Source organism: Motiliproteus sp. MSK22-1 (assembly GCF_001968815.1).
Taxonomy (GTDB): Bacteria; Pseudomonadota; Gammaproteobacteria; order Pseudomonadales; family Balneatricaceae; genus Motiliproteus.
In genome coordinates this window covers 115,343-331,802 of sequence record NZ_MIEQ01000046.1, presented here as the reverse complement: position 1 = coordinate 331,802, position 216,460 = coordinate 115,343, and the positions used below count along the sequence as shown (strand labels likewise).

Sequence of the window (216,460 nt, the reverse complement as noted above, 5' to 3'; positions counted from 1 at the left end):
CTTTTAGGTGATGGCTTGGACTTTACGAAACGCTTTTTCCAGTACGTCATTTGATGGGGCTTCAATCCCTGTTTACGGCAATAATCCACTTGGGACTGGCCACTTTGCTTCCACGTATCAAGATGCTGTTTCCAGGTCTCTCGAAGGGCTTTCAGTTCATTGGCAGTCATGATGATCTCCTTAATTCAGAGATCATGACCTTAGCTGGCGAGCAGCCCTGGTAACAGGTGGGGTTTATTTACCGCTTACACATCTTCAATGAAATTCGACTACTCTTTATAATGCGGGTTGATAGTTATTCATATTCCTGTTGGTTATGAATATTGTTTCATATATCATCTGTGGTTATAAATAAAGCTGCTTCTGGTAGTAATCAACTAAATTGCATGGCTGATGTTCTGAACGAGAGAGTTTCGTTTTTAACGACTGTATGGTTGGATTCTGCCTTCCGTTAATGGGGATCGTCTATGTTGGCACAAATCAAAATCGCACAACGCATCTGGCTGTTGTCGATTACTTCCATTGTCATCTTTACTGTCGCTTTTCTATATGCGGCCTTTGAGTCCAGAACTGAGTTAATCGAAGCCAAAAAAGACAGATTAAAAGGTGTCGTCGCTACTGCTCATACGGTAATGAAAGGTTATGACCAAAGGGCGGCAAATGGAGAAATGAGTGTTGAAGACGCCAAGCAAAAGGCTAAGGAAGTTATTCGACACTTACGCTATGACGACATTCAGTACTTTTGGTTAAATGACATGAAACCCATGTCAGTGATGCATCCTATTAAACCTTCTTTGGAAGGGACCGATGTTAGCAGTGTAAAAGATAAAAAAGGAAAACTGCTATACAAGGAATTTGTCAGAATTGTGAAGAAGGATGGAGAAGGCTTCGTTGACTATTATTGGACGGCACCCAATGGAAATGAAGAACAGGTCCCTAAGTTATCCTTTGTCATGGGTTATAAGCCTTGGGGATGGATAGTAGGGAGTGGTGTTTATATTGACGATGTTGATAAAGAGTTTAATAGGCTGTTAATGGACAAGCTGGCTGTGCTGGCAGTGATCCTTGTATTGATGATAGCGTTATCTATTTTGATTGGACGAAGTATCACCGGACCGATTAATAAGACTACGGCGGCGATGGCTGATATTGCTGAAGGTGAGGGGGATCTGACGGTTAGAATGCCCATTGTCAGCAACGATGAGCTAGCATTATTGGCGACAGCTTTTAATGCATTTGTAGAAAAAGTCCAGAAAACAATGCTGCAGGTAAATAGTTATAGCGAACATCTTGTCAGCTCTGCTGAATCTATGGCCCATATAACTGAAGAATCCAATCGAACCTTAGGAACCCATCAAGAAGAAACTCATCAAGTAGCGGCAGCTGTCCACCAGATGAGCGCGACAGTGCAGGAAGTCGCCGCAAATGCATCCGAAGCGGCTCATTCCGTACATACCGTTCGAGAGCAGGCTATTGAAGGCCAGAAAGTCGTCGAGCGGAGCGTCTCGGCGATAAGTGAACTGGCCCATTCTGTTGACCAGGCAACAGAAAGCATTCAGGCACTGGAAAATGATGTCAATAATATTGCTGGTATATTGGACGTCATTCGTTCAATTGCGGACCAGACCAATCTGCTTGCGTTAAACGCTGCAATTGAAGCAGCAAGAGCGGGTGAGCAGGGGCGCGGATTTGCAGTTGTTGCTGACGAAGTGAGAACGCTGGCGCAGCGAACGCAGGAATCAACTGAAGAAATACAGGCAATGATCGAGCAGCTCCAGACTGGGGCAAATGGTGCCGTTACTGTTATACAGTCAGGGCGTGCCCAGGCTGAAACCAGTGTCGAGCAGGCAAACCAGGCTGGCCAGTCGTTAACAGCTATTACAGAAGATATTTTACGGGTAGCGGATATGAATACCCAGATAGCCTCCGCAACTGAACAGCAAAGCGCTACTGTAGAAATGATTAACAGGAACGTTAACAATATCAATCAAGCCTTCGGGGAAACGACAGAAGGTGCCCATAAAATAGCGCAAGCAGGGCTTGAGCTGCAAAACCTGGCCGATGATATCAGTCGTCTTGTGGCTCAGTTTAAAGTCCATTAGGCAAATTATATTTCCACAACTGATAAGCTGCATGTTTACGCTGATGCAGTCATGTCTTCCCAGCCTCTGAGGTATTTCTCGGAGGCTGGTTTCTGGTCTTGAATTTTTCAATTGTATCCGTTCTTCTGATTCAGTAGTTTCTTATGTATTGTGGAACGCCTGTATCCAGGCTGTGGAAGTTATGCGCGGCTCAGGCCTTCAGTGTCATCTGTGCTGCGTTGATGGCTGCGTAGTGAGATGCGCTTAAGTATTCTCGGCAAAGTAGAGGTGAGGTAGATGTTTGTTAACGTAAAGTCCCTCAATCGTTATCCTTTTTGGTTGAGACCATTTTTCTGGAGTCAAAAAAGAAGGTATGGAGAGGTGTTGACTCCAGGTCTGCTTTGGGCTCGGGTTCCTAAATTGTTTGCTGCGGTGGCGGCACTATATGGGGTGCTGGATCGTAAAGGATCACCTCTTTCTCCGACTCTTCGTTCGCTGGTGACTGTACGGGTTTCACAGATAAATCATTGTGCTTTTTGTGTTGATATTAACGCGGCAACTCTTGTCCGGCGAGCTGGATCTGAGGCGAAGGTTGAACAACTTTCCCAGTGGCGGGAGAGTGGTGCCTATGATGACCAGGAGCGTGCTGTTCTTGAATATACAGAGGCTGTCACCTATACCGATAGAGACGTGACGGAGGCGATTGTTATCGGCTTGCGAAAATATTTTAATGAAGATGAAATTGTTGAATTGACAGGACTGATCGCCTTTCAAAACCTTTCCAGTAAGTTCAATAGCGCGCTTGACGTACCACAGCAGGGATTCTGCTCTTTGCCAGCAGTGAAGACAGATAAGGCGGATTCTGCAGCGGGTGTCGAGTAGTTAGCTTTTGTCCATGGCTGTAGTTACAAAGTTACCTGATCGATAAACTTTTTGCCTGGTAAGTACTCTATAGGTGAGCATATAGCGCTGGGGAGATGCTGTGAAAACTTTTTGTTCTAATATACTACTGTGTTTTGTTTTGCTTTTTAGCCTGTCTGTTCAGGCGAAAGAGCCTGATTGGACGCTTTATGAGTCGCTGCTCAAAGAGTACGTGGGGTCGGGGGAGGTGAACGGAATAACGCTAAATTTGGTTGATTACTCAACTCTTTCGACAGATTCTCGTTTCATTAACTTGGTCCGTCAATTAGCTGAATATCCGGTCAGTAATCTGAATACTCGTGAAGAACAACTGGCTTTTTACATCAATGCGTACAACATTCTGACGCTCAAGACAGTCGTCGATAACTGGCCGCTAAAAAGTATAAAAGATGTTGGTAGCTGGATTCGACCTGTGTGGAAATTGGATGCAGGCAAAATAGATAAACAAATGATAAGTCTTGATGAGATAGAGCATGAGATTCTCAGGCCTATGGGCGAACCGCGAATTCATTTTGCTATCGTTTGTGCATCACTCAGTTGTCCCGATTTGCGCACCGAGGCTTATAAGGCGGAAACCCTGGACCAGCAACTTGACGATCAAACCAAGATCTTTTTGAAAAACCCGGATAAAGGTTTGAAAAACGCCGGGAGTAAAATGAGAGTTTCAAAACTGTTCGATTGGTTTTCTGAAGATTTTGGAGCTGAAGGTGGCGTTCAGTCTTTTATCAAACGATACTTGCCAGCGGATAAGCGTACCCTTGATGGTTATCTGGATTACTCCTGGCGTGTAAATGGTTATTAGCTGCGTAGCGCGTAGTTAAAGCCTTTAGAGATGACAATGAATTTATTCTTTGTTGGCAATAGAATAAGTGAAACAGATTAAGGATCAATACAGCGAATGACAGAATCGTTAGCACAACTTGAGGCGGAGTTAATGCCGGGGCTTGCAGAGAGAGATGAGAAAAGTTTCAATCGTCTTGTGCAAACCTATTATGGATCTATGCTCGGTTTGGCACGTACCATTGTGGGTGAAGCCATAGCCGATGAAGTCGTTCAAGAGGCTTGGGTTTCCATTTACCGTGCCTTACCAAAATTTGAAGGGCGGTCCAGTTTAAAAACCTGGATTTTGAGAATAACCGCCAATGAAGCAAAAACAAGGTTGCGCAAGGAGTCCCGGACTATTTCACTGGAGCAGTTCGATAATGGTGGGGAGGGGATTTTGGCTAACCGATTTAATAATCAGGGGGCTTGGCAAGCCCCTCCTGGAGCCTGGCATGAGGAAAGTCCCGAAACCTTATTGATTAATACAGAAATGGGGGACTGTATTGAGCATACTCTCCATCATCTTCCCGATCTGCAGCAAGCCGTATTTGCTTTGAAGGATCTTGATGGCAACAGTTTTGAGGCTATCTGTAACATACTTGACATTTCCTCGTCTAATGCGCGGGTATTGCTCCATAGAGCTAGAGTCAGCTTGTTCGGAAAGATAGAGCATTTCCAGGAGACAGGTGAATGTTAAAATGTAAGCAGATAGTAGCGCAGGCAAGTGAGTATATAGATGGTGATATGGGGCTGTTACAAAAGTTTCGTTTTCAGTTTCACCTTGCAATGTGTGTGCATTGTCGGCGCTTTGTCAAAAACTTCACAGCTGGTATTGAGATGATTAAACGCCTTCCTTATGATGATGTCAGTCAGGAGCAGATTGACTGTGTCCACCGACGCATTGCGCAAAGCAAGCACTCCCGATAAGTTTTATGACCCAAATTGCTCTGGTAATCTTACCTGTCTGTTGATTTAATTGATGCCGGTCAAAATACTAACTTGGTGAAACCTTTATAGTTTTCTATTTGTTGTTTATAGCTGTAAATGGAATTTCCTTCAGAAGAAGGAAAAAACAGTTTGGTTCTGGCAGGCAATCGGTTTCTAGGCTGTTTTACTAGTAACTTATCTGATGGGACTTTTCGCGACATGGGGACAGGTTATGACTCTGTTGATGAATGATCTCCGTCAGGATCACAAGCATATCAGTGCGCTACTGACTATTCTCAAAAACAAATTGTCTACATTGAAGATGGGGAGCCACCCGAATTTTGCTCTGATGGCTGAAGTGGTGGACTATCTGACTGATTATGCTGATGATTATCACCATGGCAAGGAAAACCTGATCTATCATTATATGCAGGAGCATTACCCGAAGAAATCAAACCTGATCTCCCAGCAGTTTCGTGAGCATGAGGAGCTGCGAGTATTGACTAAGCAACTGAGTGCAACGATTGATCAGGCGTTGATGGATATGCCATTTCTGCTGGAAGAGTTTGCCGCTCAGCTTGAGCAATTTGTAGACCGGCAAAGTCAGCATCTTTTCATGGAGGATAGCAAAATTTTTCCGGCAATTGAGCAGGTGCTCAGTTCCGATGACTGGGCTAAACTTAGTGATATGCTACCGAAAAGGGAGGACCCTTTGTTCGGCGAATCGCGAGAAGCTCATTATCAAGCTCTGTATGACGCATTGATAGAAGATCTGACTTGAAATCCAAACCCTGGTCACCAGAAGACTTGCGCCGCTCCAAGCGCATGCCCGTAAATTTAGCGGCTGAAGTGGGAAATGACTGGCAACAGCAGTGTTCAGCTCGTGGAACAAATCTGTCTCAACACGGAATAGGTATTGAGGGCAGTGCAGAGCTTCTTGATATTGTGTTTCCAAACTTTAATCATCAGCAGGGAGATAATCGGGCATTAATTGAGATCAGGCTAGGACTGCTTGATGGGGCTAAGACGTTATCAAAGCCCTGGGTGACACTGGTGTGTCATACCGCATACGTTAAACGGACTGGCATGGATCGATTCTTGATTGGTCTGTCATTCCGATCAATGGATTGGGAAGCATCCGACAGATTGGAGCGCTATCTTCGAGGCCTTCAGGATGTTGAGAATCCATAACGTTTAAGGGTAAGCAACAGGTCAGGAGAAATTAGTGAGAGTGGTTGGGTGTTAAGGCTAGCAGGCTGGCGTCCATATCAGGTTGCTTTTGCGGCTTGATATGGTTAATCGGCATATAGATAACCCTGTCTCTTCCCAATGATTTAGCCTGATAGACCGCTTTGTCCGCACAAGCGACTAGCTGATGAGCGCTGTTGACAAGATTTTCCTCCGGGCTACCGATCGGTTCGCAAGTTGCTACACCAACGGATAATGTAACTTTGAAAGCTTCATCCTCGTCGGATCGAAAGGTTATGCTCCTTAGTCGGGTGCGGATGGCTTCCGCAACCTGAACCGCCCTGTTGTTTAAACAAGCAGGCAAGAGCACAGCAAACTCTTCGCCACCATAGCGTGCGATAAAATCAGTTTTTCGCAATTGTTTCTTGATTGCCTGTGCCGCTTGGTTGAGCACTCGATCACCGGTCTGATGACCGTAGGTATCGTTTATTCGTTTGAAATAGTCCAAATCTATAAACAGGCAGCTAAGTGGGTACTGGTTTCGATTTGCTCGGGATAATTCTCTAAGAAGCTCTTGATCAAAGGAGCGGCGGTTGTTTACCTTGGTGAGCATGTCAATAATGCTGAGTCGCCTGAGAGTTTCCTGGCTCACGCAGTTTTCTATGCAGACAGAAATGACTGAGGCAAGATGTTGAATATAGTCAGTTGCAACATTTTTATTGTAGCGCTGAGAGTCGCTGCTGCCGAGATGTAAGCTGCCGATAATTATTCCCTGCCTGACTAATGGCAGAAGAGCGCAACTCATAATATGCTGCCGATCAGGAAAGGCAAAGGTTTTGACTTCTTCATTGGGGTTGAGAAGTAACGGATAATCACCTTTGGGGTAAAGGTCTTTCAGGGCCTGATAGTTTTCAGTGAAATCCAGATGTTGGCCGTTATCGGGAGGTGTGTAATCTTCAATCAGGCCGCGGGCTGTTTGCTCTGGATCAAACAGGATTAGACTAATGGCATCGAGTCGAAAGTACTCCTTCAGGTTGATCAACAGCATGTCCAGCAGGTCGGTCAGTCGATTGCAGGACAGCAAACGGAGTTCTATATCCTGAAAGGTGCGCAGAATATCCTGATTCCGTTCAGCTTTGCTGATCAGTACATGAAGTGTTCGTTTTAGGCTTCGGTTCTCTTTTTCAAAAGGATTCATTAACTTACAGCCGTTACAAACTGAGCTGGATTGTCAAGACAGTATCACTGTTATTATAAAAAGCCCATACCCGACCTCGTATTTTATCCCGGAACCGCATACTTATTGATTTCGCTCAGCTAACACCCTCTCAACGGTATCGACAATGGCTTGTGTTTGTGGATCAACTTCGATGTTAAGCCGATCTGACTCCGTCCGCCAGGCCAAATTTGTTCGAGTCAGGGTTTCTGGAATCAAATTGATGCTAAACCGGTCTTCAATGATATCACCTACAGTCAGGCTGATGCCGTCTATACCGATATAGCCTTTGGTGAATATATACTTTTTGAGTGCTAAAGGAATCTTAATCCAAATCTGGCAGTTGTTTGCTGTTTTGATTATCTGGCTTATTTCGGCGGTTGTAATGATATGCCCGGACATTGAGTGTCCACCGATATCATCACCGAATCGAGCGGCACGCTCCACATTGACTCTGTCGCCTGTATTTATTTCACCCAAGTTTGTTACCTTGAGTGTTTCCTGCATCAAGTCAAAGCTAACCTGATTGCCCTCTATCTTGGTCACGGTCAGGCAGCAGCCATTGTGAGCGACCGATGCTCCCAGGTTTAAGCCGGTCAGCAGTTCTTCCGGGAGTGCCAGGACGTGTGTGCGAAACTTTTCCTTCTCGTCTATATGGATTACTTCTGCAGTGCCTTGAACAATGCCAGTGAACATTAGCGATTCGAGCCTCTCAGGTGGTTGGATATGTGCGAAATGATAGCTATGCTGATAGAAGAAAACATTTTAGAGAGGCGAGACAAAGATAGCCAATAAAAGAAGATTGATCCTGAAGGAATGTGTTGGGAAGTTTGGGTGTTCGTGGCGATATCGGTGTTCTTCGTTATATTGCTGTTTTTGTGGTATTAATGATTCTTAACAGTGAAGATGGTAGGGATGCAATTCGATGAAGTGTCTAGTAACCGGGGCAACGGGGTTTATCGGTTCGGCGTTGATAGATAAATGGATTCAGAGTGATCTTGTTGATGATATTGTGGCAGTGAGCCGGACTCCCGAGAAGATTCATCATCGTTTTAACGGCAAGGTGGAAGCTATCAGTGATTTTTCCCAACTTGCTGATGGCCATGGCATTGATGCAGTCGTTAATCTTGCTGGCGAACCTATTCTTGATAAGCGCTGGAGTGAAGACCGTAAGAAGATCCTTTACGATAGCCGACTACAAATCACGACTAAATTAGTTGAGTTCCTGGCTCGTTCAACTGACAAGCCCAAGGTGCTTATCAGCGGTTCAGCTATTGGCTACTATGGCAGTCAAAGGGATAACCGTGAACTGACTGAAAATGAATCCTGGCATCCTTGTTTTGCGCACCACCTCTGTCATGACTGGGAGAATAAGGCGATGGAGGCTGAAGCGGAAGGTATTCGGGTTTGTTTGCTTCGAACAGGAGTCGTTCTTGGCAATGGAGGTGCCTTGGCTCGAATGTTGCCGCCATTTCGATTGGGGCTGGGAGGGCCGGTTGGTCATGGCAGGCAGTGGTTTTCCTGGATTGATCTGGAAGACATGGTTTGCGGTATCGATTTTTTACTGCACCGGGAGACGTTGACGGGCCCCTTTAACCTTACCGCCCCTAATCCTGTTTCAAATAAGGAGTTTTCACAAGCCCTGGGTGAGGCTCTTAAACGCCCGGCAGTATTACCTATGCCTGCTGTCATTATGCGAATGCTTCTGGGAGAAGGGGCGGAGCTGCTGGTTGAAGGGCAGAGAGTTGTACCGGAAAAACTGCTGCAGGCAGGCTTTGAATTTCATTATCCAGAGCTTAAGCAGTCACTGACACATTACCTGGCTGATTAGAGACTGGTTAGCTGACCTCTAGTGTTCTGCCAGACTTTAGCTTGCGTCTTATAAGCGTTATTTGACTAAGAATGAGGTCTCCTTGCCAGGGATCTTCATTATCCTGAGGTGAGTAGATACTGTGCTCCAGATCTCTGATCAGGTAGGTTAGTGTCGGGTTTTGGGCGTAAAACTCAATATCTGCCAAGTCGCCTATAGGTTCTTCAGGCCAGGTGAGTTTTGCCCACTGTAGTAGATACTCAGCGGTTCGTTCCGGATCATTAATACTGCAAGCGCGGGACAGGCGATTAAATGCGTTTGTTTCTTCCAGTTGGTAATCCCGTTGTTGCAGGGTGCCAGGCGGTGTCGGGGCTTCCTTCAGGCTTGCAGCTAAGGACTGCGCATTGTTCTGTTCTGTTGATAAGCGCTTCAGTCTGCTCCAGGTTAGTGTCCAGCCTATTGCACAGATTATAGCGATCGTTGCCCAAAGCCATGCCAGCCACGGACTGGAAGAAGCGGTTGTGGCCTGACCTGTTTTTGATTCATTGGGTTTGTCATTTGTTGGTCCGTTGCTATCTGTTGTCTCATTCCTGACCTCACTTGCGGCAGGAGGAGAGCTGATGGGTTGAAGAAAGTTCTCAACATCAACGCTGGTGCTGCTTATTCGGGATGTATCTTGTATATCTCTGATGGTATCCCACCAGGGAATCTCTATAGCGGGAAATCTAACCTGACCTGCTTTAGTTAACAATAGTTTATAGGTGAGTTCTTTACGGCTGACTAAAGTGCCTGTATCAGTTTCCTGAGTTATTTTAGGGGCCTGGGGGTAGACGCTGACTCCTTCTGTACTGGCTACGTGCAGGTTGGGGAGCCAGTCTGCCGGGGTGTTATGTGCCTCAATAATTAATGTTCGTACCAGCGTATCTCCAACACGAAGATTTTGAAGTGCTTTATCCCATTGCTGTTCTACACGAAGCTCTGTTGCCGCCAGCCAGGTTCTGGGATTTATTTCGGGAGGTGGCTCCAAGGCTTCAAACTCGATTGCTTCAGAGCTAGTGTTGTAGGCGATTTCACCCTCAGCACTTAGGCCGGTAAACTCGATTGGTGGTAATCTGTATCGCTTGGAAGACAACGGAAATAGAATATACCGTTGCTCAATGACCTGATAATTCTGGTCATTTCGAGTTTCGCTATAGTTAAGTTGCGAACCAAGCTGTTCTATTCTGACTCCTTCGAGTAAAGGTTCGGTAAGCTGAGCACTACTAAGAGGAGCATCAAAAAGTAACTTTACACTTAATACATAAGCGCTGCGTGTGTAATTAAGCTCCGGCGAAATGGTTACGTCGAGAAAAACCGGAATCTCTTCGGCAGGGGGCGCTTCCTCGGTTGCTGTATAGGAGAGCGCCCGGCTTCGTTCGGAACCAACCCGTATTGCGGGTATCTTCAGTTCTCCGGTTCGCTTTGGGCGTAAGCGAATAGTCCATCGGCTGTTGTAGTAGGTTTTTCCACCACGAAAATTGGATACTGAGTTTTTGGAGTTATTAAGAATGCGAAAATCTTTTTCCAATCCAGAAAAATCTGGAGTGCTGATAGGTTGCCGCTGTTCAGCTTCCAGTACCATTTCAAACGTTTGGTTGGCTGGCCCTTGCTTGTGATCAACTTCAACAGTGATTTGCGCCTGAGCAGCTGAGGACAGCAAGAGAAATGGGAGGAGGTGTTTCAGCATTCTGTGGTGAGTATCGGCCTGGTTGGGTGGTCGAGAGATTGGTGTGAGTACCTATTATCATCAAATGATTCTAGTGCTGCAACTCTACTTTTGCCAATTTGCCTATGGGTTCCTTAATAGCATGATAATAGAAGGAAATTGTCAGGCTGGAGTACAGATATGATGAAAACAGGCGCTACTTTTTAGTATTTCTCTGAATGGCAGAAAGAACACCTCTGAGCATATTCAGCTCCACTTTTTCAGGTCTTGCTCGGTTGAATAGCCTGCGCAATTTAGTCATTACTTTGCCTTCGTGCTGAGCGACGATAAAGTTAATGTCTTTGAGAGTATTTTCTAAGTGAGTATAAAAATGCCCCATCTCTTCACTACTGGGATATTCCAGTAGCGGATCATTGTTAGTTGAAGAAGTTGAAGAAGTTGAAGAAGGGGTGGAGCTGTTTTGCTGGGCCAGCCAAAGCTCATAACATACAACCTGAATGGCAGCGCTGACATTTAGTACGGGATATACTGGATCGGTCGGAATAGCCAAATGAAAATTGCATTGCATCAGTTCTTCATTATGCAATCCCATTCTTTCTCTACCGAAGACAATGGCTACTGGGGCTGACTTCGCTTCAATTACGGCTTTTTCCGCACAATTTCTCGCATCTAGCATTGGCCAGGGAAAGCTGCGATTTCGGGCGCTGGTGCCGACCACAAGAGAACAATCTTTGATTGCTTCTTCCAAAGTCTTCACGACAACTGCATTGTTAAGCAGGTCTAAGGCCCCGGCCGCCCTGGATTCAGCCTCCGGATGAGGAAATTCCTTTGGATCTACCAGATAAAGCTGGCTAAGCCCCATGTTTTTAAGCGCTCGCGCTGCCGCACCAATATTTCCAGGGTGAAAGGTGTTGATCATGACGACACGAATATTGTTCAGCATAGGCAAGCTCAGCTTATTTGGATCGAAGTTTGGTTTCTCGGAAATGGCTGTATATTGAAACAGGCTAACCGGTTGAGGTTATCTGATTTTACGAGAATCTGGATTAAAGAATTAATAGGATAAAGGAGCGACCGGGTCGCTCCTGGTCGGCAGTATGATTTTAGATTGCCTTGGCCTGGCTGGCAGCATTGCCGATATAATTTTGCGGAGTCAGCTGTTTTAGCTGATTTTTAGCTTCTTCAGGCATCTCCAGAGTATCTACAAATGCTGATAGCGTTTCTTTGGTAATTGTTTTTCCGCGTGTCAGGGCCTTTAATTTTTCGTAGGGCTCATCGATATCATAGCGACGCATAACGGTTTGAATAGGCTCAGCCAGCACTTCCCAGCTATTCTCCAGGTCATCGTCAAGCCGCTTTTCATTCACTTGCAGTTTGCTTATCCCTTTTAACGTGGCTTGATAAGCAATAAGGCTATGGCCAAATCCAACACCAAGGTTGCGTAATACGGTAGAATCCGTAAGGTCACGCTGCCAGCGGGATATGGGTAGCTTTGCTGCCAGGTGGCTCAGTATCGCATTAGCAATCCCTAAATTGCCTTCGGAGTTTTCAAAGTCAATCGGATTGACTTTATGTGGCATTGTTGAAGAGCCGACTTCTCCCTCTATCGTACGCTGTTTGAAGTACCCTTGTGAAATGTAGCCCCAGACATCACGATCAAAATCAATCAAAATAGTGTTGAAGCGAGCGACCGCGTCAAATAGTTCGGCAATATAATCGTGCGGTTCTATCTGGGTGGTGTAAGGATTCCAGGAAAGTCCCAGGCGATTTACAAAGGCTTCTGCGTTGGCTTGCCAGTCGATCTCCGGGTAGGCAGAAAAATGAGCATTGTAATTACCTACAGCGCCGTTGATTTTCCCCAGGGTTTCAACAGCCTGAATCTGAGTTAGTTGGCGCTTAAGTCTGGCTGCGACGTTAGCCATTTCCTTACCCAGGGTCGTGGGGGAGGCCGTTTGACCGTGTGTGCGGGACAGCATAGGGTGCTCCGCAAAGTCGTGGGCCAATTGGGTTATTGCCTGAATGATTTCCCTTAATTGCGGTACGACGACCTGGTCACGACCATTGCCTAGCATTAGTGCATGAGACAGGTTGTTGATGTCCTCGGACGTGCAGGCAAAATGGACAAACTCGCTGACGTTTTCTAGCTCGGTATGACCCTTGAAACTTTCCTTGATAAAGTACTCGACAGCTTTTACATCATGATTTGTCGTACTCTCGATTTCCTTAACACGTAGCGCATCAGCTTCGCTGAATTCGGAGACAATCTTATCAAGCAGACCATTAGCTTCTGAGCTGAAAGCCGGAACTTCCTTGATTTGAGGATGTTCAGACAACTGTTGAAGCCAGCGGATCTCAACTTCAACTCTGAATCGGATAAGACCGAATTCACTGAAAATTGACCGCAATGCAGCGGTTTTACTGCCATAGCGTCCATCAACGGGCGAAACAGCGGTCAGGGCGGAAAGCTCCATGGATACTCTCACTCAGTAGTAGATAAGGGTTGGCAAAAATCAGAGCGCAAATTATACATGAATCTGCAGGATTTGAGCAGAACCTGCCATTAGAAGATAGCATTATAGGAACAGGGCGTATCCTGTCAGTTAACCATGCTCCAGTATTCTGCGGGCAGATTTACCGACTCGGGATCGAAACAACAGCAGTTGCCAGCGTTTCCCACCAACCTGACGCCATAGAATTGCGGCACGGATTCCTGCCAGCAACAGGGCTCTCACTTTGTTGGCATTATCGCTGTTTTGCAGATGACGAGGCTCGCCAGTCACCTGAATTCTGAAGCTGAAGGTGCTAAGAGTGTCCTGATAAAGCTGAGCGACAGCAGCGACAACCGTTGGGTGGCAAAATTGAGGCTGATCGAGTTGGCTGTTATCCGTTTGTGACTCTAAAGCGACTTCTGTATGGGATGTTCCCCTGTTAGAAGTCTCCTCGAAGTAGCGGGACTGATTTCGAATTTTATCAAGACCGTCGCTAATGTCGCTTAACATAGTTGGATGCTTTCGGAGCCTGTTTTCCAGATGCAACATACTTAACGCATACCGGGTGATGTCCTTATTCTGTTGCTTCGTCTTTTCAGCAAGATCCAGGAGACTTTTGAGCCCCATGCTCAGGCCAAAAGGAATTTCTTCAACACCGCCATAAACGTCCTCCGTTACCGCAGGAGATGTCATGAAAATACTATTAATAGATGTCTCAAAACTGTTCTGTGGAATCAGTCCTCGCTTTGCTATCTGATCAACAAGTGCTGCGGCCTGGAAAACACCGGCTAGGGCTATTGCTTGTTGATCGGTCTTTCTGGAATGTTCGCGTGACAAAATAGTAGACCTCAAAGTTGATCGTCGCGGAAAGTTTTCTCAATAACGCCGCCGCCAAGACAGTATTCTTCATCATAAAATACGACTGATTGGCCAGGAGTGACTGCTCTTTGAGCTTTTTCAAACCAAACGTTGTAGCCACCCTCTGGTCTGGGGTCAATACGGCAAGCCTGATCGTCCTGTCGATATCGGGTTTTTGCTGTGCAATGATAAGGTAGCTTGGGTTCCTGACCTTTTACCCAATCGACCTGATTGGTAATAAGCATTCGACTGAACAGAAGAGGGTGTTGCTTTCCCTGAACTGCGATAAGTACATTCCGCTTAAGATCTTTTTGAGCAACGAACCAGGGTTCATCTGGAAAATCGCTCAATCCGCCGATCCCCAATCCCTGTCGTTGACCTATAGTGTGATACATTAACCCCTGATGTTTACCTATCGTTACACCATCAGGTGTTTCAATTATTCCAGGCTGAGCAGGCAGGTACTGTTGTAAAAAATCACGGAATCGTCGTTCGCCTATAAAGCAAATCCCGGTGCTGTCCTTCTTATCATGGGTGATAAGGTCATATTCTTCAGCAATACGTCGTACTTCCGGCTTTTCCAGCTCTCCTACAGGAAACAGCGTTTGGCGAATTTCGTCTTCGCCAACAGCATGAAGAAAATAGCTCTGATCTTTGTTTCCATCGAGTCCGCGGAGCAAGTAGCAGTGTTCCTTGTCGTCTGTCTCTCGTTGCGTATCCCTTCGTCGAACGTAGTGTCCTGTCGCAATATAATCGGCGCCAAGCACCCGGGCGTACTCAAGAAATGCCTTGAACTTGATTTCTTTATTGCAGAGGATGTCGGGATTAGGGGTTCGTCCTGCCTTATATTCGCTTAGAAAGTGTTCAAAAACGTTATCCCAGTATTCCGCGGCAAAGTTCGCAGTATGTAAGTGGATCCCGAGCCTGTCACTGACTGCTTGCGCATCCGCTAAATCATCTTTAGCTGTGCAATATTCAGTTCCATCGTCTTCGTCCCAGTTCTTCATAAACAAGCCTTCCACCTGGTAGCCCTGTTGTTGAAGCAGTAAAGCCGAAACTGATGAGTCGACGCCTCCCGACATTCCAACGATTACTTTAGTGTTACTGTTTTTTGAGGTGCCGTTATTCATCTTAATACTGTACGTACCCTGATCGTGGGGCGTATCCAATTGTTGCGTTGACTTTTAATCATCTGCTTTTAACTCAGTTAACTTAATTTCTGCTCATAAATGAAATCCAAAGGGTAGCGCCTTCCTTGTAAGTAGTCTTCAATCCCCCGCAATACCAGAGGGCTTCGCAATCGCTCTTCTTCGGCTTTTACTTCTTCGTAGGTTAGCCATATAGCCCTGACGATATCGCTATCCAGGGGCCTGTCTTTTTGCTCACGTACAGGGTGGGCAACAAAGCAAGTCCGATGGTAAGTGACTTCTTTATGAGGCGGTGTATATACGTACATACCGAGCAGGTCGGTGATTTCTACTTCCCAGGCGGTCTCTTCAAGAACTTCTCGTTTTGCTCCTTCAATAAAGGACTCGTTCGCCTCAAGGTGCCCTGCTGGTTGGTTTAAAACCAGTCGTCCGTTCGAATACTCTTCAACAAAAAGAAATCGTCCATTATCTTCAATAATACAGGCCACTGTCGCGTGGGGCGTCCAGCACATATAAATCTCCTTCAAAATTCTGCCGCATAGTTTAGCGCATCCAGACAAAGTGCCCAACAATATTGTTGGTGCGAGAGGCTATGGGCGCGATCGAGAGGCTATGGGCACAGGGCTGCTACTCAATTTGTTCTGCACCGATAGTCGTGCAGTCGATAGTACTAAAGTGACATAATGGTCAAGTTTGAACACAACAATTTAACCTCGGAGATACAAGACCATAGCAGCAATTGGTACAATCCTTCAGATTCGATATATGTTCAGAATGGAGTAATCTCGTGGCATCCACCTATATCCAAGTTCAAACCAGTGATTTCGACATCGGACATGAGACTGCTTTGATGCGAGACCCTGACGGTCGTGTAGGGGCTATAGCCACTTTTACCGGATTGGTTAGAGATCTACATGATGCCTCTTTACCCGGAGACGGATTACAGGAAATGTTTTTAGAGCACTATCCGGGAATGACTGAGAAAAGTCTGCAGCGAATAGTCGATCAGGCGCGAGAGCGCTGGGAACTGATTGATGTAAGGATTATTCATCGGGTCGGTTCATTACGACCTTGTGATCAAATCGTCTTTGTAGCCACGAGCAGCGCTCATCGGGTTGATTCATTTGCAGCGTGCCAGTTCATCATGGACTATTTGAAAAAAGATGCTCCGTTTTGGAAAAAAGAGAAGACCTCCAGGCAAGATCACTGGGTTGAACAGAAAGATACAGATCTCGAAGCGGCTGATAAATGGAAGGATAAATAGGGCAATAACATGTTAATCACCCCTGTCTGTAACTGGTCGGCACTGAGACCGGCTGAGTAATGAAAAATTTAGGCTTAGATTATTAAATTTATGCGTATCCATGCGCGTTGGGTCTGTGTTTTGGTGCATGTGTACATCGAAATTGATGACCCCCTGCGATTATAATTCCCGGCCCTTTGGGCCTTTCATCTATAGACACAGGCCGCCTGGGCGGCCCTTAAACGATAAAGAGACATATATTTTGATAACCCCCTTGTTTGTGCCAGGCCAGCGCTGGGTCAGCAATACAGAATCTGAACTAGGTTTGGGTATCGTTGCTGATATCGCTAATCGGCGTGTAACAATCAGTTTTCCAGCCGTGGGTGAAGAGCGGGTGTATGCAGCAAATAACGCCCCTTTAAGCCGGATTGAGTATGCTGTTGGAGAAGAAGTTCTGAGTGCTGATGGTCTGTCCATTGAAGTCAATGGTCGTGAAGAAATAAATGGTTACTACATTTACAGTGGTGTTTGTAGCGAAGGAAAGCAGCATCGAATAGAAGAAATTGATCTCGACAGCTTTGTTCATTTCAATAAGCCGCAAGACAGGTTGTTTGCTGGACAAATAGATAAAAATAGCCGTTTTCAACTCCGTGTTGATACCCTTAATTATATCCATCGACTGCAGCAATCCGAGGCCTATGGCCTACTGGGGCCTCGGGTACAGCTGTTACCCCATCAGTTTTACATTGCTCACCAGGTTTCCCGCCGTCATGCTCCCCGTGTTTTGCTGGCAGATGAAGTCGGGCTGGGGAAAACCATTGAAGCTGGGTTGATACTTCACCAGCATCTGGTGAGTGGTCGGGCTGAGAGAGTGCTGGTAGTGGTGCCGGACAGTTTGATTCACCAGTGGCTGGTCGAAATGCTACGCCGTTTTAATTTACATTTTTCCATCTTGGATGAAGATCGTTGTCAGGCATTGCTTGAAGCGGGTGAAGGAAATCCATTTGAAAGTGCTCAGCTGGTTCTGTGTACCCTGTCAATGATGACAGAGTCTGATCAGGCTCGGGAGTTTGCTTTGCAGGCTGACTGGGATCTTCTTGTTGTTGATGAAGCTCATCATCTGATCTGGAGCGATGAAGAAGTCAGTCCGGCGTATAAGTGTATTGAGGCTTTATCACGAGAGGTTCCCGGTGTTTTATTGTTGACGGCCACGCCAGAACAATTAGGTATTGAAAGTCACTTTGCTCGTTTACGTTTGCTGGACCCCGATCGATATTATGACCTTCAGCAGTTCCATGAAGAGGAGGCAAGTTACCGCCCCGTCAATCAGTTAGTGCAGTGCTTGTTGTCTCAGGACGCCGTTGATCAGTTTATTCGACAGCCGGCAGTTGCAGACCAGATTGAACTCTACTTGGGATCCGAAACGCTAAGAACCTTGCGATCACAGTTACTGTCTGCTGAGAGTGACAAAGAAGAACGTAAGGCTATCAATGATGTTATTTATGAGTTGCTGGATCGTCACGGTACTGGACGAGTGCTGTTCCGGAATACAAGAAGTGCTGTGGAAGGCTTTCCCGTACGTCGGTTAACGAGTTATGCGCTGCCGCAGACAGAAACTTACCCTGAACTTTTGCTTGATGCTGATCTTGAAGATCAGCTGCATCCCGAGCGTTTGTTTGGTGAGTCCTGGCTGGCTGTAGATGCACGCGTCAGCTGGTTAAGTGATTTTCTTACAGAAATGCGTGATGAGAAGGTTTTGGTAATCTGTGCTCAAGCGGGCACTGCCCGATCGCTGGAGGAACATCTTCGGCTTCGGGTTGGTTTGCGATCGGCCGTTTTTCATGAAGGGCTTAGCCTGGTGGCTCGTGACCGGGCTGCGGCTTACTTTGCAGAGCGGGAGCAAGGTGCTCAGGTGTTGATCTGTTCGGAGATAGGCAGTGAGGGCCGCAACTTTCAGTTTTCTCATGATCTGGTGTTGTTTGATTTACCGCTGAATCCTGATCTGCTGGAGCAGCGTATTGGTCGTCTTGATCGTATAGGGCAGCAACGGGATATCAATATCCATGTGCCCTATTACCGTGACAGTGCTCAGGATGGATTGATGCGTTGGCACCATGAAGGGCTTAACGCCTTTTTAACTCCCAGCCCAGCGGGGCAGAGCCTTTATGAGGCCTTTGTTGACCGGTTGGTTGAATGTCTGAGTCGACAGAATGATCCAGCCGGGCTTGAACAACTGATAAAAGATACCCGGCAATTGAATGATGCTGCGCTGGAGACTATGAGTCAGGGACGCGACCGCTTACTGGAACTTAACTCCTGTAAGCAGGATGAAGCGGAAGTTATTCTGGATCAATTAACCGAAGCCTCTAACTTTCGCGAACTTTCCAACTATATGGAGCGTGTTTTTGATCAATTTGGTGTCGAGCAGCAGCACCACAGTACCAATGCCATCGTGCTAACTCCTGGTGATCATATGCACATGCATAGCTTCCCGGGATTATCGGAAGATGGCGCAACCGCTACTTATTCCAGAACACTTGCGTTACACCGAGAAGATATGCAATTTTTGACCTGGGAACACCCTATGGTCAGTGGCGCGATGGAAATGATAGCGGAAGGGGAGTTTGGTAATACAGCTCTGTGCACCATTAAATTGCCACCGATAAAGCCTGGGACTTTAATGTTGGAAGCGATATTCTCCATACACTGCCCGGCGCCGAAAAAACTGCAATTGCAGCGCTATTTACCGCATGCCAGTATTCGGGTATTAGTTGATGTAGAAGGGAATGATTTATCGGCTGTATTGGCAGATCACCATGTTAATCAACTGGCTAAACGAGTAGCGAAGGGCACAGCCCCCAATATTGTCCGACTTGCCAGAGATCAGATCGGAGACATGATTTCAAGGGCTGATGCAATAGCGTCCGGGCAACAGCCGTTGATCGTTGATGAGGCTATTGCCAATATGTCTGAAGTACTGGGGGCTGAAATGGCAAGGCTAAAAGCGCTTTCAGAGGTGAACCCGAATATCAGGGAAGAGGAGGTAAAATACCTGGAAGATCTAACTGTTAGTTTGGCTGAGTATCTTGAAGGGGCTCAAGTTCAGCTTGATGCTATTCGTGTGATCCTGGCTACCTGAACTAAGACGTAGATAAATGCCCCCTGATATTTTTACAGACAGGATTCTTCTGTTTATAAAAAGTACAGCGTTTCTTATGAAAGAGACTGTATGTCAGAGGGCATAACCTTAGTGTTGCTTTTATCTGTAGCGATCGTTGGATAACGTTCAAAAATGATAGAGCTGACTTTATCGTCTAGTATTAATCTTGGTTGTCATCGCACATCAGTTTTACAGGAAGGATGATTGCTCTGCAGTCACGTTAGATAGGGAGCTGCGATTTGTATAAAGTTAATAGCAACAAATCCAAGTCATCATCTAAACAGCGTTACGGGGCTGATAGCTCCAGCTCCATTGAGGAGTCGCTGGAAGTTTACCGCTCAATACTTCAGCACGTTCAGGATTTTGTATCCTTTGTTGATCTTGAGTATCGCTATCTTGCTGTCAGTAAGGGGTACGTTGATCTATTCGAAATGCCGGAGTCTCAAATAGTTGGTTTGCATGTATGGGATTTGCATGGTCTTGATCGATTCGAAAAATCTTTGAAACCTCGGTTGGATAAAACACTTAAAGACGGGACGGTTGGGCAGTTTCACGCTGAGGTTGTGTCACCGCGAGGAGAGAAACGAATCGTACAGTCAACCTTTGTTCCATATCGTGAGAGCACCGGTCGAATATCCGGAGTTGTTGTTAATGCCAGGGACGTCAGTTGTACCTACAAAGCAGAACAGGCAGTAAAGAAAGAAATGGAACTTTCTCAGTTGATTATCGATAGCACGCCGGATTTCGTCTTTTTTAAGGATACTGATGGTGTTTATCAACGCTGTAACACTGCTTTCCAGCAATTTGTTTCCCTTCCTGAAAAGGACATCATCGGTAAGAAAGACTCTGATTTGATGTCTGTAGAGTCGGCAAATCACATTAGAGAAAAGGATTTACAGGTCTTTACCACCAATAAAGTTTGCCAGAATGAAGAGTGGGTTACCTATAACAACAGTCGACGACGTCTGTTATCAATGACCAAGGTTCCTGTAACTGATGAAAACCAGCAACTGACAGGCTTGCTGGGTATTGGTCGCGACATTACGCAGGAGCGAGAAGGTGAGCGAAACAGAATGCAGGCAGCTTTGCTTTTTCAGGTCACTTCAGACCCTTGCCTTATTTTGACTCCAGATGCGATTATCAGTGATGCCAATCCTGCAACCTACCGAACATTTGGTTATGAAGCCAACAGCATGATCGGTCTTCCTGCGGATTATTTGTTGCACCACTCCCCAGAAGAAATACCACTTCGTACCGTCTTATCTTTACGTACCTGGAAAGGTGAAATGATTGGTGTCCACCGAACAGGCGAATCCAGACCCTACCTATTAACACTTAATACTGTTCCTACGATGGATAACGAGTCAGTGGGATTCCCGGAAGATCCTGACACCCTGGCAGGTAAAGAAATAGACAGGCATATAATCACTCTGTTGGATCTGGGTGAGATCGGTAGTTACGGCAAAGCGCTGAGTCTTAAAGCCTACCATGATCCACTGACAGGCCTTCCTAATCGATTGCTGTTAACCAGTCGACTGGAACATGCGTTGGCGCAGGCGAAGAGAAATGATGACTATGTAGCCGTGCTCTTTATTGATATTGATGGTTTTAAGCCGATCAATGATCGTTTTGGGCACGATGCTGGTGATCAGGTGTTAGTCGAAGTGTGTCAGCGGCTAAAACAACCTCTCAGGAAGAGTGATACACTGGCCCGGTTAGGAGGAGACGAATTTATTATTGTTCTTGAACATCTGGAGCGTATTGATGTAGTCGATAGGGTTTCTCAGAAGCTGCTGAGAGCCGTCAGAGAGGGAGTCTTTAAAGCGGGTGGTGGGGTTGTAGACATCACAATTAGCATGGGGATATCGATATTTCCCCTGCATGCTGTTACGGCCTCTGAGCTGATTAAAAAAGCAGACCTGGCGATGTATTTGGCCAAGGATCGTGGTGCTAATCAAGCTTGCTTTTTTCATAACAAACTGGCGTCGTCTTGAAGACCTGACATTTCTTATAAGTTGCTGAAATGAGATTGAACTTTCGGCACCGCCGTTTACACTGTACCAGCTTACGTAATAGCCTTTGGATAGCGATAAGATGCTTTGGTACAAGACTTTTCATATTTTGGCAATGACCAGCTGGATGGCTGGCATATTTTATCTTCCTAGAATATTCGTTCACTACGTAGAAGGTCGTGCGGCAGGTCAGGACGTGAGTCGTTTGGAAATCATGGCCCGTAAGCTGTATGGATTTATGACGATCATGGCAGTGTTTACTCTGGGGCTGGGTATCTGGTTGTGGCTGGGGTATGGTTTCTCAGGGGGCTGGTTACACGCAAAGTTATTATTTGTGGTCCTTCTGATCATTTTTCATGGTAGTTGTCGTTTTTTTCTCAAGCAGATGCAAAGTCATACATTGAATAAGAGTGGCAGATATTTTCGCCTGTACAACGAATTGCCGTTGCTGATTTTCGTACCAATACTGGTGTTTGTCGTTGTAAAACCTTTTTGAGTAAAAGTTTTTGAATAAATCCACACCGTTAGCCAGAAGACGATCAGAGCGCTTACTCATTTAGCCAGACAATAGCGTCGTTCTGGTCGGCCTACCGAGCCATAACTGATATCTGCCTGCAAGGTACCAGTGCTTACCAGATACTCCAGATAACGCCGAGCAGTGGTTCGACTGGCGCCTATATGTCCGCCAACTTCTTCGGCGTTCATAAAATTTTCTTCATCAAATACGTCTTGCACTTTTTTCAGCGTAAGGCCATCAATCCCCTTTGGCAGTGTTACAGGAGTGGGGATGGTTTTAACTGGGACTGAGCTTTGTCCTCTTGGCAACAGCGTATCTACATCTGTTTGTGCCAATGATTCCAGTTCTTTCAGTTTTTCCAAGTGCCGTAAGTAGTTAGTTAAAGACTCTTGTAAACGTTCGAATACCAAGGGCTTGAGAATGTAATCGAAAACCCCACCATGCAACGCTTCCTTCAGCGTCGATACTTCTTTGGCAGCGGTAATTAATATGACATCGGTTTTATGGTTCTCTATCCGTAATGTCCGTAACAAATCCAGTCCGGTTCCGGCTGGAAAGTAGATATCCAACAGCAGCAGTTCCGGTTGAATGACTTCAATTAAGTCCTTAGCCTCTTCGAGCCCGTGGGCGATACCTACCAGTTCGAATCCGGGGATTCGCTCGACAAATCGTTTTTGAATTTCAGCGATTTGTGGATCATCTTCCGCGATTACAATCTTTATTGTATTCATTTTATTATTATGGTCTCGATAGCTGGTCTGCGTTGAATATTGATTAATGCTAAGGCTTAGTCGCCTGTAAAAACGGCGTGTCTGAGCAAAACATGGGTTATCACGCTGATTGAACTCCTGAGCTGGGTTGCTGTGCCTGTACGCTGGGAGTGGGTATCTTAGGTATATAGATTATAAAACGACTGCCACCCGTATCTGCCGGTTCAATGCAGATGCTGCCACTGAGACCAGTGATCAAGCTCTGTACCAGGTGTAGCCCGTAGCCGTGACCGTCTTCATTTTTACTGGTAAATCCCTTTTCAAAAATATGCTGCTTCTGTTCTTCTGGGATGCCTGCTCCCTGGTCCTCTACATCAAAAATGAGATCATTGCCTATGTCGGTCATTGAAAGAACAACCTGGCCTCCTGCTCCGTGGTTTCGATAAGTGGCTTCCAGTGCATTGTCCAGAACGTTTCCAAGAATGCTCATCAATTGCTCTCGTGGCAGTTGGTCCGGTAGATCCGTCATGTGACTCTCCGGGTCTATCTTTAAGTGCAGCCCCAGTTCACGAGCACGGTTATATTTACCTAGCAAACAACCGGCAAGGACCGGATCAGGGACCGCTTTCAGCAGCAGTTGAATCAATGCCTGGTGGTCTACAGTTTCCTGACCAATGACCTGAAGCGCCTTATCAGTCGCACCAATTTGAATCAGTCCGGCGATAGTATGCAGCTTGTTGGAATATTCGTGAGACTGGCTTCTCAGTGTTTCAGCGTATTGCTGTATTCGGGTCAGCTTGCGACTGACCATATCGAGTTCGTCCTTGCGACGAAAACTTGATACAACACCGGTAACTTCGCCGTTCTCTCCTCTAATCGGTAATCTGTTAACGATTAGACTATGATTTTTCAGGTGAAATTCCTGGTCGAATTGTGGTTCTCCGGTCGCTAGTACATCCAGCATTTCGCTCTCAGGGAGTATTTCCTGAATAGGGCGTCCGGAAAGCGGGGCAGCAGGATCAAGATCCAGGGTTTTGATCGCTGTTTTGTTAAACGTTGCTATGTGGCCACTCTTGTCAATGGAGATGATGCCCTCGCGTACTGTCTGTAAGGTGACATTTCGCTCTTCAAACATCCTGGCAATTTCTTCAGGCTCAAGGCCAAAAATAGCTTTTTTGAAATGCCTTGCAAACAAAATTGCTATAAAAACACTGACCACAAAGGCGATACCGATCACCAGAAAGATCGTCATCCGGTATTTATCGATAATGGTTTGGACACGGTTGAGCAGGTAACCAACGGAAACCACCCCGATAATCTGTTCGCCTACCTGATCGTAGATGGGAGCTTTTCCACGCATAGACATGCCCAGGCTACCCTCTGCCTTAGAGATAAAACCTCGACCCTGAATCAATGCCCGGTCATTGCTTTCGTTGTCATCATCGTGCATCGACTTTCCGATCTTTGCTGCAGTCGGGTGGGCCAGTCGGATGCCGTTGCGGTCTCCGATGACGATAAAGCGTGCATCTGTTTGTTCAGCCAGATTCAAGGAAAGAGGGATTAGAAAGGCGGTGTCTTTTTGCTGTACAGCTTGGACAACCTCCGGCATGGCAGCGATAGTCTTAGCTACATGTAGTGCACGCTGGCCAATCTGTTCTTCTAGCGAAGTGCTTATGTAATGAACGGCAAAAACGCCGATAAATCCCGTTTGAAGTAGTGCCATCAGCCCCAGTATCAAAATCATTCGGGTTTTTAATCTGAATGTGCTGAGCTTTAAACGGTTCAAAAGGCAGGCCATGTTAGAGAGCTTTATATATTGTTATTAGTATAGTTTGACTTAGATGTTAATCCATCAGGCTGTCAATGGCCCGTAAACTTTATGAACAAAATGTATTTTAAAGACTAAAAAGTCATTAATTTCAGAAACTTCTAACCGTTTTTCTGAAGAGCTACTCTGAGGAGGAACCAAAACAAAACAATAACGATGAGGTTAATAACCATGCTCTTAACTAAAGAGTTCTCCAAGGCATTGTCCAAGAAGTTTGATGGAAAGCGTACAGGCATTCTGGCCGGAGCAATGGCGGCTTGTTTAACTGCGGGTATGGCAATGAATGCTCATGCAGTCGATGAAGTCCATTTTTTGATTCCTGGTGGCGCTGGTGGAGGCTGGGATGGAACCGCTAGAGGTACAGGGGAAGCACTGTCCAAGGCCGGACTCATTGACACTGTCTCTTATGAGAATATGTCCGGTGGTGGTGGCGGAAAAGCAATCGCACATCTGATTGAAGCCGCTGAGCAATCCAAAAACACTCTGATGGTTAATTCCACACCGATTGTCATTCGATCGTTGAAAAAGGTATTTCCGCAGTCTTTCCGCGATTTAACACCGATTGCCGCCACGATTGGCGACTATGCAGCATTTGTTGTTTATACCGATTCCAAGTATCAAAGCTTTAATCAACTGGTAGAAGATTTCAATAAGAACTCACGTAAAGTAAAGGTGGCAGGTGGCTCTTCACGGGGCGGTATGGATCACTTGGTTGCAGCCATGGCATTTAAAGCCGGTGGAGGAGATCCTAAAAAAGTCCGCTATGTACCCTATGATGCGGGTGGTAAGGCAATGGCTGGTCTGCTGAGTGGAGAAGTTCAAGTGCTATCTACCGGGTTTAGTGAAGCACTGGAGATGGCTAAAGCTGGACAGGTACGAATACTTGCAGTGACATCTGATGAACGGGTTCCTGTTGCGAAAGATGTACCGACGCTAAAAGAACTTGGCTACGATGTTGCCTTTGTTAACTGGCGCGGTTTTTTTGGCGCTCCAGGGCTGTCTGACCAAATGGCTGATGATTACGCCAATACGCTCGAAAAAATGTATAGCACTGATGAATGGAGCACCGTCCGGGATCGCAATGGCTGGACTGAGATCTTCAAGCCTCGTGAACAGTTTGTCTCCTTCCTTGAGCAGCAGGAGCAAATTGTTGGTAACTTGATGAAAGAACTTGGTTTTCTATAACAGTTCTGAACGGTAGTACAATCAGGGGTGCTTAATTGTCTTAGGTGCCTCTCGATAATTTATTCGAAGATGGTGGAGGTCCTCTCCACCAGAGGATACTTCCATGATTTTAACCAAAGACCATATTGGCGGGCTGGTGTTTCTCGGTGTTTCCGTTGTCTATGGCTATCACGCTGGCCAGATACCATTGATCCCGGGGGATGAATTTGAGCCCTTTAACGCACGCTCACTGCCAACCATATTGGCATGGCTTTGTGGTTTATTCTCTTTAGCGCTGTTAGCCAGCGCCAAGCAGGATTCGAATAAACGGCTGCGTCTTCTTGGGTATGATTTTGAGCTGGTTGGCAAACTGCTGGTTTTGATGGTGCTGTTTGGACTGACTCTGGACTGGATCGGCTTCTTGCTGTCATCAATGCTATTTCTGATCGGTGGCTATTGGCTGTTAGGCGAGCGCCGTATTAAGACGCTGTTACTTGCGTCTGTACCCTTTGTGTTTATTTTTTGGCTGGTGCTGGTGCAGTTGCTGGATATTTATCTGGCACCCGGTCGGCTGTTTTCATGATAACCCGGAGATAACCTTATGTTAGACGGAATATTTACCGGGCTGTCCACTGCGGTTATGCCTTTTAACCTGATGATGGTCGTGGTGGGTTGCTTTGCTGGTACATTTATTGGAATGCTTCCCGGACTGGGTCCAATCTCTGCGGTAGCGTTAATGATACCAATCACTTACGGTCTCGATCCTTCCTCAGGAATTATTCTGATGGCCGGAGTCTATTATGGAGCCGTTTTCGGGGGCTCAACCTCTTCCATCCTGATCAATGCGCCTGGTTGCGCCAGCACAGTGGTAACCTCTTTTGATGGTTATCCTTTGGCCCAGCAGAAGCAAGCAGGTAAAGCGCTGGCTCTTGCTGCATATTCTTCGTTTACCGGAGGGACTGTCGGGGCGATTATTCTATTGTTTGCGGCACCGGCACTGGCTACGGTTTCGTTGAGCTTTCAGTCCAGTGACTATTTTGCGTTGATGGTCTTGGGACTGACAGCTGTGGCAGCTTTCTCCGGTAAAGGGCAGGTCATAAAAGCGTTGATTATGACTGTGTTTGGATTGATGGTTGCTACAGTAGGCTCGGATGTGACATCAGGAACTCCTCGTTTTACCTTTGGTAGTATCAATCTTATTGACGGGATCAGCTTCCTGTTATTAGCCATGGCGACTTTTGCGCTAACGGAAGTGGTGATGACGGTTCTTAGGGGCAAACATAACGAAGAAGAACCGGATATGGACATGAGTGAACTTGGCTCTATGAAACTCAGTCGTGAAGAAATTAAAGAAATAGCTCCGACCGTAGCCCGCTCGTCTGTGTTTGGATTTATTGTTGGAGTGCTTCCTGGAGCAGGTGCCACTATCGCATCCTTTCTTGCTTATGGATTGGAGCGCAACCTCGCTTCAGCTAAGGAGAAACTGAAGTTTGGACGAGGTTCTCTACGGGGGCTGGCTGCTCCTGAATCAGCAAATAATGCCGCTTCTACAGGATCATTTGTGCCGTTGTTAACATTGGGTATTCCTGGCTCAGGAACAACAGCGATTATGCTGGGAGCACTTATTGCTTACGGGATACAGCCGGGACCACGCCTGTTTGTCGATAACCCTGATGTATTCTGGTCAGTTATTATTTCCATGTATTTTGGCAATATAGTGTTGCTGATCCTGAATCTTCCATTAATCCCCTATATTTCAAGATTACTGGTTATCCCTCGTCCTATCCTGATTCCGCTGATTTTGTTTTTCTCAATCATTGGCGTCTATCTGGTTTCCTTCAATACCTTCGATATTCACATGATGGTGATTATCACTGTTGTCGCTATCTTTCTGAAGTTGCTGGACTTCCCAATGGCACCGATGTTACTGGGATATATTCTTGGCGGCCTGATGGAAGATAACCTGAGTCGTTCTCTGACTATCTACGATGGATCATTAGCATTCATCTGGGAGCGTCCCTTGACACTGGGGATCTTCGTCGTCGCAATTGTTGTGATTCTGGTTCCTATGCTTGCTCAGCTGCGTAGTAGCAAGTCAGTTAAAGACCGGGATACGGCAGTATCAACTATTGGCGAGGGAGAGGGTTAGCGAGTTAGCTAATGCTGGCTAAACGCAACAGGTGCAAATATATCCGTTAGGGTTTCTGGTATGGAAGGTTACTTATATCCATACCAGCTTTTTCCCACTTCCGACCCTGCTGCAGTAAACCAAAGACAGGATCAATAGAGACGACTATAGCCCCAGTCCTGCATCAGTCGATAGAGCTGATCTGAAAGATTATGATTTGACTGGAAAAGATTGTGATTGCACTAAGGAACTCTGGACTGAAAATGATAAAGAAGAATGTTGTTTTGTTCTGTCCTGTAACTAGTGCCTGGACAAGGAGCCTGCCGTTCTGGATGGGCTGCGTTGATTCTGAATCTTTATCCTGCTCCCTATATCTGCTGCCAAAACAAGAGAAGTTAGAAATAGACATCAAAAGCAGTTGCGTTTTGTATGCCGGCTAGTAGAAAATCTCTTCTCAAATACGACTCTACTACTTTGTGACTAGGTGCCTGCATAACAATGGAAATCGACCAGAAACTGTTTAAGCGGAATCGTGAATGGGCGGAAAAAGTCAGAAAAGAAGATCCGGATTTCTTCAAACGCCTGTCGGGTCAACAAAAACCTGAATTTTTGTGGATTGGTTGCTCTGACAGTCGTGTTCCGGCAAACCAGATTGTGGCTTTAGAGCCCGGTGAGGTTTTTGTTCATCGGAACATCGCTAACGTTGTCGTGCATTCCGATTTAAATTGTATGTCGGTGATTCAGTACGCAGTAGAAGTACTGGAAGTGAAGCACATTATTGTCTGTGGCCATTATGGATGTGGCGGTGTTAGCGCTGCGCTGGGCAATCAACAATTTGGACTTATCGATAGCTGGCTACGTCACATAAAGGACGTATACCGCCTTCATCGCAACAAAATCGACAGCTGTAAAAGCGACAAGGAACGACAGAATCTGCTCTGTGAGCTGAATGTTATTGAACAGGTGGCTAATGTTAGTCATACGACCATTGTTCAAAATGCCTGGAAAAAGGGGCAGGAGCTGGCTATTCATGGATGGGTTTACGGAATTGACGATGGAATTCTTCATGACCTGTCGGTCTGTGTGAATAATCCCTATAAAATTGAGCCGATATTTAGAATGTAGTTGGAAGATTCTGTGAGTAAGGTTAATTGTCTGTACTGTGGTAATCGTATTTCTGATGATCTTGAGCAGTGTCCTAACTGCGGCAAAGCGTCCCATTTTAAAAAGCGGACGTCACTTTCGGTCAGACGGTTCATTACCTACTTTATCTTAATAACATTAATCTGTGGTTTTCTGGTCATTTGGTTTCCTCGATAGTCCCGTTCTTGGCTAAACTATTTACTACGGGAGCTGCTAAAGCGCGGGAGCTACTAATTAATTGCATCAGGTTCACGGTAGCCCCCTGGCAGGTTTATTCCATCTTTGCTGGATTTGTTAAGACATAAGGTGCGTCAAGCACCGGGAACCTTAGATGCCCAATAATTCTGAAGATATAGCCAGCCCTTGTGTGCGACATTGCTGTTTGGACGGTAACGATACCTGCCTGGGGTGCTTTCGTCAGTTGAGTGAAATTACCGGTTGGTATGAGGCTGATCGAAGTACACGATTGAAAATTCTTGAAAAAGCAGCTGAGCGGCGAAAAGCACATGAAGCGTTGTATTCAAGCTCTTATCTGCCTTCCAGAAGTGATGAGTCTTTTTAAGCCGAGACGGGGGACAATCGGCTGAAGTTCAGAGCTCAGTGGAGGGCTCTGAACTTCAGCATAAAGTAATGTCCTTCGGAATAAATCGTACCTGGTACTTTTACATATTTATGTCATTAACTTAACTTTTCGCGCTAACTTCCTGATTTACAGGTGATTGCTTTCGGCCATATGACTGGATTATCAGCATGCAGCCGACAACAATAGGGATCATCAGTAAGTTCATCTCCTGCCAGCCCCATGCTGCTTCCAGCCAACCTGATGCCAATGCCGCCACGCTGACTGTGCTGAATACCAGAAATTCGTTCATCGCTTGTGATTTGGCTTTTTCGGCTGCCGTATATGCTTGTGTGACAAGCTGAGTTGCGCTGATAAACAGGAAGTTCCAGCCAACACCTAATAGCACCAAGGCTATGAGAAAATGCAGATAACTTTGCCCTAGCAAATTGATGACTAAACAGAGTAAGGTAAGGACGCCTCCCAACTGCATCATCGGATGAATACCGAAGCGCTCAATGAGCCGACCGGTAAAAAAGGATGGAACAAACATCCCCAGTACATGCCACTCTATAACCACAGCGGCCTCGCCAAAATGAAATCCATGGTGGGTCATCGCCAACGGAGTTGCAGTCATGACCAGAACCATTACTCCGTATCCAACAATTCCCGCAATGACAGCAACAAAGAAAACGGGTTGTTTAAGAATGTCGAGCAACGGGCGAGCCTGCTGATTGCTTGGCGCTTCTGTGCTGTTGTTGATACGAATACGGCTCAGCAGGATCAAAGCTAAAACGTAAAGTCCCAGTAATCCGATAAACGCACCAATGAAAGGTTGTTCTGAAGACCAGTCTCGACTATAGATGGCCAGGTTAGGTCCCAGAACTGCTGCCAACACCCCGCCAGCCAAAGTCATGGAAATAGCTCTCGCCTTGTAGTCTGGGTGGCAGACTTCGACTGCGGCAAAGCGGTAAAGATTACCAAACCCTATGCCAACGCCCAGCAGTGTTGTTCCGAGACAGAACATTGTAAAGCTTTGATTGTACAGGCCGGTGATTGAGGCTAGTGCTCCCGCAATACCAACCAAGTTGCCAAGATAAAACCCACGCTTTCGTCCCACCTTTTGCATAATAAAAGATGCAGGAATGGTGGCACACATGAGGCCAATGAACTGAAGCGCGACAGGCAATGTGATTAAACTGCTTGATGGTGCCAGTTCTGTACCGATCAGGGCGTTTACTGAGACGAGAAGTATATTCCCACTGATGAGTAAGGCTTGGCAAAGCGCTAGAATTATTACATTTGCGTTCATACACTGGCTCCAGGATTTACGGTGTTCGCGAAACGTTCTCTATATTGACGTGGAGAGATTCCAAATTTACGAGTGAATGCCCGTCTTAATTGGTCAGCACTGCTGAAACCGCTCTGGACGGCTATTTGCTGAAAGCCGATATCCGATCGTTCCAGCTTTCCCCGTGCTTGTTCAAGACGTACTTCTTCTACAAATGCGGCAGGTGACTGCCCCAGCTTTTGCTTGAACAGACGTGATAGATGCCTGGGGCTTACTGATTGTCGCTCAGCCAAGGCTTCTGTTGTAAGGTCTGCTGTCGGATGATTCTGGATATAGTCGAGTAAGCCCCGTAACGATGAGCCATTGGTTTGTGCCTGTAACAGAGTGCTGAATTGAGACTGTCCTCCGGGTCTATGCACATACATAACCAGTTCTTGAGCAACTTTCATTGCCACAGAATGGCTATGATCTTCCGTTATCATGGATAACGCCAGATCAATACCTGCGGTCACACCAGCGGAGCTGTAAATTCCCTGGTCTCGAATAAACAGCGCGTTCTCTTCAACCTGTATCTTGGGATGCATTGTTGCCAGCTGTTTACAATATCGCCAATGTGTAACTGCTCGCAGACCCTCAAGAAGTCCCGTTGCGGCCAGCAAGAATGCACCGGTACAAACAGAACCCAAACGGCGACAGTGATCATTCTGAAGTTGAATTCTCCGAACCAGCAACTCGTTATTAAGTTGATCAAAGACGCCGGAACCGCCGGCTATCAGTAGGGTATCAACCGGCCTGAGAGCATTAAAGTTCTGGTCAACCTGCAAGGATATCCCAGAGTTTGTCTTGATCACCTCAGTGTCCGGTGCCGTAATAGTAATCTCATAGCCATTGCTGCCGAGAAACTGGTTTGCCGTTGCAAACGCCTGTAAAGGCCCGGTAACGTCCAGCACCTGGCAACCGGGATATGCAAGAACCGCAATCGTTTTCATGAATACTCCAGAGGGGCTTAATCTGGCCCAAAGGCCATATCAGCGATCCTGAGGTTTGATTTTTACTATAGGAGCTGAAAATTTCCGGTGATATTCAAGATTTACCGGTTTGTGTGTACGAGATTCAATCGCAGGGTGGTGGTGCAAATCATTCTGGTTATTCCAGTTACGGCTTGGTCGTATTGGCCGAAGCGTGAATCCGCCTCCACAGTTGGGGCAGACGTTACTGAGGTGTTTTTCCACGCAATTTCGACAAAAAGTACATTCAAAACTACAGATCATCGCAGTTGTAGCGTCTGGGGATAGATCTATATTGCAGTGCTCACAGTTTGGTCTTAATTCCAGCATATTTGGTTTTCCTACTTAAGAACTTCAGATACCGGGTAGTATGAAGGGCGCACTTGATGGCAACAATGACCTCTTTCAGTCAATTTGGGACATGGGGCTAAGTCATTAGAGAAAGTCCGTTGCCACGAAACTCAGACCAGTGTTGTCCAATTTCCTTCATTTCGTTGATCAGCCAGCGTTCAAAAAGTGCTACCTTTGGCCGTTGAAAGTGAGCGTCTGGTGCAACAAGGTAATATGAATAGCCCGATTGATAGTAAAAAGGAATAGGGCAGATTAGTTGACCGTGTTTGAGTAGTTCGTAGACAAGACTGTACCTTAGTAAAGAGATCCCCTGTTTGCACAAAATAGGTTCAACCAACATGGTTGAATCCGTTACGACCAGTCTTGAGACTGCCTTTTCTTTAGAAAGGTTTAGTTTCTTGAGAAACAGTTGCCAACCATTGTCTAAATCCTGACCTTCATCGAAGAGCAGTGGCATTGCTGCCAACTGAGGAATGACATCTGAATTCATGTCTACAACATCCGGATGACACACCGGTACCAGAAAATCATGTTGTAGAAACTGTGCCCGTAAACCAGGATAGTTCCCCTTACCGTAGCGAATGGCAATATCAATATTGCTTCCACTAAAGGTTTCGACGGTAATCGAAGGAGAGATATGAATGTTGATACTTGCATGCTCTGCTTGAAACTTTCCTAGCCTGGGAACTAGCCAGCGACTTGAAAATGAAGGAAGAGCAGTAATGATCAGAAGGTTTGGCTCCGGATCATCGCGCAGCCCTGCAACGCCTTCTTCAAACGCAGCAAAACCGCGAGTGACAAAAGGCAGTAGCTGCTTCCCTGCTGTGGTTAAAGCAACTTCCCTATTCAGACGTTCAAATAGCTTCACTCCCAGGTTCTGCTCTAAGGTTCTGATTTGTTGACTTACGGCTGCTTGAGTTACAAATAGCGATTCGGCTGCTGACTTAAAACTCAATGACTCTGCAGCGTAGCGAAAAACTCGAAGCGCATTTAGCGGAGGTAGTCTATCTGACATTTCGGTTAACTATATCTTAAGTGAAAGAAGTTATTATCGTTTGTCAGTATGGTGTAAATAATCAATGATTACTATGTCTAAAACAGTACTTGGAGAGAAAAAATGGCGACACAATGTATAGAATTAAGAGTCAGTACAACAAAAAGTAAAGCAGCCTGTGTTAAAAGCATACTCGATTCGGTTAAGAATAGCTTAGTTAAATGGAGACAGAACTATCGCAGTCGAGCTGATCTCGGAGAACTCAGTGATCATATGTTGAAAGATATAGGCATTACGCGATCTCAGGCACAGGATGAAGCTACGAAACCCTTCTGGAGGTCTTAGTTTGAGATACGCCTGTCAGTTGCATAACACCACCGAAGTGAGGGTTGTGCCCAACACTTCGGTGAACTATATAAACCCTTGAGGATTTCCTGGAGGTCCAGTATCTATAGAGCCTGGGGCGTTTCTAATAATAAAGTTCCCAGTAATTAGCTCTTACTGCATCTGATAGCCCTTCCTGCCACCTATATTTATTAGTACCAAGTGACTAGTTTTTTCAGTTCCAAAGTACGATACCTGATCAATGGGTGCCCCCATAAAATAATTGAGAAACTCAAGGGTTGTGACCGGGGTCATTATTCCTTAGCGATCAATTCGAAAAATAATGAGAAAAAGGGTACTGATATGATCTACGCAAATCCTGGTTCTGAAAATGCGGTTGTTTCCTTTAATGAGCGCTACGGAAACTATATCGGTGGTGATTGGGTAGCGCCTGTAGAAGGGCAATACTTTACGAATACCACCCCAGTCACGGGTGAGGCTATCTGCGAGATTCCCCGTTCCAGTGCTGCTGATATAGAAAAAGCACTTGATGCCGCCCACGCTGCCAAGTCAGCCTGGGGCAAAACGTCTGCTACTGAGCGTTCCAATATCCTGTTAAAAATTGCTGATCGAATAGAACAAAATCTTGAGCTGTTAGCTGTTGCCGAGTCTTGGGACAACGGTAAGGCGGTCCGTGAAACACTGGCCGCAGATATCCCTCTGGCTGTTGATCACTTCCGTTATTTTGCCGGCTGCATTCGTTCTCAGGAGGGCACAGCGGCAGAGATAGATGAAACCACAGCCTCCTATCATTTCCATGAGCCACTTGGCGTCGTGGGACAAATTATTCCCTGGAACTTTCCGATTTTGATGGCAGCCTGGAAGCTGGCCCCGGCTCTGGTGGCCGGCAATTGCGTTGTCTTGAAACCGGCAGAGCAAACCCCTGTGTCGATCCTTAAGCTGGTGGAAGTCATTGGTGACCTGCTGCCTGCCGGTGTACTGAACATAGTGAATGGGTTTGGCAGTGAAGCGGGTCAGGCGCTTGCTACAAGTAAGCGTATAGCGAAAATCGCTTTTACAGGTTCAACCCCTGTGGGTTCTCATATTCTTAAGTGTGCAGCGGAGAATATTATCCCTTCAACCGTAGAACTGGGCGGTAAGTCTCCCAATATTTATTTTGAAGATGTGATGCAGCAGGAAGAAGACTATATCAGCAAAGCGGTTGAAGGAACGGTACTGGCATTCTTCAATCAGGGGGAGGTGTGTACCTGTCCATCTCGCTTGTTGGTTCAAGAGTCTATTTATGATGACTTTATCGGCAGAGTTATTGAACGGACATCTCAGATCAAGCGTGGTAATCCATTAGATACTGATACTCAGGTCGGGGCTCAGGCTTCCAAAGAGCAGTTTGATAAGATTATGAGTTACCTGGAAATTGGTAAGCAGGAAGGCGCTCAGGTGTTGATTGGTGGTGGATCGGCCAACGTCGGTGAGGGGTATGATAACGGTTATTACATCCAGCCCACCCTGTTTAAGGGTAACAACAGTATGCGAGTATTCCAGGAAGAAATTTTTGGTCCAGTCGTCGCTGTGACCACCTTTAAAGATGAGGCCGAAGCCTTAGCTGTTGCCAATGACTCTGAATTTGGTCTGGGAGCGGGTCTCTGGACTCGTGATATGAACAGGGCTTACCGTATGGGGCGCGGAATAGAGGCCGGTAGGGTTTGGACTAACTGCTACCATGCTTATCCAGCGCATGCTGCTTTTGGCGGCTACAAAAAATCTGGCGTTGGTCGCGAAACCCATAAGATGATGCTGGACCATTACCAACAGACTAAGAACTTGCTTGTAAGCTACAGCACCAGCCCACTAGGGTTTTTCTAAAGGCTTAACATACTTAGCAAGCTTTTTGATATCAGATGGTTTGATATCAGGAAGCTTGAAATCCGGAAATTCGAAGTTCAGGGCTAAAGCTCAGGGCTATAAAACTCAGAAGGTATAGCATAGCGGTTTTAATAGTTAGTGCTGGAGATTAGCGCATATAAGCCCCTTGCCAACGTTGGCAAGGGGCTTTTTTTTGGGGGGGGATCAGTGACGGCAGTTTCCCTGGGCTGGGCGGCAGGCTTTCACCTTTGTATCGTCTGTAGAGCGTTTAAGCGAAGGTCGACAACCGGGTTGAAGCTATTCGTGTTAAGGTTCTGCAGTAGTGTGGTCTTGTCCAGAATTAATATCGAGCTTTGGAATTTGCAGTTTAAGGAATCTAACCAATGGTTGTTGATCTAACCGGAAAATATGCCAACACGTTGACATTATTGGGTCGATTTATCATTCCTTACAGGAGAACTCTGGTTGGGGCCGGTGTTGCCTTGGTTTTAACGGCTTTGGTTACCTTGTCGATTGGGCAGGGCGTGCGAATGTTGATTGATGATGGTTTTTTAGCGGCCTCTTCGGCCCATCTGAACAGGGCTATCGGACTGATACTGTTTTTGACACTGATAATGGCAGCTGGCACTTTTGTTCGTTTCTATCTGGTTTCCTGGTTAGGTGAACGGGTGAGTGCCGATATTAGGATGGCTGTTTTTGAACACCTTATCACCCTGCATCCCAGTTATTTTGAAACCAACAGAAGTGGCGAGATTATGTCGCGCCTGACCACTGATACGACGTTGCTGCAATCCATCGTTGGATCTTCATTATCGATGGCTTTGCGTAGTGTGCTGACCTTTATTGGCGCGTTGATTATGCTGCTGGTCACCAATATTAAGCTGACAATGATCGTATTGATCGCTGTACCCTTGGTGTTAGCCCCTATTCTGATATTTGGCCGACGGGTTAGAAATCTTGCTCGTCAAACCCAGGATTCTGTTGCAGATGTAGGGACCTATGCGGGCGAAGCCATTCAGCATATAAAAACGGTACAAAGTTATACCCGGGAAATTCAGGAAAAGGCTGCTTTTGAAAAGGAAGTTGAAGCTGCTTTTGAGATTGGCCGGAATCGCGTTCGACAAAGAGCCATGTTGATTGCCGTGGTTATTTTTTTAGTTTTCGGCGCGATCACCGGCATGTTCTGGGTGGGGGGGAATGATGTCTTAAACGGCTCAATCACAGCAGGAGAGCTGGGTGCATTTATCTTTTATGCCATTTTAGTTGCTACATCCGTTGCAACTCTGTCTGAAGTGTTCGGCGAACTTCAACGGGCCTTGGGGTCAACGGAGCGACTAATGGAGTTGCTGCAGGTCAGGAGCCTGATTGAAAAACCTGAGAAGTCGGTAGACGCAGGTAAGCTAAAAGCAGAACTCTCAATGGAGGCTGTTGATTTCTATTACCCATCAAGACCAAATCAGCCAGCCCTGACAGATCTTAGCCTTCGAATTCGTCAAGGCCAGTCTCTGGCATTAGTGGGGCCGTCAGGAGCTGGGAAATCTACAGTCTTTGAGTTATTACTGCGTTTTTATGATCCCCAGAAGGGGAGAATACGTTTTGACAAAACAGACATCAGGAATCTTGATCCTGTGCAGTTACGTCAGCAGATAGCGTTAGTACCGCAACAGCCTGCACTGTTTTCCGCTAACGTCTGGCACAATATTCGTTATGGAAATCCTTATGCCAGCGACGAAGATGTGGTAGCTGCTGCCAAGGCGGCTCACGCTCATGATTTTATCTCGAAGCTTCCTGATGGATATGCCAGCTATCTGGGGGATAAAGGGGTGAGGCTATCAGGAGGGCAGCGTCAACGCATTGCGATAGCCAGGGCGATTCTCAAAGACCCGAAAATATTACTGTTAGATGAGGCAACCAGTGCGCTGGATTCCGAAAGTGAACTGCAGGTTCAGAAAGCACTTGAAAAGTTGATGCACAATCGTACAACAGTAATCATAGCCCACCGGCTTTCCACCATTCTCAATGCTGATGAGATTGTTGTGCTTGATCAGGGGCGCATGGTCGCCCGTGGGGATCACTCAAGTTTGATGGATAGCTCTGATTTATACCGAAGATTGGCAAAACTTCAGTTTGATGCCGGGGCTGAGCTGATTGTTGAGTCCACTCGCTATATTTAGCGGTCTGAATCCATTGGATAGATTGAGGTGTAAGGGGCTGATTGATGTTGTCATCAGCGGACCCTAGCGATCATCAAGTGGCTCAACGGCTATGTTTTCTTTTACTAATCCTTTTACCAGCAGCGTCAGGCTTGCTTCCATTTCATCCACCAGAGAGCCGCTCTGTTCAGGGTTGTCATGTCCATGGACCACCAAGGAAGCCAGTCCGTGGGCAGTGGCCCAGGCTGCGTTGGCCATGTGAAGCGGTGGCTCCTGCTTTAAAACGCCTGCATCAATACCGGTGACAATCGTATTCAGCAATACTCTGAAACAGCGCTTTCCTGCTTCACTCAGAACTTTATTGTCTTTCTTATCACGGGTTTTTGGACCAAAGATCAAGAAGAATAATGCCGGTTCATCTATGGCAAATCGGATATAGCTGACTCCAATCGCCAGTATTTGCCTGGGATAATCAAGCGGGTAAAGATTAATAGCCGCTTCCATTCGTTCACTCAGTCGATTAAAGCCTAGTGTAGCCAGCTCTTCAAGAAGGGCCTTCTTGTCCTTGAAATGGCGATAAGGAGCCGTTTGGGATACACCCACCTGCCTGGCCAAAGCTCTAAGACTTAAGGTGTCGGTACTCTGTGTCTGGAGGTGCAGCAATGCTGCCTCAATTAAAGATTTCCGAAGGTTTCCGTGGTGGTAAGAAGTTGGCGCTGTAGCAGTCATCGCGGCTCCAGGTTAGTAGTCGCGAGCATTATTGTGCAGCCAAGGGGCTTTGTCTAGTTATACCGGAGCGCCTCTCACAGGTTGAGCAGCCAAATATTTGAGTTGACAGTGTAAACATATGTGTGTCAAATGTGAGTGGTGCTAACATTGGATGGTTTCTGCTTGCCCGGTTGAATTCTGTGTACTGGACACGCCGGAATGGGAGTTTTTTTAATGATGAAATCGCGTTTGATTGGATTTTTTTCTATTTTCGGGTTTGTTTTCTGTGCCTGTACACTGGCTGCTGAGCCGGCGGCAGTGGATGTAATTGAAAAAGAAAATGAGGCCAGTTTCCCTTCTGTTCGGGTCGTCACGTTAAAACCAGAGCAACGCACTATACCCATTAAAACCAGTGGCAGGATCAGATACGGTGAAGTCAGGGCGCTGTCATTTAAGGTTGCTGGCTATGTTCAATCACTTGAAGTGAATGAAGGAGAGTTTGTTAAGGCTGGAGTATTACTAGCTCGATTAGATCCGATGGAAGTTAACGCGCGGCTGTCCCAAATTAAGTCTTTGGTTGACAAGCGGAGTGCTGACCTGAAAAGGCTGAAATCATTAAAAGCCCAAAACCTTGTGAGCGATGATGCCCTGGAATCAGCAGAACAGGCTCATGCAGCAGCCGTCTCAAACTGGAAGATTGCAAAGTATGATCAAAAACATGCTGCAATTTATGCTCCCAAAGATTCTGTTGTTGTTCGGCGCCCGATTGATCCGGGTGAGTATGTAAAAGGTGGTCAAACAGTATTAGAGCTGGCACCAGTGGACACTGGGTGGGTGGTGAGATTTGGTCTTTCTGACCGTGATTTAGTGCGATTGAAGGTGGGGGATTCAGCTACCGTTTTACTGGATGCCTGGGAGGATTTGGCCATTAAGGCCGAGGTAACGGAAATCGGTACCCAGGCGGATCAGCAACTGGGTACGTTTGACGTTGAGGTGAAGTTGGCTGCTGTACCTGTATCTATCCGGGATGGCTTTTTCGCGCGTGTAGCATTGCGGCCTGAATCCAATCGCGCACACTACTTCCTTCCTCTTGAATCAGTGGTTGGAATGACCGGAAGGGAAGCGGACGTAATGGTTGTTGATCTTGATGGAATCGTCAGTAGAAGGACTGTAAAACCCCGTTATCTTCTTGGAGATGAAATCGCGGTAGAAAAGGGGTTTGAACCCGGAGATAAGCTGGTTATTGAAGGGGGGGCCTGGTTAAGGCACGGGGATAGGGTCAATATCGTCACTGATTTCAAACTTGCTGGTCGCTAAGCTCATGAAATTATCCAAGGTTGTTATCGATCATTCAGCTTTTACCATTATTTTATTACTTATTCTGGTACTGGTTGGTTTGCTGTCCTTCGTGAGCATGCCTCGGTCTGAAGATCCACAATTCTCCTTTGCCGCGGCAGGAATCACGATCATCTATCCCGGTGTCAGCCCCCTGGATCTTGAAAGTCTGGTTGTTGATCCTCTGGAAGAGGAAATTAATGGACTGGACGACATAAAACGAATTGAAACACGGATTTCAGACGGGGTGGTTAGTCAGGTTGTAGAATTTGTCTATGGTACGGACCCTGATGATGCCTATGATGAGGTGCGACAAGCCGTCTCAGGGTTGCGCAACGACTTACCGGCGGGGATTGTTGATGTCGAAATCAGACGACTCTCTCCAACTGAGGTTAATGTATTGCAACTTGCCCTGGTGTCAGATGAGAGTGGCTATTTTCAACTTAATCAATTGGCTGAAAACCTAAAACAAGGGTTGGAGCGTATACCGGGAGTCAAGCGGGCGAAATTGTGGGGCGTTCCTCAACAACAGATTGAGGTCGCACTGGACTGGGAGCGTATGTCTGCACTGGGGCTGACTGCTCAGCAGGTTGTTAACGTACTTCAGGACGGAAGTCGTAACCTTGCCGGTGGTTTTGTGAATGCAGGAGCCAGCCGATTCAGTGTATCAACCAGTGGAAGCTATCAGTCATTACAGCAGATCAGAGATACGGTCGTACATTCTGTGGATGACCGCTTGTTGCGTTTGGCGGAGGTTGCCACAGTTCAACAAGGAGATGCTGATGACAGCCACATAGCCCGGCTAGACGGAAAGCGCAGTGTCTTTGTCACGCTTACGCAAAGCAAAGGCAGCAATATCTTTGAACTTAGGGAGGGGATTAACCGTTATCTGACAGGCTATCAAAAAAGCTTACCAGCGTCTGTTTCATTGCAAGTCGCCTTTGATCAAGCCCCCAGTGTCGATCGGCAGGTTAACGGTTTTTTTGATAACCTGTCTCAAGGTTTGGCGCTGGTCGGTTTGTTGGTTCTGCTAGTGCTTGGTTTTCGAGCGGCGTTAGTCATTATGGTGGCTATTCCGACTTCGCTGCTGATTGCCATTGGCTGGATAGACCTCAGTGGTTTTGGGCTACAGCAGATGACTATCGTTGGTCTTATCGTTGCGCTGGGCTTATTGGTTGATAATGCCATTGTCCTGACTGAAAGTATTGGGCGAGCTGGGGCTGAAGGTTTTCAGGGGGTTGCAGCAGCTTACGAAGGGGCCCGTCGAGTTGGTTGGGCTATGGTCAGTGGGACCTTAACCACAGCGCTGGCTTTCTTGCCGATGCTGATGTTGCCTAATAATACCGGCAGTTTTATGCGTTCTATGCCTGCAACAGTCATACTGACGCTGCTAGCTTCTTTATTGGTCGCGTTGACGTTAAGTACGTTGTTAGCTGGCCGTTTTTTAATCACTAAAGAAAAAAAATTACCACTGTTACAGCGTGGCTTGAAGTCTTTTTCGGAAACGGGTTATCGATCAGCCTTATCCCTGGCTATCTCCTATCCCTGGTTAACATTGCTGTTAGCTATCCTTATCTTTCTATCCAGTCTTAGTCTGGTTCCAAAAGTAGGAGTGAGCCTCTTTCCCAAGGCCGAAAAAGCACTGTTGCTGATCAATATCGAGACACCTCAAAACGGAAGCATCTACCGAACCCAGAAGGTTGTCAGGGATGTTTCAGACTGGCTTGCTGAGCAGCCACTGGTTAGCTCTATCGTTGAAAACATCGGGGCGGATAATCCCAGAATCTACTACAATGAAGCGCCAGAGCGAGGTACTCCGAATCAGGGCCAGTTACTGGTGCACTTGAGTCACTATGATGGAAAGGCTATTGGTCCACTTATCGATAATTGGAGGCGAAAGCTGGAACCCTATCCTGGCGTTCGAATCAGGATTAAAGAATTGCAACAGGGGCCAGCCAGTGGCAGCCCTGTCTCTGTACGCATTAAAGGGGATCATCTTGAAAATCTGATTCGGGTTTCTCATCTGGTTGAGCAACAAATGGAAAAGGTTAAAGGACTCATTAATATTGAGAATCCTCTCGGTCAGACTCGAATGGAATTACGCGTAGATATACGCCGCGAGCTTGCGGCTGGCCTGGGCATATCCATCGGGCAAATCGATGAGCTTGTCCGAACGGCTTTAGCGGGTCTGGCCGTCGGAGAGTATCGTGATATTAAGGGTGATAATTATCCTATCGTTGTCAGGTTAGCGGAGACACGTAATCCCCGGATCGAGCATCTTGAGCAGATTCGGATTCCCTCTGCCAGCGGGCAAATGATTGCATTAAGACAGGTTGCCGATTTTCAGTTGCACGAAGTTCAGGCCAGTTTACTCCATCATAATCTGGAAAGAACGGCGATTCTTTCTGCAGATGTAACTCGGGGTCAATCGGTGGCAGCCTTAACCTCGATGTTGACGAAAAGTCTTGATAAGTTGGATTTACCTGCCGGAGTACGTATTGAATACGGTGGGGAAGAAGAGGAAAGAGGAAATTCATTTGCTGGAATGACCCAGGCACTCATAGCGGCCTTACTGGGTATTCTGGCGGTCCTTGTAGCTCAGTTCCGCTCCTTAAGTCAGCCGTTAATTGTTATCTCCGCGATTCCTTTTGCTATCACCGGTGCTGTTGCAGCCCTTTGGCTGTCCGGGTTTTCCTTCTCCGTCATGGCATTTGTTGGTCTGAACAGCCTGGTAGGTATCGTTGTCAATAATTCAATTATATTGGTGGATGGTGCCAATCAGATGCGCAGAGAAGGGATGGGACGAACCGAGGCAGTACTGGCGTCTGCACAGTCAAGGCTGATCCCTATCCTTCTTACATCGCTGACGACTGTGGTAGGGTTGCTCCCGTTAACGTTGGAAGGCAGTACCCTCTGGGCACCGATGGGATGGGCTATTATCGGTGGTATGCTGATATCAACTTTTTTGACACTGATTTTAGTTCCTGCTCTGTATGTCCTGATTGGTGATAAAAAGGAGATGGAAGCTGTTAGCGCAAAAGAGACCGGGACGGCCCGACTTACACCCTGATTCAGGGGTTCTTGTTACCGATATGTTCAGAATAGGTTTGATTTTGATCCGATGTTTAGGGAACCTATGGACAAGTGCATTGCATTCTCCCTGGGCTCTAGCGGTCAGATGCCAGAAAGACAGCGTAGCGCCCTTCACCAATAAGTTTATGGCTGTTGGAGCTTGTAGCACTGGACTTATGGGTAATCAGCGTAGATAAGTCTTCAACGCTGATAGGTGTATACAGATCACAGGAACATAATGGTCAGGTTAACGGCAGTACTGAAAGAAGGCATATCACTAAAAACCAAAATATTAATGCTGGCTCTGTTACCTTTGCTCCTGGTTGCTGTAAGTATTACTCTGATAGAGCTCTATCAGGCCCGGAAGCTTGGAGAGCAGGAAATTCAGATTTTTGAGAGCAACCTTCTTGCTTCCAAAAAAAATGAGCTTAAGCATTATGTCAGTTTAGCTCTAACCTCCATAGCCCATGTATATGATCATCCTGATCTGGGGGCTGAGGAAGCACAGCGGCAAGTCAAATCAATATTGCATAACCTGACCTTTGGCGAAGATGGTTATTTTTTCGTGTATGACGATACCGGCGTGAGTCTTGTTCACCCTCAGCAACCTGAGCTGGTGGGTCGGAATCTGATTAATCTTCAAGACCAGAATGGTAATCTTATTATTCAAAACCTTCTTCAACGGGCTCGAGAGGGAGGTGGCTTTCACCGATACCAATGGCGAAAACCTTCCTTGGGAGAAGTAGAAGATAAGCTGAGTTATGTGGTGCAGCTGCCTAACTGGAAATGGATGTTAGGTACAGGTCTGTATATAGATGATATTGCTCGCGAAGTATCCAAAATACGGGCGGAAGTTGATAAGAATGTTCGTAATACATTTTTCACTGTACTGGTGATTACCTCAATAGTGGTGGTCATCGTTACGGTAATAGGGATTGCTTTTAACCTGCACGAACACCGAATGGCAGACGTTAAACTTCGTGATCTCGCGCGAAAGTATATGCAGCTTCAGGTTTCTGAACGCAGACGGTTTTCCAGAGAATTACATGATGGCATTAACCAATTGATGGTATCTGTCAAATTTCGTATTGAGCTGGCAATGGATAAGGTATCGAAAGAGAAAGGAGTTGTCGCTCATGATCAGGTAGTGGATGAGCTGGAAAGAGGCCGGTGTGCGCTGAATGAAGCCATTCAGGAGGTTCGTCGAATCTCCCATGACCTGCGTCCCAGTGTCCTGGATGATCTGGGGTTATTACCGGCGCTGAGCAGCTTACTGGATGAGTTCTCCGAGCGGACGGGGATCAGGATTGATTTACAAACAAATATTGCAGACCGCCGAATGCCGGAGCAGATAGAAATCACGCTATATCGAGTAGTGCAGGAGTCTTTAACCAACGTAGAACGTCACGCTGATGCCAGTTTAATAAGATTAAGGGTGCGATGGTTTGAGGATCGGGTTCTGTTAACTATAGAGGATAACGGGTGCGGGTTTGAACTTATGCCGAAGGGTGGGGCTTCAGGTATTGGCTTGAGGACAATGCGGGAGAGAGTCGAGCTATTGGGGGGCTCCTTTACTATTCGAACAGAACCCGGCAACGGTACGAAGCTTGACGCTTTGCTGCAATTTGGAGACTAAGAAATATAGGGACCGCTTTCCAGTCTCTGTAAAACTCAAAAAGAAGATCCTGGCCGTTTCTAGACCATCGCCTTGGAAAAGTTTTCCCAGAGCTCGTCGGCTGGCCTGGGAGGGCCTGTTAGATATCCCTGTATGACAGGACAGTCAACACGTTTTAAAAAGCCTAACTGAGCTTTGGTTTCAACACCTTCGGCAACCAGATTAAGGCCCAGCCCTTTTGCCATGGAGGCTATTGCATAGATTATCGTGTTGCTGTCTTTGCTATTGCGTATTTCGCTGACAAAAGACCGGTCAATTTTGAGAGTGTTCAATGGCAGTGTTTGCAGATAGCTTAAAGATGAATACCCTGTCCCAAAATCGTCAACAGCAATTTGAACACCGAAATCAGCAAGACGCCTCAATTTTGTGACGGTTTGATCCATATCCCGCATGAGTACATTTTCTGTAACTTCGATCTCCAATAGGTGACTGGAGAGTCTATGCGTTTTTAGAATATCAACGACATAATCAGGGAAATCGGGCTGCATTAACTCCCGAGCTGATACGTTTATGGCGAGTTTCACGGCAGGGAGCCCTTGGGTAGACCATTCTTTAACGGTCTTGCAGGCGTTGTTCAGGACCCAGCGCCCCATCTGATTGATCATCCCAATTTCTTCAGAAAGTGAAATAAAATCATTCGGCATAATCAAGCCTTCTTTTGGGTGATCCCAGCGAAGAAGAGCTTCAACCCCAACAACATTGCCGCTGATAACATCAATTTGGGGTTGGTAAAAAATACGAAACTGATTTAGCTCAAGTGCACTTCGCAGGCCGCTTTCAAGAGATAGGTGCCTACCGTGCTTGGTTCTCATTTCGGCATCGTAAAATTCAAAATTTTTCTTACCGTGCTCCTTTACATGATACATAGCGGTATCGGCATGCTTGATTAATGAGTCTATCGTGTCACCATCCTGAGGGAAAATAGCAATACCGATACTGAAACTGATGAATACTTCAACACCTTCCAGTTCCATGGGTTTTTCAAGCTCTACAAGAATTTTGCTGGCTATTGTTGCAGCATCTTGTTTTGAATTGATGTTCGGTAACAGCAGGTTGAATTCGTCACCGCCCACGCGCGCTAATGTGTCACTGTCTCTTAAACAGCTTCTTAACTTAATAGCGACGGATTGTAATAACTGATCACCTATCAGGTGTCCCAGGGAGTCATTGATTATTTTAAACCGGTCCATATCCAGATACATGACCGCCAACTGATTTTCGTTACGTTTTGCTTGTGCGATTGCCAGTGTTAGACGATCTCTAAAAAGGGCTCTGTTAGGCAGCTTTGTCAATAGATCATGATAGAGCTGAAAATTAACGAGTTCTTCTGCTCGCTTTCGTTCGCTGATGTCACGAACGACACCATAGGTGCCTATAAAAACTTTATCAGATTGTTGCTGATCCCCGCTATAAACCCCCATTGCACTTAATTCTGCCGGGATGGTTTGATGCTCAAAATAGCCGTTTTTATTACTGGTAAGCTTGCCAATCATCCGAAATTCAAGGTTATGACTGGCCCGGGTACCGGTTCTGCGTTCCGAAAAAGCGTACTTTATTTTTTCCAGGTCGTCGTCATGAACAAGATTGGAGTAATGCAAGCCAATAAGCTCATCCCTTTGGTATCCCAGCAAAGATTCAACGCGCTCGTTGATAAAGTTAAACACACCCTTATCATCAAGCATGTATACAACATCAGGGGAGTTGTTAACTATGAATCTGTGACGTTGTTCAGAAGTTTCTAAACGTTCTTGTACGCGGTTAAGTTTACGTTTTGCACGGCGTCTATTCGCGGTGTTTTCGATAGCTTGAATCAGTTCGTCAGGAGCGTAGGGTTTGCGCAAAAAATCGTTAGCACCGGATCTTAATAACTGGGAGGCGCTTTCCGCGCAAGAATAACCGCTGATAATGATAGTATCGGTATTAGGGTGGTTGGCAGCGACTTCCTTGAGCACATGGTAGCCGCTAACATCCGGCATGTTCAGATCAAGCAAAATAAGATCAATGGATTGCTGAGTCAGTAACTCCAACGCCATCGCACCGCCACTGGCAGTGATGCACTCATAGCCATAAGAATCCAACAGATCTCTGACACTGGATACCATCCGAGGATCATTATCGACCACCAATATGGTCTCCATGACCGTATCACAGGAGTGCTGTTTTTTAGAGCTTTCTATGCAGGCACTGTAACTTGTGCCTGTCCAAGGCTGTGATCTGTCCATAGCGCTTCATTGTCGTTAGGCTAATGTAGATCGGGCAGTAATATCGTAAATTCTGCCCCCCTTTCGCTTCTGTTCCTACAACTGATACAACCGTTCAGTTTTGTAACCAAACTGCTGGTAATGGATAAGCCGAACCCGGAATGCTGCTTATCCTCCTTGGTACTGTCCGATACAGCTTTACCTGAAGTGTTGCTGTCTAACGCGCTGAAGCCAGGATTTGTGTTGCTTCGCATTTCCTGATCGGTTTTGATTTTGCTTATCAAGGTTTGGTCGAGGGTTTCGCTGTCGAACTCAGTATCGTTTGACGGTGAAAAAGCTTTCTCCAATACCTCAGGTGCTATACCAGAGCCTGTATCGGCAATAACGATTTCAACATAAATTTTTCCGTTGAAATTGATATTATTACGGGTTCTTAAGGTTATCTTTCCTCCATCGGGCATAGCCTCTACTGCATTTTTTAACAAATTTGTCAGTATTTGTCTTAGAATCTGTCCGTTAATTTTCACAAAAGTTATTCGGTCATCAAGATTGAGGTTGCAACTGACCTTGTTTGATGCGAATAGAGTCTCTCTGAAAACCTCTATTTGTTCGCGAACAAGCTGGTTCATATTAATCAATCCAGCAGAAATATTCACGGATGTATCAGCTTCTTTTATTTGATTGATAATTATCGCGATGCGCTCAATTTCTTCACGGATTATCTGGAGTTGCTCAGTTACCTTGCTATCACCATCCTGATTACGACAGACAACCTGGATATAGTTGTTGATTATTCCGAGGGGATTGGAAGCTTCATGAGCCAGTCTTTGTACGTTTTCCAAGTAGTCTGATCGCTGAGTATCCAGGGCTTTTTGATAGCACAGAGAGTTTGCCTGATTGCGTAGCAGCTGGTGAGCTGATGCTCCTGAAAACGAGTCTAACTCATTTTTTTGGGCGTTTAGCGCAAGCAGTTTTTGCTGACTCAATCCGGCCACCAGAACTCCAAAGTTGATATCTTGGATCATTATCGGGAGGCAAATAACCGCATCAGAGCCAAAAAAACGTATCAACTGCTGATCTGTCGTAGAGCGGCTTTTCTGGTTGCAGTAGGTATCTGAATCCAGACAATTCCCTGTTATCAGGGCTTCTGCTGGAATGGAGCGGCCACTTTCAACTCGAAAACTAAGTTTTATTAGCTTTGGGTTTGAACCTGACAGGGAAGCAATACCTTTGAGTGAGTTACTCTCTTTTTGGAATTCAAAGGCCACGGCATGATCCAATCCGAACAGTAGATTCAGATTTTGTAAAATGCTTTGCCAGATTGAGGAAGATTGTCCGTTTGGATATGGAGTTTGGTTAAGCGCAAATAATGTGGCAAAGTTTTTAATCTGATTCCCCAGTTTTGCGGTCAGTGATTCATTATTTGAGGATGGGTGAATATCGGTAGATTGAGCCTCCAGCCGACCGGTTAATGACGCTATCGATTGATCTGACTGAAGGATAATTTGCTTAATATCTGCGTTGGATAGTGAAAAATCAGTAAGCGTCTCAGGCCTAAGACTGGCCATGGTGAAATCGTTGGCAATTAGTGTGCAGGCAAGGTTCAGTATCCTGATCAGAAGCGGAGTATCTTGCAGTTCATCTGAGGTTTTGTGTTGCAGTAACAGAGCTTCCGGTAAAAATGAATCAGCTGTGATTCTTTGGAGCAATTCAGCAGCTGCTGTTTCACTGGTTTTCCCCACCCATTCTGTTTCGAATAATAAAAACTCTCGTTCTGAATCGCTGGACAGGAACATCTCTGTGTATTCGGCGGGCTGTTTGGCGCAGAATAAAATATGGCCGAGGTTGTGGAGCAGTCCCGCCAGATATGCCTCTTCTGGATGCTCATAATTTAGCGTTTGTGCGAGAATTCGAGCTGTCGTCGCGCAGCGGAGTGCACGCTGCCAATACTTACTCTGAGCCGCTAGCAGTTGCTTGTCAGGGGAAGAAAAGAAAAAGTTTATAGCTGTGGTAATAATGATTGTTCTTAGAGAATCAAAGCCGAGCACTGCGAGGATATTATCCAGCTTTTCGTACTGACAGTTGTTCAGGGAGCCTTGGGCATTGGCTACGGACAGTATTCTGGAGTAGAAGACAGGGTCCTGGCGAACCAGGCTTGCCAGTTCAGTATATGTTGTTGTCGTTTTTTGGCAGGCGGACAAAAGCTGGAGCAATACTTGAGGCATTACCGGAAGTTGCTCTAGACCAACCTCGTTGCTGTTCTGTTGTTGTGTACTGCTGGTCCAGTGCATGCTAGGGTCCATTAACAGCTATTTGTTGTCGCCGGTTGAGTGTGCGAAAAGGCAAAACAGCCCCGTTGTCTGCATGCCAATAGCTACTTTTCTATCTGACAGTGCAATCGTTGGGTTTTTACTTGGTCGTTATTTTTTCAACCTTAGAAAGGGTTGAGCCAAGTCAGTTTTTCTTTTGTTTGCCTATTCCTCTCTGGATTTCGACTATAATACTATGTTAAAAATAAATTTAAACATCTGTTCAAATTGTTTTAGTGTTGATACTCTGAAAATCGGGATCTATTTTTAGAAACTGATTGTTCTGTTTTGGTCTATACAGGCCTTTTTTTCTGGTATCGGTGCATTAGACGCATGGTTCTGAATAGGGCAGGACATATCCTGTGCTACAGACTTTTTTGTTATCGTGATAGGCATTGATAGGCTACAATTCAGGGTAAGTGCTCATATCTTGTACCTTCACACTTAGTTGGGACAATAGTTGCTATGAACGACGATCAAAAGCCACTTGCAGATATCTGGCTGGAGCTACAGCTGATAACGATGGCGACTGATCTTTCGGTTGAAGACAGAGAGCGTCTGGAAAAGACGCTGGAGTCTCTGAAAGGACATGTTAGTCACAATCAGGAAAACCAACGTAAAGTTATTTTGCGCTGGTTTACTGCGCGACTAGGTAGTCGACTGTTTACCAGTCACTATAAGCAGCTGTTGTTGGAGTTGGCTAACCTTATGGCCACAATATGGACCGGCACGCCTCAGTTTAAATCCTCTGACGAGGTTCTGAACTGGCTTCAGGAAGAGCCTGTGGATGCAACCCAGCAGGATAAATCAGACGACGACATACCCAAGCAGGCCTGATTTGCTGTTCTGGCACAAATCTATCACAGGTAGATATTAGAACGGCAACAGTTGGCTGTTACAGAGTTTTATCTACAGCCTCGTTTGGAAAGTTCCGTTATCGAGCAGCTGCCCCTTACTGCTCGATAACCCTTTTGACAATAATTCCTTCCTTATATTAATCTCGGTTATCTCTGGTTTTCTGTACCTAACTCGACTATCCATAATGTCAGCGGTTGGTAATGCTAGTGGTTGGTTGAGCAATGGTATGCTTTTTTCCTTGCTTCGGTAAGCTGGTATCCACTGTTGAGGTCAGCATTAAATTTGGGCCATATCCGCTGAGTTGTGCGGTGAACCTGACATTTAGAGCAAGTCACTCGATGTTTACTGTGATAAAACTGGTCGGCCCCATCTCTGAATTGGATCATTGACCATTGCTCTGCATGTTGATGAAAAGCTGTATGCCACGCTAAACGCGGCTTTAGGGTTGCGCCGAATACTTTGGTGAAATGAAAAAGACGGTTCAGCCCACTTATCTGTGGTGCGGAGTCTGCACTTGTTGTCTCTATATTAGTCATGTCTGTATTCGTCATAATCTTCACCCTGTCTGATGGGGTCATCCTGAGGTACCAGATCCTTGCCCTGTACATCGATAGTATTCTTGGAAAGGAACATGGTCCTTTAACGCTGTCCTGTAGTTATATCAGTTATATCAGTTATATCTTGCCATATTCGATGAGAGCTATCGGCAGCAGCCTGGCAACCTTCAGTGTTTTTTCCGCTTGTTTTTAAAGTATTTTTAACCCTGGGCAAAAAGTATTCGCAACCTTCAGTATTCGGCGCTGCATTGTAGCGATTGTTAACCAGACAACAAGATTTATTTAATCTGTTTTAATCAGGCGATAGGAAATATTGTTTTGAGGCGGTTTGTATGGGGGGGCGGAGAACGTGCCAGGAATTCTCTGCTGTCCTATGGCGACTGTTGTCACTGGTCGATGACAAGGTTATACACTGAGGTAGCGGCTAATCAATTAGCTTGACAAGTAACATTATCAAATAAGGGGCATCTAGAGCTAACGTGGGGCGGTAAGCAACAGAGCTAATGGTGATTATAGTGAATGACTATTGGCTCTTTAAGCAGCCTCTATTGGTATCCTGGCTAGCGAATCGGTAGAGTAGCTGCCAATTGAGTTGTTTTAAGGAGCGTGGGTGTGAGTACTTTTGATTTTGATCTTTTTGTCATTGGGGCTGGATCCGGTGGAGTCCGCGCGGCGCGTATGGCCGCAGCACAAGGGGTAAGGGTTGCTATCGTTGAAGATCGATATATGGGAGGAACCTGCGTTAACGTGGGTTGCGTACCAAAGAAGCTATATGTTTACGCATCTCACTACCGTGAGCAATTTGAAGAAGCTCGTGGCTTTGGTTGGAACACCTCCGAAGTTCCTTTTGACTGGGAAGTTCTGCGCGAAAATAAAAAAAATGAAATCAAACGATTAAACGGTATTTATCAAACGCTTTTGGATAATTCTGGTGCGCAGATTATTGAGGGGCGAGGGCGCGTTATCGATCCTAATACAGTGGCAGTTGGTGACAAGCAGTATAGTGCCGAGCGTATTCTCATAGCAACCGGGGGGTGGCCGAGTGTCCCTGATGTTCCTGGTAAAGAGCATGTGCTGACTTCCAATGAAATTTTTGACCTGGACAGCTTTCCTCAGCGAGTTCTAATAGTTGGTGGTGGCTATATAGCAGTAGAGTTTGCCGGGATTTTTGCGGGACTGGGTGCTAAAACTACTCAGCTTTACCGGGGTGACCTGTTCCTCCGGGGATTCGATCAGGAAGTCCGGGAGTTTGTTGCAGAGGAAATGATCAAAAAACATGTCGACCTTCGCTTTAATCTAAATGTAGAGAAAGTCGACAAGTTGGAATCCGGTGAGTTGTCAGTGACGTTGACGGATGGTACTACAATGCTTACTGATGCGGTGCTGTACGCGACTGGCCGACATGCGAATACACAGGGGTTGGGGCTTGAGGATGCAGGCGTTTCTCTTCAGGACAATGGCTCAGTTATTGTTAATGATTACTTTCAGACCAGTGTTCCTTCCATTTATGCTCTTGGAGATGTGATTGACCGGGTTCAGCTGACCCCTGTTGCGCTAGCCGAAGGGATGATGCTTGTTAAGCATCTGTATGGTAGTGAAGAAGAGAAATCTGCTGTTAGTTACGATTTAATACCAACGGCCGTTTTCAGTCAGCCAAATATAGGTACCGTAGGTTTGACAGAAGAGCAGGCCAGGGATCAGTATGCGGAAATTTCTGTATATAGCTCCAGCTTCCGGGCACTTAAACACACTCTTAGTGGAATGGAGGAGCGAACACTGATGAAGATGATCGTTGATCGTTCCACTGATCATGTTGTTGGAGTACATATGGTGGGTTCCGAGGCGGGGGAGATCATTCAGGGTATTGCTGTGGCGTTAAAAGCAGGGGCAACTAAAGCTACCTTCGATCAGACCATAGGCGTTCACCCGACAGCGGCTGAAGAATTTGTTACCATGAGAACTCCCACGAGAACGTACCCTCAGTAACATCTTTAAACCGAGTGATGGTGGCAGCCAACACTCGGTTTAGTAAGCACCGGGTAAAGCAATAAGGCAAAAGGCAACTTTATGAGAGGCAGGTGAATATGGTCAAAATGATGATGGCTGCTGGAGCAGCGTCAGTGATGAGTGCAGTAATCCTGACCAGTGCGGTATCGCTCGCTTTTTATGGTACAAGGGCTGTTTTAGGTTCAGCCGTGAGAAATGCCGGGGAAACAGATGAGGATAGTTCAGATAACTCATTGGAAGAGCAGTGAATCTTTGCTAGCGCTATAATTTACTGGTAGTGTCCAGTTTATGGATTATGAGGGTGACCTTTTTGTTCTAAGGGATAAAATCAAGTTGTCATCTATATTTACCAGTTATTGGATTTGGTTGTTCATTACCGGATATGGCTACACTATTTTGCTACGGCACTTTGGAATTTGAAACAGTCATTACGCGATTGATCGGCTATGCGCCTGATGCAGAGCCTGCCGTATTGGAAAATTTTGCTCGTTATCGAATTGCAGATACTGATTTTCCTGGAATTAAGCCTAAAAGAGGTGAGCAAATCCAAGGATCTCTGTACAAGAACCTGTCACCCAAGGAAATCAAGATTCTGGATGAATATGAAGGATCTTCGTTCTCCCGTGAGCAAACCTGGATTAGAACAAGAGAGGGGCGTTTGGAGCGCTGCTGGGTTTATGTGGTAAAGGCAGAGTTACGGAGGACTCTCACTGATGAGCCCTGGAATCCCGCTCAATATTTTAATATTCGCAGTCGTGTAAGCTGAGAAGATCGACCTACAGGTTTTCAGGCACCTGTTACAAGACTAATAGCGTTTGATTGTTGACCTTATTTCTTCCAGATAAGATTGTCCGAATAGGTTCAGATGATTCATCAGGTGATAAAGGTTGTAGATCGGTAAACGCTCTTTCCAGTTTTTTTCCAAGACGAAGTTGCTGCTATAAGCGTCGTAAAAAATTTCCGGAAATCCGCCAAACAATTTGGTCATCGCGAGTTCTGCTTCTGCCCATCCCCAATGGGCCGCCGGGTCGATTAACACCGGTTTTTGTTGATGACAGAGTTGATTTCCTATCCATAAATCTCCGTGAATAAGGGATGGAGATTGAGTTGGTACGAGTTCTTTAAGGTTTTTGCAGATGCGTTCGATACAGACTATATCCTCCGCTGACATCAGTTCATTATTGTATGCCATTCGTGCTTGAAACAATAATCGCTGATCGGAAAAAAACTGGTGCCCATCACTGGAACGGGGGTTGGGTTGTCGTGTTGTTCCGCAATAGCTGTCATGATGAAAACCAAAGCAAGGAACCTTTGCTGAATGCAGTGCGGCAAGCTGTTCTCCCAATTGAAGCCAGTAATTGTCTGAAGGTAAATCAGGGGGGAGATACTCAAGTAGCAGCCCTTGATCGTTATATGCACAAACCTTGGGGACGCGAATGACGCATGGTTGATCGAGAGCCTGTAAACCTGCGGCCTCCGCAGCAAATAAACCACCGGGCGGGGTTGGGTGAGTTTTATAAAAAAACAGCTCCCCCGACTCTGATTCCACACGAAAGCTGCGGCCGATACAGCCGCCTGACAGAGCCGTTACCTGAGCGGAGTTTTTACACCCCGACTGATGAAGTAACAATTTTAGGTTTGTGTCCAACCTGATCCTTTCGTATTGCTAGTTAGGCCTATATGCTATCAGTGTCGATACACTTCATCATCCCGGTAGTGACTATCCAGCCAGCATCTGGGCAAAGACTCACCGGAGGGGAAAGCGAGTAGATCTTTACGAATATATTCAGGGTCTGGTAATTCTTCCCCCTGCTGAAACTGTACTTTGGTGAGGGTCTCAAAGGGATTAGTTAGTTCAGTCATGTTTAGAATCTGAACTAGGTGGCCGGAGCCTGCTTCTTTTAAAAACATGACATAACCACTCCTGTTATCAATTATTCAAAAAAACTGAGCCGGCTGAAAAACTGAAAGGCAGTCAGTATACATTCAGTATCCAAAGGGCCTATCGGTCAGGCTCTTCTAAGGAACCTATCAACAAGTATGGAATAAACTTTGACGTTTGTCCTTATTTGACGTGATGGGGTATTCAGTCTTGGTTCAGCTAAAGCTACTTATTATTGCAGTATCTGTTTCAGTTGTGCGAGTTGCACATCAGGCTGCGGGGTAGTGGCTATGTTGAAAAAAAGTATGTGTATCAAGGCCGGCTTGTGTCTTTTGGGGCTGTTTTTTGTAACCTCTAGCCATGCTGGAGGTTATATCAGTATCCATCATGGTTTCGGTTCAAGCTATGGGTACGAATCCAATAGCAGAGTTGAGGCAAACAGAGGTTATTTGTCGTCCCGCTTTGACCACCGGTGCAGGCATAAACACCGTCATCACTCAGGTCATAAATATCGCCATCATAAACGCTTAGGTCATTATTATCGTCATCATGGCAGTCGTTATTATGACGATAGCTATTCCAGAAGTCGTTTTTCGATTCGCTACCGTAATGGAGGCAGCAGAATCCACTATTCGACTCGATGGAGAGATCATTGATTGGGGGCTATGATGGTTGGGAGCTATTATGGTCGGGGGCTCTGGTGAATGAGGGACTGATAATTGCAGGTAGCTTGAGCAAGCCTTTGGAAAGTTTCTGAAACTTTTGTATTTCAATACAATATACAAACTTCCTGAAGGTTTTGTTTAAACCTCAGGAAGTTCTCATGATGGATTACTGAAGATGGAACTGGTTTTTATAATTCTTAACCATCATTTCAACAGCCTGCAGGTCATCAGCCCCAACCAAGCTGCAGTATCCGCTTGCAAGATACTTAAAGCGTTCCTCAAACTCTTTAGAGTTAAGGCGCTGTGTTCGTTGCTCGTAAAGCAGGTGGTTCATATCAAGACGCATTTTACTCGATAGGTGTTCGAGATTCATACCGCTCCTCCTGATTCTATATCCGTTGACTTTTAGACAATCGTTTTGGCCTTCCTGACCAGTAAGTAATACAGAGGGTAAAACGAGAGACGCCGGTAATCATAGTACAAATATTGAACAGTTATATCAATATTGATCAAAATAACGCTTTTGACTTTTGGGAGTTCTGGTCTTTGTTGTTTACTGGGGCTACTTATTTTATACGTTGTTCAAGAGTCATCTGGTTGTTGGCCTGGCGCATTTCCAGATGTCTCAGTGCACTCATCCCCAATAGTATTTCACCGTCCATATGAGGGTTTATACTGGCAGGAATATTGGTCAGAGTTATCGGGCCTATCTTTAGCTGGTTTATATGTGTGCGAAATACTTCAATCTCGCCGTTAGCCGTTCTGACCCAATGGGCTAAGCCGCGAGGTAATTCTAAGCGTTCTGCCATCCTGCCGGGAATCACAACTTCAGTTGCGCCTGTATCGATGAGGAAATTTACGCTTTTTCCGTTGATATGCCCTGGTAGTAAATAGTGCCCGTAACGATTGGCTGTGAGCTGTATTTGACGGCTTGTTGAGGTGGTTGTGCTTTGCAGCTGTTGATTTGGATTGTATTTCTGCTCTTCCAGCTGAGCAAAGATCATGGCAAGCCCTCCCAGAAAAAGGCACCAGAAAATAATCCACATTCCTTGACCAATACGCTTTCCGGGTGCGGTATTTCTAGTTCGAGGTTTCTCTGGCTCTGTATCCATTCTATTCTCTCATTTTTTAACAACCCTAACAGCGGACCCGAGCAAGTCAATAGAGTTCCCTGTCGCTTGCCTAATAATACCGTCTATGATTAAGGAGTATTATCACCATAAAGCGTTGCTGCAAAACCGGGTGCTTGAATACTATGGGAGGGTATAAAAGATGCTTGAACAAAAGAGGGTGACCTGTCCTTACTGCGGGCATCAGTTTGATACCCTCATTGACTGCAGTGCTGAAGAACAGGACTACTATGAAGATTGCCAGGGATGCTGTGCTCCTATTTTGTTTGAGGTTCGTTGCAGTTACGATGGCGCTTTAATTGGCTTGAATTGTAAAACCGACCGGGAATAACAATCGAAACGGCTACTATCTTATTTAAGATCGTCTATCTGGCGGTTCCTGTCTGGCAGCTGAATTACCTGTTAAAGGAAGATCGGTCATACCAAAATTGAAAGCGCCTCATTCAACTAATGACCTGGTGTCAGCGGTTACTCAATAGAAGCTAGTTCTCCTTAAGTAATAGCTCTTTGGCCTGATTGATCTTACTCGCCAGGTAGTTGCTTCCTCCTTTGTCTGGATGGACTTTCATCATCATGCGTTTATGGGCAATTAAAATATCTTCTCTGGCTGAGCCCGGTTGTAATCCCAGAATTTCCCATGCCTCTTCCGGTGTCATTTCAGAATGGTTGGCTGCCGCCCGTTTGCTTTGGCTATGCTGTTCCCACTCAGTCAGGCGGCTTCTTTGAATATAGGTGTCCAGTAATCGGATTGCTTCCTTATCCTGCTGCTGGCACTGCTGGTAAAACTGAGAAAGTTCTTCGATGTTGAGTTGATCCAGGTTGCGTCCTTTAAAATCTCCTCCAATAATTTCTCCTTGGATCTCACCACTGTCATGATCAAGAGACATCTTTAACCAGACAGTTGTGATGACTGACCCTTCTCCTGAGTCCTTTTTATTACTTGTGCCTTGTCGTTGAGAACGGTATTTCTGATGGGCTCTTTGCAGGTTTGGTAACAAAAAACGCAAGAGCGGCAGTACAAGAGGAACCAAGCGCCGCAGGAAAGGTAGCAGTCCCGCGAGCAAGCCAATCACCCAGTGCAATCGCCCACTTAAGGCCAGACCTACCAGTAAGAGAGCCAAAGCTATCAGCCCGACCCGAATCAAGAACGGCTTGCCATATTTAGGAGCATGCTTGAGAAAACGCTGTACCCCAACTCCAATAAGAAGAGATAAGCAAATGACAAGTAAAATAGTCAAAATTTTTGGGTTCCCAGCTGGTGGCTCAATTGTTTAACCGAAGGAGACTGGCTGGCGTAATGGTTCAGTGCTTTTAGGCCTCCGCTGGCGTAGACCGCTACGGCGCTCAGGAGTTCACCTAACTCCTGAGGACTGGAACTATCAAAATGGCAGTGAGCACCATGGCTTAACCGGGCTATCTGTTTGAAACCCCGGAGAGCCGAAATATCGTTTCCTTCCTGGAATATAAATACTGGTACACCACAAATCCCGAGCTTTCCTGCAAGTTGGCACAGGTCATCGATACTCTCTTCAATACAGTCTCCAACAAATACCAGCGCTTGAACAGACTGTTTCTGGTGTTCACTGAGGGCATGTTTAAGCACCCGTTGAATTTGTGTATGGCCACCTAAGCATTTCACAGCAAGCATGGCTTTGAGCATGCGGTCGGTGCTGTCGTGCCAAGGACTTGCTCTAAATTCATCATATCCGCGATAAAAGCACAGTTGAATACTAAGACCTCCAAGGCCTTTGGTCTGGGTAAACATGTCGCCCTGTAGTTGACATGCTCGGTCCCAGGTGGGCTGTCTGCTGGCGGTGGCATCCATCGCAAAAACCAGCCGACCCCTACCGGACTTAATTTGAGGGGCTTTGGCGACGGCTTTGAGAAATTGATCGACCTCTTTTGAAGCGACTGATTTCGTTGGCGTTTTTTTTTCCGACATCGGTTTCTCACATGAGCAAAGCATGGATGGAAAGTGCATTCTTTATCGTGGGGATCAGCGGCATTGAAAATATGAGGATTTGATTTTTGTTTCAAGTATAAATTTTGTTGGCTGCGGGATATGCCCGGTTAATAAACCTCATCGCCAGAAAATCTCCTGTTATAAAGTATAGGATTATTGACGACTTGTTGAATAGGGGGCGTCAGACTGGCTGTTGTGGTGATTACAGGAGGTGAAGGGCATTGCTGGTATGGACGGGGGAGTTACAAAGAGTGTTCGGCAAGGAACAGGCGCCAGTCCGAAGAGCCAGCTCTCCTGACTGGCAACACCCTGGTTTCAGAAGTGTCAGCTGGAGAGCTTGTAACGGCCTGAATTGTCTGTAAGTTTGTGTTTGAGATACTGCACTGGACTCAGTGGTTCTGCAAACGTTCTTCTAATGTCGCCTTCAGTAGCTTGAATAAGCGTATAGAGGCTTCAATTTCATCTTTACGGTTGGTCAAACTCTCAATGTTTAACCCCAGAGGAATGCCTAGCGGCAAGCAGGCATCGAGTATACGGTTGAGATTGCTCCGGCAGACACGAATGGATTCTGCCAAAGGGTTGTTCGACTCAATAATCTTATCCGAAATATCCGAGGGGACTGAAATGCCCAGCCACTGCATAAACTCCAGGGTCTTGCTACTGCCACAGGGGGTAAAGGTCAGGATTACCCGCTGAGGGGCTGTTCCTTCTGCCTGACACTGCTTTCCATAAGACGTTAACAGCTCGATAGTTGCATCCGCATCGTAGACTGCCTGGGAGATAAAATAACGACAGCCCTTGGTGGCTTTGCCATGCAGGCGTTGGTGCTCATTACCTTTTTTTGCATGTCTTTCAGCAATTGTGACGCCACCTAGAGCGAAGTTGTCGTCTCTTTCCTCAAGAGTTGCATAAGCCTCGTTCAGAGAAAGTTTAATATCTGCATCCTGTGAAGGGCTTCCCACTAGAACCAGGTTGCGAATACCATACTGGTGCCATGCGTCATCCAGCCAGCTTTGGAATTCCTCCCTGTTCCTCTGAGAAACACTTTTATAGGTGATCATCGGACGACCACTTTTTTCTGCCAGCAGTTGCGAATAAGCGCGGGGGTCCTTAGTGCCAACAAAAGGAAAGGGGCGTGGTACGTCAGTGCGGGCGCTCTCGTCCTGAATGTCATAGACGATCAGACCGTCATAATCGAGATGAGAAAGACGATCGAGTAATTTTCCGGCAATCTGAGACATCTGCATATCGTCTGTACTGGCCCTTGGTGGGGTGGTACCAACGAAGTAGATCCCCTGATTAGGATCTGAGAATTTTTGCAGAAGCTCTGTATTCATGTTACTCGCCATTTTTTGATCTATTGATACGGATCGTTCATTGCTTTTTGATTTCCACAAATTATAACCAGGAGTTGGTTGTGTTCATATTAGTTATATGTGGAAATATTCTCATGTTCTCATGCGCAGGATTAATAATTATATAAAACAACGAGATAAATCTGTTTGTGCACATTGGTGTTACCAGTAATGTTACCATTCACAGTTAATCATATGCCCTTGCTGCATGATGCAACTTAGGGTGGACTAATCGTTGCTAGGGTAGCGGTTTCGCAATGGGGGCTATTACAGGCGCTGCTATGGTTAAAGGAGGCTTAGCGTTGCTTGCTCTCGCCACACCTGCTGGCTGGGTTTACCTTATAGGCGCAGGAATAGCTATCACGGCGGCAGGTGCTGCGGCATCGATGGTCGCTGATGGTCAAACTAAACGGTTAGCAGAATGGGGATATGACCCACTTATGGAATGGATTAATTCACTATGGAAGTAGTCGGACCCATAGGCATGCTACTGATCGGATTTGGAGTTATAGTCTGCATTCTTTATGTAGCCTTTGGCCCAATAACAGTAAGAAAGCTGCGTAAAAACCCTGCCACAAAGGAATGCTTAGGTGTTGGCCTTGTGAGCGGCTGGGATATTCTTAACGCAGCAGAAGCATTAGCGCTACCCAAAGCTCTAACGGACAGGTTTGAGGCGAGTCCTTTGTCGGCAATGTTCGCCAATGCTGACTTGCTCCGAGAACATACCAATACTTTTGATCGGGTGCTAGCTGCTCTGTTCTTTTGGCTGTTTGTCTTTACAGCAGTCTCAACTCTGTTGCTGACTTCGTATATGGCGCTATTTGTCGACTAGTACCTTTGAAGCCCTGAAGCTCCTTGAAGTTAGATCGTAAGATTACGGCGGAGCATGAGGTTTTGTGGTTTTTATGTGGTATTACGAATATTCTCATGACAAATTGAGTAGATTTAAAGTTGCTTTAAAATATACTCAGTTCAATTTATTTAACATCTTCTTAAACTCCCGGAAATTTGCTGTTTTCTGATCTTTGATAAAGGGATGATCGAAGGCTACAGGGTTCTTCTGAAATTGACGCATCCCAATTTTATTTGGCGAATGAGGTTCGTAATGGCCAAAATACTGCTTGTCGAGGATGATGAGCTTATTGCACGTGTAATTATGCTGAGACTGGAAATGTGTGATCACGAGCTTGATCATGCTATCAATGGTCGGGAAGCCATTGATAAAGCCTTAACCGGTAACTATGAATTGGTGTTGATGGATATGCATATGCCTTTAATGGATGGCTATGAAGCTACTCGAGTATTAAGAACAAGGGGATACGAAGGCGTAATAATTGCCGTGACAGCTTCAGCTTTGGATGAGGACTGCGATAAAGCAATCTCTTCCGGTTGTAATGGCTTTATATCGAAGCCGATAGGTCAGGAGTTTGAGAAGCAGGTTTCCGCTTGTCTTCCGTAGAGCCTCTATTTACATCTCTAATCACCAAACGCTAGATTTGGCACTTCAGCAAAACCTCTTATTTCTGCTTTTTTTACTGTGCAGACTTTGCCACACTGTTGGGCCTTGTAACAAACCTGGCAGTTAGGCGTCCTAATCACAACGAGAACGACTGAGCGCTGATCAGAAAGAGAGCTTTAGTGTGCACATAGAAAGTAATCAGCCACTGCCGACATTAGTGGTTATTTGTAAACGGCCGAAGTTACACCAGGGTAAGCAACGACTTGCCGCCACGTTGGGTGTAGAGCAGGCCTTGATTCTCGCCAACAGTTTTCTGCAGTGTGCCCTTGAGGACGCTCGGGATTGGCCTGGGAAAGTTGTGCTGTCACCTGCGTCTGCTGATGATCTGGATTGGGCTGCTTTATTATTGGATAACGCCGATATTATTCCCCAATCGGAGGGTAATCTGGGGCAGCGTCTGATGGAAGTTGATCAACAACTTCGAGAGGCCGGTCACAATCACATCCTATATATAGGGACCGACGCGCCGATACTGGATAGTCGACATTATTTTGCAGCTATTCAGGCCTTTAATCGATATTCAGTCGTCCTCAGTGCGGCAAGTGACGGCGGTGTTACCATGATGGGGAGCCGGTCGTCCTGGCCGCAAATAGTGTCATTACCCTGGAGCACTGAACACTTGGGGGAAGCCCTTAAAGCGGCGTGCGAAGCGGCTGGCCTTGAGGTTGGTTATATTCTGCCCAGTTACGATATTGACGTTGAAGAAGACCTTCGTCGTTTGGCTGATGATTTACAACATGATGTACGTCCTGCTCGTAAGAGACTACTTGAAAAATTGCTTGCGTTGACTGTAGAAGAGAGAAAACTATGCACGATCAGGTAAAAGCCTATTATGGAAAGGTGTTAAATAGTTCCGAAGACTTGCAGACTAATGCCTGTTGCACCGATGCGGGATTACCGGACTACTTGAAAGCCACGCTTTCGCAGATCCATGATGAAGTCATGGCTCGTTACTATGGTTGCGGACTGGTAAGTCCACAGCAATTGGAAGGATGCCGCATTCTTGATCTTGGAAGTGGGTCTGGCCGGGATTGTTATGTGTTGTCCAGGTTTGTTGGAGAGGATGGGTATATTGTCGGTGTCGATATGACGGACGAGCAGCTGGAAGTTGCCAATCGACATATCGACTTTCATACCGACAAATTTGGATATGCTCGGGCAAATGTGGAGTTCCGAAAGGGATATATTGAGAAGCTTGATGAGCTAGAACTTGAAGATAATAGCTTTGATATTATCGTCTCCAACTGCGTGATAAACCTGTCTCCGGACAAAGAGGCAGTGCTGCGTGAAGCGTATCGACTGCTAAAGCCTGGAGGCGAGCTTTATTTCTCGGATGTCTACGCTGATCGTAGAGTCTCTCAGGAGTTGGTGGACGATCCGGTTTTATTTGGTGAATGCCTTAGTGGCGCTCTCTACTGGAATGATTTCCATAATATTGCCAAGCGCGCAGGATTTATTGATCCAAGACTTGTCGAAGACCGACCGATTACGATTGATAACCCTCAAATTGAAGCCCGTATCGGCCATATTAAGTTCTTCTCCGCAACCTATCGTTTGTTCAAATTACCTGAGCTTGAATCCCATTGTGAGGATTATGGTCAAGCGGTGATCTACAAAGGTACTGTTGAACACTGCCCTGAGCATTTTGCGCTCGATAAACACCACTTTATTGAGAGGGGTAAGGTGTTTCCTGTTTGTGGAAACACCTACCGAATGTTGCACGATACGCGTTTTAAGGATCACTTTGAATTTACCGGCAACTGGGATACCCACTATGGGATTTTCGATGGTTGCGGAACGGCCCTGCCCTTTGATACCGGTACCAAAGAGAGTTCTGGTGGTGGATGCTGCTAAAGCCCCTGAAGCATACGTTCCTTAAGTAGAGGGTGGGTTCCCTAAAGCCGGTATTAGAGGAATTTACGGACAGCTCTGCTGGTTATACAAAGATCCGTCTAAATAAACGGCTGCTAATGTTCAGTCGTTTTAGGAAAAGTGTTGTTCAAGATATTTACTGTTTAAAAAGTGCTGTTGAAAAGAAGTGCTGCTGTAAGGAAAGATGATGCAATTGATTCGGACAGATAACTGGTATACCACTCCTCAAGGGGATCCACGAGGGTACATAGATCCCTTTACACTGAGAGAGCTATGGTTTCATACAGGTACAGCTTGCAATTTGTCCTGTCCCTTCTGTCTGGAGGGATCAGGACCAGCGGATAAGCGTCTGCAGCTGGTAAAGTTTAATGATGTAAAGCCGTTGATTGATGAAGCATTGGAGTTAGGTGTCAGCCAGTTTTCCTTTACCGGTGGTGAGCCATTCCTGGCCAAGGATCTGATAAGAATCCTGGAATATGCGTCTGAACACCGTCCATGTCTCGTGCTTACTAATGGCACAGAACCCTTGCAGCGAAGAATGAACAAACTACAGCCTTTAATAAATGCCAGGCATCCTGTCAGCTTTAGAGTCAGCCTTGATTTTGTTGAATCACAGCGACATGACCTGGGACGAGGTGAGGGGAGCTTCAATAATGCCCTTGAGGGCTTGCAAATGTTGTTTCAGGCAGGTTTTCCTATTTCTGTTGCAAGGCATATGGACAAAGGAGAAGACAAAGAGGTCGTTGATGGCCAATATCGCCAGCTATTTGCCCGGTATGGCTTACCGGAAACGCTAAATATTGTGGCTTTCCCTGATTTTGCGACACCAGGCAGTCTTCCGGAGGTTCCTCAAGTCACAACAGATTGTATGACCCGCTACCACGACGAAGAAGGTCGTCGTTCATTTATGTGCGCATACAGTAAAATGGTCATCAAAAAGGAAGGGCGTATGAGAGTGTACGCTTGTACCCTGGTTGATGATGATGAAGAGTATGACCTTGGTGCAACATTGCGGGAAAGTCTTGAGCGTCGTATCAGCATGAAACATCACCGCTGTTACAGCTGTTTTGCCTATGGAGCTTCTTGTAGTGAAGGCTGATCCGGTAGCAAATACGCAACTTATGTTCCTCTGTACCGGTAATTCCTGTCGAAGCCAGATGGCTGAAGGGTGGGCGCGATACTTATACCCGGAAACTGTACAGGTCTTCTCTGCCGGGTTGGAAGCGCAGGGTGTCAATCCGTTCGCCGTCGAAGTAATGGCAGAAGTTGGGGTCGATATTTCTAAACAGGAATCTAATTCCATCGAGCAACTTCAGAGTAAACGTTTCGATCTGGTGGCAACGGTTTGCGATCATGCACAGCGACATTGCCCGGTGTTAGTCGGTAGCACTATGATTCATCACAGTTTTGATGACCCTCCCAAACTGGCTGCCAAGTTGGCGGATAGAGAGCTGCAGCTGGATTGTTATCGGAGGGTTAGAGACCAGATTAAGGTCTGGGTGCTGGGGCTGAAGACCGATATTCATTTATCTAAGGATAACAAATAAGATAGGTATCAATTAATGATCGACGATAAAGGGAACGCTCAGTGTTAGCAATAATAGGTGGTACTGGTATCTACCAGATGGATGGGTTGGAAGTTATCAAAGAACATCAGCTGAGCACTCCTTTCGGTGCTCCTTCGGCATCTGTTATTCAGGGGAGAATGGGAGGGAGGGATCTTTTCTTTTTGCCTCGTCATGGCACTGCTCATCAGCTTCTTCCTTCTGAAGTTAACTATCGCGCCAATATCTGGGCATTAAAATCCCTTGGGGTGACGCAAATAATAGGTTTGTCTGCGGTGGGCAGCCTGCGGCAGGATATTGCGCCTGGTGATCTCTCTATTCCTTCCCAATATTTTGATTTTGTTAAGGGAAATAGAGAGAAGAGCTTCTTTGGTAATGGACTTGCCGCCCATGTTTCCACCGCTGAACCAACCTGCGATAAGCTAACCCGCGCACTTGTGGATGCGGCGAATTCTATTGACATCAATATACACACCGGGAAAACCTATGGCTGTGTTGATGGACCACGTCTGGGTACAAGAGCTGAAAGCTTCTTTTTACGTGGAGCTGCCGGTTGTGATTTAGTTGGAATGACAAATGTCCCAGAGGTTTTTTTGGCCAGGGAAGCGCAAATATGTTACTGCACTGTGGCCATTGCAACAGATTATGATTGCTGGCTGGATGACCCCGCTCAGCACGTTACAGTGGAGCAGGTTATTGCCCGATATGGAGCCAGTTTAGAAAAAGCCAAGATGGTTTTGTATACGCTGATAACCTCTGACAACGACATTCCTGAATCGAGAGAGTGTCGCGAAAGCCTTGCCTGCGCGGTATTAACCCCTGTAGAAGTCCTTTCTCAGGAGCAGCGAGAGCTGCTTGAGCTGTTAAAGCGCTGACCCCGGATGCGAGATCTCTCCGTTATTATACCGTTGGGGCCCGGAGAGAAAGGGCTGGGAAGGTTGTTGGGAGATCTTTTGTTACTTCCGCATAGAACGGAAGTGATTTTTGTTTGTTGTAAACAAAACTACCCCTTTCCAGAACATGAACGGATTAACAGAGTTTTGTCCCATCTTCGAGTGAGGTGGATCATCTCAGATACCGGGCGTGCCTTGCAGCTCAATTCTGGGGCAAAGTCAGCGACGGGAGAAGTTCTATGGTTTCTCCATGCCGATTCGGGCTTTGATCCCATGCTGCTCAAAACTCTTTTTTCTAATTTAAGGGTTTATCCTGAGGCCTTTCATTTTTGTCGTCTGGCATTTATGGCAGATGGCCCCCCAAAAATGCGAATTAATCAATGGGGAGCTAATCTGCGTTCCCGTTACTTTGGTGTACCTTTTGGTGATCAGGGTTTTAGCATACATAAAAAACTGTTTGATCAATTGAAAGGTTATCCTCTGAATGCACCTTACGGAGAAGACCACCTGTTTGTCTGGCGTGCCAGGCAGCAAAAAATAGAGTTGGTTGAATGTCCTCATCCGCTGATGACCAGTGCAAGGAAGTATCAGCAAAAAGGCTGGGGGGCGTTGACTCTGTTATACCAGTACCTGTGGCTCAAACAAGCATTTCCTCAATGGTGGAGCTGCTATATATCGCCTTTCTACAATCGCTGATCGATTGATGTATCAGCATCGCTGCATGGAAATAATTCTGAAGTTTCTGCCTTTCTGAATCCTGACAAAGAATATTTTCCGCTTTTATTTGAGTGCTGGCCATTGGGGGCGAAGGGATCCTGGAAGTGCAACTGGCGAATGTCCAGGAATCATTGATTGACAATAGGGACGGTGTATGGAAAAAATACAACCAAAGTTTAATTGATAGCGGTATAAACGGGCAGTATTAGCCCACCTCGTTGTCAGCAAAATCCTATATCGCCTTAGAGGACGGCTTATCACCACAAGTGGAAGCATCTTAAGGGGTCGATTCGGCCAATGAACGATGTTGTTGTTTTATTGTTATTAACTGAAACAAATCCATATAAGGTGGGACCGATGACAGAATCTGGAATTATTGCAGCCATTCAATCCTATATATCGGAGAAAAAAACAGGAACAATAATGGCTGTTTTTGAAGGTAACAACCTCGCTCGGATGTATTTGGTCAATGGTGCTATTGCTACGATTCGGTATGGTGAAAAAGAAGGGCAGGCAGCGCTGGATATGTGTAAATCCCTGGATCCGTCCTCGGTAAAATTTTATGACAATCTTGACCTGGTTTACTCTGAGGATCTGCTTATCCCTGCCGACGAGCTTAATCAACCCGAATCAGCCCCGGTAGAGGTTGACTCGTCGATATCAAATGATGAGCAGGCAGATTCGTCCGAAGATCCTATACCTGTTGTTACAGAGCGGCTGTTAACCGATGATGACCGTCAAAAGCTGTCCGAATTACTTAGCGAATATGTGGGGCCGATATCTGTTCTTTTGATATCGGATTTGAGAGAAGATATCGGGCTGGAAGCGGCGATTGAAGCGATTGCCAATGAAATGGATGATAGTGACAAGACTGCTGAATTTGCTGCAGCAGCCCGGAAAATTGTGCAGCCTGAGGAAATGATCAATCCTGCATTTAAATTGTGGAGCTGAGTGCACGGAGCAACGGGTAATAAAAGATTTCTGGATTGTAATCCCTGCTGGTCAGCATAGACTTCAAGTCCCAGGGGCCGGCTGAACGGTTACATTACTGATAGATAATCATGCATCATAAATTACGGCGAATCGCGTTATTTCATCAAGGCCTGACCAGGAAAAAACCTTTTGGTAAGGGGATTCAGGCAACCGAAAAAGCGCTGCAGCACCTGGGATACGTCCAGATTGACACTTTGTCGGTTGTTGAGCGAGCACACCATCACACTCTCTGGACAAGAATCCCGGATTATCAATCCAAATACCTTAATAAGCTGGTACAAGAGCGCAAGGCTTTCGAATACTGGTTTCATGCGGCCTCTTATTTACCCATTCGTGATTATCAGTTTGCCCTGCGAAAAATGGCTGCAATAAAAAGTGGGGAATCTCATTACCACTCAACAGTTGATCCCAAATGCATGCGTTATGTTATGGATCGAATCAGGGGAGAGGGGCCGCTAAAAGCAAGGGACTTTGAGTCAGCTACCAGCAAAAATGGTAAATGGTGGAACTGGAAGCCAACTAAACGAGCGCTGGAAAAGCTGTTCATGCAAGGTGATTTGATGATTTCCAGTCGGGATGGAATGGAAAAAGTTTATGATCTGGCTGAAAACTTTTTACCCGAGGGCGTGAACACCTGTGAGCCTTCGCTGGCTGAGTTCTCAGAGTATTTGGTTCGTACTTCTCTCAATGCAAACGGATTTACGACTATCAAGCAGTTGGCTCATCTGAGGAAAGGAACCTCTTTACGAAAAAAAATTCATAATATATTGCAGCAGAAAATTGAACAGGGGGAGGTGGCTGAGCTATCAATTGATGGGATGCCGCCTGTTTACGCTTCCATTAACGCTCTGGAAGCGAAAATCAGGCTTTCCGGGCAAAGGGTAAGGCTCTTGTCGCCGTTTGATAATGCAGTTATTCACCGGGATAGAGTTCAGCAGCTATTTGGGTTTGATTATCGGCTAGAGTGCTATACGGTAAAGGAGAAGCGCCAATTTGGCTATTTTTGCCTGCCTGTCCTCTATGGCGATCAGCTGGTTGGCAGAGTGGATTGTAAAGCCCATCGAAGAATGAGTCTGTTCGAAATTATCCATCTGCATGTCAATGACAAGGTCAGGGATCCTGAGTGTTTTATTGCTCTTTTCACTCAAGAGGTTCGTCGTTTCGCTGCTTTCAATGGTTGTCATTCAGTCATTCTCTCAAGTGTTAGTCCAAAGAAACTGGAAAGCGTGGTTAGAAAAGCGTTTACAACGGACTGATGTTGCTCGACTCATTTGGATTGTTGTAAAGAGCGGAGGTCTGAATATAGTCAAACAGGCTTCTCAAATTTCCTGATCGTCCCTTTGTGGCTCTGAAACAATCTGTGCCACCTCCGCAGCTGTGCGTTCTGTATTAGCCCTCTGATACCTCCTTCGCTCTAATTGCCTACACTGTATAGTGCATTTCCTGATTAACCCTTTATCGGACCGGGTAAATCCAGTTAGCCGCATGTTTATTTTCCATATAACACCAGGGATCAGTGGGGCTGGTCTTCAAAAAGTGTATCCCAAATCCGCGATATCGGAAGAAAGACTTGGTTTCACTATTTAAGCATGGTATACATATGTATATACAAATGACTGAAGTATCTTTAAAGAGGAACCGGCTTAGATGAAATCCTGTGATCGCATCTGGACCCATGTCAATCTAGCAACCCTTAACCCAGAGGTAGAAGGGCCATACGGTGTGCTTCTGAATCAATCGGTAAGTGTGCTTGATGGCAGAATTGTGGCTATTCAGGCGATGGAGTCCCTTGATCTGGCGACAGTTTCCGCAGACGTAATTGATGGTCAGGGCAAGTGGTTAACACCAGGTCTTGTTGACGCTCATACACATTTGGTGTTTGCCGGTAATCGTGCGGAAGAGTTTGAACAGCGCCTTTTAGGGGTGGGGTACGAAGAAATCGCCCGTCGTGGTGGTGGCATTATCTCTACAGTTAATGCCACCAGAAAGGCATCGGTTGAGGAATTGGTGACTCTCTCTGGACCACGCTTGGAAGCTTTACTCGCCGAGGGTGTCACAACCGTTGAAATAAAGTCCGGTTATGGCCTTTCGGTTGAATCGGAACTAAAGATGCTTCGGGCAGCTAAGCAACTGGAACAGTTATATCCGGTACGGATCTCTACGACTCTTTTGGGGGCTCATGCGGTTCCTCCGGAGTTCTCAGATAACGCTGATGGCTATATAGAGCTGGTATGTAACGAGCTGATTCCCGCGGCAGTTGCCGAAGGTCTTGCTGATTCAGTCGATGTCTTCTGTGAGTCGATCGCCTTTTCCCCTGATCAGTGCAAACGGGTTTTCCAAACAGCCAGAGAGCAAGGGCTTGGTATTAAGGCTCATGTTGAACAGTTGAGCAATCTCCATGGTGCAGAATTGGCTTCGAATTACGGTGCTTGGTCGGCAGATCATCTCGAATGTATAGATGAAAACGGAGTAAAAGCCATGGCTGCCGCCGGAACAGTAGCCACCATGTGTCCCGGGGCCTTTTACTTCTTGCGAGAAACCAGAGTGCCTCCGATTGAATTATTCCGTCGTCATAACGTACCTATGGCAGTCGCTACTGATCTTAATCCGGGCTCTTCACCTTTGGCCTCTCTGCGCTTGGCCATGAACATGGCATGTACTCTGTTTCGAATGACTCCAGAAGAGGCACTGGCAGGGGCGACTCGTTGTGGAGCCCAAGCCCTTCGAATGGGAAGCGAACTAGGTCAACTTAAGGTGGGCATGTGCGCTGATATGGCTTTATGGGACATTGAGCATCCGGCTGAGTTAGCGTATCAGTTTGGGGTGAATTCGCTTGTTCAGCGTATTTTCTCCGGCGAAGTGAAGAACCAGCCCCCACACTGAGGTAAAGATTATTTATCGGTTGTAGCAAAACCAAAGCTGATCCGAAGCTACAGGTTTGTTTTCAGTAAAGGTAGTGAGACCCTGGGAGTTCGCTGCCCCATATAAAACGTTATTTTGATAGTTGAACAATCGGTCTAAACCAGGTTCGACATCATTGAAACCATATTGCAGAACGAGGTTATAAAATGATTGATAATCGCCGAGATACGACACGCATCATTAAGGCTCCTACCGGAACTGAAAAGAGCTGTAAAAGCTGGTTGACCGAAGCTCCCATGCGTATGTTGATGAACAACCTGCATCCAGACGTTGCAGAGCGTCCGGAAGAGCTGGTGGTCTATGGTGGTATTGGTCGGGCAGCAAGAAACTGGGCTTGTTACGACAAGATTATCGAAGTGTTACAGCGTTTGGAAGATGATGAATCCTTACTGGTTCAGTCAGGTAAACCTGTCGGTGTGTTTAAAACTCACCCGGATGCACCGCGTGTACTGATTGCAAACTCGAACCTGGTACCAGAGTGGGGTAATTGGGAACACTTTAACGAGTTGGATAAAAAAGGCCTGATGATGTATGGCCAAATGACAGCAGGCTCATGGGTTTACATCGGTTCTCAGGGAATCGTTCAGGGAACCTACGAAACCTTTGTTGCTATGGCTAAGCAGCACTTTGCTGGTGATGCTTCCGGCAAGTGGGTGTTGACGGGGGGATTAGGTGGTATGGGGGGCGCTCAGCCACTGGCTGCAACAATGGCGGGATTCTCTTGTTTAGTGGTTGAATGCGATGAAACCCGCATCGATTTCCGCTTGCGCACCCGCTATGTCGACAAAAAGGCCTATAGTCTGGATGAGGCTCTGGCTATGATTGAAGAAGCCAAATCCAAGGGTGAGGTTGTTTCTGTTGGGTTGTTAGGCAACTGCGCAGATATTTTTCCAGAACTGGTGGAAAGAGGCATTACACCCGATGTCGTTACCGATCAAACCAGCGCCCATGATCCTTTGAATGGCTATTTGCCTAAAGGCTGGAGCATGGAACATGCAGCAGAGATGCGACTCAAAGATGAAGCAGCAGTTGTGGATGCAGCAAAAGAGTCCATGGCTATTCAGGTTTCTGCAATGCTTAGTCTTCAGGAACGTGGTTCAGCTACAACCGATTACGGTAATAATATCCGTCAGATGGCCCTGGAGAAGGGAGTGGAAAATGCCTTTGATTTCCCTGGGTTTGTACCTGCTTATATTCGCCCCCTTTTCTGTGAGGGAGTAGGTCCTTTCCGCTGGGTTGCTTTGTCTGGTGATCCGGAAGATATCTATAAAACGGATCAAAAAGTTAAAGAACTGATTCCCGATAATCCACACTTGCATAACTGGCTGGACATGGCTCGGGAGCGAATTGCTTTTCAGGGGCTTCCTGCTCGTATTTGCTGGGTCGGACTAAAAGACAGGGCACGTCTTGCACTGGCATTCAATGAAATGGTTAAAAATGGCGAGCTTAAGGCTCCAATTGTAATTGGTCGTGACCATTTGGACTCCGGTTCCGTTGCCAGTCCCAACAGAGAAACAGAAGCGATGCTTGACGGTTCTGATGCTGTTTCTGACTGGCCACTGCTTAATGCTCTGCTGAATACGGCCGGTGGAGCCACCTGGGTCTCAATCCATCATGGTGGTGGTGTCGGTATGGGCTTTAGCCAGCACGCTGGGGTCGTTATCGTCGCTGATGGCACCGATGCAGCGGCTAAGCGACTCGGGCGGGTGTTACACAATGATCCTGCAACGGGTGTTATGCGCCATGCTGATGCTGGTTACGATATCGCTGTTGATTGCGCAAAAGAACAGGGTTTGGACTTGCCAATGATCAAGTCGTAATTGAAAACCGGATTTGCTTACACTGATACATATACAGCGTTAACGTTTTTAGGAATTTTGTCATGTTCACACTTACAATCAATCCAGGGCATCTGACTCTGACTGAGCTTCGAAGAGTTGTTAATGAGTCTGTTAAACTCTCTCTGAACCCCAGTTGCCACAAAGCTATTCAGGATAGTTGCGCGGCGGTGTCTCGAGTTCTGGAAGAAGGGCGGGTTGTCTACGGTATAAATACCGGGTTTGGTTTGCTGGCCAATACACGGATAGCCCATGAAGACCTGGCGTTGCTTCAGCGCAGTATTGTGCTTTCCCATGCCGCTGGTGTTGGGGAGTTGATGGCGGAGTCGACGGTTCGTCTGATGATGACCCTTAAAATCAACTCTCTGGCACGTGGTTTTTCCGGGATTAGATTAGAAGTTCTGGATGCGCTGATAAAACTGGTTAATGCTGAGGTATATCCCTGTGTCCCCCAGAAAGGCTCTGTTGGGGCATCTGGTGATTTGGCTCCGTTGGCTCATATGAGCACGGTACTGCTGGGTGAGGGTGAGGTTACCTATAAAGGTGAGCGCATGCCTGGCTCCGAAGGGCTTAAAATTGCTGGTCTTGAGCCTATTGAACTAGCGCCGAAAGAAGGTTTGGCCCTGCTGAATGGAACTCAGGCGTCTACGGCGTTTGCATTGGAAGGGCTCTTTGCTGCCGAAGATCTTTATGCCGCGGCGATCGTTTCCGGTTGTTTGTCTGTTGAAGCTGCACTCGGTAGTAGACGACCCTTTGATGCACGTGTTCACGAGGTACGTGGCCAGACCGGTCAAATTGACGCAGCAGCAGCTTACCGACATTTGCTTGATCAACGTTCCGAGATCAGCGACTCTCATCAGGGCTGTGAAAAAGTCCAGGATCCTTATTCATTGCGTTGCCAGCCACAGGTTATGGGAGCATGTTTGCATCAGATTCGTCAAACGGCGGAAGTCTTATTAGTTGAAGCGAATGCGGTTTCAGACAACCCTCTGGTATTTACTGAAGACAATGAGTTCATTTCAGCGGGTAACTTTCATGCGGAACCTGTCGCGATGGCGGCTGACAACCTCGCATTGGCTATTGCTGAAATAGGGTCTTTATCCGAGCGTAGAATGGCATTGTTGATCGATTCTAATCTGAGTAAATTGCCACCCTTTCTGGTTGATAATGGTGGGGTAAACTCTGGATTTATGATTGCTCAGGTGACCGGTGCTGCTTTGGCTTCGGAGAACAAATCTCTGGCTCATCCTGCGAGTGTCGATAGCCTGCCCACATCTGCAAATCAGGAAGATCATGTATCTATGGCGACTTTTGCGAGTCGGCGCCTGAAAGATATGTCCGATAACACTGCTGGAATTCTGGCTGTTGAGCTGCTGGCCGCTTGTCAGGGCGTTGATTTTCGGGCACCTCTTAAATCTTCGGAGCGGGTAGAGGCTGCTAAGGCTGATCTTAGAGAAGTCGTGCCTTTTTATGACAAGGACCGCTATTTCTCGCCGGATATTGAGAATGCCAAGAGATTGATCCAAAGCGCTCATTTCAACGGCTTTATGCCGGAAAAGTTATTACCAAGCATCTAAAAGTGACAGACAGGTATCCACTTTAGGAAAGGATTTCAGGGCGCCGGGATAGGTATTGACCAGCGTCTTCTGGAACCCGAAAACGAGCAACTCTTATCATCAGAGGCGTGTAGAATGGTTCCTGTGAAAAATGCTTTCTGTGAAAAATAGTCCAGCTAACATTCGTCACCATCGGTTTAATAACTATCCGATGAAGCCTTGGAAGAATGGTCAGGGAAGTACATTGGAGGCAGCTTCCAGTTGTGATCAACAGGGCAATGCTGACGGTCGTTGGCGAGTGAGCATTGCTTTACTGAATGAGAACTCTGCTTACTCTGATTTTTGTGGTTATACGCGGTCACAGCTGATGCTGGAAGGAGAGCCTGTTACTCTGACTGTCCAGCAGTCGAGTGGAACAGAGCAGCGCATTGTAATGCAGCCATTGTCTCTTCTGAGGTTTGACGGAGGGGCTGAAGTTTGTTGTGATTTACGGGCTCCTGGGGTGAAAATGTTCAACCTGATGTCACGCGACAATAAAACTTCTCATGTTTTGGAAGCACTCTATAGTGCTGATTTACCGGCAAGACCTGACTCCAGTGGAGAGGCGCTTCTGATTTTTACGCTGAGCACAAACGTGGAACTTCAGGTCGGTCAGCAAGGCTACTCTTTAGGCCAATTCGATTTGTTGGAAGTTCAGCAGCCAGAAGGGCAGGTTATCTGCGTACAGTCAGCCGTAGGTGGGGATGTTAGCGCCATTATCGTGCGGATTGGAGGTTCCTCTTCTTTACCTTTGAAGCCTGATGAAGTGAGCAATAATCTGGCTGCTAAGCTGGAACAACTTTAAAAGCCTATGCTGATAAGCGACCTTAAGTGGATTCCAGTCACAGCTCTTTTGTAAAAGCACCTGTAAACCAAAGTGCAAGGATTTTACCGATGATAACCCCTGTTTTTCAGTACAGCGAAGGAAACGTTCCATTGTTGATCAGTATGCCTCATAACGGCACCGAGCTGCCCGGTGATATTGCTGCATCTATGACGGAATCAGGCATCAGCGTACCGGATACAGACTGGTGTATAGATCAGTTGTACGACTTTGCCAATGCTCTTGGTGTCTACGTTATTAAGCCAGTTTATAACCGCCTGGTTATTGACTTAAATCGCGATCCCACTGGCACTAATCTCTATCCTGGCGCTCAGAGTACCGAACTGTGCCCGACGACCTGTTTTGACTTTTCTCCGGTTTATCAGCCGGGGCGGCAACCTGACAACGAAGAAATCAGGCGGCGAATAGAGCATTATTGGCGGCCTTATCATCAGCAGCTGGAGAGTGGATTGGCTGATATTCGTGAGCAGTATGGCATAGCGTTGTTGCTGGATGCTCATTCCATACGCTCCGAAGTGGCTCGTTTCTTTGAGGGGCGTTTACCTGATTTTAATTTCGGTACAGCATCGGGTCATAGTTGTTCGGTCCAGTTACAGGAGCATTTGAAGCAATTTGATACCGCGCCTTACAGTCAGGTCAGTAACGGTCGTTTTAAGGGGGGCTATATCACCAGAGCCTACGGAAACCCTGAAAGTAACATCCATGCAGTGCAGTTGGAACTTTCACAACGTACTTACATGGATGAAATTAATGCCAATTATGAAGAGCAATTGGCCGCGCAGGTTAAGCCAGTTCTTCGAAGGTTCGTAGAGCACCTGATTGCTTTTGCTCAGCGGCCTCAAGGTCAGGATTAGTCATGAAGTTATATGCAGAACAGATTCTATTGGCTGACGGCTGGGCCGAAAACAGGACTTTGCATCTCTCTGATGGAATGATCCTGTCGATTAGCAACGGTAAAGAGCCTGATGCAGAAGTCGCCAAAGGGCCGGTTATTCCTGGCATGGTTAATTGTCACTCTCATGCTTTTCAACGGGCTTTTGCTGGATTTAGTGAACAAGGAAGCGAGGGCAAGGATAGCTTCTGGACCTGGCGCAAGATTATGTATGGGTTTCTTGGTCAGATTACACCTGAGCAGGCCCGGATTATTGCCAGTCAGCTTTATATCGAAATGTTAAAGGCTGGATACACCAGCGTTGCAGAATTTCATTATCTGCATCATCAGGCGGACGGCACGCCTTACGATAATTTAGCGGAAATGACTGAATCCGTATTTTCCGCAGCGAGAACGGCAGGGATTGCTTTAACCCATTTACCAGTGCTTTACCGATACAGTGGTTTTGGCGCCAAAGAGCCTAACAAAGGGCAGCGTCGATTTATCAACTCCATCGACCAGTTTAATCAGTTGGTTTCAGCTAGCATAAAGCTGGCAGAAGGCTTTTCCGATTGCCGCGTGGGGATAGCGCCTCACTCCTTACGCGCAACCAACTCTGAACTGATCACGGAAGCGATTGACCATCTCAACGGTATTGATCCTGCCGCCCCCGTGCACATCCATATCGCTGAACAGCAGCTGGAAGTTGAAGATTGCCTGGCCAGTTATGGGCAACGGCCAGTTGAATGGTTGCTGGAGAATCACCCTGTTAATCGCCATTGGTGTTTAATTCATGCTACTCATATCAATAGTCAGGAGCGCCTGGCGTTGGCAAAGTCTGGCGCCGTAGCAGGAATTTGTCCAACTACCGAAGCAAACCTGGGGGACGGCATTTTCCCCACGACTGAATATCTGATGGAGCAAGGTGTTTTTGCCATAGGCTCCGATAGTCATATATCGGTAAATCCAATAGAGGAGCTACGATGGTTGGAATACGCCCAACGTTTGGTCAGACAACAGCGAGCAATCTTGAGTGGGGAGGATGAGCCCTCGGTCGGTGCCAACCTGTGGTGCAGAGCCGCGCTGGGTGGGGCTCAAAGCATTGGCCGTGACTGTGGGGCGATAGCCGTTGGTAAAAAAGCAGATCTGTTGGTGTTAGACAATTCCCAAATAACCTTGTTTGCTCATCAATCCAGGCACTTGCTTGATAGTTTGGTCTTTGCTTCCCAGAAAAACGCAATAGTTGATGTAATGGTCGGTGGTCAGTGGGTCATTAAGAATGGCGAGCATGAACAGGAGGAGCATACAGCGATGCGTTTTAGAGAAGAACTTCAGGTTCTGGCAAGTAGTTTGACCTGACTGGTAAGATCTTCTCGAATATTTATCAGAAAACGCTAAGCAGGAAAGCTAAGGTCTGGTGTTCCCCTGATTTGTCAGCCACCGAGCATGGTAATTGACCTTAGCTTATAGCGGCTTCCTGGATGAGTCAGGCAGGCAAAACTAATAAGGCGACCATCAGACCAGGTTCTGCGACTGACCTGAATACAGGGGGCGTTAGCATCTATCCCCAATAAATCCTGAGCGACAGCGCTTGGAAGAACAGCTTCGACAATATGTTCGACACTGGAAATTGGACAAACTTTAGACAGATATTCGTTAGGTGTACCCTTCGAAAAATCCTGATCAATATAGCCGGGAACCAGAGAAGCGATGATATATCGATCCTCTAATTGAATAGGCAGATCATTTTCTTTATGCACGATCACGGAATGGTATTGCTTTGTGCCGATGGGAACACCCATTTGCATGGACATTGTTTCGCTGGCAACTGATTCAGATAATTCAATTACCTGGCAACTGTAGTTGTGACCTCGTTGTCGAACTTCTTCGGCAATATTTCTGATCTCGGCCAGAGGCGATTCCGCTTTAGCGTCAGATACAAAGGTGCCAAGGCCGGGATAACGCACCAGCATGTTTTCCTGTACCAGATCTCGAATGGCCTTATTCACAGTCATTCGACTGACTTCAAACTGTCGGGTTAACTCTGCTTCGGTTGGGATTTTATCTCCCGGTTGGTACTTTTGCTGTTTGATCCCTTCAAGGATAAAACTCTTTATCTGCTGATAGCGTGGTCTGTTACTCACCTATTACCCCAGTTGTCTTCAAAGAACAAAAGCCTGAATTCTGAATTGTATATACTAATGTTTATTGCCACAACGGGCGAAGGATAACAGAGAAATTCGCCTGTAATACTGAACTTTAATACTGCGCTGAGGTTGTGAGTGCCGAAAATTTCTGCTTTAAATGGGGGCAGTCAGTTTAAACCGTAATCTGATCGCCAAAAACCAGATATTTTTGCACCTTCTGACCCGGTGATCGTTTTCGGAAAGGGTTTGTCCGCTGTCCGAGCCACAATATGAGATGAGACATGGCCGCTATTCTTTCTATTGCTCTTAATCCAACAATTGATATGTCGAGTGAAGCCGAGCAGGTTGTTCCTACTCGAAAGATAAGAACTTGCAATGAAAAGCATCATCCCGGTGGTGGAGGGGTGAATGTCGCGCGAGTTATCAATATGCTCGGTGGAGCGGTAGAGCTGATATTCACTTCTGGAGGAGTAACCGGAATTTTGCTGGAACAGTCTCTGGATTGTACCGGCATCGAATGTCGCAAAATTAAGATTGAGCAGTCAACCCGGCTTGCCCATATGATCTATGAACAGCAAACCGGTCTGGAGTATCGTTTTGTTCCCGTTGGGCCGGAGGTTAGCCAGCAAGAGCTCAATTTGGTATTAGAGCAGGTAGAAGAATTTGAGGGTGATTATATTATCGTTAGTGGCAGCCTTCCCCTGAGTGTGCCCTATGATACTTACGCGCTGATAGCAGATATTGCCGATCGTAAGAATATCCGCTTTATTATTGACAGCTCCGGTGAAGGGCTTAAGTGTGCACTGGCTAAGTCACCGGTCTTCCTGATCAAGCCTAATCATCGAGAACTTGAAAAGCTCACCGGTAAGCGTCTAGACAACAATGAGGCAAAGGAGGCTGCTCTAGAGCTTGTACGAAACGGATCAGCCCGCAATGTCGTCGTGTCCATGGGGGCAGAAGGAGCCTTTCTCGCTAATGAAGAAGGAGGGCTTTTTATTCCAGCAAGTCCGGTAAATGTTCGCTCAGCAGTTGGTGCTGGAGACAGTTTTGTTGGTGCCATGGCTTTTTCACTTGCTTCAGGTCATGCGATTCAGGATGCATTTCGGTTTGGCGTTGCCGCTGGAGCCGCTGCGGTAATGACCGATGGAACAGAACTGTGCAAGCGAGAAGATGTGCTGAAACTCTATGGAGATATTCTTTCTAAGGCTTAATCATAGAGGTTAAAAGATACGTATAGATTTATTTGCTGCCTCTGAAGTTGGCAGCCTCTCGCCTTTTGCCCTTAAATGTTTATTTATCTTAATCCTCTTAGATACGGTGAGAAAAAGCTACGATCTTAACCACATGTTGGCGCAACTTGTGGTAATAATGACGTTCTTGGTAATTTACATGGTCATGAAATCTGCCCAATATAATTCTAATTTTTGAACTCATGGTTGTATAAAAATAAAGATTATCGGATGTTAAAATATTTTATACTTTACAAAAACAAAAACAAAAACAAAAACAAAAACAAAAACAAAAACACAATTATTTTTAACAATACAAGAATAATTATGAAATTATTTTAAATGAAAATGTTGTAATAACTTCTATTTATTAGCAGATGTTTATGTGTTGGGTTTATTAATCCTATAGAAAATTTCACAGTATCAGTGGAAATTACTCTGAATGATAGTCTTGGATTACTAAATGAATATATGATTCTTGAATGCATAGGTTAGAGGCGTTTTTAGGAGTGTAATTCACGAATCCACAACCATTAGTTAGGTGAGATAACCTTTCTTTACGTTATGCCATATTGATAAATATAACTACATATTTTGTAACCTCAGCTTAAGAGTAAAGATTTTATAAAAATAATTGAAACATTCTCGGAGTATTAATTATGCCTAATGAAGTAACAGATGAGCAGTTTATCTCCTCAATCAGTAATGATTTATTAAGTGGTAATGACCTGCGTGCGATGGTGCGCGGTTATGTATTGAACAACGCTGTCTCATTTAAGGATTTTGCTGATGAGAATGAGCCAGAATTCAAATCTGGCCCGGATTATAAGGGGTTTACATTTGGTACAGGTGCTACTTATTCGCTTTCTAATTCCTTTAAAAATTTTTTTAGTGAAGTAAAACTGCCTGGGCGGGCAGGCAGAGCGGTGGGTGGATACAAACTTTATTCGTTCACAGCTTTACCGACGGTCGCGGGAGGCTTCTTGTCGGATGCACAGCAAACCTGGAATGATCCAGAAGCAACTGACCTCGACAAAAAATTTGCGGGTGTTAATTTTGCAACAGGTATTCTGCTGGGTGCAAAGTTTGGATTAAAGACTGCTCCTTATGTTCTTCCGGGGCATTCAGATCACAATAAGCTGATACGTAATGCGGCGCATACAGTGACCGATCTAGCGGATATGATGGAGAACAAATATTTCATCAAGACCGATCAGCTTGTAAGACTCCAAGAACATATTGATGGGGTGGTTTTGCGCAAGCCTATACAGTTCACGGTTGAACAGGATACAGCATTTGAGGAGTTGAAATCGGCCTATAACGACTATAAGGCCAAACAGGAAGCCTATAACAGACGTCGTAATACCATTAATACTGCATTATCGGAAATTGACCAGGCAGCAAATAGTGATATTTTCGACAGCTTTACTCAGGGGAATAACAGGAGTGATATAGATGCACCAACGGAAAGACTACAAAGTGCACTTAAGGGCACTGCCCCTAGCTCCATCGAAGAGCCAGATAGCTTTAAGAAACTGCAAAGTGATGTAGTCAATGCCGGTGATGCCCTGAACGAGAAGTTTAACAGCTATACACAAAAAACTGAGCAATATAAGGACTATGCTAACTACCGCAAAATCTGGACGGGATCTGGCGCTCACCAAGAACCGATGAAATTGCAAAACTTTCAGCTTTTCGACCTTGATGGGCTTGATCTGCGCAATCCGAAACTGGATGTGGACTTTGATATCAACTCCCTTTCCATCAAGAAACCAGGTGTTACCGGAAAAACATATGCGATTGGAGATGGATTGGTCGGACTACTCGCCAATGCTGGATGGGGTACTGTCGCCGCCTATGATTTACACAAAACCCTTAATAATGATAATGCCACTAATAGTGAAAAAGTTGTTTCTGGACTGGTTCTTTCATCGGCCGTTCTAGCGACGACGGCATCGGTACTAGACATCGTCAGCGTGGTTGCTAAGTCAACTAAGCTGGTGAAGGGAGTGGGGGTAGCTGGACTGGTGGTTGATGCGGTGAGCGAACTCGTTTTAGGGGCTGCAAAGGTATACGCGACTTTTTCGGATCCCAATGCAACAGATTTGCAAAAGGGATTAGCGATCGCCAATCTTGTGACCCCAGGTTTTGACTTGTTAGCCATTGAAAAAGCGATTTCCTATAAAAATCTTTTGGATAGTGGAGAATTGTCGGAAGCGGATACATTTGTCTATGAAGGGCTTTATAAAGAGGCTGTTTTGAATTCGATTCCGCTTGTCAATGCATTTTCCTTTCTTTGGACGGATTCCGTCTATAAACATGCTGCCCGTCGGCTGATTGAAACATATGGTGATGGCACAAACATAGATGACGACGCTTTTATTGCTTTCTTAGATAATGCTCTGTCAGGGATCATCGAAACCTATTTTGAGGACAATTTTATCCAGCTAAAGGATACCCTTTTGGATTGGAATACCCGTAATGGAGCCCAGCAATTGCTCTACATGGGGTATGGTGCTAGCTACGAGAGTCTATCGGCAGAAGCTCGTCAAATCTATGACCGGGTTATACCTCAGGCACTTCGAGAGCAAGTCCAAAAAATTTCTACGCTTGCTATTGGTATCGGTGATGAAAGTCTAGGCGATTCTGAACTGATCACCCGAGATTTTGGTGAGGAAAACACCGGCCAATTTTTTGATGGCAAGGGATTTTACAAACATAGAAAAATTGAATGGAATCTTGGTCAGCAAAATAGTCAGCCGATCACGATCGATACTAATGTAGCAATTATTAATGTACATAAGAATTTCTCTGGCAACAGTGTTTTTGAGGACCACTGGGATACTAACAATACTGTCTTCTATGAGAGTTCCGGCGACCGAGATCTTGGTTATACCAAGGAAATTAGAGAGGTAGAGGAAACACGTTACAGAATAACGTATGAACCCAACAACACTATAACAGGGATATCTAATAAAAAAGTGGTCGAGGAGTATACAGTTAAGGTCCGACGTGTTTTCAATACGGGCGTGGCCGGGGATGCTCTCGATCATTTGAAGATTGGTGGGGGCATGGATACCGTGATAGTTGACCGGGTTGATGAAATTCTTAGAGTGACATCGAACGACTGGACCGATTTTGTAAACATAGGATTAGAATCTGCTGAGGGGACGCCAGACACTAATGAAATGTTGGTGGCAACGCAGCTAGCGATACCATCGATACCATCGATCGACTGGACCAACTTTGTAAATGTAGCATCTGCAGAGGGGACACCTGACACTGATTTTCTTTTTGCTAATGAGGTATCGGTGGCAACCCTGCGATTACAGGCGGATTCAGATGCCAACACTCACCGCTATGACCTACACTGGCAACGACTTGGAGAGGGACCTCATCTCAATCGAGCTGAATTGGAAAATGTTGAAGCTGTTGGTCTGAATGGATTTGAGGAAGAACAGACTACCGTTTTCTTCCGGGATGATTCAGAGAGCTTTAATGTTTACCTGAATGGATACCAGGAGGCTATGGAGTTCATTATAAGTGATGATGATATTAGCAATGTGGGGCGTTATCGACGAGGCGGCGTGACCAGCGGTGACCAAGCAGACAAATTTGCTGTGGATTTGGCGTCAATCACTGACGTTAACATCGATAGCGGCGGTGGAAATGACAATCTTAGTGCTGTGGTAGGTGCTTCACAGTTGCTGAAGGTAAAAGGCGGAGAAGGTTTTGACAGTTTGTCTGTGACTTCTTCAGATGGACAGGGACGGCGGGTCTATATAGGGGATAAGGGCGCCCAGCTGAGTTTAAGCCAACGTAACAGTACTGGGGGAGTCTTTGTGGATGGGGTGGAAACCCTGTCCGGCACAAAGAGTGCGGATCATCTGGTGCATGTGACAGGTGAAGTCAATCTCGATGGTGGTGAAGGTGCGGATGTCTATGAAATAATCCTGCAACAGGGGGCGGACTTGGTGTCTCTGGATGACAGTGATCCTGAAGGGGGCAATCATCTTGTTCTTAATGCGGATTCCTTGGAAAAATTGGGTTTATCATCGAAAGTCACCTACGAGGGTGGTGAATGGAAAAAGTATCATTCGTTTTCCTATGATCAGCAGGCCCGTGTAAACTTTCAAAAGGCTGATTTTGAACATTTCACCCTTCTGTCCGGTAATGTAAGCATCGAACTTAATAGCATCGATTCGCTAGTTGGTTATTGGGGCTCATTGACGGTAGAGAATTCCCCACAGAATTTGGAATACTATGATTTGTATGAGGGGAGTAGCGGCAACGACCTATTTATGGTTCAAAATCCGTCTCAGGATGTTTTACTCCGGTCTGAAGGAGGGCAAGACCGAGCCGTATTGTTAGATGGTTTTAATGCAGACAAGATTGATATTTCGGGGACTGGTTTGCTGCAGGAGCAAGGTAGGAATCTCGTCGTAGAAAACGGAACAATACGGAATTACATCTTTGCTGAGGATGGCTTGAGTGTCACTCTGTCAGAGTTTGACCGATTTCTCCGGGCTAATTTGTCTGTCAACGATACCCTGAATGGTAATGACGGACGAGATTTTATTGCAGCTGGTGGAACAGGTTCTATTACTACGGGACTAGGGGCAGATATGGTCTATTTGTCAACCAGTTCAGCTTCGACAACTGTCCTGACTGACATGTCTTCTGTTGATCGCCTTGTGCTATCCCAACGCTTTGATGCTGACAAATTGGCATTTAGGCAGATTGAAAATGATCTGGTGATTCATGCGACAACGGATGAAGGAGAGACGAAAGAGGTTATCATTCGTAACGGGTTACTTACGATACTCCCAGAAATTTATGTGGGTACACTAAGAGTGGAGGAAAGTGCCGTAATAAGTGCATTGAATCTTTATAAAGCTGCAATGCTCTCGGGCTTCGACGATGCATTGGCGCCAATCCCAAAACAGTTGTCTGCGCCAGGTTCTAGCTATACCCATGGTTCAGGAAAGAACGATTTCATCTACACGTATAACAGCAACGATGAGATTTGGGGATATGAAGGAGTGGATACAATTTATGGTAATGGTGGCAACGACATTATAAATGGTGGTAGCGGGTTAGATGTCCTGGATGGCGGATCAGGTACCGACATTGCGAGCTATGCAGGGTCATCCTATGCAATCAAGTTTGACCTTAATGGCAGTCAGAATGAATATTATCGTTATGGTGGCCAATGGCTTACAGGCGATTCCGTGACCAATTTTGAAGGTGTTATTGGAACCGATTACGCCGATATCATTATCGGCAATGACGAAGACAATATTCTCAGCGGTGGTAAGGGAGTCGATACTATATCGGGTGGTCAGGGGAATGACATCATTCACGGAGGTCTGGGATTAGATGTATTGGACGGTGGATCAGACATCGACATTGCCAGTTATGATGGCGCATCCTATGCAATCAAGTTTGACCTTAATGGTGGTCAGAACGAATATTATCGTTATGGTGGCCAATGGCTTACAGGCGATTCCGTGACCAATTTTGAAGGTGTCATTGGAACCGATTACGCAGACATCATCATCGGCAATAGCGAGGCGAATATTCTGCAGGGCAATGGCGGGAGTGATGACTTGCAGGGAGGTGCTGGAAATGATGAATACCGTTACCGAGACGGTGATGGAATTGACACGATCAGCGATAGTGATGGTGACAATGACAAGCTGATATTGGTGGCTGAAGAAAACTCGACTCTCGGTCGGAACCAAATTGCTTTCAAGATGCTGGACGATGACTTAATGGTTTCCATGCATGGGAATAATGCTGTACGTATTAATAACTGGAATGATAAGGGCCGCATTGAGGACATTGAATTGGACGCTGGCAATGGCAACCGTTACCAATTGTCAGGTGAAAATATTCCGCTACTGATTCAAGCGATGGCAGCGTTCGATAGTGCTCCGTCCGTATCGACTCGGGATAATGCCATCAACAGCTATCAGCAATATTGGCAAGTGTTAACAGCAGCATAATTATCGCAATAACCAACAGTTTCCAGATTTTGAAAACTCATAGGCGCTAAATGCTAAGAGTGCGTATAAGTGGTCATATTATATGAAAATAAATTCAGATAATATGACCACTGTGCTGACTTAGGATTAAAAACACAGAGTAATTTTTAGTTATTTAAAATGAATTTTTAGATAGCTCTATCTTGGTGTTTTTTGATTTTAGTGTTTGTTTGAAATAAATCTAACACATGTAGAGATAAATATGATTGGGTATGCATCAAAACTCTTGGCTGTTTTTGCAGCGATAATTAGCCTCCATTCCAATGCAAAACCTGTTTTTTTTACGTATACCAGTGAAATATCCAACGTTTATGGGTTAGAGGGAATCACTTCAAATGAAGATACAATAACTGTTCAAGTTGTTGCTGATAACGGAGGATCAAGTTTAGTTTCACAGACTTGGAGTGAGTTAGATATATTATCTGTGAGACTGGTAGCTGGAAAGTATAAAGCAAGCTTTGAAGATAGCTGGTTTACTTCGCGTTACTCGGATGGAATTGCTTTCGAAACAGACGATATGAGTGATCTTGTTTCAGTCAATTGGCATGGCACATGGCGTTCGGATACAAGCACTGATAATTTTGGTACAGGCATTCTCCTAAGTAATAATGTTGAAGTTAGAGCAAGTAATGGAAGCAGCGTTTTAGGGAGTGGGCCGGGATTCGATACAATATCTGCATGGTCAGATCCTGTTCTAGATTATTCAGTTGTACCGGAGCCAACTTCCATGTTTCTTGTAAGTTTAGGTTTGGTTAGTCTCTGTTGTTTTCGACGAAAATAGTGCTCTATATTATTGATATAGAATAAAAATATGAATGTAGTATTGAGCTGAATCATTTTTCATAGTTAATCATGAATGCGTGATTCAGCTAATGCAAAAAAACATAAGGTATTATTTTTATAGGTTAATTTCTAATTCCATGGCCGCTAATGAATTACTCATCAAATTATCTACAGATTTTTTTGTGCAGATCCGTCGGGGATTTGTTGGATAAATCTGAGCCTGATTTGATATCGCTTACACCAAAAAACAGCGTTACCCGCAAAAAAATTTAGCCCCTGTAGCTAAAGATTTTGTTTCAGTTGAAATATCTAAAACAAAGAAAAACAATACGGAAGAGTATTTTTTTTAGATTTAAAAATTAAAACAACACTTGTTACTCAATCCATATGAGTCCTATTACTTCAAATTAATCATTACATTTATAGCTTGATACTCAGGAATTAAATTTAAAGGTAGTAGCAGAGTTTTTATGACATCAAAATCTATACGGTCTGTCTTGTTTTTCTGTGCGTTCTTCGTGCCTCTTCTCAGCGAAGCTGAACATTTTACATTGGATATAAGAGATACGGATATTCGTGAGTTTATAACTACGGTGGGTAAGCTGAGTGGAAAAACTATTATTGTTGATCAACGGGTTAAGGGACGGGTAAGTCTACAAAGTCCAAAACCAGTCAGTGCTGAAGAATTTTATGAAATCTTCCTGGTGCAACTGGGTGTCAGCGGTTATTCAGTCGTAGATCTTGGTAACAATATTCTTAAAGTAATACCTAAGCAAGCGGCTATGCTCGAAGGGATTGGGGTTGAAGGAGCAGAGAATCCTATTCCTTCGGCTAGCGAAGAAATTATTACTCGGGTCGTGCAAGTTACTAATGTTGAAGTGAATCAGTTGGTTTCAATTCTTCGGCCGTTGGTTGATAACAAGAGCGGTGTTATTGCTTCATACACCGCTTCGAATGTAATCCTCATTACCGATAAGAGATCAAACGTGCGTCGGTTGCTGGAGATTATAGCCAGGGTTGATAAGGCTGACACTGATTCTATGGAAGTGATAAAGCTGAATCATGCCTCTGCAAAAGAGATGAGCCGAATTCTTACTTCGTTGATTCGAGAGCAAGTGAAAGGGCAGCAGCTGACCAGAGCGGTACCGGTTATTACCGCAGATGAAAGGACCAATAGCTTATTGATACGAGGAGATAGTCAAAGCAAGGCTTACCTCAAAAAGATCGTTCAGCGACTGGACAATGAAGTGAAAACAGCCACGAACACTAAAGTGATCTATTTGAAGTATGCAAAAGCAGAAGAACTAGCTACTTTGCTTGAAAGTGTTAGTGATTCAATGATTAAAACCGAACAGTCGCAGAGTGTTGATCAAAGCCCTGTCACTAAGCGACTTAATGTTCATATTATGGCCCATGAACAGACAAATGCCATCGTTCTATCGGGTAGCTCTGAAATTATCAATGAAATGGATACTGTGATAAAACAATTAGATATCCGTCGTGCTCAAGTTCTAGTTGAAGCGATTATCGTTGAAATTACTGAAAACAAAACAAAAGAAGTGGGTGTTCAGTGGCTGTTTCGAGGAGACCCAAATAGTAGCGGAGTCATAGGCGGTGCTGCCAACTTTAAAAATCTTGGCAATAGCTTGTTGGGTGTTGTGGGTGCTGCTGATGGAGGAGATTCAATACCGGGCGCGTTTACCGGGAGCCGCGGTATTAGTCTGGGGTTGGGGCGGGTTTCCAGTGGTGGTTTGAGTTTTGCTGCATTGATTAAGGCATTTACGCGAGATTCTGATACCAATGTCCTGTCCACTCCTGTATTGATGACCATGGATAACGAACAAGCATCCATTCATGTGGGTCAGAATGTTCCCATTCTGACTGGGTCTACTGCTGGTGCAAACAATGGTAATCCCTTTCAAACGGTCGAGCGTAAGGACATTGGTATTAAGCTGGATGTTGAGCCACAGATCAATGAAGGGAGTATGGTCCAGTTGAAAATTAAGCAGGAAGTCTCATCACTTGAAAACGAGTCAGCTTCAGACATCATCTTAAAAAAGCGTGTAATTGATACCACAGTGATGATAGAAAATGGTGCAACTATTGTACTGGGTGGCCTAGTGGATGACGATGTCCAGCAAAAGAGTGACAAAGTGCCTTTATTAGGAGATTTGCCTGGTATTCGTCGCGTCTTTAAATCTGACCGTACAAAAAGAAATCGTAAAAATCTAATGGTGTTTATCCGACCAACTATTATCCGAGACTCTGAAACTATGGTTGAGATCAGCAGTCGCAAGTATTTATATATGAAAGCTCAGCAAATGTTGCAGGAGAACGGGAGCATTAATCTATTTCCAGAGGGAAGTAAACCTACGACCCTTCCTGAGTGGACAGGTATGGGGCCTGCTAGTCCCCACTTATTTGGGCGATAAGAACAGTGAGCATAGCGACGTTGAAAGAAAGGCATACCACAAATCTACCGTCGTAGCCCAGATAGTGCCAGCAATTATGGGTGCCCGTGAGGGGCGCTCAAAAAGATCGGGTTAGTCCTTGTGCGTGCCCAGTGCCACAACAGGTTGAAACCCTGAACGGACAAGGGGGCGATTATGGTTATACCATCGCCGTTTTTAACGATTTGTCAGGTTACAGGAGAAAAGAATATGGTTTCAACAAGGTTGCTGGCATTGATCTCTGCTGCGTGAAAAAAGTTATCGCCTTGCTATCTCCGTAATAATCCTGGCAGCACTCGCACCGGCCTTTCATTGTAGATATTTTTTGGCGTCAAAGTTTATTTTGGCCAAGGGATAGTTTCTATTTAGAAGCACTTTCTTATAAGCATTTTCGTTCGAATCCAGTCGATCTCTCCGTCAGTTCTTAACACTGTGTTAATACCATTTGATTTAGTCTGCCTGTCGAGCGGTTGCTATTTCTAACGGTGGGGCATGTGAGACAAAAAGTCATTGTACGTATTTTAAGCCTGGTGATTACTGGTGGAGTGTTGCTATTGACGATGGCCTGGTACTTTGAGGAGCCATCTACCGCGAACAGAGTTGCACCGGTACCACGCCCGTTGCCTGAGGTGGAGGTTTATCAATTAGAAACGCAAGCCGCTATTCGTAAACTGGTGATACACGGAGAAGTCCGGGCAAAATGGGAAACGACGCTCGTTTCAAGAGTCGAGGGGGCGGTGACCTTTATCTCCGATAAGTTAAAGGATGGAGGTGCCGTAATACGTGGCGAAGTGTTGTTACGTATTGATCCAGAGCTTTATGATCAACGCCTCACCGATGCCCAAGCCCAGGTTGCGGCAACTGAGTTGGCCCTTATTCAAGCAAAAAGCGAGGCCAAGGCGGCAGAAAGGGGTTGGCAATTGTCAGGAAATAGCAAGCAACCCAGCAACGATTTAGTCTTGAAAAAACCAGTGGTGGCGAACGCGAACGCCGCGTTAAAAGCGGCCCAGGCTCGATTGGAATCAGCGAAACTGGCATTGTCACGCACAGTAATCAGTGCACCCTATGACGCAATTATCGTCAAGCGTAATGTGAGTTTGGGTGGTTCGGTGCAGCCGGGACAGGAACTGCTGACCTTTTTTAGCCGCCATGCGCGGACCCTTTCATTACTTCTGAGTGAAACACAATGGCGAATATTGCCGGATGATATGAGTCGGGCCTTGGTCACCGTCAGTGACCCTTACAGCAAGCAGCAGTGGCAGATAAAGGAGGTGCGTCAGGCTGGCTATATTGATCGACAAAGTCGGCTGCGCACAATCCATCTTGAATTTGAAGGCCCGGATCCCGGTCAATTTGTAACAGCAGAGATCCAAGGGACGGTTGTCAAAAATAGTCTGAAGATTCCGGCAACCGCCTATGACCCCTCCGGAGCGGTATGGTTTGTTGATAAACAGGGAAAACTGGATTTATGGCGCCCTGAACTGGTGAGCAGTGAGGGCGATACCCTGGTGGTGACTGCTCCTCGGGCCGGGCAGCATCAAATTATCCGATTTGCGTACGGGGGATTGAAAGAGGGTCAACAAGTGCAGTCCCTGTTTACCTCTGGATTGGCTTATGTGCCTGGGAATGAACATGATTAATTGGTTTATTCGTAACCCGGTGGCACCAAATTTGATGATGCTATTTATTTTGGTAGCTGGCGTATTAAGCCTGAGCACGATGCGATCGGAGGCATTACCCAAGCTTCCGGCAAACAGCATCGGTATAACAACGCTCTATATCGGTCACAACGCGGAACAGGTAGACGAAGGGCTGTCCTATAAAATTGAACGCGCCTTAGAAGGGGTCGAAGGTATAAAAAACCTTCACTCCCGCTCGGAAGACGGGCTAAGTTACGTTCGGGTTGTCCGCAAGGATGGCTTCAATCTCGACAAGTTGGCGCTTGCAGTACGTCAGCGGATTGATGCCATAGAAGACTGGCCCACACAGGCCGAGCGGGCGGTAATTGAGCAGGAAGTGTTCAGTTATCCATCGCTAATCGTACAGATATCCGGTGGCAAGAGTACGGAAACCAGACAGCGTATACTGCGTGAAGTTAAGCGCGCGCTATTGAATCAGCCTGGAATCAGCAAACTCAAGATCTGGGGTGAAAAGTCCTACCGAATTGCCCTTGAAACGGATCCTTATCAACTCCAATCTTTAGGCTTAACACTTACTGATATCGCTGACGCCGTCAATCATAGTCTGGTTACCAGTAAGGCCGGGATATTAAAGACCGCCACGGGTCAATTGACCCTTATCGCCGATATTCAGGTCTATCACGCCAGGGAATTGGCGGATATCGTCATAAAAAGGCTTGAGGGAGGAGGCTTGGTTCGGTTGTCGGATATCGTAACACTCACCGACAATTTTGAAGAACATGACCACAGGGTACTGTTTAATGGCCAGCCTGCAATAGGGATAGAGATTCTGGCCAGTGCAAGAAGCGACCTCAAGCAGATGAGCGAGCAGGCTAACAAAGTGATAGCCACTCTGACACCCACTTTACCTGAAGGTGTAGATATCAGGATCTGGTCGGATCTGAGTATCTATATTGATGACAGGCTGGATTTGCTTAAGAACAATGCTCTTCAGGGCATGGTGTTGGTTTTCCTGTTACTTGCATTGTTTTTGGATCTGCGATTGGCCCTCTGGGTAGCCGCAGGACTACCCGTGGCGATAGCGGGGACGCTGTTTTTTATGGGGCCTTCGTTTCTTGACTATACCTTCAATGAAATTACCACTTTCGGCTTCATTCTGGTGCTGGGAATTCTTGTCGACGATGCGGTTGTCGTGGGGGAAAGTGTATACCACAGTCGAACCCAGTCAGGTGGAACTGCTCTGGTGGCGACATCCAGAGGTGTCTACCGGGTAGTTATCCCGACGGTTTTCGGTATCGCGACGACCATCGCGGCTTTTTTCCCTTTGACTCAACTCAGCAATGAATCAGGCAAATTATTCGCCAGCTTTTCCTGGGTGGTGATAACGGCCTTGATTATGTCTCTGGTAGAATCAAAATTGATCCTGCCTGCACACCTGGCACACACCAAAATCGGAAAGCCTGGGGTAATACAGCGGGGTGTGAATCGAGCGCTGGATTGCTTTTCCGAGAGTGTTTATTTACCGTTGTTAGCTTGGTCATTGCGTCATCGCTATTCGGTGTTGTTGCTGTTTGTCAGCCTATTGGTTGCCAGTGTTGCGATGGTGGAGAAAGGGTTGGTGCGAAGCGTATTCTTTCCAGAGGTGCCGGGAAATTTGATTTCCATTGAAGTCAACCACCACGCCAATACACCCTTAACGTTGATACGTCAGAATGCAGCCCAACTTGCTGCAGCGGCTGATGCCATCAATAACGCTTATGTTAGTGGTCGCCAAAATGATAGCACTCTAGTTCTCAGCTCTGCAGTTCTTGACCCGCTAATTGCTAATGTACTGACCGTGATGCTCGAAGACAAAATTCTGATTTTTGCAGAGTTATCGCGGTCAGTAGCTGATGGACCATCAATAACTCAGGTGTTGAACGATTGGCGTGAAAAAGCAGGATCGCTTCAGGGGAGCTGGAACCTCAGCTTCAATGCCACTGAGTCTGCGGCACCTTCTGTTGCAAAAATTTCTCTGAGCCATGACAGTTTGCGCATATTGGCAGAAGCACGGGATAAACTAGTCTCCGACGTCCAGGCCCAGCCCGATGTATTGGAGGTACGGGATAATCTGCGAACTGAAATTCCACAGCTTCGTTTTCGGATACGTGATGAAGCTCTGCAATGGGGGCTGACACAGGCAGATCTTGCTCGTCAATTGTCCGCCAAGTTTGGGGGAATTGAAATAAAGCGCCTTCAGCGGGGGGCGGATGAAGTCAAAGTAAAGCTCCGTTTCCCTCGAATACTCAGGGATTCCGTTGCTGATCTTAACGATATTATGATTCGGGATGCTCAGGGTAAAGCTTATCCACTAAGTGCAGTCGCTATCATGGAAATGAGTTATCAGCGTGGAGAAATTATCCGCAAAAACGGACGTCCCAATGCTGCTGTTTCTATTAAGGTAGATAAAACCCAGCGTTCACCTGAGGCTGTGATCGGTGTTTTGCGCAACACAACCTTCCAAACACTTCAGGCTGACTATCCTGGATTGACGATTTCAGAAGCCGGGGAGCTTGAGCAAAGCCGTGATGCTAAACAGGGGCTGGTTAAGGCGCTGCTGTTATCCTTGCTTGCTATCTATGCGCTACTGGCAATACCGCTCAAAAGCTATTTTCAGCCGGTGGTTATCATGGCTGTCATCCCCTTCGGGTTTGTCGGGGCGGTCATCGGGCATGCCTGGTTGGATTTGCCCATCAGCTTATTATCCATGCTCGGAATGATGGCTTTGTCTGGTGTTGTGGTCAACGACAGTCTCGTATTGATCGCACACTACAATCAGAGTAATAAAAGCAATATCCATAGGGCACTACTGGACAGCGGGCGGCAACGTTTACGGGCGATATTCCTTACTACGATCACCACCTATGCGGGCCTGATGCCGCTAATGTCTGAAACATCGGAGCAGGCCCAATATCTGATACCCGCTGCGGTTTCCCTGGCATACGGCGAGCTGTTTGCTACGGCAATAACGCTGGTTCTAGTTCCCGTCTTGTTGGCGATTGGTGCCGATTTTTCAACTTTGTGGCAACACAAAACAACAGCCGAGACAACCTCTCAATGAAAGTGCTTATTATCGAAGATGACATTCAGCTGGCCGGTGCTCTGGCAGACTATCTGGAGCTGAACGGTGCCGAGTGCGACTTTGCCTATAACGGTGAAAGCGGTCTCGCGCTGGCACAACAACCGGGAATAGACGTAATTATTCTTGATGTAAACATGCCAAAAATGAATGGTTATGAGGTCTGTCAACGCCTCCGTGAGGCGAAGATGATTACACCGGTTTTGATGATGACGGCATTCGATGCTACCGATGACCAACTGGAAGGGTTTCGAAGCGGTGTCGATGATTTCGTCGTAAAGCCTTGTTCTATGCCCGTTGTCTGGGTTCGACTGCAAGCCTTGGTCAGACGTTCCCAGTCTGCCCGGAGTACCGACAGAAGTATTAGTGTCGGGGCCTTGGAACTGGATTTAGATCGTCAAGTGGCTAAAAGAAACGGGCAGGCTCTGAAGCTCACGCCTATAGGTTGGCGAATTCTGCTTTATCTTTCCCAACAAAGCCCCCGAGTGGTTCCTCGCCGTGAGCTGGAACTCTCGATCTGGGATGATGATATTGAACCGGGGAACCTTAACGTGCAGCTCAGCAAACTGCGTCAGGCACTTGATAAGCCATTTGATACACCAATGCTGCGCACCCGTGTTTCAGCGGGACTGCAGCTTGTTGCACCTGAATCATGATTATCCGGGGCAAAAAGAGAATGCAAAAAATAGCAGTGTCACTTAATCGAAACCTGATCTCTAAGCTATTGATTTTGGGTTTCTGCCTGGTCATCGGAATGGTGGCAATCAGTAGCTATCAATACACTTACGGCATTAACAGTGTGATTGAGATTGCTGGCAGACTAGAGGCTCGAACTGCGGCACGGCAGCTCGAACAACTCCCTCTGACAGAAACCTCGGCAATATCAACGTCACAGGTCTATCGAAGCTGGCAACAATTGCCCGCCTCAATTAGAAATGCAGCGGCCAAAACAAGTGATGCTGTTCCACCCGAGCAATATACGGAAGGATTTTACGCTGAGAGTCAGCAGCTCTGGTATTTCTCGGTACTCCCTCACAGCCTCAACAGTGGCAAGACCCTTTATCTGCTCAATCGGTACCCGGCGGAAGAGATCGAACTGCTGATAACTGAGTATATTTCGTTAGTCATCAATCAAAGCCTCATCGCTATTGCGGTGTTTTTGGTGTTGTTGTTTGCGCTCTCTAGCTTGTGGCTGCGACAGTTAAGCCAGCCCTTTGTGGAGTTGAACCGGTGGGCGGAAAAGCTGGGAACGGCAGAGGCTACGCCTCGAGAGCAATATCGCTATTCTGAACTTAATCAATTGGCATCCCTGTTTGAAAACGCGGTGGATCGGTTGGGGGCCTACAATGAAAGGGAGCGGCTGTTTTTGCGTCATGCCAGTCACGAATTACGGACCCCTCTGGCCATACTGCAGGCAAGTCTGGACACCCTGGACCTGCGGTATCCCGAGGCTCGGCCACTTGAGCGTGCCCGCTATGCCTGCGACAGCATGCAACTGACCAGTACCACGCTGCTATGGCTGGCTAGAGAATCGACTGATCCTTTAACGAAATCTGACATTGATCTTAAAGCATTGTGTGATGGGGTGGTGGAGGACCTGGCTTATCTGGGTACCAGCAAGGATCTTACCGTTAGCGTGGATGGGAGAGGAAGGATCAAACAGCATCAGCCCTTGGTGCAACTGGTCGTGGCTAATCTTATTCGTAACGCTTTTCAGTATTCCGCGCCAGGTAAAATACAGCTACTGATCACGGCTAACTCCGTGTTGGTCCACAACCCGACCGAGTTCAGTGATTCACCCCCTGTCGGATTTGGGCTGGGGCTCGAGTTGGTTCACCGCATCTGTAGTCGCCAGCAATGGACATTTGACTATCAGGATGAAGGCTCATCGGTTCTAGCCACCGTTTCATTTCAGACGGTGAAATCACAATCAGAAAGCACATAGAAATATGTTGCTCTAATTTGGCACGAAGAAATTGAAGACATCCCAGTTATGACTGACTCTACTGAAAAAAAACATAGCCTGAATGAACGATTGGATGGACTGGATTTTGCACGTTTTATCGCCTTTGTTGGCATGGTTATAGTTAACTTCAATATTGTAATGGGGGGTGAAAGTTCGTCTGGTGAATTCGTAACTTTATTAATCTCCAGTCTTGAAGGAAAGGCAGCCGCGACCTTTGTCGTGCTGGCAGGTATAGGACTAGGACTCGAAAGTTTGCGCTCAGATTCTAATCGGGCGGTTGTACAAACGATTAAGCGAGCAGTGTTTTTATTGCTGATTGGATTACTCAATTCACTAATATTTGACGCAGATATTCTCCATTATTACGCCTTTTATTTCTTGTTTGGTGTTTTTTGTATAAGGTTATCAACTATTCAACTGGTTTCACTGACAGTAATGTGTAATCTAATCTTTGTTGCCATGGTGTTTTTATTTGATTATGACACCGGCTGGGACTGGGTGAATTATACCTATGCTGATTTTTGGCAACCCCAGGGATTTATCCGGAACCTTTTTTTTAATGGTTGGCATCCCGTCTTTCCTTGGTTGAGTTTCCTGCTCTTTGGTATCCTGCTCAGCCGATTGCAACTCAAAGAGACAGCAACTCAGTTGTGGCTTTTTGCTATAGGTTCTATCGCTTTTGTGACAGTCGAGATTTTATCGGGCTTTTTTCTGGCACAATTAGGGACGGATCAGGTTGAGTTGAGCAGCCTTCTGACGACGGCACCCGTGCCTCCAATGCCGTTATATATGATAGCGGGTATAAGCATTGCTTCAGTTGTAATCGCTATTTGCCTGAGTGCTTCAGGCTGGTTAGAAAGAATAGGACTGTTGAAATTTGTGATTCCGGCAGGCAGACAAACCCTGACGCTCTATATCGCTCATATTGTAATCGGAATGGGTACACTGGAAGCCTTGGGAATGCTCGGTAATCAATTATCTACAGTGGCGATGTTGGCGGCCTTAATATTCTGCCTGACTGCGACTATTTATGCGTGGATAGGGTCAAAAATATTTAGACGTGGCCCTGTTGAGTGGGTAATGCGAAAGCTGACTGGGTAGTGACTCCCAGCTTATCAGTGCCTGAAAGGTGATATTACCAAACAGACGATGAAATCTGGAACAAGATCCTTTTCTTGGAGGTTCCAGGCTATGTTAATCTTGAGTGCTAACCAATTTGGAAGGGATAAATGAAAATTCTCTGCGACACCCATAGCCACACAGTAGCTAGCACCCATGCCTACAGTACGGTTCATGATTATTGGCAGATAGCTGCACAAAAAGGGATGCAGTTGTTCAGTATTACCGATCACGGTCCGGCTATGCCTGATGCACCGCACCCCTGGCATTTTGGTAATATGAAGGTTCTGCCCCGTGTGCATAATAACATTGCATTGTTACGTGGTATTGAAGCCAATATTCTCCTGGATGGGACGCTGGATATACCTGTGGGGATGGTTCCGTTTCTGGACTTTGCTGTGGCTAGCTTCCATGAGCCGGTGTTTGAGCCCAGCGATAAAAAATCCCATACCAAGGCGATGATTTCCGCCATAGAAACAGGTCTGTGTCAGATTGTTGGTCATCCGGGTAATCCAAATTATCCTATTGATCATGAGGAAGTGATTCGGGCGGCCAAAGACAATAATGTTCTTATAGAAATTAACAACAGCTCCTTCACCCATTCCCGTAAAGGAAGTGAAAAGCAGTGTTCAGCAATACTGGAAGCGGTTCTGAAACTGGATTGGAAAGTTACCTTTTCCAGTGATGCACATATAGCTTTTGATGTTGGTGATGTAAGCCGTTGTGTTCAATTGGCAGAATCTCTAAGTTTTCCTGAGGATAAAGTTGTTGACGCTAACGCTAACCGATTTCTGGCATTTTTGGCTGAACACGACAAAGCAGTATCCCTGGAGCTGGCAGACTGGGCAGAGCAGTTCAGGTAAAGCTAAAGATTCAATAAACACTTTATTGGATCTTCGTATCTTGTGTTTGTTTTATGGTTTTTGTTTATTGCTTGTTTTCCCCTTCGGCAACTTTGACTAATAAGTAATCTAGCCAGCGGGTTGATAGTACTCTTTTCAGAATTCCGAAAAGGTAGGTTGGTACGGTTACATAGTATCTCGCTTTGGGCCTTGGGCTTTCGAGAGCCTGTTTCAATTTCTTGAAAACGGCATCGGCCGATAGAGTAAATAAAGGGGGCTCCTCCCCAGCATTTTGGTTGGACAGCCGTTGTTTAACAGCAAGATATACGCTCTTGTGAGCGCTAACGTCCGTATTTATGTTGCGTAAAAAAGCAGCGTATGCGTTTTTTCTAAAATCGCTCTCAATAGGTCCCGGTTCAATTAGAGAAACATGAATACCGCTACCTTTTAGTTCCTGACGAAGAGTGTCTGTTAATCCCTCTAAAGCATATTTCGAGCAGTTATAGGCGCCGCGATATTTCATTGATATCAGGCCAAGAACGGAAGAGTTCATTATTAAGCGTCCACTATTGTGCTGACGCATTGCTGGAATAACCAAATTGGTTAGCTCAAGCCAGCCCAGCAAATTAGTTTCAAGCTGCTGTCTCAACACATCTCTGGTCAGATCTTCCACGGCTCCTGGCTGACCATAGGCGCCATTATTAAATAATGCATCCAGTTGCCCCCCGGTTAGCTCAAATACCCAGGCGACCGCCTTCTGGATAGAGTCGGAATCATCCAGATCCAGTTGATGGCTTTCAAATCCTTGAGATTTTAGTTTCCGAACATCCTCTGGCTTTCTCGCGGTAGCAAAAACTCGGTAACCCTGGTGTTTAAGTTGAGTGGCACAATGCAGACCAATGCCGCTGGAGCAGCCAGTAATTAATATTGTCTTCATGGGGTGGTTACCTGACTGAACAAACGCATCTTAATATCGCCTGTGAGTTCTGTATTAATACCTGAATACCAGCTGTTTTGAGAGTTAAGCGTCTCATTCGAACTGGAAGCGGAAAAAAATGACTTATAAAGCTGATCTGCAATCTCTGGCTATTGCCGCTTCAAGTCATCAAATCGAATAGCATACTTTTCAAGCAGTTGTTTTACCCGGTGAGAATCATTGTGTGATTTCTTTGTGACTCGACTGACATTAAATAGTTTTCGACCAGCTTCAGCCATTGAGTTTGACGCCTGGCAGGTTTCGATCAGGCCAGCTAGGCTCAGCTGTTCATAATGATCAATCTTTTCACAGCTTCCCTGGCCGAGAATTGATTCAATCGTGATTTTTGCAGTGTTGGATTTTGCAGATTCGTTCCAATGATCACCAGCGCACCATTTCAGTTTTAATCGTTTGATCTCCTCGTTAACCACATCTAAGGTGATTCTACCGCCGTCAGCCAGTGTCCCCATGCGAGTAATGCTGGCATTAAGATCGCGGAAGTTAGCACTCCAAAGTGCATCCTCAGAGAGGCCGAAGGCCAAGTAACAGTCTCGGGAAGCCTTGTTGAAATTTACCAGAAAGCCAGCTTTATTGGAGAAGGCCTCTAACTCGTAGTCAATATTGGGTTCCAGATCTTCCAGTCGTTCTTTCAGCGAGGGTAGCTGATAGGTCCATAGGTCTATCCGCGCCAGCAGGTCTTCACGAAACAAGCCTTTCCTGGCTTGCGTGATTAAATCTCTGTTGGTGCCTGCAATCAGCTGAAACTCGCTGGACACCTCTGTGTCGGAACCAAAAGGGGTGAAGCGTTTATCTTCAATGGCTCTGAGGAGCATCGCTTGCTCATCCAGACCCAGCTCGCCTATTTCATCCAGAAATAACAAGCCTTTGTTTGCTTCTCGTAATAACCCTGGCCGATCAGTGATTGCTCCGGTAAAAGCGCCTTTCTTATGACCGAACAGCGTGGATAGCGCGTTTTCTCCTTTGAGGGTCGAGCAGTTGACTGTCACCAGCTGACCGTCAAGCTTTGCTCGTTGTTTTCTTAACTCAAATACTCGCTGAGCCAGTTTTGACTTGCCAGCGCCGGTAGGGCCTGTAATCAGAATCGGTTCACTGGATCGGATAGAAACCTGCTCCAGCTGTTCTATCATCCGATTGAATTTCATATTATTAGTCTCGATGCCGCCCTTCAGATAAGTTGTTCCTTCCTGGTGTTCCTTTCTGAAGCGTGATGCGATTTGATCGTACTTGGAGAGATCAAGATCGATAACCTGATACTGCCCCGGTTGTTGGCTATCACGGTTTGCTGGTGAGGTCTGCAATAACTGTCCCGGTAAGTAACCTGCCTCTGTCAGCAGGTACAGGCATATCTGTGCAACATGAGTTCCTGTCGTAATGTGAATTAAATACCGCTCTTCATTGGGGTTGAATTGATAACTAAGCGCAAAATCAAGTAATGCTCCGTAGACTGACTCAAAATCCCAGGGAGCGCTGAATTTAATGGAGCGGTAAACGACCTCCGTTTCAGGAGAGACATGGCGAATGTCTTCAGTTACCTGATTGGCCAGTGTTTGTGCGTGGTTGTCAAATAAAAGCTCCAGTCGATCAACAATCAAATCGTCATGTTGACACATGGAGACTGTTGGTCGCCATTTCTCCCAACGCTTGTTGCCTTTTCCACGGCGGTCCATCGTGGTGCCGAGAATGCTGATGACTACTGTTTTCATAGGAAATAGGATAAATAAAATATATCGATAAAGATATACTTCTATCTAATAAGATATATTTTTAGTCTTAAAGATTTTGTTGTGTTGGGGCATGATTTATTCGAAAACTAATAATTAGTTCTTTAAATACAATTGGATATAATTATTGTTGTTGGTTTTTTAAAAAAGTGGCTCTTTATTTGCTTAATATCAGGACAGTGTAAGTGAATCAGTACGCACAAGTGAAACCGTACGGAAAGTGACGTAACAAGGCAAAAAGAGCCGCTAATTAAAGGATTAGACCTATGACTCAGAAATCTTACGAAGTGATGCAGGATGGTGGTGTTCCTATTAAGTCCTGGACCCATGGCGTTCCGTTCGAGACTGAGGCAAAGCAACAGCTAAAAAATATTTCAAAACTGCCGTTTATCCATAAATGGGTAGCAGCCATGCCGGATGTTCATTTGGGTAAGGGTGCGACTATTGGTAGTGTTGTGCCAACCCTGGGTGCCGTTATTCCGGCCGCTGTCGGAGTCGATATCGGATGCGGAATGATGGCAGTGCGAACCAGTATCAGTGCTAAAGATCTGCCAGACAATTTGGCAGCGGTTCGATCAGCAATTGAATCCGCAGTGCCTCATGGACGATCTGTTCGAAACAGAGGGAAAAGAGATAAGGGAGCCTGGGCGAATGCTCCGGATGATGTGATGACAGCCTGGGCTTCGCTGTCCGTGCAATTTGACTCTCTTTGTGAGAAGCACAAAGTTCTAAAGAACACTAACAACCTCAATCATCTGGGAACACTGGGAACAGGCAATCACTTTATAGAAGTATGTCTTGATGAACAGCAGCGAGTTTGGTTCATGTTGCATAGTGGATCACGGGGAGTCGGAAATCGTATTGGAACTCATTTTATTGAGAAAGCCAAGCAGGATATGGAGCGATGGCATATTCATTTACCGGATAGTGACTTAGCCTATTTACCAGAGGGATCTGAGCATTTTGACCAATATGTTGAAGCTGTTGAGTGGGCTCAGAACTTTGCCAGAATAAACCGTGAAGTGATGATGGAACGTGTTATTCAAGCGGTACGAGATTCACTAGGGTTTGATTTTGAAGCTCGACTGGAAGCCGTCAACTGTCATCATAACTATGTATCTCGGGAACATCATTATGGTAAGGATGTATTGGTAACGCGCAAAGGTGCGGTTCGCGCCAGGGAAGGAGAAATGGGTATTATTCCCGGTAGCATGGGGGCTCGTTCGTTTATCGTTCGAGGGCTGGGAAATGAGGAGAGCTTTTGTAGTTGCAGCCATGGTGCTGGACGAGTGATGTCCCGTACCAAGGCAAAAAAACTGGTTTCTCTTGAAGAACACCTTCGGGCAACTGCTGATGTTGAATGCAGAAAAGATGAGGCTGTAATTGATGAAACCCCATCTGCATACAAGCCCATTGAAAAAGTGATGGCTGCGCAAAAAGACCTGGTGGAAGTTGTTTATACCCTTAAACAGGTTGTCTGTGTTAAAGGTTAGTTAAAGGGCGGATTTGCCCAAAGGGAATTAGTCAAAATGAGTAGTGTAGGAATAGCTCCGGAGGTTATTAATGGTGCGTTAGGAGAGGGCGGTGGTCAGGTGTTCAGAACAGCACTTACCATCGCCATGTGCCAGGGAAAGCCTGTTCGTATTAAAAACATCAGGGCTGGAAGAAAAAAAACAGGACTGCTTCGCCAACATCTGGCATGTCTTCGAGCGGCGCAACAAATATGTGCAGCGGAAGTTACAGGTGCTGAACTGGGGTCATCTACCGTGACTTTCGTGCCAGGGCCGGTGCAATCCGGTGAATACCGCTTTGCAATCGGATCAGCAGGTAGCACTACCTTACTGTTTCAGACAGTTTTAATGCCCCTGCTGTTGGCTGATGAGGTGAGCGAATTGTATTTTGAGGGCGGTACACATAATGGTATGGCGCCAAGTTTTGACTTTATCGAGCAGTGTTTTCTTCCCGTGGCAAAAAAAATGGGCTGTCGAGTTGATGTATCCCTGGAAAGGTATGGCTTTTATCCTGCCGGTGGTGGTGCATGGCGGGCGAAAATCTACCCATTGCAGAGAGAAAGTAACCCAACAGGCAGCATGTCATCATTATCGATGCTGGACGATGGAGAAATACGTTGTCAATCAGCAATGGCGACCTCAGCCAGAATACCTAAGCATGTTACTGAGCGGGAATTGGAACAAATTCACCGTAAATGCTACTGGCCGAGAGCGAGCCTTCATCAGAATCTGGTGAACTCGGTGGGCCCAGGAAACATTGTTTCATTACGTGTGGAGCGGGATCAGTTAACGGAAGTTTTTGAAACCGTAGGGGAGCTTAATGTCAGTGCGGAAAGAGTGGCGGGTCGTGCAATTCGCAAGATGAAGCGGTACCTCAAGGCTAGGGTAACCGTCGGTGAGTATTTGGCTGATCAGTTGGTGTTACCTATGGCTTTGGGCAAAGGGGGCTGCTTTAGCACGCTGCTACCAAGCCAGCATTTGAGAACTAATATTGACGTTATCAAGCAGCTCCTCGATATCGATATTCAATTAATCCAGATTAATGAGGACCATTGGCAGGTCCTGGTCCAATAGCAGGAATATAAGTGAGCAGTGTGACGGCTAGCTTTGACAAGGGTTGGGAGAGTTTTCCAATCAGCGGGTTTGGTTCTGTATACCTACTTGGGCCTTCTGGCTGAATAGATTTTTCCCGTTGAATATTTGAACTAATTGGTACAGGAAGTAGTGATGAAGGAATATCTTGTTGGAGGCGCTGTTCGTGACTCGTTGTTGGGGCTTCCAGTCTCAGATAGAGACTGGGTCGTCACCGGCGCATCAATCGAACAGTTGATAGCTAAGGGCTATCAGCAGGTCGGGCGTGATTTTCCTTGTTTTTTGCATCCACACACCAAGGAAGAGTATTCGCTCGCCAGAAGAGCGTTGAGTAAAGGAGAAAGCACCGCTGGCTTCAGATACGAATTTGGGGTGGATGTTACCCTGGAGGAGGATCTTTTTCACCGGGATCTTACAATCAATGCTATCGCTAGAACGGCTGAAGGGACCTATGTTGATCCCTACGGCGGTAGAGAAGACCTAGCGGCTGGTTTGTTAAGACATGTATCTGGCTCTTTTGCTGATGATCCTCTTCGAGTCTTACGTGTCGCTCGATTCGCTGCCCGTTATGCAGACCTGGGATTTCAGGTTCATGATGGGACATTGGATCTGATGAGACAGCTGGTGGAATCAGGGGCGGTTGCATCCATAGCTGCTGAACGGCTGTGGAAGGAAATGGTAAGAGCTTTAAATGAATCAAAACCCAGTGTTTTCTTTCATGTGTTACGGGCTTGTGGAGCGCTTCAGGTACTCTTGCCCGAGCTGGACCGACTGTTTGGTGTTCCTCAGCCTGTTTTGCATCACCCGGAAGTGGATACCGGTGATCACGTTATGCTGGTGGTTGATTATGCGAAACAACATTTTGACACGCCGCTAGTCAGCTGGGCCGCGTTGTTGCATGACCTGGGAAAAGGCGTTACTCCGGCTGAGGAGTGGCCACGACATATATGCCATGAAATAAAGGGGGTTCCTCTGGTGGCCGCTGTTTGTGAGCGTTTTTGTGTGCCTGCAAACTATACAGCCTTAGCTGAGCTGGTTGCTGAGCATCATCTACGTTGTCATAAATGCATGGAAATGCGTCCAAGGAGTGTTATGCGTTTATTAGAGGCAGTGGATGCGATTCGCAGGCCGGAGAGATTAGCGTTTTTTTCGCAGGCGTGTGAAGCGGATGCGAAGGGGCGTAAGGGGTTGGAAAACCAACCTTATCCTCAGGCAGCATTCTTGCGTGCCTGTAATGAGGCTGCCAGAGGGGTTGAAATAACATCACTGATACAACAAGGGTATGAGGCCAAGGGGCTGGCTGAGCAAATAAGGCGTAAGCGGATTGCTGCTATTGCCAGTTATACCCGTGTATTTAAAGAGCGAGTTAGAAAGCAGTCAGCAGGTGATAATAAAATCCAGGACTGCTTGTAGATAGTGAATATGGCAAAGACCTGAGGGTCGATGCCTACTTAGGGAAAAGACAATGAGTTGTAAAACAGCGTACCTGATTAAAGCAGGATTGCTTAAGTCTCCACCGAAATTTTTGTCGACCGGGGTCCAGTATGAAGTGGTGATGGGATCCATTGCCTACGGTGTTGCTGAAGATAAGTCTGACATGGATGTCTATGGTTTTGCGATTCCTCCAAGGGATTGGGTGTTTCCTCATCTACGAGGAGAAATGCCGGGATTTGATGAAGCAGGTCCCAGTTTTGAACAGATACAACAACACCACATGCTTGATAAATCAGCACGAGCTGGAAAAGGGCAGGAATATGACTTGACCGTTTACTCGATCGTTAAGTATTTCAGGCTTCTGTTGGAGAATAATCCTAATATTATTGATTCTTTGTTTGTTCCCAGAAATTGTATTCTGTACAGCACTTCTATCGGGGAAATGGTTAGAGAACAGCGGCATATTTTTCTGCATAAAGGCTGTTGGCCAAGGTTTAAAGGTTATGCTTATGCGCAAGTGAACAGAATGAAATCTAAACAGGCAGTGGGTAAACGAAAGGAGGTCATTGATGAGTATGGATATGACCTCAAGTTTGCCTATCATGTGGTTCGTTTACTTAATGAAGTAGAGCAGATACTGATAGAAGGGGATCTGGATCTGGCCCGTAATAAGGAGCAGCTGAAAGCTATTCGCCGCGGAGAATGGAGTCTGGATAGAGTTGAAGAGTATTTTGTTGAAAAAGAAAAGCAGTTAGAGAAGCTTTATTTTGAAAGTACCTTGCCTGTGGAGCCCGATAAACTGGCGGTTAAAGATCTTTTGTTGCAATGCCTGGAACAGCATTATGGTTCACTTGATGACTGCATCGTACGAGAAGATCAGGCGGTTAGGACGCTCAACGAAATCAAAGCGATTATTCAGAAAAACTGTCCTGATTAATGATTTTGGGATAGTGGACCCAAGCAACCTAACTAAGGTGTCGATAAATATTCGGAAAGCTTTCTAAAAACTCCCAAAGCTTTAACGGTGATAGCAGGCCAATAAAATCATTGGTGACATCACCGTCTTTTTCATAAAACAAAGCCGCTTGTTCATATTCGGTTAATAAAAAGGCGCTATAGCGCTTGTCCATCAGACCGTCAAAACTAATAAAAAGCACCTCCTGATCTGCTTCTAAAGGCCGTTGGATGGCGTGCTGAATTTGTTGATGTAAATCTGGAGGCAGGTGGTCCCACAGTTCCGAACAAGCGACGACTTCAAAAGTGATAGACCTTTGCTCCCACTCCTTGACCAGGAGCGTTTTTGTGGGTGTTTCCGGGACAGAGGGAATGGGCACTTGATAATCCTTTTGTCATTCTTAACAGCGGGCAGCAAGTTCAGTATAGCCGTTCCGTAAAAGTGATCAATTGCCGGTTAAGGTTGTCACTTTATCGGGCAACAACTCTCGATGATTGGGTAACTCCCAGTGGCGAGCTTGGTACCATAGTTTTTAGCGTTTGGCACTACGTAGACACTCTAAAGAGAGCTAGCTTACCCAAAGCACTTGTGAATACGTCCATTCGGCTTCGGGCTTTCAAAGCAATTAGAGGAAGCGCTTCCGATCTGGGTTTTATTCTGTCCCGACTAAATTTCAAGAACATCCCCTCTGACATGTTTCCACTGACTAACCGGCAGTGGGATGGCTGTTTCGAAGTAGTAATCAGACTTTAGTCACTACAGATAGCAATCTAGCACTTTGACTTTTCTCGACCAGTGAACGGTTCGGCCTCTGTGTCATTCTGGTTAGAGAAATGACGATGTCTGGTCACGCATTAAGACCGTAAAGATAGCAGTAAATAAGGAAATCAGTTGAGCAGTTAACAATAACGGAGAGCATTCATGACCACAGAAACAGTTGATGAAATAGTATTGGATTCAGCTCAGCAAGCAAAGTTATGGGAAGCATTTTCTGAGCAGTTGACCGGTAAGGTAAAGACCTCAATGGTGACGGGGGCTAGCTGCTCCAATCCGCTAGCGATGGTTGAAAGTTTAGCCTCGCTATTAGGGGTCAGCATATAATACGTGTAAGAATAGGACACATCTTGCCTTGTGAATACTTGATGTCGTAGCTTCCCGATAGGACTAGGTTTCCCCGCTGATCCAAAAAATTTAAATAATAGTCGATTATCTGGCTTGTTTTGCTAGAATCACGGCCAAACACCCATTTGACCTTAGCGGTCAATGGGACACGGAAGCAACTAATCACAAGGAAATAGAGTGAACAGCCTAGTCCAGTCTTTTGAACAAGCCATCCTTCCAACTGACCAAGCACCGATGCTTTACCGGGTTAAACCGGGGGATACTCTCAGCCGTATTATTGCTGATCACTACGAAATTCACTATCAGGACCCGCGTTATCAAGACGTTCAGGCCTCATTGCTGCACTTTAACGACACTCTGACTGATCCGAATCTCATTCATCCGAATCAACTGCTTTGGCTGATGCCGCTTACTCCAGATAATGCAATGGCTATGTGTCCCGCGCCTGCACCTGCGGATAAACCAACCTCTGGAAAGTTTGATCCGTCTATGATTGCAGACAGTGGTTTGAGGCACTGGCTCATGCCCTCAGGGCAAACCACCTACGGTGAGTACGCCGAACGAATGAAGCGTTTGATGCCAACGGCGACCAAAGAACAGGAAGCCTTCTGGGCGCTGGCATGGTTGGATGAAAACTACGGCGTAACCAGTGTCGCCGCAACCGCCGGGTTTAATTCTTTCGGAGGGTTGGTCAGTCAGGCACACAATGCCTTTATTGCTGAGGTTAAGCACATTTACCATGACTATAAACGTGGAGCACTGACAGAAAATCAATATGATTACCAACGTCAGAAAGCCTTAAAGACCTACGCCCATAAGCTAGGCTCTTTTGAAAAGCTATTATTCAAAGGCCAAACGGCCCGTGAAGCCATTCGAATCACCCGTTCCAAAGCGCTGCCGGCCACGGGTGTCATTGATGCCCACTTGGAACGACTGAGTGGGATGGCGAAAGTTGCCAGTCGGGGTGGCACAGTGCTTGCCGTTGCAGGTGTCGGGGTGGGCTGCTATCAGATTGCCAATACAAGTGACCGCCACAAGAAAAATGAGATCCTTGCTGAAACAGTAGGGAGTACTTTTGCCGGAGGAGTAGCAACTGTTGCGCTAGGCGTAATCTTGTTCTCTAACCCCGTAGGTTGGGGAGTTGCGCTAGTATTGGGTACCGGGGCGGCCATCGCCAGTTATGGCGCTGGTATAGGTACAGCCGCCTTGTACAACAGTCGATATCGCCAACATGATTTCGTTAACACAACAGGTGTCGATAAGTTGTGCCGATGATAGGGTATTACTTAGGTCTCGTTGTATTTGCTGTTATGTTTGCATGGATCGTGTGGGGGCCTATAACATGGCTCCTGCTAAGTATTTTCACTCCGAAGGCATTGCTGGATAAATATTTTAAGGAGCCTCACTTTACGCTGACAGAAACCTATATGATGCGCGGATGGCCCGGTTTTTTAATGCGAACTGCAATTTTCGGGTGGTCTCTAATTCTCCCCTCACTAGGCAAGAAAAGACAAATAAAAGAAACATGGAAATACATGCCACGCTGGTATGCAATCGCGTTAAAGATATTTATATATGGCTGTATGGCAAGTCTCCTTATAGTAGCCACGCTAATGCCTATTCTGTTGCTCTTTGATTTTTAAGCTGCATAAATCTAGCGGTAGCAAGTGAATTCCTTCGAAGCAAAAATGCTGACGGCGGACTACAGCCTTGAGCGCGATGTTCCCGATTGGATACTGAGCGGTTGGAACACTGCCTCGTATAAGGATGAGCAGGGCGCAGTTATTTACAGCGTTAATGGCCTGTTGTTCGGAGGGCAACAGGCAGAAGCTGTTATCCCCGTTGCCAGCGGTGAAACTTCTCCACCCATTCAAGTACTTTCTGTGGAGCATGGTCTTTTTTCCATTGTCCAGCAGCATACTTGTTAGCTTCGGTCAGCGTAGGGTAAATATGAATAGTTCCCAGTATTTTATTAAGACCCAAATCATGCCGCATGGCGGTAACAAATTCAGAGATAAGCTCACCCGCATGTTCACCAACGATAGTGGCCCCTAATACACGATCTTTACCGGGTACGGTTAAAATCTTTACCAACCCGACAGCCGCTTCATCTGCTATGGCACGGTCGAGTTCAGCAAGGTCAAATTGAGTGACTTCATATTCGATTCCCTGTTCCTTGGCTTCCTGTTCGTTCAAACCCACTCTGGCTATTTCTGGCTCTGTAAATGTTGCGGCTGGTATCACAGAATAATCCACTTTGAATTTTTTGTAAGAACCAAACAGGGCATTAACTGCGGCATACCAGGCCTGGTGCGCGGCGGTATGGGTAAATTGGTGTGGTCCTGCAACATCTCCGCAGGCATAGATGTTTGGATAGCGCGTTTGTAGATATTCATTTACCTCAATTGTGCCTTGAGGTGTCAATGGAATCTCCAGATTATCCATTCCAAAACCGGATACATTGGCTTTTCGGCCAGTAGCGACCAGTAGCTGATCAAAGACGATTTCAACTCTTTTGCCCTGATGATCACAGATCAGTTTCTTACCTTCCGGATCTTCGACAAATTCTAGCATACTGTGATTGAGTCGCAGATCTACACCTTCAGCAACAAACTGTTCCTGCAACAGTTGGGATACTTCCGGGTCTTCCTTGGGGACGAGTCTGGGGCCTCTTAAGACCTGAATCACCTGAGTTCCTAAACGGCAAAAGCATTGTGAAAGCTCACATCCGATAGGACCTCCGCCTAGAACGAGCAGGCGCTTTGGTTGTTCCCTGATGTCCCAGATAGTGTCTGATGTCAGCGGCTCCATCGCCTCAATGTTTTTAATCGGGGGGATTGCAGGACGCGCGCCAGTAGCAATGACTATATTCTTGGTAGTGATTGTCTTGCCATTCACTTCTACCTGAAACGGATTTCGGATAGTGGCGGCTCCTTCCACGCAGTCAACTCCCAAACCGGTATAGCGTTCGATAGAATCATGAGGTTCTACGGTTTTAATAACTCGCTGCACCCGTTCCATAATCTCAGAGAAATCAAAGCTAACATCAGCGCTCTTTAGCCCCAATTCGTTGCAACGATGACTTTCTGCAATAAAACGAGTAGAGCGAATCAGTGCTTTGGAGGGGACACAGCCGGTATTTAAACAATCTCCGCCCATTTTATGCTTTTCAATCAGACTAACCTTTGCTTTAACTGCTGCTGCGATATAGGAAGTAACCAATCCAGCTGAGCCGGCACCGATGACAACAATATTGGTGTCGAAGCTTTTTGGCCGCGGGTGATGCTTGTACACCTTGCGTGCATTGATTTTTCCGACAATTGCTTTAGCGACCAGTGGAAATATGCCAAGCAGCGTAAAGGATATGAACAGGCCCGGGGAAAGAATATCTGCGGTTGACTCCAACTGGCCTAATTGAGTTCCTGCGTTCACAAAAACCAACGTTCCTGCCAGCATTCCGAGCTGACTTACCCAGTAAAAAGTAAAGGTCTTGATTGGGGTGACCCCCATAACAAGGTTAATGACAAAAAATGGAAAAGCGGGGACCAGTCGAAGCGTTAACAGGTATAGAGCGCCTTCTCGTTCAATTCCCTTATTGATGGCGATGAGTTGATGAGCAAACCGGTTCTGGACGCCATCACGAAGCACAAAACGTGAAAATATAAATGCCAAAGTTGCGCCAATGCTGCTGGCAAATGAAACCAATAGCGTTCCTGTCCAAAGTCCAAACAATGCACCTGCAATCAGTGTCATGATTGCAGCCCCTGGTAACGATAAACCAGTAACAAGAACGTAGAGAATAAAGAAAGTAAAGGCCGTTATGATTGGATTATCTGCATAAAGCTGATCAAACCGAGCCTGGTTTTCTTTGACATACTCCAAGTTTAAATATTGGCCAAGGTCAAACATAAAGAAGACCCCGACTAAAAAAGCGAGTAATAGAAGTACGACAATTTTCTTGGCATTCATAGGGGCTTTGTTTCCCTTTCTCTGATGGTAATGGCTTAGATGATTATCTTAACAGGACGAACAATTTCCAACGTTGTTACATCCAGTGATGTAAATCAAGAAAAACAGCAGGCTAGGCGTTATTTTTGATTGGGTTCACTGATTGATAATATAAACGGATAGCATCAGTGTTATGAGTAATTGATGTTGAGTTTAGTGGATTTATTACAAAAAACTAATGATGTTGTCGTATTTGATTGTTAAAGCCGATAATTGATATTCCAAAGCAGCCCGGTTTACTTTGTGTTGTACAGGCCCTGTGCAGCAGTCAATTTGAGCCATTGATAAAGTACATTGGCATTAGCCTGCTCAGTCCTGTTTCCAGAACAGTAGAAATTGGTTGCTGATTAAACTAAGTTGCTCAAATGGACCGCTAATCCCTAAAAAACCACGGAACATCTAATGAAAGTGATTGAAGAGCATAATAAGCCCACCCTGGATGCACTCAGGGGAAAGAAAAGTCAGTTGTGGTTGAACCCTGGTTATGAGCAGGGGCCATCTTCGAGTCGATTTTCGTTAGCGGACATAGAAGATGCTGAAAAAAGAATGTTACGTTTTGCTCCGTTGCTGGCCCGGCTTTTTCACGAGCTTGAGGAGTCAGAGGGACTGATTGAGTCACCGCTGCTGGCCGTTAAACAGTTCTGTGCTGAGCGTTATTTGTCTAGTCTTAAGCCGGAGCAACTATGGATCAAGGCTGACCACCTGTTGCCGGTGGCAGGATCAGTAAAAGCACGTGGTGGCATTTACGAGGTGTTATGTTTGGCTGAGAAACTGGCTTTAGACGCAGGGCTTATTACAGAGGCCTGTGACTATCGTTTGCTAATGGAAAAAAACGCAGGAAATCTGTTTAAACAATACCAGGTGACTGTTGGAAGTACGGGCAATCTGGGATTAAGTATCGGTACTATTGCGGCGAAACTGGGGTTTTCAGCCAGCGTTCATATGTCGCGGGACGCTAAAGAGTGGAAAAAGCAACGACTGATTAACGCTGGGGTAAATGTTGTTGAGCATACCGGCGACTATTCTTTGGCTGTAGCGGAAGGACGGGAAGAATCAAAGAATGATAGTCAATGCTACTTTGTTGATGATGAGAACTCTGCTCAGTTGTTTATGGGCTATGCCGTTGCCGCGTTGAGGTTAAAGCGACAACTGCAACAAGCCGCCATTACCCCCTCCGAATTCAGACCACTATTTGTTTATATACCCTGCGGTGTAGGAGGGGCACCCGGTGGCATCTGTTATGGACTGAAAAAGATATTTGGTAAATATGTACACTGTTTCTTTGCTGAGCCTTTGCAAGCTCCTTGTATGCTTTATGCCTTGGCAGCCAACCGAACAGCTCCTGTTTCCGAGCTCGGACTGGATGCTGTAACGGAAGCGGACGGTCTGGCGGTGGCTCAAGCATCGGACCTTGTTGCCCGGGAAATCAAGCCGCTATTGTCCGGGATTTTTACGGTTGCCGATGATGATCTGTTTCGTGACCTTTATCGATTACATTGCAGTGAAGGCGTAAATGTAGAGCCCTCGGCTGCTGCGTCTTGCGCTGGACCGGACTGGCTTCTGAACTCAACTGTGGGGCGTCGGTATTTAAAGCAGCAGGGGCTAATGGAATCTGATAGCGGAGCGATTAAAAATGCAGTGCATCTGCTCTGGACCACGGGAGGGCTATTTGTACCGGCGGCAGAGCAAAAGCATTTCCTGGATCGTGGTTGTGATCTTCAACGGTCCGCTCTTAACGATCAACATTGAAAATTTAAGCTTTCTGGAATTGCGGTGTTAAGTTTATGAATCCAAATACTTGGTTGCTTTTTTTGGCGGCAGTTACCTTGCTTTCGCTGACTCCCGGGCCGAATGGGTTGATCGCCATTACTCATGGTGCGCGTTACGGCGCTGGTGCAGCCTGCTTCACCATTGCAGGCGGTGTTTCAGGTTTTGTATTACTGATGGGTCTTTCTATGATTGGCTTGGGTGGTTTGCTGATGGCTTCATCTTCGGGTTTTTTGATACTGAAAGTGTTGGGGGCTGGCTATCTGATTTATTTGGGTATCAAGCAGTGGAGATCTGCTCCGTTACAGCTATCAGTCACCTATACTGATCAATCGGTCCCTTCGATCAGATCGTTGTTTCTGCAAGGGTTTTATGTGGCAATAGCGAATCCCAAGGTTATTCTGTTTTTTCTCGCCTTTCTCCCCCAATTTCTAGATGCCAGTCTGTGGTTGCCCGGCCAGTTTGTTGTGATGGCACTAACTTTTGGTATCGTTGAGTTTTTGGTTGAACTGGCTTTAGCGATTGGGGCGCGGAAAATAATGCATTGGTTTAAAGGCCATCGAGGCGCTATGCTGTTTAACAAATTAACTGGCGGCCTCTTTGTTGCCGCAGGTGCAGTGCTCGCAGTGAGTCAACGATAATGATGGTTTGAATAAACGGATAATGGAATGGGTTTGAACGTAATATTTTTAAAATCAACGCTTTTAAAATTAATGTTATTGAAACCAATATCGTTGAAACCAAAAGCAAAATGGATCTTTCTATCTGTCATCTTGGTGTCCCCGGTTGGTTTCTCCGGTGAAGTAGAGGTTGTCGGTGTGAAAGCCGACTGTCAGGCGGAAATCTGCCAGTTTGACGTGACTCTCAGACATCAGGATGAAGGTTGGGATCATTATGCCAACCGCTGGCGCATTTTATCGGAAGAAGGTCAGGAGCTGGGAGTCAGGACTCTACATCATCCTCATGATAATGAGCAGCCGTTTACCCGAGGGCTTGGGGGCGTTGTTGTACCTGCTGGGATTAACAGGGTACAGGTTATCGGAAGAGACAGTGTTCACGGTGAGAGTAAACCCTATATCGTTCAGTTGCGTCGCTGATTGTTCTAGCACGGAAAATTGTCAAATATTGGGGTAACTTCATAGCGCAGAATCTGCAGGTTGTTGTGGCTTTTGCCTGGGTAGATTTCTGGTATAGCGGTTGTTTGCTCGATAAAGGGTTGCAAATAGCCAGCTGAAGCTAGCCAGCATAAAGGCGGCCGCAACAAAAACCAGCGGATATTGTAAGTTCCCACCGAAGAATGATAGATAGAATGTTAGTAGCGTTGCGCTGTGCAAGCGAAACTGCCATTTTGAATCCGAAACCGGTAGTAGTTCTCTCATATTGGGTAGTTTAATAAAAGCGCTTGGGTCATGAATACAGGCTCGCTGGAGATGCAGGAACATCAAAAAAGGGACTATTTTCTGTAGCATCCCCAGCATAACGGTAATTACAAAACCAAGACCAAATCCGAATCCCAGCAGTAAGTGAAATTGATCTCGTCTATCAAGAATTTCAATTCCGAGTTGGCCCAAGATGTACAGTAAACAGGCAGCGACTAAATTTACAAATGACAGCTGCCAGCAACGAACGGTGTAATCTGTCAATTTGCGTTTCCGGTTGTGAAGAATATATAGAGAATAACAGCCATAAAAGCCGACAACCAACGGGAGCAATACCAGCGCTATTGTTGCAAAAGGATCGCTCAGGAAGACCCCCATCGCAAGCAACAACACTAAAAGAGTCGTCACGCCTCGGCAGAACCACTTGGGAAAGGCAGGAGCCACGTGAAACATCGGAATGACTTGAAAGCTGACACCCATCACCAGCAATAAGCACCAGCCTACCAGACCTAGCAGCGCGTGCTTATCTGTTCGCTCAAATGAGTAGGCCAGCCACTGAAAATCCAGGTAAGTTGACAGCTGAAGAACGCCAAAAACGACGGTCAATAAAAGACACAGGGCGGCTAAACGTAAACAGTAAATAGAGTCGCCGGGTTTTTGAACTTTGACTAAGGCTAACCCGACCGCACTTAAAAATGTTAGAAACACCCCACAAAGTAACACCAGTGCTAGATAGAACAGAATGTTCTGCATTAGCAGAAAGCCTAGGGCAAGTGAAGCGGTCCCTCCGACAAGAGCGCCTCTTATCCAAGGAGAAAGCCGAGCTACGGCAGGCACCGGTTGGCTGCCGATAACAGGAAGAACCTGCATCATGGCGCCTATCATGATGCTGGCTGCAAATCCCAGCGTCAATAAGTGCACTGTCGCCAACATCGCGGGGTGCCAACGGGAGTTGATAACTTCGGGGGAAAATAGCAGTAGCAGGGATGCCAGGATGCCAAACCAGGGGGCCGTTAGAAAGAATCCCATTGGAATTCGAAACTCCGGGATATTATCCAGTGATAGTCCTGCGGTGTTCATGATGCTAGTTCTTGGTTGGCTGCTTGGTAGCAGAAGTCATGCAGGGATTCTTCGTTTTTTAACCAGATGTAGATAGCAAACTCACTGTAATTGAGTTCGATACAATGATAGGCATAGCCCATTTCATCAAGCAGTTTGAAAAGAGGGAAGGGTTGTCGACGATGATAGACCCTTAATGCCGCATCTGATTCCAGCTGCTGCAAGCTTTTCAGAACCGTAGCCATCGGCTCAGGCGGTTCCAATTCACTGACATCAATGTGTACCAATTGCGGCATAAGGTTGACTGCCTACATATTCAAAGTGTACTTATCAATCGATTTAAAGATCAGTCATATCACTGACTATTGCATCGGAGTTTGGTAACGTCTGTTGAGTCATCGGATAAAGGATTTGCTCCTCCTTCATATTGTGTTGCTGCATCAGGACCATAAACGTTTCAGATAATCCAAGGTATTTCTCGACGTTTTTTTCCTTGAGGGCATTCGTCGTTGCTTCAACTAATTCCCTCATTTGTTGGTGTTCCATACGCATAACTGACGTAGGCCCACCAGTGTGACCATCTGCTTCCTCAAACGCTGGGAACAGGGTCTGCTCTTCATTTTCAAGATGAATTTCAAGATCCCTGCTGAATGCACTCCATTGTTTTTCGGCTTCTGTCCAATTCTGGTCGGATACAGCCGCTTCAGCAGCAGCAAAACTATCGTCACAACAGCGGTGTTGTACGGTCATATATTCAACGATTGATGTCATTAGCTACCTCCATAAGATCAGCAAACAGTACCAACTAACTGATTTGAGGCGCCTTGATTAATATCATATACCCAGAGTTAAAGGAGAGACAGTCACCGGGGGGGGGCTGCCGGAATGAGCAGCTAAGCTGCTTTCCAAATACTTGTTCCTTCTGGCCTGTTGGCCAGTGCCTTCGTTTAGCTGAAGTTTTTACAACGAGCTGAAGTTCTTACGCAACTCGGTGTTCATGAATAAACGGTTTGCTTATTTTGTGGTGAGGTACATCTTTCATCAGCTGTGCAAACTGATCCTGCTTTAGTTTGATTAGCGCCTGATGATCACCGCCTTCAATGTAGACGCAGCTTGACTCCAGTAGCTGCTCATCACAAATTGTCTTCATCTTATAAGCATTACCCACAGCAGGAATAGCGCCCAGGTCACAGTCCTGAAAAATGGATTTGAGATCCTGTTCTGGGGCCAGATTAAAACGGCGGTGTAATTGGCGAGAAATCCATTTCAGCTTGAGCTTGTTTTGGGATGGTAATACGGCCATCAAATACTCGCCATCCGCATCCTGCAATACCACTGCCTTAGCTAAATTAGCCATAGATATCTGCGATTTATACGCCGTATCGAACGCATTGGTAGTATGCTTGTGTTTGAGTATGTCGTAATCCACATGAGTGTTAGACAAGTAATCATTCAGGGTTATTGAAATGGCCACGATAAACTCCTTTACCTCGCTGTCTTCTAACTGGAACAAACCAATTAAAATAGTGCACTAAAAGGTAAGTTGATTAGTAAGGTCAGTCTGGTATCTGACCTCCTTACAGGAAATAAGTATAAGTCGATATTTTGCTTCTGCTTGTTTTTTGAACAGAACGATTGATGAAGGCTGAAAGGATGAATTTTATTCAGGAGAGATGCTTTGATAAAAGGGCTTGAAAAATTATTGGCGGCAGGAAAAGACAGTCCGGAACTTAGATTCGGACTAGGTAATGCTTACTTGAAGGCAGGAGATTTCGAAGCTGCTGCGCTTCATCTGCAAGCCTGTGTCGAACAGAAACCCGAATACACTGCAGCCTGGAAATTGCTAGGAAAGGCGTTTCAACAACAGGACAAGCTGATTGAGTCGCTTGATACCTATCGGCGAGGTATCTCGGTTGCGCTGCAACAGGGTGATCTTCAGGCTGAAAAAGAGATGAACGTCTTCTGCAAACGGCTGGAACGGCAATTGCAAAGCGAATCCGAGTAGTTGCGGCCTAATCCGTCAGTATTTTCCAGTGAAATCTGCTCGGCTGGAAAACTCGTAAGCGACGGCCAGCTAAAATTCCGAGACCTGTGCTTACCGGGTTGGGTATACTGCGAGTTCTAAAAATAGTCGAGCAAGTCTTAAGGACTTAAAATGGAAAAAGATTTGGCGTTTGATCTGATTATTGTGGGTGCCGGTATGGTGGGAGCCACCCTGGCTTGCGCTTTAGCTGAATCCTCCCTGCGCGTTGCTGTGATTGAATCCGAGCGGCCAACAGACTTTAAAAGCGATCAGGCTCACGATCTTCGAGTGTCCGCGTTAAATATTGCATCTCAACGAATTTTTCAGAACATCGGTGCTTGGGGAGGGATTAAATCCAGGCGCTATTGCCCTTATCGTCGCATGCGAGTTTGGGAAATTGAGGGCCAAGGGGATACGACGTTCGATTGTAAGGATATTAACGAATCTGTTCTTGGTCATATTGTTGAAAACCGCGTTGTTCAATTGGCTCTTTGGGAGCGTATGGTACAGTGTCCGAATGTTACGTTGTTCTGTCCTGCTTCAATAAAGGATGTTGACTACGGGACGGACGGTTCTGTTTTGTTTATGGATGATGGAAGCCAGATTACAGGACGGTTACTTGTAGCTGCTGATGGCGGAAATTCGCTGGTTCGACAGAGTGCGGGGATAGGTGTTCAGAGTTGGGGGTATGAGCAACAAGCGTTGGTTAGCTATGTGGAAACTGCGTATCCGCAGCAGGATATTACCTGGCAGAAGTTTGTTCCTGACGGACCCTTGGCTTTTCTGCCTTTGTCTGGAAACCATGCTTCACTTGTCTGGTATAACTGGCCGGAGGAAGTCTCTCGTCTGAAAGGTCTTTCCGATCAGGCGTTTGCTGCCGAGTTATACTCAATATTCCCCAGGGATCTGGGTGAAATCAATCAGGTTATATCCAGAGCCTCATTTCCACTGAAACGTCAACATGCACTTCAGTACGTCAAGCAAGGGGTTGCGCTTGTGGGGGATGCGGCCCATATGATTCATCCGCTGGCAGGACAGGGTGTTAACATTGGACTTCTGGATGCTGCTGTACTTGCAGAGACTTTGTTGCTGGCTGAGCGAGAGCACCAGAACATTGCTGACATCTCTGTGCTCAAAAATTACGAATCAAAACGGCGCAAGCATAATTTGACGATGATGACATCAATGGATCTTCTTTATCGGGTCTTTCGTCAGGAGCAGTTACCCGTTAAGTTGCTTAGGAATTTGGGCTTGGGGCTGGCACAGCGATTAGCCCCTGCCAAGCTTAAGGCCATGGAATTTGCTATGGGCCTGGAGAGGAGTCGTCTGGATCAGCTTGTTTTAGGTGGTGGGTTACCTCAGTTGGCCAAAAGTAAAACCCAGGCTGTTCGCTGATTACTGAGTGACTGGCGGCTAAAAGCTCGTTTGCTAAATCAAAAAATCTCCAGCGGCATGGTCTTGCTACTGGAGATTTTGTGGTGTGTTGCTTCAAACGCAGCCTTTTAGCAGTTACGCTTTAGTGGCTTACTTAGTTCGAGTTACGGGTCGAGCCATTGGCGCCGCTGCGCGGGCGGGAGCTGATTTTTTGGCTGTAGGGGCCGCTTTACTTTTTACCGCTTTTTGAGGTTCTTTCGCAGAAGTTGTGGGTTTAGCGGTATCAGGGTTTTGTGTTGCACTGCCTGGAGCTGCTTTATTTATGCTGTCATCCGTGACCTTGCCTGGCTTGGCTACGGTCTCTGCTTTTTTAGCCGCCGGTTTGGCATCAGCGCCTTTTTTAGTTGCTGGTTTTGGTGCGGCAGCTGGTTTTTTAGCGGCGGTTTTTTTAACTCGACTCACAGGACTCGCGGACGTTTTTTTGTCAGTCTTGTTCGTTTCGGCAGCTTTCTTGATTTGAACACCAGGGGCAGGGGTCGCCGAACTCGTTGGAGTTACAACTTTTGGAGCAGCAGCTTTTTTCAATTCTTCACTGCTTGCTGTGGAGGCAGTTTTTTCTGCCGCTGCAGTATTGCTTAAATCCAAATACTCGCTAAATAGACTGGTCAGAGGGTTATGTTGGGCTAGTTGCTCTAAACCCTGATTAACAATCTTTTTGATAGCTTCGGAAGCATCATTGATAGCAGCAACATTTAGCTCTGCTGTGTTAGCTACTTTTGCTTCAAAATCTTTAATGAAACTGATTTGTAGTTCCACTGCTGACTGAGGGTCTTTTGATTTGCTCAATGCTTGAAACTGCTTGAACTGGGCATCAACACATTCGTTAATGCATTCAGCTTGCAAGCTGGTCAGTTTTGCCAGCGCCTTTTGATTGACTGCGGCCATATCAATAGCAGGCTTCAGGCTGGATTCTACGTCCTTAAAGAATGATTCGTACATGGTTATGCTCCAAGTCAGATTTAAGATTTTGATTCGGGCTCGTGTTGTAAACCTGGACGATCCAGGACAAATATATGTCAAGGCGAATCTTGTTTGTGCGTCGCAACATTTATTAGGGCTGAATATAGTGGTTGTTCACTTTTCAGTCAAATTATTTTGTGCTTTGCATCATGATTTTGCGTTGTTTCAGATAACACCCTGCACAAGCCCTGGATCTGGGTTAAGGCCTGCTGCAGCGACTCCGTTTATCTTCTTTATTCGGAGTCGCTGCAGATGTTGATGGGGCTCTGGGCTGGTAATATAAGGTCAGTACATGGCCATTTATCTAAGTCATAAGGAAATCAGAGTGGAAACAGTACAGGGGACGGGGCTTCAAGGCTGTTGTTTTGATCCCGGTTTTTTTTAACTATATAGATTTCTACTCAAGCAGGGCACTTAAAAACAAGATATTATGTCAGCTTTCCAACCGACCGGTTTGTTGGCTGAAAGGATTGGCTATTACGTACTTTCTCTGCGAACTATTATAGATGGGACGATTTCCCTTAGGTTGAAGCTACGCACAAGGAATTTTCATGAACGAAACGATTAATAACACCCCGACTAAGTTACAGGCTCCGCATAAAACCTTTAAATTTATTCGCTCTGAGCCTATCGAGTCTCTCGGTGTTGAAGTCGCGGAGTACGAACATCTGGTTACCGGAGCCAAGCATTTCCATATTGCTGCAGACAACACGGAAAATGTTTTTCTGGTGGCGCTGAGAACAATCCCTACCGACTCGACCGGGGTGGCTCATATCCTTGAACACACAGCGCTATGCGGGAGTAAGCGCTACCCAGTCAGGGATCCGTTTTTTATGATGATCCGGCGTTCATTGAATACCTTCATGAACGCATTCACCAGCAGCGACTGGACGGCCTATCCTTTTGCCAGTCAAAATCGAAAGGATTTTAATAATCTGCTTGACGTCTATTTGGATGCGGTCTTTTTTTCTCGACTGGACCCACTGGATTTTGCTCAGGAGGGGCATCGTCTAGAGTTTGCTGAACCCGGAAATACTGATTCGGAGCTGACGTTTAAAGGGGTTGTTTTTAACGAGATGAAGGGAGCCATGAGTTCTCCTGTAAGCACTCTCTGGCAGACACTAAGTAAACATCTTTTTCCAACCACTACCTATCATCACAATAGTGGTGGGGAACCGGAGTGTATTCCAGATCTCAGCTATGAAGAGTTAAAGGCTTTCTACCAAGTTCATTATCATCCTTCAAATGCAGTGTTTATGACATTTGGTGATATTCCGGCGGCCGAACACCAGCGTTGTTTTGAAGACAGGGCGCTGAATCAGTTTCAACGACTTGATCAGATCGTCACTGTTGAAGATGAGAAACGCTATCATGCACCGATAAGGATTGAAGAGGCTTATGCTCTGGATGAAACAGATACCGACAACAAAACACATGTTGTTCTAGGATGGTTACTTGGACACAGTATCAATCTGGATGAGCAGCTTGAGGCAGATCTGCTGTCTCGGGTGTTGTTGGACAACAGCGCTTCACCTCTTCGGCATGCACTGGAAACAGCTGAAATAGGAACAGCTCCGTCTCCTCTTTGTGGTTTGGAAGATTCAAATCGTGAGATGAGTTTTATGTGCGGACTCGAAGGCTGTAATCCCGATCAGGCCTCACAAGTAGAAGAACTTGTTCTGTCTGTGTTGGAGCAAGTTGCAGAAGAAGGTGTCCCCCAGTCTCAGGTCGAAGCGGTTCTCCATCAGTTGGAGCTGAGTCAGCGTGAAATTGGTGGGGACAGTTACCCTTACGGGTTGCAATTAATCTTAGAGGCCCTTTCTACTGCTATTCATCGTGGCGATCCGATCGCTTTACTGAATATTGATCCTGCACTGGAAAAATTGCGCGAGCAGATTAAACAACCCGATTATATTCAGCAACTGGTAAAACGATATCTACTGGATAATTCTCATCGTGCAAGACTCACGTTGCGCCCCGATGCAGAATTGGCAGGGCGCAGAGACGCTGCAGAAGCTTTGCGACTGGAGAGAATAAAATCATCACTGGATGAAGATCAAAAACAAGCAATTGTTGATCAGGCCTCCGCATTGCAGGTCAGGCAAACCCAGGAAGATGATGAATCGATACTACCGAAAGTGGGATTGGCTGATATTCCTGAATCGTTCGCTATTCCCGAAGGACAAGCGATTGCTTCTGACCGAGGACGCATTGATTACTATTCGCAAGGAACCAATGGCCTGGTCTATCAACAAATCATCGTACCGCTTCCTGAGCTTACTGAACGCCAGCAATTACTGTTGCCGTATTTGAGCACCTGCGTCACAGAGTTAGGCTATGGGCAGCTGAGTTATCAGCAGGTTCAGGCGTTGCAAAGCAGTATCAGCGGCGGTGTCAGCGCTTTCAGTTCTGTTAGGGGTGATATCGATAACGAGCAAAAGGTCAAAGGTTATTTCACGGTCTCAGGAAAGGCCCTGGTGCGAAATGTGGCCCCGTTAACCGATTTATTGCATGAAACATACAATCATGTTCGTTTTGATGAGTTGGAGCGTATTCGGGAGCTTATATCAATGCAACGAGCCCGACGGGAGCAAAGCATTACCGGTAACGGTCATGGCTTAGCCATGGCGGCAGCTGTCAGCGGCTACAGTCCGGTTGCTTCATTGAGCCATCGTCATAATGGTCTTCAGGGGATTGCTTTTATCAAGGCGCTTGACGAGGAGCTTAAGGATAATCAGGCTCTGAAGGCATTTGCAGATGAGCTTGAAGCACTTTATAAACTGATCATCCAGGGAGAAAGGAGGTTCCTGTGTGTGGCTGAAGAAGAGCGTCAATCGGCTCTTCAGGAATCAATATCCAAATACTGGCCCGAAACTGAGAAGCTGACCAGCTTTAAGGATTTTTCCCTCCCTGAAACCCGTTCCGGGGTTAAGCAAATCTGGGGGACAAGCACCCAGGTTAATTTCTGTGCTAAAGCGTTCCCTACGGTACCTGTGGAGCATGAGGATTCTGCTGCACTAACGGTGCTTGGCGGATTCTTACGAAATGGTTACCTGCACCGAGTTATTCGAGAACAGGGTGGAGCCTATGGTGGTGGAGCAGGCCAGGATTCAGCAAGTGCTGCTTTCCGGTTTTTCTCGTACCGTGATCCGCGTCTTGATGAAACCCTTGCAGATTTTGATGCATCTATTGACTGGATGCTCGCTGAAGAGCACAGCGCAAATCGCTTAGAAGAGGCGATTCTGGGTGTCGTTGGGAGCATTGATAAGCCCGGCTCACCCGCTGGTGAAGCTAAGCAGGCGTTCCATAATGGACTTTACGGAAGAACGCCTGAGCAGCGCCGTCGCTTCCGTTCTCAGGTCCTGAAAGTTTCACTTGATGATCTTAAGCGGGTTACCAATACCTACCTCAAGGACAATCCCAGCAGCGTTGCGGTTATTACTGATAATCAAACTGCGCAGCAGTATGCAGACAAAGGGTTTGAGGTTATTTCCTTATAAAACATATAACTGGAAACGGTTTTTTATGTGGTACCGGGACGGGGGCTGTAGTGCTGGCTTGCTCGCTCTTGTCCCTGTTCTCATAAATGTTGGCTTGAATTAATCGGTGAACAAGGAAAAGATAACGGGAGGTAGGGATGTCCTACGATATAGATAACCGATTGGTCATCGGTCTGGCTTCGAGTGCTCTTTTTGATTTGTCCGAGTCTGATGCCGTTTTTCAGAGCAAAGGAGAGCAGGAATATCGGGTATATCAACGGGCCCATCAGGATTCTCCTCTTAGGCCTGGAGTTGCCTTTCCGTTTGTGCGTCGCTTATTGTCTCTGAACCAATTATCTCCGGAAAATCCTCCTGTTGAGGTTGTCCTGTTGTCACGTAATGATCCTGATACGGGACTGCGAGTGTTTAAATCAATAGAGCATCATGACCTGGGGATCACCAGAGCTGTGTTCTTACAGGGGCAAAACCCGTACAAATATGTTCCAGCATTTAATATCAGTTTGTTTTTAACTGCTAATGAAAAGGATGTGTATCAGGCTACGGAGGGTGGTGTTCCTGCTGGATTGGTGCTGCGTTCACTGGTTGATGAATATGATGTGGGAGATGAAGAACTGCGTTTGGCTTTTGACTTCGATGGCGTGCTGGCTGACGATGAGTCTGAAGCGGTCTATCAGAGCGGTGATCTGGATTCTTTCAAAGAACATGAAGTCCGTAACGCAAAAGTGCCACACAATCCGGGACCACTAAAAGAGTTTCTGGGAAAAATTGCATATATCCAGCAATTGGAGCGCTCTAAAGCGGATGATGATATTAACTACAAGCCCAAGCTTCGTGTTGCTATTGTAACCGCAAGAAATGCGCCTGCTCACGAGCGGGTGATCAATACAATGCGAAGCTGGGATATTATGGTGAACGATGCCTTTTTTCTTGGCGGAGTTGAGAAAAAACGCGTTCTGGAAGTGATGAAACCACACATATTCTTTGATGATCAGCGTCTGCATTTAGACTCGACTTCCAGCGTCTTACCTTCAGTCCATATTCCTTTTGGCATTGCCAATCGCTGATCAATACTGATGAGAAAATCAGCGCTTAAATAACAACGGTATTTCTGGATAGCGCTTCTGTCCGGATCATCTCAATTATTACTTCAAAGGTTTCAGATCTTTTTATATTAACAAGAATATACATTAATAATTCAATATTATATTTTGATTTAAAAGGATTTTTTTAAGTAATTCCATAAAGTTCTTCTTTCTTTCTGGACGCCAGCCAGATTCGTACCATACTTACTCCACCTATGTAGCGTTCTTCTAGACCCGGATGTTTACTCGGAGTAGGGAATACATGAAGAAGATACCATTTGTGAAGTACACCTCCTGCGGAAATAATTTTGTTATCGTAGATCAAACAGAAACGTCCCTACTCAATGAAGCTGAATTCTCAGCATTTGCATATCAGGCTACTAATACAAATTTTGGCGTCGGCTGCGACAACCTGCTTGTGATTCAACGTTGCACTGACACTTCCCTTAACGCCATTAACGCTGAACGCCAGTATTGGGAAAGTACTCCGGAATCTTCTCAGGCTGCCTTTTTGTTTCGTATGTTTGAGCCTTCAGGAGAAGAGGCTCTATGTTGCGGTAATGGCTTGATGTGTATTGCTAACTATCTGTTTGATGAATATGGCATAGACGACACTAAGATCTTAACGGAAATTCCGCTTTCTACCCCTCATGTCCGAACGATAGGAGTATCTCTTGAAAAAGACTATGTTTCAGGCGGCTGTGATGATTTAACCAGCAGAAGGCTGTGGGGCTGGGCAAATATGGGAACACCAAGGCAAGCACCAACGGAGCTGGCGACCCGAGGGCTCCTGGCTTCCCTGAGTAACGGAATTGACGTTATCGACGAAATTTTTGTCAAACTGCAGACAAGAGAATTAATGTCCTACAGTAACGAATCAGAGCTGCAGCTAAAGGGATATCTGGTGTTTACTGGTGAGCCCCACTTGGTTATTTTCCCTGATCAAAACTTTGGCAATTCGATATTGGCGAATGCCATTTTTGGCAATCATTCCAAAGATCGCCAAGCGGATAAAGCGAACAGTTTCGGTTCTCGCTTTTTTGAACACGTTGGGACCTATATAAATGCCCACTATAAACATATATTTCCAGCGGGGATCAACGTAAATTTTGCTCGTATCCATAACGAGGAAACTGTTGAAAACCGTTGTTTTGAAAGAGGTATTAATAGAGAAACTCTTGCCTGTGGGACCGGAGCTTTGGCGGTGGCTTATGTGGTTCAAGAGCTCCAGACGTCAAAAGTTACGACTATCGACATTCTCCCTCATCGTTGTCGTTGGCATGAGGCTGACGCGTGCATACGTGCGGAGCAAAGGGATACAGGCTGGTATCTGGAAACCAGTCCTCAAATGTTATTCGAAGGTTTTTACCATTACATACCAAGAGTTATCAGACCAAACACCGGTTCCGGGGTTGTCCGTATGAAAGGAAGGCAGCCTTCATTTTCAGCTATATCGAGAGAGGGAACTCATTATCCTCAGCGAGCGTGGTTATAGTAGAAAACCGAACAAAAAGCTGAAGGATCACAAATGAGTAAGGTCTTAAGATTAAAGCAATTCATCAAACCGAAGACTTTCTTGCTGTTTTGCCTGTTGCCTTGTATCGCATTGCTGCTATTGCTTTGGGTTATGGATGCTTCTGATCTGGTCGATCAGTTTAGAGGTCTCCTTGGTGAAATACTGACCCAGAAGCTGATTAATGCCGGCACCTTTATTCTTGTTATCTCGTTGGTTTTGATTGAGGTGTTTGTTTTCTTTCGTAACCGAAAGGAAGAGCGACGCCCAAAAACATATTATCAGCCTGCCGCCCCTGGATTAAACAAACCTGAAGCCTATCGTCGCTATTTGCTGATTCGTCCAGCAATCTTTACTTTTTTATTTGGTATCGATCTGTCGATGTCATTTATACCTCTGCATATGGGACAGCTGGATGCCCCTTTTTTAGGATTACCTGAGGAGTACCTGGCTGGGTTGCCAATTTCCGTGGAATTTCTTTGCGTTGGCGTCGCTATACTCTGGTCTGGGGTTTGGCTGGATCGTAAAGGCTGGAAACAGCCGTTCTATTTTGGATTGGCATTAGCTGGAATTGGTGCTTTGTACTCCTGGCTTTCTACAGATGCATTGAACTTCATCATTTCCCGGGGGGTTTTGGGGCTTGGCTATGGGTTGACCCAGCTGGCTTCGCTTGGCTTTGTTCTCAATAACACAGATTCAAAAAGTAAGGCGAAAGGTCTTGCTCATCTGAGCGCTGCACTTTATTCAGGAAGTATTTGCGGAGCAGTGGTCGGCGCATTCATGGCGGAATATATTGGCTATGGTGCGGTTTTCCTGACCGGAGCAGTCATTGTGTTTCTGGTTATTATCTATGGTGTACTAATCATAAACTCATCAGAGTCGTATACAGGGCTGGTTGTAGAGAACAAAGAGGCAGGCAATCTACAAAATGCATCCTCAGCCATGGTCCCTGTGGAAGACGGCATTAATACCCGAACGGCATTAATTCGGTTTTTGTGTGACAGGCAGGTGCTGGCACTTATATTATTCAGCAGCTTACCTGCATCGATAGCAGTAGTCGGTTTTTTAAACTATTTCAGCCCAATCTATCTAAATCAGATGGGAGTGACCGAGTCGACTATTGGACAGGTGCTGATGTTATTTGGAATCTGCTTAGCTCTGTTGGCGCCCCGTGTTGGTGGGCTGATTGATGCTTATGAGCACAAAAAACCGCTGGTTCTTATTGGTGGTTTGTTAGGTGCAGGAGCATTTCTATCTTTTAGCGTTCTCGAAGGCGTAGCGGCGGCGACTGTTGGAATATTGCTGTTGGGCCTATCCAATTGTTTTGTCCTCTCCGCTCAAAGCGTCTATTTATTGAAGTTGGATGTGTCCCGTCAATTGGGTACCGGCAAAGCGATGGGGATTTTCCGCTCTACCAGTCGTATAGGGCAGATGCTGGGCCCCATGGTATTTGCCTGGTTAATCGTAGTGACAGAAGCAGAGCAGGGCGTCATCTATTTTGGTATTGTCTATCTGACAGTAGCGGTCGTTTTTATGCTCGTCGCCGGGAAAGAATCCTTAGCTAATATAGAGCCCTCAGCGGAAACCAAGCCCTCAGCGGATACGAAGTCCACAGCGGAAACCAAGCCCACAGCGGAAACCAAGCCCACAGCGGATACGAAGTCCACAGCGGATATGAAGCCCACAGCGGATATGAAGCCCTCTGCGGCTATGGGACCCTCGGCTGATATAGCGGATATAAAGGCCTCAGCAAATACCGAGCCCTCAGTGGATTTATCACAAAAACCTATCCCAAACAGCAACTCAGAATATAAAAAATTTCCCGGTGGCTCTGCCGATGATAAAAAACCTGGAACAGATAATCGTGCTCCAGAGAGGGAACTTGTCGATGAACAACGGGTACAGCCAAGTTTAAGTGGGGATTGACCAATACTTCATAATATTGATGGCGACAGTCCGCTTGTTCAAAAATGCCTGGAAGCGGTATGTCAGCGCTTGCCCGTTGTTAAGAATACCATTGAAAGATATGGCAACTATCGACTGGAGGAGTATCTTCAGCTACTGGCGGCATCATCTTCAGCAAGCTATCAACCCTCTGATGATCTCGGTGAGGCGGTATACCAGTACGCTGCGCCCTTACTGGGTGAAAGCGTGGCACAACAGGCTCGTTCTGATCTTAAGCAGTCTCCCTTTGTGTTAACTGCTAATCACCATGGCGTCGACTATTTTGCTCAATCTGTTCAGAGCACGTTACTGTTCGGCTTAAGGGGTAAATTTGATGGTGTTGCGCCCCAAACCGTACCAGTGTTGGCTTGTGGAAATGTCCCCTTGGATAATCTGACTTATCCAAGGGGAGCGTTGCTCTATCACAATGGTGATGAGGCTGTTGGTCTGCCACCAATGAAGTTGCCACTTTTTCCTGATCGGCTTAAGCGGAAGATGGTTTCTCAGGTATCAGGGTTTGATCTTGAAATGTTAAATCGGATAAAAAAAACGATCCGGCAGGCGGAACAAAAAACACAGGGGATAACTCATCAACTTAAGGTTTTGAGTGACCTGATCGAGAGTGATTATGGGGCTGGCGATGTGGTAAATCTTGAGCGCTATTCGGATCAGGCCGTGATTATCAACCAAAAAATCTGGAAGCAATTGTTTTTACCTGACTTTAAGGCAGCAGACTTGCTGTATCTGGAGCTGGAGCGTGTTGCGGCGATGTTGCTTGAGGCAGACATAGAGGATAGGAATAGTCTGGCTTACAGCTGTCTTTTCAATAGCGAGGTCAGAAATGCGTTGCTCAAGGGACTGGATCAGGTATCCGGGTGTTGGAATTATGTCGGATTGAACAAACGCTGGACCTTTCGACATCAAATACGAAATCTTTCACAGCCTCAATGCGGTACTTTTCTTTTTTGGGGGATCGATCAGAATGGTGGAAAAATACCCTTGCTCCCCGTTGCCGGAAAAACTGGTGGTGTCGCTTTGCGAGGAGTTTGTGATCGCGGTGAAGAATGGGAAGTAAATCTGGAACCTATTGAAATACAAGAAGGTATTCGAGATGGACGCTTGCTTCCTTCAGTATTTACCTGCATGCTTGTGTTGGTTTTTGCTCGTGGAGTTAATTGTGCGGGCGGTTATTATCAAGGTGATTACCTGTTGTTGATTCAACGGGGTATTGCCTCAGCACTTCAGCATGATCGCGGTTTGGAGGGAATGAAAAGCATGGTGGAGCTTGCTCCTACCAGCAGCTATCTATCTGGCATGCAGGCGGTCATGGGAACGGCAGCTAAGGATGGGCTGGTCCCCATCGGCCCTGTTGAAATAATGACCAGCGGTGGTTTATCCAATGATGATGTTCAACAGATTGGAAATTTGTCGGTTTTGGATGCTCATGTCGCATCCCTGCATGAAACTCTTCCTGATGTAGCAGCTGATTTTCTGAGTGATAGGGGCGATTGGTGGAGAGAGCTGGCTGTGGAATGTAATAAATTGCTACGCGGGAAAGTTGTAGTCAAAGATGGCTTTCAAGGTGCGAATGAATTTCGCAAAATATGATCAAAATCTGCCTGAAATGAGAAGCTGAATTCCCCTGATGTTATGGTTTTTTTAGCAGACCGGTACTAAGGAACCTGACAAGGTCTGCTCAGAGGGCTTGAAGTTATCGTTTGATTTCAAACGACGCCGCACGGATAGACAAAAACCACCTAAACTATATGAAATAACTGGAAGTTTGTGTACTACCCTGATAAATAGAGAAATTCTGCGAAGCGGTAATTCCAGAAGAGCTCCCTTTAAAACCCTAGTACCTAATGGAGATGGGTATGAATATCACCAAAGTAACTAATCTTGTTCTCTCTGTATTGCTGATTTTTGGGAGTTTAACCGTAAACGCGGCGGATAAAGCCCAGTTCAGTACTGAACCAACCACTAATAATGGCCAACGCTGGCGAATAGGCTACTACGAAGGTGGTGAATATATTGAGTACCAGAAGCTCTTTATCGAAACGATCAGAGGGATGATGGGATTGGGGTGGATAGAAAAAACAGAAATACCACCTCAAAGTGGCGAACAGACGCGAGAGTTCTGGCAATGGATCTCAAACAATCTAAAGAGTGATTATGTCGAATTTGTAAAGGATGCGCATTATACCGCTGAATGGAACGATGATCTTCGGGTTAAAACCGCGGCTGAGGTCATGGAGCGCTTATCCAACAAACAGGATCTGGATCTGATGGTAGCCATGGGAACCTGGGCAGGGGAAGATCTAGCTAACGATAACCATAGTGTACCCACGATGGTTATTTCGGCAAGCGACCCGCTTTCAGCGGGTATCATCGAGAGTGTCGAAGATTCCGGGCGGGACCATATTCATGCAACACTGGATCCCAACCTGCATGACAGACAGTTGCGTGTTTTTCATGACCTGGTTGGTTTTAAGCGTTTAGGTGTGGCTTATGAAGACACGGTAACTGGTCGTAGTTATGCGGCGATGGATGTTGTTGAAAAGTTGGGTGGAGAACTTAATTATCAGGTCGTTTCCTGCCATACCAAAAGTGATATCAGTGATACAAATGTTGCTGAAGGCAGTGTTATAAACTGTTTTGAAAAATTGGCTCAAAGTACAGATGCTATATATGTTACCAGTCAGGGAGGAGTCAACATGAGCAGCCTGCCTAAACTGGTAAAAATCGCGAATACTCATCATATTCCGACTTTTTCTCAAACCGGTCCTGAAGAGGTTAAGTATGGGGTGCTACTTAGCCTGTCCCGAGCTGGATACCGATATATAGGTGTATTCCATGCCCAGACATTTGCCAAGGTCTTCAACGGCGCTCATCCCAATCAACTTGACCAGTTATTTGAGGAACCTCCTAAAATGGCTGTCAATCTAAGCACAGCCGGGGTTATTGGTTTTAACCCTCCATTACTCCTGCTCGGGGCAGCAGATGAAATATACGAGGAGATCTTGTTGGCAGAGTAATAATATGTGACAGAGCAATAGAGCTGTCAGGCGTTGATTGTCGCAGATTAAGTGCTCTGTGATCGATTTGTCATGGAGTCTGATTAGATTGCTGAGATATGAAGTATATCTCAGCTTTAGGCAAATCAGAGAACAGTGGATGTAGGTGTTGATGGATGAACCGGGGTAAAAGGACTTTGGTCTTATTAATAATCGGCCTGTACTTGCCGATTGTTCTGGCGTATGCCGACACGCCAGATTTCAGGGTGCCACCAATTGACAACAATGGCCAACGATGGCGAATCGCCTATTACCAGGGCGGTGCTTATGTTGGCTACTATGATCGGCTCCTGGCGACAGTGTCAGCCTTAATGGAGATGGGCTGGATTGAAAAAGCCGATCTGCCGCCAGAAGGTCAGGACGATGCGAGAAATCTTTGGCTTCGGTTATCGACAACAATCGAAAGTGAATACCTTGAATTTGTTGAAAATGGTTACTATTCGGCTGACTGGGATTTACAGGGACGAGAGGAATTGCGCAACAGTATAATTAACCGACTTAATCATACTGATGATATTGATCTTGTTGTCGCTATGGGGACCTGGGCGGGGAAGGATCTGGCAAATGATGAGCATAAAATACCCACGGTGGTTGTTTCCAGCAGTGACCCTATAGGCGCTGGAATCATACCCAACGTAGAAGACTCCGGGTATGATCATTTGCATGTTCATAACGATCCTTATCGCTACGAAAGGCAAGTTCGTTTGTTCTATGAGCTTATTGGTTTCGGCACATTGGGAGTTGCCTATGAAGATACGGTTGTTGGTCGAAGCTATGCGGCCATAAATGCGGTTAATAAAGTCGCAGCTGAAAGTGGCTTCAAAGTGGAGCATTGCCATACTCAAAGCGATATTGCCAATCAGTCTATTGCGGATCAAAGTGTGATCGAGTGTTTTAAGCAGCTGGTCAAAAAAGTAGATGCTATTTATGTAACGGCTCAGGGCGGGGTAAATTCCAAAACCATTCCCATGCTGGTGAAAATCGCGAACAGTGCCCGGGTCCCTACCTTTTCTCAGTATGGAGATGAAGAGGTACGACAAGGTTACCTGTTAAGTCTTTCACCCTCGGGACACCAGTCCTTAGGAGAGTTCCATGCGCAGACGATTGCTAAGATTCTAAGTGGTATATCTCCAGGAGATATTGCTCAAGTGTATGAAGGGACGAAAAATATCGTGATCAATTTGGAAACCGCCGAAATTATAGGGCTCTATCTGTATGCGGACATGCTAGCCGCCGCTGACAAAATCTATCGAAAAATAGAGGTACCTGAGTGAGACTATAGATGTTTACCTCGTTTAAATTCAAGATCATCGCACTGATTATATTAGTGCTGGCCTGCACTTCCGTTGGCATCATGTCCTTTACACAACGAGATGTGGCGAGAGCGATGCTGATGTCAGAAGAGGCATCGGCGCGCAACGTGTTACAGCTTGCAGAACTGAATATAAAGGCGGGTTATAACCGCCTTATTTCAGAAAAAATCGAATTGCTGGCCATGTTGAAGGCAAAAATGATTCACACCTCAGGGCTGAGTGCATCGGTGTTGCGTGAATACATTAAATTGTCAAATGAAGGTCATCTTTCCAGGGAAAATGCCCAGTCAGAAGCTTTACGTTGGTTAAAAACAGTTCAGTTCGATGAGGGCGAAGTGTTTGTTTTCCGACGAGATGGCACCATTGTGTCCCACCCTAAAGAGAGTCTGGTCGGAACTTCACTGGGGGATCTGCGGGATGTCAAAGGAAGGAAGTTAAAGAAGTACATGAGAGATGACGTGTTGTCTGTTAACGGAGACAGTGCCGTATTCTTTTGGTTGAAACCAGGTCAGACAAAAGGGAATAAATACATCGCCCATTTCAAGCCGATTCCCGGCTGGGACTGGACGCTGGCAGTCACCGTTAATTTTGACAATGTCGAACAGCAAAGTTTACAGAAACTGGATGTTATCGTTGCGGCGTTAAAAAGTACCTTTAGTAAAATCCGGGTAGCAACCAGCGGTTACGCTTTTCTGTTTAACGGCGACAGGCAATTACTGATCCCACCATCAACCCGATCCGCCAAATCCAGTACTCAGAGCAGTGAACTGGCTCCTACTGAATCAGAACTATTAGACCGACTAATCGCAGCCCGGCAAGCCGGTCAGGAATCAGTGGGATACAGTGACCCATTTCTGTCAGGCAATCAGCAGGTACAAACATTTATCAGTTACTTTAAAGCCTTTGACTGGTATCTGGGAGTGGTGGTCCCGGTTCATGAGATTCAGGCTCCTGGTAAAGCCTTGGTAGCCCGGCAAAGCTTAATTATTGGACTGATATTTATTGTCAGTCTGATTCTTGCACTAGTACTTGTTGCAAAAATATCACGCCCCCTGAATATCCTGGCAGCCCATGCCCAGGCCTTGCCCTCACTGGATTTTGCTAAAGGAGAAGCGGGTAATTCCAGTATCAAGGAGCTTTCGAAGCATTATCATGATGAGGTAGGGCATCTGGCTGAATCCTTTGTATTTATGGAAGCGGAAATCAGTAAAAATATCCAAAAAGCGCAGTTTGAAAAGGAAGAGGCAGAAAAAGCCAACCGGGCTAAAAGTGAGTTTCTTGCCAATATGAGTCACGAAATCCGCACGCCCATGAATGGTGTCCTGGGTATGGCAGAGCTCATGCGTGATACTGAGCTATCTCCAGTCCAAAAACGCTATATCGATGTGATCCGCTTATCAGGTGAAGGATTGCTGGATATCATCAACGACATCTTGGATATCTCTAAGATTGAAGCGGGTAAGCTCGAACTGGTTATAGCGCCCTTTAACCTTCGGGAGTTAATAGAAGATCAGGAAACGCTGTTTTCTCCACACGCCAACAAGAAGGATATAAAGTTAAGTAGTCAGATACCTGATGAGCTTCCGCCTTTGCTTTTAGGAGACGGTATCCGACTGCGGCAGGTAATGACCAACTTAATCGGTAATGCCATAAAATTCACACATGAGGGTGAAGTTCAGATAGCGGTAGAAATTATAAAAGACAGCGAGACGCAGGTAGAACTGAGAGTTACAGTGCGTGATACCGGAGTGGGTATTAAGACGGAACATCAAAAAGCTATATTTGAATCATTCACTCAGGCAGACAGTTCAACAACCCGTGTTTTTGGTGGTACAGGCCTGGGGTTGACTATTACCCGACAGCTCGTTGAAATGATGGGGGGGACGGTTGGCTTGAGTAGCGAACCAGGTAAGGGCGCCCGGTTCTGGTTGGATGTGGAGTTACCAAAAGTCAGCGGTGATCAGGAGGTTAGCAGCGATCTGTATCTTTCTTCACCGCTTCAGGAAACAACTGAGGATAGCCGAGGAAAGTCTTCACAGGTAGAGGATGAGCAGTTTGTTGGAAAAGTGTTGTTAGCAGAAGACCATCTGGTGAATCAGGAGTTTTCATTACAAATTCTCAAAAGTCTCGGGATTGACGCTGATGTGGCTCAGACAGGAGTTGAGGCTATAGAGCGGCTTGAAGAAACCGCTTATGATTTGGTGCTGATGGATTGTCAGATGCCTGAAATGGATGGTTATCAAGCGACAGTATTTATCCGCCAGTCCGAATCGGTTGCTGAAGATGAGCACCGGGTCCCCATAATTGCGTTAACTGCAAATGCGCTGGATGGCGATCGTGAGCAGTGTTTGGCCGTTGGTATGGATGACTACCTGGCCAAGCCGTTTAACAAGCTTCAGATGAAGAAAGTGCTTCGTCGATGGTTGTTGAAGTCGAATGATATTAGCCAACAGCCTTTGAATGACGACAACTTTGAGCCGGAAGGTGTTTTTTCTAATAACACCAGCCCGAATACTACTGGCTCGGATATAAGCCGTTTGGATATCGGCAGCCAGTCGTCGACGGCGGACGAAGGAATATCAGAGCGGAAATTGTCGAACCAAGAGCCTGCGTTGGTGCCTGACATTCTTTCACAATTACGGGAGATGGATAAAGAGGGCGAATTCCTGAATCAACTTATTACCGCCTATCTGGACAAATCACCAGGAGATTTGTCCAGATTGCGCGATGGTGTCGCCCAGGGAGAGGCGGAAGTCATTCGACAGGCTGCTCACGGATTTAAATCCAGTAGTCTGAATCTCGGTGCTAGAATACTCTCTGATTATTGCCAGGAAATGGAAAACAGTGCTCGTTGCGCAGATCTGGCCGGAGCCAATGAACTACTTGATAAGATTGAAATCGAGTACGAACGCGCGCGAATGGAACTCATAAAAATACGAGGCGCAGCTTATGCGAAAGACTACGTTTGATAGTCAGCTATTCGAAACATCCCGTGTCTTGATTGTGGATGATGATATTACTGCGAGATTACTCGCTCATAAAGCGCTGAGTTCTGAGGGTTTTTTAGTTGTTGAAGCTGAGGATGGTGTGCATGCGCTGGAGGTCTTTCAACAAACGCTACCTGATATTGTGTTAATGGATGTTGAAATGCCGAGAATGAATGGTTTCGACGCCTGTCATCAGTTACGAAGCCTGCCTTGTGGAAAGCTTGTTCCTATTCTTATGGTGACCGGACAAGATGACTATGATTCTGTCGAAAGGGCATATGAGGTAGGTGCCACTGATTTTGTTACTAAGCCGATGAATTGGCGGATTCTTGGCCAGCGATTGCGATATATGCTCAGGGCGTGTGCCGTAAGAAGTGAACTTCAGCAAATTCAGAAAAGTGAAGCACGCCTGGATAATGCTCAGCGACTTGCCGGTTTAGGTGGTTGGGAATGGAATCTGATGACCAATGATACTTACTGGTCTGATCAGCTTTATCGAATACTTGATCTTAAGCGAGGTGATTGCAGTCCTACGCTGGACACGTTTCTTGAATGTGTACCATTAGAAGAACATCTACAGATTCGCCGCTGGATTGTCCGATCCATAGAAGCAGGTAATTCAGGCAAATCTGCAAGTCTTAATCACCGTATTGTGCAACCTAACGGCAAAGTACTGAGTGTGCAGCACCAGATAGAAGTCTGCTTTGATAGTAGCGGTCGTTCATGCCTTATATTTGGTACTGTTCTGGATGTGACCCAGTTAAAGGAAGCTGAAGCAAAAATTTTGGCGATGATGGATGCACTGGCTGAGTCTGACAAATTAATTCGTGCCAGTAATGCCGAGCTAGCTCGCGCTTTAGCCGAAAAGCGTCAACTATTACACCGGATTATCAAGACCCAAGAGTATGAAAGGAGCTATCTGGCTCAGGAACTCCATGATGATCTGGGCCAGCTGTTAACAGCTGTTCAGGCCGAAGCCGCTGTATTGGATGCACAGGTTGGAGACAGGGAGTCTTTATCTGCCAGTATCGGTGCGATCAGAAGCTGTACTGCTGCGATGTATGACACTGTTTATAGCCGTATCTGTTCCCTTAAGCCATTGGAGTTAAGCAATCTTGGATTATTGGCGGCATTACCAGAAATGCCCATCATAAAAAGTTTAAGATCTTTGGGCGTTAAGGTTGAGCTGAATTTGGTTGATGCGCTGCCGATTGATGATGATGAACTGGAAACCAGTCTGTACCGGGTGGCTCAGGAGGCACTGAGTAATGTTACCAAGCATGCTGGCGCGAAGAATGTCCGAGTCGACCTCTATGTACTGAAGGGTACATTGCATATGCATATGTACGATGATGGTGTTGGTTACAACTGCCAAGAAGAGACGGAAGATTCAGCTGATTCTGGGATGGGACATCCTAAAAACAGCGGCTATGGTATTCTTGGTATGCAGGAGAGAGTGGAAAGCCTTGGCGGCAATTTCCACATAGGACCTAAAATCAATGCCGATTCAACCAGCTGTGCCGGATGCCAGATTGACATCCAGATACCGTTGCTTCAGAGCTAACAGCAACCCTGTAGATATCAAACAGGCGTATTCTGTTTTACGCCTGTTTGATGGAACGACTACTGATTCAGGAATCTTCTGGTTCGTATCCGAGATTCGGAGATAACCAGCGTTCCATCTCTCGTTGATCCTTTCCTTTTCGCTTGGCATAGTCTTCGACTTGATCTTCAGCTATCTTTCCGACTGAGAAATATTTACTTTGAGGATGGGCGAAATACCAGCCACTGACAGATGCAGTGGGCACCATGGCAAAGCTTTCCGTTACGCTGATGCCGGTTCTTTCTTCTACCTCAAGAAGTTCCCATAATAAGGCTTTCTCCGTATGATCAGGGCAGGCAGGATAACCTGCAGCAGGACGAATACCGCGATAGGGCTCTTTTATTAACTCTTCAGTACTGTAGTTTTCATCCGCTGCATATCCCCATAATTCTTTTCGAACACGTTCGTGCATGCACTCTGCCAATGCTTCAGCCAAGCGATCTGACAGCGCTTTGATCATGATGCTGTTGTAGTCATCATGGTCTGCTTCAAAGCGCGCAACCATGTCGTCAACACCAAAACCAACCGACACTGCGAATGCGCCCAGGTAGTCTTGTTTTCCGCTATCAGCTGGAGCAATAAAATCACTCAGACAGTGATTGTATCGTCCCTCTGGTTGTAACGTTTGTTGACGTAAATGATGAAGCGTTGCAAGAGAATCTGTCCGGCTCTCATCGGTATAGAGCCGAATATCATCTTCACCAACCTGGTTGGCAGGAAAAATACCAATAACTGCTTTGGCGACCAGTAACTTGTTGTCGATGATCTGCTTAAGCATGGCCTGGGCATCAGAATACAGTTTACGCGCTTCTTCACCGAGAGCTTCGTCTTCCAGAATATGTGGAAAACGACGTTTAAGCTCCCAGGCATGGAAGAAAAAGGTCCAATCGATATAGTCTATAAGCTCTGCGATGTCGTAATCATCAAAAAGCGTAATACCAGGGGTGTTTGGTATCATCGGAGTATAGCTGTTCCAATCGATAGGATACTTGTTGGCTCGGGCCTTCTCCAGATTAACCCTTCGGGCGTCTTTTGCTTTACTGTAATGTCGCTCACGGGCTTCGCTGTACTCTTGTCTTACTTCCTCGACGAAGGCATTTTTTTGGTTATCACTCAATAAAGCAGTAGCGACACCTACGCTACGAGATGCATTGTTTACATAAACCGTAGGCGCATCGTAGTTAGGTTCGATTTTTACCGCTGTGTGCATCGTTGATGTTGTGGCCCCGCCTATCATTAACGGGATATTCATGTTCAGGCGCTTTAGTTCTTTGGCAACGTGGACCATTTCGTCAAGAGATGGTGTAATCAGTCCGGAAAGACCGATCAAATCAACGTTTTCCTCCTGTGCAGTTTTAATGATCTTATCAGCGGGAACCATGACTCCTAAATCGATAATTTCAAAGTTATTGCACTGAAGTACCACGCCTACAATATTTTTGCCGATATCGTGGACATCACCCTTAACAGTGGCCATCAGGATTTTACCATTGCTGCTTGATTCAGTGCCCTTTTTTTCCGCGTCAATAAAGGGCATCAGATAGGCAACGGCTTTCTTCATGACTCTGGCAGACTTTACAACCTGGGGTAAAAACATTTTCCCGGCACCGAACAGATCACCGACGACAGACATTCCCTCCATAAGAGGGCCTTCAATAACCTGAAGGGGACGGTCGTGCTGCTGGCGCGCTTCTTCGGTATCTTCTTCAATGTACTCAGTGATCCCTTTCACAAGGGCATGAGAGAGACGACCGTTGACATCCAGTTCACGCCAGGCGTTGTTGCTTTGGTTATCCTGCTGTGCTCCTTGGCTACTGTAGTCTGCGGCAATAGATAACAATTGTTCGGTTGCATCCTTGTGACGATTGAGAATAACATCTTCAACGGCATTTCTTAGTTTTTCGGGTATATCCTCATAAATTGCCAATTGTCCGGCGTTAACAATCCCCATATCCATACCCGCTTTAATTGCGTGATAAAGAAAGACTGCATGTATGGCTTCTCTTACCGGATTGTTACCCCGAAAGGAAAAGGATACATTGGACACGCCCCCTGAAACCATGGCATGAGGAAGGGTTTCCTTGATTGTACGGGTTGCTTCAATAAAATCAGCCGCATAGTTGTTGTGTTCATCTATGCCTGTTGCTACGGCAAAGATATTAGGATCAAAAATAATGTCTTCCGCAGGAAAGCCGACTTTTTGGGTCAAAACTTCGTAAGATCGGGTGCATATTTCAACCTTGCGTTCATAAGTGTCGGCCTGACCGTCTTCATCGAAAGCCATAACCACGACAGCGGCACCATAGCGGCGAATAATACGGGCTTGAGCGACAAACTTATCTTCTCCTTCCTTGAGGCTTATAGAGTTAACGATACTCTTGCCCTGAACGCACTTTAAACCGGCTTCAATTATTTCCCACTTTGATGAATCTATCATGATGGGAACTCTGGCAATATCGGGTTCTCCGGCGATTAAGTTTAGAAAACGCACCATCGCAGACTCTGAGTCAAGCATGCCCTCATCCATGTTCACATCAATAATCTGTGCGCCGTTCTCTACCTGCTTGAGGGCAATATCGATAGCGGTTTCATAGTCCTGTTCTTTGATCAGGCGACGAAAAACCGCAGAGCCTGTTACATTGGCCCGTTCGCCGACGTTAACAAATAGAGAGTCCGGATAGATATTGAGAGGCTCCAGCCCTGAAAGCCGGTTACAGACTGCTATATCAGGTATAACCCTGGGGGGATATTTGCAAACAGCCTCCGCGATAGCTCGAATGTGCTCTGGGGTAGTCCCGCAGCAGCCTCCGATAATATTCAAGAAGCCACTTTTGGCCCACTGTTCAATCTCATCGGCCATTTGCTTGGGCGTTTCATCATATTCACCAAAGGCGTTAGGTAATCCTGCATTAGGGTGAGCCGAAACAAAGGTATTGCTGATATTGGAAAGTTCTTCCAGATATTGTCGAAGCTCAGCAGGACCCAGTGCGCAGTTAAGACCTACTGAAATCGGTTGTGCGTGGCTGACAGAATTCCAAAAAGCTTCTGTGGTTTGACCGGTAAGCGTGCGGCCTGATGCATCGGTAATTGTGCCTGAAATCATAACCGGAAGGCGCAAGCCTAGTTGATCGAAACAGGTTTCTACTGCATAGATCGCTGCCTTGGCATTTAGGGTGTCAAAGATCGTTTCTATTAAGATCAGGTCAGCACCGCCTTCAATCAGTGCTTCAGTGGATTCAATGTACGCATCGACCAGCTGATCAAAACTGACATTACGTTTTGCTGGATCGTTAACATCCGGTGAAATAGATGCTGTTCGATTGGTTGGCCCTAATACCCCTGCCACGTAGCGCGGACGGTCGGGTGTTTGTGCGCTGTATTTATCTGCGGCCAATCGAGCTAACTTTGCGGCTTCGAGATTAATTTCTCGTGACAGATGTGACATCTCATAATCAGCAAGCGCGATTGCATTGGCATTAAAGGTGTTGGTTTCGAGAATGTCAGCCCCTGCTTCGAGATAAGACTCATGAATATCGCGAATTAGCGGTGCTTGTGTCAGTACCAGCAAATCGTTGTGGCCTTTGAGATCAACGGGCCATTTCTGGAACTGTTCTCCCCGGTAATCCTGTTCTTCCAGCTTCTGTTGCTGAATCATCGTCCCCATACCCCCGTCAAGGATGAGGATACGTTGTTGAAGGCTTTCCCTTAGGCTGAGTCCTCGTGAGGAGGCAAGAGGCTGTGAGCTTGTGTCAGAGTGAAAATCTGGTGTTTGTCTATTCGATTGAGGCACAGCTAAATCCTTCAGAAGCATAATTGTATTATTGCGTGTAATGCCTATGTATTGGACGACGTTCACACGGGGTGGAGTATTCTTGGCATTGTACTGGCAATCTTCCGTTAACGTATTGAAAACACTTCATCTTGTCATGAGCTGAATTATTGTTCTGATTCCTAAGTATGGTTTTCTGCAATTGCTTTATGGATACGGCTCTGAAATACTTGCCCGACGTTGCACTTTGGTATTTTGTTCTTTGGTATAAAGCGGAGTTTGCTTTAATGTCCGACAGCAGCAAGCACGCTCGTGCAAGCATGGCTAATCTCTACCGTATTTTTACAATTCCTGAAGCCCCTGATTCTGTTTTGAGAAAGATTGATGAGGGGATATCAGAGAATATGATCGGTTTTTTGCAAAAACACATCGTTGCGGAGGAAACTGATCTTGTCAAAATTGAAAAAGATTTTTCCAGCACCTTAATTCCTGAAGAGCCTAAGTTTGTTTCAGAGCAGACAGAATTCCTGATGGAGAAGGTGGTCGCACAGTCTGTCCACACTTCATCACCTAGCTTTATCGGCCACATGACTTCGGCATTGCCTTATTTCATGATTCCGTTGTCCAAAATCATGATTGCCCTAAATCAAAATCTGGTTAAAACCGAAACGTCCAAGGTTTTTACGCCGCTTGAACGTCAGGTGTTGGGTATGCTGCATCGACTGATATACGATCAGAATGAAGGGTTCTATGAGCGTTGGCTACATGATAGTCATCAACATCTTGGGGCTTTTTGTTCGGGGGGAACGGTTGCCAATATTACCGCGCTTTGGGCGGCAAGGAACAAAGCGTTTGGCCCTGAGGGAGAATTTGGCGGTATCGCTAAAGAGGGGGTATTCAGTGCTTATCGGCATTATGGTTGTGAGGGAGCCGCTATTCTCGTTTCACAACGAGGCCACTATTCGTTGAGTAAGTCGGCAGATCTGCTGGGTATTGGTCGGGAACAGGTTATTGCGATCGATACTGACCAGAACAACAAAATTAAACTGGATTCGCTTCGAAATAAGCTCGTTGAACTAAAGACCAGGAATATACGCCCCTTTGCCCTTATTGGTATTGCCGGTACAACGGAAACAGGGAATATAGATCCACTGGACGCCCTGGCCGATATTGCTGAATCTGAAGGGATTCATTTTCATGTCGACGGGGCTTGGGGAGGACCAGCGGTCTTTTCCAATACTCACCGGCATATGCTTAAGGGCATCGAGAGAGCGGATTCAGTTACCATTGATGCCCATAAACAACTCTACGTTCCGATGGGTGTGGGGCTTGTTCTTTTTAGGGACCCTGATACCCTGACCAGTATTGAGCATCATGCTCAATACATTATTCGCAGAGATTCTAAAGATTTGGGCAGCAATACTCTGGAAGGTTCCCGCCCCGGGATGGCAATGCTGGTCCACTCTGCGCTTAATATCATTGGTCGCGGCGGTTATGAGCTGCTTATTAATCAGGGTATTGAAAAAGCTCAGCGATTTGCCGAGATGATCTGTGAATCTGAAGATTTTGAATTGGTTACAGAACCGGAGCTCAATATTCTTACTTATCGCTGGGTTCCGGCGTCTGTGCAAAAATTGTTTAAAAATGGGACGTTTCAGGATCAGGTCAACGCCAATGAGGTGCTGAACAAAATCACACGTTTTATTCAAAAAACTCAACGAGAGCACGGCCTTGCCTTTGTTTCAAGGACACAGCTTAATCCTCCCTTGCATAACCACCAGTCAATCACAGTATTTAGAGTTGTACTGGCAAACCCGTTGACGACTGTTGAGGTGCTGCGGTCTGTGCTGGATGAGCAGCGGCAAATCAGTAATGATAGCTTATTAGAAAAAAGAATAGGGGAGCTGGACGATCTGGTTGCTCACTCGTATGTATAGGTTGTGCACAGGGCTGAGGTCCAAGAGGTCTGTTCGCGGGTCCCCTAACGCGAAACATATAAGGTAATCCCGACTGTTTGTCTGTTTGGGGCTGTCTTAGAAAAGGAATTAAATAGACCGCCTGGATCTTAGATTTCTCAGGTCCCTTCGTCTTTTGGGTTTTTCTCTAAGTTGGCCTGTAGTTGTCGATCAATATCGCCAAATTTTCGCTGGTAGGCCTGAGGGTCACATTGCCATAAGCGCTTGGCTTTCACATCATTTTGAGCCGAAAGAGGAATTTTTCTCTTTCGGCTTCGCAGGTATTGGTAGAGGACAGTAATCAGTGACATCAACCCAAGCCCAATGATTACCCATTCTGAATACTCAGCATCCATATAGTCTTTATCTCAGTTTAAAGTCATCCGGGCTGTCTCTCAAAGAGCTGTATGCAGCCACGCGGGGATATTTTTCTGTTGTAGATCTCGACAGCGAATATTAAGGAACCCTCGAATAAGTTCATTATGTTCTCTGTAAGCCCTGGAATGGCTCAATGCGTGAAAGACAGCGTAGCGGAATGACGACTTCTTTCCAAGCTGTCTGACAAAGCAGCTGTCGCTCCAGAGCTCGCCCCGGGAGTTAGGGAGTTTCGCCGATTCCCTAAAGGCCTTTTACAGCATAAATTCCATTGGCATTGCGCAGGTAGCCTTTGTAATCCATGCCAAATCCATATAAAAAGCGGTCTTCGATCTCTAATCCAATATAATCGGGTCGGAAATCCACTTTACGATCATGTAGTTTGTTAATAACCACGGCACTCAGGACTTGTTTCGCACCTTTGGCGCTCAGGTATTTGCAGACGGCTTCGAGGGTGTGTCCCTGGTCGAAAATATCATCCACCACCAGAACCGTCCGGTTTTCAATTGATGTGGCAGGATAGACCTTCCATTCAAGTTCAGCTCCTTCCACAGCATCTCCGTAGCGCGTCGCATGGAGATAATCCAGTTCTAAAGGAAAATCGAGTTTCAGAATGAGTTGAGCCGTGGGGATCAGACCGCCATTCATCACACTCAGGACGAGCGGGCAACTGTCTGCAAGCTCCTTCTTAATATCCTGAGCCATACTGTCTAGTGCTTGGTCCAGTTGATCAGCTGTAGCTAGACAGTCTGCTTCATTGTGAATAGCGTTAATTTCATCGCTGGAAAGGGTCATGGCAAAGCTGCTCCAAAGCGTCTGGATTATGAAGTCGGGCATTATACAATCGTATGAAGAATTACGATACAATCGGTCAATTTTAGTGTTGCCGTATAGCAGTGCGGGGAATTTTGTCGATAAGGCATGGTTATTTAAAGCCGGTTTTTGATTCGATACACCCATTTGGGACTATTTGTAGTCGCTGTTTCTGGTTGTTTGGAATTCTGACATAGACAGCCCTGAACCTGGCGACAGATTCTTTTTGTTAGTCTGAATTTATCATCGTTGGGATTGATGTGTACGAGTCCCATCAAAGCCCTATAGTGCCTAGTGCAAAGAGGAATACATGGCCGTTCATGAGATTAAACACCCCCTGATCCAGCATAAGTTAGGGTTAATGAGAAAAAACGGTATCAGCACCAAGCATTTCAGGGAGCTGTCCGGAGAGGTTGGAAACCTTCTGACATATGAGGCAACCCGTTCTTTGGAAACAGAGCGGCAGGAAATTGAAAGCTGGACGGGGTCGCCGCTGATGGTCGATGTTATAAAGGGGAAAAAAATAACGGTCGTGCCTATTCTTCGGGCAGGACTGGGAATGCTTGATGGTGTGTTGCAGCTGATTCCTAGCGCGAAAGTCAGTGTTGTTGGTCTTTATCGAAACGAGGAGACTTTAGAGCCGGTCCCCTATTTTGAAAAGCTGGTTGGGGATATCCAGGATCGAACGGCATTGATTATTGATCCTATGCTTGCCACCGGTGGAACCTTGATTGCAACCATTGATATGCTTAAAGAGGCCGGGTGTACCAGCATCAAAGGGTTGTTTTTAGTCGCTTCTCCTGAAGGGATTGCCAAAGTTGAGTCGGCGCACCCTGATATCGAGATCTACACGGCTTCTGTGGATCAGCGGTTGAATGAACAAGGTTATATACTACCGGGACTGGGTGACGCTGGAGACAAAATATTTGGGACGAAGTAGCTGGAGCCCATCGACAGGCAGGCCCGATTGAAGCTCAGTTCAGCCTGGAGTTTGTTTTTCGTTGATACCGGAAAAATCCTCTGCCTTATGAAGAATTAGTCAGCAATTAATGACATAAAAGCCTTGTATCCGCAGGGCTTTTTTTATGTCTGAATAAGATTGTCGACAGTTTTTGCGTTTATACTGATTTTTTTGAAAAACCTCTGAAGTGAAAAAAATCGAAATATATCCTTTTTACTTCCAAATACCGATAAAAAATGGGCGCTTCAGACTGTGATGTTCGCCTATCGTAGTAGATAAAAAAATAATCAATTCAGTTAAAGTACCGGTATGAAAACAGATAACTGTCTACAATATGACTGACGGTTTATCTGACAGCTCTCCTGAAAATCTATAATTAAAGGGAACGGTGCAATGGCCTATCTGAGTGAATATAACCGATCTATCGAGGCTCCAGCCGAATTCTGGGCCGAAAAAGCAGAAGCCCTGGAGTGGTTCAAGAAGCCGGAACATATCCTGTCAAAAGACGAAAACGGTATTGATCGTTGGTTTGCTGATGGTGAGATGAATACATCTTATATGGCTCTGGATCATCATGTGAATAATGGTCGGGGTGATCAGATTGCGCTGTATTACGATTCTCCCGTCACCGGCGTAAAGAAAGCGATCAGCTACAAAGAGCTGCGGGATCAGGTTGCATTGTTTGCTGGTGTATTAAAGGCCCAGGGGGTTGAAAAGGGAGACAGAGTCGTTGTTTATATGCCGATGATTCCGGAGGCATCCATTGCAATGCTGGCGTGTGCGCGTTTAGGTGCGGTGCATTCTGTTGTTTTTGGTGGGTTTGCTCCTCATGAACTGGCTGTTCGTATTGATGACGCGGAGCCAAAGGTTGTCGTCACGGCGTCCTGTGGTATAGAGATACAGAAAATCATCCCATACAAACCCATGTTGGATAAGGCGATTGAGCTTTCCGCTCATCAGCCTCAAAAGTGCATTGTCTATCAGCGTCCGCAGGTAGAAGCTGAAATGACCTCTGGGCGGGATCTGGACTGGGAGGAAGAAATCGCTGCAGCAAAGCCTGCAGACTGTGTTCCGGTTAAGGGTACAGACCCACTGTACATCCTTTACACCTCCGGTACGACGGGTAAGCCCAAAGGAGTTGTTCGTGATAACGGTGGCCATGCAGTGGCGCTTCGTTACAGCATGAAGGCTATTTACGATATGGATCCGGGTGATGTTTTCTGGGCGGCATCGGATGTTGGCTGGGTGGTTGGTCACTCTTACATTGTCTATGGTCCTCTTCTGACAGGTCTTTCTACCGTTTTCTATGAAGGTAAGCCTGTTAGAACGCCTGATGCAGGGGCTTTTTGGCGTGTCTGTGAAGAGTATAAAGTTAAGGCCTTGTTCTCAGCTCCAACTGCTTTTAGAGCGATTCGTAAAGAAGATCCTGATTCTGAGTGTTTAAAGCCTTATGATCTTTCTCATTTGAAATATGTCTTTATGGCCGGTGAGCGACTTGATCCGCCTACTTATTATTGGGTTAAGGATTTGCTGGGTCTGCCGGTTGTTGATCACTGGTGGCAGACTGAAACGGGCTGGGCTATTTGCGGTAATTTAATGGGAATAGAGGCCAAGGAGCCGAAACCGGGTTCTTCAACGCTGCCTTCTCCTGGGTTTGATGTTCAAATACTTGACTCCAAGGGTAATCCAGTCGGGCCAAACGAGCAGGGTAATGTCGCGATTAAGTTGCCACTTCCTCCGGGATGTCTGCCGACTGTTTGGGGGGATTTTGAGCGCTTTAGAACAGGTTATCTGGCAATATTTGACGGATACTATGTGTCCGGGGATGGTGGCTACAAAGACGATGAAGGCTACGTATTCATCATGGGTCGAACGGACGACGTTATTAATGTGGCTGGGCATCGCTTATCCACTGGAGAAATGGAAGAGATTGTAGCGGATCATCCAGCGGTTGCTGAGTGCGCTGTCATAGGGATCTCGGATAGTCTGAAAGGACAAAACCCTGTAGGCCTGGTGCTGCTTAAAGATGGTGTTGATGTCGATGAGAAGGAGCTGGAAGCTGAGCTGGTTGCGATGGTTCGAAAAGAAATAGGCGCAGTGGCCTGTTTTAGAACGGCGATTGTTGTCCAGCGCTTACCGAAAACCAGATCGGGTAAGATTTTGAGAAAAATCCTCCGTCAAATCGCAGACGGAGAAGAGTACAGTGTTCCGTCAACGATTGATGATCCGGCCAGCTTACCTGAAATCACTGAAATTATGGGTGCTCACGGAATTGGGGGAAGCTGATCTCAATCCGCTGTTAGCAGCTGGGGGCTCGCCTGTTGTGCGGGCCTTTTTTATGCATTACTTTTTATAGGTCGCTTTCTTATAAGTTTCTTTTTCATAGGATGCTTTTTCACAGCTAAAAACCAGCAGGGTCAAGAAAGGAAGTATGAGAAGTTGTGTGGTGAAAAAGGAAGGGCAGGCGACCGGCAGTGAGCAGCCGCCGGGCGGGAATAAAAAAACCCTCGTATTTTCTTTACGAGGGTTTTTAATGGTGTCTTTATATGCCAGGTCTTAACTGTTAGCCAGGATAGCTTCTTTTGCTAGGGCCCGTATACAACTGACGAGGGCGTCCGATGCGGTTAGGGCTGCTGTGGAACTCGCTCCAGTGTGAAATCCAGCCGATAGTTCTAGACAGGGCGAAAATAACAGTAAACATGTTGGTTGGAATACCAATAGCTTTAAGAATGATGCCTGAGTAGAAGTCAACGTTCGGGTACAGCTTGCGTTCTACAAAGTAATCATCTTCAAGAGCGATTCTCTCCAGCTCTTTAGCCATCTTAAGCATCGGGTCGTCTTCTAATCCAAGCTCCTTAAGAACTTCGTCACAAGAAACTTTCATGACTTTAGCTCGAGGGTCGAAGTTGCGGTATACGCGATGACCGAAGCCCATCAGTCTGAACGGGTCGTTAGGATCTTTGGCCTTGTTAATAAAATCAGGAATGTTTTCCACACTGCCGATTTCGTCAAGCATCGTCAGGACCGCTTCGTTAGCGCCGCCGTGGGCGGGGCCCCATAGTGCTGCTATGCCGGAGGCAATGCAGGCGAACGGGTTTGCGCCAGAAGAACCTGCCAGGCGGACGGTCGAAGTCGAGGCATTTTGCTCGTGGTCCGCGTGAAGTACAAAGATTCGATCCATTGCTTTGGCAACTACAGGGTTTGGTACATACTCTTCACAAGGTGTACCGAACATCATATACAGAAAGTTCTCTGCATAGTTCAGGTCGTTGCGTGGATACATAAAGGGCTGGCCGTTGGAGTACTTGTAGCTCATTGCTGCCAGCGTAGGCATCTTGGCAACCAGGCGATATGCACAGACTTCACGATGATGAGCATCATCAATATCCAGCGAGTCGTGATAGAACGCAGACAGCGCTCCTACAACTCCGCACATGATCGCCATTGGGTGGGCGTCGCGACGAAAACCATTGTAAAAATGGCTCAGCTGTTCGTGAATCATTGTGTGATTCTTGACGGTGCTTACAAATTTTTCCTTTTGTTCGGGAGTTGGAAGCTCACCGTTTAGCAGCAAGTAGCATACTTCCATGTAGTCCGACTTTTCTGCCAGTTCTTCGATCGGGTAACCACCGTGCAACAACACGCCTTTGCCACCGTCGATAAAAGTAATTTTGGATTCACAGGCGGCAGTGGAAACGAAACCGGGGTCGTAGGTGAAGAGGCCTTCGCTTGTTAGTGCTCGAACGTCAACAACGTCAGGGCCCTCGGACCCTTGCATCACAGGCAGTTCAATGGTCTCCTCAATACCATCGATCTTCAGATACGCTTTCTTGTCAGCCATAGCGGCTCCTATCATTCGTTATAATTTATGACTGTGGTCGGCATCTGTCGATCCATAAATATTACAAAGATCATCAAGCCCCACAGGTTTGAGTGAAAAGGGTTGGCTTAAAAAGACGTAACCACTATAGAGTCAAAAACGACAATGTCAATTAAACCAGTGTGCACATCTTCGCAGCGCAACATTAGCCACTTGTATCAATTTTGGTGTAGGTTTTAAATTGCTCTTTAGTAGAATTTGTTTGTTTATTAAGGTGAAAACAGCCCTGTCTTTGACCTTAGAACTAGAATGGTCGAATTGTTTTCGTGGCCTGAAATGATTATAATCTCGCGTCGAAGTTCTTGACCCCAGAGGTGAAAGTCACGTCTGATGGGGTTTTTAGAGCTTCAATCTCAGCACGTCCTTCTAATCGCCCAGAAGCTGGGCCAAAGAGTGTGAATTAGAACCGTGAGCAAAAAAAGACCTGTAAATCTCGATCTACGTACTATAAAACAACCCTTACCCGCGATTAGTTCAATTTTGCATCGCGCAACAGGTGTGGTTCTCTTTATTGGTATCGCATTTATGTTGTATGCATTTGACCTGTCGCTGGAGTCTCAGCAAGGCTTTGACGCTGTCGCCGACATGTTCCAGAACAGTTTCTTCGCGAAATTGGTGGCCTGGGGGTTGGTATCTGCATTGCTTTATCACTTGTTCGCCGGAGTTAAACACCTGGTGATGGACTTCGGTTACTGCGAAGAGCTTGAAAGCGGCACCCTGGCGGCCAAAATCACGCTTGCTAGCGGTGTCGTAGCAACACTACTGGCGGGAGTATGGATATGGTAACTACGATAACAAGCTTTGGCCGCAGCGGCCTTTATGACTGGATGATTCAGCGTGCAACGGCTGTCATTCTTCTGGCATACACCGTTTTTATTCTGGCTTACCTGCTTTTTAATCCTGATCTGGATTATGTGCAGTGGAAAGGGCTTTTTGAGCAAACCTGGGTTCGTGTTTTCTCCCTGTTGACCCTTATCTCCACCGGCGCCCATGCCTGGATTGGCCTTTGGGGCGTATCTACTGATTACATTAAGCCTACCGGGCCCCGCTTCCTGTTTCAGGCGGTGTGCGGAACAGCGATGTTTTCGTTTTTGGTTTGGGGTGTTCAGGTTCTTTGGGGATTATAAACAATGTCTAAACTTCGTACGCTAAGCTATGATGCTATCGTAGTCGGCGGTGGCGGTGCAGGTATGCGTGCCGCGCTTCAGCTGGCTCAATCGGGATTAAAAACTGCCTGTGTCACTAAGGTTTTCCCGACTCGTTCACACACTGTATCTGCACAGGGCGGTATTACCTGTGCAATTGCAAGTGCTGATCCGAATGATGATTGGCGCTGGCATATGTATGACACAGTTAAAGGTTCTGATTATATTGGTGATCAGGACGCTATTGAATACATGTGCAGCGTGGGCCCTCAGGCTGTCTTTGAGTTAGACCACATGGGGTTGCCATTCTCTCGCACCGAAGCAGGGCGCATATATCAGCGTCCATTTGGTGGTCAATCCAAGAATTTTGGAGAGGGCGGGCAGGCTGCACGTACATGTGCGGCAGCTGACCGTACTGGTCATGCTCTTCTTCATACCTTATATCAAGCAAATCTAAAGGCCGGCACCACATTCTTTAATGAATGGTATACCGCAGAGCTGGTAAAAAATGCAGACGATGCTGTGGTCGGCTGTATCTCTATCTGTATCGAAACAGGTGAGACTGTCTTTATAAAGGCTAAGGCTACGGTTCTTGCAACTGGTGGTGCTGGTCGTATTTACCAGTCGACTACGAATGCCCTGATTAATACGGGTGACGGAGTGGGAATGGCGCTTCGAGCGGGATACCCGGCACAAGACATGGAAATGTGGCAGTTCCATCCCACCGGTATAGCTGGTGCAGGTGTGCTTGTGACCGAAGGTTGTCGCGGTGAAGGTGGTTATCTGATCAATAAGGATGGCGAACGCTTTATGGAGCGTTATGCACCTAATGCCAAAGATCTTGCGGGTCGTGATGTGGTTGCGCGCTCAATGATTTTGGAAATTCTGGATGGTCGCGGATGCGGTCCGGAAGGGGATCACGTTTTCCTGAAGCTTGATCATTTGGGTGAAGAGGTCCTGCATAGTCGTCTTCCTGGAATCTGTGAGCTTTCGAAGACGTTTGCTCATGTAGATCCCGTAGAGGCTCCAATTCCTGTTGTCCCCACCTGTCATTATATGATGGGCGGAATTCCCACAAATGTAGGTGGTCAGGCTTTGACCATCGACACTGATGGCAATGATCGCGTTGTTGAAGGTCTGTACGCCTGCGGTGAGGTTGCTTGCGTATCTGTTCATGGGGCTAACCGCCTGGGCGGAAACTCGTTGCTTGATCTGGTGGTCTTTGGTCGTTCTGCTGGAATGCAGATTGAAAAGGCGCTTGCTGATGGTTATGAGGCCGTAGAGCCTACCGAGGAAGATTTGGATCGCGCCATGGCTCGTCTTAACCGCCTGAATAATTCTACGGGTGGCGAAAGCGTTGCTGAAGTTCGTGCTGAGCTGCAGAAGACTATGCAGCTGTATTTTGGTGTTTTCCGCGATGGCGAAAGCATGCAGAAAGGTCTTAAATTGCTGGAAGGTATTCGCGAGCGAGTTTCCAATCTCCATCTGGAAGACAAGAGCCTGGCCTACAATACTGCACGTATTGAGGCTCTGGAACTTGAAAATTTGATGGAAATCGCAGAAGCGACAGCTATCGCAGCAGAAGAGCGCAAAGAGAGTCGTGGAGCTCATGCTCGAAATGACTTTACCGAGCGCGACGACGAGAACTGGCTGAAGCACTCCGTATTCTTCCCAGGGGAGAAGCGTATTGGTAAGCGTGATGTTAATTTCGCGCCCAAAACCGTAGAAGCCTTTCCACCTAAGGCGCGAGTATATTAAGGGGACGCATCATGCTAGTTAGTGTATATCGTTACAATCCCGAGGTTGACGATGCGCCTTACATGCAGGATATCCATATCGATATCCCGGGTGGAAAAGACATCATGGTTCTTGATCTTTTGCAGCTGCTGAAAGACAAAGATCCAAGTCTCGCATATCGCCGCTCATGTCGTGAGGGTGTGTGTGGTTCCGATGGTATGAATATTAGCGGCTCGAATGCACTTGCTTGTATTACGCCGCTTTCATCTGTGGTTAAAGATGACAAGCTGGTGCTTCGTCCGTTGCCTGGCTTGCCGGTTATCCGCGACCTGGTTGTGGATATGGGGCAGTTCTATGCTCAGTACGAAAAGATCAAGCCTTATTTGATCAATGATACGCCAGCGCCTGCTATTGAGCGGCTGCAATCACCAGAAGAGCGTGAAAAGCTTGATGGGCTTTATGAGTGCATTCTCTGTGCTTGTTGTTCAACAGCTTGTCCGTCATTCTGGTGGAACCCTGACAAGTTTATCGGACCTTCAGGGTTGTTGCAGGCTTATCGCTTCCTGGCCGATAGTCGTGACACGGCTACTCGTGAGCGGCTGGCTGACCTTGATGATCCATTCAGTGTCTTCCGCTGCCATGGCATCATGAACTGCGTTAGCGTATGTCCAAAAGGTCTTAATCCAACAAAGGCTATCGGTCATATCAGAAACATGTTGTTACAGCAGGCAACCTGATTTTTACATTGATCGGGTCGTCAGGAAAAAGGTGCGCAGTAAGCGCACCTTTTTTTTAAGGCTTTTTTGGCAATAATGTCGGTTTATTCGGTCCCAGGTAACAAAAAAGTGCATTAAAACGGTATTGGGGCCGATTAATGCTTTTTCTCCTAAGTAGAAAGCATTATATTTACACACCGTCGAGTGCTGTAAACTAAGCACCGCAAAAAAATCATAAAAGGCCCACTAATAAAGGGTCTACTAATAAAATTCAAATTCGCAATCAAATGTGGGGCTGTGTACCCTGAGCGCAACGGGTCCTTCCCGGGCTTTCGCTTATTCAATCAGTGAAAATGGAATCGTTGCCTTTGGCGTCCGCTCCCTAAATACAGGGTCACCTATCTAATGCAAGAAGGCATAATGGAGTTGATGTGGAAAACTTCTCACCTCTCCGGTGGGAATGCGGACTACGTCGAAGAGCTTTATGAGCTCTTTTTAAGAGATCCCAACGAGGTCCCCCCAGAATGGCGAGAGGAGTTCAACAAACTACCCCGCGTACAGGATACTGTCTCTCAGGACATTCCCCATTCTGCAATCAGAGAGCATTTTCTCTACCTTTCCAAAAACCAGAAACGAGCCCAGGCCGCTCCCGTATCAAGCGTCAGCTCTGAACACGAAAAAAAGCAAGTCCGAGTGCTGCGCATGATCAATGCGTTTCGAGTTCGAGGACATCAGGTAGCCAACCTTGATCCGCTGGGTCTGCAGGAGAGAGAAACTGTTCCTGACATGGATCTGCACTTCCATGAACTCTCAGAGGCTGACCTGGATACGACATTCCAATTAGGTTCTTTGTTTTTCGGACCTGAAGAAGCTCCTCTTAAAGATATTCTTAACGACCTCAAGCAGACTTATTGCACCACCGTTGGTGCTGAGTTTATGCATATAGTTGACACTCAGCAAAAGCGTTGGTTGCAGTCCCGAATTGAGCCTGTACGCAGTCATCCCCAGTTTGACCCGGAATACCGCAAACATATACTGGAGCGACTGACTGCGGCAGAAGGGTTAGAGAAATATCTGGGCTCTCGTTTTGCTGGCGCCAAGCGTTTTGGCTTGGAAGGCGGTGAGAGTCTTATCCCTTGTTTGGATGAGATTATACAAAGGGCCGGAAAATACGGTTCTAAAGAAGTTGTCATAGGAATGGCTCACCGTGGCCGCCTGAACGTACTGGTTAATACCTTTGGCAAAAATCCTCGAGAGCTTTTTGAAGAATTTGAAGGTAAACGAACACTTGAAACATCCGGTGATGTGAAATACCACCAGGGATTTTCAACCAATATCTCCACTCCTGGAGGTGAGCTTCATTTAGCGCTTGCGTTTAATCCGTCCCATTTGGAAATATCCGCTCCTGTTGTTGAGGGTTCTGTTCGTGCGCGTCAGGATCGTCGCGATGATGATATTGGCGATCTGGTGCTCCCGATCAATATCCACGGAGATTCAGCATTTGCCGGTCAAGGTGTAGTTATGGAGACGTTCCAGATGTCTCAGACTCGCGCCTATAAAACGGGTGGTACCGTCCATATTGTTGTAAATAACCAGGTCGGCTTTACAACCAATAAACGTGAAGATACTCGTTCAACTGAGTACTGTACCGATGTTGCCAAGATGGTACAGGCGCCTATTTTTCATGTTAATGGTGATGACCCCGAAGCTGTTGCGTTTGTTACCAAGGTGGCGCTGGATTATCGTAACGAATTTCATAAAGATGTAGTGATCGATCTGGTGTGTTATCGCCGTAGAGGCCATAACGAAGCCGATGAACCTTCTGGTACCCAACCGATGATGTACCAGAAAATCAAGACCCAGAAGACAACACGGACACTCTATGCAGAGCGCCTTATCGCCGAGGGTGTTATTGATGAAGCGCAAAGCAAAGCCTATGAGGCCGACTATCGTCAGTCACTGGAAGACGGTCGCCACGTTGCTAAGAGTCTGGTCACCGAGCCAAACGAAGGGTTGTTTGTCGATTGGCGACCTTACTTGGGGCATGAGTGGACTCATCACTGCGATACCCGAGTGTCGAGCGAACTGGTCAAGGATCTGGCCAATAAACTGGATACTGTTCCGGAAGGCTTTGTCGTTCAGCGCCAGGTTGCCAAGATACTGGAAGATCGTAAAAAAATGGGCTCTGGAGCAATGCCTATTAACTGGGGTTTTGCTGAAGTACTTGCCTATGGGACTCTTCTGGCTGAAGGTCACCCCATTCGCATAACGGGACAGGATGTCGGTCGTGGTACTTTTTCACATCGTCATGCGGTACTGCATAATCAAAAAGATGGTTCAACCTACGTTCCTTTACGTAACCTGTCCGAAGAGCAGCCGCGGGTTACTTTGCTGGATTCCTTCTTATCCGAAGAAGCGGTGCTTGCGTTTGAATACGGATACTCGACTACCATGCCGAATGCATTGGTGGTATGGGAGGCACAGTTCGGAGATTTTGCTAACGGTGCTCAGGTTGTTATCGACCAGTTTATCGCCAGTGGTGAACACAAATGGGCGCGACTATGCGGTTTGACCATGCTGTTGCCTCACGGTTACGAAGGGCAGGGGCCAGAGCACTCTTCGGCTCGTCTTGAACGTTATCTGCAGCTTTGTGCTGAGCACAACATGCAGGTCTGCATTCCCACCACCCCTGCACAAGTATTCCATATGCTGCGTCGCCAGGTAATAAGACCTCTGCGTAAGCCTCTGATTGTCATGTCACCGAAAAGTCTGTTACGCCATAAGCAGGCTATTTCCTCTTTGGATGATTTGACAGAGGGGTCATTCCAGACTGTTATTCCGGAAGTGGATGATATAGACACCAAAAAGGTTAAGCGGGTAGTGCTTTGCAGCGGCAAGGTGTATTACGACCTTTACAACAAGCGTGAAGCCGATGAAAGAGATGACGTTGCTATCGTTCGGATTGAACAACTGTATCCGTTCCCTGAAGCGGATCTTAGAACAGCGATTGCAGCCTATGAGAATGTAGAAAGCGTCGTTTGGTGTCAGGAAGAGCCCCTTAACCAAGGTGCCTGGTACTGTAGTCAACACCATATGCGTCATGCGATTCAGCAGGTATTTCCTGAATTGCACCTTCAGGTATCGGCTCGTCTGGCTTCGGCTGCGCCGGCATCCGGCTATATGTCTCAGCATGTTATAGAGCAAGAAACGCTGGTCAACGACGCCATTAACGGTTTATTTGCTTAGTCTTGGGCTAACCACGAATTTTGTAAAGGAAGAATCATGTCAATCGAAATCAAAGCACCTACTTTTCCAGAATCTGTAGCCGACGGCACCGTTGCTACCTGGCATAAACAACCGGGAGAGTCGGTTGCTCGCGACGAGCTGATTGTTGATATTGAAACAGATAAGGTCGTATTGGAAGTTGTTGCTCCGGCTGACGGTACAATTGCTGAGATACTGAAAGGTGAAGGTGATACGGTTCTTAGTGATGAAATCATCGCTCGTTTCGCCGCAGGAGAGGCTCCGGCTGCTGCCAATAACGGTGTAGCGGCTGAAGCTGAAGCTGAAATCTCTGGTCCAGAAGATAGCACAGACGCTGGTGTTGGTCCGGCAGCGCGAAAGCTTCTGGAAGAAAACAACCTGAGCGCTTCTCAAGTGAGTGGGTCTGGAAAAGGTGGTCGAGTCACCAAAGAGGATGTACTCAAGCATCTTAAAAACAAGCCTGCGGCCCCAGTTGCTGCTCCGGCTGCTGCTACCGAGATGGCTTCCCAGCCAGTGAGTGAAGGTGTGCGTATTGAAAAGCGCGTACCAATGACACGCCTACGTGCTACAATAGCCAAGCGCCTGGTTCAGGCTCAGCAAAACGCAGCCATGTTGACGACCTATAATGAAATCAACATGAAGCCGATCATGGAGCTGCGTAATCAATATAAAGATCTTTTCGAAAAGACTCATAATGGCACCCGTCTCGGTTTTATGTCCTTCTTTGTGAAGGCTGCAACCGAAGCACTTAAACGCTTCCCCGCTGTAAATGCCTCAATTGATGGAAACGATATGGTTTACCATGGTTTTCAGGATATAGGCGTAGCTGTATCTACGGAAAGGGGACTGGTTGTTCCCATTTTACGTGATACCGATGATATGGGCTTAGCTGATATTGAACGAAATATTCGTGACTTTGCTGTACGAGGGCGCGACGGCAAGCTGGGTATTGAAGACATGCAAGGGGGCACATTTACCATTACCAATGGTGGTGTATTTGGTTCTCTCTTGTCTACCCCGATATTGAATGCTCCACAAACTGCGATTCTGGGGATGCATAAGATTCAGGATCGGCCAATGGCGGTGAACGGTGAGGTTGTTATTTTGCCTATGATGTATCTTGCTCTGTCATATGATCACCGAATGATTGATGGCAAGGATGCCGTGCAGTTCTTGGTTACCATCAAGGATCTGCTGGAAGATCCCGCGCGTATGTTGCTGGACGTATAAGAAGACCCAAAAGGTTAGTAACGCTCCATTCGTTTGGAAACGTTATAAAGAAAGGTTACTGATAGGAAGCTTAGGACATGTCTCAAAAGTTTGATGTTATCGTAATTGGCGCAGGCCCTGGTGGTTATGTTGCTGCTATTCGTGCAGCTCAATTAGGTCTGAAAACTGCTTGCGTTGAAAAATGGGTCGATGGTAAGGGCAAAGCCGTTTTGGGCGGTACTTGTCTGAACGTTGGGTGTATTCCATCTAAAGCATTACTGGATTCCACCCACAAATACCATATGGCTCATGAAGAATTCAAAATTCATGGCATCACTGCAAATGACGTCGCCATGGACGTCCCCACCATGATTAAGCGTAAAGATCAGATTGTTAAAAATCTGACCGGTGGTATTGCAGGTTTGTTTAAGGCTAACGGCGTAACGCTTTTTGAAGGAGCTGGTAAAGTTCTTGCTGGTAAGAAAGTCGAGGTTAGCAAGAACGATGGATCAACTGAGGTTGTTGATGCTGAGAATATTATTATTGCTGCGGGTTCCGTGCCGGTAAATATTCCTCCTGCTCCGCTGACTGAGGGATTGATTCTTGATAACGAAGGTGCGCTTAATATCAGCGAGACACCTAAGCGTCTTGGTGTTATTGGCGCGGGCGTTATCGGCTTGGAAATGGGGTCTGTATGGGCTCGGTTGGGTTCCGACGTTATAGTTTTGGAAGCCATGGAAGAGTTTATGGGCTTCGCTGATAAAGATGTTGCCAAAGAAGGGCAAAAGCTCCTTAAGAAACAAGGGCTGGATATTCGCCTGGGTGCTCGGGTAACGGGTACCGATATTAGCGGTCAGGAAGTTACGGTTAAATACACTGATGGCAAAGGAGACCAGGAGGTGGTTGTCGACAAGTTGATTGTCGCTGTTGGTCGTCGTCCTTACACTGAAGGTCTGCTGGCTGGTGATTCTGGTGTTGAACTGGATGAGCGTGGGTTTATTTCTGTCGATAACCAATGCCGTACAAACGTCCCAGGGGTCTTTGCGATCGGTGATGTGGTACGAGGACCAATGCTGGCCCATAAGGCTTCTGAAGAAGGTATTATGGTTGCGGATATTATCCATGGTCATAAGGCCCAAATGAATTATGACTGCATTCCAGGGATTATCTATACTCACCCTGAAATGGCCTGGGTTGGTAAGACAGAGCAGCAACTGAAAGCAGAAGGCGTGAAGTACAAAGTGGGTAAATTCCCGTTTGCCGCCTCTGGTCGTGCGATGGCCTCACAGGATACTGATGGCTTTGTTAAGTTGATAGCTGACGAAGAAACCGATCGCATTCTTGGTTGCCATATGGTTGGTGGTGTGGCTTCAGAGTTGATAGCACAGGCTGTTATCGCTATGGAGTTCGGATCATCTGCCGAAGATCTTCAGTTGACTGTTTTTGCTCACCCAACTGTGAGCGAAGCGGTACACGAAGCTGCACTGGCTGTTGATGGTCACGCGATTCACGTAGCAAATCGAAAGAAGCGCTAATTTAGTCTTAGATTTGACCGCTCTTCGGAGCGGTCATTGAGTATCTGTCATCGCGTAATGTGTTGATGTTACTCAGCCCCGTAGTCTCTCAGAAGGCTACAAACTGAAATTTTGATAACACAACGGATCTTAAGCATGAATCTTCACGAGTATCAGGGAAAACAATTGTTTGCCCAATACGGGTTGCCGGTGTCCATTGGGCATGCGGTCGACACACCCGAAGCAGCCGCTGAGGCATGCGGTAAAATTGGCGGTGATCAGTGGGTTGTTAAAGCCCAGGTCCACGCTGGCGGACGCGGAAAAGCCGGTGGTGTCAAGTTGATCAGCAGCCCTGAAGAAGCCAAAGCTTTTGCTGCGGAATGGCTTGGGAAGAATTTGGTAACTTATCAGACTGATGAAAATGGTCAGCCAGTTAGTAAAATTCTGGTGGAATCCTGCACAGACATTGATCAAGAATTGTATCTAGGTGCTGTTGTAGACCGTTCCTCCCGCCGTATCGTATTTATGGCATCCACCGAAGGTGGTGTTGAAATTGAGAAGGTTGCTGAGGAAACTCCAGAGAAAATTCTAAAGGCTACCATTGATCCTCTGACCGGAGCGCTGCCTTATCAGGGCCGTGAACTGGCATTCAAATTGGGACTGAGCGGTGCTCAGGTTAGCCAGTTCACCAAGATATTCTTAGGATTGGCTAAGCTTTTTCAGGAAAAAGATTTAGCTCTGCTGGAAATCAATCCGCTGGTTATTACCACTGAAGGTAACCTGCATTGCCTGGATGCCAAAATGGCAATCGATGGTAACGCCGTTTATCGCCATAAGGATTTGCAGGAAATGCACGATCCTTCTCAGGAAGACGAGCGTGAAGCTCATGCGGCACAGTGGGAGCTCAATTACGTGGCTCTTGATGGCAATATCGGCTGCATGGTAAATGGTGCTGGTCTGGCCATGGGAACCATGGATATTGTTAAGTTACATGGCGGTTTTCCAGCAAACTTTCTGGATGTAGGGGGCGGTGCTACTAAAGAGCGTGTAGCTGAAGCATTCAAGATTATTCTTTCCGATGACAAAGTTAAAACCGTTCTGGTTAATATCTTTGGCGGTATTGTACGCTGCGATCTGATTGCGGAAGGCGTTATCGCTGCTGTTAAGGAAGTTGGCGTAGAAGTGCCTGTTGTTGTTCGCCTGGAAGGTAACAACGCAGAACTTGGTACCCAGGTTCTGGCGGACAGTGGATTGGATATTATTGCTGCGACCAGCCTGAAAGATGCTGCCGAGCAAGCGGTTAAAGCAGCGGAGGGTAAATAATAATGAGCATCCTGATCAATAAAGATACAAAGGTGATCTGTCAGGGATTTACCGGTGGCCAGGGTACTTTTCACTCTGAGCAAGCGATTGCTTACGGTACTCAGATGGTTGGTGGCGTTACTCCTGGTAAGGGTGGTCAAGAGCATCTTGGTCTTCCTGTTTTCAATACAGTTGCGGAAGCTGTAGAAAAAACAGGCGCAGAAGCATCTGTTATCTATGTTCCCGCTCCATTCGTTAAGGATTCACTTCTTGAGGCCGCTTACGCTGGAATCAAACTGGTTGTTGTGATTACTGAGGGAGTTCCAACACTGGACATGCTGGAATGCAAGGTAAAATGCGACGAACTTGGTGTTCGTGTCATTGGACCAAACTGCCCAGGCGTTATCACTCCGGGAGAGTGCAAGATTGGAATCATGCCTGGACATATTCATCTGCCTGGTAAGGTAGGTATTGTGTCTCGCTCCGGAACTTTGACTTACGAAGCGGTCAAGCAGACGACTGATGCCGGTTACGGTCAGTCTACCTGCGTTGGTATTGGTGGTGATCCTATTCCTGGCTCTAACTTCATCGATATTCTGGAAATGTTTCAGAATGATGATAAAACTGAAGCCATTGTTATGATTGGTGAAATAGGTGGGTCGGCTGAAGAGGAAGCGGCAGCTTACATCAAAGCCAATGTCACTAAGCCTGTCGTCTCTTATATTGCCGGTGTTACCGCTCCTGCTGGTAAGAGAATGGGGCACGCCGGTGCAATTATTTCTGGTGGTAAGGGCACAGCTGACGAAAAGTTTGCGGCATTAGAAGATGCTGGCGTAAAGACTGTTCGCTCCCTGGCTGATATCGGCGCAGCGTTAAAAGAAATTACCGGCTGGTAGGTTTCCCGGTAAGTCGTTAATAGCGTTAGAAAAAGGGCGGCATTGGCTGCCCTTTTTTTTGCAGGACTTTCGTCGTCGAATAGCATAACATACAGACTAGTAGATTTTTGGTGCAACCTTATTATGTTGTGATTTGATATACCAAGCCGGTAAGGAACCTCTAGCAGGATGCTTCATTCTCTTTCTAGATTAAGATTTCCGCTTCTAGATATTCAGTCGTACTGTATTCTACGTTCGACTGTCCTGGTCTGGATCTCATTAGTATATTTACTACTCTCTTCCTTTATCTTTAATGCCTCGGTGGCTGTGGCTGAAAACAAACAGCCAGTTGTCATCATTAATTCGCAAGTCCCCTACGACCACCTCAGCCGAAGTGTTTTGAGATCTATTTTCAGTATGCGATTAACCCGTTGGGCAGACGGTACTCCAATCAGGGTATTTGTGTTGCCCGATGATCATGCTATTCACCGACGGTTTTCAAAAAGGACTTTAGCGGTATTCCCTTACCAGTTAAGACAAACTTGGGATCGAGCCGTTTATTCAGGAACTGGACAAGCTCCGGTACAGATTAAAAACCAACAGCTAATGTTAGAGGCGGTCGCACAGACACCGGGTGCAATTGGATATATCGTCGATGGCAATAGAGCAGGGGGAGTTCGATATGTGGTTTTGGATTAGATCTTTGGTCCCGTTGTGGAATAGTTCAATGCCTTTTTCCTGCTTGCTGTCGGTTATAGTGGCCGCTTTGACTCTGCTACCTGCCCACTCTTACGCCTCTTCTGACCTTGATGACTCCTGGCAATGGAGTGGCTTTATCACACAAGGCTGGTCGATTAGTGATCGTAACAATTTTTTTGGTAACTCTTCTGATAGCAATGGTAGTTTTGACTTCCGTGAACTGGGAATTAACGGTATTTACAGTGTATCTCCTCAGCTACGTCTGAGCGGACAGCTTCTTTCAAGAACCGCAGGTAAGGGAGAAGATGGTGATGTGCAGGTGGACTACTTGTTTGCCGATTGGTCTTTCTTACAGAACAATGATCGCCAGGCCGGGGTAAGGTTTGGACGATTGAAGAACCCGATCGGGTTTTACAATGATACCCGTGATGTTTCCTTTACTCGTCCAAGTATTGTTCTCCCACAGTCCATTTACCCGGACCAGGTTCGGGAGCTGGAGCTATCCTCAGACGGAGTGGGAGGCTACTACCGAACTCAACCCAGTTACGGTAGCTGGATGGTAGATGTCTTATGGGGGAAGCCTTTAACAGGAGCTGATACAGAACGTGCGCTGCTTGGGGCTGACTTGCCTGGTGTGCTGGGCAGTTCTGAACTGGCATTGGCCAGAGTACTCTATGAGCACGGTAGCGGACAGATCAGGCTGGCCGCCACTTTTATAGATGCTAATACCTCCTTTACTTCCGATATACCGTTCTTTATCGGAAACGGAGAGATTGATTTCGAATTATTTGGTTATTCGGCACAGCTGAATTTTGAAAATCTTAGCCTGACTTCTGAGTATTTTATTGAAAATATCAGCCGTAGTGGTTTTGGTTCTTTTCTGCCAAAGCAGGACAATACGATCAAAGCATACTACATTCAAGCAGAGTATCGGTTTGATCATCGATGGACCGGACTGCTTAGATATGACGATGCAGTTGTCGATGACGACGACCCTGATGGCACCAATTTGCAATTAATGACTGGACGTCCTGCTCATCAAGGGTTTGCCAAGGATTGGACCATCGGTATCGGATACCAGGTAACACCCAAACTGCATACCCGTGCAGAGCTTCACCATGTTGAGGGAACGGCTTGGCTTTCAGCACTTGATAACGAATCACCAGGCGAACTGAAGAAGAACTGGAATATGCTTATGTTTCAAGCGTCGTATCGTTTCTAGTTGATAGGGTGGTGAATGAACAAAGAATTGCGACAGCGCTTTTTAAGTCTTAAATGGAAGTTGTTTCTTCTTCTTACGGTGGTGTTCTTTTTTATTGCGCTCGGAGTCTCCTGGGCAGCAAATGTTTTGCAGGAAAACCAATTACAGAGAGAAAGGCAGCTTCAGCAGCAGCGCAGTTCCAACGCGCTTCAGTCTCAGATTCGACGTGTCCAAAACGATCTGATCAGCCAGACTGAATCTCTTGTTCTGCTTGCTGAGGGAGGGCAGGATGTCGTTAATTACGAACAACTTGTCTTTGGCTTAAAAAACAGAGCCTCCAAGCAAGTTCTGTTATCCGGTATCGAGCAGTTGCAAGTAAGCTCACCTTCGTTGGAAGCTGTCTACAGTAGTGGCCCAAAAAACCAGCTGCTTACTGATATCAGTACAATGGTACTGACCAGCGAGCAGCCTACTACCAGCTTTAGTTGTGTGATTGAGTGTCAGATTGTGGCCGCTGTTCCGGTATTGCTGGAGGAAGGTACAGGAAGTGTTGCTGTTGTTACTTCGATCGCCGATGTCGTACTAAATGTCGCTGAGTTTTCCGGTTCAAGTGTCGGTGTTTTATTGAAAACTGAAGAAGAGGGCAGCAAGGGCCTACGCTCCTGGGGAGTGAATCTTTCTGCCTTGAGTAACCGGACTCAGTTTGAACCTCTACTAAATGAATATGCTCAAAAAACAGAATTCAGGGGAGCTGGTCAGTATCTGCTTCAGTCGGGGGATATCCGCTATGAACTCGCGTTAACTCCACTGACTATTCTGGAACAACAGCGAGGTTACTGGGTTCTCCTGACTGATGTTACTGACAGTTACCAATCTATTCGCAGAAATAATCTTCAGTTACTTGTCGTGACCTGGGTTTCTTTATTGATCAGCGCATTATTGCTGGCTGCAGTTATGCAGCCATCACTCAATGCCTTGTCTTTGGTTGCAGGGCTTTTACCGCTACTTGCCCATCATGATTACGACAGGGTTAGAAAACGTCTTAGAAAAGCCAGTGGAGTATTTAAACAGACGGTTGAAGATGAGCTTGGGCAGTTGGCGAAGAGCACCATTCATCTTGCTGATGAGCTGGAACGTTTGGACCGGGAAGTGAAAAACCGGACTCTTCGTTTGCATAAAAGCAGCAAGGAGCTTGCCAAGCAACGGGATTTTGTTGCCAGCCTTTTAGATAATGCTCAGGCTGTTATCTTACTGCAAACCAAAGATGGTGTTTGCAAAAGCGTCAATCAGTTTGGTTGTCTTATGGTCAGTAAATCAGAGCAGCAATGTGTTAACAGAAGTTATGAAGAGCTGTTTGGCAGTCTTGGGCCGCATGCCAGGGAAGCCATTGATCTGGTTTATGCTGGTGTCAGTAACAGCTGCAGGTATGAGGCTCAGTTTGAAGCCCCCAGCGGTGGCCAGCGGACTCTGTCCTGGCTGCATTCCCGATTAAGCCAAAAAGATCAGTCAGATGCGTTATTGTCCATTGGAATGGATATTACTGAACAGAAAACAGTTCAGCATCAACTTCAGTGGTTGGCCAACCATGACCCTCTGACAGAATTGCCGAATCGCCTGGGGTTGCAGCGCAGGTTGCAATCTCTTATAGAAGCAGATCAAGGCGGTCTCCAGCGAAGGGCTGTTATCTTCTGCGACCTTGATCACTTTAAAAACATTAATGACAGCCTGGGTCATCCCGCTGGTGACGAGCTGCTGCAGCAGGCAGCTGATAGAATAAAATCACTGGTTCGGCAAATGGGGATCGTTTCCCGTTGGGGGGGGGATGAGTTCGTGGTGATTCTGGAAGACTTTATTCATACGGATTATGTTGAAGAGTTGGCTGACAACCTGCTCCTGGATTTATCCAAAGCTTACCAGGTAGAAGGTCATGAGGCGTTCATTTCAGTTAGTCTGGGGATTGCCTTGTATCCAGAGCACGGGGCTGATGCCAATACGCTGATAAAGCATGCAGATGTTGCTATGCATCAGTCAAAGCAAAAAGGACGTAAACAATGTTCATTCTACAGTCCTGAGCAGTCAGCTGGTTTTGAAGAGCGTCTGAATCTGGACGTTGACTTACGCTACGCTCTGGAGAGGCGCGAGCTGGTACTTTATTACCAACCTCAGCTATCTTCTTCTGATGCCGAAGTGATCGGCGTGGAAGCGCTGTTAAGGTGGATACATCCCGATCAGGGGATGATCCAGCCGGATCGATTTATTCCGATTGCAGAGGAATCCGGGCAAATTGTTGAAATAGGTGCGTGGGTACTTGAAGAAGCCTGTCGACAGCTCAAGGAGTGGGAACAAAAAGGGATTTCAGGGATTCGAATGTCAGTGAATCTTGCTGGGCCTCAAATTATGGATCCTTCACTCATTCAAAAAGTGCAGGATATTGTCGACCGAGTAGAAATACATCCAACTCAACTGGAGCTTGAAATTACCGAAAGCTTTATTATGAGTCGTCCGGAAAGCACAATCGCCAAGTTGCAGCAGCTAAAAAAAATGGGGATAAAGCTGGCTATCGACGACTTTGGTACGGGGTACTCTTCCCTGAGCTATCTTAAAAAATTACCGATTGATAAGCTTAAAATTGACAAGTCATTTGTGTTTGATATTGGTCGATATGCAGATGACGAAGCGATCACCCGGGCAATTGTTGCCTTGGGTCATAGCCTTAATCTGACAGTGATAGCTGAAGGCGTAGAAAATATCGGGCATGTGGCATTTCTTCGGGAAAATGGTTGTGATGAGTTTCAGGGGTTTTATTTTAGCAAGCCCTTATCCGGTGATGACTGCTTAAGTTACATGCTTCAACAGCAAGGGAAGCATGTAACTCACAATTCTGACGCCGTAGGGTCCAATGAATACAAAGTAAAATAGTGACTTATGATTCTGTGTCTGCATGTCGAAAGGCATCTGACTATTTTTTGAAATACGGAGTTCAACATGGGATATGAGAAGATAAAGGTACCCTCTAAAGGGGAAAAAATAACGGTAAATACCGATAAATCGCTGGAAGTTCCCAATAATCCTATAATTCCTTTTATCGAAGGCGATGGGATTGGCTACGATGTGACGCCACCAATGATCAAGGTTGTTGATGCTGCTGTAAGCAAGGCATATGGCGGCAATCGGGAAATCTCATGGATGGAAGTCTATGCCGGAGAGAAGGCTACAGAAATTTATGACGCAGATACCTGGATGCCAGAAGAAACCCTTGAAGCATTTAGAGAATTTGTCGTTGGAATAAAGGGGCCTTTGACTACGCCAGTGGGCGGAGGAATACGCTCACTTAATGTGGCTTTACGGCAAGAGTTGGATCTCTACGTATGTCAGAGGCCCGTACAATGGTTTACAGGGGTTCCCAGTCCTGTCAAAGCCCCGCAGGATGTCGACATGTGTATCTTTAGAGAGAACTCGGAAGATATCTATGCCGGTGTTGAGTTTAAAGCGGGGTCTGCCGAAGCCGATAAACTGATTAAGTTCCTGAAGGATGAGTTTGGAGTGACCAAAATTCGTTTCGAAGAGAACTGTGGGATAGGAATTAAGCCTGTTTCCAAAGAAGGTACCCAGCGCCTGATCCGCAAAGCCATTCAATATGCTATTGATAATGATAAACCTTCTGTGACCTTTGTGCACAAGGGTAATATCATGAAATTTACCGAAGGTGCTTTTAAGGAGTGGGGCTACGAGCTGGCAAAAGAAGAATTTGGTGCGGAACTGCTTGATGGCGGTCCCTGGTGTTCGATTACCAACCCCAATACCGGAAATCAAATCGTTATCAAGGATGTTATTGCGGATGCAATGCTACAGCAGATTTTACTCCGTCCAGCAGAGTACTCGGTTATCGCTACCCTGAACCTGAATGGGGATTATCTTTCAGATGCGCTGGCTGCTGAGGTGGGAGGCATTGGGATTGCTCCTGGTGCAAACCTTAGCGATGATATTGCTATCTTTGAAGCAACTCATGGAACAGCGCCTAAATATGCAGGCAAAGACAAGGTTAATCCTGGCTCTGTTATACTTTCCGCTGAAATGATGCTGCGCCATCTTGGCTGGAAGGAAGCAGCAGATCTGATACTCAAAGGTGTTTCCGGGGCAATTGCAGCGAAAACTGTAACCTATGATTTTGATCGGCTGATGGAAGACGCTACCTTGGTTTCCTGCTCTGGGTTTGGTGATGCAGTGATTGCGAATATGTAGCTGCGTCCAATGCTGTCAGAACAAAGGTCGCTCTTATGAGCAGATTCTGAAGATCTGAGCAGAGAGGATAAAAAACCAGCCTAAGGCTGGTTTTTTTACGGGTGGAAAAAAGATTCTGATTACAGAGTCTTGCCTCCTTTACTAATTAGCTTCAGCTTGTTCTTTAGCTTCCGCTGGGCGAATGTTGACAGCATGGGTGCCTTTCGGACCTGGTGTAGTCTCGAAATTTACTTCCTGTCCGGCCTTTAGTGTTTTATACCCGTCCATCTGTATAGCTGAATAGTGTGCGAATAGATCTTCTTCAGATTTGTCTGATAGGATAAAACCATACCCTTTGGCATTGTTAAACCACTTTACTTTCCCTGAGTGCATTGAGAACTCCTTAAACTACAAATTATCTATAGCTAATAAAGCTATTCACGTATTCTCGTCATATGTCGCGCTTTTTGCAAGATAGACTTTCAGCTTCTGGCGTTAAAATTGACTTTAACGAGGTTTTATCCCTGTTAGAAACGGCTACTTGGTTGATTGATCGACATCGAGAGATAGGTATGGACAATACTAGTTCGACTTTGGTTCTATGGGAAAGGGTAATGATGAAACTAAGTTTTCCAAGATCCGGATTCTGCGCCAGACTAACCTGGGGTGCAGGTTGAAAATGGAACATATAGTCCCATAAATTCAATATGATAGGTTTTTTTGAGAAGCGATTTTCTGGGAATGAACTAAGCTTAATAACAGTGAAGTAAGTGTTGAAACCGGTTTGTCAGGATTAAGTTGTAGCTCTGGTCAGGATGACAATTGTGCTGAAGCCCCGGAACTTTCCGCAAAAAAAAAGGGTCTACGGCAAAAATGGTCGGGTTATAATTAAAAATCGATGGATACCAGCAGGCGAGAGCACAGAAAGGGAGGCGCGTTGTGCCAATAAATTCTTCTGGAGGTTAAAATACAAAGAGCCAGAGATGCGTCAAGTCTGAGCAGGGGGTATCATATCTGGGATGTTAAGTTTAACAGGTTTAGGGAATGATTTTTTTGAGTGCAATAGAGTTAAATAAAGATAAGGAGGCCGGTAGCGAAGGAGGGCTCCTGACTCAGGAGATGAAGCCAGCATTAAAGCCTCCTTCTATGTATAAGGTTTTGCTATTGAATGACGACTATACTCCTATGGATTTTGTGGTTGAAGTTTTGAGGGTATTCTTCAACATGGAGCAGGAGAAGGCGACGCAGGTGATGCTCGCCGTCCACACCCAGGGAAAAGCAGTTTGTGGCATCTATCCGCGTGATATTGCTGAAACTAAAGCAACTCAAGTTAATCAATATTCGAGAGAGTGCCAACACCCACTGCTCTGCGAAGTTGATAAGGCTTAATTGGTTCCAAGAGAGGCAGTTTATCGTGCTAAACAAAGATCTAGAATTAACTTTGAGCATGGCTTTCCAGGAAGCAAGAGACAAGCGCCACGAGTTTATGACCGTGGAGCATCTGCTTTTAGCGCTACTCAGCAACAATTCAGCAGTAGAGGTTCTCGAAGCCTGTGGAGTTGATATTGAAAAGCTGAGAGCCAACCTGAATGCCTTTGTTGACTCGACTACACCATTGATCCCTGCTGATGACCACGACAGAGATACGCAGCCTACGCTGGGTTTCCAGCGAGTGCTGCAGCGAGCTGTATTTCACGTTCAATCGTCTGGTAAAAATGAAGTCACTGGCGCCAATGTTCTTGTGGCTATATTCAGTGAACAGGAAAGCCAGGCGGTTTATGCTCTGAATCAGCAGAGCATTGAACGGATTGATGTCATTAATTATATTTCCCATGGCATATCGAAAGTGCTTGATAGTGCTCACTCTCACGATGATGAGCCTTCTGTAGAACACGAACAGGAAGAAAGCACACAGGCCAGTCCGTTAAAGCAATTTGCTATTAATCTTAATGAAGTGGCTGCTGCTGGTCGGATCGATCCGCTTGTCGGGCGGCAGCAGGAAGTGGAAAGGGTTATCCAGATTCTTTCCCGCCGTCGAAAGAATAATCCGTTGCTGGTGGGAGAGGCCGGAGTCGGCAAGACCGCTATTGCTGAAGGTCTTGCCAAAATGATTGTTGATGGCGAAGTGCCCGAGGTGATCGATAAAAGTACCGTTTACTCTCTGGATATGGGGGCGCTGTTGGCCGGTACTAAATACAGAGGTGATTTCGAAAAACGCCTGAAAGGTCTTCTGGCTGAGATTGGAAAGGAAGACTACAGTATTTTATTTATCGATGAAATCCACACCATCATAGGCGCAGGTGCGGCCTCAGGTGGAGCCATGGATGCTTCTAATCTTCTTAAACCTTTGCTCAGCAGTGGTGATCTGCGTTGTATCGGTTCAACAACGTTCCAGGAGTTTAGGGGGATTTTTGAAAAGGACAGAGCGCTGGCGCGTCGTTTTCAAAAAATAGACGTTCTGGAGCCATCGATAGAAGAAACCTACCAGATCCTAAAAGGCCTGAAATCCCGTTATGAAAAACATCATAACCTAACCTATACCAATAAGGCCCTCAGAGCGGCCTCTGAGCTGGCTGATCGGTATATCAACGACAAACATATGCCCGATAAGGCTATCGATGTAGTCGATGAGGCTGGTGCTTATCAGCAGCTGCTTGATGAGAAGAAGCGAAAGAAACGGATAGATGTTCCTGATATTGAAAGCATTGTTGCAAAAATTGCCAGGATTCCTCCTAAGAGTGTCTCTGCTTCGGATAAGGAAGCCCTGCATAGTCTTGAAAAGAACCTGAAAATGGTAGTCTTTGGTCAGGATCCGGCTATAGAGTCATTGTCTTCTGCAATCAAGCTCTCGCGAGCAGGTCTTAAAGAACCTCAGAAGCCAATCGGTTCATTTTTGTTTGCCGGGCCTACCGGAGTCGGTAAAACGGAGGTCACAGCTCAGCTTGCAAAAATAATGGGGATTGAGCTTGTACGCTTTGATATGTCTGAATATATGGAACGCCATACGGTTTCGCGTCTGATTGGTGCTCCTCCCGGTTATGTTGGTTATGACCAGGGGGGCTTGCTTACCGAGGCTGTCACCAAGACACCGCACTGTGTTCTGCTGCTGGACGAAATCGAAAAGGCCCACCCGGAGGTCTTTAATTTGCTGTTGCAGGTCATGGATAACGGTACATTGACAGATAACAATGGTCGTAAAGCCGATTTCAGAAATGTCATTGTTGTTATGACAACAAATGCGGGAGCTCATGAAATAAGCCGTCGGTCCATTGGGTTTTCTCTACAGGATCACAGTAGTGATGGAATGGAGGCCATTAGAAAGACCTTTACTCCAGAGTTCCGTAACCGCTTGGATTCTATTATTCAATTCCAACCTTTGAATACTGAAGTGATTCGCGGTGTTGTTGATAAGTTCCTCACGCAATTGCAGGCACAGTTGGATGACAAGAGTGTTCATCTCGTCTTTGATGATGATGCTATTAGCTGGCTGGCAGAGAACGGGTATGACGAGAAGATGGGAGCGCGTCCTATGGCTCGCCTGATTCAAGAGGAGGTCAAAAAGCCATTGGCTGAGCAAGTGCTGTTCGGTGCCTTATCTGAAAAGGGTGGAACAGTCGGAGTCAGTGTCAAGGAGGATAAGCTTTCGTTTGATTATGAGGCAGCTTAACGGCTGCCCCAAGCAGGAAGCCGATCACTCTGTGGATGATCGGCTTTTTACTTTTTAGCGTTCAGCTTTTAAAGCTTCACGTCAGTATTGGAGCCGGGGCTTGGAAACTATCGAGCGCGGTATACGATACGACCTTTTGACAGATCGTAAGGTGTTAGCTCGACCTTTACTTTGTCACCAGTCAGAATTCGAATGTAGTGCTTACGCATTTTACCGGAAATGTGAGCGGTAACGACGTGACCGTTCTCCAGCTCCACGCGGAACATGGTGTTCGGCAGAGTGTCGATGATGGTGCCGTCCATTTCAATGCATTCTTCTTTTGCCATTACAGGGCTTACCTCTGGGGCCAATCCAGCCCGGTTTAATTACAAGTGTAGTTATTAATCTATAGTTGCAAAAATATGTTGCAAATATATGGCGGCAGTAGCGCCAGTAATAAGTGGTTCATTTGCTAAGGCGCGATATTTTGCCTCATTTATAATGATTTAGCAAAACATTCTATGGCATCGATAGCTCGTTAGTGTTTATCTGTGTCCAGTGGCCGTCAAGCAACAGCTGTATTGGCCGGTAGTCAATTTTATAATTCATTTTTTGGCACCCTTTAATCCAGTAACCCAGATACAGATAGGGCAGATTCTGATCCCTTACAGCTTCTATCTGTTTAAGAATGGAAAATTTTCCAAGGCTGCGATGTGATTCATCGGGGTCAAAAAATGTATAAATTGCTGATAGCCCCTGATCAAGTCGGTCGACCACTGCTACAGCCAGCAGCCTGTCAGCGGATTTAAACTGGTAAAAGAAGGTGTCTTGCTTGCTGTCCACCAGAAAAGACCGGAACTGTTCAGGGCTGGGGGGATACATATCCCCGTCAAAGTGTCGGTGGTTAATGTAACGTTCATACAGGTCATAAAGTTCATCACTGTAAACGGGGGCGGTGGGCCTGACTGTCAGATCCTGATTGTTTCGAAATACGCGTTTCTGGCTTTTAGACAGCTTAAAGCAATCAACAGGAATACGCGCGGAAATACACGCGCTGCAGCCACCGCAATGGGGGCGGTATACATGTGGGCCACTACGCCTGAATCCCAAGTCCGACAGTGCGCTGTAGTCAGTGCGATTTAGCTCCGCTTTTGGATCAGCAAACAAGGTCTTGGCTTGTCTGTCACTCAAATAACTACAAGGGTGTTCTGGCGTAGCATAAAATTGTAATTCTCGCAGGTCTGTCACAGTATCAGCTAGACTCTCGCTTTTGGTAGCACCAATTCATATGCCATGTGTGTTGGACGTCGGTATTGATCTCACGGTTCAGTATTTTTAGAAATTCTGAACGCGGAATTTCACCAGCACCCAGACTGGCTAAATGATCGCTATGGACTTGGCAATCAATTAAATAATAGCCCCAAGTTCGTAACTGTTCGACTAAATAGACGAATGCGATCTTCGATGCGTCTCGTTGTTTGCTAAACATTGACTCACCGAAAAACATTCTTCCCATGGCAATCCCGTAGAGTCCTCCAACTAACTCTCCGTTTCGCCAGACTTCAACGGAGTGGGCGAAACCTGCGTGATGAAGCTCGGCATAAGCCTGTTTCATATCTTCAGTAATCCAGGTTTCGCTAGTCGATGCTCTGGGGGCCGAGCATGAGGTGATAACTGTCTCAAAAGCACGATCAAAAGTGACAGAATAATCCTGTTTTCTTAGCGCCTTCCGGAGACTTTTGGACAAATAGAGTTGATCAGGAAAGAGCACGCAGCGAGGATCCGGGCTCCACCAGAGTATTGGCTGGTCATCATCAAACCAAGGGAATATCCCGTTTTGATAGGCGGATACCAAGCGAGGCAGTGACAGGTCGCCTCCAGCTGCAAGCAAGCCGTTTGGATCACGGAGTGCTAAGTCAGCGGGAGGAAAGTCAATGCTATCTGGTTCGAGCCAATAGATACTCGACATTTCTGTTATAGATCGGAATCGTTAATATTGGCTATTTATTGAGACCGTCGATGTAGCGCTCGGCATCCAAGGCGGCCATGCAGCCAAAACCTGCCGACGTGACTGCCTGGCGATAGACCTGATCTGCAACATCGCCTGCAGCAAAGACTCCAGGCACGCTGGTTTGAGTTGCGTTTCCAGCCAGGCCGCTGTTAATGGTTAGATAGCCGCCTTTCATCTCCAGCTGATCGATAAATATGTCCGTGTTAGGCTTGTGGCCAATAGCAACAAACACACCGAGAGTCTCTAGCTCCTTGGTTTCTCCCGTGTTTACGTCTTTGATTCTTACGCCTGTGACGCCCATATCATCGCCAAGTACTTCGTCCAGAGTGTGATTCCACTCGATATTGATATTGCCGTTTTCTACCTTTTCGAGCAGATGGTCCTGTAATATTTTTTCGCTTCGTAATGAGTCACGACGATGTATAAGGGTTACTTCTGACGCGATGTTGGACAAATACAAGGCTTCCTCTACAGCGGTGTTTCCACCACCAATAACGACAACTTTCTGGTTGCGATAAAAGAATCCATCACAGGTAGCGCAAGCACTGACCCCTTTACCCATGAATGCTTCTTCAGACTCCAGGCCCAGGTATTGAGCAGATGCGCCTGTGGCAATGATCAGTGCATCGCAAGTATAAGTGTTGCTGTCTCCGATCAAAGTAAAAGGACGTTGCTTCAGAGAAACCTCGTTGATATGATCAAAAATTACTTCTGTTTCAAACCGTTCCGCGTGTTTTTGCATCCGTTGCATTAGCTCTGGGCCCTGTACACCTTCTGCATCTCCTGGCCAATTATCAACATCGGTTGTGGTGGTCAGCTGACCACCGGCCTGCATGCCCGTGATGACAACAGGATTCAAGTTTGCTCTTGCAGCATAGATAGCTGCAGTGTAACCAGCAGGACCTGACCCAAGTACGATCAATTTGTGGTGCTTAACTTCGCTCATGGAATGTTCTCAATTTAGCTAATACAGACGGCAATGACGGTATTTTAAAGCAAACTTATTTGATTATGGAACCTTCATCGAGATTGTTGATCTCGAACTTTAACGGAGACGCTGAATTACTGCGCTGCTCCGAAACAGTAAATATGGTACTTTTACTATTTTATTCAAGGGGAAGATTTAGTTTTGACCGCTACTACTATTTTATTCAAGGGGAAGATTTAGTTTTGACCGCTACTGAGCGCGAGGCATTTGTCTCTTTTGTATCACGGATCGTCAAAGAAGGGGGCGTGATTGTCTTAATTGGCAGCTGTGCGTTGCTGTTACTCTCTCTGCTGACTTTTGATTCTAGAGATCCAGGCTGGTCTCATCTGGGGTATGACGGGATCGTACGTAATTTGGCGGGCCCCGGGGGGGCTTGGCTTGCTGATTTTTCTTATTCTGCTGTGGGCTTTCTCGCATTTGCCCCCCCTTTAATGTTGATCTACCGAGCTGCTCTTTTTTTTCGAAAGCGTCAACAACGCCTTTCGGCAGCATTGGCTTATTTTTCCTTGAGGATGCTTGGTGCACTGGTTTTTATCGTTGCCGGTTCGGGAATTGCGACACTTCATTTTGGTAATCAGTGGATGGAGCTTCCTTTTGGTGCAGGAGGTATGCTGGGGCTGTCGGTATCTTCGTATGCACTTGGTTTATTTGGATTGATTGGAGCTAGTTTTTTGTTATTACCCCTATGGCTCTTGGGATTGACTCTGTTTTCCGATATATCCTGGGTGCGTGTGGCGGACTGGCTGGGTATGGCGGTTTTTTCTGTTGTGTCGCGCTTAATGCCTAACGCTAAAAGCGCCGAGTCGTTCTCTGTTGATAGTGAGTATGGTCGATTTGATACGGGTGTCGACGCCCCTTTTATTAACGCAGAAACAGACGTTGATGCAGATTCGCAGTCTGAGCACCCCGACAAAGCAGCACAGTCTGGCCGGGTGTCGCAATTTTTTGAGCGTTTAACAGAGCAAGCCCAGTCTGTAACAAAAAAAGAACCTTCTCTGAACGCTGACTTTTCCATCTATAGCGATGGAGATCCGCTGAGTGCAGGAAATGACCGGCAAGAATACAGGGTCGACGACAGCTCTGGTTTAATGCAAACGACGGAATCGGTCTCCCAGGCAGCAAACAATGAGGCGCGATCTGTTGAAGGGGTCTCAGCGGGGCCATCTCTGGCTAATAGATCTTCTGTCGATAACAAGGGGCAGGGGACTGTTAGTGAATCTGTGGCACCAGCGTCAGCGACGTCCCATGAAAAGCATGTAAAGATAGTGCCCCTGTCTGAAACCGTGAAGCCTCAGGCAAGTGATGATGACCTGGACGGAACTCCCCGTAGATCTTCCAAGTCAGCACTTTCCCAGCTTGGCAGAAAACGAATTCCTCCGCTGTCTTTGCTGGATAAGCCTGAAGATAAGAAAGAGCAGGGTTATAGCCCTGAGGTGCTTGAAGCAATGTCGAGATTGCTGGAATCGAAACTTAAAGATTTCGGCGTTATCGCAGAAGTTGTTGAAGTTAACCCGGGGCCGGTAATTACCCGTTTCGAAATTCAGCCGGCACCCGGCGTTAAAGTCAGCAAGATATCAAATCTTGCCAAAGATCTGGCTCGTTCGATGGCGGTGCTGAGTGTTCGGGTTGTTGAAGTTATTGCCGGGAAGTCGGTGGTTGGCATCGAGATTCCGAATGAAAACCGGGAGATTGTACGCCTGAGTGAAGTTCTCAATGCCAAAGTATACGGTAAAGCGGAATCTAAACTGAGCTTGGCGCTCGGTAACGATATTGCAGGTAACCCTGTGGTGGTTAACCTTGCAAAAATGCCTCACCTCTTGGTAGCGGGAACAACGGGTTCCGGTAAGTCTGTTGGTGTTAACGCCATGCTATTGAGTCTGCTGTTTAAGGCAACACCCGATGAAGTCCGTCTGATGATGGTGGATCCGAAGATGCTGGAGCTTTCCATCTACGACGGTATTCCTCATTTGTTAACTCCCGTTATCACTGATATGAAAGAAGCAGCCGCGGGATTGCGCTGGTGTGTCGCTGAAATGGAACGTAGGTACAAGTTGATGGCCAAATTAGGGGTTAGGAACCTGGCTGGATTCAACGATAAACTCAGAACTGCCCAGGCAAATGGTGAACCAATTCTTGATCCGTTGTGGAATCCATTGGAAGAAGGGTTTGATGAGCATGCCCCTGCGCCTGAACTGGAAAATCTGCCTTTTATCGTTGTTGTGATCGATGAATTTGCTGACATGATGATGATCGTGGGCAAAAAAGTGGAAGAGCTTATTGCTCGAATAGCTCAAAAAGCGCGAGCGGCGGGTATTCATCTGATATTGGCAACTCAAAGACCGTCAGTAGATGTTATCACGGGCCTTATCAAGGCAAACGTACCTACTCGAATTGCATTCCAGGTATCATCCAAAATTGACTCACGTACGATACTGGATCAAGGAGGAGCCGAAAACCTTCTAGGCTATGGAGATATGCTTTACTTGCCTGCGGGAACCAGCGTACCTGTTCGTGTTCATGGTGCCTTTGTTGCTGATGATGAGGTTCACCGTCTGGTTGATGCCTGGAAAAAATGGGGGCCGGCGAATTTTGTTGACAATATTCTGGCCTCTTCTGCCGACTCCGATTCTGGAGGAATGATGGGGGCCTCTTTTGATGATGAACAAGACCCCTTGTACGATGAAGCGGTTGCTTTCGTTACTCATAGTCGAAGAGCATCAATATCAGCCGTTCAGCGAAAGCTGAAGATTGGCTATAACCGCGCGGCTCGGATGGTAGAGTCGATGGAAGCCGCTGGGGTGGTCAGCGAAGCTGGTCATAATGGTAGTCGCGAAGTGCTGGCGCCACCACCGGTAGAAATGTAGATTTTTTGCCAGATATTCCGATAAAAACATATAAGGATAGTGATTAGCGTATGTATCGCCCTATAAGATATTTTGCTCTTTTTTTTGCACTGCTTTTTAGCTCCATGCCAGCGTTTTCCGGCTCTGCAGCTGAAAATCTTAATCGCCTTTTGTCTGAACTCAGCAGTTTCAGTGCTGACTTTGAGCAGTTGGTTCTCGATAACAGCGGCAGTCGGATGCAGGCAGCAAATGGGCATGTGGAGCTACAAAGACCTGGTATGTTCAGATGGAGAACCCAAGACCCTTTTCCTCAGTTACTGGTTTCCGATGGAAAGCAGCTTTGGCTTTACGATGAGGACTTAGAGCAGGTTACTGTTAAAGACGTTGATAATCGACTGGGCAATACGCCGGCCCTGTTGCTTAGTGGAGATATCAGTGATTTAGAGCAAAATTTTGTCATTTCCGGGCCATCGGAAGGAAAAGAGGGTGTTTATCGCTTGGTTCCCAAGGATGAGAATTCACTTTTTGTTGTCATGCGGATTATGTTTTCTGGCGGCATTCCGGTTGAAATGCAGCTGGAGGATAATCTTGGCCAACAAACCAGCGTGGCGTTTCAAAACTCTCAATTTAACCCGGATTTAGAACCGTCTATTTTTACCTTCACCGTACCTGATGGGGTTGATGTCATTGGAGAGTAGGCTCATCCTTGCTGTCGTGTCGTTACCGAGACAGGAGTGGGACAATATGCTGAGTAACTATAGGGTAGGCAAATACTAGTGGATCAAGATCTTTTTGGTTCGTCTGATCAGGGCTATCAACCATTGGCTTCCCGTATGCGGCCGCGTACTCTGGACGAGTATATTGGTCAAGAGCATATTTTGGGCGAGGGCAAGGCACTGCGCACAGCCATAGAGCAGGGTATTCCCCACTCTATGGTGTTATGGGGACCACCCGGTGTTGGAAAAACAACACTGGCGCGTTTGATTACAGAACTGAGTGATGCTCATTTTTCAACTATTTCTGCTGTTCTGGCCGGTGTAAAGGATATTCGATTGGCTGTGGATCAGGCAAAACAGCTCAGGGCTCAATCTGGTCGAAAAACCATACTCTTTGTTGACGAGGTACACCGTTTTAACAAAGCTCAGCAGGATGCTTTCTTGCCATTTGTTGAAGAAGGTACGCTTATTTTTATTGGTGCGACCACGGAAAACCCTTCCTTCGAACTAAATAGCGCGTTGCTTTCCCGAGCTCGTGTGTATTTATTACGTTCGTTGGAGTCTTCCATTTTGACAAAAATGATTGAAACGGCTCTGCATGATTCAGAACGTGGTCTGGGGGGGCGGGATTTAGAGATTGCCCCGGAGCTTCTGGAGATGATGGCTGTTGCCGCCGATGGGGATGGGCGAAGAGCATTGAATCTGCTGGAAATCGCTGCCGATCTTGCCAGAAAGGAGGGCGGTCGGGAAATCGTTGATGAAGCAGTTATGGAAGAAGTCCTGCAAGCCAGCACTCGACGTTATGATAAGGGCGGTGACATCTTTTATGACCAAATCTCGGCTTTTCATAAATCAGTTCGAGGCTCATCGCCCGACGGAGCTCTGTATTGGTACGCCCGAATGCTTGATGGGGGCTGTGATCCGCTTTATATTGCCAGACGTCTGCTGGCTATTGCTTCCGAGGATATCGGCAACGCAGATCCTCGGGCAATGGAAGTTTCCCTTAACGCCTGGAGCGCATTTGAACGCCTTGGGCCTGCGGAGGGCGAGCGTGCTATTGCACAGGCCGCTATCTATTGCGCCTGTGCTCCTAAAAGTAATGCAGTGTATAAAGCGTTTAGCAGTGCCAAAGCGGATGTGAGTTCGAGTCCTTCTTATGAAGTGCCTGATCACCTGCGTAATGCCCCCACCAAACTCATGGGGAGTCTTGGCTATGGTCAGGAGTATCGCTACGCTCATGATGAAGAGCAAGCCTATGCTGCCGGTGAGTGTTATCTGCCGGAAGAAATACAGAATCAGAGATATTACTTCCCTGAACCCAGAGGCCTTGAAATTAAAATTCAGGATAAGCTCAAGCATCTGACCGAACTGGATCGACTCAGCACTAAGCAACGCTATAAGTAATATAAGCCAGACCAGGATAAGCACCATGCAACAATTGCTGTCTATCGCCGGAGGTGGGGCTCTAGGGGCTTTACTCCGTTACTGGGTAAGTGGGTATGTTGTCAGCAACACAAACCACTACCTGCCGCTGGGAACGTTCACGGTCAATGTTCTGGGTTCTCTGTTAATGGGCGTCTGCTTTGTATTAATTATGGAAAAATCCCTGATTTCAGCAGATTTTCGACCTTTGATGATGGTCGGATTACTAGGGGCCTTTACCACTTTCTCCACGTTCTCCCTCGAGACTGTGGTTCTGTTGCAGGAAGGGCATATCATGTCAGCTGCAATTTATATATTATTAAGCGTTATTTGTTGTACGGCGGCATTGTTCGCTGGTATCTGGTTTTCACGAGTCCTCTTTTGACTCAGTTTTACACGATTTTTTATTTATGATTGATGCTTTTATCATTCATTTTTTGTAACTGATTATTTTCAACTTCCGAGATAAGGTTTCATCGCGCTCATGCTTGACCCTAAACTTCTTCGTAACGATATTGACTCCGTCGCTCAACAACTGAAAAAGAAAGGTTATGTCCTGGATACTGACCGATTTGACCAGCTTGAGCAGGTACGTAGAGAGCTTCAGACCAAAACTGAATACTTGCAAAGCTTAAGAAAGCAGCAGGCATCGAAGATAGGTATGGCTGCTAAAGCGGGTGAAGACATCGCCCCGTTAAAAGCTGAAGGGGAGCAGATCAAAAAAGATCTTGAAGACTTATCGAGCGATTTTAAAAAAGTTCAGGCTGATCTTGATGATCTGTTATCCGGCGTTCCCAATATACCGGATAGCTCGGTTCCTGAAGGCAACAGCGAAGATGATAATGTTGAAGTGCGAGTCTGGGGTGAACCAGCAGTTTTTGATTTCGAGCCTAAGGATCATGTAGACCTGGGTGCAGCCAATGGTGAGCTGGACTTTGAACTGGCGGCCAAAATCACCGGTTCCAGATTTGCTGTGATGCGAGGGCAGTTGGCTCGTATGCATCGTGCATTGATCCAGTTTATGCTCGATGTACAAACCAATGAGCATGGTTATCAGGAAGTTTATGTTCCTTATCTGGTAAACAGTGACAGTTTGCGTGGAACAGGCCAGTTACCAAAGTTTGAAGAGGACCTGTTCAAAGTTCCTGGTGATAATGATCTGTATCTGATTCCGACAGCCGAAGTACCTGTTACCAACATTGTCCGTGATGTGATCGTTGAGGCGGATCAGCTACCCTTGAAATTTACCAGCCATACGCCTTGTTTCCGTAGCGAAGCAGGCAGCTATGGTCGTGATACCCGTGGAATGATTCGACAGCACCAGTTTGAAAAAGTTGAAATGGTGCAGCTTGTTGAGCCTGAAACATCTTCTGAAGCACTGGAGCAACTGACGGGTAACGCTGAGGCAATTCTACAAAAGCTGAACCTCCCTTATCGTGTTGTTATTCTTTGTGGTGGGGACTTAGGTTTTTCTTCTGCCAAGACTTACGACCTGGAAGTCTGGTTGCCCGGTCAACAGAAATACCGGGAGATTTCCTCTTGCTCGAATATGGGGGATTTTCAGGCTCGTCGAATGCAGGCTCGCTGGAGAAATCCAAAAACAGGCAAGCCCGAATTGCTGCATACGCTGAACGGATCAGGGTTGGCTGTTGGTCGTACGTTGGTCGCAATATTGGAAAACTACCAAACAGCTGATGGCAAAGTACGTGTTCCCGAGGTGTTGGTACCCTATATGGGTGGCGTTACTGAAATTTAATCCAGCCCCGCCAGCAATCAATCTATCGATTGCTGGCATTGCTTCTCAGAAACGTTGACAAGCAGGATTTTCTCCATTGTTAACACATTCAAACTCCTCAATCATTTCATTGTTTGCCTCTGCTTTTATGACAAAGAGACTTGAACTGCTTCGTTGGTCCAGCTGGTATTCTGTACTGAGCATTCTGCTCATTGCGGCGTTTGCACTCAACTTTGCCCGTTTTATGCCTGAGTTTAATCATTGGATTCAGTCAGCTTACGTAACATCTGCACTCCTGGGCCATTTTAGTTCTCTTGGTTTGATATTTTACCTGGTTGTTTTGCTTCCTTTGATTTTGCTGGTACCTCAGCGAATACTCATAAAAGCGCTGCTGGTGCTGATTGCCACCCTTGCCGGTGTTGCCATTGTTCTTGATTATCAGGTTTATACCCAGTATCGGTTTCATCTAAATGGTGTGTTACTTAATCTGATCATTGAAGATGGGGGAGAAGAAATATTTGTCTTCTCATGGATGACCTGGCTGCTGGCCGGTGGCGTGTTTCTGGGAATCCTGCTGACCCAGCTGCTACTGGTGAGGATTACAAATAAATGGGTTTTACGGTCAAAAAAAAGCAAAGCGGGAGTTTGGGTAGGGCTTATTTTTATTTTCAGCTTTATTGTGAGTCATAGTATCCATATCTGGGCAGATGCTCATTATGATCAGAGAATTACTGGTCTGACTCGGCATATACCTTTCTATTATCCAACAACTGCGAAAGGCTTTTTACAAAAACGGGGCTGGGCAAACCTGGACAAAAACCGTGAACAAGCCCAGCAGGCCTTGAAAATGAGCTCAGGTACCAATAAGGATCTGGATTACCCAAAGTCGCCACTCAGTTGCCAAGCGCCTGAGGCCGCCAAAAATGTTCTGCTTATCGTAATAGACACCTGGCGTTATGATGAGCTGGATTCCCAGACTACACCGTTTCTGAGTGCTCTAAAGGAAGAAGACAGCTCCCTTTATTTTGACCGGCATTATAGTGGTGGCAACTCTACTAAGTCGGGAATTTTCAGTCTGTTTTACGGGCTTCCCAGCAATTACTGGTCAGCGATGTCAGCGGGATTGACCAGTCCTGTGTTAATGGATCAATTTCAACAGGCGGATTATCAGATGGGGGTGTTCGCATCGGCAAAGTTGACACATCCGGCTTTTGATCGGAATGTATTTGCTGGAATTCCTAACCTAAGAACCTCCTCGACAGGCGATAACGCCTGGCAGAAAGATCAGGATGTTAACGCTGATTGGGAGCGGTTTTTGGAGGACCGAGATCAAAGCAAACCATTTTTCGGTTTCCTGTTTTATGATTCACCTCATGCTTATACGTTTCCACCGGGTGGGGTCGAACCTATTGAGCCTCTATGGGAACGTATTGACCACCTTGCCCTTAATCAGGATTTTGATCCAACCCCCTACCTTAATCGCCATAAGACATCAGTCAAGTATGTTGACCAACTGATCCAGCAGGTAGTTGAACAACTTAAACAACAGGGACTGTATGAGAACACGGTGATATTGATTACAGCGGATCATGGTGAGGAATTTAATGACAATGGCCAAAATTTCTGGGGACATGGAAGTAACTATACTGATGTTCAGACACGAGTGCCGATGCTGATTCACTGGCCTGGAAAGCCGAGCAGGCCGATGGAGCATCGCACAAGTCATATGGACTTACCGACGACATTACTGAGTGATGTGTTGGGCTGTGCTAATCCTGCGGCTGATTACAGCATTGGAAAAAATCTCTTCGATGAAACTCCTCGGGAATGGTTATATGCGGGTAGCTATTACAACTACGCAATTTTAATGGAAGATTCTATACTGGTAACCTATCCGACAGGCAATTATGAACTTCTTGGTTTGGATAATCGCCCTTTAGACGGTAAAACTCTTAAACCACAAATGTCATTGGAGATATTGCAAGCCCTGTCCCGGTTTTATCGCTGACAGCAGATAGTTAAAGGGTAATAATTCATTTAACTCTAACACCATGCTACTCTTCTGATAACTAATGGAAAAATGCCCGCTGAAGTAGCATAAATGACTAGCGGATCAGACCATTAAACGGGGGCCTCAATAATGCTTTTATGCTTAAGTAACATTTCTGGCTTAAGTAACACACCTGACTCAGGTAATACTCCGGGCTATTGCTGTGCTAAACAGGTTACTGAATGAGATACGCAGTCTTATCGCTGTTGCTTATGTTGACGGTGCCTGCATGGGGTAATTTCTACGAGGGCTTGGAGGCCTACGAACGGGGTGATCATGCAGCAGCATTAAAAGCGTGGCGGTCTTTGGCTATTCAAGGAAATGCCAGTGCTCAGTATGACCTGGGGTTGGTTTATCTTTCCGGGCAAGGACTTGCCAAGGATCCGGTAAAAGCATCTTACTGGATGAGAAAAGCCGCTTTGCAGAAACTTCCTCGAGCTATGGCTATGCTTGGTTCTTTTTATGAGCAGGGTATAGGCGTCGCTAAAAACTATAAAGAAGCGGCAACCTGGTATCACCGAGCAGCAGAAGAAGGTGATCCGTTGGGGCAGTTTCGCTTGGGGATGCTCTACAAAATGGGCAAAGGAGTTGCCAGGGATTATTCACTGGCAATCCACTGGCTGTTGTTTGCTTCAGAGCGCGGATTATCTCCAGCACAATATAATCTGGCTATTATGTATTACAAGGGTATTGGGGTTCCAAGGCGTTTTAAGAAAGCACTCAAATGGCATACTAAAGCAGCCGCTCAGGGCAATATCAGCTCTTTGATCACGTTGGGCGTTATGCATTTCAAGGGTGAAGGCGTTGACAGAAACCTCCAGGAAGCATACAGCTGGTGGGCAACCGCAGTTGCTGCCGGGGATGAGGAGTCCGCGAGAACCCGTGATGCGGTTGCTTCAATGATGTCGGCCTCTGACCTTGAGCAGGCCAAATTGCTGGCAGAAAGAAAGATTCAACGATTACTGGCTGACAGGAAGTAAGCCGTAGGACGCAACGTCACTTGGGTGTCTGAATATGACTGGGTATCACAGCTGCCCGGTCACTCCCCATGGGTTGTGAATTTCTGATCACTGTAGAAAGTATTGCTGCGAACGACTTATTGCAATTTAAGGCACCCACTGGGCGCTCCAATCTTCGATTAATTCATCAAGTACTTGAATCAAAAAGGTACAGCTCAGTTTAACTTCCGGACTCATCTGTGCGCCTAGTTCAAAACAATATCCGGTAATACCCAATTGCCAAAGTACTTCAGGCGGCTCGATCCCCACCTGCGCTGCAACACCTAGTAGTTGCGACGGAGACAAGGAATGGCTGGTGCTGGCTATGTTTTGAGCTGTGGTTATTGCTGACAAGCAGATAGGAGGACCAGGGCGGGCAGATGCATCCACAAACAGAAACAGTCCTTCGCGCTTTAGTTCGAGAGCATCTTCTATTTGCCATTGGTGGTCATAGATTATGTTTAATTTATTGTTCTTAATTAACTGGTTATGGGTGCTTTTTAATGTTTCATATAACAAATAACCTGCGCTATCGTCACCTCTGGCAGGGTTGCCGCAAAAAAAGATGAAGAGTTGGTTATGACTCCTGATCGCCCGTTGTAAGGGAGCCAGTGCTGTCCTTGTTGAACCTAAGACTTCAGAGGAGTTGCTTGCTACTAACGACATCTCGGCTTTATCAATTTTCATGGGCTGTTGCGTAACCAGTGCTCTCAGCAGAGACACCTGACATCAGACTAAACGCGCCGGTATCATCGCGACCAGCTTTGCTAACCACATCCCCCGACAGACTGTGAACCTCTATTTGTAATGGCATTTGACCGATCGCATGAGTGGCGCAGGACAAACAGGGATCGTAAGCGCGGATGGCCATTTCGACACGGTTTAGCAATCTTTCGGTAATCTCGTTCCCGTTTAGCTCCTTCTGGCAGACATCCTGTATAGCCATATTCATTGCCTGATTATTACTTGTAGTGGATACAATAAGGTTGGCTTTTTGTATAAGATCCTGGTCATCAACAATGTAATGGTGGATCAGGGTTCCTCTGGGGGCCTCGATAACCCCGAAGCATTCTGGTTGTCGAATCCCCGGTTCAACGGTTAGTTGAGAGCCCAGCAACACTGGGTCATAAAGGAGTTCTTCTATGGCTTCGCCACAATAAAGCAGCTCTATCATTCTTGCCCAGTGATAGAGGAGGGAGCTTTGTTCAGAGGCCGGACAACAGTTCATTAAGTCTATTCTGGCTTGTTCTGAAACAGGAAATCCCATCCCGTCACAATTCAGCACTCGAGCAAGCGGACCTACGCGGTACCATCCTTTTTCTTTCCCCAAAGCATCAAGAAATGGAAATTTCATGTAGCTCCAGGGCTTTACCTCTTCAAGGATGTGTTTGCTGTAGTCGCAATAGTTTACCTGATCAAATAACAGCGTCCCATTATCTCTGCGTGCTCGAAGACCACCATGGTAAAGTTCGAACTCTCCGGCATCGTTGACCATGCTGAGAATTGGGGAGGTTATGGCGGCAAACTGTTGATGACTAGCCCCCAAATAGAGTTTTTTAGCCAGTTCTACAGCTTCCTGAAGCCAAGGCTTTACTTCGTCTAATTGTTGCTGGAGAGAGCTAATCTGAGTCGTACTCAGGTTTCGATTAATACCGCCAGGAATGGCTATTGATCCATGAACCCGTTTTCCGGAAATGGCTTCTATTATTTTCTGGCCGAATTTACGGAGTTTGACCCCCTTCATGGCAATTTCTGAGTGACAGTCCAGTAGATGTATGAAATTCCTGTCGTTGGCTGATACGCCGTCACCAAACAGTAAGTCTGGAGAGGCCAAATGAAAAAAATGCAGGGCATGAGATTGTAATACCTGCCCATAGTGAAGTAATCGGCGAGTTTTGTCCGCAGTGTCGCTCAATTGCTCGGAACCTATCAGCATATCAATTGCTTTTCCTGCGGCAAGATGGTGGCTGACCGGACAGATTCCACACAATCGCTGAACAATCATCGGTAGTTCCCAGTAGGGCCTGCCTTGAATAAACCGTTCAAAGCCACGAAATTCAACAATGTGAAGGCGTGCCTGTTGGACTTGATGATGCTTATCTACTAATAGGGTGACCTTTCCGTGTCCTTCGACTCTGCTGACCGGATCGATGGCAATTCTTCGAAAAGAGTCTGTGTCGCTCGTTTCATCTTTTTTCATTACGCCCTGTCCAGTTCATTAGTGTTTCAGTGCGAATCGTTGTTATTAACCGTTGTTATTGTGCGTATTTTGCTGCGATGTCTTCCTTAGGTTCAAAGGTTGCTCCACTATAGAGGCTTTCTGTGTTTAGGTTTCTTAGTCATAACGAAGTGCAGAGCCTTGTATTAACGGTTCTCTGCCTGCCAATAATTCTGTCAGGAAATACCAAATAGTATCGGCGCTTGGAGGGCAGCCCGGAAGAAAATAGTCCACTTTGATCGCATCCTGTATCGGATGGACTTTGCTCAACAGTTTTGGAATTTCAGGGTCGTCAGGTATTTGAGGGTTTACCGTGCCAGGAGCGGTTAGATACGACTCCCTTAGACAATCTGCCAGGCTATGATTGTTGCGCATTGCAGGGATTCCACCGTTTATCGCACAGGCGCCAACAGCAACTACGATTTTGCATTGTTGACGAAATTCCTGCAGAACATGTAAGTTTTCCTGATTGCTCAAGCCTCCCTCAATAAGGCCGACATCACAGCTACCGCAATGCTTGATATCAGTTAAAGGGGATCGATCAAATTCGATCCAATCCGCTAAATCAACTAGGCGTTCATCTATATCCAGCAAAGACATGTGGCATCCAAAGCATCCGGTTAACGAACAGGTTGCCAATCGTGGTTTATTTGCCATTTGTATGCTTTCCGGTTGTTAAGTTGATCGGTTTGCTGTGCTCAGGACCTTCTCTTTTCTTTCTTTCTGTTAAGTTACTGGTAGAGTGATTGTAACGGGGCCTGCAGTTTCCAACACTGGTAATTTGCTGATGGTCATAGAGTCGCTCTCCAATCGGAATATGAAACCCTTCGCCACGAATCAATATTGCTCCCACCGGACAAATCTGTGCCGCTTTATCATTAACCGAAATGCTGCTGTCACCAAGAAGCCCGGAATCGCTGCAGACGGATAGATAGCTGTTTTGACCTCTACCGCCTATTTTAAACAGATTCTTTCCTTCAGCTTCGCTGGCCCTGACGCAAAGACCACAGAGTATGCAGCGATCAGGGTCCAGGATAATATCAGGATGTGAGGCATCAACTTTTCTCGTTGGAAACAGTTGAGTGTAGTGATTCTCTTGCATCTCCAGAGCGTATCCTATTGCCTGAAGCTGGCAGTTGCCCGATCGCTCGCAACTGGGGCAATAGTGATTGCCATCGACAAACAATAGCTGAGTAATTGAACGCCTTAAATCTTTCAAATCTTTACAATTATTCTGAACTTCCATCCCGTCTACAGCTTTTTCTGAGCAGGAGGCAAGATATCGCCCATCAACTTTGACAGTGCAGACCTTGCAGCTGCCATGAGGAGGATAATCAGGGTGATGACAGAGGTGTGGAATATAGACCGAAGCCTCTGTAGCGGCTTCCATTATGGTTTGCCCAGGCTGAAAACAAACAGCCCTGCCATCAATGGTAATTTTATTGCTACTTTGAGTCATTACAGGATCTACCGTCTTGTCAGGGGCTCAAAAGCACTCCCATTATTTTCAGATTAGTGGCATTCCGGTTCCAGCAGTAACTCTGTTGCAGGTATGCAAGAATCCTCAATAAGTTTCGGATAACTTTCCATTAGCTGCAACAAGGGCAGAGCCGCTGTTTTGCCTAACCCGCAATGACTGCTGTTAATCATAAGTTCTCCCAGCGATTTTATTTTAGCCAATTCGTGGGCGTGGATACGCCGTTGTTTTAATCGGGCTGTAAATAAATCCAGCTGTTTACAACCGACCCGGCATGGTGTGCAAAAACCACAACTTTCATGTGCAAAAAAATCAGTAAAGTTAGTCACAACGTCAATAAGGCTGCGGCTATGTCCGATGACCATAAAGGAGCCGCCTGTCGGCACGTCTTCAAAGGCAATGCAGCGATCAAAGTGATCGCGCGGTATGCATGCACCTGAAGGTCCGCCAATCTGAACAGCAAGTGCATCTTCTGCACCGCAACGCTCTAGAACCTCAGCGATGCTTACTCCCCAGGGAAGCTCATAAATACCGGGATATTTACAATCTCCGGATACGCTATGTAATTTTGTGCCTTTGGAATGCTCAGTCCCGATTGCAGCAAATTTTTGGCCACTGGTGAGGGCTATTTCAGTAATACAGGCAAAAGATTCGACGTTGTTCAGCAGTGTAGGAAACCCCAGGTAGCCGGATTGTGCTGGAAATGGAGGGCGAATTCGGGGTACGCCGCGCTTACCTTCCAGAGATTCGATCAGGGCTGTTTCCTCACCGCAAATATAGGCTCCGGCTCCCAGGTGGATGGATATATCAAAGCTGAAGCCAGCTAGGTTTTTGGCGTTATGTCCAAGCCACCCTTGTGCTCGTCTGGTCTGGAGTTGATCTTGAAGAAACTTAAACAGCCAAGCGTACTCTGCGCGTAAATAGACTATTCCCTTATGAGCCCCGAGAGCCCAGCCAGCTATCGTCATTCCCTCAAAGACTTGCTGACAATGACGTTGTAGTAAAACCCTGTCTTTAAAGGTTCCGGGCTCTCCTTCGTCAGCATTGCAAATGACGTACTTGGAACGTTTACTGTTTTGTTGAATAACACCGGAAAACTTCAGAAAAGTACTGAATCCAGCACCGCCTCTACCTCTTAATGATGAGGTCTGCAGTTCGTCCAGAAAAGATTCTTTTGAGTGTTTGATAACCTGAGATAAAGCCTGGCCAGGAGAAACAGTCCGGTCCAGCAAAGCGCCTGGTTCTCTAATGTTATCAGAAACCAGGAACCAGTCCTGGGGCCATTGATTAAAAGAGGCGCGGGATTCAATGAGGATGGCAATTTGCTTAATACGTTCAGAAGTCAGATTCACAATGGGATGGCCGTTAATCAATGCGGCTGGTCCCTGGTCACAAAGCCCCGTACAGGAAGTCATTGTGACACTCACAAGACTGTCTTCTCTTAATGCGCCATCAGGTGTTTTCAGTAAGTAACAAAGTTGCTGAAAAATATCTGACTGGCCCAGAAAAGTATCGGTTATATTGTTGCTGAGGAGTATTTGATATTGCCCTTGAAATTCAGCAGACAGAAAACTGTAAAAATCAATAATGGATCGAACTTCCCCTCCGGTGATCTTAAGTTGGCAGCTCAGTTCTCTAACTGCCAGTGGTGAGACCCAGCCAAATCTCAGCTGAATTCTAATTAACGCCTGTAGCAGAAAGAGCTTGGAGAAACCGTAGTGCTGACAGACTGATTTAACATATAACGGCGTTGTTAACTTTTTTGATGGGTGGGAAGGGAGCTGAGTGCCAGTGGATTTGACAGTTCTCTCCTTAGCAGCAGGAAGCGCCCAGGGACCTGCCGGCAGAATTTGATCAGGATCCAAAAAGCGTTTGACTGACATTGCAATTACTCCCGTATCCATTTCGGTATTTCAGTTTATCGAAAGCTTTTAAGAAAGCAATTATCAACTATCGGAAAACATAGGCTGTATTTCTTGGCATGTGGACATTATTTGGCTGTTATGAAGAACGTTGCTATAATCGCAGCTCTTTCTTTATAGGTGATTTCCCTTATGTCGAAGACTGTAATTGTTGCCGCAGATAAGATTATAGACGGCCAGGGAAATTTGGATCGTAGCCAAGCGATGGAAAGTCGCATTCGGTCGCAGAATATTACGCCTGTAAGTCTTGTCATTGATCCGCTAAAGGCGGGTTGGCATAGCCCTGTCGCCGACAACCATTTTAGAAGCGGTTGTGCTCCCATTGAGGCATTAAAGCGTGCTTTTGAGCTCATTAATAATGATGGAGAGCATGCAGTTATTATTAGTGGTGAAGAACTGCTGAAAACTGGCTATGACCGGGAAGAGCGTTTGCGCCTGATGGCTATCTATGGCTCCGACTACCCAATAACCGAGGCATACAATGAGCTGGCAGGGCAGTTTATTCTCAACTCAGGGGCTTCTGAGTCGCTATTCAAGCAGTGTGCTGAGGGGTTGTTTAATAACTATAAGAAAACGTTCCTTGCTGATGCCATTGCAAAATCTCAGGGTGATCCTCAGATTCCGGGAGATAAATGGTTTAATCCGATCACCTCCAGATTTCGTGGGGTAGACTGCGCAAATCCGCTAATCGATTTTAATGGCCGATTGGTTTTGGTCAGCGACGCTCTTGCTCGTGAACTGGGCGTAGGGGCTCAGCAACAAGTTGCAGTGTCTGGCGTTGATGTACAGATTCTCGATGGGGATGGGCGTGAATACATTGATCAGATATCTACCTATGAACATCTGCGACTTAGTTTTTTGAATAGCTGCGAGCAGGCCGGAGTGAATTTCTCTTCCCGGTTCAAAAATCAGCAGGCGTTACTTGAAGTGTACAGCTGCTATCCGGTTGTACCTATGGCTTTCATGCTTGTGAGCGGACTTATTCGTACACTGGCTGAACTACCTGAACTTCTCAAAAGTTACGCAGTAACGGTCACCGGAGGAATGAATCTGGCCCGCGCCCCATGGAATAATCCGGCATTAAACGGCCTGATCACTATGTATCAGCAGCTTCAGGCAGATACTCCCCAAAAGTTAGCAGCTGTTCATGGCAACGGTGGATTAGGCTATCGACAGGGCGTTGCAATTCTGGAGCAGCTAGATTAAGCCTAACTGCTCGCTGTTGTCTTCAGGTTTCTTTGATTCTTCTAGCTAGGGCAGAGGGCTTTTCAATTGAAAGGCCGAAACTAGGGGTTTAGTTCCTTAATCGCCAGTTGGAGGCTTTCATAATCCCAATCTGAGCCGTCTGGTTGCTTGTGGTTATGCTCGTTGAGCTTTTCTATCATCAGCTTTATGTTGTCACCCTTTTTCTGATAGCCATGGATCAGGTGTTTTAACTCTTCCAAGTATGCTTGCTCCTCACCACTTGGCTGAGAAGTGGAATCAGATTTGCGCTTGACCGTTGCTTTAAGTTGTTTCACTGTCTAGGTTCTCCTGCACTGGTTGACTCTGATCTTCCTGAATTTACTTCATACTAATGTAAAAAAGTTACCAGTGTGAAGCCCTAATTGATCGTAATCACATCATCAATGAGTTTTATGGAAAATAGAAACCGACAGGGTTAAAAAATGGCAACAACCTTGATGCTCCCCGGCCATCTATTGTCAATGGCAACACAGGCAACCGCTAAAGCGCTTTGCTCAGGTGACCTGAAACATATTGATACTGAGCTGAATATTTATTCAGAGGCTGGTATAGACTTTCAGATTCGTGTATTGGCAAATCTTGCCAATAAATCCGGCGTGACTAGGGAGCTGAGGCCAAGTGGGTCGTCATCGCCTGAAAGGCTGTTGAAGCAAGCAGTCAACAAAGCAAGGAACCCATTTCTGCCCTTTGAGCCAAGCATGTTTGTATGCGATCTTGGTGAAACTCACGCTGTTCTGCTTAATAAGTTTAACGTCGTCAATAATCATCTGCTTATTATAACCAAGCACTTCGAGGATCAGCGCTCGGCGCTTTCTAAAGCAGATTTATCCTACCTGTCTGTCGCAATGCAGGCGTTTCCGGCCCTTGGTTTTTACAACAGTGGAAATGAGGCGGGAGCAAGTCAAAAACACAGGCATCTTCAGTTATTGCCAACAGCAGAGTTGGCTACCAACATCCCAATAACGCCAGTTGTATTAAAAAATACGCTACATAGTGTTAAGTATTGTTTGATATCATCGTTGAAAAAAAATGTTGATGCTCGAACAGAACAGCTTTGGGAATTCTATAGTCGATCAATAGAACAATTATCACTCAACGGGGGCGAAGGATTTCTCAAACCCTATAATCTGTTAGTGTTTGAAGACTGGGCACTGATAGTTCCCAGATCCCAAGAGTCAGTGAAAGGTATTTCCATAAACAGTCTAGGGTTTGCCGGTTTGTTTCTAGTTAAAAATAACGAAGAGATGAGGACGCTTCAGCAGCATGGGTTGCTGAAGGCCCTGTCAGCAGTTGCGGTCACCAGATAAAATAGCTATCAGTCTCGACGGAGCTTGTCGGAGACCGCAATAGGAGATGGATAGTTGAATACCACGATATAGGACGATATTAAAAACGTCAGTATGGCCGTGGCTTGAATGACGTGAGAGGCCTCTTGGCCGATCAGTGCATTACCAGCAGCAAGGTAGGCGATTAGCAACGAAAACTCACTGATCTGGCCTAGTCTGAAGCCAACCTCCCATGCCAAGGGCTTGCTTTCGCTAATTCGACGTAGCAAAAACCGGAAGATTACGGGCTTTAAGGAAATAACCAGTGCAGCCAAAACCAGAGAGGGAAGAATAATATCGCCGAGTAGTCCTAAATTAAAACTTGCACCAATGGAGAAGAAAAACAGGATCAGGAAAAAATCCCGCAAGGGCTTTAAGCTCTCTGCAATATACTGAGATATAGGGCTTGTTGCGAGACTGACGCCGGCGATGAAAGCGCCAATCTCAGCGGATAGTCCAGAAAACTGAGCGGCTTCAGCCAACCCCAGACACCATCCTATTGCAACCAGGAAAATATACTCGTGAAAGCGGTCAAACTTTTGAATCAGTTTTAGTAAAACATAGCGTACAAAGACAAAGGCGCCGCCAATAATCAAGGGGAGGGCGATCAATGTTTTTATATACGCCATGTAGTCAGTCTCTCCTGAAGTGCCACTATAAAGAGCCAAGAGGACCATAATTGCGATTACGTCCTGCAGCAGCAACAATCCAACAACAAGCTCTCCCGTATGTTTATGATGAAGAACTGTCGTCGGTAGCAGCTTAATGCCGATAATTGTGCTGGAAAACATGACTGCCAAGCCTATTATCACATTCTCAACATGAGTAAACCCGAAAGCCCAGCCGGTCCCATAACCAAGCGCGGCGAACAGAATGGAGCTCATGACAGCGACCACTGTCGCCTTCTTTAGCATGTGAACAAGATGGCTGGGCTGCATGTCGAGGCCCAGCAAAAACAAGAGAAAAATAATTCCCACGTGAGAAATATCGGACAGCAGACTTGTATCTGTCACCAAGGCAGCACCATAAGGCCCCAGAATGGCACCAAGTACGATATAAGCGACCAAAAGAGGTTGTCTGGTATAGAGAGCCAACGACGCTAAAACTGCGGCGCCTGTGAATATAAGAAAAAAAGAAAAAACGAGGGACTGTTCCATTAATTCAGCAACAAAATTGATTAGAAATTCAAGCTTTTATAACATATTCAGCAAGCGGAATCTTGTTCATGTGATTGTGAATTGCAAATTTTTGCTCAATGTATCAGCTGCTCGGCAGCAGTCTTGAAGGAGCGAAAAAATACTTGATTAAAACAGTTGGGTTTATAATGATCAAAGTATGGCTTAGAATAGTGCCATATATTGAATAGCCAATAGGTTTGCAGTGAATATGGAAAATGTTGATATAACCATCACCGATGGCGCCCAGGATTATTTGGCCGAATTGCTCGAAAAGCAAGACGGAGATGACGTATCTGTGAGAATGTTTGTGACGCAGCCGGGTACCCCTTATGCGGAAACCTGTCTTGCGTATTGTCGCCCGGAGGAAGTTCAGGAAGGGGACGTTTGTATAGAACTGACTAAGTTTAAAGTCTACTTGGAGCCCAATAGTCTGATTTACCTTGAGGAGGCTCTGGTCGATTACTCTACAGATCGAATGGGCGGACAGCTGACCATCAAGGCTCCTAATGCAAAAGTACCCAAAGTCAACGCCGACAGTCCTATTGAAGATCAGATCAATTATGTTCTTTATAACGACATAAACCCCGGGTTAGCCTCCCATGGTGGCGAAGTATCCCTGATAGAAGTTGTGTCAGAGGAAGCAGGGGATGTCGCTATTCTTCGATTTGGAGGAGGTTGTCAAGGCTGCAGTGCTGTTGATTTAACACTAAAAGACGGTGTCGAAAAAACACTGATCGAAAAAATACCGGCACTTGCTGGTGTGAAGGATGTGACAGATCACACAGTAACTGACAACGCATTCTACAAGTAGATCACAATACCTGTTGATCGGGAGTTTAAAAAGCTGAGCAGGAAATTTATTTCAAAATTGCTCAGCTTTTTTCTGCTCTGCTTCTAAATAATTTATTTTTATTATTCAACAGCATAAAGAATGTTTTTCTAGTTGATTCTATGTTGGGTTGGTTGTTTTTTGCGGCTAGCATGGGACTGACCATGTCCAATCTATCCTCGACAAAGATGAAGATAATATTAAGCAGAAAAGGGTTTGACTCTGGTTCAGGGGGCTGTCCAAGTCCAATTTTCCCTGATGGTCGTCTTCAGTCCTTGCCGATACCGGACAATGATTCGCAGATAGAGTATGGTCAAATCAGTCTGAACAAAAGCGATGCCATGGGAGATATTGTCGAGCAGCTGACTCGAGGTAAATATTCTGCTCAATCAACTGCGCATCTTGATCCCGATCTTGAAGAAGATGCCTTACCCCGAAAGCCTGGCTGGAACCCGGTATTGGGTCAAGCGGGTGCTGCTCAGGGACATCTAAGAAACAATGCCGTAGAAGCAGGAGACCTGTTTTTGTTTTTTGGGTTGTTTCGACCTGTTATCAAGAATCGTAACCATTGGGTTTTTGATAAAACTCAGTCGGCCAGGCACGTTATTTGGGGCTGGCTCCAAATCGGCAACATTATTCAAGTAACTGAAAATACGTCATATGAACAGCCATGGTTAGCTTACCATCCGCACTTAGCCAGCCTGAGTGATCCCAACAATCACCTGTATGTAGCAACTAAAGACCTCACTTTTGAAGGAAAAGCTACAGGAAGTAGTGGTGCTGGAGTTATCACTCACACCTCAGAGCTTATTACTTTGACCGAAAAGAACTCTCCAAAACCCAGCATCTGGACACTTCCTGACTGGTTCTTTCCATCGAAGGAGAGACTGGCAATGACCTATCATCGAAAGTTGGATCGCTGGTCCAAACGTAACGGAAAAACCCGTTTACAAAGTACAGCCAGAGGGCAGGAGTTTATTCTGGATGCTGACCAATACCCTGAAGCACTAAACTGGGTGAAGGAAATCGTTCAGTCATAAGCGCGCATCGACTCTCCACAGTTGTAATCAAACAGGGCAATAAATTATTTCGAAAGCATTGAACCTTTATATTTCTGTAGAAGGTTAGTAAGCCCACGCCGCCATCAAAGGACCATATTTGTTGGTCCTTATAATTATCAATTTAACATAATATATATTATGCGAAGTTAGATAGCGAGCAGAACAGGGCGCTTGGATCAGAATTTCAGGCTGGCTTTTTAGTTTTTGCAACCTACGGTTCTGCATCCCGATTCCAGCACTCCGCAGTATCACTTTTCCAGATAACCTAGAGTGGTATCCGGCAGTGAAAGACCTCTTTTTTGCCAATAGACTTTATTCTGAAGCTACATTTAATTACACAAGCGTTTAAATGCCGTCTATTATTGGCTATAAGCTCTGGATTGATGAATGCGTTTACAGTCCCATCCGCTATGGAGGTTTAAGGACAGTACAGCGTTGCATTGTTTCAACAAGACTGAGGTAAATTCGCAATGGTGGACAAAAAACTCGAGTACCGATTCTGCTACCAGGCCAAGGCTTGGTACCGGCTGTCTGAAACATGGTATGAGTGCCCAGGGATTACATCCACATTCTGGGTTTCGCAAGAACTGAAGGACTATCAAAATTTTCCAGATAAAAACCGATGGCTCAACTTAGAGGAAATTATGCAGAATGAGGAGCTTATATACAGCCAGGCTTTTACTGAGGCTTCCTTGTCAACGCATCAGTGGATAAGCAGCGAAATTGGCTGGGTTGAAGCTGTACGGGTAGAAATTTCAGAACTTAAATTTGACCCTGTCAGTCCTCAAGAAACCTATCAGAACATCCGCGCCACAGATAGCTCTGCACTATGCCCTGTCATTGAGTAGTATAGGATCATCAGTAAATTGGTCTATTCTATAGCCAGTGGATTTCTGAGTTTCTGAAGCCGATGGTAAAAAATGGATAATTCAACGTTAGAAAGAAATCGTTTCTCGAAAGAACAGTTAGAAAAATTAAACGCTCAGTTTTTGGAGCGCGTAGAGACACAGATAGAAGCAATTGGGCTGATTATAAAAAACAAAACCCCCCGCCTTTCTACAGCTGACCTTCAGACCGCACAGCAACTGCTCCACACATTATCAGGTGCCGGTGGAACCTTTGGTTTTTCGGAACTCAGCCAGGCTGCAAGAACAATGGAGCAAACTGTCAAGCACTGGTTGTACAGGAAAGAAGCACCATCGCCGGATGAGCGGGCTCAGTTTGAAAAGGATGCTGTTGCGCTCGCTCAAACACTCAAAAAAGGTGATTAATCCTGCTCTTGTAAAAAGTACCGGCTTTCAAAATCCTTCGCAGGCGTTGGCTTACCGATAAAGTACCCTTGGATACCATCGCAGTTCTCTTTTTTAAGCACATCCAGCTGCGCTTTTGTTTCTACCCCTTCTGCCATTACGTTTAATCCCATCGCGTGTCCCATCGCAATAACAGATCTGACAATGGTGACGTCGCTCTTCACTTCACAGATTTCTTTTACAAACATCTGGTCAATTTTAAGTCGATCGACCGGTAAGTTTCTCAGATAGGACAGTGATGAATAACCAGTACCAAAGTCGTCTATAGATAACATGATTCCCATACTTTTAAGTCGTTCCAGCACCCCTGTTTCCGCTTGTCTCATGACGACTCCTTCCGTTACCTCCAGTTCCAGATTGTGACCCGAAAGTCCCGTCCGGTCTAAGATATCGGTAACAACATCAATAAAGTCGTTCTTCTGTATTTGTCTTGAGGATATGTTCACGGCAACTCTAAAGTCTTTGTTGAAGGTCTTGGTCCATTCTGCTGCTTTAGCGCAGGCCTCAAATAACACCCAGGATCCCAACTCATGGATAACAGTGGATTCTTCTGCTATTGGAATGAACCTTGACGGGGAAACTTGGCCTAGGTCTGGTGAAAACCAGCGCACGAGGGCTTCTGCCCCTGTGATTTTTCCTGTTTCAAGTTCTACCTGAGGTTGAAAATGGACCGCCATTTCACCCTTCTTGATTGCATTACGAATACCTGATTCCAGACGAACCCGCTCGTGGGCGGATTCCGTTAGTTCGGTTGTATAGAATTCATAGTCATTTCCACCTTTCTCCTTAGCCCGGTACATTGCTGAATCCGCATTTCTAAGCAATGTCTCACCAGTAGCGCCGTCGGTGGGAAATACGCTGATTCCCATGCTAATGCTGGTGTAAAGATGGTGTTCGTTGATCTCAAAAGGCTCCAGAAACATACCGATTACTTTTTCAGCAACCACGTATACTTCTGATATTGTTGAATAGTTTTCGATAAGAATAGTAAATTCATCGCCTCCGAATCGAGACAAACTGTCGTTCTCTCGGAGCAGAGTTCGAAGTCGCTGAGCTACTTTAATTAGAAGTTCATCCCCTACTCCATGGCCTAGACTATCGTTAACGTGCTTAAAACGATCAAAATCAAAAAACAATACGGCTATCGATGACTGTTCCCGCTTCGCCCGAGCAATACTGTGTTCTATTTTTTCTGTGAACATCAATCGATTGGAAAGTTGGGTGAGAGGGTCATGGAATGCTAACCAGGACAGTTGCTCCGCTGATTTTTTTACTTCACTGATATCTGAAAATACACTAACATAGTTAACGATCTTATCTTCTTCATTCCTGACGGAGCTGATACTCAGCCAGGTCGGAAAAATATCTCCGTTTTTACGCCGGTTCCAAAGCTCTCCATGCCAGCTGCCCTTAAGGTTTATTTCGCACCATATTTTTTCGTAAAAGGCCTTATTTTGTTTGCCTGAGTGTAAAACGCTCGGGAATGCTCCGATTACTTCTTCTTCACTGTAGCCTGTTATTTTTTCGAAGGAAGGGTTTACAGAAATGATCTGTGTGTCGGCATCAGTGATGATGATTCCATCTTTTGTGCTTTCAAATACAGTAGAAGCAAGTTTATCCTTTTCGTTAGCTGTTTTAATCTCCGTAATATCTGTTAGCGTTCCAATATAACCGACAAAGCTTTTGTTAGCATCAAAGCTGGGAACGGCTTCACAGATAATCCAGACGATGTCACCATCATCTTTTAACAATCTAAACTCTTCATGAATGTTATGGTGTAAAGAAGTCGCCCGATCCCATCGAGCAATAACCCGTGCAGAGTCATCGGGAAAAATATTCTCATTCCATCCCTCCTCCATGCATTTTGTTCGTGATTTACCAATAATTTGAGAGGTTGTTTTGTTGACGTAAATAATTTCCCCAAAACAGTCTTTACGGAAAATACCTACGGGTGATAGGTCGGCTAGTAATCGAAATCGACCTTCGTTATTTTTCAACTCTTCTTCGATCTGCTTCCGGTCCGTTATATCCTTGGCGGAGACAACTAAACCGGTGATATTTCCTTTCATGTCCATATAAGGCTCGTAACTCACGGACATATGTCGATGTTCCTGAGTTGAAGTTCCGACAGAAGTTTCAAATTGTTGTGGCTTCCCTTCAAAGGTTCGATCAATTCTTTTTTTAGCTTTCTCATAGAAGAATTCACGGCCAAGGACTTCTTCTACTGTTTTTCCCGTTATATCCATTGAATGGTTGCAAAAAGCTTTTGCATAGGAGGGGTTGGCAATAACGTAGCGATACTCTCTGTCTATCATCGCTAACATGTCTTGACTGGTTGACACCATCAATCGATATTGACGTAACCGATCATTTGGACTGATAACAGTGACTGCTTTACTGTCAGAGACAACATTCAATTTACCGTTATTGTCTGCACTGCCTGGTGTCCTCAGCTCACCGCTTTGATGACTTTCAGTGCAGTTTTCAGAAGCGGCCAGCCTGGCGGCAATCGTCTTCATTAAAACTAAATTTCTTCTGAATAACGCCAGTTCATTATCATTAGGCGGATGAAGCGTCGCTCTCCATTCATGCTCTATTGATCCTAGGAACGCTGCCTGCTGACTTACCGTTTGAAAATTAAAGGTCAAAGCGCTAGAGGCAATCGATTTCAGCAAAGCGCTGATCGCTATACAGGCTTTCTCAAATTTGTCCTGGGCTTGCAGATCTATCATCTCTAGACCAATACTGTCTATCTGTCCGATTAAGCGCTCAACATATTTTTTGCGGAGCAATTTCATGGATTCTTCAATGTTATTTTCTTTACCCTTTTCTGCCGTTTTGCGAGGGTCAGCTCCCCTGTTTTGGTTTCCTAGCAAGATATCAGCTCCCTTCTCGACAACTGTTTCCTATTACTTTAGCAAGATCTGAACCATATATAAGAAATAGAAGAAATAATCATAACCTGTTGTTATTGTTTTTCTTTTAAAAAATTAGCAGAAAATTAATCTGTATTCCCAGGCGTTTTTCGCTTAGTGCAAATTTTTAATATGCAAATTGCAAATGCAAGAAACTGGCACATACTCTATGTATCGAAAATTCTCAGGGATTAGATAATGGATAGACGATCCTTACTGGTTATCGAAGATGATGACCTTTTACGTTCAGCGTATCTGGCATTTATAGATCAGCTAAACCTCAAGACGTTCAGTGCGGGTAGTATCGAAGAAGGAGTGGCCATATACACTCGTGAACGCCCTGACGTTGTTTTGCTGGATCTTTTACTTCCTGATGGGCATGGATTGGAATTTTTGACCAGAGTCAGCGATGCTGAGGCGAATATTATTGTGGTTACAGGGGAAAATAGTGTTGAAAGTACCCGTAAAATGCTGCTGGCAGGAGCTAAAGATTATCTGTTAAAGCCTATTAATAGTGAGAGACTGCTGACTACAGTAGAAAATACACTTGAGCGTATTTCACTAAAAAAACAAATCAACTCCATTACTTCTGCACTACCCGACGCCCCTATTCCTGAATTTATTGGTAATTCTTTACAGATAAAAACAATCTATAAAATGGTTGAAAGTGCTGCCAGCTGTAATGCCAGTGTTTTTATTGGCGGCGAAAGTGGCACAGGAAAAGAGCTTTGTGCCGAGGCAATTCATCGACTCAGTCGTCGTTCCACAAATCCTTTTGTAGCACTGAACTGCGCAGCAATTCCTGCCGATTTAATGGAAAGTGAGGTTTTTGGGCATCGCAAAGGGGCTTTCAGCGGCGCGACGGAAGCCAGAGCCGGTGCAGCCGGACGGGTTAAGGGGGGGACGTTGTTCCTTGATGAAATCTGCGATATGGATTTGGGCCTACAGGCGAAACTACTGCGTCTTTTGCAATCAGGTCACTATCGACCGGTCGGCAGTGATGTTGATACTCATATGGATGCAAGAATTATCTGCGCATCAAATAAGAACCCGCTAGATGAAGTCAATAACGGTAGGTTTAGAGAGGATCTGTATTATCGACTCTGTGTTTTGCCGATCAACATGCCCCCCTTAAAAGAAAGGGTTGGTGATGTAAGACTACTGGCAAACCACTTTATTAACTACTACGGCCGAAAACTCAACCGAAATCCGCTGCCAAGGTTTACCGAAAGTGCCCTCGCTACACTAGAGGGTTATTCTTGGCCGGGTAACATCCGGCAGTTGGGTAACATTGTTCAGAACCTGATTATAATGAATCAAGACAATGAAATAGGCGGTAATATTGTTATTGCGCTGCTGAGGCAATTGGATGCTGATGATAGCCACTTTAATTCCAATGACGGGAAGGATAAAGACCGTCGCGGTTTTCCCTGCAACTCCCTGACGAATGGGTTTGGTCAAATACGACCCTTATGGATGCAGGAAAAGGAAATTATCGAACGAGCAATTGAAATTTGCCAGGGAAGCATTACCGAAGCTGCCGATCGACTCGAAATTAACTGTTCGACCATCTACCGGAAGAAAAAGCAGTGGGCAGAATTGAATGTCTGATCAACATTGTTTCTAACTCAGAAGTTGCCTGCTTTTATATCAGAAGTTGCCTGCTTTAACAAAGCCAGGCAACTTAAATTTTGACAGGCTGATCGGACAATCGAATTGATTTATCTTATTGGCTTGTCGTTTAAGCGGTAGCTGGGATTTCAGTCTTTACTACCCGTTCACTGTAATGGGTATAACTTTGGGGCGAATATCTTAGTGCCAAAGGAGTCAATAGGGCCATAACTACTCCCATGAATATCCAAACCATATTTAATTGACCAAAACTGTCACGGATCCAGCCCGCCATCAGAGGCGCTATAGCTGCCAGGATATAACCACCGCCTTGCACAAAAGCCGTTAAATCACCCGCCAGGGAGGGGGTGTCGAAATGCTCGGATGCTACGATAAGTGAGAGTGGGAAGTGTATTCCAATACCCATACCCAATAAGATTGTTGATAAAAGTGCAAGCTGGACTGGATACAACACCAGCGACGCGAGCCCTGCTACCGTCAATGCGATTGATATCAACAGCAGACCTCGCTTATCTTGTATGTGTTTGATCTTTGCTGATAGTAAAAGGGCTGTTATTAACTCAACAATAATAAAGCAAGTTAGTAAAAAACCAGATGTTTCTGCAGTAATACCCTGTTCGGAAAAATAGGCAGGTAACCAGGCAAGAACCAGCATGAACACGCCGGTACCGACACCAAAAAATGCAAGCAACGACAGGCTCCGAAGGTCTCTGCGATAATGCGGTGCTTCAGTAGCTGCCTGGGAGTGAAGTGTCGTTCGATCTGTAGAGGCAGTAAGCTGCCAAAGAACTATGGCCAATACTGCTGGGATAGCCCATAAAGCCAGTGCAGATTGCCAGTTAGAAAGCTCTGCTAAATATACTGCACTACCAGCAGCCAAAGCGGCCCCTCCGACAATAGCACTGGAATACAAACCAATCATACTGCTTGCGGACTCAGCAAATACTCGTTTGATATACCCTGGAAACAGCGTCTGGACTATTGCGATACCTGCTCCAGCAACAATTGCTGATGTAAGCATGACTCCGTCACCATCCCCCCAGATGCGCCCAAAGCACGCTAGTCCGATAGCGGTTACACCAAGTGTAATGCCATTTTTTTCTCCCAGTGTTTGACGTAATGGTTTAGCCAGTAACGCCCCAAACCCCATTAGCAGTAAAGGCAGAGTGCTTAACAGGCCAATGTCGAAAGAGGTTAATGTTGTAGAAGTCAGCATCCGCTCTATTAACGGAGCAATAGAAGCGATAGCAGGACGGAGATTAATAGCTACGATAACCAGAACCGCAGCCATCAGAGCCGTTCTTTTTTTCAGAGTTTGCTTGGTTTTCATGGGTTTTCCTTAATGTAATGATCGTTACAAAACAGGTTAAAATAAGTAAAGAAAAGGTTTCTCTGTTTGGTGATTTTTTAGTGCAAAAGACGAAGTGCCTGATCTATTGTCCGTTCCAGTATCAAAGAATCGGTAGCCGATTTTGATTGAACTCGTATTCCTTGTAATAAGGTAAGCAGTAGCTCTGCACTCCCTGTCGGGTCAAGCTCTGCATTGAATTCACCGTTGCGCTGTCCCCGCTTGATCGCCTCGGTGAAAGCCTGCCGCAACAGATCAAAATGGCGCTGTAACATTTTCGCAATCCGCTCATTTTGCCCTGCCAACTCAATTGCTGTATTAGTAACCAAGCACCCCAATCGCTCTGGCACTTCCGGCTCAAGGGCCGATATGAATACTTCTCTGATTGCTGCTTCTGGTGAAGCCTCCGTATCGGATAGTGTTTTGGCTACCTGGCGAGTGCAGGTTAGATAACAATCAAGTGAGCGTTCAAAAAGAGCCGCTTTACTGGAAAACGTATTATACAAGCTACTTCGGCCCAACCCGCTTGCTTTAACCAAATCTTCTGCTGAGGTTGCCAAGTAACCTTTACGCCAAAAGGCTTTCATCACATCCTGCAATACACGGTCTTCATCAAAAATACGTGGTCTGGGCATAAATTAGCTTCTCTTTAAATTGTAACGATCGTTACATTATTGTTTTGACCTTATCTTGTCAATCGATTTTTACAGGTAGGTATCCCGGTGGATAAGTTGATTTTTAGTAAAGCTTTTCTGTGATAGCTGGGGCTATCTATGAATATGCTCACGGAGCTATTGTTCAGTACTGCCGAAGCCTTGTCGCAACCGTTCAGGGTGACCGTTAGTCATTCCTGAGATCGGTTGCTGAAATGATCAGAATGTCTGCTGATAAGAACGCTATGACGTAAGAGGCTTTATAGGTCGTCTGCGATTAGCTTTCATGGGATGAAATAGAAGTCTATGCCTCGACAATTCCATGCCGAATTGCCATATGAATCAGGTCAGATGTTTTGGCCAGTTCCAGTTTGGTAAGAATATTCGATCTATGTACGTGAACTGTTTTTTGACTGATAAACATCGAATCGGCTATTTGAGCCACGCTGGAGCCTCCTGCCAGCTGAGTGAATACCTGTAATTCCCGTTTTGTAAGCAGATTCAGCTTCGATGCCTTTTTGCCATCCAGTTCTTTTTGGATACTAGGGGCTACATATTCGTTACCGTGATAAACCTTGCGTACAGCATCAATAAGTTCTTCTGGTGCACATCGCTTGGTTAGATAGCCCTTGGCCCCTGCCTGCAATACCCTCGAAGGATAAGGTTCACATTCCTGCACCGTAAGTACCAGAATATTTGCTTCAGGTGCTACAGCAAGGATTCGCTTAATGGCTTCAAGGCCGCCGACACCGGGAGGCATCGATAAGTCCATGACTACAACATCCGGACTATGCTCCTGATAAAGGCTGTAGGCATCTTCTCCCGTCGCCGCTTCTGCAATAACGCTTATATCATCCGTATTGTCGAGTAGTCGGCGAAAGCCAGCTCTGACAATCTCATGATCGTCAACAAGCATGACTGTGATCACATTCAGCATTCTTTTCCTCCGATGAAAGTGTGCCTCGAATGATTTTAGATCATTGTCAGTTAAAAAGCATTTGCCAGAACAACATTATTTTGTCGATTATCAAATAGTTAGATAACAGATTAAAATCACAAGAATTTTCGGCATTCGCGAGTGGAATGTCAGGAAAGGTGCTATGTTTATAGCTAGCAGTATACAACCGAGGAGATCACTGAATGGCAGCTCATGTGATGATACATATTAAACCCGAAGACTTGCCTGCCGAAGGACTTCGGGTTCGCTACCGTAGCGGCGAACTTTTTGAGAAAAAAATCGAATGGGGAGAGATAAGTGACGGTCTGCTAAAGCCCAGTTCAGCCTGTAATGATCTTAAAGAGCCTGGTTTATGTATTGATGAATTGGGCGATACAGGCTTTGCAGGATTTGAAGCTCGAACTGGCAATTATTGGCGTTATCAGCATGAAGCTGATCCTGATGTTTTTCGTGAAAACTGTATGCAGGTTCTGGAAATTCTGGAGCAGTTCTGTCCTCGATCCTCTTGGGAGGCCTGGGTACCAACAACGGAATTTATCAGCAAAGACAGACTGCGGATGAGTCTCAAAAATACGATTACGGGAACTGAATTGAGTTACAAGGTGGTTAATAAGGGGTTCGGTTATCAGATCAAAGATCTCAGCAATGGACGGAGAGTACAAAAACTTCTCAAGCATGACTATATTCTCAATCAATTATTGGGTACCAGCTTTAAGCACCTGAACTACCATTCCGTTGATATAAAGACGGAGCCTCGAATTGAAGGAGAATCTGGCGGGACTATTGCCCTCTCCTTCTCCGCAGAAAATTATATGTTGCGCTATCGACTGACTACCCATGATTTTAGTCTGGGGCTTTTTGATACGTCCTCCGACACGCTTGAGTTAATCAAGCTTGTTGAACTTCCTCACAGCAGCGTAATCGAAGATACACGCACATTCTTAGGCTAAATTGGCAACTTTTTTTAGCAACCTGTAGACGACAGCTTACAGGTTGCTATATAAATGACTTAAGAATGCAAGTTTGTTTACCACTCCGTCGTTCAACACCAAGGAAAAGGAGAGCAAAACCGCTTGAAAGCGTTTATTTCCATACAAGTTGATAAGGATACAATTTATGCATCTTAATATTTCTGCCCGGCATGAAGCGAAAATTTCAGACTCTGTCAGAGAGCACATTTCCTCTCGACTCCTTCGCCAGGGAGATCACTACGAAAAAGTCACCCGAATGAATATAATCATCGACAAAGACGCCCAGGGTGATCTTGTTGAGGCTTCATTTCATGTCAATGGTAAAGAGCTGTTTGCCAAAGCTAAAGGCGATAACCTATATGCCGCTATTGATGCGCTTGGTGGGAAAGTGGAGCGTCAGCTCACAAAAGCCAAGGAAAAACAGTCCAATAAAAGAGGTATTGGCCTCAAGCATCAAGAGATCATTGCTGATTCTGTTACTGATGAAGAGCTGGAAGCGGAAGAGTATTCAGAAGAAGTTTAGCTCTTGAATCTTGATTTATGGTTAATCATCCATAAAGGCCGAGCATTCAACTTGGCCTTTTTTGTGGCTACCGTCCTGTGCCCTTTCGCTATTACTGCTTATGCTATACTGCTCATCATCAACAGTCTTAATCTTCATCACAATCCGACTCAAATCCCTTGTAGACGTCGCTGGCATCAACATCTAACGCCGATGTTGAGCTGAGCACGGCTAAAGATAGCCCCAGCTTTTCCGGTAAAGCGACAAGTCCATCACTGAAACCGACAATTGAAAGCTTCTCTGCCTGACACTGCCTGAAAGCACTTTCAAGTGTTTTGATGGCTTTGATTTGTGAATTAGAAAGTTCCTCTGATGCTGGTGACTCTGGCTTGTTTTTCCGTCGGGGAATGACCTGCTTCAACAGGGAACCCTGGGCATCCTGCAGCTGGATGCTCAGGTCAGCTCTCTGAGATTTCAATAGCGCAATTTTAACTAATGCAAACTGCCGTTCGCTTTGACAGCAGAGCGTAGAGTCTGAGGCAGCATCCTTAACTATTCGCAGAACCTCTGTTGCCCTTAGGCTGTTGGATAAAGAAATATTCATTCGTTGACCAAAACGTCCTGGCTTTTGAAAAACAATAAATTATCGACTGGAAGAGTCCGAGTGCTTTAGGGTCTTGCTAACGGCTAGCGCAATCCTACCGTTTGTCGGCCACTAGTGCCAGTAGGCGCTCTATTTCGCGATTCTTAGCGTTAATTTCCTCTTGGAATGAAGCTTCTTTGAGTGCGGCATCACTCTCCAGGCCGCTTTCTAACCGGTAGTAACGTCTTTTTGCATCCAGTAATTCATCCTGGCTGCTGGAAAGCAGCGCTTCTCTTTCTGCTAACTTTGTATCAAGTTTTGATATTGCTGATTTAAGATTTTCATTTTCACACACAAGAGAGGCAGAAGAGTTCTCTATGTTTTCTTTATTATCAATAATATAAGATGAATTATTCGCGTTAGTTCTAGACTGCTCCAGTATTGCTGAATCTTGCTCGATCAGTTGTAGCTCCATCTTGCAGATCACTTTCTCTTGCGATTTTATTTCCCGTTGGTGCTCAGCAAGGAGTGCGCTTTCTTTAATTAAACTTCGTTCAAGCTCCAGGTTTTCTTTTCTGGATTGCTCCAGATTATTCTGTAACTGCTCAATTGTTTGATATGCCCTATCAAGCTTAACAACCAGCTGTTCTATTTTCTCTCTTGCCTCTGTCTTAGCGGCATCCATCGCTTTTCGTTCTACTTCTGCTTCTTGCTTAAGGTTTTTTTGTTGCTCTAGCAGTTGGTGTTGAGCTCTCTGTTGAGCTTGATTCCAAATATCAGCAACAGCTGAGGTCAGAAATTCCGGCAATTCGTTACTGTCATCGGTAGGATAAATTCTGGCACTCAGGCCTTGCCACCAATCATTCAAAGCCTTGTGTATAGTTGTTGCACTACCCTTTCCCGTACGGGCTCGTACATTTTGCTGAGAAGGTCTAATCCCTTCTTTAAGCAGCTCGTCTGCTGTCTCAAAGACCAAATCATAGGTTGACTTGCCCATAAAATACACCATACATATTATTTAATACGTATATTATCATACGATTGGTTTAAATATCATCAGCAGAAAGATAACCAGAGTGCTCTGTTAACGTGGGATCAACAGCAGGAGCTTAATTAGGTGTGTCTATCTAAGCTTGCTCAATTTCTCAGGTTTCAATCGTTGCCGCCGTTGCGGCGTTAACTATTTCCACGATTGCTGGATGCTTGAGCCGCCGATCTGGAGAGATGGCATAATAATGTTCTTTGATTTCCTCTGTGCGGCCGATAATTTCAACATTAAACTGGGAAACGATCATCTTCTCCATCAGTGTTGGTGCAGCAAAGGCGCCGTATCCCTCTTGTCCGAATGATTTCATCAGTGCGCTGTCGTCAAACTCAGCGATAATCCTGGGAACAATATCGTACTTTTCAAACCACGATGAAAGACGCTGTCTGGCAGCAGACTTTTTACCCTGCAGCAAAAAAGGCTGTCCTGATAGTGACTTGGGGAAGCTTTCTTTGCATACTGAGGCAAGTTTCGCTGCTGCAAAAAATGTAAAACCGCTCTCTGCCAGTCCATGATTGTAAGCCTTGATGTGACCGCCAGCTGGAAGGGGTTGATCTGTTAACACCAGGTCCAGTCTATTGACCGCCAGATCAGCCAGCAGGCTATCCTGATCGCCTTCATTGCAAATAAGTCGTACCGGTTCTGCCATGTTTAATGCCGGGCTGATCAATTTATACGCCAGAGCTTTTGGTATTGCATCCGTTACTCCTATGGTGAAGGTTTGCCAGCGAGCGGGTTCCTGAGTTTTTAGAACAGCTTTTAGTTCATCACCAAGCTGGAAAATCTCTTCAGCGTACCCATAAATTAAACGACCTATTTCAGAAAGATGGAGGGTTTTCCCCCTGCGGTCAAACAGCTCAACGCCAATGTGTGCCTCAAAGCTACTTATTTGGCCGCTGATTGTTTGCGGCTTTAAATGCAGTCTTGTGCTGGCCTTGGTAATGCTGCCGTCTGTAGCGACAGCATAAAAATAGTAGAGATGGTTATAATTCAGGGGGGTCATATGACCAAGGCCTTCGAATATTTCGATGAATAATTAAATTATATTCGAATATACAGATGTCAACAACTAAGCTATAAGTAACCTTAATTCATGGATATGTGGAAGATATGACTGCTCAAAAAAGTACAATGTCCTTTAAAAGTCTAATTCAGCACGAATCAGCAGGGGGTGTACTGTTGGTGCTGATGGCTGTTACGGCAATGATTTTAGCCAATAGTCCCCTTGCCGGTTTCTACGAAGGCTTTCTGGCGACACCGCTGCAAATACGTGTGGGCGAGCTTGATATTGCCAAGCCCTTGTTATTATGGATTAACGACGGGTTAATGGCGGTATTCTTCTTCTTGGTCGGTCTTGAAATAAAGCGAGAAGTATTTACTGGCCATTTATCCTCTCCTGTCCAGGTAGTGCTTCCGGGGATCGGGGCTTTGGCAGGAATTATTGCGCCAGCACTGATCTATTTTGCTTTAAATCAGCATGACTCCGTAGCCGTGCAAGGCTGGGCTATTCCGTCAGCTACAGATATTGCTTTCGCTTTGGGTATCTTTAGCCTCTTTGGTAATCGAATCCCCATTTCATTAAAGCTCTTTCTGTTATCGGTCGCTATATTTGATGACATAGGCGCTATTCTGATTATAGCAGTCTTCTATTCGAGCGAATTGTCATTTCTCTCTTTTTCCGTGGCCGCAGTCGGCTTGATTTCTCTTTTTGTATTAAATCGCTGCTCAGTCAGAAGTCAGGCTGCCTATATCGTTATCGGTATTATCGTATGGGTTGCTGTGCTTAAGTCTGGAGTTCATGCAACCCTGGCAGGTTTCGCCGTTGCCTGGTTTATTCCCTTAAAGCTTGAGAATAATGATGGCTATCCGATGCTGCCTCATCTTGAGCATTCGTTACATCCCTGGGTTGCGTTTGCGATATTGCCATTATTTGCTTTTGCCAATGCTGGCGTATCGTTAACGGGAGTTTCTATAGACTCGCTACTTAACCCTATTCCTTTAGGTATTGCCCTTGGCTTATTTATTGGTAAGCAAGTGGGGATATTTGGTGCCTGCTGGATCGCCATAAAAATGGGCCTGGCAAAACTGCCGGAAGGTGCAACCTGGTTACAGTTCTATGCAGTAACCGTGCTCTGCGGTATTGGTTTCACCATGAGTCTGTTTATCGGGTCTTTAGCATTCGAGACTCAAGGTATTGACTACCTGATAGATGTAAAACTGGGTGTGCTTGTTGGATCTCTGTGTGCGGCATTAGCAGGGTCCATGTTGATAGCGCGCTCACAACCGAAAAAGAAGCTACGGGAGCAACTCAGTGAAAGCTAGCGCCTATTTATTACTAATGACCTCGTTCGTATCGTTTTCTGCTTTTTCAATGGGAGGTAATAACGTAGATGACAATCAGCAATTACTTGAATCCTGTCAGGCATTAACTGCGAACCCCGAGCAGGATAGTGCTCAGTCCTGTCGCTACTATCTCCAGGGGGTTCTGACCGGAGCATTTGTTACCGATAATGAAATAGCTACAACAGGAGGTGGTAAGCAGTCTGCATTTGTGGAAAGAGCTTATCGGACCAGAATTGGCAAGACAGAGTCAGGCCCCTCAGAGTCTTTTAGACTTTTTTGCGAAACAGGTGACGAGTCGCAGCGTCGTATTGCCAATATCGTTTCAAAACAACTGTCACTGCCAGCAGGGGCAGCTAAAACATTAACCACTCAAATTTATAAGGCATTGAAGCCTCATTATCCTTGCGAGTAGATTTATTTGAGGCAGAACATTAACCGCCCATTCCCGGGCGGTTTTCCCAGCTTGATCTGACTGCATATTAATCCAGCAAATTATTTAACCCGGCAATATCATTGATTAACAGGAAGCTTCACCATGGAAACAACCAAAGTCCTTGCATCTAGTGGGCAGACTCAAACGTTAGAAATTAACAAGGTTCTACGCAATACCTATGCCCTGCTCTCCATGACTTTGTTATTCAGCGCTCTGACAGCAGGGGCTGCTGCAGCATTAAACTTATCTCATCCCGGCATTATTATTACGCTGGTAGGTTACTTTGGTTTGTTGTTTTTAACGACTAAATTTCGCAACAGCGGTATTGGTCTGTTGTGTGTCTTTGCTCTGACAGGATTCATGGGCTACACATTGGGTCCGATCATCAATGCTTATCTGGCGATGAGTAATGGTTCTCAGATAGTAATGACTGCCATGGGAGGAACCGCTGTTATTTTTATTGGCTTATCCGCTTATGCTTTGACCAGCCAAAAAGACTTCAACTTCATGGGTGGGTTTTTGACGGCCGGAATATTGGTGGCGTTTGTTGCAGGGCTGGGAGCGGTGTTTTTTGAAATGCCGATACTGTCGCTTGCAGTATCCGCCATGTTTGTACTGCTGATGAGCGGTCTGATCCTATACCAGACCAGCGACATCATTCGCGGTGGAGAAACTAACTACATTATGGCAACCGTTACTCTTTATGTAGCCATATTCAACCTGTTTACCAGCTTGTTGCACCTGCTGGGCTTTATGAATTCAGGAGAGTAAGTCAACTCCGTTAAATCAGATTGAGAGTCTACAGGGTCGGTCGTTCAGGAGTCTGCGCAACCGACCTTTTTATTGTTTCCCTGTTGTTCCTGTTACTACTGTCCTGGTGGTGAAAGAACACCTTTAACAAGATATTCGGAACTCCATATCTTCCCTGTCCTCTTGCTGGATGTCAGCATCGAAATACCAACTCCGCCAAGGCTACCGATATTGTTACAAGATCGAGCGGTGACGATTATCTATATTTATTACCGGAAGAGACGATCGAACTTGAATGTCTGAAGTTAATCCGTCTTGGCTTGTGATAGAAACACAACTGAGGAATGGAGGCTGGAGTCGGAATCGAACCGGCGTTAACGGAGTTGCAGTCCGCTGCATGACCACTCTGCCATCCAGCCGGATGACCTGAAAACTGGAGCGGGAAACGAGACTCGAACTCGCGACCCCGACCTTGGCAAGGTCGTGCTCTACCAACTGAGCTATTCCCGCTAAAATCTTAGACGTCTTACATTATCAGGCTTTTCAGCCTGGTACCAATAAGTATTGGTGCCCGGAGCCGGACTTGAACCGGCATGATCGTTAGATCGACGGATTTTAAATCCGTTGCGTATACCAATTTCGCCACCCGGGCGCGGATGGAGGCTGGAGTCGGAATCGAACCGGCGTTAACGGAGTTGCAGTCCGCTGCATGACCACTCTGCCATCCAGCCAGATGACGCAAAAGAATTTGGAGCGGGAAACGAGACTCGAACTCGCGACCCCGACCTTGGCAAGGTCGTGCTCTACCAACTGAGCTATTCCCGCTCTATTCGCCTGACCAATCGATCAGGTGGTGCGTATTATAGATAGCTGCCTTGTCATGTCAATACAGCGAAAAGTATATATCTGAATAATTTAGAGATCTTTTACCAAGTCAGGCCAGGCCGCTCGCAAATACATCCACATTGACCAGAGCGTAAGCACCGCTGCCGCATATAAAGTCACCTCTCCAACGTAGGCCCCTGTGCTCCCTGGTACAGTTCCCAGCAACAGAAATATTGCCAGCATCTGAAGCATGGTCTTGAGCTTGCCGATAATCGACACAGCAACGCTGGCGCGCTTGCCTAGCTCTGCCATCCACTCCCGCAGGGCTGATATGACAATCTCCCGACCAATGATGATCACAGCTGGAACCGTTAGGAACGGGTCTGCGTAGGATTCGACCAGCATAACCAGTGCCACCGAAACCATCAGCTTGTCTGCAACCGGGTCTAGAAACGCACCAAAAGCGGTTGATTGGTTCAGTTTCCTGGCCAGATAGCCATCCAGCCAATCGGTAGCGGCAGCCATCGCAAAAATACCGGCAGCTCCATACAGGCTCCAGCCGTAAGGCAAATAGTAAACTACAACGATACAAGGAATCAGTGCTATTCGAATTACCGTCAGAACGTTCGGGATGTTCATTGAATCTTAATTAACTCTCTAATGTTGAGGTGATTCTGTCGAGACAGTATAAACAAATATTAATCTCGATGAAGATGGGCATAAATTTCTTCGGCCATGACCCGGCTAATGGTAGAGACTTTTGCAATTTCTTCAACGCTGGCGCGGCCTATTTCCTGGACTCCACCGAAATGCTTAAGCAATTCCTTACGCCTTTTGGGGCCTACACCCGGTATTTGCTCCAGTGCGGACTGTCCTCTTTTTTTAGCGCGGCGCTGGCGATGACCGGTGATGGCAAAGCGATGGGCTTCATCGCGAATATGCTGGAGAAGATGCAAAGCACCTGAGTTAGTCGGCAGCACCAGCTCATCGTATGTATCAGCGTGAATAATGGACTCCAGCCCCGGCTTGCGGGTAACCCCCTTGGCAATGCCTAATACCAGGATCGTATCGATCTGTAATTCAGCAAGAACTTCCTTGGCCTGCTTAAGCTGGCCCTTGCCACCATCGACTATCAAAATATCCGGTAGAATTGCATCATCCTTCTTAAGCCGTTTGTAGCGTCTTGTCAGCGCTTCATTCATAGCTCCATAATCATCTCCCGCAACTGCAGTCTCAATGTTGAATCGACGGTAATCTGATTTTTTAGGCCCCTGGTTATCAAAGACCACGCAAGAGGCAACGGTTGCCTCTCCAGAGCTGTGACTGATATCAAAACACTCCATTCGTTTTGGCGCCTCATCCAATCCAAGCGCTTCCTGTAACTCAATGTAACGGCGATAGATATTTTGTCGGTTGGCAATAAAATTCTGAATCTGTTGCTCGGCGTTTGTCATTGCCAGCTTCAGCCAGTTGCTGCGAGCGCCTCTGACTCGACTGGTGACCTGAATGCGTTTGCCCCGCACGGCTGTCAGCGCTGCGACAAGACAGTCCACATCATCAGCTTCATGGCTCAGTATCAACTGGGGAGGGACTGGTCGGGCAGATCCCTGGCTACTGCTTATGACGGGTGAGTGTTGTTGCTCTGTCCCGTTCTCTGCATTTAATTGTATTTCAGCTCCTTGCAAGTAGTACTGACCAATGAAACTGCTCAGCAGTTCCGATTCAGTGGTTTCCAGGGCCAGTTTTGGATAATGAGCCTTACTGCCAATGACTCGCCCGCCTTTAACAAAGAGTTGATGAATGCATGCTGCACCAGCGCTGATTGCACAGGCAAGAATATCAGCATCGCCTTCTACTCCGCTGATATGCTGTTCTTCCTGAACCTTCTGAAGGCTGATGATCTGATCACGCAACTCAGCGGCCAGTTCGAAATCCAGAGACTCAGCGGCCCGCTCCATCTGCTTTGCAAGCTCATCCCGGATGGACTGGTTTTTACCCTCCAGAAACATCATTGCATGGCGAATATCATCTGCGTAGTTTTCTGGTGTTATTTTATTAACACAGGGGCCGCTGCAACGATTTATCTGGTATTGCAAACAAGGTCTGCTCCTGTTTTTGAAAAAACTTTCTTCACACTGACGTATGCGGAAGATTTTCTGGAGTAGATTCAGGCTGTCGCGTACGGCACCGCTACTGGGAAAAGGGCCAAAATAGCGCCCTTTGTGCCGACGACTGCCACGATGAAATTGAATGGCAGGATACTGATGCGTGTCTGAAATAAAGATGAACGGGTAGGACTTGTCGTCCCGCAGCAGAATATTGTAAGGAGGGCGCAGTTTTTTGATCAGGTTCTGTTCGAGCAGCAGCGCTTCTGTTTCACTACCGGTAATCGTTAATTGAATACCTTGAATGCGCTGAACCAGCGCCTGGGTTTTTATAGCAAGACCGCTGCTGCGGAAATAACTGGCCAAGCGTTGTTTCAGATTCTTCGCTTTGCCAACATAGAGCACGTCGCCTTCAGCAGAGAGCATCTGGTAAACGCCGGGTCTCTGGGTGGTTTGAGCAAGAAATGCCTGGCTATCAAATGGTTCAAGGTTGACGGGACTGTGGTTTGAAGGCATGGGTTAACTTAGGAGCCTGAGTTGATTGGCAGCATTTTAAATGAGAACGCTGGGTCTTGGGAGATAATGAACGCTTGGTGTGCAGAAAAATAAGCGTTAGCGCTCCAGCTTAAAGTTTTTACTCTTTTGCATATGAAAATGAGTGGCTTCGCTATGCATCTCTTCCAGCTGTAATCGGGTATCGTCGGTAATACCAGCGCCGATTGATAGTGAGACCTCCAGGTAAACACCTATTTCGGCATAGTAGTAGAGCCTTGCATCAAAAGTCTTGGCCCTTTTGAGTTTGGTTAGAGCAATGCTCGCTCCGTTTACCAGGACCCGATTGATGTCGTTGTCAGCAAGCATCGGGTGGCGGTCCTGAGCGGACAGCTTTTCTCGCTCTTGTTTGCTTAGCATGCTATTCATCACGATTTCCAAAAATGAACTGAATTCACATTGACACATGTTAACACAAGCAGCCATAGTATATTCACAAGGCCTAACGTTTTAGACAACAAAAACCTCACTATCCACAATGATTTAGCTCGGATGTTTGCTTCATGGCTTCTATTAGTGTTAACGAATTATCAATTCTGGTCGTTGAACCCTCGAGTTTTCAGCAAAAGGTTATTTGTAAAGAGCTGACAGATTCGGGCTGCACTTCTATAGACACAGCGGCGAATATGGAGGAAGCATTGCTTTACATGGAGCGATATTCACCCGATTTAGCCATTAGTGCCATGTACCTGCCTGATGGTGATGGCGTAGCGCTAGTAAGCAAAATGCGCAGTAACGAGACACTTGAAAACATTCCATTTATGTTGATTTCCAGCGAGACTCGTCCAGACCACATAGACCCTATACGACAAGCCGGGTCCGTTGCCATATTGCCAAAACCATTTCGTCATGAAGATCTTGTTAAAGCGCTGGAGGCTACACTGGCATTCGTCGATCCGGAGGAGCTTGATCTGGATGATTATGAAGTTGATGAACTGAAGGTTCTGGTGGTGGATGACAGTGATTTTTCACTCAAGCACATAAGACGGGTTCTTGAAAATATAGGCGTCCATAAAATAATCATGGCTCATGATGGTAACGAGGCCTTGGAGCTGATTGAAGCGCATGAGTTTGATTTGATTTTTACCGATTACAACATGCCGAATATGGATGGAGAGCAGCTGACACAGCATATACGAGAGCACTCAAGCCAACCCTATGTCCCTATTCTAATGGTTACATCTGAGCAGAATGAAACACGATTAAATGGCGTCAAACGCGCGGGAGTCAATGCGATTTGTGATAAACCCTTCACGCCAGACCATATGAAATCCCTAATGATTAACCTGCTCTCTCATCAATGAGGGTCAGCTGTGCACAACAGCAACTATCAGTCGCCAGCAGTGAGAGATTTAGCCTGGTCGTTGTTGAGCCCCCAGCTATGCTTACTTACCCCTCCGGGTCAGCAGCGCATATGGGGTGATGAAGCGGTTATCCCCTTTCTGAATGAGCTGGATAAACAGCCCGAACAGTTAGAATCTTATTTAGAGCGCTTTTCCCCGCGCAGGCTGGGGATCTATTTTGAATTGCTTCTGACATTCTATCTCGAGCATTGTTCTGAAGTCGCGCAGATTCAGCCAGCCCTGCGAGTTCAATCACCTCAACGAACAATTGGTGAGTTTGATCTTTTATATCGCCCAAAGGGGAGCGGCTCCTACACGCATCTGGAAGTCTGTGTAAAGTTCTATCTGTCACCCGAATCAGGAAAGAACGCTAATCAATGGCTGGGGCTGAATCGCTCAGATTGCCTGGCCAATAAAGTCACCAAAATGCGAGACCACCAGTTAAAGCTGGCTGATCACCCCGAAGCCAAGAAAGTTCTAATGAAAAACGGGATCTGTGTAGATAGAAAATTAGCCATATTTCGCGGGCGGTTATTCTATTACAGACTATCCGATGATTCACCTCAGGAGCAGTGTCCTGGCATAATCGAAACATCGCACCTGACAGGCTGGTGGCTTCGTCAAGATGACTTTTTAACGATGGAATTAGCCGAAACGAGATACAGGCTGCTTGATCGAATGCAATGGCTGACAACACAGCCGGTTGTCAAAGCAGACGCTGTTAATGAGGAGACGCTTGCTTGCCAGGAGGTTATCCAAAGGCTGGACAAGAGGCCTTTAATGTTAGCTCGTTTACAAAAGACAGAGTGCGGCTGGGTGGAAAAAGACCGAGGGGTTGTCGTCCCCCGGTCTTGGCACAATTAGCCGGTATTTAGGCCATTGGTATTTATCCTTCTTTATGCTCAAATCGTTTCAGTAAACTGGATGTATCCCAGCGACCTCCGCCGAGCCCTTGTACATCAGCATAGAATTGATCGACCAACGCTGTGACAGGGAGCTGAGCCCCATTGTTACGCGCTTCATCCAGCACTATGCCTAGATCCTTGCGCATCCAATCGACGGCGAAGCCATAATCAAACTTATTGTCCACCATCGTTTCATAACGATTTTCCATCTGCCAGGATTGAGCCGCTCCTTTAGATATAACCTCCACCACCGCTTTGGGGTCCAGGCCGGAACGCATAGCGAAATGGATGCCCTCGGAAAGCCCCTGTACCAGGCCGGCTATACAGATCTGATTGACCATTTTGGTCAGCTGCCCTGCCCCGGATTCTCCCATTAACCGTACTGAGCGGGAAAATACATTGATTGCAGGTTCCGCCTCATCATAAGCTTGCCGCTGACCTCCAACCATTACCGTTAAGGCTCCGTTCTCAGCCCCCGCCTGACCACCTGAAACCGGTGCATCAAGGAATCTCAACCCCCGGCTATTGGCTATTTCACAAAGTTCACGAGCGACTTCAGCAGAGGCTGTCGTATGGTCTACAAATATCGCATCAGCTTCCATTCCTGCAAAGGCTCCATCGGCAGGACTTGTTGCCTCAGCGACTTCTTCCAGGCCAATGGTTACACTACGTAAATCATGATCGTTACCCACACAGGCAAAGACAATAGATGCGCCTTTTGCCGCTTTGGCTGGAGTTGTTTCAAATCGACCTCCATACATTTCTACCCATTTTTGCGCCTTGGATTGAGTTCGATTGTAAACACAAACATCGTAGCCTGCTTTTTGGAGATGCCCGGCCATCGGAAAACCCATGACTCCCAAGCCGATAAATGCGACTGTTTTCTGGCTCATACTTTGCTCCTTAGCCTTTCTATGACCAATATTCAGCGACTAACTGACAGTGAGGTACGTAATATCCAGTATCCAGATAGGGATACCCGGAATTTTGTTTTGTATAAACTAACTCAGGTTGGCTGAAGCAGCAGCTGCCGCAGCGCCTCTATTAAGCTCAACGCCTTCTGCAATCAAAACATTTTCCAAGGCATTAAGGCACAGAAGTACATTAGGTATACGGCATGAGTGACCCATCAAACCGATTCTCCAGACCTTTCCGGCCAATGACCCCAAGCCTGCACCAATTTCCAAGCCATAATTGTTCAGTAGTTTTGACCGAACTCTGGCTTCATCCACTCCGTCGGGTATCTGCACAGTATTCAACTGGGGTAGACGATGGGCTTCGTCGACAAGGAAGCTAAGCCCCATTGCCTCAATACCAGACTTCAGGGCCAGGTGATGATTATGATGACGTGTCCAGGCGTTCTCCAACCCTTCTTCTTTTAATATCACCAGAGATTCATGTAATGCGTAGAGCGAGTTAACCGGTGCTGTGTGGTGGTAAGTGCGTTTGGCGCCTTCACCCCAATAGCCCATGACAAGGTTCTTATCCAGAAACCAACTGGGAACAGCAGAGCGTCGTTGACGCACAACATCTACTGCTTGTTGGCTAAAACTGATGGGGGAAATTCCAGGTGGGCATGACAGACACTTTTGCGTGCCGGAGTAGACAGCATCAACTCCCCAGCCATCTACATCTACTTCAATGCCACCCAGGCTGGTGACCGCATCCATGATAACCAGGGCTCCATTCTCTTTTGCTACTGCACAGAGTTCCGCTGCGTCAGATCTTACGCCGGTTGAGGTTTCGGCGTGAACGAATGCCAAAGCCTTAACGTTGTCATGTTCGGCGAACGCTGCTTTGACTTTGTCAACATCAACGGGTTTGCCCCATTCGTCTTCAATAGGGATCACCTGGCCGCCAAAGCGAGAGACATTTTCTGCCATACGTCCGCCAAATACACCGTTTTGACAAACAACCACCTTGTCACCGGGCTCCACTAAGTTTACAAAACAGGCTTCCATACCGGCGGAGCCAGGAGCGGATACAGGCAAGGTTAGTGGATTAGAAGTTTTGAAACTGTACTGCAACAACTCCTTCACTTCATCCATCATGCGAACGAATTCCGGATCAAGATGGCCAATCGTAGGACGCGACAATGCTGCCAATACTCGTGGACTAACATCAGATGGACCGGGGCCCATCAAGGTTCGTACTGGTGGATAAAATGACTGTGTCATACCGTTAGTATCCTCAAATTTTAATTAGCAGTCGGCTAAAGGAATAGTGTCAAACCATAATCTTAATGTTTATTTTCAATAGATTGCAGAGTATTGTTAAACCAATATATTGCGATTTAAAGTAACTTTTCCGCACTCATTTCAGCAATGTTTTTTCAGCTCACCCAATTCTCGGACCATCTCAATCACCATATGGGCGGAATGTATCCCAGCCTGCTCCAGAAATTCTTTAAACGAAACAGAAGATTCCTTACCGGCTATATCCGACAATGCGCGGAAGATAATAAAGGGGACCTGATATCGAAAACAGGTCTGGCCAATAGCACCGGCTTCCATCTCAGCCGCTAGCATATCGGGGAATTTTGCCCTGGCCTCGGCAACCTTCTCTGGATCATTCATGAAAGCATCGCCAGTAGCAATCAGGCCCAGTACTGTTTTTACATCCTGTACCTTTCGGATACTTTCCTGGGCGATTTCTACCAACTTGGGGTCTGGTGTAAATGCTGCGGGCATCTGAGGTACCTGACCGTGTTCGTAGCCAAATACGGTAAGATCAAAGTCGTGCTGACGAACTTCTGAAGAAATAACCACGTCACCAATGTCCAGATCCTGGGCAAAACCACCCGCGGAACCGGTATTGATAATGCAAAGAGGCTGGAATCGCTCAAGCAGAATAGTCGTACCTATAGCGGCATTGACTTTGCCAATGCCTGATTTCAGCAGAACGACTTGCTGGCCGGATAGTTGGCCGCTATGAAATTCGTATCCTGCTACATTCAGGTCCTGCCTGCCGACCAACTGATCCCTGAGGTAGGTAACTTCTTCCTCCATGGCTCCAATTATGCCGATGATCTGATTCTGGGATTTGGAATTCATTCTCTCGACAATTGCCGATCCTGGTGTATCAGAAGTTTGATTAGTGCTGGTCATCTATCTATCCATATATTGTTTGGTGTTTAAAACAGCTTGCGGCTAAAAATCTGGCGTTTTTGAAAAAAAGCTAACACTGACC

The 216,460-nt window shown here is 46.2% G+C and carries 179 protein-coding genes, 5 tRNA genes and 2 pseudogenes (1 of these 186 only partly in view); 116 read left to right on the top strand and 70 right to left on the bottom strand.

Going from position 1 to position 216,460, the window contains the following annotated elements; all coding sequences use genetic code 11:
* On the bottom strand, nucleotides 1-170 hold a 170-nt coding region (tnpA, locus tag BGP75_RS27865; RefSeq protein WP_407067338.1), incomplete at its 3' end, for an IS66 family insertion sequence element accessory protein TnpA.
* Nucleotides 171-467: 297 nt separating this feature from the next.
* On the opposite strand from tnpA, the gene BGP75_RS14845 reads away from it, so the two are divergent.
* The 7 genes from BGP75_RS14845 to BGP75_RS14815 all read left to right on the top strand — a co-directional run bounded on the left by BGP75_RS14845 (nucleotide 468) and on the right by BGP75_RS14815 (nucleotide 5,942).
* Nucleotides 468-2,102 carry a methyl-accepting chemotaxis protein gene (locus BGP75_RS14845; RefSeq protein WP_076719592.1) on the top strand — a complete coding sequence of 545 codons (1,635 nt, stop codon included), beginning with the start codon at nucleotides 468-470 and terminating at the stop codon, nucleotides 2,100-2,102.
* A gap of 276 nt (nucleotides 2,103-2,378) precedes the next feature.
* Nucleotides 2,379-2,963, top strand: coding sequence for a carboxymuconolactone decarboxylase family protein (locus tag BGP75_RS14840; RefSeq protein WP_076719591.1), 585 nt, complete (start codon nucleotides 2,379-2,381; stop codon nucleotides 2,961-2,963).
* 100 nt (nucleotides 2,964-3,063) lie between these two features.
* Nucleotides 3,064-3,804, top strand: a complete 741-nt coding sequence (locus BGP75_RS14835; protein ID WP_076719590.1) for a DUF547 domain-containing protein — start codon at nucleotides 3,064-3,066, stop codon at nucleotides 3,802-3,804.
* A gap of 96 nt (nucleotides 3,805-3,900) precedes the next feature.
* The gene (locus tag BGP75_RS14830; RefSeq protein WP_198939366.1) at nucleotides 3,901-4,521 is read left to right on the top strand and encodes an RNA polymerase sigma factor; all 621 of its coding nucleotides are present in this window, start codon (nucleotides 3,901-3,903) and stop codon (nucleotides 4,519-4,521) included.
* Nucleotides 4,515-4,751, top strand: coding sequence for a zf-HC2 domain-containing protein (locus BGP75_RS14825; RefSeq protein WP_076719589.1), 237 nt, complete (start codon nucleotides 4,515-4,517; stop codon nucleotides 4,749-4,751). The genes BGP75_RS14830 and BGP75_RS14825 overlap by 7 nt, the downstream gene beginning before the upstream one ends.
* 232 nt (nucleotides 4,752-4,983) lie before the next feature.
* Nucleotides 4,984-5,532: a hemerythrin domain-containing protein gene (locus BGP75_RS14820; RefSeq protein WP_158070120.1), complete on the top strand. Its 549-nt coding sequence runs from the start codon at nucleotides 4,984-4,986 to the stop codon at nucleotides 5,530-5,532.
* A complete protein-coding gene (locus BGP75_RS14815; RefSeq protein WP_076719588.1) occupies nucleotides 5,529-5,942 on the top strand; it encodes a PilZ domain-containing protein in 414 nt (137 codons plus the stop codon). The genes BGP75_RS14820 and BGP75_RS14815 overlap by 4 nt, the downstream gene beginning before the upstream one ends.
* A gap of 31 nt (nucleotides 5,943-5,973) precedes the next feature.
* On the opposite strand, the gene BGP75_RS14810 is transcribed toward BGP75_RS14815, so the two are convergent.
* Together BGP75_RS14810 and BGP75_RS14805 are read right to left on the bottom strand one after the other, a co-directional pair.
* A complete protein-coding gene (locus tag BGP75_RS14810) occupies nucleotides 5,974-7,137 on the bottom strand; it encodes a sensor domain-containing diguanylate cyclase (protein ID WP_076719587.1) in 1,164 nt (387 codons plus the stop codon).
* Nucleotides 7,138-7,239: 102 nt separating this feature from the next.
* The gene (locus BGP75_RS14805) at nucleotides 7,240-7,851 is read right to left on the bottom strand and encodes a riboflavin synthase subunit alpha (RefSeq protein WP_076719586.1); all 612 of its coding nucleotides are present in this window, start codon (nucleotides 7,849-7,851) and stop codon (nucleotides 7,240-7,242) included.
* A gap of 229 nt (nucleotides 7,852-8,080) precedes the next feature.
* On the opposite strand from BGP75_RS14805, the gene BGP75_RS14800 reads away from it, so the two are divergent.
* A complete protein-coding gene (locus tag BGP75_RS14800; RefSeq protein ID WP_076719585.1) occupies nucleotides 8,081-8,986 on the top strand; it encodes a TIGR01777 family oxidoreductase in 906 nt (301 codons plus the stop codon).
* Nucleotides 8,987-8,993: 7 nt separating this feature from the next.
* On the opposite strand, the gene BGP75_RS14795 is transcribed toward BGP75_RS14800, so the two are convergent.
* From BGP75_RS14795 to BGP75_RS14770, 6 genes are all read right to left on the bottom strand, one after another.
* Nucleotides 8,994-10,691, bottom strand: a complete 1,698-nt coding sequence (locus BGP75_RS14795) for a BatD family protein (RefSeq protein ID WP_076719584.1) — start codon at nucleotides 10,689-10,691, stop codon at nucleotides 8,994-8,996.
* 175 nt (nucleotides 10,692-10,866) lie between these two features.
* A complete protein-coding gene (gene trmJ / locus BGP75_RS14790; protein WP_076719583.1) occupies nucleotides 10,867-11,613 on the bottom strand; it encodes a tRNA (cytosine(32)/uridine(32)-2'-O)-methyltransferase TrmJ in 747 nt (248 codons plus the stop codon).
* A 160-nt stretch (nucleotides 11,614-11,773) separates the two neighbouring features.
* Complete coding sequence (gene purB, locus BGP75_RS14785; protein WP_076719582.1) at nucleotides 11,774-13,141, bottom strand: adenylosuccinate lyase; 1,368 nt, start codon at nucleotides 13,139-13,141, stop codon at nucleotides 11,774-11,776.
* Between the two features lie 129 nt (nucleotides 13,142-13,270).
* Nucleotides 13,271-13,996 (bottom strand): lysogenization protein HflD, encoded by a 726-nt coding sequence (locus tag BGP75_RS14780; RefSeq protein WP_076719581.1) that lies wholly within the window; start codon nucleotides 13,994-13,996, stop codon nucleotides 13,271-13,273.
* An 11-nt stretch (nucleotides 13,997-14,007) separates the two neighbouring features.
* Complete coding sequence (mnmA, locus tag BGP75_RS14775) at nucleotides 14,008-15,147, bottom strand: tRNA 2-thiouridine(34) synthase MnmA (RefSeq protein ID WP_076719580.1); 1,140 nt, start codon at nucleotides 15,145-15,147, stop codon at nucleotides 14,008-14,010.
* Nucleotides 15,148-15,224: 77 nt separating this feature from the next.
* Nucleotides 15,225-15,677: an NUDIX hydrolase gene (locus BGP75_RS14770; protein WP_076719579.1), complete on the bottom strand. Its 453-nt coding sequence runs from the start codon at nucleotides 15,675-15,677 to the stop codon at nucleotides 15,225-15,227.
* Nucleotides 15,678-15,952: 275 nt separating this feature from the next.
* Between BGP75_RS14770 and BGP75_RS14765 the strand changes: the two genes are divergently transcribed.
* The 4 genes from BGP75_RS14765 to BGP75_RS14750 all read left to right on the top strand — a co-directional run bounded on the left by BGP75_RS14765 (nucleotide 15,953) and on the right by BGP75_RS14750 (nucleotide 22,076).
* Nucleotides 15,953-16,429 carry a molybdenum cofactor biosynthesis protein MoaE gene (locus BGP75_RS14765; RefSeq protein ID WP_198939365.1) on the top strand — a complete coding sequence of 159 codons (477 nt, stop codon included), beginning with the start codon at nucleotides 15,953-15,955 and terminating at the stop codon, nucleotides 16,427-16,429.
* A 241-nt stretch (nucleotides 16,430-16,670) separates the two neighbouring features.
* Complete coding sequence (rapA, locus tag BGP75_RS14760) at nucleotides 16,671-19,547, top strand: RNA polymerase-associated protein RapA (RefSeq protein ID WP_233152932.1); 2,877 nt, start codon at nucleotides 16,671-16,673, stop codon at nucleotides 19,545-19,547.
* A 260-nt stretch (nucleotides 19,548-19,807) separates the two neighbouring features.
* A complete protein-coding gene (locus BGP75_RS14755) occupies nucleotides 19,808-21,562 on the top strand; it encodes a bifunctional diguanylate cyclase/phosphodiesterase (RefSeq protein ID WP_076719578.1) in 1,755 nt (584 codons plus the stop codon).
* 100 nt (nucleotides 21,563-21,662) lie between these two features.
* The gene (locus tag BGP75_RS14750) at nucleotides 21,663-22,076 is read left to right on the top strand and encodes a CopD family protein (protein ID WP_076719577.1); all 414 of its coding nucleotides are present in this window, start codon (nucleotides 21,663-21,665) and stop codon (nucleotides 22,074-22,076) included.
* A 56-nt stretch (nucleotides 22,077-22,132) separates the two neighbouring features.
* Here the strand turns inward: BGP75_RS14750 and BGP75_RS14745 are convergent, their stop codons facing one another.
* Nucleotides 22,133-22,828: a response regulator gene (locus BGP75_RS14745; RefSeq protein ID WP_076719576.1), complete on the bottom strand. Its 696-nt coding sequence runs from the start codon at nucleotides 22,826-22,828 to the stop codon at nucleotides 22,133-22,135.
* Between the two features lie 100 nt (nucleotides 22,829-22,928).
* Nucleotides 22,929-24,530, bottom strand: a complete 1,602-nt coding sequence (locus tag BGP75_RS14740; protein WP_233152931.1) for a sensor histidine kinase — start codon at nucleotides 24,528-24,530, stop codon at nucleotides 22,929-22,931.
* A gap of 276 nt (nucleotides 24,531-24,806) precedes the next feature.
* On the opposite strand from BGP75_RS14740, the gene BGP75_RS14735 reads away from it, so the two are divergent.
* The 5 genes from BGP75_RS14735 (at nucleotide 24,807) to BGP75_RS14710 (ending at nucleotide 29,632) form a co-directional block, all read left to right on the top strand.
* Complete coding sequence (locus BGP75_RS14735) at nucleotides 24,807-25,820, top strand: tripartite tricarboxylate transporter substrate binding protein (RefSeq protein WP_076719574.1); 1,014 nt, start codon at nucleotides 24,807-24,809, stop codon at nucleotides 25,818-25,820.
* A 103-nt stretch (nucleotides 25,821-25,923) separates the two neighbouring features.
* Nucleotides 25,924-26,382, top strand: a complete 459-nt coding sequence (locus BGP75_RS14730) for a tripartite tricarboxylate transporter TctB family protein (RefSeq protein WP_076719573.1) — start codon at nucleotides 25,924-25,926, stop codon at nucleotides 26,380-26,382.
* 18 nt (nucleotides 26,383-26,400) lie between these two features.
* Complete coding sequence (locus BGP75_RS14725) at nucleotides 26,401-27,948, top strand: tripartite tricarboxylate transporter permease (RefSeq protein WP_076719572.1); 1,548 nt, start codon at nucleotides 26,401-26,403, stop codon at nucleotides 27,946-27,948.
* A gap of 477 nt (nucleotides 27,949-28,425) precedes the next feature.
* Complete coding sequence (gene can / locus BGP75_RS14720) at nucleotides 28,426-29,052, top strand: carbonate dehydratase (RefSeq protein WP_076719571.1); 627 nt, start codon at nucleotides 28,426-28,428, stop codon at nucleotides 29,050-29,052.
* A gap of 349 nt (nucleotides 29,053-29,401) precedes the next feature.
* A complete protein-coding gene (locus BGP75_RS14710; protein WP_076719569.1) occupies nucleotides 29,402-29,632 on the top strand; it encodes a DUF1289 domain-containing protein in 231 nt (76 codons plus the stop codon).
* Nucleotides 29,633-29,753: 121 nt separating this feature from the next.
* On the opposite strand, the gene BGP75_RS14705 is transcribed toward BGP75_RS14710, so the two are convergent.
* The 4 genes from BGP75_RS14705 to BGP75_RS14690 form a co-directional block, all read right to left on the bottom strand.
* Nucleotides 29,754-30,941, bottom strand: coding sequence for an MFS transporter (locus BGP75_RS14705; RefSeq protein WP_076719568.1), 1,188 nt, complete (start codon nucleotides 30,939-30,941; stop codon nucleotides 29,754-29,756).
* Nucleotides 30,938-31,909, bottom strand: a complete 972-nt coding sequence (locus tag BGP75_RS14700) for a GlxA family transcriptional regulator (protein WP_076719567.1) — start codon at nucleotides 31,907-31,909, stop codon at nucleotides 30,938-30,940. Before BGP75_RS14700 ends, BGP75_RS14705 begins: the two co-directional genes overlap by 4 nt.
* A 39-nt stretch (nucleotides 31,910-31,948) precedes the next feature.
* Nucleotides 31,949-32,257 carry a DUF1272 domain-containing protein gene (locus tag BGP75_RS14695; RefSeq protein WP_076719566.1) on the bottom strand — a complete coding sequence of 103 codons (309 nt, stop codon included), beginning with the start codon at nucleotides 32,255-32,257 and terminating at the stop codon, nucleotides 31,949-31,951.
* A gap of 97 nt (nucleotides 32,258-32,354) precedes the next feature.
* Nucleotides 32,355-33,293, bottom strand: coding sequence for a LysR substrate-binding domain-containing protein (locus tag BGP75_RS14690; protein ID WP_076719565.1), 939 nt, complete (start codon nucleotides 33,291-33,293; stop codon nucleotides 32,355-32,357).
* A gap of 102 nt (nucleotides 33,294-33,395) precedes the next feature.
* Here BGP75_RS14690 and BGP75_RS14685 point away from each other — a divergent pair, with 102 nt between their 5' ends.
* The 3 genes from BGP75_RS14685 (at nucleotide 33,396) to BGP75_RS14675 (ending at nucleotide 37,654) form a co-directional block, all read left to right on the top strand.
* On the top strand, nucleotides 33,396-33,617 hold the full coding sequence (locus BGP75_RS14685) for a DUF1127 domain-containing protein (protein ID WP_076719564.1): 222 nt from the start codon (nucleotides 33,396-33,398) through the stop codon (nucleotides 33,615-33,617).
* A 342-nt stretch (nucleotides 33,618-33,959) separates the two neighbouring features.
* Complete coding sequence (locus BGP75_RS14680) at nucleotides 33,960-35,480, top strand: aldehyde dehydrogenase family protein (protein WP_076719563.1); 1,521 nt, start codon at nucleotides 33,960-33,962, stop codon at nucleotides 35,478-35,480.
* A gap of 383 nt (nucleotides 35,481-35,863) precedes the next feature.
* Complete coding sequence (locus BGP75_RS14675) at nucleotides 35,864-37,654, top strand: ABC transporter transmembrane domain-containing protein (RefSeq protein ID WP_076719562.1); 1,791 nt, start codon at nucleotides 35,864-35,866, stop codon at nucleotides 37,652-37,654.
* 63 nt (nucleotides 37,655-37,717) lie between these two features.
* On the opposite strand, the gene BGP75_RS14670 is transcribed toward BGP75_RS14675, so the two are convergent.
* The gene (locus tag BGP75_RS14670; RefSeq protein WP_076719561.1) at nucleotides 37,718-38,362 is read right to left on the bottom strand and encodes a TetR/AcrR family transcriptional regulator; all 645 of its coding nucleotides are present in this window, start codon (nucleotides 38,360-38,362) and stop codon (nucleotides 37,718-37,720) included.
* Nucleotides 38,363-38,575: 213 nt separating this feature from the next.
* On the opposite strand from BGP75_RS14670, the gene BGP75_RS14665 reads away from it, so the two are divergent.
* From BGP75_RS14665 to BGP75_RS14655, 3 genes are all read left to right on the top strand, one after another.
* The gene (locus tag BGP75_RS14665) at nucleotides 38,576-39,658 is read left to right on the top strand and encodes an efflux RND transporter periplasmic adaptor subunit (RefSeq protein WP_158070119.1); all 1,083 of its coding nucleotides are present in this window, start codon (nucleotides 38,576-38,578) and stop codon (nucleotides 39,656-39,658) included.
* Nucleotides 39,659-39,662: 4 nt separating this feature from the next.
* Nucleotides 39,663-42,746: an efflux RND transporter permease subunit gene (locus tag BGP75_RS14660; RefSeq protein WP_076719559.1), complete on the top strand. Its 3,084-nt coding sequence runs from the start codon at nucleotides 39,663-39,665 to the stop codon at nucleotides 42,744-42,746.
* A 240-nt stretch (nucleotides 42,747-42,986) separates the two neighbouring features.
* Nucleotides 42,987-44,384 (top strand): cache domain-containing protein, encoded by a 1,398-nt coding sequence (locus tag BGP75_RS14655; RefSeq protein WP_233152930.1) that lies wholly within the window; start codon nucleotides 42,987-42,989, stop codon nucleotides 44,382-44,384.
* A gap of 59 nt (nucleotides 44,385-44,443) precedes the next feature.
* On the opposite strand, the gene BGP75_RS14650 is transcribed toward BGP75_RS14655, so the two are convergent.
* Together BGP75_RS14650 and BGP75_RS14645 are read right to left on the bottom strand one after the other, a co-directional pair.
* Nucleotides 44,444-46,645 (bottom strand): EAL domain-containing protein, encoded by a 2,202-nt coding sequence (locus BGP75_RS14650; protein WP_076719558.1) that lies wholly within the window; start codon nucleotides 46,643-46,645, stop codon nucleotides 44,444-44,446.
* A 20-nt stretch (nucleotides 46,646-46,665) separates the two neighbouring features.
* The gene (locus BGP75_RS14645) at nucleotides 46,666-48,915 is read right to left on the bottom strand and encodes an HDOD domain-containing protein (RefSeq protein ID WP_076719557.1); all 2,250 of its coding nucleotides are present in this window, start codon (nucleotides 48,913-48,915) and stop codon (nucleotides 46,666-46,668) included.
* A 483-nt stretch (nucleotides 48,916-49,398) separates the two neighbouring features.
* Here BGP75_RS14645 and BGP75_RS14640 point away from each other — a divergent pair, with 483 nt between their 5' ends.
* From BGP75_RS14640 to BGP75_RS14625, 4 genes are all read left to right on the top strand, one after another.
* The gene (locus tag BGP75_RS14640) at nucleotides 49,399-49,770 is read left to right on the top strand and encodes a hypothetical protein (RefSeq protein ID WP_076719556.1); all 372 of its coding nucleotides are present in this window, start codon (nucleotides 49,399-49,401) and stop codon (nucleotides 49,768-49,770) included.
* Nucleotides 49,771-50,960: 1,190 nt separating this feature from the next.
* Nucleotides 50,961-52,334 (top strand): glutathione-disulfide reductase, encoded by a 1,374-nt coding sequence (gorA, locus tag BGP75_RS14630; RefSeq protein WP_076719554.1) that lies wholly within the window; start codon nucleotides 50,961-50,963, stop codon nucleotides 52,332-52,334.
* A 92-nt stretch (nucleotides 52,335-52,426) separates the two neighbouring features.
* A complete protein-coding gene (locus tag BGP75_RS27065) occupies nucleotides 52,427-52,603 on the top strand; it encodes a hypothetical protein (protein ID WP_158070118.1) in 177 nt (58 codons plus the stop codon).
* Between the two features lie 134 nt (nucleotides 52,604-52,737).
* Nucleotides 52,738-53,121 carry a gamma-glutamylcyclotransferase family protein gene (locus BGP75_RS14625; RefSeq protein ID WP_076719553.1) on the top strand — a complete coding sequence of 128 codons (384 nt, stop codon included), beginning with the start codon at nucleotides 52,738-52,740 and terminating at the stop codon, nucleotides 53,119-53,121.
* Nucleotides 53,122-53,160: 39 nt separating this feature from the next.
* On the opposite strand, the gene BGP75_RS14620 is transcribed toward BGP75_RS14625, so the two are convergent.
* Both BGP75_RS14620 and BGP75_RS14615 read right to left on the bottom strand, forming a co-directional pair.
* The gene (locus BGP75_RS14620) at nucleotides 53,161-54,003 is read right to left on the bottom strand and encodes a fructosamine kinase family protein (RefSeq protein WP_076719552.1); all 843 of its coding nucleotides are present in this window, start codon (nucleotides 54,001-54,003) and stop codon (nucleotides 53,161-53,163) included.
* Between the two features lie 38 nt (nucleotides 54,004-54,041).
* On the bottom strand, nucleotides 54,042-54,218 hold the full coding sequence (locus BGP75_RS14615) for an acetyltransferase (protein WP_233152929.1): 177 nt from the start codon (nucleotides 54,216-54,218) through the stop codon (nucleotides 54,042-54,044).
* A gap of 309 nt (nucleotides 54,219-54,527) precedes the next feature.
* Here BGP75_RS14615 and BGP75_RS26810 point away from each other — a divergent pair, with 309 nt between their 5' ends.
* The gene (locus tag BGP75_RS26810) at nucleotides 54,528-54,893 is read left to right on the top strand and encodes a hypothetical protein (RefSeq protein WP_143821073.1); all 366 of its coding nucleotides are present in this window, start codon (nucleotides 54,528-54,530) and stop codon (nucleotides 54,891-54,893) included.
* Nucleotides 54,894-55,068: 175 nt separating this feature from the next.
* Here the strand turns inward: BGP75_RS26810 and BGP75_RS14610 are convergent, their stop codons facing one another.
* Together BGP75_RS14610 and BGP75_RS14605 are read right to left on the bottom strand one after the other, a co-directional pair.
* Nucleotides 55,069-55,275 (bottom strand): hypothetical protein, encoded by a 207-nt coding sequence (locus BGP75_RS14610; RefSeq protein ID WP_076719550.1) that lies wholly within the window; start codon nucleotides 55,273-55,275, stop codon nucleotides 55,069-55,071.
* Between the two features lie 193 nt (nucleotides 55,276-55,468).
* Nucleotides 55,469-56,014 carry a TIGR02281 family clan AA aspartic protease gene (locus BGP75_RS14605; RefSeq protein WP_076719549.1) on the bottom strand — a complete coding sequence of 182 codons (546 nt, stop codon included), beginning with the start codon at nucleotides 56,012-56,014 and terminating at the stop codon, nucleotides 55,469-55,471.
* 160 nt (nucleotides 56,015-56,174) lie between these two features.
* On the opposite strand from BGP75_RS14605, the gene BGP75_RS14600 reads away from it, so the two are divergent.
* Nucleotides 56,175-56,363: a CPXCG motif-containing cysteine-rich protein gene (locus tag BGP75_RS14600; RefSeq protein ID WP_076719548.1), complete on the top strand. Its 189-nt coding sequence runs from the start codon at nucleotides 56,175-56,177 to the stop codon at nucleotides 56,361-56,363.
* A 151-nt stretch (nucleotides 56,364-56,514) separates the two neighbouring features.
* On the opposite strand, the gene BGP75_RS14595 is transcribed toward BGP75_RS14600, so the two are convergent.
* From BGP75_RS14595 to BGP75_RS14585, 3 genes are all read right to left on the bottom strand, one after another.
* Nucleotides 56,515-57,270 carry a hypothetical protein gene (locus BGP75_RS14595; RefSeq protein ID WP_083704832.1) on the bottom strand — a complete coding sequence of 252 codons (756 nt, stop codon included), beginning with the start codon at nucleotides 57,268-57,270 and terminating at the stop codon, nucleotides 56,515-56,517.
* Nucleotides 57,267-57,974 carry a hypothetical protein gene (locus tag BGP75_RS14590; RefSeq protein ID WP_076719547.1) on the bottom strand — a complete coding sequence of 236 codons (708 nt, stop codon included), beginning with the start codon at nucleotides 57,972-57,974 and terminating at the stop codon, nucleotides 57,267-57,269. The genes BGP75_RS14595 and BGP75_RS14590 overlap by 4 nt, the downstream gene beginning before the upstream one ends.
* A 410-nt stretch (nucleotides 57,975-58,384) precedes the next feature.
* Entirely contained in the window at nucleotides 58,385-59,332 is a 948-nt protein-coding gene (locus BGP75_RS14585) for a methylenetetrahydrofolate reductase (protein ID WP_076719546.1), read from the bottom strand.
* 275 nt (nucleotides 59,333-59,607) lie between these two features.
* On the opposite strand from BGP75_RS14585, the gene BGP75_RS14580 reads away from it, so the two are divergent.
* The 17 genes from BGP75_RS14580 to BGP75_RS14500 all read left to right on the top strand — a co-directional run bounded on the left by BGP75_RS14580 (nucleotide 59,608) and on the right by BGP75_RS14500 (nucleotide 76,338).
* Nucleotides 59,608-59,820, top strand: coding sequence for a hypothetical protein (locus tag BGP75_RS14580; protein ID WP_076719545.1), 213 nt, complete (start codon nucleotides 59,608-59,610; stop codon nucleotides 59,818-59,820).
* Entirely contained in the window at nucleotides 59,811-60,182 is a 372-nt protein-coding gene (locus BGP75_RS14575; protein WP_076719544.1) for a hypothetical protein, read from the top strand. The genes BGP75_RS14580 and BGP75_RS14575 overlap by 10 nt, the downstream gene beginning before the upstream one ends.
* Before the next feature lie 273 nt (nucleotides 60,183-60,455).
* The gene (locus BGP75_RS14570) at nucleotides 60,456-60,809 is read left to right on the top strand and encodes a response regulator (protein WP_076719622.1); all 354 of its coding nucleotides are present in this window, start codon (nucleotides 60,456-60,458) and stop codon (nucleotides 60,807-60,809) included.
* 181 nt (nucleotides 60,810-60,990) lie between these two features.
* Entirely contained in the window at nucleotides 60,991-61,692 is a 702-nt protein-coding gene (locus tag BGP75_RS14565; RefSeq protein ID WP_076719543.1) for a DUF2064 domain-containing protein, read from the top strand.
* The gene (locus BGP75_RS14560) at nucleotides 61,677-62,723 is read left to right on the top strand and encodes a methyltransferase domain-containing protein (protein WP_076719542.1); all 1,047 of its coding nucleotides are present in this window, start codon (nucleotides 61,677-61,679) and stop codon (nucleotides 62,721-62,723) included. The genes BGP75_RS14565 and BGP75_RS14560 overlap by 16 nt, the downstream gene beginning before the upstream one ends.
* A gap of 205 nt (nucleotides 62,724-62,928) precedes the next feature.
* Nucleotides 62,929-63,840 carry a radical SAM protein gene (locus BGP75_RS14555; RefSeq protein ID WP_083704829.1) on the top strand — a complete coding sequence of 304 codons (912 nt, stop codon included), beginning with the start codon at nucleotides 62,929-62,931 and terminating at the stop codon, nucleotides 63,838-63,840.
* The gene (locus BGP75_RS14550) at nucleotides 63,815-64,288 is read left to right on the top strand and encodes an arsenate reductase ArsC (protein ID WP_076719540.1); all 474 of its coding nucleotides are present in this window, start codon (nucleotides 63,815-63,817) and stop codon (nucleotides 64,286-64,288) included. The genes BGP75_RS14555 and BGP75_RS14550 overlap by 26 nt, the downstream gene beginning before the upstream one ends.
* 41 nt (nucleotides 64,289-64,329) lie before the next feature.
* On the top strand, nucleotides 64,330-65,181 hold the full coding sequence (mtnP, locus tag BGP75_RS14545) for an S-methyl-5'-thioadenosine phosphorylase (protein ID WP_076719539.1): 852 nt from the start codon (nucleotides 64,330-64,332) through the stop codon (nucleotides 65,179-65,181).
* Nucleotides 65,182-65,346: 165 nt separating this feature from the next.
* The gene (locus tag BGP75_RS14540) at nucleotides 65,347-65,895 is read left to right on the top strand and encodes a hypothetical protein (RefSeq protein WP_233152928.1); all 549 of its coding nucleotides are present in this window, start codon (nucleotides 65,347-65,349) and stop codon (nucleotides 65,893-65,895) included.
* A 378-nt stretch (nucleotides 65,896-66,273) separates the two neighbouring features.
* Entirely contained in the window at nucleotides 66,274-66,867 is a 594-nt protein-coding gene (locus BGP75_RS14535; RefSeq protein ID WP_143821072.1) for a hypothetical protein, read from the top strand.
* Nucleotides 66,868-66,977: 110 nt separating this feature from the next.
* Nucleotides 66,978-68,165, top strand: a complete 1,188-nt coding sequence (locus tag BGP75_RS14530) for a winged helix-turn-helix domain-containing protein (RefSeq protein WP_143821071.1) — start codon at nucleotides 66,978-66,980, stop codon at nucleotides 68,163-68,165.
* Nucleotides 68,166-68,556: 391 nt separating this feature from the next.
* The gene (gene hutI / locus BGP75_RS14525; protein ID WP_076719535.1) at nucleotides 68,557-69,792 is read left to right on the top strand and encodes an imidazolonepropionase; all 1,236 of its coding nucleotides are present in this window, start codon (nucleotides 68,557-68,559) and stop codon (nucleotides 69,790-69,792) included.
* A gap of 185 nt (nucleotides 69,793-69,977) precedes the next feature.
* Entirely contained in the window at nucleotides 69,978-71,651 is a 1,674-nt protein-coding gene (gene hutU / locus BGP75_RS14520; protein WP_083704828.1) for a urocanate hydratase, read from the top strand.
* A gap of 62 nt (nucleotides 71,652-71,713) precedes the next feature.
* Nucleotides 71,714-73,246 (top strand): histidine ammonia-lyase, encoded by a 1,533-nt coding sequence (gene hutH / locus BGP75_RS14515; RefSeq protein ID WP_076719534.1) that lies wholly within the window; start codon nucleotides 71,714-71,716, stop codon nucleotides 73,244-73,246.
* A gap of 139 nt (nucleotides 73,247-73,385) precedes the next feature.
* Nucleotides 73,386-74,069, top strand: a complete 684-nt coding sequence (locus BGP75_RS14510) for a HutD family protein (protein WP_158070116.1) — start codon at nucleotides 73,386-73,388, stop codon at nucleotides 74,067-74,069.
* Between the two features lie 89 nt (nucleotides 74,070-74,158).
* Nucleotides 74,159-74,962: an N-formylglutamate deformylase gene (hutG, locus tag BGP75_RS14505; protein ID WP_076719532.1), complete on the top strand. Its 804-nt coding sequence runs from the start codon at nucleotides 74,159-74,161 to the stop codon at nucleotides 74,960-74,962.
* Nucleotides 74,963-74,964: 2 nt separating this feature from the next.
* On the top strand, nucleotides 74,965-76,338 hold the full coding sequence (locus tag BGP75_RS14500) for a formimidoylglutamate deiminase (protein WP_076719531.1): 1,374 nt from the start codon (nucleotides 74,965-74,967) through the stop codon (nucleotides 76,336-76,338).
* Nucleotides 76,339-76,412: 74 nt separating this feature from the next.
* Here BGP75_RS14500 and hutC read toward each other — a convergent pair whose 3' ends face one another.
* Complete coding sequence (gene hutC / locus BGP75_RS14495; RefSeq protein ID WP_076719530.1) at nucleotides 76,413-77,123, bottom strand: histidine utilization repressor; 711 nt, start codon at nucleotides 77,121-77,123, stop codon at nucleotides 76,413-76,415.
* 284 nt (nucleotides 77,124-77,407) lie between these two features.
* Here hutC and BGP75_RS14490 point away from each other — a divergent pair, with 284 nt between their 5' ends.
* The 10 genes from BGP75_RS14490 (at nucleotide 77,408) to BGP75_RS14445 (ending at nucleotide 96,341) form a co-directional block, all read left to right on the top strand.
* Nucleotides 77,408-78,337, top strand: coding sequence for a 1-phosphofructokinase family hexose kinase (locus tag BGP75_RS14490; protein ID WP_076719529.1), 930 nt, complete (start codon nucleotides 77,408-77,410; stop codon nucleotides 78,335-78,337).
* 677 nt (nucleotides 78,338-79,014) lie between these two features.
* The gene (locus tag BGP75_RS14485) at nucleotides 79,015-84,363 is read left to right on the top strand and encodes a calcium-binding protein (protein WP_076719528.1); all 5,349 of its coding nucleotides are present in this window, start codon (nucleotides 79,015-79,017) and stop codon (nucleotides 84,361-84,363) included.
* A gap of 241 nt (nucleotides 84,364-84,604) precedes the next feature.
* Nucleotides 84,605-85,183, top strand: coding sequence for a PEP-CTERM sorting domain-containing protein (locus tag BGP75_RS14480; RefSeq protein ID WP_076719527.1), 579 nt, complete (start codon nucleotides 84,605-84,607; stop codon nucleotides 85,181-85,183).
* Between the two features lie 472 nt (nucleotides 85,184-85,655).
* Nucleotides 85,656-87,617 carry a type II secretion system secretin GspD gene (gspD, locus tag BGP75_RS14475; protein WP_076719526.1) on the top strand — a complete coding sequence of 654 codons (1,962 nt, stop codon included), beginning with the start codon at nucleotides 85,656-85,658 and terminating at the stop codon, nucleotides 87,615-87,617.
* 512 nt (nucleotides 87,618-88,129) lie between these two features.
* Nucleotides 88,130-89,275, top strand: a complete 1,146-nt coding sequence (locus BGP75_RS14470) for an efflux RND transporter periplasmic adaptor subunit (RefSeq protein WP_076719525.1) — start codon at nucleotides 88,130-88,132, stop codon at nucleotides 89,273-89,275.
* The gene (locus tag BGP75_RS14465) at nucleotides 89,268-92,375 is read left to right on the top strand and encodes an efflux RND transporter permease subunit (protein WP_076719524.1); all 3,108 of its coding nucleotides are present in this window, start codon (nucleotides 89,268-89,270) and stop codon (nucleotides 92,373-92,375) included. The genes BGP75_RS14470 and BGP75_RS14465 overlap by 8 nt, the downstream gene beginning before the upstream one ends.
* Entirely contained in the window at nucleotides 92,372-93,049 is a 678-nt protein-coding gene (locus tag BGP75_RS14460) for a response regulator transcription factor (RefSeq protein WP_076719523.1), read from the top strand. Before BGP75_RS14465 ends, BGP75_RS14460 begins: the two co-directional genes overlap by 4 nt.
* 20 nt (nucleotides 93,050-93,069) lie before the next feature.
* Nucleotides 93,070-94,338 carry a HAMP domain-containing sensor histidine kinase gene (locus tag BGP75_RS14455; protein WP_143821070.1) on the top strand — a complete coding sequence of 423 codons (1,269 nt, stop codon included), beginning with the start codon at nucleotides 93,070-93,072 and terminating at the stop codon, nucleotides 94,336-94,338.
* 48 nt (nucleotides 94,339-94,386) lie between these two features.
* Complete coding sequence (locus BGP75_RS14450) at nucleotides 94,387-95,460, top strand: DUF418 domain-containing protein (protein ID WP_076719521.1); 1,074 nt, start codon at nucleotides 94,387-94,389, stop codon at nucleotides 95,458-95,460.
* 128 nt (nucleotides 95,461-95,588) lie between these two features.
* Complete coding sequence (locus BGP75_RS14445; RefSeq protein ID WP_076719520.1) at nucleotides 95,589-96,341, top strand: phosphatase; 753 nt, start codon at nucleotides 95,589-95,591, stop codon at nucleotides 96,339-96,341.
* A gap of 64 nt (nucleotides 96,342-96,405) precedes the next feature.
* Here the strand turns inward: BGP75_RS14445 and BGP75_RS14440 are convergent, their stop codons facing one another.
* Together BGP75_RS14440 and rtcR are read right to left on the bottom strand one after the other, a co-directional pair.
* On the bottom strand, nucleotides 96,406-97,257 hold the full coding sequence (locus BGP75_RS14440) for an SDR family NAD(P)-dependent oxidoreductase (protein ID WP_076719519.1): 852 nt from the start codon (nucleotides 97,255-97,257) through the stop codon (nucleotides 96,406-96,408).
* Nucleotides 97,258-97,406: 149 nt separating this feature from the next.
* Complete coding sequence (gene rtcR / locus BGP75_RS14435) at nucleotides 97,407-99,020, bottom strand: RNA repair transcriptional activator RtcR (protein ID WP_076719518.1); 1,614 nt, start codon at nucleotides 99,018-99,020, stop codon at nucleotides 97,407-97,409.
* A 284-nt stretch (nucleotides 99,021-99,304) separates the two neighbouring features.
* Between rtcR and BGP75_RS14430 the strand changes: the two genes are divergently transcribed.
* The 4 genes from BGP75_RS14430 (at nucleotide 99,305) to BGP75_RS14415 (ending at nucleotide 104,012) form a co-directional block, all read left to right on the top strand.
* Nucleotides 99,305-100,531 (top strand): RtcB family protein, encoded by a 1,227-nt coding sequence (locus tag BGP75_RS14430; protein ID WP_076719517.1) that lies wholly within the window; start codon nucleotides 99,305-99,307, stop codon nucleotides 100,529-100,531.
* Nucleotides 100,532-100,567: 36 nt separating this feature from the next.
* Nucleotides 100,568-101,623, top strand: a complete 1,056-nt coding sequence (rtcA, locus tag BGP75_RS14425) for an RNA 3'-terminal phosphate cyclase (protein WP_076719516.1) — start codon at nucleotides 100,568-100,570, stop codon at nucleotides 101,621-101,623.
* Between the two features lie 153 nt (nucleotides 101,624-101,776).
* Nucleotides 101,777-103,054 carry a multifunctional CCA addition/repair protein gene (locus BGP75_RS14420; protein ID WP_076719515.1) on the top strand — a complete coding sequence of 426 codons (1,278 nt, stop codon included), beginning with the start codon at nucleotides 101,777-101,779 and terminating at the stop codon, nucleotides 103,052-103,054.
* Nucleotides 103,055-103,106: 52 nt separating this feature from the next.
* Nucleotides 103,107-104,012 (top strand): DNA polymerase beta superfamily protein, encoded by a 906-nt coding sequence (locus BGP75_RS14415; RefSeq protein WP_076719514.1) that lies wholly within the window; start codon nucleotides 103,107-103,109, stop codon nucleotides 104,010-104,012.
* 28 nt (nucleotides 104,013-104,040) lie between these two features.
* On the opposite strand, the gene BGP75_RS14410 is transcribed toward BGP75_RS14415, so the two are convergent.
* The gene (locus BGP75_RS14410) at nucleotides 104,041-104,409 is read right to left on the bottom strand and encodes a hypothetical protein (RefSeq protein WP_076719513.1); all 369 of its coding nucleotides are present in this window, start codon (nucleotides 104,407-104,409) and stop codon (nucleotides 104,041-104,043) included.
* Between the two features lie 542 nt (nucleotides 104,410-104,951).
* Between BGP75_RS14410 and BGP75_RS14405 the strand changes: the two genes are divergently transcribed.
* Nucleotides 104,952-105,131 carry a hypothetical protein gene (locus BGP75_RS14405; protein ID WP_076719512.1) on the top strand — a complete coding sequence of 60 codons (180 nt, stop codon included), beginning with the start codon at nucleotides 104,952-104,954 and terminating at the stop codon, nucleotides 105,129-105,131.
* A gap of 198 nt (nucleotides 105,132-105,329) precedes the next feature.
* Nucleotides 105,330-106,427, top strand: a complete 1,098-nt coding sequence (locus tag BGP75_RS14400; RefSeq protein WP_076719511.1) for a LysM peptidoglycan-binding domain-containing protein — start codon at nucleotides 105,330-105,332, stop codon at nucleotides 106,425-106,427.
* A 558-nt stretch (nucleotides 106,428-106,985) separates the two neighbouring features.
* Here the strand turns inward: BGP75_RS14400 and BGP75_RS14390 are convergent.
* The gene (locus BGP75_RS14390; protein ID WP_076719509.1) at nucleotides 106,986-109,121 is read right to left on the bottom strand and encodes an FAD-dependent oxidoreductase; all 2,136 of its coding nucleotides are present in this window, start codon (nucleotides 109,119-109,121) and stop codon (nucleotides 106,986-106,988) included.
* A gap of 441 nt (nucleotides 109,122-109,562) precedes the next feature.
* On the opposite strand from BGP75_RS14390, the gene BGP75_RS14385 reads away from it, so the two are divergent.
* From BGP75_RS14385 to BGP75_RS14375, 3 genes are read left to right on the top strand one after another with little or no spacing between them, the layout of a single operon-like run.
* A complete protein-coding gene (locus BGP75_RS14385) occupies nucleotides 109,563-110,909 on the top strand; it encodes a D-serine ammonia-lyase (RefSeq protein ID WP_076719508.1) in 1,347 nt (448 codons plus the stop codon).
* A 35-nt stretch (nucleotides 110,910-110,944) separates the two neighbouring features.
* On the top strand, nucleotides 110,945-111,568 hold the full coding sequence (locus tag BGP75_RS14380) for a LysE family translocator (protein WP_076719507.1): 624 nt from the start codon (nucleotides 110,945-110,947) through the stop codon (nucleotides 111,566-111,568).
* Between the two features lie 27 nt (nucleotides 111,569-111,595).
* Nucleotides 111,596-112,024 carry a hypothetical protein gene (locus BGP75_RS14375; RefSeq protein WP_233152927.1) on the top strand — a complete coding sequence of 143 codons (429 nt, stop codon included), beginning with the start codon at nucleotides 111,596-111,598 and terminating at the stop codon, nucleotides 112,022-112,024.
* Nucleotides 112,025-112,063: 39 nt separating this feature from the next.
* Here BGP75_RS14375 and BGP75_RS14370 read toward each other — a convergent pair whose 3' ends face one another.
* The 4 genes from BGP75_RS14370 to BGP75_RS14355 all read right to left on the bottom strand — a co-directional run bounded on the left by BGP75_RS14370 (nucleotide 112,064) and on the right by BGP75_RS14355 (nucleotide 114,839).
* Entirely contained in the window at nucleotides 112,064-113,386 is a 1,323-nt protein-coding gene (locus tag BGP75_RS14370) for a hypothetical protein (RefSeq protein ID WP_076719506.1), read from the bottom strand.
* Nucleotides 113,383-113,661: a DUF2249 domain-containing protein gene (locus tag BGP75_RS14365; protein ID WP_076719505.1), complete on the bottom strand. Its 279-nt coding sequence runs from the start codon at nucleotides 113,659-113,661 to the stop codon at nucleotides 113,383-113,385. Before BGP75_RS14365 ends, BGP75_RS14370 begins: the two co-directional genes overlap by 4 nt.
* Nucleotides 113,662-113,704: 43 nt before the next feature.
* On the bottom strand, nucleotides 113,705-114,136 hold the full coding sequence (locus BGP75_RS14360) for a hemerythrin domain-containing protein (RefSeq protein WP_076719504.1): 432 nt from the start codon (nucleotides 114,134-114,136) through the stop codon (nucleotides 113,705-113,707).
* A 208-nt stretch (nucleotides 114,137-114,344) separates the two neighbouring features.
* A complete protein-coding gene (locus BGP75_RS14355; RefSeq protein WP_076719503.1) occupies nucleotides 114,345-114,839 on the bottom strand; it encodes an aminoacyl-tRNA deacylase in 495 nt (164 codons plus the stop codon).
* Nucleotides 114,840-115,043: 204 nt separating this feature from the next.
* Between BGP75_RS14355 and BGP75_RS14350 the strand changes: the two genes are divergently transcribed.
* Both BGP75_RS14350 and BGP75_RS14345 read left to right on the top strand, forming a co-directional pair.
* The gene (locus tag BGP75_RS14350; protein ID WP_076719502.1) at nucleotides 115,044-115,370 is read left to right on the top strand and encodes a tetratricopeptide repeat protein; all 327 of its coding nucleotides are present in this window, start codon (nucleotides 115,044-115,046) and stop codon (nucleotides 115,368-115,370) included.
* Between the two features lie 150 nt (nucleotides 115,371-115,520).
* On the top strand, nucleotides 115,521-116,783 hold the full coding sequence (locus tag BGP75_RS14345; protein ID WP_076719501.1) for a UbiH/UbiF/VisC/COQ6 family ubiquinone biosynthesis hydroxylase: 1,263 nt from the start codon (nucleotides 115,521-115,523) through the stop codon (nucleotides 116,781-116,783).
* 129 nt (nucleotides 116,784-116,912) lie between these two features.
* Here the strand turns inward: BGP75_RS14345 and BGP75_RS14340 are convergent, their stop codons facing one another.
* Nucleotides 116,913-117,761, bottom strand: coding sequence for a phasin family protein (locus BGP75_RS14340; RefSeq protein ID WP_076719500.1), 849 nt, complete (start codon nucleotides 117,759-117,761; stop codon nucleotides 116,913-116,915).
* Between the two features lie 572 nt (nucleotides 117,762-118,333).
* Here BGP75_RS14340 and BGP75_RS14335 point away from each other — a divergent pair.
* From BGP75_RS14335 to BGP75_RS14295, 9 genes are all read left to right on the top strand, one after another.
* A complete protein-coding gene (locus BGP75_RS14335; RefSeq protein WP_076719499.1) occupies nucleotides 118,334-121,282 on the top strand; it encodes an insulinase family protein in 2,949 nt (982 codons plus the stop codon).
* Between the two features lie 137 nt (nucleotides 121,283-121,419).
* The gene (locus BGP75_RS14330) at nucleotides 121,420-122,346 is read left to right on the top strand and encodes a 5'-nucleotidase (protein ID WP_076719498.1); all 927 of its coding nucleotides are present in this window, start codon (nucleotides 121,420-121,422) and stop codon (nucleotides 122,344-122,346) included.
* Between the two features lie 280 nt (nucleotides 122,347-122,626).
* On the top strand, nucleotides 122,627-123,859 hold the full coding sequence (locus BGP75_RS14325) for a diaminopimelate epimerase (protein WP_076719497.1): 1,233 nt from the start codon (nucleotides 122,627-122,629) through the stop codon (nucleotides 123,857-123,859).
* A gap of 33 nt (nucleotides 123,860-123,892) precedes the next feature.
* The gene (locus tag BGP75_RS14320; RefSeq protein WP_076719496.1) at nucleotides 123,893-125,803 is read left to right on the top strand and encodes an MFS transporter; all 1,911 of its coding nucleotides are present in this window, start codon (nucleotides 123,893-123,895) and stop codon (nucleotides 125,801-125,803) included.
* A 69-nt stretch (nucleotides 125,804-125,872) separates the two neighbouring features.
* Nucleotides 125,873-127,429 (top strand): hypothetical protein, encoded by a 1,557-nt coding sequence (locus BGP75_RS14315; RefSeq protein ID WP_076719495.1) that lies wholly within the window; start codon nucleotides 125,873-125,875, stop codon nucleotides 127,427-127,429.
* A 266-nt stretch (nucleotides 127,430-127,695) separates the two neighbouring features.
* Nucleotides 127,696-128,856: an ABC transporter substrate-binding protein gene (locus BGP75_RS14310; protein ID WP_076719494.1), complete on the top strand. Its 1,161-nt coding sequence runs from the start codon at nucleotides 127,696-127,698 to the stop codon at nucleotides 128,854-128,856.
* A gap of 155 nt (nucleotides 128,857-129,011) precedes the next feature.
* Entirely contained in the window at nucleotides 129,012-130,169 is a 1,158-nt protein-coding gene (locus BGP75_RS14305) for an ABC transporter substrate-binding protein (protein WP_076719493.1), read from the top strand.
* Between the two features lie 8 nt (nucleotides 130,170-130,177).
* The gene (locus BGP75_RS14300; protein WP_076719492.1) at nucleotides 130,178-133,177 is read left to right on the top strand and encodes a cache domain-containing protein; all 3,000 of its coding nucleotides are present in this window, start codon (nucleotides 130,178-130,180) and stop codon (nucleotides 133,175-133,177) included.
* Entirely contained in the window at nucleotides 133,158-134,759 is a 1,602-nt protein-coding gene (locus tag BGP75_RS14295) for a response regulator (protein WP_076719491.1), read from the top strand. Before BGP75_RS14300 ends, BGP75_RS14295 begins: the two co-directional genes overlap by 20 nt.
* A gap of 67 nt (nucleotides 134,760-134,826) precedes the next feature.
* On the opposite strand, the gene metH is transcribed toward BGP75_RS14295, so the two are convergent.
* Complete coding sequence (gene metH, locus BGP75_RS14290) at nucleotides 134,827-138,588, bottom strand: methionine synthase (protein WP_255395938.1); 3,762 nt, start codon at nucleotides 138,586-138,588, stop codon at nucleotides 134,827-134,829.
* Between the two features lie 266 nt (nucleotides 138,589-138,854).
* Between metH and panP the strand changes: the two genes are divergently transcribed.
* Nucleotides 138,855-140,504, top strand: a complete 1,650-nt coding sequence (gene panP, locus BGP75_RS14285; protein WP_076719618.1) for a pyridoxal-dependent aspartate 1-decarboxylase PanP — start codon at nucleotides 138,855-138,857, stop codon at nucleotides 140,502-140,504.
* 137 nt (nucleotides 140,505-140,641) lie between these two features.
* Here panP and BGP75_RS14280 read toward each other — a convergent pair whose 3' ends face one another.
* Nucleotides 140,642-140,833 carry a hypothetical protein gene (locus BGP75_RS14280; RefSeq protein WP_143821069.1) on the bottom strand — a complete coding sequence of 64 codons (192 nt, stop codon included), beginning with the start codon at nucleotides 140,831-140,833 and terminating at the stop codon, nucleotides 140,642-140,644.
* A 307-nt stretch (nucleotides 140,834-141,140) separates the two neighbouring features.
* Complete coding sequence (locus BGP75_RS14275; protein WP_233152926.1) at nucleotides 141,141-141,734, bottom strand: hypoxanthine-guanine phosphoribosyltransferase; 594 nt, start codon at nucleotides 141,732-141,734, stop codon at nucleotides 141,141-141,143.
* Between the two features lie 286 nt (nucleotides 141,735-142,020).
* On the opposite strand from BGP75_RS14275, the gene upp reads away from it, so the two are divergent.
* Nucleotides 142,021-142,650 (top strand): uracil phosphoribosyltransferase, encoded by a 630-nt coding sequence (upp, locus tag BGP75_RS14270; RefSeq protein ID WP_076719488.1) that lies wholly within the window; start codon nucleotides 142,021-142,023, stop codon nucleotides 142,648-142,650.
* 414 nt (nucleotides 142,651-143,064) lie between these two features.
* A complete protein-coding gene (locus BGP75_RS14265) occupies nucleotides 143,065-144,957 on the top strand; it encodes a propionyl-CoA synthetase (protein ID WP_076719487.1) in 1,893 nt (630 codons plus the stop codon).
* A 277-nt stretch (nucleotides 144,958-145,234) separates the two neighbouring features.
* On the opposite strand, the gene gltA is transcribed toward BGP75_RS14265, so the two are convergent.
* A complete protein-coding gene (gene gltA, locus BGP75_RS14260; RefSeq protein WP_076719486.1) occupies nucleotides 145,235-146,512 on the bottom strand; it encodes a citrate synthase in 1,278 nt (425 codons plus the stop codon).
* Nucleotides 146,513-146,959: 447 nt separating this feature from the next.
* Between gltA and sdhC the strand changes: the two genes are divergently transcribed.
* From sdhC to icd, 13 genes are all read left to right on the top strand, one after another.
* A complete protein-coding gene (gene sdhC / locus BGP75_RS14255; protein WP_076719485.1) occupies nucleotides 146,960-147,337 on the top strand; it encodes a succinate dehydrogenase, cytochrome b556 subunit in 378 nt (125 codons plus the stop codon).
* Nucleotides 147,331-147,678: a succinate dehydrogenase, hydrophobic membrane anchor protein gene (sdhD, locus tag BGP75_RS14250; RefSeq protein WP_076719617.1), complete on the top strand. Its 348-nt coding sequence runs from the start codon at nucleotides 147,331-147,333 to the stop codon at nucleotides 147,676-147,678. The genes sdhC and sdhD overlap by 7 nt, the downstream gene beginning before the upstream one ends.
* A 3-nt stretch (nucleotides 147,679-147,681) precedes the next feature.
* Entirely contained in the window at nucleotides 147,682-149,454 is a 1,773-nt protein-coding gene (gene sdhA, locus BGP75_RS14245) for a succinate dehydrogenase flavoprotein subunit (protein ID WP_076719484.1), read from the top strand.
* Between the two features lie 11 nt (nucleotides 149,455-149,465).
* Nucleotides 149,466-150,170 carry a succinate dehydrogenase iron-sulfur subunit gene (locus tag BGP75_RS14240; protein WP_076719483.1) on the top strand — a complete coding sequence of 235 codons (705 nt, stop codon included), beginning with the start codon at nucleotides 149,466-149,468 and terminating at the stop codon, nucleotides 150,168-150,170.
* A gap of 384 nt (nucleotides 150,171-150,554) precedes the next feature.
* On the top strand, nucleotides 150,555-153,395 hold the full coding sequence (locus tag BGP75_RS14235; protein ID WP_143821068.1) for a 2-oxoglutarate dehydrogenase E1 component: 2,841 nt from the start codon (nucleotides 150,555-150,557) through the stop codon (nucleotides 153,393-153,395).
* A gap of 36 nt (nucleotides 153,396-153,431) precedes the next feature.
* A complete protein-coding gene (gene odhB, locus BGP75_RS14230; protein ID WP_076719482.1) occupies nucleotides 153,432-154,643 on the top strand; it encodes a 2-oxoglutarate dehydrogenase complex dihydrolipoyllysine-residue succinyltransferase in 1,212 nt (403 codons plus the stop codon).
* 77 nt (nucleotides 154,644-154,720) lie between these two features.
* Entirely contained in the window at nucleotides 154,721-156,157 is a 1,437-nt protein-coding gene (gene lpdA, locus BGP75_RS14225) for a dihydrolipoyl dehydrogenase (protein WP_076719481.1), read from the top strand.
* Between the two features lie 135 nt (nucleotides 156,158-156,292).
* The gene (gene sucC, locus BGP75_RS14220) at nucleotides 156,293-157,459 is read left to right on the top strand and encodes an ADP-forming succinate--CoA ligase subunit beta (protein ID WP_076719480.1); all 1,167 of its coding nucleotides are present in this window, start codon (nucleotides 156,293-156,295) and stop codon (nucleotides 157,457-157,459) included.
* A gap of 2 nt (nucleotides 157,460-157,461) precedes the next feature.
* Nucleotides 157,462-158,334, top strand: coding sequence for a succinate--CoA ligase subunit alpha (sucD, locus tag BGP75_RS14215; protein WP_076719479.1), 873 nt, complete (start codon nucleotides 157,462-157,464; stop codon nucleotides 158,332-158,334).
* 306 nt (nucleotides 158,335-158,640) lie between these two features.
* Nucleotides 158,641-159,012: a substrate-binding domain-containing protein gene (locus tag BGP75_RS14210; RefSeq protein WP_198939361.1), complete on the top strand. Its 372-nt coding sequence runs from the start codon at nucleotides 158,641-158,643 to the stop codon at nucleotides 159,010-159,012.
* A gap of 28 nt (nucleotides 159,013-159,040) precedes the next feature.
* Nucleotides 159,041-160,234: a hypothetical protein gene (locus tag BGP75_RS14205; protein ID WP_083704823.1), complete on the top strand. Its 1,194-nt coding sequence runs from the start codon at nucleotides 159,041-159,043 to the stop codon at nucleotides 160,232-160,234.
* A gap of 15 nt (nucleotides 160,235-160,249) precedes the next feature.
* Nucleotides 160,250-163,132 (top strand): EAL domain-containing protein, encoded by a 2,883-nt coding sequence (locus BGP75_RS14200; protein ID WP_076719478.1) that lies wholly within the window; start codon nucleotides 160,250-160,252, stop codon nucleotides 163,130-163,132.
* 66 nt (nucleotides 163,133-163,198) lie between these two features.
* Nucleotides 163,199-164,455, top strand: a complete 1,257-nt coding sequence (gene icd, locus BGP75_RS14195) for an NADP-dependent isocitrate dehydrogenase (RefSeq protein ID WP_076719477.1) — start codon at nucleotides 163,199-163,201, stop codon at nucleotides 164,453-164,455.
* A 141-nt stretch (nucleotides 164,456-164,596) separates the two neighbouring features.
* Here the strand turns inward: icd and cspD are convergent, their stop codons facing one another.
* Nucleotides 164,597-164,827, bottom strand: coding sequence for a cold shock domain-containing protein CspD (gene cspD / locus BGP75_RS14190; protein WP_076719476.1), 231 nt, complete (start codon nucleotides 164,825-164,827; stop codon nucleotides 164,597-164,599).
* A 651-nt stretch (nucleotides 164,828-165,478) separates the two neighbouring features.
* Here cspD and clpS point away from each other — a divergent pair.
* Nucleotides 165,479-165,823, top strand: coding sequence for an ATP-dependent Clp protease adapter ClpS (gene clpS, locus BGP75_RS14180; protein ID WP_076719474.1), 345 nt, complete (start codon nucleotides 165,479-165,481; stop codon nucleotides 165,821-165,823).
* A gap of 25 nt (nucleotides 165,824-165,848) precedes the next feature.
* Complete coding sequence (gene clpA, locus BGP75_RS14175) at nucleotides 165,849-168,101, top strand: ATP-dependent Clp protease ATP-binding subunit ClpA (RefSeq protein WP_076719473.1); 2,253 nt, start codon at nucleotides 165,849-165,851, stop codon at nucleotides 168,099-168,101.
* Nucleotides 168,102-168,208: 107 nt separating this feature from the next.
* Here the strand turns inward: clpA and infA are convergent, their stop codons facing one another.
* From infA to trxB, 4 genes are all read right to left on the bottom strand, one after another.
* A complete protein-coding gene (gene infA / locus BGP75_RS14170; protein ID WP_076719472.1) occupies nucleotides 168,209-168,427 on the bottom strand; it encodes a translation initiation factor IF-1 in 219 nt (72 codons plus the stop codon).
* Nucleotides 168,428-168,599: 172 nt separating this feature from the next.
* A complete protein-coding gene (locus tag BGP75_RS14165) occupies nucleotides 168,600-169,328 on the bottom strand; it encodes an arginyltransferase (protein WP_076719471.1) in 729 nt (242 codons plus the stop codon).
* Between the two features lie 4 nt (nucleotides 169,329-169,332).
* Nucleotides 169,333-170,049, bottom strand: coding sequence for a leucyl/phenylalanyl-tRNA--protein transferase (gene aat, locus BGP75_RS14160; RefSeq protein WP_076719470.1), 717 nt, complete (start codon nucleotides 170,047-170,049; stop codon nucleotides 169,333-169,335).
* A gap of 31 nt (nucleotides 170,050-170,080) precedes the next feature.
* On the bottom strand, nucleotides 170,081-171,037 hold the full coding sequence (gene trxB, locus BGP75_RS14155; protein WP_076719469.1) for a thioredoxin-disulfide reductase: 957 nt from the start codon (nucleotides 171,035-171,037) through the stop codon (nucleotides 170,081-170,083).
* A gap of 65 nt (nucleotides 171,038-171,102) precedes the next feature.
* Here trxB and BGP75_RS27430 point away from each other — a divergent pair.
* The 8 genes and pseudogenes from BGP75_RS27430 to BGP75_RS14120 form a co-directional block, all read left to right on the top strand.
* Nucleotides 171,103-171,816: pseudogene (locus BGP75_RS27430) on the top strand (DNA translocase FtsK 4TM domain-containing protein); the annotation flags it as partial.
* A gap of 633 nt (nucleotides 171,817-172,449) precedes the next feature.
* A pseudogene (locus BGP75_RS27425) lies at nucleotides 172,450-173,943 on the top strand (DNA translocase FtsK); the annotation flags it as partial.
* Nucleotides 173,944-173,993: 50 nt separating this feature from the next.
* Entirely contained in the window at nucleotides 173,994-174,620 is a 627-nt protein-coding gene (lolA, locus tag BGP75_RS14145) for an outer membrane lipoprotein chaperone LolA (RefSeq protein WP_076719468.1), read from the top strand.
* A gap of 135 nt (nucleotides 174,621-174,755) precedes the next feature.
* Nucleotides 174,756-176,042: a replication-associated recombination protein A gene (locus BGP75_RS14140; protein WP_076719612.1), complete on the top strand. Its 1,287-nt coding sequence runs from the start codon at nucleotides 174,756-174,758 to the stop codon at nucleotides 176,040-176,042.
* A 25-nt stretch (nucleotides 176,043-176,067) separates the two neighbouring features.
* Complete coding sequence (gene crcB / locus BGP75_RS14135) at nucleotides 176,068-176,445, top strand: fluoride efflux transporter CrcB (RefSeq protein WP_076719467.1); 378 nt, start codon at nucleotides 176,068-176,070, stop codon at nucleotides 176,443-176,445.
* Nucleotides 176,446-176,544: 99 nt separating this feature from the next.
* Nucleotides 176,545-177,816, top strand: a complete 1,272-nt coding sequence (gene serS / locus BGP75_RS14130; protein ID WP_076719466.1) for a serine--tRNA ligase — start codon at nucleotides 176,545-176,547, stop codon at nucleotides 177,814-177,816.
* Between the two features lie 76 nt (nucleotides 177,817-177,892).
* Nucleotides 177,893-179,803 carry a DUF3413 domain-containing protein gene (locus BGP75_RS14125; protein WP_076719465.1) on the top strand — a complete coding sequence of 637 codons (1,911 nt, stop codon included), beginning with the start codon at nucleotides 177,893-177,895 and terminating at the stop codon, nucleotides 179,801-179,803.
* Between the two features lie 224 nt (nucleotides 179,804-180,027).
* On the top strand, nucleotides 180,028-180,825 hold the full coding sequence (locus BGP75_RS14120; protein ID WP_076719464.1) for a tetratricopeptide repeat protein: 798 nt from the start codon (nucleotides 180,028-180,030) through the stop codon (nucleotides 180,823-180,825).
* Between the two features lie 126 nt (nucleotides 180,826-180,951).
* On the opposite strand, the gene BGP75_RS14115 is transcribed toward BGP75_RS14120, so the two are convergent.
* The 5 genes from BGP75_RS14115 to BGP75_RS14095 form a co-directional block, all read right to left on the bottom strand.
* Entirely contained in the window at nucleotides 180,952-181,530 is a 579-nt protein-coding gene (locus tag BGP75_RS14115; RefSeq protein ID WP_076719463.1) for a hypothetical protein, read from the bottom strand.
* Entirely contained in the window at nucleotides 181,520-183,043 is a 1,524-nt protein-coding gene (locus tag BGP75_RS14110; protein ID WP_076719462.1) for a Ni/Fe hydrogenase subunit alpha, read from the bottom strand. The genes BGP75_RS14115 and BGP75_RS14110 overlap by 11 nt, the downstream gene beginning before the upstream one ends.
* A 135-nt stretch (nucleotides 183,044-183,178) precedes the next feature.
* Nucleotides 183,179-183,718, bottom strand: coding sequence for an NADP oxidoreductase (locus BGP75_RS14105; RefSeq protein WP_076719461.1), 540 nt, complete (start codon nucleotides 183,716-183,718; stop codon nucleotides 183,179-183,181).
* Nucleotides 183,708-184,520 carry a 2Fe-2S iron-sulfur cluster-binding protein gene (locus BGP75_RS14100; RefSeq protein ID WP_076719460.1) on the bottom strand — a complete coding sequence of 271 codons (813 nt, stop codon included), beginning with the start codon at nucleotides 184,518-184,520 and terminating at the stop codon, nucleotides 183,708-183,710. The genes BGP75_RS14105 and BGP75_RS14100 overlap by 11 nt, the downstream gene beginning before the upstream one ends.
* A gap of 53 nt (nucleotides 184,521-184,573) precedes the next feature.
* The gene (locus tag BGP75_RS14095) at nucleotides 184,574-186,421 is read right to left on the bottom strand and encodes an NAD(P)H-dependent oxidoreductase subunit E (RefSeq protein ID WP_158070115.1); all 1,848 of its coding nucleotides are present in this window, start codon (nucleotides 186,419-186,421) and stop codon (nucleotides 184,574-184,576) included.
* A 171-nt stretch (nucleotides 186,422-186,592) separates the two neighbouring features.
* Between BGP75_RS14095 and BGP75_RS14090 the strand changes: the two genes are divergently transcribed.
* Nucleotides 186,593-187,666, top strand: a complete 1,074-nt coding sequence (locus BGP75_RS14090) for a hypothetical protein (RefSeq protein ID WP_076719458.1) — start codon at nucleotides 186,593-186,595, stop codon at nucleotides 187,664-187,666.
* Between the two features lie 80 nt (nucleotides 187,667-187,746).
* On the opposite strand, the gene BGP75_RS14085 is transcribed toward BGP75_RS14090, so the two are convergent.
* Nucleotides 187,747-187,980 carry a hypothetical protein gene (locus BGP75_RS14085; protein WP_076719457.1) on the bottom strand — a complete coding sequence of 78 codons (234 nt, stop codon included), beginning with the start codon at nucleotides 187,978-187,980 and terminating at the stop codon, nucleotides 187,747-187,749.
* A 147-nt stretch (nucleotides 187,981-188,127) separates the two neighbouring features.
* Between BGP75_RS14085 and BGP75_RS14080 the strand changes: the two genes are divergently transcribed.
* Nucleotides 188,128-189,012 carry a hypothetical protein gene (locus BGP75_RS14080; protein ID WP_076719456.1) on the top strand — a complete coding sequence of 295 codons (885 nt, stop codon included), beginning with the start codon at nucleotides 188,128-188,130 and terminating at the stop codon, nucleotides 189,010-189,012.
* Nucleotides 189,013-189,020: 8 nt separating this feature from the next.
* Here the strand turns inward: BGP75_RS14080 and BGP75_RS14075 are convergent, their stop codons facing one another.
* Nucleotides 189,021-190,187, bottom strand: a complete 1,167-nt coding sequence (locus BGP75_RS14075; RefSeq protein WP_076719455.1) for a cation:proton antiporter — start codon at nucleotides 190,185-190,187, stop codon at nucleotides 189,021-189,023.
* Nucleotides 190,188-190,416: 229 nt separating this feature from the next.
* Between BGP75_RS14075 and nfuA the strand changes: the two genes are divergently transcribed.
* The 4 genes from nfuA to BGP75_RS14055 all read left to right on the top strand — a co-directional run bounded on the left by nfuA (nucleotide 190,417) and on the right by BGP75_RS14055 (nucleotide 193,369).
* On the top strand, nucleotides 190,417-191,019 hold the full coding sequence (gene nfuA, locus BGP75_RS14070) for a Fe-S biogenesis protein NfuA (RefSeq protein ID WP_076719454.1): 603 nt from the start codon (nucleotides 190,417-190,419) through the stop codon (nucleotides 191,017-191,019).
* A gap of 182 nt (nucleotides 191,020-191,201) precedes the next feature.
* A complete protein-coding gene (locus BGP75_RS14065; protein WP_198939360.1) occupies nucleotides 191,202-192,077 on the top strand; it encodes a hypothetical protein in 876 nt (291 codons plus the stop codon).
* A gap of 491 nt (nucleotides 192,078-192,568) precedes the next feature.
* Entirely contained in the window at nucleotides 192,569-192,946 is a 378-nt protein-coding gene (locus BGP75_RS14060) for a hypothetical protein (RefSeq protein WP_076719453.1), read from the top strand.
* A gap of 72 nt (nucleotides 192,947-193,018) precedes the next feature.
* On the top strand, nucleotides 193,019-193,369 hold the full coding sequence (locus BGP75_RS14055) for an Hpt domain-containing protein (protein WP_076719452.1): 351 nt from the start codon (nucleotides 193,019-193,021) through the stop codon (nucleotides 193,367-193,369).
* Here the strand turns inward: BGP75_RS14055 and BGP75_RS14050 are convergent.
* Complete coding sequence (locus tag BGP75_RS14050; RefSeq protein WP_076719451.1) at nucleotides 193,366-196,284, bottom strand: bifunctional diguanylate cyclase/phosphodiesterase; 2,919 nt, start codon at nucleotides 196,282-196,284, stop codon at nucleotides 193,366-193,368. The genes BGP75_RS14055 and BGP75_RS14050 overlap by 4 nt on opposite strands.
* Before the next feature lie 237 nt (nucleotides 196,285-196,521).
* Between BGP75_RS14050 and BGP75_RS14045 the strand changes: the two genes are divergently transcribed.
* Nucleotides 196,522-197,934: a sigma-54 dependent transcriptional regulator gene (locus BGP75_RS14045; RefSeq protein WP_076719450.1), complete on the top strand. Its 1,413-nt coding sequence runs from the start codon at nucleotides 196,522-196,524 to the stop codon at nucleotides 197,932-197,934.
* A gap of 130 nt (nucleotides 197,935-198,064) precedes the next feature.
* Here the strand turns inward: BGP75_RS14045 and BGP75_RS14040 are convergent, their stop codons facing one another.
* The 3 genes from BGP75_RS14040 to BGP75_RS14030 form a co-directional block, all read right to left on the bottom strand.
* Nucleotides 198,065-199,285, bottom strand: coding sequence for an MFS transporter (locus BGP75_RS14040; RefSeq protein ID WP_083704822.1), 1,221 nt, complete (start codon nucleotides 199,283-199,285; stop codon nucleotides 198,065-198,067).
* 77 nt (nucleotides 199,286-199,362) lie between these two features.
* Nucleotides 199,363-199,938 (bottom strand): TetR/AcrR family transcriptional regulator, encoded by a 576-nt coding sequence (locus tag BGP75_RS14035; RefSeq protein WP_076719449.1) that lies wholly within the window; start codon nucleotides 199,936-199,938, stop codon nucleotides 199,363-199,365.
* Between the two features lie 322 nt (nucleotides 199,939-200,260).
* A complete protein-coding gene (locus tag BGP75_RS14030; protein ID WP_083704821.1) occupies nucleotides 200,261-200,893 on the bottom strand; it encodes a response regulator transcription factor in 633 nt (210 codons plus the stop codon).
* A 203-nt stretch (nucleotides 200,894-201,096) separates the two neighbouring features.
* Here BGP75_RS14030 and BGP75_RS14025 point away from each other — a divergent pair, with 203 nt between their 5' ends.
* Complete coding sequence (locus tag BGP75_RS14025) at nucleotides 201,097-201,864, top strand: hypothetical protein (RefSeq protein ID WP_076719448.1); 768 nt, start codon at nucleotides 201,097-201,099, stop codon at nucleotides 201,862-201,864.
* 166 nt (nucleotides 201,865-202,030) lie between these two features.
* Nucleotides 202,031-202,408: a ribosome hibernation-promoting factor, HPF/YfiA family gene (gene hpf, locus BGP75_RS14020; RefSeq protein WP_076719447.1), complete on the top strand. Its 378-nt coding sequence runs from the start codon at nucleotides 202,031-202,033 to the stop codon at nucleotides 202,406-202,408.
* A 127-nt stretch (nucleotides 202,409-202,535) separates the two neighbouring features.
* On the opposite strand, the gene BGP75_RS14015 is transcribed toward hpf, so the two are convergent.
* The 3 genes from BGP75_RS14015 to nhaR all read right to left on the bottom strand — a co-directional run bounded on the left by BGP75_RS14015 (nucleotide 202,536) and on the right by nhaR (nucleotide 205,018).
* The gene (locus tag BGP75_RS14015; protein WP_076719446.1) at nucleotides 202,536-202,991 is read right to left on the bottom strand and encodes a hypothetical protein; all 456 of its coding nucleotides are present in this window, start codon (nucleotides 202,989-202,991) and stop codon (nucleotides 202,536-202,538) included.
* Between the two features lie 94 nt (nucleotides 202,992-203,085).
* Entirely contained in the window at nucleotides 203,086-203,967 is an 882-nt protein-coding gene (locus BGP75_RS14010; RefSeq protein WP_076719445.1) for a DNA-binding protein, read from the bottom strand.
* A 148-nt stretch (nucleotides 203,968-204,115) separates the two neighbouring features.
* A complete protein-coding gene (nhaR, locus tag BGP75_RS14005) occupies nucleotides 204,116-205,018 on the bottom strand; it encodes a transcriptional activator NhaR (RefSeq protein WP_076719444.1) in 903 nt (300 codons plus the stop codon).
* A 107-nt stretch (nucleotides 205,019-205,125) separates the two neighbouring features.
* Here nhaR and nhaA point away from each other — a divergent pair, with 107 nt between their 5' ends.
* From nhaA to BGP75_RS13990, 3 genes are all read left to right on the top strand, one after another.
* On the top strand, nucleotides 205,126-206,337 hold the full coding sequence (gene nhaA / locus BGP75_RS14000) for a Na+/H+ antiporter NhaA (protein WP_076719443.1): 1,212 nt from the start codon (nucleotides 205,126-205,128) through the stop codon (nucleotides 206,335-206,337).
* A complete protein-coding gene (locus BGP75_RS13995; RefSeq protein WP_076719442.1) occupies nucleotides 206,327-206,770 on the top strand; it encodes a Rap1a/Tai family immunity protein in 444 nt (147 codons plus the stop codon). The genes nhaA and BGP75_RS13995 overlap by 11 nt, the downstream gene beginning before the upstream one ends.
* A 123-nt stretch (nucleotides 206,771-206,893) precedes the next feature.
* The gene (locus tag BGP75_RS13990) at nucleotides 206,894-207,562 is read left to right on the top strand and encodes a Bax inhibitor-1/YccA family protein (RefSeq protein ID WP_076719441.1); all 669 of its coding nucleotides are present in this window, start codon (nucleotides 206,894-206,896) and stop codon (nucleotides 207,560-207,562) included.
* A gap of 324 nt (nucleotides 207,563-207,886) precedes the next feature.
* Here the strand turns inward: BGP75_RS13990 and BGP75_RS13985 are convergent.
* From BGP75_RS13985 to BGP75_RS13950, 8 genes are all read right to left on the bottom strand, one after another.
* Nucleotides 207,887-207,960, bottom strand: a tRNA-Cys gene (locus BGP75_RS13985).
* Between the two features lie 15 nt (nucleotides 207,961-207,975).
* Nucleotides 207,976-208,051 (bottom strand) — tRNA-Gly (locus tag BGP75_RS13980).
* Nucleotides 208,052-208,106: 55 nt separating this feature from the next.
* A tRNA-Leu gene (locus BGP75_RS13975) sits at nucleotides 208,107-208,193 on the bottom strand.
* 5 nt (nucleotides 208,194-208,198) lie between these two features.
* A tRNA-Cys gene (locus BGP75_RS13970) sits at nucleotides 208,199-208,272 on the bottom strand.
* Between the two features lie 18 nt (nucleotides 208,273-208,290).
* Nucleotides 208,291-208,366: transfer RNA gene (locus BGP75_RS13965), tRNA-Gly, on the bottom strand.
* Nucleotides 208,367-208,456: 90 nt separating this feature from the next.
* On the bottom strand, nucleotides 208,457-209,005 hold the full coding sequence (pgsA, locus tag BGP75_RS13960) for a CDP-diacylglycerol--glycerol-3-phosphate 3-phosphatidyltransferase (RefSeq protein WP_076719440.1): 549 nt from the start codon (nucleotides 209,003-209,005) through the stop codon (nucleotides 208,457-208,459).
* Nucleotides 209,006-209,064: 59 nt separating this feature from the next.
* The gene (gene uvrC, locus BGP75_RS13955; protein WP_076719439.1) at nucleotides 209,065-210,987 is read right to left on the bottom strand and encodes an excinuclease ABC subunit UvrC; all 1,923 of its coding nucleotides are present in this window, start codon (nucleotides 210,985-210,987) and stop codon (nucleotides 209,065-209,067) included.
* Between the two features lie 96 nt (nucleotides 210,988-211,083).
* Nucleotides 211,084-211,392 carry an excinuclease ABC subunit C gene (locus BGP75_RS13950; protein ID WP_076719438.1) on the bottom strand — a complete coding sequence of 103 codons (309 nt, stop codon included), beginning with the start codon at nucleotides 211,390-211,392 and terminating at the stop codon, nucleotides 211,084-211,086.
* Between the two features lie 134 nt (nucleotides 211,393-211,526).
* Here BGP75_RS13950 and BGP75_RS13945 point away from each other — a divergent pair, with 134 nt between their 5' ends.
* Together BGP75_RS13945 and BGP75_RS13940 are read left to right on the top strand one after the other, a co-directional pair.
* Nucleotides 211,527-212,327 carry a response regulator gene (locus BGP75_RS13945; RefSeq protein WP_076719437.1) on the top strand — a complete coding sequence of 267 codons (801 nt, stop codon included), beginning with the start codon at nucleotides 211,527-211,529 and terminating at the stop codon, nucleotides 212,325-212,327.
* Nucleotides 212,328-212,336: 9 nt separating this feature from the next.
* Nucleotides 212,337-213,230: a DUF1853 family protein gene (locus tag BGP75_RS13940; protein ID WP_076719436.1), complete on the top strand. Its 894-nt coding sequence runs from the start codon at nucleotides 212,337-212,339 to the stop codon at nucleotides 213,228-213,230.
* A gap of 22 nt (nucleotides 213,231-213,252) precedes the next feature.
* Here BGP75_RS13940 and BGP75_RS13935 read toward each other — a convergent pair whose 3' ends face one another.
* The 4 genes from BGP75_RS13935 to BGP75_RS13920 form a co-directional block, all read right to left on the bottom strand.
* On the bottom strand, nucleotides 213,253-214,164 hold the full coding sequence (locus tag BGP75_RS13935) for an NAD(P)-dependent oxidoreductase (RefSeq protein ID WP_076719435.1): 912 nt from the start codon (nucleotides 214,162-214,164) through the stop codon (nucleotides 213,253-213,255).
* Between the two features lie 108 nt (nucleotides 214,165-214,272).
* Complete coding sequence (locus tag BGP75_RS13930; RefSeq protein ID WP_076719434.1) at nucleotides 214,273-215,448, bottom strand: alanine--glyoxylate aminotransferase family protein; 1,176 nt, start codon at nucleotides 215,446-215,448, stop codon at nucleotides 214,273-214,275.
* Nucleotides 215,449-215,589: 141 nt separating this feature from the next.
* Nucleotides 215,590-216,324 (bottom strand): 5'-methylthioadenosine/S-adenosylhomocysteine nucleosidase, encoded by a 735-nt coding sequence (gene mtnN / locus BGP75_RS13925; RefSeq protein WP_076719608.1) that lies wholly within the window; start codon nucleotides 216,322-216,324, stop codon nucleotides 215,590-215,592.
* A gap of 124 nt (nucleotides 216,325-216,448) precedes the next feature.
* Nucleotides 216,449-216,460 carry the final stretch of a pseudouridine synthase gene (locus tag BGP75_RS13920; protein WP_076719433.1) on the bottom strand. The gene runs 729 nt beyond the window's last position, so only the last 12 of its 741 coding nucleotides appear in the window; the start codon falls outside the window, past its right edge; it ends in the stop codon at nucleotides 216,449-216,451.

Excerpts from the sequence above, each read along its gene's own strand:
- BGP75_RS14845 (WP_076719592.1), top strand. The coding sequence starts at position 468 with ATGTTGGCACAAATCAAAATCGCACAACGCATCTGGCTGTTGTCGATT.
- BGP75_RS14840 (WP_076719591.1), top strand. The coding sequence starts at position 2,379 with ATGTTTGTTAACGTAAAGTCCCTCAATCGTTATCCTTTTTGGTTGAGA.
- BGP75_RS14830 (WP_198939366.1), top strand. The coding sequence starts at position 3,901 with ATGACAGAATCGTTAGCACAACTTGAGGCGGAGTTAATGCCGGGGCTT.
- BGP75_RS14825 (WP_076719589.1), top strand. The coding sequence starts at position 4,515 with ATGTTAAAATGTAAGCAGATAGTAGCGCAGGCAAGTGAGTATATAGAT.
- BGP75_RS14820 (WP_158070120.1), top strand. The coding sequence starts at position 4,984 with ATGACTCTGTTGATGAATGATCTCCGTCAGGATCACAAGCATATCAGT.
- BGP75_RS14810 (WP_076719587.1), bottom strand. The coding sequence starts at position 7,137 with ATGAATCCTTTTGAAAAAGAGAACCGAAGCCTAAAACGAACACTTCAT.
- BGP75_RS14805 (WP_076719586.1), bottom strand. The coding sequence starts at position 7,851 with ATGTTCACTGGCATTGTTCAAGGCACTGCAGAAGTAATCCATATAGAC.
- BGP75_RS14800 (WP_076719585.1), top strand. The coding sequence starts at position 8,081 with ATGAAGTGTCTAGTAACCGGGGCAACGGGGTTTATCGGTTCGGCGTTG.
- BGP75_RS14795 (WP_076719584.1), bottom strand. The coding sequence starts at position 10,691 with ATGCTGAAACACCTCCTCCCATTTCTCTTGCTGTCCTCAGCTGCTCAG.
- trmJ (WP_076719583.1), bottom strand. The coding sequence starts at position 11,613 with ATGCTGAACAATATTCGTGTCGTCATGATCAACACCTTTCACCCTGGA.
- purB (WP_076719582.1), bottom strand. The coding sequence starts at position 13,141 with ATGGAGCTTTCCGCCCTGACCGCTGTTTCGCCCGTTGATGGACGCTAT.
- mnmA (WP_076719580.1), bottom strand. The coding sequence starts at position 15,147 with ATGAATAACGGCACCTCAAAAAACAGTAACACTAAAGTAATCGTTGGA.
- BGP75_RS14770 (WP_076719579.1), bottom strand. The coding sequence starts at position 15,677 with ATGTGCTGGACGCCCCACGCGACAGTGGCCTGTATTATTGAAGATAAT.
- BGP75_RS14750 (WP_076719577.1), top strand. The coding sequence starts at position 21,663 with ATGCTTTGGTACAAGACTTTTCATATTTTGGCAATGACCAGCTGGATG.
- BGP75_RS14745 (WP_076719576.1), bottom strand. The coding sequence starts at position 22,828 with ATGAATACAATAAAGATTGTAATCGCGGAAGATGATCCACAAATCGCT.
- BGP75_RS14740 (WP_233152931.1), bottom strand. The coding sequence starts at position 24,530 with ATGGCACTACTTCAAACGGGATTTATCGGCGTTTTTGCCGTTCATTAC.
- BGP75_RS14735 (WP_076719574.1), top strand. The coding sequence starts at position 24,807 with ATGCTCTTAACTAAAGAGTTCTCCAAGGCATTGTCCAAGAAGTTTGAT.
- BGP75_RS14730 (WP_076719573.1), top strand. The coding sequence starts at position 25,924 with ATGATTTTAACCAAAGACCATATTGGCGGGCTGGTGTTTCTCGGTGTT.
- BGP75_RS14725 (WP_076719572.1), top strand. The coding sequence starts at position 26,401 with ATGTTAGACGGAATATTTACCGGGCTGTCCACTGCGGTTATGCCTTTT.
- can (WP_076719571.1), top strand. The coding sequence starts at position 28,426 with ATGGAAATCGACCAGAAACTGTTTAAGCGGAATCGTGAATGGGCGGAA.
- BGP75_RS14710 (WP_076719569.1), top strand. The coding sequence starts at position 29,402 with ATGCCCAATAATTCTGAAGATATAGCCAGCCCTTGTGTGCGACATTGC.
- BGP75_RS14705 (WP_076719568.1), bottom strand. The coding sequence starts at position 30,941 with ATGAACGCAAATGTAATAATTCTAGCGCTTTGCCAAGCCTTACTCATC.
- BGP75_RS14700 (WP_076719567.1), bottom strand. The coding sequence starts at position 31,909 with ATGAAAACGATTGCGGTTCTTGCATATCCCGGTTGCCAGGTGCTGGAC.
- BGP75_RS14695 (WP_076719566.1), bottom strand. The coding sequence starts at position 32,257 with ATGCTGGAATTAAGACCAAACTGTGAGCACTGCAATATAGATCTATCC.
- BGP75_RS14690 (WP_076719565.1), bottom strand. The coding sequence starts at position 33,293 with ATGTCAGATAGACTACCTCCGCTAAATGCGCTTCGAGTTTTTCGCTAC.
- BGP75_RS14685 (WP_076719564.1), top strand. The coding sequence starts at position 33,396 with ATGGCGACACAATGTATAGAATTAAGAGTCAGTACAACAAAAAGTAAA.
- BGP75_RS14680 (WP_076719563.1), top strand. The coding sequence starts at position 33,960 with ATGATCTACGCAAATCCTGGTTCTGAAAATGCGGTTGTTTCCTTTAAT.
- BGP75_RS14675 (WP_076719562.1), top strand. The coding sequence starts at position 35,864 with ATGGTTGTTGATCTAACCGGAAAATATGCCAACACGTTGACATTATTG.
- BGP75_RS14670 (WP_076719561.1), bottom strand. The coding sequence starts at position 38,362 with ATGACTGCTACAGCGCCAACTTCTTACCACCACGGAAACCTTCGGAAA.
- BGP75_RS14665 (WP_158070119.1), top strand. The coding sequence starts at position 38,576 with ATGATGAAATCGCGTTTGATTGGATTTTTTTCTATTTTCGGGTTTGTT.
- BGP75_RS14660 (WP_076719559.1), top strand. The coding sequence starts at position 39,663 with ATGAAATTATCCAAGGTTGTTATCGATCATTCAGCTTTTACCATTATT.
- BGP75_RS14655 (WP_233152930.1), top strand. The coding sequence starts at position 42,987 with ATGGTCAGGTTAACGGCAGTACTGAAAGAAGGCATATCACTAAAAACC.
- BGP75_RS14650 (WP_076719558.1), bottom strand. The coding sequence starts at position 46,645 with ATGGACAGATCACAGCCTTGGACAGGCACAAGTTACAGTGCCTGCATA.
- BGP75_RS14645 (WP_076719557.1), bottom strand. The coding sequence starts at position 48,915 with ATGCACTGGACCAGCAGTACACAACAACAGAACAGCAACGAGGTTGGT.
- BGP75_RS14640 (WP_076719556.1), top strand. The coding sequence starts at position 49,399 with ATGAACGACGATCAAAAGCCACTTGCAGATATCTGGCTGGAGCTACAG.
- BGP75_RS14625 (WP_076719553.1), top strand. The coding sequence starts at position 52,738 with ATGGCTACACTATTTTGCTACGGCACTTTGGAATTTGAAACAGTCATT.
- BGP75_RS14615 (WP_233152929.1), bottom strand. The coding sequence starts at position 54,218 with ATGACTGAACTAACTAATCCCTTTGAGACCCTCACCAAAGTACAGTTT.
- BGP75_RS26810 (WP_143821073.1), top strand. The coding sequence starts at position 54,528 with ATGTTGAAAAAAAGTATGTGTATCAAGGCCGGCTTGTGTCTTTTGGGG.
- BGP75_RS14610 (WP_076719550.1), bottom strand. The coding sequence starts at position 55,275 with ATGAATCTCGAACACCTATCGAGTAAAATGCGTCTTGATATGAACCAC.
- BGP75_RS14605 (WP_076719549.1), bottom strand. The coding sequence starts at position 56,014 with ATGGATACAGAGCCAGAGAAACCTCGAACTAGAAATACCGCACCCGGA.
- BGP75_RS14600 (WP_076719548.1), top strand. The coding sequence starts at position 56,175 with ATGCTTGAACAAAAGAGGGTGACCTGTCCTTACTGCGGGCATCAGTTT.
- BGP75_RS14590 (WP_076719547.1), bottom strand. The coding sequence starts at position 57,974 with ATGTCGGAAAAAAAAACGCCAACGAAATCAGTCGCTTCAAAAGAGGTC.
- BGP75_RS14585 (WP_076719546.1), bottom strand. The coding sequence starts at position 59,332 with ATGAATACAGAGCTTCTGCAAAAATTCTCAGATCCTAATCAGGGGATC.
- BGP75_RS14580 (WP_076719545.1), top strand. The coding sequence starts at position 59,608 with ATGGGGGCTATTACAGGCGCTGCTATGGTTAAAGGAGGCTTAGCGTTG.
- BGP75_RS14575 (WP_076719544.1), top strand. The coding sequence starts at position 59,811 with ATGGAAGTAGTCGGACCCATAGGCATGCTACTGATCGGATTTGGAGTT.
- BGP75_RS14570 (WP_076719622.1), top strand. The coding sequence starts at position 60,456 with ATGGCCAAAATACTGCTTGTCGAGGATGATGAGCTTATTGCACGTGTA.
- BGP75_RS14560 (WP_076719542.1), top strand. The coding sequence starts at position 61,677 with ATGCACGATCAGGTAAAAGCCTATTATGGAAAGGTGTTAAATAGTTCC.
- BGP75_RS14555 (WP_083704829.1), top strand. The coding sequence starts at position 62,929 with ATGCAATTGATTCGGACAGATAACTGGTATACCACTCCTCAAGGGGAT.
- BGP75_RS14550 (WP_076719540.1), top strand. The coding sequence starts at position 63,815 with ATGGAGCTTCTTGTAGTGAAGGCTGATCCGGTAGCAAATACGCAACTT.
- BGP75_RS14535 (WP_143821072.1), top strand. The coding sequence starts at position 66,274 with ATGACAGAATCTGGAATTATTGCAGCCATTCAATCCTATATATCGGAG.
- BGP75_RS14530 (WP_143821071.1), top strand. The coding sequence starts at position 66,978 with ATGCATCATAAATTACGGCGAATCGCGTTATTTCATCAAGGCCTGACC.
- hutI (WP_076719535.1), top strand. The coding sequence starts at position 68,557 with ATGAAATCCTGTGATCGCATCTGGACCCATGTCAATCTAGCAACCCTT.
- hutU (WP_083704828.1), top strand. The coding sequence starts at position 69,978 with ATGATTGATAATCGCCGAGATACGACACGCATCATTAAGGCTCCTACC.
- hutH (WP_076719534.1), top strand. The coding sequence starts at position 71,714 with ATGTTCACACTTACAATCAATCCAGGGCATCTGACTCTGACTGAGCTT.
- hutG (WP_076719532.1), top strand. The coding sequence starts at position 74,159 with ATGATAACCCCTGTTTTTCAGTACAGCGAAGGAAACGTTCCATTGTTG.
- BGP75_RS14500 (WP_076719531.1), top strand. The coding sequence starts at position 74,965 with ATGAAGTTATATGCAGAACAGATTCTATTGGCTGACGGCTGGGCCGAA.
- BGP75_RS14490 (WP_076719529.1), top strand. The coding sequence starts at position 77,408 with ATGGCCGCTATTCTTTCTATTGCTCTTAATCCAACAATTGATATGTCG.
- BGP75_RS14485 (WP_076719528.1), top strand. The coding sequence starts at position 79,015 with ATGCCTAATGAAGTAACAGATGAGCAGTTTATCTCCTCAATCAGTAAT.
- BGP75_RS14480 (WP_076719527.1), top strand. The coding sequence starts at position 84,605 with ATGATTGGGTATGCATCAAAACTCTTGGCTGTTTTTGCAGCGATAATT.
- gspD (WP_076719526.1), top strand. The coding sequence starts at position 85,656 with ATGACATCAAAATCTATACGGTCTGTCTTGTTTTTCTGTGCGTTCTTC.
- BGP75_RS14465 (WP_076719524.1), top strand. The coding sequence starts at position 89,268 with ATGATTAATTGGTTTATTCGTAACCCGGTGGCACCAAATTTGATGATG.
- BGP75_RS14460 (WP_076719523.1), top strand. The coding sequence starts at position 92,372 with ATGAAAGTGCTTATTATCGAAGATGACATTCAGCTGGCCGGTGCTCTG.
- BGP75_RS14455 (WP_143821070.1), top strand. The coding sequence starts at position 93,070 with ATGCAAAAAATAGCAGTGTCACTTAATCGAAACCTGATCTCTAAGCTA.
- BGP75_RS14450 (WP_076719521.1), top strand. The coding sequence starts at position 94,387 with ATGACTGACTCTACTGAAAAAAAACATAGCCTGAATGAACGATTGGAT.
- BGP75_RS14445 (WP_076719520.1), top strand. The coding sequence starts at position 95,589 with ATGAAAATTCTCTGCGACACCCATAGCCACACAGTAGCTAGCACCCAT.
- BGP75_RS14440 (WP_076719519.1), bottom strand. The coding sequence starts at position 97,257 with ATGAAGACAATATTAATTACTGGCTGCTCCAGCGGCATTGGTCTGCAT.
- rtcR (WP_076719518.1), bottom strand. The coding sequence starts at position 99,020 with ATGAAAACAGTAGTCATCAGCATTCTCGGCACCACGATGGACCGCCGT.
- BGP75_RS14430 (WP_076719517.1), top strand. The coding sequence starts at position 99,305 with ATGACTCAGAAATCTTACGAAGTGATGCAGGATGGTGGTGTTCCTATT.
- rtcA (WP_076719516.1), top strand. The coding sequence starts at position 100,568 with ATGAGTAGTGTAGGAATAGCTCCGGAGGTTATTAATGGTGCGTTAGGA.
- BGP75_RS14420 (WP_076719515.1), top strand. The coding sequence starts at position 101,777 with ATGAAGGAATATCTTGTTGGAGGCGCTGTTCGTGACTCGTTGTTGGGG.
- BGP75_RS14415 (WP_076719514.1), top strand. The coding sequence starts at position 103,107 with ATGAGTTGTAAAACAGCGTACCTGATTAAAGCAGGATTGCTTAAGTCT.
- BGP75_RS14405 (WP_076719512.1), top strand. The coding sequence starts at position 104,952 with ATGACCACAGAAACAGTTGATGAAATAGTATTGGATTCAGCTCAGCAA.
- BGP75_RS14390 (WP_076719509.1), bottom strand. The coding sequence starts at position 109,121 with ATGAATGCCAAGAAAATTGTCGTACTTCTATTACTCGCTTTTTTAGTC.
- BGP75_RS14385 (WP_076719508.1), top strand. The coding sequence starts at position 109,563 with ATGAAAGTGATTGAAGAGCATAATAAGCCCACCCTGGATGCACTCAGG.
- BGP75_RS14380 (WP_076719507.1), top strand. The coding sequence starts at position 110,945 with ATGAATCCAAATACTTGGTTGCTTTTTTTGGCGGCAGTTACCTTGCTT.
- BGP75_RS14375 (WP_233152927.1), top strand. The coding sequence starts at position 111,596 with ATGGGTTTGAACGTAATATTTTTAAAATCAACGCTTTTAAAATTAATG.
- BGP75_RS14370 (WP_076719506.1), bottom strand. The coding sequence starts at position 113,386 with ATGAACACCGCAGGACTATCACTGGATAATATCCCGGAGTTTCGAATT.
- BGP75_RS14365 (WP_076719505.1), bottom strand. The coding sequence starts at position 113,661 with ATGCCGCAATTGGTACACATTGATGTCAGTGAATTGGAACCGCCTGAG.
- BGP75_RS14360 (WP_076719504.1), bottom strand. The coding sequence starts at position 114,136 with ATGACATCAATCGTTGAATATATGACCGTACAACACCGCTGTTGTGAC.
- BGP75_RS14345 (WP_076719501.1), top strand. The coding sequence starts at position 115,521 with ATGGAAAAAGATTTGGCGTTTGATCTGATTATTGTGGGTGCCGGTATG.
- BGP75_RS14340 (WP_076719500.1), bottom strand. The coding sequence starts at position 117,761 with ATGTACGAATCATTCTTTAAGGACGTAGAATCCAGCCTGAAGCCTGCT.
- BGP75_RS14335 (WP_076719499.1), top strand. The coding sequence starts at position 118,334 with ATGAACGAAACGATTAATAACACCCCGACTAAGTTACAGGCTCCGCAT.
- BGP75_RS14330 (WP_076719498.1), top strand. The coding sequence starts at position 121,420 with ATGTCCTACGATATAGATAACCGATTGGTCATCGGTCTGGCTTCGAGT.
- BGP75_RS14325 (WP_076719497.1), top strand. The coding sequence starts at position 122,627 with ATGAAGAAGATACCATTTGTGAAGTACACCTCCTGCGGAAATAATTTT.
- BGP75_RS14320 (WP_076719496.1), top strand. The coding sequence starts at position 123,893 with ATGAGTAAGGTCTTAAGATTAAAGCAATTCATCAAACCGAAGACTTTC.
- BGP75_RS14310 (WP_076719494.1), top strand. The coding sequence starts at position 127,696 with ATGAATATCACCAAAGTAACTAATCTTGTTCTCTCTGTATTGCTGATT.
- BGP75_RS14305 (WP_076719493.1), top strand. The coding sequence starts at position 129,012 with ATGAACCGGGGTAAAAGGACTTTGGTCTTATTAATAATCGGCCTGTAC.
- BGP75_RS14300 (WP_076719492.1), top strand. The coding sequence starts at position 130,178 with ATGTTTACCTCGTTTAAATTCAAGATCATCGCACTGATTATATTAGTG.
- BGP75_RS14295 (WP_076719491.1), top strand. The coding sequence starts at position 133,158 with ATGCGAAAGACTACGTTTGATAGTCAGCTATTCGAAACATCCCGTGTC.
- panP (WP_076719618.1), top strand. The coding sequence starts at position 138,855 with ATGTCCGACAGCAGCAAGCACGCTCGTGCAAGCATGGCTAATCTCTAC.
- BGP75_RS14280 (WP_143821069.1), bottom strand. The coding sequence starts at position 140,833 with ATGTCACTGATTACTGTCCTCTACCAATACCTGCGAAGCCGAAAGAGA.
- BGP75_RS14275 (WP_233152926.1), bottom strand. The coding sequence starts at position 141,734 with ATGCCCGACTTCATAATCCAGACGCTTTGGAGCAGCTTTGCCATGACC.
- upp (WP_076719488.1), top strand. The coding sequence starts at position 142,021 with ATGGCCGTTCATGAGATTAAACACCCCCTGATCCAGCATAAGTTAGGG.
- BGP75_RS14265 (WP_076719487.1), top strand. The coding sequence starts at position 143,065 with ATGGCCTATCTGAGTGAATATAACCGATCTATCGAGGCTCCAGCCGAA.
- gltA (WP_076719486.1), bottom strand. The coding sequence starts at position 146,512 with ATGGCTGACAAGAAAGCGTATCTGAAGATCGATGGTATTGAGGAGACC.
- sdhD (WP_076719617.1), top strand. The coding sequence starts at position 147,331 with ATGGTAACTACGATAACAAGCTTTGGCCGCAGCGGCCTTTATGACTGG.
- sdhA (WP_076719484.1), top strand. The coding sequence starts at position 147,682 with ATGTCTAAACTTCGTACGCTAAGCTATGATGCTATCGTAGTCGGCGGT.
- BGP75_RS14240 (WP_076719483.1), top strand. The coding sequence starts at position 149,466 with ATGCTAGTTAGTGTATATCGTTACAATCCCGAGGTTGACGATGCGCCT.
- BGP75_RS14235 (WP_143821068.1), top strand. The coding sequence starts at position 150,555 with ATGCAAGAAGGCATAATGGAGTTGATGTGGAAAACTTCTCACCTCTCC.
- odhB (WP_076719482.1), top strand. The coding sequence starts at position 153,432 with ATGTCAATCGAAATCAAAGCACCTACTTTTCCAGAATCTGTAGCCGAC.
- lpdA (WP_076719481.1), top strand. The coding sequence starts at position 154,721 with ATGTCTCAAAAGTTTGATGTTATCGTAATTGGCGCAGGCCCTGGTGGT.
- sucC (WP_076719480.1), top strand. The coding sequence starts at position 156,293 with ATGAATCTTCACGAGTATCAGGGAAAACAATTGTTTGCCCAATACGGG.
- sucD (WP_076719479.1), top strand. The coding sequence starts at position 157,462 with ATGAGCATCCTGATCAATAAAGATACAAAGGTGATCTGTCAGGGATTT.
- BGP75_RS14205 (WP_083704823.1), top strand. The coding sequence starts at position 159,041 with ATGCCTTTTTCCTGCTTGCTGTCGGTTATAGTGGCCGCTTTGACTCTG.
- BGP75_RS14200 (WP_076719478.1), top strand. The coding sequence starts at position 160,250 with ATGAACAAAGAATTGCGACAGCGCTTTTTAAGTCTTAAATGGAAGTTG.
- icd (WP_076719477.1), top strand. The coding sequence starts at position 163,199 with ATGGGATATGAGAAGATAAAGGTACCCTCTAAAGGGGAAAAAATAACG.
- cspD (WP_076719476.1), bottom strand. The coding sequence starts at position 164,827 with ATGCACTCAGGGAAAGTAAAGTGGTTTAACAATGCCAAAGGGTATGGT.
- clpS (WP_076719474.1), top strand. The coding sequence starts at position 165,479 with ATGATTTTTTTGAGTGCAATAGAGTTAAATAAAGATAAGGAGGCCGGT.
- infA (WP_076719472.1), bottom strand. The coding sequence starts at position 168,427 with ATGGCAAAAGAAGAATGCATTGAAATGGACGGCACCATCATCGACACT.
- aat (WP_076719470.1), bottom strand. The coding sequence starts at position 170,049 with ATGTCGAGTATCTATTGGCTCGAACCAGATAGCATTGACTTTCCTCCC.
- trxB (WP_076719469.1), bottom strand. The coding sequence starts at position 171,037 with ATGAGCGAAGTTAAGCACCACAAATTGATCGTACTTGGGTCAGGTCCT.
- lolA (WP_076719468.1), top strand. The coding sequence starts at position 173,994 with ATGTATCGCCCTATAAGATATTTTGCTCTTTTTTTTGCACTGCTTTTT.
- BGP75_RS14140 (WP_076719612.1), top strand. The coding sequence starts at position 174,756 with ATGCGGCCGCGTACTCTGGACGAGTATATTGGTCAAGAGCATATTTTG.
- crcB (WP_076719467.1), top strand. The coding sequence starts at position 176,068 with ATGCAACAATTGCTGTCTATCGCCGGAGGTGGGGCTCTAGGGGCTTTA.
- serS (WP_076719466.1), top strand. The coding sequence starts at position 176,545 with ATGCTTGACCCTAAACTTCTTCGTAACGATATTGACTCCGTCGCTCAA.
- BGP75_RS14120 (WP_076719464.1), top strand. The coding sequence starts at position 180,028 with ATGAGATACGCAGTCTTATCGCTGTTGCTTATGTTGACGGTGCCTGCA.
- BGP75_RS14115 (WP_076719463.1), bottom strand. The coding sequence starts at position 181,530 with ATGAAAATTGATAAAGCCGAGATGTCGTTAGTAGCAAGCAACTCCTCT.
- BGP75_RS14110 (WP_076719462.1), bottom strand. The coding sequence starts at position 183,043 with ATGAAAAAAGATGAAACGAGCGACACAGACTCTTTTCGAAGAATTGCC.
- BGP75_RS14105 (WP_076719461.1), bottom strand. The coding sequence starts at position 183,718 with ATGGCAAATAAACCACGATTGGCAACCTGTTCGTTAACCGGATGCTTT.
- BGP75_RS14100 (WP_076719460.1), bottom strand. The coding sequence starts at position 184,520 with ATGACTCAAAGTAGCAATAAAATTACCATTGATGGCAGGGCTGTTTGT.
- BGP75_RS14095 (WP_158070115.1), bottom strand. The coding sequence starts at position 186,421 with ATGTCAGTCAAACGCTTTTTGGATCCTGATCAAATTCTGCCGGCAGGT.
- BGP75_RS14090 (WP_076719458.1), top strand. The coding sequence starts at position 186,593 with ATGTCGAAGACTGTAATTGTTGCCGCAGATAAGATTATAGACGGCCAG.
- BGP75_RS14080 (WP_076719456.1), top strand. The coding sequence starts at position 188,128 with ATGGCAACAACCTTGATGCTCCCCGGCCATCTATTGTCAATGGCAACA.
- BGP75_RS14075 (WP_076719455.1), bottom strand. The coding sequence starts at position 190,187 with ATGGAACAGTCCCTCGTTTTTTCTTTTTTTCTTATATTCACAGGCGCC.
- nfuA (WP_076719454.1), top strand. The coding sequence starts at position 190,417 with ATGGAAAATGTTGATATAACCATCACCGATGGCGCCCAGGATTATTTG.
- BGP75_RS14065 (WP_198939360.1), top strand. The coding sequence starts at position 191,202 with ATGTCCAATCTATCCTCGACAAAGATGAAGATAATATTAAGCAGAAAA.
- BGP75_RS14060 (WP_076719453.1), top strand. The coding sequence starts at position 192,569 with ATGGTGGACAAAAAACTCGAGTACCGATTCTGCTACCAGGCCAAGGCT.
- BGP75_RS14055 (WP_076719452.1), top strand. The coding sequence starts at position 193,019 with ATGGATAATTCAACGTTAGAAAGAAATCGTTTCTCGAAAGAACAGTTA.
- BGP75_RS14045 (WP_076719450.1), top strand. The coding sequence starts at position 196,522 with ATGGATAGACGATCCTTACTGGTTATCGAAGATGATGACCTTTTACGT.
- BGP75_RS14040 (WP_083704822.1), bottom strand. The coding sequence starts at position 199,285 with ATGAAAACCAAGCAAACTCTGAAAAAAAGAACGGCTCTGATGGCTGCG.
- BGP75_RS14035 (WP_076719449.1), bottom strand. The coding sequence starts at position 199,938 with ATGCCCAGACCACGTATTTTTGATGAAGACCGTGTATTGCAGGATGTG.
- BGP75_RS14030 (WP_083704821.1), bottom strand. The coding sequence starts at position 200,893 with ATGCTGAATGTGATCACAGTCATGCTTGTTGACGATCATGAGATTGTC.
- BGP75_RS14025 (WP_076719448.1), top strand. The coding sequence starts at position 201,097 with ATGGCAGCTCATGTGATGATACATATTAAACCCGAAGACTTGCCTGCC.
- hpf (WP_076719447.1), top strand. The coding sequence starts at position 202,031 with ATGCATCTTAATATTTCTGCCCGGCATGAAGCGAAAATTTCAGACTCT.
- BGP75_RS14015 (WP_076719446.1), bottom strand. The coding sequence starts at position 202,991 with ATGAATATTTCTTTATCCAACAGCCTAAGGGCAACAGAGGTTCTGCGA.
- BGP75_RS14010 (WP_076719445.1), bottom strand. The coding sequence starts at position 203,967 with ATGGGCAAGTCAACCTATGATTTGGTCTTTGAGACAGCAGACGAGCTG.
- nhaR (WP_076719444.1), bottom strand. The coding sequence starts at position 205,018 with ATGACCCCCCTGAATTATAACCATCTCTACTATTTTTATGCTGTCGCT.
- nhaA (WP_076719443.1), top strand. The coding sequence starts at position 205,126 with ATGACTGCTCAAAAAAGTACAATGTCCTTTAAAAGTCTAATTCAGCAC.
- BGP75_RS13990 (WP_076719441.1), top strand. The coding sequence starts at position 206,894 with ATGGAAACAACCAAAGTCCTTGCATCTAGTGGGCAGACTCAAACGTTA.
- pgsA (WP_076719440.1), bottom strand. The coding sequence starts at position 209,005 with ATGAACATCCCGAACGTTCTGACGGTAATTCGAATAGCACTGATTCCT.
- uvrC (WP_076719439.1), bottom strand. The coding sequence starts at position 210,987 with ATGCCTTCAAACCACAGTCCCGTCAACCTTGAACCATTTGATAGCCAG.
- BGP75_RS13950 (WP_076719438.1), bottom strand. The coding sequence starts at position 211,392 with ATGAATAGCATGCTAAGCAAACAAGAGCGAGAAAAGCTGTCCGCTCAG.
- BGP75_RS13945 (WP_076719437.1), top strand. The coding sequence starts at position 211,527 with ATGGCTTCTATTAGTGTTAACGAATTATCAATTCTGGTCGTTGAACCC.
- BGP75_RS13935 (WP_076719435.1), bottom strand. The coding sequence starts at position 214,164 with ATGAGCCAGAAAACAGTCGCATTTATCGGCTTGGGAGTCATGGGTTTT.
- BGP75_RS13930 (WP_076719434.1), bottom strand. The coding sequence starts at position 215,448 with ATGACACAGTCATTTTATCCACCAGTACGAACCTTGATGGGCCCCGGT.
- mtnN (WP_076719608.1), bottom strand. The coding sequence starts at position 216,324 with ATGAATTCCAAATCCCAGAATCAGATCATCGGCATAATTGGAGCCATG.